The organism is Streptomyces typhae (genome assembly GCF_009755605.1).
Taxonomy (GTDB): domain Bacteria; phylum Actinomycetota; class Actinomycetes; order Streptomycetales; family Streptomycetaceae; genus Streptomyces; species Streptomyces typhae.
This window is the reverse complement of the sequence record NZ_WPNZ01000013.1, coordinates 1-228,585: the sequence shown is the minus strand read 5'-3', so window position 1 is coordinate 228,585 and position 228,585 is coordinate 1. Positions and strand designations below refer to the sequence as shown.

Annotated in this window: 199 protein-coding genes, 8 pseudogenes and 2 riboswitches (1 of these 209 only partly in view); of the genes and pseudogenes, 98 read left to right on the top strand and 109 right to left on the bottom strand. The window is 72.8% G+C overall.

Going from position 1 to position 228,585, the window contains the following annotated elements; genetic code table 11:
• The 4 genes and pseudogenes from GPA10_RS24275 to GPA10_RS24260 form a co-directional block, all read left to right on the top strand.
• A pseudogene (locus tag GPA10_RS24275) lies at positions 1-865 on the top strand (RHS repeat-associated core domain-containing protein); its annotated part reaches 849 nt to the left of the window's first position; the annotation flags it as partial.
• A gap of 700 nt (positions 866-1,565) precedes the next feature.
• Positions 1,566-2,525, top strand: coding sequence for a hypothetical protein (locus GPA10_RS24270; RefSeq protein WP_246259632.1), 960 nt, complete (start codon positions 1,566-1,568; stop codon positions 2,523-2,525).
• A gap of 147 nt (positions 2,526-2,672) precedes the next feature.
• Positions 2,673-3,266, top strand: a complete 594-nt coding sequence (locus GPA10_RS24265) for a hypothetical protein (protein ID WP_157167315.1) — start codon at positions 2,673-2,675, stop codon at positions 3,264-3,266.
• A 507-nt stretch (positions 3,267-3,773) separates the two neighbouring features.
• Positions 3,774-4,376 (top strand): DinB family protein, encoded by a 603-nt coding sequence (locus tag GPA10_RS24260; protein ID WP_157167314.1) that lies wholly within the window; start codon positions 3,774-3,776, stop codon positions 4,374-4,376.
• A 62-nt stretch (positions 4,377-4,438) separates the two neighbouring features.
• On the opposite strand, the pseudogene GPA10_RS42700 reads toward GPA10_RS24260, so the two are convergent.
• From GPA10_RS42700 to GPA10_RS24235, 5 genes and pseudogenes are all read right to left on the bottom strand, one after another.
• Positions 4,439-4,932 (bottom strand): annotated as a pseudogene (locus GPA10_RS42700) (DUF6192 family protein).
• A 320-nt stretch (positions 4,933-5,252) separates the two neighbouring features.
• Positions 5,253-5,714 carry a hypothetical protein gene (locus tag GPA10_RS24245; RefSeq protein WP_157167312.1) on the bottom strand — a complete coding sequence of 154 codons (462 nt, stop codon included), beginning with the start codon at positions 5,712-5,714 and terminating at the stop codon, positions 5,253-5,255.
• 376 nt (positions 5,715-6,090) lie between these two features.
• A complete protein-coding gene (locus GPA10_RS24240) occupies positions 6,091-6,435 on the bottom strand; it encodes a hypothetical protein (protein ID WP_157167311.1) in 345 nt (114 codons plus the stop codon).
• A 494-nt stretch (positions 6,436-6,929) separates the two neighbouring features.
• Positions 6,930-7,175: pseudogene (locus tag GPA10_RS44070) on the bottom strand (transporter); the annotation flags it as partial.
• 499 nt (positions 7,176-7,674) lie between these two features.
• Positions 7,675-8,526, bottom strand: a complete 852-nt coding sequence (locus GPA10_RS24235; RefSeq protein WP_157167406.1) for a pirin family protein — start codon at positions 8,524-8,526, stop codon at positions 7,675-7,677.
• A gap of 286 nt (positions 8,527-8,812) precedes the next feature.
• Between GPA10_RS24235 and GPA10_RS24230 the strand changes: the two genes are divergently transcribed.
• On the top strand, positions 8,813-9,331 hold the full coding sequence (locus tag GPA10_RS24230) for a carboxymuconolactone decarboxylase family protein (protein ID WP_343041278.1): 519 nt from the start codon (positions 8,813-8,815) through the stop codon (positions 9,329-9,331).
• 6 nt (positions 9,332-9,337) lie between these two features.
• Here the strand turns inward: GPA10_RS24230 and GPA10_RS24225 are convergent, their stop codons facing one another.
• The 4 genes from GPA10_RS24225 to GPA10_RS24210 all read right to left on the bottom strand — a co-directional run bounded on the left by GPA10_RS24225 (position 9,338) and on the right by GPA10_RS24210 (position 13,394).
• Positions 9,338-10,075 (bottom strand): YoaK family protein, encoded by a 738-nt coding sequence (locus GPA10_RS24225; protein ID WP_343041277.1) that lies wholly within the window; start codon positions 10,073-10,075, stop codon positions 9,338-9,340.
• Positions 10,056-10,577, bottom strand: coding sequence for a DoxX family protein (locus GPA10_RS24220; protein WP_157167309.1), 522 nt, complete (start codon positions 10,575-10,577; stop codon positions 10,056-10,058). The genes GPA10_RS24225 and GPA10_RS24220 overlap by 20 nt, the downstream gene beginning before the upstream one ends.
• 106 nt (positions 10,578-10,683) lie before the next feature.
• Positions 10,684-11,346, bottom strand: a complete 663-nt coding sequence (locus GPA10_RS24215; protein WP_157167308.1) for a hydrolase — start codon at positions 11,344-11,346, stop codon at positions 10,684-10,686.
• Between the two features lie 149 nt (positions 11,347-11,495).
• Positions 11,496-13,394 (bottom strand): amidohydrolase, encoded by a 1,899-nt coding sequence (locus tag GPA10_RS24210; protein ID WP_425505809.1) that lies wholly within the window; start codon positions 13,392-13,394, stop codon positions 11,496-11,498.
• Positions 13,395-13,659: 265 nt separating this feature from the next.
• On the opposite strand from GPA10_RS24210, the gene GPA10_RS24205 reads away from it, so the two are divergent.
• Together GPA10_RS24205 and GPA10_RS24200 are read left to right on the top strand one after the other, a co-directional pair.
• Positions 13,660-14,658, top strand: coding sequence for an alpha/beta hydrolase (locus GPA10_RS24205; protein ID WP_157167307.1), 999 nt, complete (start codon positions 13,660-13,662; stop codon positions 14,656-14,658).
• Between the two features lie 183 nt (positions 14,659-14,841).
• Complete coding sequence (locus tag GPA10_RS24200; protein WP_157167306.1) at positions 14,842-15,567, top strand: alpha/beta fold hydrolase; 726 nt, start codon at positions 14,842-14,844, stop codon at positions 15,565-15,567.
• A 91-nt stretch (positions 15,568-15,658) separates the two neighbouring features.
• Here the strand turns inward: GPA10_RS24200 and GPA10_RS24195 are convergent, their stop codons facing one another.
• Both GPA10_RS24195 and GPA10_RS24190 read right to left on the bottom strand, forming a co-directional pair.
• Positions 15,659-16,786: a low temperature requirement protein A gene (locus GPA10_RS24195; RefSeq protein ID WP_157167305.1), complete on the bottom strand. Its 1,128-nt coding sequence runs from the start codon at positions 16,784-16,786 to the stop codon at positions 15,659-15,661.
• Positions 16,787-16,869: 83 nt separating this feature from the next.
• On the bottom strand, positions 16,870-18,405 hold the full coding sequence (locus GPA10_RS24190; RefSeq protein ID WP_343041276.1) for an FAD-dependent oxidoreductase: 1,536 nt from the start codon (positions 18,403-18,405) through the stop codon (positions 16,870-16,872).
• Positions 18,406-18,731: 326 nt separating this feature from the next.
• Here GPA10_RS24190 and GPA10_RS24185 point away from each other — a divergent pair, with 326 nt between their 5' ends.
• From GPA10_RS24185 to GPA10_RS24175, 3 genes are all read left to right on the top strand, one after another.
• Positions 18,732-19,316, top strand: coding sequence for a Dps family protein (locus GPA10_RS24185; RefSeq protein ID WP_058851193.1), 585 nt, complete (start codon positions 18,732-18,734; stop codon positions 19,314-19,316).
• A 305-nt stretch (positions 19,317-19,621) separates the two neighbouring features.
• The gene (locus GPA10_RS24180; protein WP_157167304.1) at positions 19,622-19,762 is read left to right on the top strand and encodes a hypothetical protein; all 141 of its coding nucleotides are present in this window, start codon (positions 19,622-19,624) and stop codon (positions 19,760-19,762) included.
• Positions 19,763-20,086: 324 nt separating this feature from the next.
• Positions 20,087-21,712 (top strand): hypothetical protein, encoded by a 1,626-nt coding sequence (locus GPA10_RS24175; protein ID WP_157167303.1) that lies wholly within the window; start codon positions 20,087-20,089, stop codon positions 21,710-21,712.
• Positions 21,713-22,039: 327 nt separating this feature from the next.
• Here the strand turns inward: GPA10_RS24175 and GPA10_RS24170 are convergent, their stop codons facing one another.
• Positions 22,040-23,026: a ferric reductase-like transmembrane domain-containing protein gene (locus GPA10_RS24170; RefSeq protein ID WP_157167302.1), complete on the bottom strand. Its 987-nt coding sequence runs from the start codon at positions 23,024-23,026 to the stop codon at positions 22,040-22,042.
• A gap of 587 nt (positions 23,027-23,613) precedes the next feature.
• Between GPA10_RS24170 and GPA10_RS24165 the strand changes: the two genes are divergently transcribed.
• The 5 genes from GPA10_RS24165 (at position 23,614) to GPA10_RS24145 (ending at position 31,245) form a co-directional block, all read left to right on the top strand.
• Positions 23,614-24,720 (top strand): hemopexin repeat-containing protein, encoded by a 1,107-nt coding sequence (locus tag GPA10_RS24165; RefSeq protein WP_157167301.1) that lies wholly within the window; start codon positions 23,614-23,616, stop codon positions 24,718-24,720.
• 381 nt (positions 24,721-25,101) lie between these two features.
• Positions 25,102-26,307, top strand: a complete 1,206-nt coding sequence (locus GPA10_RS24160) for a metal-dependent hydrolase family protein (RefSeq protein ID WP_246259629.1) — start codon at positions 25,102-25,104, stop codon at positions 26,305-26,307.
• 97 nt (positions 26,308-26,404) lie between these two features.
• Entirely contained in the window at positions 26,405-27,562 is a 1,158-nt protein-coding gene (locus GPA10_RS24155; RefSeq protein ID WP_157167300.1) for a histidine decarboxylase, read from the top strand.
• Positions 27,563-28,028: 466 nt separating this feature from the next.
• Positions 28,029-29,396, top strand: coding sequence for a LamG-like jellyroll fold domain-containing protein (locus tag GPA10_RS24150; RefSeq protein WP_198351680.1), 1,368 nt, complete (start codon positions 28,029-28,031; stop codon positions 29,394-29,396).
• A gap of 43 nt (positions 29,397-29,439) precedes the next feature.
• Positions 29,440-31,245, top strand: a complete 1,806-nt coding sequence (locus GPA10_RS24145; RefSeq protein ID WP_157167298.1) for a hypothetical protein — start codon at positions 29,440-29,442, stop codon at positions 31,243-31,245.
• 177 nt (positions 31,246-31,422) lie between these two features.
• Here GPA10_RS24145 and GPA10_RS24140 read toward each other — a convergent pair whose 3' ends face one another.
• Positions 31,423-32,262, bottom strand: coding sequence for a DUF2637 domain-containing protein (locus GPA10_RS24140; protein WP_343041275.1), 840 nt, complete (start codon positions 32,260-32,262; stop codon positions 31,423-31,425).
• A 709-nt stretch (positions 32,263-32,971) separates the two neighbouring features.
• Between GPA10_RS24140 and GPA10_RS24135 the strand changes: the two genes are divergently transcribed.
• From GPA10_RS24135 to GPA10_RS24110, 6 genes and pseudogenes are all read left to right on the top strand, one after another.
• Positions 32,972-33,460, top strand: coding sequence for an RICIN domain-containing protein (locus tag GPA10_RS24135; protein WP_157167297.1), 489 nt, complete (start codon positions 32,972-32,974; stop codon positions 33,458-33,460).
• Positions 33,461-33,515: 55 nt separating this feature from the next.
• Positions 33,516-33,941 carry a hypothetical protein gene (locus GPA10_RS24130; RefSeq protein WP_246259626.1) on the top strand — a complete coding sequence of 142 codons (426 nt, stop codon included), beginning with the start codon at positions 33,516-33,518 and terminating at the stop codon, positions 33,939-33,941.
• Positions 33,942-34,017: 76 nt separating this feature from the next.
• The gene (gene dhaK, locus GPA10_RS24125) at positions 34,018-35,010 is read left to right on the top strand and encodes a dihydroxyacetone kinase subunit DhaK (RefSeq protein WP_157167296.1); all 993 of its coding nucleotides are present in this window, start codon (positions 34,018-34,020) and stop codon (positions 35,008-35,010) included.
• A gap of 126 nt (positions 35,011-35,136) precedes the next feature.
• A pseudogene (dhaL, locus tag GPA10_RS24120) lies at positions 35,137-35,751 on the top strand (dihydroxyacetone kinase subunit DhaL); the annotation flags it as partial.
• Positions 35,752-35,836: 85 nt separating this feature from the next.
• Complete coding sequence (locus GPA10_RS24115; protein WP_157167295.1) at positions 35,837-36,307, top strand: PTS-dependent dihydroxyacetone kinase phosphotransferase subunit DhaM; 471 nt, start codon at positions 35,837-35,839, stop codon at positions 36,305-36,307.
• Between the two features lie 193 nt (positions 36,308-36,500).
• Positions 36,501-37,505 (top strand): fibronectin type III domain-containing protein, encoded by a 1,005-nt coding sequence (locus GPA10_RS24110; protein WP_425505808.1) that lies wholly within the window; start codon positions 36,501-36,503, stop codon positions 37,503-37,505.
• On the opposite strand, the gene GPA10_RS24105 is transcribed toward GPA10_RS24110, so the two are convergent.
• Complete coding sequence (locus tag GPA10_RS24105) at positions 37,472-38,044, bottom strand: PadR family transcriptional regulator (protein WP_058851181.1); 573 nt, start codon at positions 38,042-38,044, stop codon at positions 37,472-37,474. The two genes, GPA10_RS24110 and GPA10_RS24105, sit on opposite strands and share 34 nt — an antisense overlap.
• A 138-nt stretch (positions 38,045-38,182) precedes the next feature.
• Here GPA10_RS24105 and GPA10_RS24100 point away from each other — a divergent pair, with 138 nt between their 5' ends.
• Entirely contained in the window at positions 38,183-38,635 is a 453-nt protein-coding gene (locus GPA10_RS24100; protein WP_157167293.1) for a nuclear transport factor 2 family protein, read from the top strand.
• Between the two features lie 28 nt (positions 38,636-38,663).
• Here the strand turns inward: GPA10_RS24100 and GPA10_RS24095 are convergent, their stop codons facing one another.
• Positions 38,664-40,004 carry an aldehyde dehydrogenase family protein gene (locus GPA10_RS24095; protein ID WP_058851179.1) on the bottom strand — a complete coding sequence of 447 codons (1,341 nt, stop codon included), beginning with the start codon at positions 40,002-40,004 and terminating at the stop codon, positions 38,664-38,666.
• A complete protein-coding gene (locus GPA10_RS24090) occupies positions 40,001-40,606 on the bottom strand; it encodes a TetR/AcrR family transcriptional regulator (RefSeq protein WP_157167292.1) in 606 nt (201 codons plus the stop codon). Before GPA10_RS24090 ends, GPA10_RS24095 begins: the two co-directional genes overlap by 4 nt.
• Positions 40,607-40,722: 116 nt before the next feature.
• On the opposite strand from GPA10_RS24090, the gene GPA10_RS24085 reads away from it, so the two are divergent.
• The 4 genes from GPA10_RS24085 (at position 40,723) to GPA10_RS43445 (ending at position 44,626) form a co-directional block, all read left to right on the top strand.
• Complete coding sequence (locus tag GPA10_RS24085) at positions 40,723-41,676, top strand: LysR family transcriptional regulator (RefSeq protein WP_246259624.1); 954 nt, start codon at positions 40,723-40,725, stop codon at positions 41,674-41,676.
• A gap of 214 nt (positions 41,677-41,890) precedes the next feature.
• Positions 41,891-42,412 carry a hypothetical protein gene (locus tag GPA10_RS24080; RefSeq protein WP_058851176.1) on the top strand — a complete coding sequence of 174 codons (522 nt, stop codon included), beginning with the start codon at positions 41,891-41,893 and terminating at the stop codon, positions 42,410-42,412.
• Between the two features lie 307 nt (positions 42,413-42,719).
• Positions 42,720-43,472 (top strand): sugar phosphate isomerase/epimerase family protein, encoded by a 753-nt coding sequence (locus tag GPA10_RS24075; RefSeq protein ID WP_157167290.1) that lies wholly within the window; start codon positions 42,720-42,722, stop codon positions 43,470-43,472.
• Positions 43,469-44,626 (top strand): Gfo/Idh/MocA family protein, encoded by a 1,158-nt coding sequence (locus tag GPA10_RS43445; RefSeq protein ID WP_343041273.1) that lies wholly within the window; start codon positions 43,469-43,471, stop codon positions 44,624-44,626. Before GPA10_RS24075 ends, GPA10_RS43445 begins: the two co-directional genes overlap by 4 nt.
• A gap of 18 nt (positions 44,627-44,644) precedes the next feature.
• Here GPA10_RS43445 and GPA10_RS24065 read toward each other — a convergent pair whose 3' ends face one another.
• The 3 genes from GPA10_RS24065 to GPA10_RS24055 form a co-directional block, all read right to left on the bottom strand.
• Entirely contained in the window at positions 44,645-45,187 is a 543-nt protein-coding gene (locus GPA10_RS24065; protein ID WP_157167289.1) for a PadR family transcriptional regulator, read from the bottom strand.
• A 168-nt stretch (positions 45,188-45,355) separates the two neighbouring features.
• Positions 45,356-47,386, bottom strand: a complete 2,031-nt coding sequence (locus tag GPA10_RS24060) for an NADPH-dependent 2,4-dienoyl-CoA reductase (RefSeq protein ID WP_157167288.1) — start codon at positions 47,384-47,386, stop codon at positions 45,356-45,358.
• A 177-nt stretch (positions 47,387-47,563) separates the two neighbouring features.
• Complete coding sequence (locus GPA10_RS24055; protein WP_058851171.1) at positions 47,564-48,016, bottom strand: Lrp/AsnC family transcriptional regulator; 453 nt, start codon at positions 48,014-48,016, stop codon at positions 47,564-47,566.
• Between the two features lie 124 nt (positions 48,017-48,140).
• On the opposite strand from GPA10_RS24055, the gene GPA10_RS24050 reads away from it, so the two are divergent.
• From GPA10_RS24050 to GPA10_RS24040, 3 genes are all read left to right on the top strand, one after another.
• Complete coding sequence (locus tag GPA10_RS24050; protein ID WP_157167287.1) at positions 48,141-48,764, top strand: LysE family translocator; 624 nt, start codon at positions 48,141-48,143, stop codon at positions 48,762-48,764.
• 224 nt (positions 48,765-48,988) lie between these two features.
• A complete protein-coding gene (locus GPA10_RS24045; protein WP_157167286.1) occupies positions 48,989-49,519 on the top strand; it encodes a methylated-DNA--[protein]-cysteine S-methyltransferase in 531 nt (176 codons plus the stop codon).
• Complete coding sequence (locus GPA10_RS24040; RefSeq protein ID WP_157167285.1) at positions 49,516-50,277, top strand: 2OG-Fe(II) oxygenase; 762 nt, start codon at positions 49,516-49,518, stop codon at positions 50,275-50,277. Before GPA10_RS24045 ends, GPA10_RS24040 begins: the two co-directional genes overlap by 4 nt.
• Positions 50,278-50,324: 47 nt before the next feature.
• Here GPA10_RS24040 and GPA10_RS24035 read toward each other — a convergent pair whose 3' ends face one another.
• From GPA10_RS24035 to GPA10_RS24005, 7 genes are all read right to left on the bottom strand, one after another.
• A complete protein-coding gene (locus GPA10_RS24035) occupies positions 50,325-51,827 on the bottom strand; it encodes an FG-GAP-like repeat-containing protein (RefSeq protein ID WP_157167284.1) in 1,503 nt (500 codons plus the stop codon).
• Between the two features lie 162 nt (positions 51,828-51,989).
• Complete coding sequence (locus GPA10_RS24030) at positions 51,990-52,907, bottom strand: cobalamin-binding protein (RefSeq protein WP_157167283.1); 918 nt, start codon at positions 52,905-52,907, stop codon at positions 51,990-51,992.
• A gap of 56 nt (positions 52,908-52,963) precedes the next feature.
• Complete coding sequence (locus tag GPA10_RS24025) at positions 52,964-53,713, bottom strand: ECF transporter S component (protein WP_241845457.1); 750 nt, start codon at positions 53,711-53,713, stop codon at positions 52,964-52,966.
• Positions 53,714-53,778: 65 nt separating this feature from the next.
• Positions 53,779-55,476, bottom strand: a complete 1,698-nt coding sequence (locus GPA10_RS24020) for an ATP-binding cassette domain-containing protein (RefSeq protein WP_198351692.1) — start codon at positions 55,474-55,476, stop codon at positions 53,779-53,781.
• Positions 55,473-56,681 (bottom strand): energy-coupling factor transporter transmembrane component T, encoded by a 1,209-nt coding sequence (locus GPA10_RS24015; protein WP_425505807.1) that lies wholly within the window; start codon positions 56,679-56,681, stop codon positions 55,473-55,475. Before GPA10_RS24015 ends, GPA10_RS24020 begins: the two co-directional genes overlap by 4 nt.
• Before the next feature lie 3 nt (positions 56,682-56,684).
• On the bottom strand, positions 56,685-57,707 hold the full coding sequence (locus GPA10_RS24010) for a DEAD/DEAH box helicase family protein (protein ID WP_246259622.1): 1,023 nt from the start codon (positions 57,705-57,707) through the stop codon (positions 56,685-56,687).
• 50 nt (positions 57,708-57,757) lie between these two features.
• Complete coding sequence (locus tag GPA10_RS24005; protein WP_425505806.1) at positions 57,758-60,664, bottom strand: prenyltransferase/squalene oxidase repeat-containing protein; 2,907 nt, start codon at positions 60,662-60,664, stop codon at positions 57,758-57,760.
• Between the two features lie 108 nt (positions 60,665-60,772).
• Positions 60,773-60,925: riboswitch (cobalamin riboswitch) on the bottom strand.
• Between the two features lie 59 nt (positions 60,926-60,984).
• Positions 60,985-61,060: riboswitch (cobalamin riboswitch) on the top strand.
• 139 nt (positions 61,061-61,199) lie between these two features.
• Here GPA10_RS24005 and GPA10_RS24000 point away from each other — a divergent pair.
• A complete protein-coding gene (locus GPA10_RS24000; RefSeq protein WP_157167282.1) occupies positions 61,200-62,639 on the top strand; it encodes a prenyltransferase/squalene oxidase repeat-containing protein in 1,440 nt (479 codons plus the stop codon).
• A 12-nt stretch (positions 62,640-62,651) separates the two neighbouring features.
• Here GPA10_RS24000 and GPA10_RS23995 read toward each other — a convergent pair whose 3' ends face one another.
• The 7 genes from GPA10_RS23995 to lnt all read right to left on the bottom strand — a co-directional run bounded on the left by GPA10_RS23995 (position 62,652) and on the right by lnt (position 68,864).
• Positions 62,652-63,194: a heme-binding beta-barrel domain-containing protein gene (locus GPA10_RS23995; protein ID WP_343041272.1), complete on the bottom strand. Its 543-nt coding sequence runs from the start codon at positions 63,192-63,194 to the stop codon at positions 62,652-62,654.
• An 88-nt stretch (positions 63,195-63,282) separates the two neighbouring features.
• Positions 63,283-63,981 carry an alpha-ketoglutarate-dependent dioxygenase AlkB family protein gene (locus GPA10_RS23990; RefSeq protein ID WP_343041271.1) on the bottom strand — a complete coding sequence of 233 codons (699 nt, stop codon included), beginning with the start codon at positions 63,979-63,981 and terminating at the stop codon, positions 63,283-63,285.
• Positions 63,978-65,207 (bottom strand): methyltransferase, encoded by a 1,230-nt coding sequence (locus tag GPA10_RS23985; protein WP_157167280.1) that lies wholly within the window; start codon positions 65,205-65,207, stop codon positions 63,978-63,980. The genes GPA10_RS23990 and GPA10_RS23985 overlap by 4 nt, the downstream gene beginning before the upstream one ends.
• Before the next feature lie 57 nt (positions 65,208-65,264).
• Entirely contained in the window at positions 65,265-65,888 is a 624-nt protein-coding gene (locus GPA10_RS23980; protein WP_157167279.1) for a hypothetical protein, read from the bottom strand.
• Between the two features lie 31 nt (positions 65,889-65,919).
• Complete coding sequence (locus GPA10_RS23975) at positions 65,920-66,627, bottom strand: hypothetical protein (RefSeq protein WP_157167278.1); 708 nt, start codon at positions 66,625-66,627, stop codon at positions 65,920-65,922.
• Positions 66,628-66,788: 161 nt separating this feature from the next.
• A complete protein-coding gene (locus GPA10_RS23970) occupies positions 66,789-67,262 on the bottom strand; it encodes an NUDIX hydrolase (RefSeq protein ID WP_157167277.1) in 474 nt (157 codons plus the stop codon).
• Positions 67,263-67,271: 9 nt separating this feature from the next.
• Positions 67,272-68,864, bottom strand: coding sequence for an apolipoprotein N-acyltransferase (gene lnt / locus GPA10_RS23965; protein ID WP_343041270.1), 1,593 nt, complete (start codon positions 68,862-68,864; stop codon positions 67,272-67,274).
• 322 nt (positions 68,865-69,186) lie between these two features.
• Here lnt and GPA10_RS23960 point away from each other — a divergent pair, with 322 nt between their 5' ends.
• A complete protein-coding gene (locus GPA10_RS23960; protein WP_198351689.1) occupies positions 69,187-70,188 on the top strand; it encodes an O-antigen ligase family protein in 1,002 nt (333 codons plus the stop codon).
• Here GPA10_RS23960 and GPA10_RS23955 read toward each other — a convergent pair.
• Both GPA10_RS23955 and GPA10_RS23950 read right to left on the bottom strand, forming a co-directional pair.
• Positions 70,145-70,693 carry a hypothetical protein gene (locus tag GPA10_RS23955; RefSeq protein WP_058851154.1) on the bottom strand — a complete coding sequence of 183 codons (549 nt, stop codon included), beginning with the start codon at positions 70,691-70,693 and terminating at the stop codon, positions 70,145-70,147. The genes GPA10_RS23960 and GPA10_RS23955 overlap by 44 nt on opposite strands.
• 212 nt (positions 70,694-70,905) lie before the next feature.
• Positions 70,906-71,760 carry a glutamate racemase gene (locus GPA10_RS23950; protein ID WP_343041269.1) on the bottom strand — a complete coding sequence of 285 codons (855 nt, stop codon included), beginning with the start codon at positions 71,758-71,760 and terminating at the stop codon, positions 70,906-70,908.
• A gap of 58 nt (positions 71,761-71,818) precedes the next feature.
• Between GPA10_RS23950 and GPA10_RS23945 the strand changes: the two genes are divergently transcribed.
• Entirely contained in the window at positions 71,819-73,114 is a 1,296-nt protein-coding gene (locus GPA10_RS23945) for a glycosyltransferase (RefSeq protein WP_157167276.1), read from the top strand.
• A gap of 21 nt (positions 73,115-73,135) precedes the next feature.
• On the opposite strand, the gene GPA10_RS23940 is transcribed toward GPA10_RS23945, so the two are convergent.
• Positions 73,136-74,452, bottom strand: coding sequence for a TerD family protein (locus GPA10_RS23940; protein WP_157167275.1), 1,317 nt, complete (start codon positions 74,450-74,452; stop codon positions 73,136-73,138).
• Between the two features lie 374 nt (positions 74,453-74,826).
• Between GPA10_RS23940 and GPA10_RS23935 the strand changes: the two genes are divergently transcribed.
• From GPA10_RS23935 to GPA10_RS23920, 4 genes are all read left to right on the top strand, one after another.
• A complete protein-coding gene (locus GPA10_RS23935; protein WP_058851151.1) occupies positions 74,827-75,315 on the top strand; it encodes a DUF6643 family protein in 489 nt (162 codons plus the stop codon).
• A gap of 45 nt (positions 75,316-75,360) precedes the next feature.
• The gene (locus GPA10_RS23930) at positions 75,361-76,185 is read left to right on the top strand and encodes an MOSC domain-containing protein (RefSeq protein ID WP_157167274.1); all 825 of its coding nucleotides are present in this window, start codon (positions 75,361-75,363) and stop codon (positions 76,183-76,185) included.
• Between the two features lie 87 nt (positions 76,186-76,272).
• Entirely contained in the window at positions 76,273-76,878 is a 606-nt protein-coding gene (locus tag GPA10_RS23925; protein ID WP_058851149.1) for an Rv1733c family protein, read from the top strand.
• A 144-nt stretch (positions 76,879-77,022) separates the two neighbouring features.
• Entirely contained in the window at positions 77,023-79,428 is a 2,406-nt protein-coding gene (locus tag GPA10_RS23920) for a right-handed parallel beta-helix repeat-containing protein (RefSeq protein WP_157167273.1), read from the top strand.
• Here the strand turns inward: GPA10_RS23920 and GPA10_RS23915 are convergent.
• The gene (locus GPA10_RS23915) at positions 79,388-81,781 is read right to left on the bottom strand and encodes a hypothetical protein (protein WP_343041268.1); all 2,394 of its coding nucleotides are present in this window, start codon (positions 81,779-81,781) and stop codon (positions 79,388-79,390) included. The genes GPA10_RS23920 and GPA10_RS23915 overlap by 41 nt on opposite strands.
• 223 nt (positions 81,782-82,004) lie before the next feature.
• Here GPA10_RS23915 and GPA10_RS23910 point away from each other — a divergent pair, with 223 nt between their 5' ends.
• Positions 82,005-82,877 (top strand): DeoR/GlpR family DNA-binding transcription regulator, encoded by an 873-nt coding sequence (locus tag GPA10_RS23910; RefSeq protein WP_343041267.1) that lies wholly within the window; start codon positions 82,005-82,007, stop codon positions 82,875-82,877.
• 53 nt (positions 82,878-82,930) lie between these two features.
• The gene (locus GPA10_RS23905; RefSeq protein WP_157167271.1) at positions 82,931-83,179 is read left to right on the top strand and encodes an SRPBCC family protein; all 249 of its coding nucleotides are present in this window, start codon (positions 82,931-82,933) and stop codon (positions 83,177-83,179) included.
• Here the strand turns inward: GPA10_RS23905 and cds1 are convergent.
• Entirely contained in the window at positions 83,176-84,297 is a 1,122-nt protein-coding gene (gene cds1, locus GPA10_RS23900) for an L-cysteine desulfhydrase Cds1 (RefSeq protein ID WP_157167389.1), read from the bottom strand. The genes GPA10_RS23905 and cds1 overlap by 4 nt on opposite strands.
• 366 nt (positions 84,298-84,663) lie before the next feature.
• Between cds1 and GPA10_RS23895 the strand changes: the two genes are divergently transcribed.
• Both GPA10_RS23895 and GPA10_RS23890 read left to right on the top strand, forming a co-directional pair.
• On the top strand, positions 84,664-84,990 hold the full coding sequence (locus GPA10_RS23895) for a hypothetical protein (protein ID WP_058851146.1): 327 nt from the start codon (positions 84,664-84,666) through the stop codon (positions 84,988-84,990).
• A 237-nt stretch (positions 84,991-85,227) separates the two neighbouring features.
• Positions 85,228-85,740, top strand: coding sequence for an ATP-binding protein (locus GPA10_RS23890; protein ID WP_343041266.1), 513 nt, complete (start codon positions 85,228-85,230; stop codon positions 85,738-85,740).
• Positions 85,741-85,859: 119 nt separating this feature from the next.
• On the opposite strand, the pseudogene GPA10_RS23885 reads toward GPA10_RS23890, so the two are convergent.
• The 3 genes and pseudogenes from GPA10_RS23885 to GPA10_RS23875 all read right to left on the bottom strand — a co-directional run.
• Positions 85,860-87,317, bottom strand: a pseudogene (locus tag GPA10_RS23885) (ABC transporter permease); the annotation flags it as partial.
• A gap of 4 nt (positions 87,318-87,321) precedes the next feature.
• Positions 87,322-88,335: an ABC transporter ATP-binding protein gene (locus tag GPA10_RS23880; protein ID WP_246259619.1), complete on the bottom strand. Its 1,014-nt coding sequence runs from the start codon at positions 88,333-88,335 to the stop codon at positions 87,322-87,324.
• Positions 88,332-88,607 (bottom strand): SHOCT domain-containing protein, encoded by a 276-nt coding sequence (locus GPA10_RS23875; RefSeq protein WP_157167270.1) that lies wholly within the window; start codon positions 88,605-88,607, stop codon positions 88,332-88,334. Before GPA10_RS23875 ends, GPA10_RS23880 begins: the two co-directional genes overlap by 4 nt.
• 324 nt (positions 88,608-88,931) lie before the next feature.
• On the opposite strand from GPA10_RS23875, the gene GPA10_RS23870 reads away from it, so the two are divergent.
• The 5 genes from GPA10_RS23870 (at position 88,932) to GPA10_RS23850 (ending at position 94,377) form a co-directional block, all read left to right on the top strand.
• Complete coding sequence (locus GPA10_RS23870) at positions 88,932-89,465, top strand: 2,4'-dihydroxyacetophenone dioxygenase family protein (RefSeq protein WP_058851144.1); 534 nt, start codon at positions 88,932-88,934, stop codon at positions 89,463-89,465.
• Between the two features lie 46 nt (positions 89,466-89,511).
• Complete coding sequence (locus tag GPA10_RS23865; protein ID WP_157167269.1) at positions 89,512-90,894, top strand: MFS transporter; 1,383 nt, start codon at positions 89,512-89,514, stop codon at positions 90,892-90,894.
• Entirely contained in the window at positions 90,891-92,057 is a 1,167-nt protein-coding gene (locus GPA10_RS23860) for a 2,3-butanediol dehydrogenase (RefSeq protein WP_157167268.1), read from the top strand. The genes GPA10_RS23865 and GPA10_RS23860 overlap by 4 nt, the downstream gene beginning before the upstream one ends.
• A complete protein-coding gene (locus tag GPA10_RS23855; RefSeq protein ID WP_157167267.1) occupies positions 92,054-92,959 on the top strand; it encodes an SDR family NAD(P)-dependent oxidoreductase in 906 nt (301 codons plus the stop codon). The genes GPA10_RS23860 and GPA10_RS23855 overlap by 4 nt, the downstream gene beginning before the upstream one ends.
• A gap of 437 nt (positions 92,960-93,396) precedes the next feature.
• Positions 93,397-94,377 (top strand): helix-turn-helix domain-containing protein, encoded by a 981-nt coding sequence (locus GPA10_RS23850; RefSeq protein WP_157167266.1) that lies wholly within the window; start codon positions 93,397-93,399, stop codon positions 94,375-94,377.
• A gap of 101 nt (positions 94,378-94,478) precedes the next feature.
• On the opposite strand, the gene pcaDC is transcribed toward GPA10_RS23850, so the two are convergent.
• The 7 genes from pcaDC to GPA10_RS23815 form a co-directional block, all read right to left on the bottom strand.
• Positions 94,479-95,645 carry a bifunctional 3-oxoadipate enol-lactonase/4-carboxymuconolactone decarboxylase PcaDC gene (gene pcaDC / locus GPA10_RS23845; protein ID WP_343041265.1) on the bottom strand — a complete coding sequence of 389 codons (1,167 nt, stop codon included), beginning with the start codon at positions 95,643-95,645 and terminating at the stop codon, positions 94,479-94,481.
• Positions 95,642-97,090 (bottom strand): 3-carboxy-cis,cis-muconate cycloisomerase, encoded by a 1,449-nt coding sequence (pcaB, locus tag GPA10_RS23840; RefSeq protein ID WP_343041264.1) that lies wholly within the window; start codon positions 97,088-97,090, stop codon positions 95,642-95,644. The genes pcaDC and pcaB overlap by 4 nt, the downstream gene beginning before the upstream one ends.
• The gene (gene pcaG / locus GPA10_RS23835; protein ID WP_157167265.1) at positions 97,087-97,650 is read right to left on the bottom strand and encodes a protocatechuate 3,4-dioxygenase subunit alpha; all 564 of its coding nucleotides are present in this window, start codon (positions 97,648-97,650) and stop codon (positions 97,087-97,089) included. The genes pcaB and pcaG overlap by 4 nt, the downstream gene beginning before the upstream one ends.
• 5 nt (positions 97,651-97,655) lie before the next feature.
• Positions 97,656-98,426: a protocatechuate 3,4-dioxygenase subunit beta gene (gene pcaH / locus GPA10_RS23830; protein ID WP_157167264.1), complete on the bottom strand. Its 771-nt coding sequence runs from the start codon at positions 98,424-98,426 to the stop codon at positions 97,656-97,658.
• 101 nt (positions 98,427-98,527) lie between these two features.
• A complete protein-coding gene (locus GPA10_RS23825; RefSeq protein WP_157167385.1) occupies positions 98,528-99,730 on the bottom strand; it encodes a thiolase family protein in 1,203 nt (400 codons plus the stop codon).
• Between the two features lie 2 nt (positions 99,731-99,732).
• Positions 99,733-100,389, bottom strand: coding sequence for a CoA transferase subunit B (locus tag GPA10_RS23820; protein ID WP_157167263.1), 657 nt, complete (start codon positions 100,387-100,389; stop codon positions 99,733-99,735).
• Positions 100,389-101,267, bottom strand: a complete 879-nt coding sequence (locus GPA10_RS23815; RefSeq protein WP_157167262.1) for a CoA transferase subunit A — start codon at positions 101,265-101,267, stop codon at positions 100,389-100,391. Before GPA10_RS23815 ends, GPA10_RS23820 begins: the two co-directional genes overlap by 1 nt.
• Before the next feature lie 210 nt (positions 101,268-101,477).
• On the opposite strand from GPA10_RS23815, the gene GPA10_RS23810 reads away from it, so the two are divergent.
• Complete coding sequence (locus tag GPA10_RS23810) at positions 101,478-101,996, top strand: MarR family winged helix-turn-helix transcriptional regulator (RefSeq protein ID WP_157167261.1); 519 nt, start codon at positions 101,478-101,480, stop codon at positions 101,994-101,996.
• 28 nt (positions 101,997-102,024) lie between these two features.
• On the opposite strand, the gene GPA10_RS23805 is transcribed toward GPA10_RS23810, so the two are convergent.
• A complete protein-coding gene (locus GPA10_RS23805) occupies positions 102,025-103,710 on the bottom strand; it encodes an IclR family transcriptional regulator domain-containing protein (protein ID WP_157167260.1) in 1,686 nt (561 codons plus the stop codon).
• A 206-nt stretch (positions 103,711-103,916) separates the two neighbouring features.
• On the opposite strand from GPA10_RS23805, the gene GPA10_RS23800 reads away from it, so the two are divergent.
• The 7 genes from GPA10_RS23800 (at position 103,917) to GPA10_RS23770 (ending at position 114,525) form a co-directional block, all read left to right on the top strand.
• The gene (locus GPA10_RS23800) at positions 103,917-105,392 is read left to right on the top strand and encodes an aldehyde dehydrogenase family protein (protein WP_058851136.1); all 1,476 of its coding nucleotides are present in this window, start codon (positions 103,917-103,919) and stop codon (positions 105,390-105,392) included.
• Between the two features lie 541 nt (positions 105,393-105,933).
• Positions 105,934-111,096, top strand: a complete 5,163-nt coding sequence (locus tag GPA10_RS23795) for a DUF6531 domain-containing protein (protein WP_157167384.1) — start codon at positions 105,934-105,936, stop codon at positions 111,094-111,096.
• Between the two features lie 10 nt (positions 111,097-111,106).
• Positions 111,107-111,526, top strand: a complete 420-nt coding sequence (locus GPA10_RS23790; protein WP_157167259.1) for a DUF7919 family protein — start codon at positions 111,107-111,109, stop codon at positions 111,524-111,526.
• 165 nt (positions 111,527-111,691) lie between these two features.
• Positions 111,692-112,111, top strand: a complete 420-nt coding sequence (locus tag GPA10_RS23785) for a hypothetical protein (RefSeq protein ID WP_157167258.1) — start codon at positions 111,692-111,694, stop codon at positions 112,109-112,111.
• 74 nt (positions 112,112-112,185) lie between these two features.
• Positions 112,186-112,761, top strand: coding sequence for a TetR/AcrR family transcriptional regulator (locus GPA10_RS23780; RefSeq protein ID WP_157167257.1), 576 nt, complete (start codon positions 112,186-112,188; stop codon positions 112,759-112,761).
• Between the two features lie 181 nt (positions 112,762-112,942).
• Positions 112,943-113,542: a DUF4865 family protein gene (locus GPA10_RS23775; RefSeq protein WP_157167256.1), complete on the top strand. Its 600-nt coding sequence runs from the start codon at positions 112,943-112,945 to the stop codon at positions 113,540-113,542.
• Entirely contained in the window at positions 113,536-114,525 is a 990-nt protein-coding gene (locus tag GPA10_RS23770; protein WP_157167255.1) for a phosphotriesterase family protein, read from the top strand. Before GPA10_RS23775 ends, GPA10_RS23770 begins: the two co-directional genes overlap by 7 nt.
• Positions 114,526-114,711: 186 nt before the next feature.
• Here GPA10_RS23770 and GPA10_RS23765 read toward each other — a convergent pair whose 3' ends face one another.
• Complete coding sequence (locus tag GPA10_RS23765) at positions 114,712-115,746, bottom strand: NAD(P)/FAD-dependent oxidoreductase (RefSeq protein WP_198351688.1); 1,035 nt, start codon at positions 115,744-115,746, stop codon at positions 114,712-114,714.
• 192 nt (positions 115,747-115,938) lie between these two features.
• Between GPA10_RS23765 and GPA10_RS23760 the strand changes: the two genes are divergently transcribed.
• Entirely contained in the window at positions 115,939-116,538 is a 600-nt protein-coding gene (locus GPA10_RS23760) for a TetR/AcrR family transcriptional regulator (protein ID WP_058851132.1), read from the top strand.
• A gap of 178 nt (positions 116,539-116,716) precedes the next feature.
• Entirely contained in the window at positions 116,717-117,943 is a 1,227-nt protein-coding gene (locus GPA10_RS23755; RefSeq protein ID WP_157167254.1) for an MFS transporter, read from the top strand.
• 15 nt (positions 117,944-117,958) lie between these two features.
• Here the strand turns inward: GPA10_RS23755 and GPA10_RS23750 are convergent, their stop codons facing one another.
• The gene (locus GPA10_RS23750; protein ID WP_058851130.1) at positions 117,959-119,191 is read right to left on the bottom strand and encodes an ROK family protein; all 1,233 of its coding nucleotides are present in this window, start codon (positions 119,189-119,191) and stop codon (positions 117,959-117,961) included.
• 310 nt (positions 119,192-119,501) lie between these two features.
• Between GPA10_RS23750 and GPA10_RS23745 the strand changes: the two genes are divergently transcribed.
• Together GPA10_RS23745 and GPA10_RS23740 are read left to right on the top strand one after the other, a co-directional pair.
• Positions 119,502-120,806 (top strand): MFS transporter, encoded by a 1,305-nt coding sequence (locus GPA10_RS23745; RefSeq protein ID WP_343041263.1) that lies wholly within the window; start codon positions 119,502-119,504, stop codon positions 120,804-120,806.
• Between the two features lie 89 nt (positions 120,807-120,895).
• Complete coding sequence (locus tag GPA10_RS23740; protein ID WP_058851127.1) at positions 120,896-121,624, top strand: maleylpyruvate isomerase family mycothiol-dependent enzyme; 729 nt, start codon at positions 120,896-120,898, stop codon at positions 121,622-121,624.
• A gap of 25 nt (positions 121,625-121,649) precedes the next feature.
• Here GPA10_RS23740 and GPA10_RS23735 read toward each other — a convergent pair whose 3' ends face one another.
• Positions 121,650-122,075: a MarR family winged helix-turn-helix transcriptional regulator gene (locus tag GPA10_RS23735; protein WP_157167253.1), complete on the bottom strand. Its 426-nt coding sequence runs from the start codon at positions 122,073-122,075 to the stop codon at positions 121,650-121,652.
• Positions 122,076-122,161: 86 nt separating this feature from the next.
• On the opposite strand from GPA10_RS23735, the gene GPA10_RS23730 reads away from it, so the two are divergent.
• Positions 122,162-123,709, top strand: coding sequence for an MFS transporter (locus GPA10_RS23730; protein ID WP_246259617.1), 1,548 nt, complete (start codon positions 122,162-122,164; stop codon positions 123,707-123,709).
• Positions 123,710-123,812: 103 nt separating this feature from the next.
• Entirely contained in the window at positions 123,813-124,199 is a 387-nt protein-coding gene (locus tag GPA10_RS42685; RefSeq protein WP_246259615.1) for a DUF6332 family protein, read from the top strand.
• Here the strand turns inward: GPA10_RS42685 and GPA10_RS23720 are convergent.
• From GPA10_RS23720 to GPA10_RS23710, 3 genes are all read right to left on the bottom strand, one after another.
• Positions 124,160-124,825: a response regulator transcription factor gene (locus GPA10_RS23720; RefSeq protein ID WP_343041262.1), complete on the bottom strand. Its 666-nt coding sequence runs from the start codon at positions 124,823-124,825 to the stop codon at positions 124,160-124,162. The genes GPA10_RS42685 and GPA10_RS23720 overlap by 40 nt on opposite strands.
• Positions 124,822-126,108, bottom strand: coding sequence for a sensor histidine kinase (locus tag GPA10_RS23715; RefSeq protein ID WP_157167252.1), 1,287 nt, complete (start codon positions 126,106-126,108; stop codon positions 124,822-124,824). Before GPA10_RS23715 ends, GPA10_RS23720 begins: the two co-directional genes overlap by 4 nt.
• A 593-nt stretch (positions 126,109-126,701) precedes the next feature.
• The gene (locus GPA10_RS23710) at positions 126,702-127,904 is read right to left on the bottom strand and encodes a geranylgeranyl reductase family protein (protein ID WP_343041261.1); all 1,203 of its coding nucleotides are present in this window, start codon (positions 127,902-127,904) and stop codon (positions 126,702-126,704) included.
• A 141-nt stretch (positions 127,905-128,045) separates the two neighbouring features.
• On the opposite strand from GPA10_RS23710, the gene GPA10_RS23705 reads away from it, so the two are divergent.
• Complete coding sequence (locus GPA10_RS23705) at positions 128,046-129,401, top strand: dipeptidase (protein WP_058851123.1); 1,356 nt, start codon at positions 128,046-128,048, stop codon at positions 129,399-129,401.
• A gap of 221 nt (positions 129,402-129,622) precedes the next feature.
• Here the strand turns inward: GPA10_RS23705 and GPA10_RS23700 are convergent, their stop codons facing one another.
• Positions 129,623-130,666 carry an NUDIX hydrolase gene (locus GPA10_RS23700; protein WP_343041260.1) on the bottom strand — a complete coding sequence of 348 codons (1,044 nt, stop codon included), beginning with the start codon at positions 130,664-130,666 and terminating at the stop codon, positions 129,623-129,625.
• 304 nt (positions 130,667-130,970) lie between these two features.
• Between GPA10_RS23700 and GPA10_RS23695 the strand changes: the two genes are divergently transcribed.
• Entirely contained in the window at positions 130,971-131,360 is a 390-nt protein-coding gene (locus GPA10_RS23695; RefSeq protein ID WP_058851222.1) for an STAS domain-containing protein, read from the top strand.
• 69 nt (positions 131,361-131,429) lie between these two features.
• On the opposite strand, the gene GPA10_RS23690 is transcribed toward GPA10_RS23695, so the two are convergent.
• From GPA10_RS23690 to GPA10_RS23670, 5 genes are all read right to left on the bottom strand, one after another.
• Positions 131,430-132,230 (bottom strand): hypothetical protein, encoded by an 801-nt coding sequence (locus GPA10_RS23690; RefSeq protein WP_157167251.1) that lies wholly within the window; start codon positions 132,228-132,230, stop codon positions 131,430-131,432.
• Between the two features lie 76 nt (positions 132,231-132,306).
• Positions 132,307-133,236, bottom strand: a complete 930-nt coding sequence (locus tag GPA10_RS23685; protein ID WP_343041259.1) for a carbohydrate ABC transporter permease — start codon at positions 133,234-133,236, stop codon at positions 132,307-132,309.
• On the bottom strand, positions 133,233-134,216 hold the full coding sequence (locus GPA10_RS23680) for a carbohydrate ABC transporter permease (protein ID WP_157167250.1): 984 nt from the start codon (positions 134,214-134,216) through the stop codon (positions 133,233-133,235). The genes GPA10_RS23685 and GPA10_RS23680 overlap by 4 nt, the downstream gene beginning before the upstream one ends.
• Complete coding sequence (locus GPA10_RS23675; protein WP_157167377.1) at positions 134,213-135,475, bottom strand: ABC transporter substrate-binding protein; 1,263 nt, start codon at positions 135,473-135,475, stop codon at positions 134,213-134,215. Before GPA10_RS23675 ends, GPA10_RS23680 begins: the two co-directional genes overlap by 4 nt.
• Before the next feature lie 292 nt (positions 135,476-135,767).
• Positions 135,768-136,739: an ROK family protein gene (locus GPA10_RS23670; RefSeq protein ID WP_058851118.1), complete on the bottom strand. Its 972-nt coding sequence runs from the start codon at positions 136,737-136,739 to the stop codon at positions 135,768-135,770.
• A 503-nt stretch (positions 136,740-137,242) separates the two neighbouring features.
• Here GPA10_RS23670 and GPA10_RS23665 point away from each other — a divergent pair.
• A complete protein-coding gene (locus tag GPA10_RS23665) occupies positions 137,243-138,229 on the top strand; it encodes a LacI family DNA-binding transcriptional regulator (RefSeq protein WP_058851220.1) in 987 nt (328 codons plus the stop codon).
• On the opposite strand, the gene GPA10_RS23660 is transcribed toward GPA10_RS23665, so the two are convergent.
• The 3 genes from GPA10_RS23660 to GPA10_RS23650 all read right to left on the bottom strand — a co-directional run bounded on the left by GPA10_RS23660 (position 138,192) and on the right by GPA10_RS23650 (position 143,038).
• Positions 138,192-139,142 carry a GNAT family N-acetyltransferase gene (locus GPA10_RS23660; protein WP_343041284.1) on the bottom strand — a complete coding sequence of 317 codons (951 nt, stop codon included), beginning with the start codon at positions 139,140-139,142 and terminating at the stop codon, positions 138,192-138,194. The genes GPA10_RS23665 and GPA10_RS23660 overlap by 38 nt on opposite strands.
• Before the next feature lie 561 nt (positions 139,143-139,703).
• The gene (locus GPA10_RS23655; protein ID WP_343041258.1) at positions 139,704-141,593 is read right to left on the bottom strand and encodes a serine/threonine-protein kinase; all 1,890 of its coding nucleotides are present in this window, start codon (positions 141,591-141,593) and stop codon (positions 139,704-139,706) included.
• A 146-nt stretch (positions 141,594-141,739) separates the two neighbouring features.
• Positions 141,740-143,038, bottom strand: coding sequence for a DUF6986 family protein (locus GPA10_RS23650; RefSeq protein ID WP_157167249.1), 1,299 nt, complete (start codon positions 143,036-143,038; stop codon positions 141,740-141,742).
• A 294-nt stretch (positions 143,039-143,332) separates the two neighbouring features.
• On the opposite strand from GPA10_RS23650, the gene GPA10_RS23645 reads away from it, so the two are divergent.
• Complete coding sequence (locus GPA10_RS23645; protein WP_058851115.1) at positions 143,333-144,235, top strand: endonuclease/exonuclease/phosphatase family protein; 903 nt, start codon at positions 143,333-143,335, stop codon at positions 144,233-144,235.
• A gap of 124 nt (positions 144,236-144,359) precedes the next feature.
• Here GPA10_RS23645 and GPA10_RS23640 read toward each other — a convergent pair whose 3' ends face one another.
• From GPA10_RS23640 to GPA10_RS23625, 4 genes are all read right to left on the bottom strand, one after another.
• Positions 144,360-145,322, bottom strand: a complete 963-nt coding sequence (locus GPA10_RS23640) for an electron transfer flavoprotein subunit alpha/FixB family protein (protein ID WP_058851114.1) — start codon at positions 145,320-145,322, stop codon at positions 144,360-144,362.
• A gap of 100 nt (positions 145,323-145,422) precedes the next feature.
• Positions 145,423-146,220 carry an electron transfer flavoprotein subunit beta/FixA family protein gene (locus GPA10_RS23635; RefSeq protein ID WP_079086839.1) on the bottom strand — a complete coding sequence of 266 codons (798 nt, stop codon included), beginning with the start codon at positions 146,218-146,220 and terminating at the stop codon, positions 145,423-145,425.
• A gap of 231 nt (positions 146,221-146,451) precedes the next feature.
• Positions 146,452-146,958: a flavin reductase family protein gene (locus GPA10_RS23630; protein ID WP_058851112.1), complete on the bottom strand. Its 507-nt coding sequence runs from the start codon at positions 146,956-146,958 to the stop codon at positions 146,452-146,454.
• Positions 146,959-147,191: 233 nt separating this feature from the next.
• Positions 147,192-147,515: a TlpA family protein disulfide reductase gene (locus tag GPA10_RS23625; RefSeq protein ID WP_058851111.1), complete on the bottom strand. Its 324-nt coding sequence runs from the start codon at positions 147,513-147,515 to the stop codon at positions 147,192-147,194.
• A 272-nt stretch (positions 147,516-147,787) separates the two neighbouring features.
• On the opposite strand from GPA10_RS23625, the gene GPA10_RS23620 reads away from it, so the two are divergent.
• Positions 147,788-148,519 carry a lysophospholipid acyltransferase family protein gene (locus tag GPA10_RS23620; RefSeq protein ID WP_058851110.1) on the top strand — a complete coding sequence of 244 codons (732 nt, stop codon included), beginning with the start codon at positions 147,788-147,790 and terminating at the stop codon, positions 148,517-148,519.
• Between the two features lie 88 nt (positions 148,520-148,607).
• Here GPA10_RS23620 and GPA10_RS23615 read toward each other — a convergent pair whose 3' ends face one another.
• The 5 genes from GPA10_RS23615 to GPA10_RS23595 all read right to left on the bottom strand — a co-directional run bounded on the left by GPA10_RS23615 (position 148,608) and on the right by GPA10_RS23595 (position 153,309).
• Complete coding sequence (locus tag GPA10_RS23615) at positions 148,608-149,297, bottom strand: B3/B4 domain-containing protein (protein WP_157167247.1); 690 nt, start codon at positions 149,295-149,297, stop codon at positions 148,608-148,610.
• Between the two features lie 50 nt (positions 149,298-149,347).
• Complete coding sequence (locus tag GPA10_RS23610; protein WP_157167246.1) at positions 149,348-149,971, bottom strand: transglutaminase domain-containing protein; 624 nt, start codon at positions 149,969-149,971, stop codon at positions 149,348-149,350.
• Positions 149,972-150,071: 100 nt separating this feature from the next.
• A complete protein-coding gene (locus GPA10_RS23605; protein ID WP_058851107.1) occupies positions 150,072-151,142 on the bottom strand; it encodes a threonine aldolase family protein in 1,071 nt (356 codons plus the stop codon).
• Positions 151,139-151,879: an SDR family NAD(P)-dependent oxidoreductase gene (locus GPA10_RS23600; protein ID WP_157167245.1), complete on the bottom strand. Its 741-nt coding sequence runs from the start codon at positions 151,877-151,879 to the stop codon at positions 151,139-151,141. The genes GPA10_RS23605 and GPA10_RS23600 overlap by 4 nt, the downstream gene beginning before the upstream one ends.
• A 26-nt stretch (positions 151,880-151,905) precedes the next feature.
• Positions 151,906-153,309: a DUF6421 family protein gene (locus GPA10_RS23595; RefSeq protein WP_157167244.1), complete on the bottom strand. Its 1,404-nt coding sequence runs from the start codon at positions 153,307-153,309 to the stop codon at positions 151,906-151,908.
• A 312-nt stretch (positions 153,310-153,621) separates the two neighbouring features.
• Here GPA10_RS23595 and GPA10_RS43440 point away from each other — a divergent pair, with 312 nt between their 5' ends.
• Together GPA10_RS43440 and GPA10_RS23590 are read left to right on the top strand one after the other, a co-directional pair.
• Positions 153,622-153,747 (top strand): hypothetical protein, encoded by a 126-nt coding sequence (locus GPA10_RS43440; protein ID WP_277819685.1) that lies wholly within the window; start codon positions 153,622-153,624, stop codon positions 153,745-153,747.
• 76 nt (positions 153,748-153,823) lie between these two features.
• The gene (locus GPA10_RS23590; protein WP_157167243.1) at positions 153,824-154,507 is read left to right on the top strand and encodes a glycerophosphodiester phosphodiesterase; all 684 of its coding nucleotides are present in this window, start codon (positions 153,824-153,826) and stop codon (positions 154,505-154,507) included.
• 34 nt (positions 154,508-154,541) lie between these two features.
• Here the strand turns inward: GPA10_RS23590 and GPA10_RS23585 are convergent, their stop codons facing one another.
• Positions 154,542-155,117, bottom strand: coding sequence for a GNAT family N-acetyltransferase (locus GPA10_RS23585; RefSeq protein WP_157167242.1), 576 nt, complete (start codon positions 155,115-155,117; stop codon positions 154,542-154,544).
• Between the two features lie 158 nt (positions 155,118-155,275).
• On the opposite strand from GPA10_RS23585, the gene GPA10_RS23580 reads away from it, so the two are divergent.
• From GPA10_RS23580 to GPA10_RS23560, 5 genes are all read left to right on the top strand, one after another.
• Positions 155,276-155,662, top strand: coding sequence for a VOC family protein (locus tag GPA10_RS23580; RefSeq protein ID WP_157167241.1), 387 nt, complete (start codon positions 155,276-155,278; stop codon positions 155,660-155,662).
• A gap of 118 nt (positions 155,663-155,780) precedes the next feature.
• Positions 155,781-156,404, top strand: coding sequence for a DUF5134 domain-containing protein (locus GPA10_RS23575; protein ID WP_157167240.1), 624 nt, complete (start codon positions 155,781-155,783; stop codon positions 156,402-156,404).
• Between the two features lie 76 nt (positions 156,405-156,480).
• Positions 156,481-157,416 (top strand): M56 family metallopeptidase, encoded by a 936-nt coding sequence (locus GPA10_RS23570; protein ID WP_157167239.1) that lies wholly within the window; start codon positions 156,481-156,483, stop codon positions 157,414-157,416.
• Between the two features lie 33 nt (positions 157,417-157,449).
• Positions 157,450-158,160 carry a phosphatase PAP2 family protein gene (locus GPA10_RS23565; RefSeq protein ID WP_058851099.1) on the top strand — a complete coding sequence of 237 codons (711 nt, stop codon included), beginning with the start codon at positions 157,450-157,452 and terminating at the stop codon, positions 158,158-158,160.
• Positions 158,161-158,345: 185 nt separating this feature from the next.
• Positions 158,346-159,056 (top strand): HAD family hydrolase, encoded by a 711-nt coding sequence (locus GPA10_RS23560; protein ID WP_157167238.1) that lies wholly within the window; start codon positions 158,346-158,348, stop codon positions 159,054-159,056.
• Positions 159,057-159,368: 312 nt separating this feature from the next.
• Here GPA10_RS23560 and GPA10_RS23555 read toward each other — a convergent pair whose 3' ends face one another.
• Positions 159,369-159,614, bottom strand: coding sequence for a DUF2630 family protein (locus GPA10_RS23555; RefSeq protein ID WP_058851097.1), 246 nt, complete (start codon positions 159,612-159,614; stop codon positions 159,369-159,371).
• 210 nt (positions 159,615-159,824) lie between these two features.
• Between GPA10_RS23555 and GPA10_RS23550 the strand changes: the two genes are divergently transcribed.
• Both GPA10_RS23550 and GPA10_RS23545 read left to right on the top strand, forming a co-directional pair.
• Complete coding sequence (locus GPA10_RS23550; protein WP_157167237.1) at positions 159,825-160,442, top strand: TetR/AcrR family transcriptional regulator; 618 nt, start codon at positions 159,825-159,827, stop codon at positions 160,440-160,442.
• A 13-nt stretch (positions 160,443-160,455) separates the two neighbouring features.
• On the top strand, positions 160,456-161,133 hold the full coding sequence (locus GPA10_RS23545) for a histone deacetylase (RefSeq protein ID WP_157167236.1): 678 nt from the start codon (positions 160,456-160,458) through the stop codon (positions 161,131-161,133).
• Positions 161,134-161,162: 29 nt separating this feature from the next.
• Here GPA10_RS23545 and GPA10_RS23540 read toward each other — a convergent pair whose 3' ends face one another.
• The 3 genes from GPA10_RS23540 to GPA10_RS43770 all read right to left on the bottom strand — a co-directional run bounded on the left by GPA10_RS23540 (position 161,163) and on the right by GPA10_RS43770 (position 163,732).
• The gene (locus tag GPA10_RS23540; RefSeq protein ID WP_157167235.1) at positions 161,163-162,131 is read right to left on the bottom strand and encodes a threo-3-hydroxy-L-aspartate ammonia-lyase; all 969 of its coding nucleotides are present in this window, start codon (positions 162,129-162,131) and stop codon (positions 161,163-161,165) included.
• Positions 162,128-162,868, bottom strand: a complete 741-nt coding sequence (locus GPA10_RS23535; protein WP_157167234.1) for a helix-turn-helix transcriptional regulator — start codon at positions 162,866-162,868, stop codon at positions 162,128-162,130. The genes GPA10_RS23540 and GPA10_RS23535 overlap by 4 nt, the downstream gene beginning before the upstream one ends.
• A 204-nt stretch (positions 162,869-163,072) precedes the next feature.
• Positions 163,073-163,732, bottom strand: a complete 660-nt coding sequence (locus tag GPA10_RS43770; RefSeq protein WP_157167233.1) for a hypothetical protein — start codon at positions 163,730-163,732, stop codon at positions 163,073-163,075.
• 263 nt (positions 163,733-163,995) lie between these two features.
• Between GPA10_RS43770 and GPA10_RS23525 the strand changes: the two genes are divergently transcribed.
• Both GPA10_RS23525 and GPA10_RS23520 read left to right on the top strand, forming a co-directional pair.
• Positions 163,996-164,697: a FadR/GntR family transcriptional regulator gene (locus tag GPA10_RS23525; protein WP_157167232.1), complete on the top strand. Its 702-nt coding sequence runs from the start codon at positions 163,996-163,998 to the stop codon at positions 164,695-164,697.
• Between the two features lie 64 nt (positions 164,698-164,761).
• On the top strand, positions 164,762-166,123 hold the full coding sequence (locus GPA10_RS23520) for a CynX/NimT family MFS transporter (protein WP_281364822.1): 1,362 nt from the start codon (positions 164,762-164,764) through the stop codon (positions 166,121-166,123).
• 63 nt (positions 166,124-166,186) lie between these two features.
• Here GPA10_RS23520 and prcB read toward each other — a convergent pair whose 3' ends face one another.
• A complete protein-coding gene (gene prcB / locus GPA10_RS23515; protein WP_058851091.1) occupies positions 166,187-167,032 on the bottom strand; it encodes a proteasome subunit beta in 846 nt (281 codons plus the stop codon).
• Between the two features lie 225 nt (positions 167,033-167,257).
• On the opposite strand from prcB, the gene GPA10_RS43435 reads away from it, so the two are divergent.
• Together GPA10_RS43435 and GPA10_RS23505 are read left to right on the top strand one after the other, a co-directional pair.
• The gene (locus GPA10_RS43435) at positions 167,258-168,736 is read left to right on the top strand and encodes an esterase (protein WP_343041256.1); all 1,479 of its coding nucleotides are present in this window, start codon (positions 167,258-167,260) and stop codon (positions 168,734-168,736) included.
• 313 nt (positions 168,737-169,049) lie between these two features.
• A complete protein-coding gene (locus GPA10_RS23505) occupies positions 169,050-169,721 on the top strand; it encodes an AIM24 family protein (protein ID WP_058851089.1) in 672 nt (223 codons plus the stop codon).
• 55 nt (positions 169,722-169,776) lie between these two features.
• Here GPA10_RS23505 and GPA10_RS23500 read toward each other — a convergent pair whose 3' ends face one another.
• Positions 169,777-171,018, bottom strand: a complete 1,242-nt coding sequence (locus tag GPA10_RS23500; protein ID WP_157167231.1) for an MFS transporter — start codon at positions 171,016-171,018, stop codon at positions 169,777-169,779.
• A 186-nt stretch (positions 171,019-171,204) separates the two neighbouring features.
• On the opposite strand from GPA10_RS23500, the gene GPA10_RS23495 reads away from it, so the two are divergent.
• Entirely contained in the window at positions 171,205-171,813 is a 609-nt protein-coding gene (locus GPA10_RS23495) for a TetR/AcrR family transcriptional regulator (RefSeq protein ID WP_157167369.1), read from the top strand.
• Positions 171,814-171,858: 45 nt separating this feature from the next.
• On the opposite strand, the gene GPA10_RS23490 is transcribed toward GPA10_RS23495, so the two are convergent.
• On the bottom strand, positions 171,859-172,578 hold the full coding sequence (locus GPA10_RS23490; RefSeq protein ID WP_157167230.1) for an SDR family NAD(P)-dependent oxidoreductase: 720 nt from the start codon (positions 172,576-172,578) through the stop codon (positions 171,859-171,861).
• Positions 172,579-172,648: 70 nt separating this feature from the next.
• Here GPA10_RS23490 and GPA10_RS23485 point away from each other — a divergent pair, with 70 nt between their 5' ends.
• Positions 172,649-173,248, top strand: coding sequence for a MarR family winged helix-turn-helix transcriptional regulator (locus GPA10_RS23485; protein WP_157167229.1), 600 nt, complete (start codon positions 172,649-172,651; stop codon positions 173,246-173,248).
• Between the two features lie 24 nt (positions 173,249-173,272).
• On the opposite strand, the gene GPA10_RS23480 is transcribed toward GPA10_RS23485, so the two are convergent.
• Together GPA10_RS23480 and GPA10_RS23475 are read right to left on the bottom strand one after the other, a co-directional pair.
• The gene (locus GPA10_RS23480; RefSeq protein WP_157167228.1) at positions 173,273-176,212 is read right to left on the bottom strand and encodes an FAD-binding and (Fe-S)-binding domain-containing protein; all 2,940 of its coding nucleotides are present in this window, start codon (positions 176,210-176,212) and stop codon (positions 173,273-173,275) included.
• Between the two features lie 20 nt (positions 176,213-176,232).
• Positions 176,233-177,399 carry a pyridoxal-phosphate-dependent aminotransferase family protein gene (locus tag GPA10_RS23475; protein WP_157167227.1) on the bottom strand — a complete coding sequence of 389 codons (1,167 nt, stop codon included), beginning with the start codon at positions 177,397-177,399 and terminating at the stop codon, positions 176,233-176,235.
• A gap of 98 nt (positions 177,400-177,497) precedes the next feature.
• On the opposite strand from GPA10_RS23475, the gene GPA10_RS23470 reads away from it, so the two are divergent.
• A complete protein-coding gene (locus GPA10_RS23470) occupies positions 177,498-178,265 on the top strand; it encodes an IclR family transcriptional regulator (protein ID WP_343041255.1) in 768 nt (255 codons plus the stop codon).
• Positions 178,266-178,797: 532 nt separating this feature from the next.
• A complete protein-coding gene (locus GPA10_RS23465; RefSeq protein WP_157167226.1) occupies positions 178,798-180,168 on the top strand; it encodes an SLC13 family permease in 1,371 nt (456 codons plus the stop codon).
• An 86-nt stretch (positions 180,169-180,254) separates the two neighbouring features.
• On the opposite strand, the gene GPA10_RS23460 is transcribed toward GPA10_RS23465, so the two are convergent.
• Positions 180,255-181,316, bottom strand: a complete 1,062-nt coding sequence (locus GPA10_RS23460) for a hypothetical protein (protein ID WP_425505805.1) — start codon at positions 181,314-181,316, stop codon at positions 180,255-180,257.
• 56 nt (positions 181,317-181,372) lie between these two features.
• Positions 181,373-181,597: a hypothetical protein gene (locus GPA10_RS23455; RefSeq protein WP_198351678.1), complete on the bottom strand. Its 225-nt coding sequence runs from the start codon at positions 181,595-181,597 to the stop codon at positions 181,373-181,375.
• 158 nt (positions 181,598-181,755) lie between these two features.
• Here GPA10_RS23455 and GPA10_RS23450 point away from each other — a divergent pair, with 158 nt between their 5' ends.
• Complete coding sequence (locus GPA10_RS23450; protein WP_058851080.1) at positions 181,756-182,361, top strand: TetR/AcrR family transcriptional regulator; 606 nt, start codon at positions 181,756-181,758, stop codon at positions 182,359-182,361.
• A 115-nt stretch (positions 182,362-182,476) separates the two neighbouring features.
• Here the strand turns inward: GPA10_RS23450 and GPA10_RS23445 are convergent, their stop codons facing one another.
• Positions 182,477-183,973, bottom strand: a complete 1,497-nt coding sequence (locus GPA10_RS23445) for a carboxylesterase/lipase family protein (RefSeq protein WP_343041254.1) — start codon at positions 183,971-183,973, stop codon at positions 182,477-182,479.
• A 59-nt stretch (positions 183,974-184,032) separates the two neighbouring features.
• Entirely contained in the window at positions 184,033-185,076 is a 1,044-nt protein-coding gene (locus GPA10_RS23440) for an MBL fold metallo-hydrolase (RefSeq protein ID WP_157167222.1), read from the bottom strand.
• Between the two features lie 101 nt (positions 185,077-185,177).
• On the opposite strand from GPA10_RS23440, the gene GPA10_RS23435 reads away from it, so the two are divergent.
• The 3 genes from GPA10_RS23435 (at position 185,178) to GPA10_RS23425 (ending at position 188,416) form a co-directional block, all read left to right on the top strand.
• The gene (locus GPA10_RS23435; protein ID WP_157167221.1) at positions 185,178-186,092 is read left to right on the top strand and encodes a helix-turn-helix domain-containing protein; all 915 of its coding nucleotides are present in this window, start codon (positions 185,178-185,180) and stop codon (positions 186,090-186,092) included.
• Positions 186,093-186,340: 248 nt separating this feature from the next.
• A complete protein-coding gene (locus GPA10_RS23430) occupies positions 186,341-187,138 on the top strand; it encodes an arylamine N-acetyltransferase family protein (protein WP_157167220.1) in 798 nt (265 codons plus the stop codon).
• A 246-nt stretch (positions 187,139-187,384) separates the two neighbouring features.
• Positions 187,385-188,416, top strand: a complete 1,032-nt coding sequence (locus tag GPA10_RS23425; protein WP_343041253.1) for a GNAT family N-acetyltransferase — start codon at positions 187,385-187,387, stop codon at positions 188,414-188,416.
• A gap of 171 nt (positions 188,417-188,587) precedes the next feature.
• On the opposite strand, the gene GPA10_RS23420 is transcribed toward GPA10_RS23425, so the two are convergent.
• The 4 genes from GPA10_RS23420 to GPA10_RS23405 form a co-directional block, all read right to left on the bottom strand.
• A complete protein-coding gene (locus tag GPA10_RS23420; RefSeq protein ID WP_079086459.1) occupies positions 188,588-189,337 on the bottom strand; it encodes a fused DSP-PTPase phosphatase/NAD kinase-like protein in 750 nt (249 codons plus the stop codon).
• Between the two features lie 237 nt (positions 189,338-189,574).
• Entirely contained in the window at positions 189,575-190,495 is a 921-nt protein-coding gene (locus GPA10_RS23415; protein ID WP_343041252.1) for a hypothetical protein, read from the bottom strand.
• Positions 190,492-192,876, bottom strand: a complete 2,385-nt coding sequence (locus GPA10_RS23410; protein ID WP_246259612.1) for a PEP/pyruvate-binding domain-containing protein — start codon at positions 192,874-192,876, stop codon at positions 190,492-190,494. The genes GPA10_RS23415 and GPA10_RS23410 overlap by 4 nt, the downstream gene beginning before the upstream one ends.
• A gap of 215 nt (positions 192,877-193,091) precedes the next feature.
• Positions 193,092-195,320: an MMPL family transporter gene (locus GPA10_RS23405; protein ID WP_058848742.1), complete on the bottom strand. Its 2,229-nt coding sequence runs from the start codon at positions 195,318-195,320 to the stop codon at positions 193,092-193,094.
• 600 nt (positions 195,321-195,920) lie between these two features.
• Between GPA10_RS23405 and GPA10_RS23400 the strand changes: the two genes are divergently transcribed.
• The gene (locus GPA10_RS23400; protein ID WP_343041251.1) at positions 195,921-196,553 is read left to right on the top strand and encodes an RDD family protein; all 633 of its coding nucleotides are present in this window, start codon (positions 195,921-195,923) and stop codon (positions 196,551-196,553) included.
• Positions 196,554-196,699: 146 nt separating this feature from the next.
• Here the strand turns inward: GPA10_RS23400 and GPA10_RS23395 are convergent, their stop codons facing one another.
• Complete coding sequence (locus tag GPA10_RS23395; protein WP_343041250.1) at positions 196,700-197,611, bottom strand: NAD(P)-dependent oxidoreductase; 912 nt, start codon at positions 197,609-197,611, stop codon at positions 196,700-196,702.
• Between the two features lie 282 nt (positions 197,612-197,893).
• Between GPA10_RS23395 and GPA10_RS23390 the strand changes: the two genes are divergently transcribed.
• From GPA10_RS23390 to GPA10_RS23380, 3 genes are all read left to right on the top strand, one after another.
• Positions 197,894-198,901, top strand: coding sequence for a GlxA family transcriptional regulator (locus GPA10_RS23390; protein ID WP_425505811.1), 1,008 nt, complete (start codon positions 197,894-197,896; stop codon positions 198,899-198,901).
• Positions 198,902-199,149: 248 nt separating this feature from the next.
• A complete protein-coding gene (locus GPA10_RS23385; protein WP_157167217.1) occupies positions 199,150-199,881 on the top strand; it encodes a class I SAM-dependent methyltransferase in 732 nt (243 codons plus the stop codon).
• 100 nt (positions 199,882-199,981) lie between these two features.
• Positions 199,982-200,395, top strand: coding sequence for a tautomerase family protein (locus tag GPA10_RS23380; protein ID WP_058848746.1), 414 nt, complete (start codon positions 199,982-199,984; stop codon positions 200,393-200,395).
• A gap of 39 nt (positions 200,396-200,434) precedes the next feature.
• Here the strand turns inward: GPA10_RS23380 and cpt are convergent, their stop codons facing one another.
• On the bottom strand, positions 200,435-200,968 hold the full coding sequence (gene cpt / locus GPA10_RS23375) for a chloramphenicol phosphotransferase CPT (protein WP_343041249.1): 534 nt from the start codon (positions 200,966-200,968) through the stop codon (positions 200,435-200,437).
• Positions 200,969-201,134: 166 nt separating this feature from the next.
• Here cpt and GPA10_RS23370 point away from each other — a divergent pair, with 166 nt between their 5' ends.
• From GPA10_RS23370 to GPA10_RS23360, 3 genes are all read left to right on the top strand, one after another.
• On the top strand, positions 201,135-202,151 hold the full coding sequence (locus GPA10_RS23370) for a DUF5954 family protein (protein ID WP_058848748.1): 1,017 nt from the start codon (positions 201,135-201,137) through the stop codon (positions 202,149-202,151).
• A 270-nt stretch (positions 202,152-202,421) separates the two neighbouring features.
• Complete coding sequence (locus GPA10_RS23365) at positions 202,422-203,258, top strand: thioesterase II family protein (protein ID WP_157167216.1); 837 nt, start codon at positions 202,422-202,424, stop codon at positions 203,256-203,258.
• A gap of 590 nt (positions 203,259-203,848) precedes the next feature.
• Positions 203,849-204,295, top strand: coding sequence for a protein-tyrosine phosphatase family protein (locus tag GPA10_RS23360; protein ID WP_157167215.1), 447 nt, complete (start codon positions 203,849-203,851; stop codon positions 204,293-204,295).
• Between the two features lie 47 nt (positions 204,296-204,342).
• Here the strand turns inward: GPA10_RS23360 and GPA10_RS23355 are convergent, their stop codons facing one another.
• The gene (locus GPA10_RS23355) at positions 204,343-204,909 is read right to left on the bottom strand and encodes a rhodanese-like domain-containing protein (protein ID WP_058848751.1); all 567 of its coding nucleotides are present in this window, start codon (positions 204,907-204,909) and stop codon (positions 204,343-204,345) included.
• An 87-nt stretch (positions 204,910-204,996) separates the two neighbouring features.
• Between GPA10_RS23355 and GPA10_RS23350 the strand changes: the two genes are divergently transcribed.
• Positions 204,997-205,278 carry a metal-sensitive transcriptional regulator gene (locus GPA10_RS23350; RefSeq protein WP_343041248.1) on the top strand — a complete coding sequence of 94 codons (282 nt, stop codon included), beginning with the start codon at positions 204,997-204,999 and terminating at the stop codon, positions 205,276-205,278.
• Positions 205,279-205,460: 182 nt separating this feature from the next.
• Here the strand turns inward: GPA10_RS23350 and GPA10_RS23345 are convergent, their stop codons facing one another.
• The 9 genes and pseudogenes from GPA10_RS23345 to GPA10_RS23305 all read right to left on the bottom strand — a co-directional run bounded on the left by GPA10_RS23345 (position 205,461) and on the right by GPA10_RS23305 (position 216,353).
• A complete protein-coding gene (locus GPA10_RS23345) occupies positions 205,461-206,300 on the bottom strand; it encodes a TSUP family transporter (RefSeq protein WP_343041247.1) in 840 nt (279 codons plus the stop codon).
• Complete coding sequence (locus GPA10_RS23340; protein WP_343041246.1) at positions 206,297-207,790, bottom strand: rhodanese-like domain-containing protein; 1,494 nt, start codon at positions 207,788-207,790, stop codon at positions 206,297-206,299. Before GPA10_RS23340 ends, GPA10_RS23345 begins: the two co-directional genes overlap by 4 nt.
• 235 nt (positions 207,791-208,025) lie before the next feature.
• A pseudogene (locus tag GPA10_RS43425) lies at positions 208,026-209,435 on the bottom strand (alpha-amylase); the annotation flags it as partial.
• 118 nt (positions 209,436-209,553) lie between these two features.
• Positions 209,554-210,627, bottom strand: coding sequence for a LacI family DNA-binding transcriptional regulator (locus tag GPA10_RS23330; RefSeq protein ID WP_343041245.1), 1,074 nt, complete (start codon positions 210,625-210,627; stop codon positions 209,554-209,556).
• Complete coding sequence (locus GPA10_RS23325; protein WP_157167214.1) at positions 210,615-212,279, bottom strand: glycoside hydrolase family 13 protein; 1,665 nt, start codon at positions 212,277-212,279, stop codon at positions 210,615-210,617. The genes GPA10_RS23330 and GPA10_RS23325 overlap by 13 nt, the downstream gene beginning before the upstream one ends.
• 59 nt (positions 212,280-212,338) lie before the next feature.
• Complete coding sequence (locus tag GPA10_RS23320; RefSeq protein ID WP_157167356.1) at positions 212,339-213,130, bottom strand: sugar ABC transporter permease; 792 nt, start codon at positions 213,128-213,130, stop codon at positions 212,339-212,341.
• 164 nt (positions 213,131-213,294) lie between these two features.
• A complete protein-coding gene (locus tag GPA10_RS23315; RefSeq protein WP_157167213.1) occupies positions 213,295-214,233 on the bottom strand; it encodes a carbohydrate ABC transporter permease in 939 nt (312 codons plus the stop codon).
• Positions 214,234-214,235: 2 nt separating this feature from the next.
• On the bottom strand, positions 214,236-215,513 hold the full coding sequence (locus GPA10_RS23310) for an extracellular solute-binding protein (protein WP_157167212.1): 1,278 nt from the start codon (positions 215,511-215,513) through the stop codon (positions 214,236-214,238).
• 381 nt (positions 215,514-215,894) lie between these two features.
• Entirely contained in the window at positions 215,895-216,353 is a 459-nt protein-coding gene (locus GPA10_RS23305) for a MarR family winged helix-turn-helix transcriptional regulator (protein ID WP_157167211.1), read from the bottom strand.
• A gap of 127 nt (positions 216,354-216,480) precedes the next feature.
• On the opposite strand from GPA10_RS23305, the gene GPA10_RS23300 reads away from it, so the two are divergent.
• Positions 216,481-217,293, top strand: a complete 813-nt coding sequence (locus GPA10_RS23300; protein WP_157167210.1) for a dioxygenase family protein — start codon at positions 216,481-216,483, stop codon at positions 217,291-217,293.
• A gap of 96 nt (positions 217,294-217,389) precedes the next feature.
• Here GPA10_RS23300 and GPA10_RS23295 read toward each other — a convergent pair whose 3' ends face one another.
• Positions 217,390-218,319: a GNAT family N-acetyltransferase gene (locus tag GPA10_RS23295; RefSeq protein ID WP_157167209.1), complete on the bottom strand. Its 930-nt coding sequence runs from the start codon at positions 218,317-218,319 to the stop codon at positions 217,390-217,392.
• Between the two features lie 90 nt (positions 218,320-218,409).
• Positions 218,410-219,174: a DUF4232 domain-containing protein gene (locus GPA10_RS23290; RefSeq protein ID WP_157167208.1), complete on the bottom strand. Its 765-nt coding sequence runs from the start codon at positions 219,172-219,174 to the stop codon at positions 218,410-218,412.
• Between the two features lie 608 nt (positions 219,175-219,782).
• Between GPA10_RS23290 and GPA10_RS23285 the strand changes: the two genes are divergently transcribed.
• Positions 219,783-220,811 carry a hydroxyacid dehydrogenase gene (locus GPA10_RS23285; protein WP_157167207.1) on the top strand — a complete coding sequence of 343 codons (1,029 nt, stop codon included), beginning with the start codon at positions 219,783-219,785 and terminating at the stop codon, positions 220,809-220,811.
• Positions 220,812-220,829: 18 nt separating this feature from the next.
• On the opposite strand, the gene GPA10_RS23280 is transcribed toward GPA10_RS23285, so the two are convergent.
• A complete protein-coding gene (locus GPA10_RS23280) occupies positions 220,830-221,363 on the bottom strand; it encodes a hypothetical protein (RefSeq protein ID WP_157167206.1) in 534 nt (177 codons plus the stop codon).
• A 281-nt stretch (positions 221,364-221,644) separates the two neighbouring features.
• On the opposite strand from GPA10_RS23280, the gene GPA10_RS23275 reads away from it, so the two are divergent.
• On the top strand, positions 221,645-222,595 hold the full coding sequence (locus GPA10_RS23275; protein ID WP_157167205.1) for a GlxA family transcriptional regulator: 951 nt from the start codon (positions 221,645-221,647) through the stop codon (positions 222,593-222,595).
• Positions 222,596-222,705: 110 nt separating this feature from the next.
• On the opposite strand, the gene GPA10_RS23270 is transcribed toward GPA10_RS23275, so the two are convergent.
• Positions 222,706-223,491: a class I SAM-dependent methyltransferase gene (locus tag GPA10_RS23270; RefSeq protein ID WP_343041244.1), complete on the bottom strand. Its 786-nt coding sequence runs from the start codon at positions 223,489-223,491 to the stop codon at positions 222,706-222,708.
• 111 nt (positions 223,492-223,602) lie between these two features.
• Between GPA10_RS23270 and GPA10_RS23265 the strand changes: the two are divergent.
• Positions 223,603-224,453 (top strand): annotated as a pseudogene (locus GPA10_RS23265) (slipin family protein).
• A gap of 254 nt (positions 224,454-224,707) precedes the next feature.
• A pseudogene (locus GPA10_RS23260) lies at positions 224,708-225,670 on the top strand (polysaccharide lyase family 8 super-sandwich domain-containing protein); the annotation flags it as partial.
• Positions 225,671-225,705: 35 nt separating this feature from the next.
• Here the strand turns inward: GPA10_RS23260 and GPA10_RS23255 are convergent.
• Entirely contained in the window at positions 225,706-226,638 is a 933-nt protein-coding gene (locus tag GPA10_RS23255) for a trimeric intracellular cation channel family protein (RefSeq protein WP_157167204.1), read from the bottom strand.
• A 100-nt stretch (positions 226,639-226,738) separates the two neighbouring features.
• Positions 226,739-228,585: ATP-binding protein (locus tag GPA10_RS23250; protein ID WP_157167203.1), on the bottom strand; the 1,847-nt coding region annotated here is incomplete at its 5' end.

Sequence of the window (228,585 nt, the reverse complement as noted above, 5' to 3'; positions counted from 1 at the left end):
AGACCGCAGGAGCCTCGACCCTGGAGGGCGCCCGCACCGGCGAGCAGTGGTCCGACTTCAGCCAGATGACCTCGATCACTGTCGGCGGCACGACATATGAGGGCCAGTACGGCTCCACTGACCAGAGCGAACGCATCCGGCTGGGGGACACGTTCTTCCACAACGGGCCGCTGGGCCTTTCGGTGAAGAGCACGGCCGGTGTGGACACGGGATTCAACCGGGAGCCCGGGGGCACGCTTAACTCCATGACGACCGGGGGCAAGTCGTACTCCTACCTCACCGACGCGCTCGGATCCGTCATCGGGCTCACCGACGAAACCGGTACGAAGGTCAACACTTACAGCTACAGCCCCCGTGGCGTGGAACGCGGGCGACCTCGGAGAAGGTCTCCCACCCCTACCGCTTCGCCGGCGGCTACCAGGATGTCACGGGCTTGTACCACTTCAAGGCCCGCTACTACGACCCGCACATCACCCGCTTCACCCAGCCCGACCCCTCCGGCCAGGAGAAGAACGCCTACCTGTATGCGGAGGGCGACCTGGTCAATAAGATCGACCCCAACGGCACCCTGCCTTTTGGGGAGATCGGGGATGCGTTGGGGAAGGTGTCTGACTTCGGCGGGAAAGTGCAGGACGCTTTCGATCTGTACGGAGCAAGCAAAGACCTCCTCTCCGGAGATGTATTAGGCGCAGCCCGCGGCTTCGCGTCCTTCACAGCCGGCTTCGTCGCAGGCGCCGCTTGCGAGGCCGCTACGGGACCGGAGACTGGCTTCTTGTCCACCGCAGGCTGTGTTGCCGCTGGCGCCAACACCGGGGCAGCGGTCGAAAAGTGGCTGCCCTCGAACAGGATGATCAATGATGCATGAGCCCCCTGAGCGTCCAGGTCCTCGTCGAGCGATGACGCAACTGTTCATCGTCCTGCTAGTCCTCTATCTGGTGTGGTTCTTCATCTCTTACCTCACCGGGGGATCGCTCGGGGCGTCACTCGCCGCACCGCTCATCCTCCTGGCACCTGGAACCGGGATAGCAGTTGTCCGCTACAAGCAGTTCAAGCACCGTTAGGACCGAGGCATGTGCGGCCCTGCGGGCCTCACAAGGAATTGACAGAGGTGTTGCATGATGAATTTGAGTCCACCCACGGCTCGCGGCGTCTATGAGGTCAACAGTACGACCGACCTTGTGGTATTCATCGGTCTCGCCATCGTCATTCTGGTCGCCATGGTGTGGTGGCAACGGCGCCGCCGCGACTAGGCCATCGGCCTCACACTCACCTGCGGCGAACGTAGTGAAAGCGTCAGCCTTTCACCGAAGCGGGCGCCTCCGATGCCGTCTCATACAGCCCCGGCTGGTCTTCCCTGTCCAGCCGGGGCTCTTCACATCCAGCCGGGGCTCTTCATGCCCAGCGGCGCCAACCAGGTCGACTCCCCACGCCGCAGTGCTGCAACAGGGCCCCGGCCAAGGCGATGTCGCCGCCCCGGCCGGGCACGACCTGCTCTGGTGGCCTGACCGCCGCGCCTGCCGCACCTGATCCAGGGAGCCGGGGCCCCACGGCCGGCCGTCGTGGAGGTGGCGGCCAACGACAACGAGATGATCCTGCGCCGCGTCGTGGGCAACGACGCCTTCGATATCACCTCGCACCTGGCCGCGACGGACATGGCCAACGACATCGGCAACGACCGCATCGACCACACCCGGCACGACAACGAGATCTTCGGCAAGGAGGGCTACGGCGAGCGGCGCAACCCCGTCCTCATCGCCGCCGAACCCGGCGCCGGCCACTACCCCCTGCGCTCCGACGGCGACCGTCAGGTCCTTGAGACCGGCTGGCACAAGCTCGCCCTCAGCACCCACCCCGACGCCGTCGCGGCGATAGAGGTCGCCGTCGGCCGCCAACCGGACCTGCCCCCTTCGGCGCGCTCACCCGAGGTGCCGATGCGCACCGCCGCCGTCAGCGAGCGGTGGGCCCGCCGGCTCACCATGTGCGATCCGACCGCCGCCCACGTCGTCCTCGCCCAGGGCAAGAAGACGGAGGCGTTCTTCATCGCCTCGCTTACCGACATGCCCGTCCCGCGCACCACCGATCACACCCAGGATGCAGGTCTGGCGGTTCTGCGTCCGGCTCTCCCTCCCAGCCGACGACGCCGAACTCGCCTCGGTCGTCCTGCACCACACCGTGTGAGTCACCACCAGCGACGGCCACCTCCACCCCGCCCGCTGCACACCGTCCGAGCACCTGTGATGGGGCAACGGATACGGCACCGCCCCAGCGAGGCCGCCGCCACCGTCATCAACCTGCTCCTGGACGACCTCAAGCCGCGCGGCTGTATCGACCTTCCGCGTGGCTTCCCGAAAGGTGCTGACGGTTGCTCCTACAACAACATCCCCTCGAGCACCGGCTCGAAGGGCGCCGGCGCCTGCGCAGTATCCGAGAGGGAGAACAACTCCCGGGGCGGCACCACCGGCGCGTTCTACAAGGCGCAACCCGTCCTGGACGGGAACCCCTTCGACGTGAAGATCGTCCCCTGACACAGCTGCGAGAGGACGGCTGAAAGCCGCCCGCCAGCAGTACCGCCGCACTAGTGTCCGGGGTTGGACACGCGACCACGTCCGGCCCCGGGCACCCCCCGCCGACGGACAGACGGCATAGGTCAGGACGGCACGATGATGCGCACCGTGGAAGCCATCGACGGCCTGTTCGGGATCCTGGACGAAGGAGACCTCCCCGCCGACACCGCGGACTTCTCCAACGGCCTGGTGGCCGTGATGACCGCCGGCGCGCTCATCGCCACGGGCGTCGCCTTCGGCCCTGTCCGCGTGCAGACCCTCACCAGCCTGGAACCCCCGCCCGCCGCCGACAGCCAGGACGAATGGGAAGAGATCATCGAAGTCACCGTCCAGGCCCCCACCGGCCGATTGCGGGCACACTCCCTCGAGGACAGCCGCTACCCCCGGCTGCCAGCTCTGAGCACGCAAGGCAGCGGGCCCTACCGCGTACGCGTCCACGCCCGCGGCCGCGCCGGCGCCCCCAGCCAAGCCGACGGCGATCCGGTAGAGGACTACCTGCTGCAGGTCTGGCCTGCCGGCACGGACCGGGACACGATCATCCTCCGCGGCAGCGAGCGCATCGAGAGGGCGCTGCGCGAACCGTGGCCCACAGAGCACGCCCCCGGTCTCCGCACGACCGATGAAGAAGACGAACTGTGCGTCCGGCTTCTGCGCGGCGGCGGGTCAAACCCGCTCTCGGAGCCAGGGCGCGGGAACGGATAGCCAGCCAGTAGCACATACCGCTGCTCTGCTGCGCGACGTGTCCGGTCGGGTCGGAAGCCTTGTGTCGTACCGCTGGAATTCGTAGTACGGAGCTGGTCTGCGCACGGCGCCGTTCCGCGGATCGCCCGCACGCGGTGAAGAAGTACTCCCGGGAGGCAGGTCATGGTTCCGCTGCGCTGCCGCAACGATCGCTGAGGCAAGCGCTTGAACGGGCGCCGTCACCGTTGCGTCTGCCGGGTCGGTGATCAGTTAGCTTTCGATGTCGGTCGCTCACGCAGGGCTCAGGTGGGCAGGGTGTGGACCTGGTCGCCGGTCAGCTCGCAGCCGATTTCCCGATGGGGCGGTCGGCGGCACGGCAGGTGCAGTTGACCTGGGGTGTTTGGCACGAGCGAGCCCCAGAAAGCCCCACAGCGATGGTCTGCCTCCATACGCCTCAAGTAGGTGCCTTTCTTCCTCTGGCTGGTCGAGGGTTGAGCTCGTCAACGACGCATGACAGGCTCGTGCCTCATGATTGATGGCTTCGCGAAGGACTACCTGCACAACGATCTGCGAGAGATGCGCGAGGCCATCCTCTGGAAGCTCGAAGGGCTCAGTGAGTACGACATCCGTCGCCCCCTGACCACGACCGGTACCAACCTTCTCGGCCTGGTCAAGCACTTGTCGCTCTGCGAGTCCAGGTACTTCGGCGAAGTCTTCGACCGACCGTTCCCCGAATCTCTGCCCCGGTGGGACAATGCCGCTGAGCGCGGCGCCGACATGTGGGCAACAGAGCACGAGACACGCAAGGAGATCATCGACCGTTACCGTCGCGTATGGGAGCACTCAGATGCGACGATCACCGCCCTCCCGATCGACTACCCCGGCCAAGTCCCTTGGTGGCCACGCCCCAACGTGCAGCTGTTCAACATCCTTGTCCACGTGCTCACCGAGACAAGCCGGCACGCTAGACACGCCGACATCCTGCGCGAACAGCTCGACAACTCGACAGGGACAGCAGCCAAGTACGCGACTCCACGACACGACGCGGCCTTCTGGGAAGCTCACCGAGCGAACATCGAGCGAGCCGCCAAAGCTGCCGTCAAGAAGAGTCAGCAGTTGGCTTCGTCGTAGCTGCTTGGGCCGACGAGCGGGGCACCTACGTTCATGCTGGAAGTGTCCCGATGCATGACAGCTCATTGAAGTGTCAGACGCCGGGTCATGAGTGCGATGAACGCCCAGTTCCGGTGGGCTTCGGCATGCTGGGGAAGACGTCCGTTGCGGGCGGCCGGGGCACGGTCGCGGATCCTCTCACGGCTCTCCGCGGTGTTGTCGAAATGGGTACGGTTCACCAGTATCCGCGTGGTGTCGTCCCGCATCGTCGAGCGGGCCGCCGCCGGACGGCGCAGAAGGTCGCGGGTGACCTCCTTGGCGGTGTCGTCGTCGCGGGTCGGCTCGGTGACCACCCGCATCTTCTCGGCCGGATGACGTGCTCGGTCACCTTGGGCCGCTTCAGCAGGTCACTGGTGACCTGGGCGGCAACCCCGTCGTCGCGGGTCAGGTTGGCGACGGCTGCGACCTTCTCATCCTGCGTCACCGGGCGGTCGACCCGCTGGCCCACCACGCGCTTGGCACCGTCCGGCATCCACTGCCGGGACCCGGTGCGCGGGTTGAACGGCGCGTCCTCGATCGCCGCCCACCGCTCCTCGCCGAAAATACTTCGGGAGCGACTACACCGAGGGCGGAAAAAGGAGTGCGACGAGTTCCCGTTCGCCTCGACCTACCAAGGAGCGGCGGAATGGAGGCACAGCCAGCAGACCGATCGCTACAACTTCAGCGTCAAAGCCTTGCCCAAGGAATCTAACGGTGCCGCCGGAACACTTCTGCGTGACTACTATGACAAGAACCGTCTAATCGACGGCCCGGACGACGGATTCCTTATGAGGACAACGTCCTGAGAATTCCTGTCGGGTGGGGTGAGCGGACTGCGGTCCGCTCACCCCACCCGAATCAAACCTGCGGCCAGAACTGTAGGACATAACGCTCCACTACACCTTCAGGAACCCCCTGCCGAGCCTTCTCAGCAACTTCTGACCGCCCCGAACAGGCCACGCGCACGCTCCAGTTGCACTCCCGGCCCGAGAGGCGTATGGGTTCTGGCATCGGCCCGCCCGCGACGCCGCCAACTTCAAGTTCGCCGGAGATAGAAAGGATCTCGGCCCGCTCGGACTCCTCCCAGTCACCCGAGGGCGCTGGCGGCTCCGCATCCCATACCTCGACCGTCAGCGCCGCAGTATGGGTGTGCCCGGCGCTTGTGATATCCAGACGACCCGGCCGTGCACGCAAAAACGGGCCTGCCTCCCATCCTTCAGGGAAAGGGACCGGCACTTGACTGTCATCCCAGTCCTGCAGGTAGATGCCGTAAAAGTCAACTTCAACGGAAACTTCTTCGCGGCTGATCAGCTCGGACATTCCGTCTACCTCCGGGTAGTCACGCTCAGGGAGGGCACACGGTACGACATCCGTCCCTTGTGCCTCTCTGCGTTCATGCACCACCCGCTGCTAGCTCACCGTTTGTCTTCGCTGCCGGGCTGCGGGCCCTGATGCTCTGACAGAAAAGCTTTGTTTGTGGGTCGGCGCCGTGCCCTGGCCGTCCCCTATCGGTTGGTCACGGTATGGATGATGCGATCACCGGCCCGGCTCCGGTCGACGGGTCGCTGCTCCCCTGGCTGACCGTCGCTGAGGCGCGGGATGCATCGGAGGTACTGGCCCCGGTCGGCGAAGCGGTGGACTGGGCGGACGGGGACTCTCGCGCCGAACCGGGCTGCCCAGTGCCTTCGCGGGAGGACTAAGCCCCGTTTGAGAAGTCGCTGCTGTTTTGGGTGGGATGTCCAGGAAAGTCGCGAGCGGCCATCCAGATGGTGAGGCCACGGGCAATCTGGTCGATGCTGGTCTCGGTGGCGACATCGCGTTCCCGGCGTGTGCTGTCGCGGCGGACGACCTCGTAGCCTCCTGCGTCCAAAACCGTGACTGAGGTGCACCAACTTGGGGGATCCTCCTCGTCGGGCTGGATGACGACGAAGGTGTTGTCCGAGTCGTTGAGGTCGTCGATCAGCATGAACAGCGCGTCCTCGGACGGATCCTCGATGCGGTCACCGTTCTCGCTCTCGGCCCGGCAGTAAGCAGCCCCCATCGGTCCTGTCTCCCTCCAGCCTGCTGACCTGGTCGCGGCCAGGATGACAGAATGACATGCAGGACCGACACTCCCGGCAGTTCGCAGCCATTCGTTGATCACGGCGATGGGGACGGCTGCTTCAATGCGGACCGCGAGCTTGTCGAACCGGGCGGCCGCCCACCCGGTTCCGCTTCAGCCGGTTGATGCCGCACTCGACGGCGCGCCGGGCCTTGCAGTCCTCGCGGCCGAAGGCCGGAACCCGCATGCCTGATGCCGCATCAGAGTGTGTGCCAAGCGTGCGTCGTATGTGCGTCACTCGTGCGTCACTCGTGCGTCAAGATATCGCCCGTAACGCACATAATGCCCGTAGTGCACACTTGAAAATCCGCAGGTCAGCGATTCTTTCCGATGGGATCTAGGATTGCGACACACGCAACCTGATGGGTCATCGGAAGCAGGTTGAGGCACCCAGCTTCGAGGTCCTGGCCGGGCGCGAACATCGGGCCCAATCGCTACGTAGAGCGACCAGGAACCAAATCCCGGTCCGTACGCAACTGCAGTTTCGAGGCACCCGTGCCCGTGGCGGTCGAGCCCTCTCACGTCCCTGGTGAAGCCGGGAACAAGGAAGTCCACCTTCGGGTCGGCCCTGAGATAAACGAGATGCTTGGTCTGCTGCGGCGAGCAAACGCTGGCGAAGTTCCGCAGCCGTCGGTAAGCGCACGGTATTGCTTGCGTTGCGCCCGGGTGACGCACGGGCCCCCTCGCAGAACGCGCAACGATCGCTCCCAAACGTTCTCGGTCGTCACCCGTGTCCCCCGTGCCACACAGAGCAGGCACCCACCTCAGAACACGGAACAGAGATGACCGCAAGTCCGACGAAGAGATACCCCCCAGGCCGCGCCCGAGACGCAGACTGCAATGTAGCCGAGGCCACCCCTCAACTTCATGCAGCCCGCAGACTAGCGCCTTACCTCCACCAGGGGTCAGCATTCAGGTCGGCGATTCATCACCAACAGGGGCAGCTAGGTGCGTCCAACCTGCAAGTCAACCAACCTGACGGCTAGTCAGAAAAGTCGGCATTGGGTCAGCATCAGGTCTGCCAAGTTCTGCCACAGAAGATCACGCCTTGGCACACCTTGGACTGTGAAGCCTCTCTGCAGCATTCGGATCCAGGGGCTGCGCAACATTGCGCTCCTCGTCGCCCCCGTCTGAGTCACGCATCGCTCGAATCCTGAGCCGGGCAGGCATCTGCTCAGTTCAGCGCACACGACCCCGCGGTTTCAGCGGCACGGACGGCAGTTCCGGGGCGGGCAGCGGGTCCCCGTGATACCCCTTCACCTCGCCGAAGCGGGTCCCGTTCATCCAGTCTGCACGCGCCTGTGCGATGTCCTGGTGCGACCGTCCTATGAAGTTCCACCACATGACGATCTCCTCGTCGAACGGCGTGCCGCCGAGGAGGATCACGCGCGCGGGCGTGTCCGTCTCGTTCGTCAGGGTGAGGGCGGTGCGGCCGGGGCCGAGATAGCCCAGTTCCGTCCGGTCGAGGAGGGTGCCGGCCAGGCGGACCCGCCCTTGGTCGACGAGCAGCCCGTGCTCGAAAGCGGTGTCCACGGCCAACGTGACGGTCGCGTGCGGGTCGAGGGCGAGTTCCGCGCCGAGCAGCGGTGTGAAGGTCCGCACCGGTGAGGTCTCCCCCGCCAGGGTGCCGAGGAAGACCCTGGCGCGGGCGCCTTCCAGGTGGACCGGGGCGGGGGCGTGGTGCTGGAAGTCGCGGGCGGCGTGCCGGTGTTCGTCGGGGAGCGCCACCCACAGCTGCACGCCGTGGAGCACGGTGGTGCGCGGGGTGGACACCTCCGTGTGGCTGATGCCGTGCCCGCCCGTCATGAGGTTCAGCTCGCCGGGCCGGACGAGGGCGTGGCTGCCGAGGCTGTCCCGGTGTTCGATCTCCCCGCTGAACAGCCAGCTCACGGTCTGCAGTCCGGTGTGCGGATGCGGCGCCACGTCCATGCCGCCGGTCTCGGCGACGTCGTCGGGGCCGTAGTGGTCGACGAAGCACCAGGCGCCGATCAGGGTGCGGGCCCGGTGCGGCAGGGTGCGGCGCACCGTCATCGACCGCGGGCCACCGAGCGGGACGTCACGCGCGGACAGGACGTCGACCTCGCGGACCACGGCCTCGCCCACCACGGCCTCGCCCACCACGGCCTCGCGGACCGCGCCCTCGCTCACCGCGCCCTCGCTCACCGCGCCCTCGCTCACCACGCGCTCGCTCACCACGCGCTCCCCCTCACCAAGATATTTTGACTTTCAACAATTCTGTCCGATGATAAGCCCTGCGCCCGGCCGGGTGCGTACCGGCACGAGCAAGGGCCCCGAGCGGCCTCCGAGGGAGTCCAGGGTGAGCGACACGACAGCGGGCACGGAGCGTCAAGCTCACAGCGGTACGGGTCGTCGCGTCTACGTCGACAAGCAGAGCCCCAAGGCGTACCGCGCGCTGGTCGAGACGTCCGAAGCGGTCCGCGCGACCGCGGCCGAAGCGGGCCTCGACCGCGTCTTGGTCGAACTGGTCAACCTGCGCGTCTCCCAGCTCAACGGCTGCGCCTACTGCCTCGACGTGCACACCCGGGCCGCCCTGCGCGCGGGCGAGACCACACGGCGCCTCGGCACACTGGCCGCCTGGCGCGACACCGAGTTGTTCACGGAGCGCGAGCGCGCGGCGCTCGCCCTGGCGGAGGCGACCACCCGTCCCGCCGACGCCTCCGCGCAGGAGAGCGCCTACGGCGACGCCCGTCGGCAGTTCACCGACGAGGAGATCTCGGCGGTGGTCTGGGTGGCGATCACCATCAACGCGTTCAACCGCGTCTCGGTCCTGAGCAAGCACCCCGTGCGCGAGTCCGCCGGGATGACCGGCCCGTGAGGCCGGTCATCCCGGCGGCCTCGTCCACGCGGCCTCGGAGGCTGCCAGGCGCCGGGCGGCCAGCGCCGTCACCGTCAGCGCCGCAAACATCAGCCCCAGCGTGAGGACGAGTTCGGCCTCCGACAGGAGCCAGGCTCCGACGAACGCTCCCAGGAAGATGACCAGGACGGAGAGGATCCGCCTCCCGGTCCTGGGCGCCGCACCCCCTGCGGGGGCGGAGTCGGCGGCAAGACCCGTGAGGGTCAGGGTCAGCACGGTCGTGGTCAGATCCGGGACGCCGAGCCTCCGCGCGACCGCGTTCTGCAGCCCCATGGCGAGGCCGAGCAGCACGATCAGGGCGTACTGGACGGGCGTCGTCACCCGGCCGTGCGCGACGGCCGCCGTGCCGAGGGCCGCGGCGACCAGGGCCGCCTGCACCGCCGTACCGAGAGCCAGCAGCCGTCCGCGGTGCGCCGCGAAGCGGGTGCCGAACCGCCCGCCCGCCAGCGCTCCCGCGAGGAACGCGGCCATCGAGACGACGGAGGCCGTCGCGGACAGCCCCTCGGCGCCCGCCAGGGCGAACCCGAGGAAGACGACGTTGCCGGTCATGTTGGCCACGAAGACATGCCCGAGCGCCAGATAGCTCACGGCGTCCACCAGGCCGGTCACCAACGTCAGCACCAGCAGCAGCGGCGGCAGCGGGCCGTGCCGGTCATCCTTCGGCGGCACCAGCGTGCGGGCCGCGTCAGCCAGCAGCGCGCGCACGGTCGTCCCTCCCCGCGGCGTTCGGGCGGTGCAGCACCGCGCGAGTGAGCAGTCCGCTCGCCGGTCCCGCCACGAGGGCCGCGGCCTGCACCCACCAGGGCCACGGAGTCAGCCCGAAGGCGTGGTCGGCCGACCAGCGGCCCGGCCCGGTCAGCACCAGCACGGCGGCGGTCCCGACGAGGACCAGGGGGTACTCGTATCCGTCTTTCTGCACCCAGAGCCCGTTGTGCCGTTTCACGGTGCCCGCGACCGTCATCACTCCCATGGCGGCCATCGCCGCGAGCGGGGTCAGCAGCCCGGCCGCCAGGAACAGGCCGGCTCCGAGCTGGCTGCCGCCCGCGACGAGCGCGGTCAGCCGGCCGCCGCGGAAGCCGTCGCGGCGGAACTCCTCCGTCCCGCCCGCCAGGCCGTCGCCGCCCAGCCGGAAACTCACCTTCTGCACTCCGTGTCCGGCGATGAGCAGACCCACCAACCAGCGGAGGACCAACAGTCCGGTGTCCATCGTGTCCTGCCTGTTCCTGACGTGCCGTCAATGCTCGGTACGTTCCGTCGACGCTCGGTACGTGCCGTCAATGCTCGGTACGTTCCGTCGATGCCCGGAGGCGCGATCAGCCCGCCGCGTGAGCGCCGATGACCGCCTGGGCGTAGACCACGCCGAGGCCGTAGGCGCCGGCGTGCTCCTTCACCACCTCGGTGACCGGGACGTACGTCTCCGTACGCGCCCAGTCGCGCTGGAGCTCCAGCAGGACCTGGACCCAGGTCACGGGCACCGCCCCGGCCTGGACCATGCGCTGGACAGCGTGCTCGTGCGCCTGCGGGCTGACGCCGCCGGACGCGTCCGTGACCACGTACACCTCGTATCCCTGGGAGAGCGCGGAGAGCGTGGGCAGGACGACGCAGACCTCGGTCCACAGGCCGGCGAGGACGAGCTTCCTGCGGCCGGTGGCCTTGACCGCCTCGACGAAGGCCGCGTCCTCCCAGGCGTTCATGGAGGTGCGGTCGATGGCCTGCTGCTCCGGGAAGACCGCCGCGAGCTGCGGCAGGATCGGGCCCGAGAACGATTCGGCGGCGACGGTGCTCAGCACGACCGGGACGTCGAAGACCTTGGCCGCCTTCGCGAGACCCACGGTCGAGTTGATGATCGAGGTGCGGTCGCCGCTGCCGGTGGCGAAGAACATCTGCGGCTGGTGGTCGACGAAGAGGACGGCGCAGTTGTCGGGGGTCAGCAGGTCGGGGCCTGGGGCGGGGGTGACCTGGGAGATGTCGGTCATGAGTGTGCCTTTCGAGTAGGTCGGGACAGCGGGCGTTCGTCGTCCGCGTCACGGTGAGGAGCGGTGATGGACGAGAAGGAGGAAAGGACGAGAAGGATGAGGAGGACGAGAAGGACTGCGGACCGCCGGAGCCGAGGGCGCTCGTCTCGTCAGAGGCCGAAGCAGGGGTCCAGGACTGGCCCCCCGGTCTGCGGCGCCGGGTCCCGCCGGGTCCGCCACTGCCTGTGCAGCTCGGACTCGGCCACCGCCTGGCCGAGCAACTCTGCCTGCCGGGCTCCCGACGCGCCGCCGGGCGCGGCCTGATAGCCGCCGAAGCGCGCGACCGGGCTCCACTGCGGGCTGACCGGCGGCAGTTCCTCGTCGAGGCCCTCGTACTCGGCGGCGGCGTAGACGATCCGCCCTCCGACCACCGTCAGCAGGGACTCGATGCGGGCGATGTCCGGTTCGGGCACGGTGAAGTAGTCCTCGGACAGCACGGCGAAGTCACCGAGGCAGCCCGGTCGCAGGACGCCCTTGACGCCCTCCTCGCCGGTGAGCGCGGCGCCCGCCTGAGTGAACATCGCGAGGGCCGTGTGCCGGTCGACGCGGTTGTGCGGCGGCCGGACCACCAGGTCGCCGACGGTGCGTCCGGTGATCAGCCAGTGCAGGGCGATCCACGGGTTGTAGGTGGAGACGCGGGTGGCGTCGGTGCCTGCGCCGACCGTCAGGCCGCGTTCCAGCATGGCCCGGACCGGCGGGGCGTCCGCGGCGGCACCGGGTCCGTATCGCCGTACGAACGCCTCTCCTTGGAAGGACAGCCTGTTCTGTACGGACATGGCTCCGCCGAGGGCGGCGATCCGGTCGAGGCTGTCGGCGGACACGGTCTCCGCGTGGTCGAACAGCCAGCGGTTCCCGGCCGGGAACAAGCCGTCCGCGGCGAGCTTCTCGAAGACCGCGAGGTCGCGCCGGATGGTCTCGTCGTAGGTGGCGTGGAGCCTGAACCCCCAGCCGTTCTCCATGAGGAGACGCACCGCGGCCTCGAAATCCCCCTCGTAGCCGGAGGCGAGTTCGGGGCGCGGCTGCGCGAAGTTCTCGAAGTCCGCCGCCGACCAGGTGAGGTTCTCACCGGCCCCGTTGAGACGCAGCCATGCGTCTCCGTCCTCGGGGCGGGCCATTTCGATCCAGCGTTTGAGGTCGGCTATTTCCTGCCCGGCGGTCTGCGGAAAGAGATGGTAGGCGATGCGCAGCGACAACTGGCCCGCCGCGGCGAGTTCGACGACGGTGCTGTAGTTCTCGGGGAAGTTCTGGAATCCCCCGGCCGCGTCGATCGCGGAGGTGAGTCCGAACCGGTTCAGTTCGCGCAGGAAATGACGTGTGGACGTCTTCTTGTCGTCCCCCTCCAGTACCGGTGCCTTGGCCAGCGTCGAGTAGAGGACCAGCGCGCTGGGGGCGGCGAGCAGCATGCCCGTGGGCTCCCCGTCCCGGCCCCTGACGATCTGGCCGCCCCGGGGCTCGGAGGTGTCACGGGTGTAGCCGGCGGCCCGGAGCGCGGCGCGGTTCAGCACCGCCGACTGGTACAGGTGCAGGACGAACACGGGGGTGTCCGGCGCCGCCGCGTTGAGCTCGGCGACGGTCGGCAGGCGCCGCTCCGCGAACTGCTCGGCGGACCAGCCGCCGACCACGCGCACCCACTGGCCCTTCGGGGTACGCGCCGCCTGCTCGCGCAGCATCGCCAGGCCCTGGCGCAGGGTCGGGACGCCGTCCCAGCGCAGCTCGAGTACGTAGTTGAGACCGCCTCTGATCACGTGCAGATGGGAGTCGTTGAGGCCGGGGACCATGCGGCGGCCGAGGGCGTCGACCACCTTCGTGCCCGGCCCGATCAGGGCGGCCACGTCCTTGTCGTCCCCGACGGCCGTGAGCACGCCGTCCCGGACGGCCAGCGCCCCGGCCAGGGGTCGCCCGGGGTACCCGGTGTGGATTTTCGCGTTGCGGACGACGAGGTCCGCGGCGTTCTCCGCGGCGTTCTCCGTGGTGCTGGGAATCAGCCCACCGACCGGCATCGTGGACACCTTTCGACTACCTCCTGCTATGTCGTCACCGCTCGACCGCTTCGCCGCCACGCTATGCCGGTCGAATTCCACCGGACCTCACCTCAGTGCACTGTCGGCGGTCCGACAGTGCACTGCGATTTCCGCCGTGCGCTGTGGGTTCAATTCCCGCCGTGCGCTGTGGGTTCATTTCCGGTGCGCTGACGGTCAATCGGGGGCGTCGGGCGTCTCTTAGCGTGCTCTCGCCGGAAGAAGCCGGCCCCCACATGACCTTCAGGAGAACCACATGTCCGACGTCGTCGAGCCGCTCGCATCCGCCCGGACGGCAGAACCCGTGGAGCCGGTCCTGGAACCGGCGGCCGCCGCGTTCGCCGAAGCGACCGGCCGGTCGCCCTTCCTCTTCGAACTCCCCCCTGCCGAAGGCCGCAAGGCGGTCGACGAGGTGCAGTCCGGTGCCACCGTGAAGCAGGAGGTCGACGAGGAGTGGATCACCGTTCCCGGCGGCCCGACCGGCGGGGTCCGGGCCCGTGTCGTCCGTCCGACCGGCGTGCGGGGCACGCTGCCGGTGATCCTGTACATCCACGGTGCGGGCTGGGTCTTCGGCAACGCCCACACGCACGACCGGCTGGTCCGTGAGCTCGCCGTGGGCGCCCGAGCCGCGGTGGTCTTCCCCGAGTACGACCTCTCCCCCGAGGCCCGCTACCCGGTGGCCATCGAGCAGAACTACACGGTCGCCCGATGGATCGTCCAGGAGGGCGCGTCCAAGGACCTGGACGGGACCCGTCTCGCCGTGGCCGGTGACTCCGTCGGCGGCAACATGACGGCCGCGCTGACACTGATGGCGAAGCAGCGCGGCGACGTGCCGCTGGTCCAGCAGGTGCTGTTCTACCCGGTCACCGACGCGCGCTTCGACACCGGCTCTTACCGGCAGTTCGCCACCGGGTACTTCCTGCGCCGCGACGGCATGCAGTGGTTCTGGGACCAGTACACGACGGACGAGGCCGAGCGCGCGCAGATCACCGCGTCCCCCCTGCGGGCCTCCACCGAGCAGCTCGCCGGGCTGCCGCCGGCCCTGGTCATCACCGGCGAGGCCGACGTGCTGCGCGACGAGGGCGAGGCCTACGCCAACAAGCTGCGCGAGGCGGGCGTCCCGGTCACCGCCGTCCGCTTCCAGGGCATCATCCACGACTTCGTCATGCTCGACGCCCTGCGCGAGACGCATGCCGCCGAGGCCGCCATCACCCTGGCCACCGGCACCCTGCACGCCGCGCTCCACCGCGACTGACCGGCCCCGCACGACGACGACGCGCACCCGTCACCCGCATCCCGGCACACGACACCTGTCTTTCCGCGCGTGCTATTCCGCACGCGCTATTCCGCACGCGCTATTCCGCACGCGCTATTCCGTACGTGCTATTCCACACGTGCTTTCCCACACGTGCTTTCCCACGAGGAGACCCACCCCACCATGAGCACCTCCCCCACCCCGACCGTCCTGCTCGTGCACGGCGCCTTCGCCGACGCCGCCAGTTGGACCGGCGTCATCACGGAACTCCAGAACGACGGCATCCCTGTGATCGCCCCGCCCAACCCGCTGCGCGGCCTGGCGTCCGACGCCGCGTACATCGCCTCCGTGGCGTCCCGGATCGACGGCCCCGTCGTCCTGGTCGGCCACTCCTACGGCGGCGCGGTCATCTCCGTGGCCGGGACCACCGAGAACGTGACCGGCCTTGTCTACGTCGCGGCCTACGTCACCGAAGAGGGCGAGAGCCTCTCCGAGTTGCAGGACCGCTACCCGCTCTCGCCGCTTGGCGACAACCTGGTGCAGTCGACGTACCCCGTCGAAGGCGCCGAGCCCGCCGTCGAGTTCACCATCGAGGCGCGGGCGTTCCCGGAGATCTTCGCCGCTGACGTCCCGGCCGCCGTCACCAAGGTGCTCGCCGTCGCACAACGCCCGCTGGCCGCCGCCGCTTTCATGGAGCGGGCGGCGGCCGCCGCGTGGCGGATCAAGCCGTCGTGGGCGCTCGTCGCCGACGCGGACCAGGCGATCAACCCGGACGTCCAGCGGTTCGGCGCGCGGCGGGCCGGTGCGACGACGGTCGAGGTCGAGGGCGCCTCGCACGCCGTCGCCGTGTCGCGTGCCAAGGAGGTCGCCGACCTGATCCGTGACGCGGTGCGCGGTACCGCCGTCTGACGGCCGGGCCCTCTGCCCGGACGAGAACTCCCCGGCGGCGTCTTCGCGGACACCGCCGGGGAGTTCTCGCACTTGTGCGGCCGTGACCCCGTCACCTCCGGGACGCCGTGACCACCACGACGAGCACCACCAGGATCATGCCGGCGGCGAGCGCGGGCAACGGGGTGAAGGTCGCCGCCAGGACGCCGAGCGCGGCGAGCGGATACGGAGCCCGCTCGACCGCCGTGGTGAGGTGCGGCCGCAGATGCACGGCCCACACGGTGATCAGGAACACGGCCGCCGGTACGGTGACCGCCGCACCCGCGGCGAGCCGCGAGGTGTGCGCGTGTCCGGTCAGGTGATCGGCGTACGCGGCGAGGCCCGCTCCTTCGGCCGCCGCCGAGGCGAAGATCAGGTAGTGGCCGTAGGCCCAGCCGAAGCGGCGGCGGTGGGCCCGGTACGTGCTGGCGAGCAGGGTGTGCGCGGGCCGGGAGAAGTACAGCCACCACAGCGCGAAGGCCGTCAGGAGGCCGCCCGCCGCTGTCGCGCTGAGCGATCCTGTGTTCTGGTGCCGGTCGAAGGCGCCGCGCACCGCGACGGTGGCGGCCGCCACGGACTCACCAATGACGATGAGCGTGAACAGCTCGTAGCGCTCGGCGATGTGACGCGGGTGCCACGGGGTCATCCCGGCGGACTGGGCCCACACCGGCACGGCGACCTCGGCGAGGATCAGCACGGCGACACCCGGCAGGCGTGCCGCCCCGGGGGCGGCGAGCAGACCCACCCAGCCGGCCTGACAGAGCGTCACTCCGGTGGCGAAGCGCAGCGCGGTTCTCCGGCGTGCGGGGTCCGAGCGGGCCGCCCGCAGCCACAGGGCGGCCAGCGCGGTGCGCAGCACGACGTAGCCGACGGTGATGGTCCGCAGGTCCCCCTCGGCGAACGCGTGCGGTACCCCGGCGGCGAGGATGAGCGACCCCGTGATCTGGACCAGGACGGTGAGGCGGTACGGGATGTCGTCCGGGTCGTAGGCGGACGCGAACCAGGTGAAGTTCATCCACGCCCACCACACGGTGAAGAAGACAAGCGCGAAGCGCAGGGCCCCGGTGGCGGCCGCGCCGTCGGCCAGTGCTTCGTGCAGGCTCTCCGATGCCTGCGCCACGGCGATGACGAAGCACAGGTCGAAGAGGAGTTCCAGCGAGGTCGCGGTCCGGTGCCGCTCCCCGGGGTCACGCCCCGGCATGGCGTGCCGCTCCCCGGGGCCGCGTCCGTGCGGGGTGTGCCGCCACCGGGTCGCGCGGGACGCGGTGGCGGCGGCCCGGGGGCTCAGCGGAGCGCTCCGAGCGCGGCTTCGACCGTACGGTGGAAGGTGGGGTACGTGTAGATCATGTGCTGGAGCCGGTGCACGGGAACTTCGGCGTGGACGGCCACGTTCAGTCCGTAGAGCACCTCTCCGCCGGCCGGGCCCGCGGAGGTGGCGCCGACGAGCACGCCCCGGTCGGCGTCCTCGACGAGCTTCACGAAGCCCGCGCTGCCCGGCCCGTGGACCCAGCCGCGGGTGGAGGAGTCGAGCGGGAGCACACCGGTGCGCACCCGCAGTCCTCGCTCACGTGCCTGTCGTTCCGTCAGGCCGACGGCGCCGATCTCCGGGTCGGTGAAGGTGACCCGGGGCAGGGCCCGGTAGTCGGCGTCGGGTCCCGGCTCGCCGAGGATGTCGCGCACGGCTATCTGCGCCTGGTACATGGACACATGGGTGAAGGCGCCGCGGCCGGTGAGGTCCCCGACCGCCCACAGGCCGTCCGCCGCCCGCATCTGCCCGTCCGTGGCCACGGCTCGCGCGGCCGGGTCGAGTCCCGCCGACTCGACGCCGAGCGCGCCCAGGTCGGCAAGGCGGCCCGCGGCGACGAGGAGCCGCTCGGCCCGCAGCGGTCCGCTGTCGCCCTCCGTCGTCCGCACGCTGAACAGGGTGCCGTCGTGGCGCACGTCGAGCGCGCGGGCGCCGGTGAGCACGGTGACGCCGTCGGCCGCCAGTGTCGCGGCGGCGAGCTCCCCGGCCTCCGGTTCCTCCTGCGAAAGGAGCCGGTCCTGGCCTTCGATGACCGTGACCGCGCAGCCGAAACGGGCGAAGACCTGGGCGAGTTCGACCCCGATGGCGCCGCCGCCGAGCACGATCATCGACGCGGGCAGTTCCTTGGCGGCCATCGCGTCGCGGTTCGTCCAGTAGGGGGTCTCCCGCAGCCCGGGGACCGCGGGGATCCTGGGGCGGGTGCCGGTGGCGAGGACGACACCGCGCCGGGCCTCGATCGTGCGGTCGCCGACCGTGACACGACGCGCTCCGGCGAGTCGGCCTCTTCCTCGTACGAGACGGGCGCCCTTCGACGTGAGCCGGTCGACGGCCGCCCGGTCGTTCCAGCCGTCGGTGGCCTCGCCGCGGATGCGCCCGGCGACCCTTCCCCAGTCCGGGGTCACGACCGCCGTACCGGCCAGGGCGGGCACCCGGCCCGCCTCGGCGAGCAGGTCCCCGGCCCGGATCATCATCTTGCTGGGCACGCATCCCCAGTACGGGCACTCGCCGCCGACGAGCTCCGCCTCGACGCCGACGACGTCAAGGCCCGCTTCGGCGAGGGCGCCCGCGGCGTATTCGCCACCGGGGCCGAGGCCGACGACCACGACATCCACGCGCCCGTCCGAATCCATCGCGCCCGAACCCAGCGCGTCCGAACCCAGCCCGCCCGAACCCAGCCCGCCCGAACCCAGCGCGTCCGAACCCAGCCCGTCCGAACCCAGCGCGTCCGCGCCCATCCCGCCGCCCCTCATCCGGTCGACACGGATGCCGTCCGCGCCCATCCCGTCGGCACTCATCCCGTCCGCATCCATCCCATCGGTACTCATCCCGTCCGCACTCATCCCGTCCGCTCCTTCTCGGTCTCTCGGTCGTCCATCTGCGCACCGCCGTCGGGCGGCCCGGCCGAGGCTAGGTCGGCGTGCCGCGCCGTCCCGCCGGTCAGTGCACGGGCGCTGGCACGAGAGCGAACGGGACGTGTAGCGGAAGGTGGACCGGGACGTGGAGCGGGAGGTCAGCGCCGTGCACGGACCGACAGCAGCGCGTGCGCTGCCGGTCAAGAAGGGCGCGGCGAGGGCGCTTAGCGTCCTGCGGTACGCAGAGTCCGGCGCCCCAGGAGGCAGCGATGACCAGCAAGTCCCACCCCGTCCCCGTGCACGGCAGTCAGCCGCGGCTGCACCAGAAGGGCGAGGTGATCCAGGAGTACGGCACGGTGAAGCAGTTCCCGATCGGCCTGTCGTACGAGGCGCGGATGTACGCCTGCCAGCGCCTCAACCGGGTCCTCGCGGACACCCAGATCCTGTACGGCCTCTACAAGAAGCACCACTGGCTGATGCGCGGCGCGACCTTCTACCAACTGCACCTGGTCCTCGACAAGCACGCCGGTGAACAGCTCGCCCTCGTCGACACCCTCGCCGAGCGCGTCCAGACCCTGGGCGGCGTCGCGGTGGGCGACCCCCGGCACGTCGCGGAACTCACCTCTATCCCGCGCCCGCCGGACGGTGTCGAGGAGGTCCCGGCGATGCTGTCGCGGCTCCTTGAGGCCCACGAGACGATCCTGATCGAGGCGCACGACGCCGCGGCCAGGACCGCCGAACTGGGCGACGACGGTACGAACGACCTGCTGGTCTCACAGGTGATCAGGACGGGTGAGCTGCAAACCTGGTTCCTGGCGGAGCACTTGGTCGACACCCCGCTGGTCCGCGCCTGACCCACCCGGCGGGGCCGGGGCCGCCCTCTCCCCGACGAGCAGGGGGCGGCCGAGCAGGGGGCGGCCGAGCAGGGGGCGGCCCTCTCGTGCGCACGCCCCTGGACCCGCCCCAGGACCCGGCTCCGACGCCCAGGCTGCACGAGCCGAAGCCGGCTGAACGCGACCAGTCGCGGTAAATCCCGTTGCGCCGTGCCAAGAATCCCGTTGCGCCGTGCCACCAGCGACACTCCCAGCGACGCGGGCGTCGACCCAGCAGCCCTGGTCCGCGCACTCGTGGCCGGCGCGGCCGCCGCCGTGCCTTCGAGATGCGGTACGACCAGCAGGAGGCCGCCGTCCCGAACTTCTCGGACCTCGAAGTCGGCTCGCACCACGACGGTCTTGACCAGGCTGGGCGTTGTTGTGACCAGCACGTGAGCAGGCCGCCCAAGGCGCGCCGCACCACCTGAAGGCGGCCATCCGAGGAAGCGAACGGTGCCGCCTGCGGGGCTACCGCACCGGCCGGCGCCCCGTGCCCGCACACGGCCGGCCCCCGAACCGCGCCACTGCCGCCCGCGCACTCGCTGACGACACTTCTCGGCAGCATCGGTCATGAAGAGCGGAGGACGTCACCTCACGCGGGCCATGCGATCCGGACGGACCCTGCTCAGTTTCCCTGCACGTCCCACGCCTCATTGACGCTGTTGTTCGGCAGGAGTAGGACGACAGTGACGCTTGCTGAAATCCAGCGGCTCCACACCCCATCCGATGGTGGTCAATTGAGGGGGAATCTCATGGCCATCGATCAAAAACAACTACTCCAGTCGATTTACGACGCGATCTTCGACGCTCTCACCGTCACCCCTTCCGGGATCGGCGGCGGGCAGCCGATATTGCGTCGGGCGTCCACGTACATGTCGTTGCAACTTCCCGGAAATCCCGTGGACTCGGCCCAGTTCGCCAACCCCTGGTCCCCGAGCAATCCGAACGGTTCCGTCGCGGCCAGCGAGAACTTCGCCACACTGGTGGATCCGGTTCCTCTGCTGACCCCGTCCTACGCGGTGGGCGGCGTCAGCACGGACACCGTCTACGGCGAGATCGTCCGCGCGAACGTGAATGCGCAGCAACCCGACCCCGAGGGGCAGAAGGCGTACGAGAAGGCGTTCAACACGCTGTTCGTGGACGGCCAGGACTTCGACGAGAACGGCCTGCCCGTCACGGTGAAGGTCGACTCGCCGCTGTACCGCAACTACAAGAACAAGTTCCAGCTCTACAACGCGGCCCTGCTCAGCTACACGACCAACTTCCTCCAGTACGACCTGAGCAAACCGGAGGACCAGCGGAAGTGGGCCATCCTCGCGCCGGTGCTCCGGGCGCCCGTGGACCTGGCCTACCAGGACCTCCAGGCCGCGAGTCCCGGTGTGGTGGAGAGCGCCCTCGCCACCCTGGGGCAGTTCCAGCAGTCGAGCCTCGCGGGCATCTTCTCGCGGGCCCGGCAAACGTATCTGCAGACCAGGCGGGGAAGCCTCGTCGACCCGAACATCTTCTGGCATCTGTGCGAGGCCTTCCCCGGGAACTGGTTCGCCGAATCGGGCGCCACGAATTTCACGGCGCTGACGCTCCAGAGCAGCCGTCTCCGCCTCAACGAGGAATCCCGCTTCTCGCGGTACGGGGCCGGTGGCGGAATCAATCTCGGTCTGTGGCGCGTCGGTGCCGCCGGTTCCACCGAGAGGACCCAGTACAGCCTTCAGACCGAGACGTCGAATATGACCATCTCGTTCCGATTCGGCCGCATCGAGATACGCCGCCGCTGGCTGGACGCGTCACTGATGTCCCTGCGCGGGTGGAGCACGGCAGGCCGCCGTCCCGGTGACTATTCGACCGGCGAGGTCAACGACAAGAACGAGGGCATCTTCTCGCTGCTGCCCTCTTCCTTCATTCTGGCCAGGGACATCAAGATAAGCGCGGACTGGGGGTCCACGGACCTCCAGAGGGCCACACAGTCCACATCGATCAGGGGCAGCGTGGGCTTCGGACCGTTCTCGCTGTCGGGCAGCTACCAGAACAGCTCGTCGACCCGGCGTTTCGCGTCGTCCTTCGACGGCACGACCCTCACGGTCCCCGGGGCGCAGATCGTCGCCTGGCTGAGCAGCGTGGTGCCCTACTCGCCGCCGACCGACGGGCCGCCTTCTGCGCGGGCGGAACAACTCGCCCTGACGGCGGCCAGGCAGCCCGCGCGCGCCAACGTGTACGCCACACCGTGGCTGGAGTCCCTGGACGCCGCCGGTGTCGAGTCCGTACCCGGCCCCGACACGGTGACCGGGGGCAGCGGGGAGCAGGAGCCCGCCGGAGCCCAGGGCGCCACGCCTGAGCCGCCCCCCGAGGCCTTCGGCAGCCAGTTCGTCTCAGCCGAGTCGTAGGCACCTGACGTCGGCCGCCAGGACCCCTTCCCTGCGGCCGGTGTCGCCCCCTTCGGGTTCGGCCCCGCCACCCCGTCGGCGCACCTGGCCCGGCTGCTCGACCGGGAGACGACCGCCCCTGTCGATAACGACGGCCTGTTGAGGACCACCACTTGCCGAGGGCCATCGCTTGCCGCGGACCACCACCTGCCGCGGACCACCACCTGCCGAGGGCCATCGCCTGCCGAGGACCACCACCTGCCGAGGACCACCACCTGCCGAGGGCCATCGCCACCGAGGACCACCACCTGTCGTCGGCTCGTCCATCCGATCAGCCGGCCGCCCGGATCATTCGGACTCGTGAGGATGCGGGCTCGTCGAGGGCGGCTCGGCCGGGCGCTCCCGGCCGCCGTCATGACCGGACGCCACCACGATGAGCAACACCGCCACGACCGCCCCGGCCGCCACCCGGCCACAGGCCCGCACCACCCAGCCCGGCAGCGAAACCCCCCGCTGCCGACCCGGTGCGCCGAGGCGCTCGGCCCGCCGGGCAGGCCGCAGCAAGCGCAGCAACAGCAGCCCGGCGACCGGGATCTGCAGCAGCCACAGCACGGTGCGCGGCCACTCGCCGTACCAGACGTTGGTGCCGTACAGCAGGGTGTGCCACACGCTCAGCACGTACACGACGATCACGAAACGGTGCAGGCGCCGCCAGGTGTTCGCGCCGATGCGGTGCCGGACGTAGAACAGCAGGCCGAGCGGGACGGCCAGATAGAGAGCGCCTTGACCGAGAGGGATGGCGATCCGGCCGGTGCCGGAGTCGTACCAGCCGGGCACGAACGAGTCCGCGAAACCCGCCCACAGCCGCTCGATCCAGCCCAACTGAGCCTCGTAGCGGACGAGTTCGGCCATGAACATCAGCGCGTGCGCGAACATCAGAGCCATCGTGGTCAGGCTCGTGGTGCGGTGCCAGCGTTCCAGGACCTGCCGGGAGACCGGCAGCCGGTCCGGGCGCGGCCCCGACAGCAGCAGCCCGAGCATGACCGTGCCCCAGGCCCACAGCAGGCCCGACCAGCCGAACGCCTGGCTGAGCAGGTACATCCAGTACGTGCCGGGGTCGTCCATGAAGGGCATGACCGCGACCGTCGCCGAGTCACCTGACTCCATGCGCGCGTACAGGAAGGCGAAGACGGCCACCGTGACCAGGACCGCCGCGGCGGCGTCGGGCAGCGCGGCCCGCAGATCGGCGCGCAGGCCGACGCGCTCGGCCGGACGCCTGTCACGGGCGGGCTGCTGGGGCGTGCCGTCGTCCGCCGGCGTGGTCTCTGGCAGCAATCTGGGCCTTCCGGAGCGCGGAACCGACGGGCGGTGGCATGTGTGGCTGGAGAGACCAGTGTGACCGAGGTGGCCGGTCAATACCCAGGTCGAATCCGGCCAGAGTGGCTTGCGGGGGCCGACTCGGCACCTCGGGGTCGGATCGTTCTCCAACTCCGCCGGGGCATCGCCGATTTCCGGCAGAGGCGGGCAGAACCCCACCCCCACACTGGAGTTCCCGAAGAGCACGATGAGGGCGAGTCGGGTGCCCGTTGCGGCAGAGGTGTACCTGCACAGCCGTGGAAGACGCGCTGTCAGCCGGTATCGGACAAACCTTTGGTGGAGGCTGCCGGTGCATCAGGATCCCGCTTCGTGCGGGTCCTCGCGTGACCTGGAATGTCGTACGACGAGCATCGGCAGTCGTATCCGAGTCCTTGGCCGCATCTCGCCGAACAGGGCCCGCGGCCGACGTCAGGGGCGGGATCGGCGTCCCGGCCTCTCTGGACTCGGGCTGGCACCGCTCATAGCTTCGGCGGTGTTCGGCGGGAGCACGGAACGGCAACCGGGCCGTGCCGGACGCCCCGCCCCGAGCGCCTCGGGAGGGATCGATGACGATCCAGGCAGCCTTCAACCGCTCCCAGTTCAAGTGGGAAACCTACATGTTCCAGGGCGACCAGTACCTGTCCTACCGCCTCGCCGCCAACACCGTGTCCGTCGGCCCGCGTGGCATTGCCGTCGGGTGGCCGGGCCTCGCAGGCACCCAGTTCGCAGAAGGCATCGACGCGATGGTCCCCTTCTCCTACCCTCCGGTCATCTCTACGGTGCCGTTGCTCCCGACGGAGAAGGACTACGTCTACATCTTCCGCGGCGACCAGTACGTCCGGTACGACTTCGCCAACGAGGAGATCATCTACGGTCCGCTCAGCATCGACCAGTACTGGCCGGGCATGAAGGACGTCGGCTTCGACCGGGACATCGACGCCGCGTTCATGGACCACCGGGGCGACTTCGCGCAGGTCTTCGTGGACACGTACATCTTCTTCAAGGGCGACAAGTACATCACCTACGACCCCCGCGCGGACAAGGTGAGCGGCGGACCGTACTCCATCGCCGACCGGTGGCCGGGGCTGAAGGAGGCCGGGTTCGGCCAGGGCATCGACGCGGTGGTCTTCAACGTCGTCGAGGCGTCGGCCCTGGGCGGCAACAGCAGGCGGGAGTGCTACTTCGTCAAGGGCGACAAGGTCCTGCACTTCGACATCGAGGACTGGAAGCCGCTGACCGGCGCCCGCAGCATCTCCGACTTCTGGCCCGGTCTCAAGGGCACCGAGTACGCCGCCGCGACTCCCTCGCCGCCCTACCCGCAGGTCAAAGCGCACGCCGACGTCAGGATCGCCTTCAACAACCCGGGCGAGAACAACCCCAATCCCTACGGCTGGATCGAGCTGAAGACCAAGAGCGGCCAGCCCTTCCGCATCTGGACCCAGCAGAACCAGGGCAACTCCACCCCGGCCCGCGCCGCCGCCGCGCCGTCCATGAACCTGCCGTTCACCTCGTCCGACATCGCGAGCGTGGGCGCCTACGTCGACGAGTACGACGCGCTCAGCGGCGACGACTTCCTCGCCCGCGGCTCCAAGAACTTCGTCGGCAACGGCAGGTACACCCTGTCCTCCGACGACGGCAGCGTGGACATCGACATCACCGTCACCGACCGTTGATCCCGGCCCGGGACCGGGAACTCCGGGCGCCGTGATGTGCGGGGCAGCGGGACAGCCCGGTTCGATACTGCCCGCCGACGCCGGTGCGGCGCCGGCGGGCACCTGAGCGGACTCATCACCACGCCGTGGCAGGTTCTGACCACGGATCCGCGTGGCCTTGCAGGCGATCACAAACAGCGACGGCGGCGGCATGGCCTGGGCGGTCGGCCCCTACGCCGGCGGCGGGTGGGAACCCCGACAGCACGCTCGAACGAATGAGCCATATGGGGTAAGCGTTTTCCGCCCTGCTTCCCAGGGAACGGGCGAACCGGAGAACCTCGCCGGGTGCGATTCTCCACCGGAGGCCCGCTATCTGACAGTTCTCGGCAGGCAGGAGCCCCATTGAGCGATATCACACTGCTCACCGCACCCCGCTGGTGGAACGGACACCGCGCCCACGCGAACGCACGGGTACTGGTGCGTGACGGCAAGGTCGTCGACACGGCCTGCCGCCATCCTCCCCCCGGCACCACCGTCGTCGACCTCCCCCGCCACACTCTGTTGCCCGGCCTCATCGACTGCCACGTTCACGTGGCCCCGGCACCGCCCAGCCCCGAACTCCCTACCACCGGCGGGCAGGTGCTCGCCGCGCTGCCCGCGCTCCGCGCTCTGCTGGCCAACGGCTTCACCACCGCCCGCGACCTCGGCTGCGCGCCTCAGGACCCGCCCACCGTCCACCTCAGGCACGCCCTGGAAAGCGGCATCATCACCGGCCCCCGCCTGCTCCTGGCACCGCACCTCATCTCCGCGCGAGCCGGCCACGGCGACCGCTCGCCCTTCGCCGCGTTCCCCGGCGAGGGCGAAGCCGGCGCGGTCGCCGACGGCAGGGACGAGGTGGCCCGCCGGGTCCGGCTCGAAGCGCGCCTACGGGCCGACTGGATCAAGTGCGTCGCCACCGGCGGCGTGACCAGCGTCAACGACGACCCCGGCCGCCCCACGTACTCCCAGGACGAGCTCGACATCCTCGTGCGTACGGCGACCGACCTCGGACTGCCCTGTGCCACCCACGCCTTCTCGGACGAAGGCATCAAGCGCGCGGTCCGCGCCGGCGTCCGCTCCGTCGAACACGCCTGCCTGGCCACGCCCGCTGTGCTCGACCTCCTCGCCGACCACGCGGTCTTCCTCGTCCCGACCCTGTACAGCGTGCGGTATTTCCTCGACCGTCTCGACGACGACGGCTTCTGGGCGGACCGCTCCGACGCGCGCGAGAAGGTCGCCCAGCACGCCGACACCCTGCGCGGCCACGGAGCACGGGTGGCCGCCTCCCGGGCCACGGTGGCCTACGGCACGGACGCGGGCATGTTCCCGCACGCGGAGAACTGGCGCGAGTTCCCCGCCATGACCACCGCCGGCCTCACCCCGGAAGACGCTCTGCGCACGGCCACCGGCACAGCGGCCGACCTCCTTCAGCGCCCCGCCCTCGGCGCCATCAGACCCGGCGCGCAAGCCGATCTCGTCGCCGTACCGGGTGATCCGCTGCGCGACATCGACGTGATGGGTGCCGTCGACTTCGTCATGCAGCGCGGCGTCGTCCGACACTCGCCGTAGCCCCGCCGATGCGCCTGGGCCACAGCCGACAAGCCCCGAACAGCAACAAGGCTCCACCACCGCCGCAGAGAAGCAGGCACGATCGAGAGGGTTCCTCATGGTGCGACACCCCCTGGCCGACGACGTGCGGATACCCGACGACCCGACCGGGAGCAGCAGCGGTTCCGATCGGGACGTGGCGCTCCTGAAGGAGATGGCCGCGCAGATGCTGGGCGAGCGGGATCACATGCTCGGCTTTCCGGTGAACCTGGACTTCGACTACCGGCCGCTGGCGGACTTCCTCCAGGTGCACGGGAACAATGTGGGCGGGCCGCCCACGAGCAGTGAGTACCAGCTGCACAGCAAGGTGTTCGAGCGGGAGGTGGTGTCGTTCTTCGCCCGCCTGGCCGGGCACGAGGAAGCCTTCGGGTACGTCACCACCGGGGGCACGGAAGGCAACCTCTACGGCTGCTACGTAGGGCGGGAGCGGTTCCCCGAAGCGGTGATGTACGCCTCGCAGGCCACCCACTACTCCCTGCCGAAGATCGCCCGCCTGCTGCGGATGGACTACGTCGCCGTGGAGGTGGGGCACGACCGTGCGATGGACCTCGCCGCCCTGCGCCGGCACCACACCGCGCGGAAGGGCGGACCCGCGGTCGTGGTGACCACGATCGGGACGACCACCGGAGGCAGCGAGGACGACCTGGCGGGCGTCCGCGAAGCGCTCGCGGACGCGGGAACCGACCAGGTCCATATCCACTCCGACGCCGCGTTCGGCGGCCTGATCGCAGCCCTCGCCCCCGAGCCCAGGCCATGGGCGTTCGAGTCCGGGGCCGACAGCATCGCCCTCAGCGGGCACAAGATGCTCGGCGCGCCCTTCCCCTGCGGCATCGTCCTGACCAGGCCCGAACACGTCGAGGCGATTCGCCGTCCCGGCATCGCGGTGGGCAGCGACGACGACACCATCACCGGCTCCCGCGACGCCTTCACCCCGCTGCTCCTGTGGTACGAGCTGCGCAGGCTGGGCCGGACCGGACTGCAACGCCGAGTCGCCCACTGCCTGGCCACCGCCGAGTACGCCGAACAGCGCCTGCGCGAGGAGGGCCATCACCCCGAACGTGCCCCCGGCAGCAACACCGTGCTCTTCGACAAACCCACCGCCGCCCTCTGCAGACGCTGGAACCTGCTGAGCGTCGGAGACCGCGCCCACCTCATCGCCATGCCCCACGTCACCGGCGAGCACATCGACAGACTCTGCGCCGACCTCCGCCAGTGAGCGTGGACATCGGCTCCGGCACCGACTCTCTGGCACCAACTCTCCGGCACCGACTCTCCGGCACCGACTCTCCGGACTCTCGGGCACCGACTCCTGAGCTCCGCACCACGACCACTGACCACTCCCACCGCCGGACTCGCCACGCGCCCGGAGGCTCAGTCGCACCACAGGTGACGCACCGGCGTACGCCTACACCTTCGTGTGAAGTTCCGCTTCCCGTCCGCCGGTTGACGCGTGACGCAGGTGCCCGGCGTACCTGCGGGACGTCGACCCGGCCCGTGCGAAAGCCCTGCTCACTGCTCGAGGCGGCACGCTCGCAGGTCTCGCTACGTTGGCCAGGTCGGCGTTCCGCTGGGCGGAATGTCGGTGTTCCGCTGAACGGAACAGAAGTGGCATCGGGTTGCGGCAGTTGTCCAGGCTGAGTGGTGTGCCGGGCGGCGTGGCCCGGGCCGAGGGAGGAATGCTGATGTCCTGGAAACCTCTGCTGCACTTCGACTTCGACAACCATGCCGCTCTCGACGAGACCGGGCACGGGTATCACGGGCGGGTGGAGCTGCCCGCCGCCGACCGGTGGGTGGACAAGCCGGCCGACGGGATCGGTACCGCGATCCGATACGACCATCCCGAGTCCAAGGTCGTGGTGGCCCAGCAGCCCGGTTTCGCGGACTGGCGGGGGCTGCGGGTCCGCGCGTACTTCAAGGCGGACGATGTGGGTCCGCGGCGGCTGAACCTGGTGGAGGGCGACGGCTCGTTCGCCTTGTTCACCGAGGAGGACGGGGTCCTCAGCGGGACGGTGAACGACGGCTCCCCGAACTGGTGGGGTGTGTCCAGTGCGCCTGGGCGGCTCCGTTCCGGCCGGTGGCACCTGGCGGAGCTCCTCTACGACGCGGGGCAGGTCCTCACGCTCAGCGTGGACGGACAGTTGCTCGGCGCGCGCACGACCGCGGGGCTTCCCATCCGGCCGGTCGGTGAGAACGGCATCCGGATCGGATACTGGCCGGGCGGTGATTCCCGGTACACCTTCAGCGGCCTGATGGGCCCGGTGTGGGTCGACACTCTCGACGAGCGCGAGGAACTGACCACCGTACTGGCCCGGCTGCTGTGCGAGGACTCGGACGGCACCAGCCGTCTGGAGTCGTGGAACGCCGCTCTCTCCAGCGAGCTGAGCGAAGCGGAGAAGCAGGCGGTACGGAGCTTCGGCGCAGCGGCGGTGGCAGCCGCCAAGCGTCTGGGCTCGGTGGTCGTGGGCCAGTCCGCCGACCCGGCGGCCACGCTGGACGCCCTGATGCCGCTGGCCGACAAGCTCTCCAAGCTCGCTCGCGACGACGAGAACCGGGGCGCCGACCTGTTGCGCGACCCGCAACTCGCGCCGCTCCTGAACCAGTTCCTGACCGAGGCCTGCCAGGACAGTCCGGCGGCGGCAGCCATGTTCCCGTGGGAGGCACTGCGTCTGATCGCCGCCGATCCGCTTCCCGCCGAGCGCTGGGCCGAGATCCGCCGTGCCCACCCCGAGTGGTGCACGGCGGGTTTTCCGCCCGTGTTCCCGCCCCAGGAGCCCGGCGCACCCGGACAACCGGGTCCACCCGCCTGGCTGGAGGAGTGGCTGCGCCGCTGGTGCGCGCAGCACGGGCAGGGTCCGGGCGGCCCCGGCACCCCGTGCGGCCCCGGCACCCCATGCGGCTGCCGTCCCCGGCCGGAGGGGCACTGCGCTCCCGGCCCCGGCGCCGGTTCCTGCGCCACCCACATCCACGTCCACTGCGCCTGCAAAGACCGCACGGACCACATGGACCGAATGGGCCGCGTAGACCGCACGGGAACCGCACGGACCGAATGAACCACACGGACCGAATGGACCGAATGGACCGAGGAGAACGGCCATGACCACCCGTCTCGACACCGTCCGCGCCTATGTCATCGAGCGGTTCTTCGAGTTGCTGACCGCCAACCCCCAGTTCGCCGGGCTCACCGAACCCGCCGAACTCTTCGCTCAGGACGGGAGATTCGACGTCCCCGCCACCCCGGCAGGATTCGTCCGCATCCCCACGGTCGCCGCCCTGCGCTCCAGGATCGACGCCACCACCGACCCCGAGAAGAAGGAACAGCTCCGGCGGTTCCTCGACGTGCTCCAGGACACCCTCTACTCCCTCTTCGGGCTGCTCGGCTACGACACCGGCGACCTGGCACAAAGCGTCCTGCGGGTCGCCGCCCGCTGCGCGCCGGTGGTACGCCATCCCGACCGGCAGACGTACTGGCCGGTGGACATCGCCCGCTACCTCGGCTTCGACGACGGTGTGCTGCGCGGCCGGCTCCACGGGCCCAGCGGCACTCGTGCCATCGGCGCGGACGCCTTCCAGGTCCTGTTCGACAACCCCGACGTCTGGCAGGCGTCTGCTGACCGGGACGCACCCGAGGGCGGACGGATCCCGTTCGTCGCGACCATCGGTATCGACAGCGGCGTACGCCCCTACCCCGACTCGCCCCTCACCGCGGGCCGGCTCAACCTGTCCGCGAGCGACGCCCGACTCACCCCGGGTCGGCTGGCGCCCACGCTCTTCTGCGAAGTGAAGTCGCCGGAGGCAGCGTCACGAGCCAACCGCCACTACAACACGACAGCGGCCCGCGGCGGCCGCTTCGCCGAGCTACGACACAACCGGGTGCACGCCGACCCCACCCGCGACGTGCTGTTCCCGCGCAACGGCGGCGAACCGCTGCTGTTCGTCTACCACGCCTTCTACCCGGCCGACGACGGCGCGCGACGACTGACCGACGGCTCGGGCAACAACCGCGAGTTCCACCACCTCGCCATCGGCCTACTGATGTCCCGCTTCCCCGACGGCGGCAGTGGTGAGGGCTTGGAAGGGCGCACCTCCGACCGCCTGAGCGGGCTGCTGTTCGTCAGTACGAGCCCGACCACGGCCAAGGTGGTGCCGCTGTCCCACCCCCAGCTCAGGTTCGTGGACGACGCGGGCCGGCCGAGCCCCGACGGTCTGCATCCGGTGCTCTACGCCAACCAGCTCGCCGTCCAGGGCTTGGGAGTCTCCTCCACCCAGATCGACACCCAGCAGATCGCCGAGGGCGGCAAGGACGCCGTCGACTACGACCCCGAGGACTGGGAATGGTGGGTGGGCCTGGGCTCCGCGGCCGCGGTGGGCGCCCTCATCGGCTCGCCCGCCGGCCCGGTGGGGGCGGCGATCGGCGCGGCCGTCGCGGTCCTGGTCTTCCTCCTCGCCTGGCTGCTGAAGAAGCTCTTCGGCGGCGACAGGGACCGCGAACAGGAGTGGACCGAACAGGAGCCCTGGCCCGGTGACAAGGCGACGGGCACCGAGTACCAGAAGCCCGCCTCCCAGGACATCGGCCCGCCCGGCGTCGTCTCCCAGACCGGCGGCGCCACCCCCGGACGCACCTACACACTGCGCAACATCCCGCACTTCACCGGCGACAACCTGTACGGGCTCGCCTTCAGCGGCGCCGACACCTTCCGCATCATCGACGACGCCACCCGGCGCGAAACCCTCGCCTGGCGCGCCTTCGAAGGCGGAGTCGGCTACCAGTTCACCCGCCCCGCACCCGGGCGCTCCGATGTCTCGGGCACCTCACTGCGCAACTACTTCGAACTGTTCACCGCCAAGTACCAGGAACTGTCGGCGGCACGAGACCAAGTGGTGTACTTCGGCACCGCCTGACCGACTCCTCATGCCGTCGCGGAGACCGCCTTGCCCTCTGCCGCTCTCTGTCCCCCGTGCGTTCGCAGAACTGGCGGGAGTCCTCGCTGTACCGGCTATACCGGCTATACCGGCTATACCGGCTTCCGGCTACCGGAAGCCGGTAGCCGGTAGCCGGGACACTGTGCTCGGGTCGGACTATCGTCGGCCTGCCGGTTTGCGGTTGCGGTGGCGTGGGGTGGACTGGCGGGGCGGGCGGGTGAGGGTGATCTGCCGGACGAGTTGCTGGAAGCAGGCGAGCGCCGCGAGGGAGGGGAGGGCCGCTGCGGCGGCGTCGGCTGCCGTGTGGGGTGCCTGCGCCACGGCCAGGAGCAGGGCCAGGACGGTGAACAGCAGCACGACCGCCCATGAGTGGACTGCCCGGCGCTGGTGGAGGGCGGCGCGCAGAATCGACAGGGAGGCGGCCGTCCAGGGCCCGTAGACCAGCAGCGGCCACCACCCGGCGGCCCGGTCCGCGGTGTGGTGAGTGGCCAGGTGGCGCAGGGAGTTGTAGCTGATGATGCCGCTGAACACGCAGACCGTGGATACGACGACGGTGGCGAGCGCGGCGAGGAAGCGGCTGGTCGTGCGTGCTACTCCGGCCGTACGTGTGCGGGAACGCGGGCGGCTGCGGCGTCTGCTCCGGCGCCGCGGCGGGATCCGCAGGGGCGGCAGTTCGGCGGTGATCTCGACCAGGCCTTCCAGGGAACCGTCGTGTGTTCCGGTGGCGGGCTGCCCGTTGTCTTGCGCGGCCGACGGCGAGCCGTGGTCGTTGGTGTTGGTGTTGGTGTTGGTGCCGGATGTGTGCAGTAGGTGGGCGAGCTCTTCCGTGGGATCCCAGTGGACGTCCATCTGGTCGAGCGGCGCCAGGAAGCCGTCTGTTGCCGTCTGCCCGCCGATAAAGGGCTGGGCGGGGGGTTCGGGCTGGGGGCGGCTGTGCCGGCCGCGGCTCTCACCCACGCTCGCCCTGCCGTGGAACCACACGGTTCGCGCATTCACGGGAGCTGATCTCCGGGCTCGGATACGCGGATTCGATGCGCCGCAGTTCCGACAGGAGGTCGTCGAGGAGTGCGGCGCAGTGACGCAGGTCGACGAACCTGGCTGTGTCGTTGAGTGTTGCGCCGACATCGTGGCGCGCCGGTGTGTAGGTCCAGGCCCCCATGCGAACTGGCCTGCTGGCACTGCCCCTTGAGGTGGAAAGAGAGTTTTCCTGAGTGATGCCGGTACCTGCTGTAGACATATTCCATCCAACGTGTGCGGCATACGGAGGATGTGAGGCAAACGGGTGGCTCATCGAGTCATATAGAGAGCCTGAAGGCCTAATAGTTAATCAACCTTGACACGCGTGGACGCTGCGGCGGTCGGGCCCGTGGCCTGTGCCGCGAGGTCGCTTGGTGCTGGATCAGGCACAGGTCACGTCGAATCCGGCGCCGTTGATGCCGCGGTCGGCCGCCGGGGAGCAGTCGACGGTTCCGGAGTTGGGCTGGACGGAGATCCCGCGGCCACCGACAGGGCGATGACCGGCCGGGGCCGATAGGTTAGCGACCTCTGGCCCCGCACAATGGCAGGCCGTAAACCAGCGATTACCGGACAGCCGACGTACCAGCCGCAACAACGGCAAGGGGAACGGCTTATTCCTCGCTGCCTCCACCCCTCTCCTCCGGATTAGTTTGGCCAGGGAAATCGGACCGCTGTGGAGGGATTCTGAATGGCTATGGGCAAGGCGTTTTCGATCATCGCATCTTTCGGTGTGGCTGTGGGTGTCCTGACCGCACCCCAAGCTGCCGCCGGCACAGGGAATTTCATACCCGACCAGAAGCAACGGTGGCAGAATGAACGCAGCGGTCTGTGCCTGGTCGTGAGGGGTCCGGCGAACGAGGCACCTGCCGTGATGAGTGACTGCGGGACGTGGGCTGACCAGATTTGGGTTGCTACCGACCGCGGCTTCCTCAGAAACTCGAACAGCGGGAAATGCCTGACGGCAAGGACCGGGCAGAATCCCCGCCAGTACGAGTGCGGTGGTTACGCGGACCAAAAGTGGGAAGCGGTCTCCACCCAGAATGGTGTCCAGATCCGCAATCAGCACACAGGGTTGTGTCTGCTCGCGCAAGGAACTACGGAGAACTCCCCCGTCACTATGTACAACTGCCTCAGCCAGTACGCTGATCAGCGTTGGAAGCTCACAGTCATGGGATGAGGTCGATTTCCCGTACTCGCCGTCAACGGGAGGTAAGCCTCGATAACCTAGGGTCATGCTGCTGCCGCCGACCCATGAGAAGACCGAGCTCATCGAAGTCGTGCGCATCACCGATCCCGCCAGGCACCTCGACTCGGAGGACCTGGCGGGCGACACCGCCGCCATCTGGGAAGGCGAGCGAACCCAGCAGGCCCTGTCCCTGATCGCCGACCTGCCCGGCAGTGAGCAGCACCGCTGCTTCCTTCCGGGCTGGGGGATCCGGGCGCACGACTTGACCAGTCAGCTCTTCGAGATCGCCTTCTGCTTCCGCTGCCACGGCGCCCGCACCTGGGCGCCGGACCTCCCTGTCGCACAACAGCGCCACGCCTTCGACCAACAGATCCAGGCCTTCGACGCGGAGAGTCCTGCCGCGCTTGAACTGCTCCACCGGTTTCGCTCCTGCTTGCCGCCACTGATCGCCTTCGATCGCCACGATCCCTGACTCGCCAAGCATCCCGCGATCAGCTAGAACGCGAGTCATGAGCACCAGCCCCCGCCCACCCCTCCGGGAGGTATCCATGGAGATGCTCATCAACGTCGCCGAGACCGTGGTCGCCGACGCGCTCAGGGGAATGGCGGCCGCGCACCCGGAGCTGATCGTGGACGTCGAGAACCGGGTCATCGTCCGCGCGGACGCGCCCGTCGCGGGGAAGGTCGGGCTCGTCTCGGGTGGCGGGTCCGGGCACGAGCCGCTTCACGGCGGGTTCGTGGGGCCCGGCATGCTGTCGGCCGCGTGCCCCGGTGAGGTGTTCACCTCGCCGGTTCCCGATCAGATGGTGCGGGCCGCGGCGGCCGTGGACAGCGGTGCGGGCGTGTTGTTCGTCGTCAAGAACTACACCGGCGACGTACTGAACTTCGACATGGCCGCCGACCTCGCCGAGGACGAGGGCATCCAGGTCGCCAAGGTCCTCGTGAACGACGACGTGGCGGTGACGGACAGCCTGTACACGGCCGGGCGGCGCGGTACCGGCGCCACCCTCTTCGTGGAGAAGCTCGCGGGCGCGGCGGCCGAGGCGGGCATGCCGCTGGAGCGGGTGGAGTCGATCGCCCGGCGCGTGAACGAGAACTCCCGCAGTTTCGGTGTGGCGCTCAGCGCCTGCTCCACCCCCGCGAAGGGCTCCCCCACCTTCGATCTGCCCGCGGGCGAACTGGAGTTGGGCGTCGGTATCCACGGTGAGCCCGGCCGTGAACGGCGCGCGATGATGACGTCCCGGGAGATCGCGGACTTCGCTGTCGACGCCGTACTCGACGACCTGAACCCGCGCGATCCGGTGCTCGTCCTCGTCAACGGCATGGGCGGCACGCCACTGCTCGAACTGTACGGCTTCAACGCGGAGGTCCAGCGCGTCCTCGGCGAGCGTGGCGTCGCAGTGGCCCGCACCCTCGTCGGCAACTACGTGACGTCCCTCGACATGGCGGGCGCCTCGGTGACGCTGTGCCGCGTCGACGAGGAACTGCTCGGCCTGTGGGACGCTCCGGTCCGCACCCCCGGGCTGCGCTGGGGCATGTGACCCTGCGGGGAGCCGAGCCCGTCCTGGCCCCGCGGGCAGCCGGGCCCCGCCCGGTCCCGCAGGGAGCCGAGACCGTCCGCCCCCGCGGGCAGCCGAACCCCCGCCCCGCCGACGCAAGGAGTTCCCGTGCTCGACGCCGCCTTCTTCCGCCGCTGGCTCGCCGCGGCCGCCGCAGCCGTCGACCGTGAGGCGGACCGGCTCACCGAGCTGGACTCCCCCATCGGCGACGCCGACCACGGCAGCAACCTCCGGCGCGGCTTCACGGCCGTCGTCGCCACGTTGGAGAGCACGTTGGAGAACACGTTGGAGAAGGAGCCGCCGGACACTCCCGGCGCCGTCCTGAGCCTGGCGGGGCGACAGTTGATCTCCACCGTGGGCGGCGCGTCCGGTCCGCTGTACGGCACGCTCCTGCGTCGCACGGGCAGGGCGCTCGGCGACGCTCCCCGGGTCGCCAGGGGTGATCTCGCCGACGCGCTGCGGGCCGGGGCCGACGCGGTGGCCCAGCTCGGCGGTGCCGCTCCCGGCGACAAGACCATGCTGGACGCCCTGGTGCCTGCGGTCGACGCACTCCCCTCGTCCTTCGCCGCGGCCGCGGAGGCCGCCGTCCAGGGCGCCCTCGCGACCGTTCCGCTCCAGGCCCGCAAGGGCAGGGCGAGCTACCTGGGCGAGCGCAGCATCGGCCACCAGGACCCGGGAGCGGCCTCCTCCGCCCTGCTCTTCGAGACATTGGCCGAGACGGCGGAGACCGAGAGAGCAGAGAGAGCAGAAAGAACAGAGGCAGCAGAAGGAGCAGAGGGAACAGAGGGTGTAGCAGGAAGGGGCGGTCATGAGTGACCGCAAGCCCCTCGTGGGCATCGTCCTCGTCTCCCACAGCGGCCCCGTAGCCGATTCCGTGGCGGCCCTCGCGGGCGGCCTTGCGGGCGGCCTCGCGGGCGGCCTCGCGGGCGGCCTCGCGGGCGGCCTCGCGGGCGGCCTCGCGGGCGGCGCCACCGCACCGGTGTCCGCCGCCGGCGGCACGCGGGACGGCGGTCTCGGCACCAGCTCCGAGCTGATCACCGCCGCCGCGCGCCGCGTCGACCGGGGCGCGGGCGTCGCGCTCCTCGTCGACCTCGGCAGCGCCGTCCTGACGGTCAAGGCCCTGATCGCCGACGGCGGCGAACTCCCGGACGGGGCACGGCTCGTCGACGCGCCCTTCGTCGAGGGCGCGGTCGCGGCCGTCGTGACGGCCTCGGCGGGCGCGGACATCGCGGCGGTGGAGAAGGCGGCGCAAGAGGCGTACGGGTACCGGAAGGTGTGAACCCGCACGGCTACTACGTGTGAACCCGCACGGCCACCACTCCGCTCCACTCCACTCCACTCCACTCCGCTCCACTCCACTCCGCTCCGCTCCATGCAGCTCGGCCCATGTGCTTGGCCCTCCCCTCTTGATGTGACCCCATCACTCCTGCCAAATTGGTCCGGACCAATTGTGTCGAGTGGAAGGCACCACCGTGCGACGGACCCCCCACCCGCCCCGCCACGCACTCCCCCTCCGGACCGCCTGCCTCCTCGTCACCGCTGTCGTCTGCGGGGTGAGTTCCTGCGCCTGGGGCGGTGGCGAGAGCGAGGGCACCCGGCTGCCCTCCGCGCCGCGCGGCCTCACCGTGCAGGCGGGCAGCGCCACCTCCGTGCACGTGATGTGGAACAGCACCACCGACGGGACGGACATCGGCGGCTACGAGGTCTACCGCGGCACCGACAAGGTCAAGGACGTCGCGGCCGACCAGCACATGGTCGACATCACCGGGCTGAAGCCGTCGTCCACCTACGTCTTCTCCGTACGTGCCCGCGACACCAAGGGCAACGTGAGCCCCGACAGCAGGAAGCTGAAGGTCAGCACGCCCGCGGCCACGGCCGCCGACCGCAAGGCCCCGTCCCGGCCCGGCACCCTGCGCGGCGCGGCCGAGGGCGGGCACGCGGCGACCCTGGCCTGGGGGAAGTCCAAGGACAACCGCAGCATCGCCTCGTACGAGGTCTACCAGGGCGGTTCGAAGATCCACAGCGTCGGCGGGGGCACCACGGACACGCTGATCACCGGTCTGCGGCCGGGCACCACGTACACATTCACGGTCAAGGCGCGCGACGCCGCCGACAACTTCTCCCCCGCGAGCCCGGCCGTGCGCGTCACCACCGCCGCGGGCAAGGACAGCGGACGCGCCACGGCCCCGGCGGACTTCAGGGCCCGTACGCACCGCTCGTCCGACAAGGCGTACTACATCGACCTCGCCTGGACGCCGCCGCGCACCGGCGGCGCGGTGACGGAGTACCAGATCCATCTGGACGGCCGGAACGCCACCTCGCTGGTCTTCGGCGGCGAGACACCGACGGACAAGGCCAAGCACAGCTTCTACGTGGGCCGGGAGGCGGGTGCGACGCACCGCGTGAAGCTGCGCGCCAAGCTGCCCGACGGCACCTGGGGCGGCTACTCCCCCGAGCGGACCGTCACCACCCGCTGACGCAGGACCTCCGCCGTCCGCAGACACCAGTCGTACGTCTCGCGCTCGAAGGCGAGGCCGCGCCTGCACGTCAGATAGGGCCCGATCCGCCTGCCCGTGCGCAGGAACTCCTCCTCGTCCGCCGCCCCGCGCAGCCGCACCAGGAGCTTGCCGAGGACCTCGGCCTTGGCCTCGGCGACCGCCGCCCGCTCCTGGAGCTGCGCGATCACCGGGGCCGGGTCGACGCCGTCGACGGCCTGCACCTTGACCAGCAGGTCGTCCCTGATGAAGGACGGCTTGGCGGGTGTCGTGGCGAACCGCTCGAGTTCCGCGACGCCCGCCTCCGTGACGTGGAACATCCGCTTGTTCGGCCGCCCCTCCTGCACCACCTCGCGCCCGGCGACGAGCCCCTCGTCCTCCAGGCGCGACAGTTCCGCGTACAGCTGCTGCGGCAACGCGTGCCAGAAGTTGGCCACGCCGATGTCGAAGCCCTTGGCGAGCTGATAGCCGCTGAACTCGCCGTCGAGCAGCGCCGCGAGCACCGCGTGCCGCAGAGCCATGGTCACCCCGTTCTCGTTCGGTCCGCCACGCGCTTCTTGTCCGTCCTGTCTTGTCCGTCCTGCCGCGCTCCGCCATCATAGTAAAGAATCAGAGTAGTCATATTCTTGACTATGGCCAGCTCCTCGAAGAGGTTCTCCATGAGCACAGCGCAAGGCGCCGACACCGCCGCCCGCTTCCGCGAAGCCGTCGAGAAGCGTGCGCTCTCCTCGATCGAGGAGCTGTTCACGCCGGACATCCGGCTCTACAGCCCGGTGAAGTTCCAGCCCTTCGAGGGCCGCGAGTCGGTCATGGGGCTCTTCGGGGTGCTGCTGCGTCTCTTCGAGGACTTCCGGTACGTCGGGTCGTACGAGGGCGCGGCGCGGACCAGCTACGACGGCAGCGAGGCGGAGTCCGCCGTGCTGCTGTTCCGTACGACGGTGAACGGCAAGGAGATCCACGGCATCGACCTGCTGCACTTCGACGAGGACGGCCGGATCAAGGAGTTCACGGTCATGGTGCGTCCGCAGTCGGCGGTGCGGGCGCTCGGCGAGGCCGTGTACGCGGGCCTGGTAGCCGACGGCCTGGCGCCGCCGCTCGCCGCGGAGCGGTGACGCCGGGCCGTCGTGGCGGCCGGGGGGCTCAGGCGGGCAGCGGCACATCCAGGCGTGCCTTGCGGTGGCTGAAGGTCGCGATCGAGTGCGGGCCGTGGTAGGCGCCGAGCCCGCTCTCGCCGACGCCGCCGAACGGCAGCTCGGGTACGGAGAGATGGGCCATCGGCAGGCCGAACCCGAGCCCGCCCGACGACGTCTCCGCGGCCAGCCGCTCCCGGGTGCCGTCGGAGTCGGTGAAGGCGTACAGGGCGAGCGGCTTGTCCCGGTCGTTGATGAAGTCGATCGCCTCGTCGAGGCCGTCCACCTCGACGATCGGCAGGACGGGGCCGAAGATCTCCTCCCGCATGACCGGCTCGTCGGGGCGCACCCCGGCGAGCACGGTCGGCGCGATGTACTTGGCGGCGCGGTCGGTCTGCCCGCCGGTCACGACGCGGCCCGAGCCGAGCAGGCCCGTGAGCCGGTCGAAGTGCCGCTCGTTGACGATGCGGCCGTACGCGTCCGACGCCGCCGGGTCCGCACCGTACTGCTCCTCGATCGCCTCCGTCAGGGCGGCTTCCAGGGCGCGGGCGGTCGTGGGGTCGGTCAGGACGTAGTCGGGGGCGACGCAGGTCTGCCCCGCGTTGGCGAACTTGGTGCGGGCCAGACGGCGGGCGACCTCCGCGGTGTTCACTCCGGCGTCGACGAACGCCGGTGACTTGCCGCCCAGTTCGAGGGTGACCGGGGTCAGGTGCTCGGCCGCGGCACGCATGACGATCCGGCCGACGGCGCCGTTGCCGGTGTAGAAGATGTGGTCGAAGCGCTGGGCGAGCAGGTCCGTGGTCTCGGGCACGCCGCCCTCGACGACGGCGACGGCGTCCGTGTCCAGGTAGCGCGGCAGCAGCCGGGCGATCACGGTGGAGGTGGCGGGTGCCATCTCGCTGGGCTTGACGACCACCGAGTTGCCCGCGGCGAGCGCACCGGCCACGGGGACGAGCAGCAGTTGCACGGGGTAGTTCCACGGCGCGACGACGAGGACGACGCCCAGCGGGTCGTACTGCGTGCCCGCGCTCGCCCGGTCCCCGAAGACGCCGCTGACGTCGACGGACTCCGGGCGCAGCCACTCCTCCAGATGCTCCAGGGTGTGGTCGATCTCCCGTACGGAGAAGTCGATCTCGGAGCGGTAGGCCTCGGCGCGCGGCTTGCCGAGGTCCGCGTGCAGGGCGTCCGCGATGTCCTCGCGGTGCTCGGTGAGCAGCTCGCGCAGACGCGTGAGCTGCTGCTTGCGCCAGGCCAGGGGGCGGGTGCGGCCGGAGCGGAAGGTGGCGCGCAGGCGGGCCACCAGGGCGCTCGGGTCCTCGGGGCCGTGCGTGGGGGTGCTGTCGTCGTTCATGAGTTCCTCAGGGATGTGGCTGACGGTACGGGTGTCGTTGAAGGGGCCGGCAGGAGCCCGGTGAGCAGGGCGTCGGTGGCGGGGCGCAGCAGGTTCGCCCCGTCGGGCGTGGACTCCAGACCGATGACGAGGGCGAGGCAGATGTCGGCGGCACGGGCGGGGGCGCCATCGACCGCGCCGCCCGCGCCGCGCGCGCCCGCCGCCGCGAACTGCGCCGTGAGCAGCTCCCGCAGCCGTTCGGTGAAGGCGTCGCAGATGTCGCCGGAGAGCCGCGCCTTGGTGTCGACGAGTTCGGCGGTGTGCGGCGAGCCACCGACGAGGTCCAGGACCAGGCCGAGCTTGGCGGCCAGGATGCCGTGGACGCGCTCGGCGGTCGGCGCGTCGGACACCGCCGCCGCCTCGGCCCGCTCCAGGGCCCGGTCGTGCAGGCGGCGGGCGAGACGGCGGACCGCGTCGTCCTTGCCGCGCACGTACTGGTACACCGCCGACCGCGAGACGCCCATCTCGCCCGCGATGTCGTCCACCGTGGTGCGCCGCACGCCGTATCTGGTCAGGCAGGTGTAGGTGGCGTCGAGGACGTCGCCGAGTCGGTCGGTCGCCATGGCTCCAGCCGATTCCTTACTTGTTGAACTTGCTGACGTTCTGCGCGCAGAACGTCAGGCTGCCGTGCTCTCGACGGTAGGCGACCCTCCCATAGACGGCCAATAGGATGTTCTGCATGCCCCATAGGAAATCCGATGCCTCGGGCGTGAGCCGGGGGCGGTCGCGCGCGCCGCTCGATCTGTCGCTGCTCCGTACGTTCCTCGCCGTGCACCGCTCCGGCTCGTTCACCGCCGCCGCACGGGTGCTCGGCCTCTCGCAGCCGACGGTGACGACGCAGATCCGCTCCCTGGAGCAGCAGCTCGGGCGCGAGCTGTTCGAGCGCAGGCCGCGCGGCGCCGTCCCCACCTCCGTCGCCGACGAGCTGGCCGCGCAGGTGGCGGCCCCGATCGACGCGCTCGCGGCGGTGGCCGACCGCGGCCCGCTCGCCGCCGAGAAGCGCCCGGACCCGGTGCACCTCGCGGGTCCCGCCGAGCTCGTGTGCGCCCGGGTGCTGCCCGCCCTCGCGCCGCTCACCGGTCGGGGCGTCCGGCTGCGCGTCACCATGGGCCTGACCGACGACCTGCTCGACGGGTTGCGCGGTGGCCGCTTCGACCTGGTGATCTCCACGGTCCGGCTGCGCGGGCGCACGCTCGTCGCGGTGCCGCTCGCGGACGAGGAGTTCGTGCTCGTCGCCGCGCCCGCCTGGGCGGAGCGCGTCGGTCCGGGGCGGGTCGCCGCCGAGGGGCCCGCCGCGCTGCGTGACGTACCGCTGCTCGCGTACGCCGACGACCTGCCGATCGCCCGCAGGTACTGGTGGCACGTCTTCGGTGAGCGGCTCACGGAGGAGCCCGTGATCACGGTGCCCGATCTCCGCGGGGTGCTCGCGGCGGTCGTGGCGGGGGCGGGCGTCAGTGTCCTGCCGCGCTATCTGTGCCTGGACGCGCTGGCCTCGGGGGCGGTGGTGCCGCTGCTGCTTCCCGAGGACCCGCCGATCAACACCCGCTATCTCGCGCAGCGGCCCGGCACTCCCGCGAATCCGCACGTCCAGCTCGTCCGCGACCTGCTGCTCCGGTCCGCTCCGGCCTGGTGACGCGTCCGGTCGCCGCCCAGGGCCGGTCCGCGCCGATCCGCCGCGGCGGCCGCTCGGCCTGCGGCCGGACGACGGAATCCGTCACCTGCCCGGCGTCCGTCCGCATGCGGCGCGGGCCGGCGCCGCGTTGGCTCGACGTCAGGTAGCACGGGCGTTTCCCAACTCCGGCGGCGCATGGGACGTACCGCCTCCCGTGCCACCGGAGGGAAGACGCATGCGCACCACCCAGATATCGCTGCTTTCTCCGCGCTCCGCACTGACCGTCGCCGCCATCGCACTTCCGCTGGCACTCTCCGCCCCCGCGGCGGTCGCGGGTCCGGGGATCACCGTGACCGTCAACGGGTCGACCGTGCAGGTCACCACGGCCGCGTGCACCGACGGCGGCAAGGCGGCGCTGATGAGCAACGGCACCGCCAGCTTCGCCTCGGGGCGGCAGGCCGAGCTCTCGGGCGGTACCGCGTCCTGGCCGAACGTCGCACCCGGCACCCATACGGTGGCGGTCATCTGCGCGGACGGCTCGGCGGCGGGTTCACAGAGCGTGACGGTCGGCACCAGGCCGACGTCTACGCCGACGGTCTCGTCGACGACGGCGCCCCGCGGTGTGCGCGGCGGCGTCGGTGGCGCGGTCGAGGACTACGGCACGCTCACGCTCGCCGCGGGCGGGGCCATGGTGGCCGTGGCCGCGGCGGGCGGTGTCTGGTTCGTGCGCCGCCGTACGGCCCGCGACCGGTACTGACCCGGTCTGCGGGACTCCCCCACGGCCGGACCGCAGGTGGTCCGGCTCCCCTCTCCGGCCGGGGTCCGTCTTCCCGGCCGCCGACCGGCCCGCGTCCGGCCCCGGCATCGTCACCGGGGCCGGACCCGGGCCTTCGCGGTGCGAGCCCGGCCAGGCCTTCGCGGTACGGGGACGGGGCCCGGCCTTCGCGGCACGGAGCCGGGGCCAGGCCGTCGCGGTCCAGGTCCGGGTCCGGGGCGGGCCGACGCCCCCTTGTCCGCCCTTCGTGCACGCCTTACGGTCCTCCCAGTCGACGGGGAGGACCTCCATGTCACGACCGCTCAGCGTGCAGCTCTACTCCGTGCGCACGGAGTCCGCCGCCGACCGCGCGGGGACGCTGGGGCGGCTCGCGGCGATGGGGTACGGCGCGGTGGAGGCGTTCGACGTCACCGACGACGCCGCCGGGCTCCGGCGGATCGCCGACGACCTGGGCCTCGACGTGTCCGGCGCGCACGTCGTGCAGGTGCTGACCGGTGACCCGGGCCCCGTGTTCGACGCGGTCGCCACGCTCGGCACCGACCTGGCGATCGTGCCCGCCGGGTTCCCGCACGAGGACTTCACCGCGTACGACGGCCTCGCCCGGGTCGCGGAGCGGCTCAACTCCCTCGCGGCGCGGGCCGGCGAGCACGGGCTCCGGCTCGGCTACCACAACCACTGGTGGGAGATCGAGCCGCGCCTCGCGGACCACGGCGGCCGGCACGCCCTGGAGGTCCTGGCCGAACTCCTCGACCCGGCGGTGTTCCTGGAGGTCGACACGTACTGGGCGGCGGTGGGCGGCGCCGACGTGCCCGCGCTCCTCGGCCGCCTCGGCGAGCGCGTCGCGGCCCTGCACCTGAAGGACGGCCCGGGGACGAAGGACGACCCGAACGTCGCCGTGGGCGGCGGCACCATGCCCGTGCCCGAGGTCCTCGACGCCGCACCCGGCGCGTGGCGCGTGGTCGAGTTCGACGCGTGCGCGGGCGACCTCTTCGGTGAGCTCCAGGCGAGCCGCGCCTACGTCAGCGCGCTGGAGGCGGTGTGAACACCGGCCCCGTCGGCGTCGCCGTGGTCGGCGCGGGCGTCATCAGCGCCGAGTACCTGCGCACGCTGGGCTCCTTCCCCGACATACGGCTGGTCGCGGTCGCGGACCTGCTTCCGGAGCGCGCGACCGCGGCGGCCCGCACGCACGGCGTCCCGCTCGCGGGCGATCTGCCCACGGTCCTGGACGAGCCGGACGTCGAACTCGTCGTCAATCTCACCGTGCCCGCCGCCCACGCGCAGGTGGCGACGGCCGCGCTGCGCGCCGGGAAGCACGTGTACGGAGAGAAGCCGTTCACGCCGACGCCCGCCGAGGCGGAGAAGCTGATCGCCGAGGCGTCGGAGCGTGGCCTGCTGCTCGGCGGCGCCCCCGACACCTTCCTCGGCGCGGGCCTCCAGTCGGCGCTGCGGGCGATCCGCGCGGGGCACATCGGGGTGCCCGTCGCGGCGACGACGGCGGTGCAGAGCCTCGGCCCGGAGTCCTGGCACCCGGACCCGGGGTTCTTCTACCAGCCGGGCGCGGGCCCGCTGTTCGACCTCGGGCCCTACTACCTGACGGCCCTGGTCGTGCTGTTCGGCAGCGTGGAGCGGGTGGCGGCGACGGCGGCTCGGGCCCGCGAGCGGCGCACGGTGGGCTCCGGGCCGCGGGCCGGCCGGACGTTCCCGGTGGACGTGCCGACGCATGTGAGCGCGCTGCTCGACTTCGCGTCGGGGGTGAGCGCCAACTCGACGTTCAGCTTCGACAGCGCCCACCCCCGTATCCGGTTCGAGATCACCGGCACCGACGGCACCCTCGCCGTGCCGGACCCGAACACCTTCCGCGGCCCGCTGCGGCTGCGGACCAACGGCAGCGAAGACTGGCGCGAACTGCCCGTGACGGGGCGCACGGACGGGCGCGGCCTCGGTGTCGTCGACATGGCGCGGGCCGTCCGCGCGCACGAGGCCCCGGCCGCGCACGCCGCCCGGGGCGGTGTCGCGGGCCCGGTGGCGGCGGTCCGGGCGTCGGCCGCCCTCGCAGGACACGTCCTCGCGACCATGACGGCGATCACGCGGTCCGCCGCCACCGGGGCGTTCGTGCCGCTGTCCGCCCAGGTCGTGCCCCCGCCGCCGCTCCCCGAAGGCTGGGACCCGACTGCGGCCACGCTCACGGCGGGGTGAGTCGCCCCTCCCCTCACCTCACTCGTCCCGCCCGGTGTCCAGCTCCTCCAGGGTCCGTGTGAGCCAGTGCGTCCAGAACGTCTCCAGGTCGATGCCCGCCCGCAGCACCACATGGCGCAGCCGGTCCTCCATGCTGTCCCTGCCGGGCGGGAAGTCGCGGCGCTCGATCTCCTCGTACTCCGCCAACTGCGCCTCGTGCAGGGCGAGGTGGCGGCGCAGGTCGTCCTCGATGCCGTCCGTGCCGACGACGGCCGCGGCCCGCAGGCGCAGCAGCAGGGCGTCGCGGAGCGGTTTGGGGTCCTGGCTCGCCGCCGTCCAGCGGGCCAGTTCGTCCCGGCCCGCGGGCAGCACCTCGTACTCCTTCTTCTGTCCGCGCGTGGCCCGTGCCGACGGCAGCGCGCGGATGAGCCCCTCGCGCTCCAGTCTGCCCAGTTCGCGGTAGATCTGCTGGTGCGTGGCCGACCAGAAGTAGCCGATGGACCTGTCGAACCGGCGCGTCAGCTCCAGGCCCGAGGACGGCTTCTCCAGCAGGGCGGTGAGGATCGCGTGCGGGAGTGACATGACAGCATCCTAGGGACGGCGCGGTGCCCTCCGGCGGGACGGCCGCGCGGGCGGGCCGTCACCGCGTGGTGGGCGCGACGTCCTGGCGGCGGCAAGGGCGGCGGCACAGGGCGGCGCCACAGCGCAGCGACACAGGGCGGTGTCACAGTGCGGCGGCACAGGGCGGTGTCACAGCGCTGCGGCCAGCTCCGTGCCCTGCTTGATGGCGCGCTTGGCGTCCAGTTCGGCGGCCACGTCGGCGCCGCCGATGAGGTGCGCGTCGACGCCCGCGACGAGCAGTTCCTCGTACAGGCCGCGGCGCGGCTCCTGGCCGGAGCACAGGACCACCGTGTCGACGGGGATGGTGCGCGTCTCGCCGTCGACGGTGATGTGCAGGCCCTCGTCGTCGATCCGGTCGTACCGGACCCCGGCGACCATCGACACGCCCCGGTGGCGCAGCTCGGTGCGGTGGATCCAGCCGGTCGTCTTCCCCAGGCCCTGGCCGACCTTGGACGTCTTGCGCTGGAGGAGGTGGACGGTGCGCGGCGGCACCGGCCGGACGGGAGCGGTCAGACCGCCCCGGTCGCGGTAGTCCATGTCGACGCCCCACTGCTTGAAGTACGTCGCCGGGTCCAGGCTGGCCTTGTCGCCGCTGTCGGTCAGATACTCCGCCACGTCGAAGCCGATGCCGCCCGCGCCGACGATCGCGACCCGCTCGCCGACGGGCGCCCCGTCACGCAGGACGTCGAGGTAGCTGACGACGCACGGGTGGTCGATGCCGGGGATGTCGGGGGTGCGCGGGGTGACTCCGGTGGCGACGACCACCTCGTCGTGACCGGCCGCGGCGAGCTGCTCCGCCGTCACCCGGGTGTTCAACTCGACGCGTACGCCGTGCAGTTCGAGCTGGGTGCGGAAGTAGCGCAGCGTCTCGTCGAACTCCTCCTTGCCGGGGACGCGGCGGGCGATGTCGAGCTGGCCGCCGATCGCGGGCGCGGCGTCGTACAGCGTCACGTCGTGGCCGCGCTCGGCCGCCGCGACCGCGCAGGCGAGGCCCGCGGGACCCGCGCCGACGACGCCGACGCGCTTGGCGCGCCGGGTCGGGGAAAGCACCAGCTCCGTCTCGTGGCAGGCGCGCGGGTTCACCAGGCAGGAGGTGATCTGGAGGTTGAAGGTGTGGTCGAGGCAGGCCTGGTTGCAGCCGATGCAGGTGTTGATGGTCTCGGGCCGCTCGGCGCGGGCCTTGGCGACGAAGTCCGGGTCGGCGAGGAGGGGGCGCGCGAGCGAGACCATGTCGGCGGCGCCGTCGGCGAGCAACTGCTCGGCGATCTCGGGGGTGTTGATGCGGTTGGTGGTCACCAGGGGCACGGTGACCTCGCCCATGACCTTCTTGGTCACGAAGGTGTACGCGCCGCGCGGCACCGACGTGGCGATGGTGGGGATGCGTGCCTCGTGCCAGCCGATGCCGGTGTTGATGATCGTGGCGCCCGCCGCCTCGATCTCCTTGGCGAGGTGGACGACCTCGTCGAGGGTGGAGCCGCCGGGCACCAGGTCGAGCATGGAGAGCCGGTAGACGATGATGAAGTCGGGGCCGAGGCGGGCGCGGGTGCGGCGGACGATCTCGACGGGGAAGCGGATGCGGTTCTCGTACGAGCCGCCCCACCGGTCGGTGCGGTGGTTGGTGGGCGCCGCGATGAACTCGTTGATCAGATAGCCCTCGGAGCCCATGACCTCGACACCGTCGTAGCCCGCCAGTTTCGCCAGCTCGGCCGCGCGCACGAAGTCCTCGACGGTCTGCTCGACCTCGTCGTCCGTGAGGGCCCGGGGCGGGAACGGGCTGATCGGCGCCTTGATCGCGCTCGGTGCGACCAGGCCCTCGTGGTAGGCGTAGCGGCCGAAGTGCAGGATCTGCATCGCGATCCTGCCGCCCTCGCGGTGCACCGCGGCGGTGACGCCCGCGTGCTGCGCGGCCTCCGCCTCGGTCGTCAGCTTGGCGCCGCCGTCCCACGGCCGGCCCGCCTCGTTGGGGGCGATGCCGCCGGTGACGATGAGGCCGACACCGCCGCGCGCCCGGGTCGCGTAGAACTCCGCCATCCGCGCGAACCCGTCGGGCGCCTCCTCCAGGCCCACGTGCATCGAACCCATCAGGACCCGGTTGGGCAGGGTCGTGAAGCCCAGGTCGAGGGGTTCGAGCAGGTGCGGGTAGCGGCTCTCGGCGCTCATGCGGGCGGACCTCTCTCGTACGCGTACGCCCTGCGGGGGCGTCGGCGCGATGCGGCTGTCGTCAGCACAGTTCTAGGGCAGCCCCCACCCTTATGCAACTAGTTGCACTACATCTGGCGGCGTACGGAGACGGAGGTCACAGCGGCGGCGACGGAAGCCGGAACAGCGCCATCGAGGTCACAGCGGCAGCGACCGCTCCTGGACGACGTGCTTCATGACGAGCGTCGAGCTGAGCCGCTGGACGCCCGGCAGCGTCGCGAGTTCCTCGTCGTACAGGCGCTGGAAGGCCCGCAGGTCCTTGCTGACGATGCGCAGCAGATAGTCGGGGTCCCCGAAGAGTCGCTGGGCCTGCACGACGTTCGGGATGTCGGCGACCGCCGCCTCGAAGGCGGCGACCGTGTCCCGGTCCTCCTGCCGCATGGTGACGAAGACCAGGGACTCGAAGGTCAGGCCGACGGCCTCGGGATCGAGGACGGCGCGGTACCCGCGCACCGCACCGCGGCGCTCCAGTTCGCGCAGCCTGCGGTGGCACGGCGAGAGGCTCAGCCGCACCCGCGCGGCCAGCTCGGTGACCGTCAGGCGGCCGTCCTTCTGCAGCTCGGCAAGGATCTGCCGGTCAACGGTGTCCATGGAGAAGATTCTTCCACGGACATCCCCGTGTCCGGCGGATCTTGGGAACACCTTCGGGCAGATCGGAACTAATCTCCCCCGGGTCAGCGCACCGCAAGCCACCATCCGGGAGAACGAACACCCCATGGCCGTCAGCTCCGTCACCGCTTTCTGGGCGGTGTCCGTCCTGCTCATCCTGGTCCCCGGAGCGGACTGGGCGTACGCGATATCCGCGGGGATCAGGGACCGCTCGGTGGCTCCCGCCGTCGGCGGTCTCCTGCTCGGCTACGTCGGTCTGACCGCCGTGGTCGCCGCGGGCGTCGCGGCCGTCGTCGCCGACCACCCGGCCGTCCTCGCCTCCCTCACGCTGCTCGGCGCGCTCTATCTGATCTGGCTCGGCGCCACGACCCTGAGCCGGCCGGGCACGCCGCAGGCGGCACCGTCGGCGGCCGCGGACGGTGCCGGTACACGGCGGGCCCGGATACTCCAGGGGGCCGGGATCAGCGGCCTCAACCCGAAGGCACTGCTGCTCTTCCTCGCCCTGCTGCCGCAGTTCACGCAGCCCGGCGACGGGTGGCCGCTCGCCCTCCAGATCAGCACCCTGGGCCTGGTCCACATCGTCAGCTGCGGCGCGATCTACTTGTGCGTGGGCGTCCTCGCCCGTACCGTCCTGCGGGCCCGCCCCGCCGCGGCCCGTGCCGTCACCCGGGTCTCGGGGGCCGCGATGATCGTCATCGGGGTGGTCCTTGCGGTGGAGCAGCTGACCTGAGGCCGGCCCGCGCGGGGGCCGCCGAGGCCCCCGGCAGCCGCGAGCGCCCCGTCCGAAACCCGCCAGCCGCCCGTGCCGTCGCGGCGCAGACTGGTGACTGTCACCACCGGAGGCCCTTCCCCCGGAGTTCCACACCGGAGGCCCTCCGACGGAGCTTTACCACCGGAGGCCCTTCCCCGGAGCCCCCGGAGCAGGACAGAAGCATCAGAGAGAGGACAGGCGCGATGACCGGCACCACGACGACCGCCGCCCGTACGGCCCTTGTCCACACGACCGTCGAGAGCCCGCTGGGCGAGCTGCTGCTTGTGGGCCGGGCCTCGGACACCGCGCCCGGCGGGACGGCGCTCGTCTCCCTGTCGATGCCGGGGCAGAAGGGCGGCGCGGTCGTCCAGGGCGGCTGGGTGCGCGACGACACGGCGTTCACGGCGATCGCCCGGCAGCTCGACGCCTACTTCGCGGGCACCCTGACGGACTTCGCCATCGAGTACGCCGAGGGGGCGGGCACCGACTTCCAGCGCAAGGTGTGGCACGCCCTGGACTCCGTGCCCTACGGCACCACGACCACGTACGGGCAGCTTGCGGCGGGGCTCGGGCTCTCCCGGGCGGCGGTCCGCGCCCTCGGCACCGCCATCGGCCGCAATCCGCTCCTCGTCGTCCGCCCCTGCCACCGCGTCATCGGCGCGGACGGCTCTCTGACCGGCTACGCGGGCGGCCTCGACCGCAAGCGTCGGCTGCTCGACCTGGAGTCGGCATGAGCGGCCGCGCGCCGCGGGCGGCAGGGGCCGTGACCACTCCCGGGCCGGACGCGGCGGCGGCCCGCTCCCGCGTCGACGCCGCCGACTGGTCGGAACTCGCCACCGAACTCGACGCCCACGGCTGCGCCCTGACCCCGCGGCTGCTCGCTCCGGAGGAGTGCCGCGCGCTCGCCGCGCTCTACGCTGACACGGCCCTGTTCCGGTCGACGGTCGACATGGCCCGGCACCGCTTCGGATCCGGGCAGTACCGGTACTTCAGGCATGAACTGCCCGCGCCGGTCGCCGCGTTGCGCGCGGCGCTCTATCCGCGGCTGCTCCCGATCGCCCGGGACTGGGCGGGCCGGCTCGGCCGCCCCGCGCCCTGGCCGGACCGCCTGGAGGACTGGATCGAGCAGTGCCACGCGGCGGGCCAGGCGAAGTCGTCGCAGATCCTGCTGCGGTACGAGAGCGGCGACTGGAACGCGCTGCACCGCGACCTGTTCGGCGACCTCGTCTTCCCGCTCCAGGTCGTCGTCGGCCTCGACACTCAGGGAACGGACTACACCGGCGGCGAGTTCCTGCTGGTCGAGCAGCGGCCACGGGCCCAGTCGCGGGGCACGGTGACCGTCCTTCCGCAGGGGCACGGCCTGGTCTTCACCACCCGTGACCGGCCCGTGCGCTCCAGCCGCGGCTGGTCGGCGGCGCCGGTGCGGCACGGGGTGAGCACCGTGCGCTCGGGCCTGCGGCACTCTCTCGGCCTGGTGTTCCACGACGCCTAGCCCGCGCGGGCGCCTGGCGTGGTGGAACACCGGGCGGGCGCCGGGAACTAGCGCAGGGTGCTGCCGAAGAGCGCCGCGACGCTCGGGGCCGAGAGGTCCTTGGGGCCGAAGGCCAGGGACTTCTTCGCCGTCAGGCCGGACGCGGTGCCGGGCAGGGACCACACGGCGCCCGCGTCGGCGTTCTCGTGCACCGAGGAGGCGGCCAGGTCGCTGCGGCCGTCGCCGTCGACATCGAGGAGGGCGGTGGCCGCGCCGAACTCGTCGCCCCGCTCGGCGACACCGGGGACGCCCGCGGTGTTCTGGTGGAAGGCCTGCGCGCCGGTGCCGGTGACACCGCTCCTGCTGCCGCGGACCAGGACGACGGAGCCCGCGTCGATGACGCTGCCGACGTCCTCCCCGGGCACGCCGACAGCGATGTCGGCGTAGCCGTCGCCGTCGACGTCACCCACGGCGAGGGAGGCCCCGAAGGAGTCGCCCTCCTCCTCGGCGCCGGGGACGCCGGGGAGGTCCTGGTCGAACTGCTGCTCGTTCCTCAGGCCGGCCGCGCTGCCGTAGGCGACCGTGACCTTGTTGTCCTCGTAGCCGGTGGAGCCGGACACCACGTCGTCGACGCCGTCGCCGTTGATGTCGCCCGCGGCGAGGGCGCCGCGGGAGCCCGGCGCCGAGCCGCGCTCGAAGCCGTCGGCGCTGCCGTACAGGACACTGTTGTTCCACATGCCGTCGCCGTTGTAGTCGTTGATGGCGATGTCGGCGCGCCCGTCACCGTTGAAGTCACCGACGGCCCGCGGGTCGACCGGACCGTTCACGGAGGCCGGGCCGTCGATGCAGACGTCGTGGTCGCGGATGCAGGCCGGGCTCGGGCGCTCGTCGTCGTCGTAGCTCGACCACTGCGACTTCTCCATGAAGTCGAGCTTCTTCGCCGGGGTGCCGGTGCGGGTGAGCGGGCCCTTCCAGAGCCGGGCGCGCTGGGCGATCGGGTCGTCGCCGTAGGAGCCGGGTCCCGCGAAGAGGGCCAGGTCGGTCTTGCCGTCGCCGTCGAAGTCGCCGGCCTGCGGGGCGTAGCCGTAGGTGGCGATCTTCGTGCCGCCGGTGAGGCCGTTCCTGGACCCCCAGAGGACGACCGCGCCCGCGGCGCTGCCCTTGGAGCCGGAGCCGATGACCAGGTCGGTGTAGCCGTCGCGGTCCAGGTCGCCCTTGGCCACCGAGCGGCCGAACTCCTGCTTGGCGGTCGCCGAGCCGGGGACGCCGCTGGTGGAGCGGCTGACGAGCTTCTTCTTGGCGGGGTCGAGCCCGTTCTTGGAGCCGTACGTCACCGCCACGTACCCGGCCTGCTTCTTGCCGGAGACGGTGCCGCCGGGGGCGCCGACGACCAGGTCGGCGTAGCCGTCGCCGTTGAAGTCCTCGGTCGCCTTCGCGGCGGCCTTCTCGGCTGCGGGGGTGGCGGCCTCGGCCCGGCCCTGCCCGAGGGACCAGGCGGTGAGCCCTCCCGTGAGCAGGAACGTGGCGATGAGCGGTGCGGTGAGGCGGATGCGACGGCTTGCGGACGTCATAGGGCTTCGTGGTTCCTTCGTTCGGGGATCGCTGGGGTGAAAGCCATCCGGAATTCACCCTCGCTTCATGTCACTTGACCCGCGACGCGCACCGATGGTTGTGCCCTCACACCACTTCCGCTTCGGCATCGCCGGGCCCGTCCCCCGAGGCCGACCTCCATGTCAGACCAGTTGCCGCGCCTCCGCATCCCGCACCGGCTCCCCCGCGCCCACCCCGTGCAGGACGTGGGCGAGCACCTCCGCGCCCCGCACCACCCGCGGCCCCGGCCGGTTGAAGTACGCCGGGCCGTCCAGGACCCACACCTGGCCCGCGCGCACGGCGGGCAGGTCCGCCCAGCCGGGCAGCGCCTCCAGCAGGGCCCGTTCGCGCAGGGTGCGGTCGGGGCTGAAGCCGCACGGCAGCAGCAGGACGACGTCGGGGCGTGCGGCGCGCACGGCCTGCCAGTCCATCGGCCGGGTGTGTTCGCCCGGCTGCGCGAGCAGCGGGTCGCCGCCCGCGCGGGTGATCTGCTCGGGGACCCAGTGCCCCGCGGGCCACAGCGGGTCGAGCCACTCGACGGCGACGACGCGCGGCCGGGGCCGCCCCCGGGTCAGCCGCCGTACGGTGGCGAGCCGTCCCCGCAGGGCCGCGCGGCGCTCCCGCGCGACCGTGCCCGCGCCCAGCAGATCGCCCACCCGCACCAGGCAGTCCAGTACGTCGTCCAGGCGTCGCGGTTCCAGGCTGAGCACCCGCGGCCCCGACCCCTGAAGGACGCGCACCGCCTCCGTCACGCTGCCGTACGACACCGCGCACACCTCGCAGAGGTCCTGGGTGAGCAGCACGTCCGGGGCGAGCGCGGACAGGGCGTCGACGTCGAGTGCGTACAGCGAGGAACCGCTGTGCGTGCCGCCGCCCACGGCCGCGGAGATCTCCCGGCTGCTGAGCTCGTCCGGGGAGAACCCGGCAGAGGTGACCACCGGCACGGCCGCCACCTCCGCGGGCGGCCAGTCGCATTCGTGGGTGCGGCCCACGAGGTCCGCGGTCAGGCCGAGCTCGGCCACGATGTCGGTGGCCGCGGGGAGCAGGGAGACGATGCGCATGCCTCGACGGTACGTTCACGCGCCGCGCGGGAGCCTCGGGGGCGGCGCGCCCCCGGTCACGGGCGGCGCGGCGGCGCGAAGGCGACCGGGGCCCGGAAGCGGGCCTTGCGGGCGGCGCGCCGCAGGACGGTGAGCACGGCGGGGCCCGCGAGCGTGACGCAGACGAAGTTCGTCACGGCGCGCCCGGTGTCCCAGCCGAGCGAGGTGGCGAGGTCGAAGGCGATGTAGCGCTGCCACTGCTCGGTGAAGGGCAGCCCCGGCAGATAGGCGATGGAGCTGTCGGGGTCGAGCGAGAACGGCCAGAAGGACAGGTTGAGCAGGAACCCGAAGAGATAGCCGGAGAGGGACCCGTACACCGCGAGCATCAGTACCTCGGCCCGCCCCCGGGCCCGCGGCAGGAGCCCCGCCAGCATGCCCACGAAGGCGCAGCCGAACATCTGGTACGGCATCCACGGCCCGACCCCGCCGGTGATGAGCGCGGAGGCGAACAGGGACGTGCAGCCGAGCGTGAACCCGAATCCGGGCCCGTACACGCGCCCGGCGAGCACGAGGATGAAGAAGACGGTCTCGATGCCCGCCGTGCCCGCGCCGAGCGGCCGTATCGCGGCGTTCACGGCGGACAGGACACCGAGCATCGCGAGGGCCTTGGAGTTGATGCCGCCCTCGGCGATCTCCGAGATCACCACGCACAGGACGAGGACGAGCAGCACCCCGAAGATCACCAGGGGGGCGTAGGTCGAGCCGAACGTGCCCGGGTCGACCACGAACGGCCAGAAGAAGGCGACGACACCGAGGAAGGCGGCCATCGCGATGACGACGCCGGCGCGGGGCGTGATCCGGATCGCCGTGGTGCGCGGCTCCAGCGCTCCGCTCACCTCCCCCCACCCCCGGCGGCGTCGGCGAGGGCGGCGGTGACCTGCTCCACCGTCAGATACGGCAGCGGCGCGAGCACCTTGGCGACCTGCGGGGCGAACACCGGTGAGGAGACGATCACCTCGGCGGCCGGGCCGTCCGCGACGATCTCCCCTTCGGCCATGACCACCACCCGGTCGGCCGTCCTCGCCACGAACTCCACGTCGTGCGTGGACACCACGACCGCACGCCCCTCCGCCGTCAGCTCGTCCAGGATCCGCGTCAGCTGGGCCTTGGCCCGGTAGTCGAGCCCGCGGGTCGGCTCGTCGAGGAGGACCACGCCGGGCGCGGCGGACAGCTGGACGGCGAGGACCAGGGCGAGCTTCTGGCCCTCGGACAGGTCGCGGGGGTGCGTGGCGTCGTCGATGCCGGGGGCGATCCGGTCCAGGATCGCGCGCGCGGAGGGCCCGTCCGCGAGGGCCGACTCGGCGTCCGCCTGGTCGAGTTCCTGCCGCACACTCTCCAGGTAGAGCAGGTCGGTGGGGGTCTGCGGGACGAGCCCGACCAGGCGCCGCGCCTCGGTCGCGGACACGGCACCGGGGTCCCGGGCACCGGCCGGGTCACCGGCCGCACCGGAGCCACCGGCTCCGCCCGCGCCCCACGGCACCACCCGCACCGTCCCGCCCGTCCGCGGCCCCGACCCCTGGAGCGCCCACAGGAGCGAGGACTTGCCGGAGCCGTTGCGGCCCATCAGGGCGGTGGTCTCGCCGCCGCGCAGTTCGACGTCGGCCTCGCGCACGGCGGGCAGGAGCTGCCCCCGGTGGCGGACGCTCACTCCGCGCGCGTCGAGCAGCCGGGGGCGGTCACCGGCGGCCGGGGAGGGCCTCGCCGCGGGGACGGCGAGCCCGGCGAGGCGGGTGCGCAGCGGGGCGGCGGCCCGGCGTGCGTCGCGCACCGACAGGGGCAGCGGTGTCCACTCCGCGTCCCGGCCGAGCTCCACGACCGGCGGCGCCACGCCGGCCGTACGGAAGACGTCGGCCGGCGGCCCGGAGACGACCCGGCCGTCGCCCGGCAGGTGCAGCACGCGGTCGGCGTACTGCACGACGCGCTCCAGGCGGTGCTCGGCGAGCAGCACGGTGACGCCGAGGTCGTGCACGAGCCGGGTGATCGCCGCGAGGACCTCCTCGGCGGCCGTCGGGTCGAGGGCGGAGGTGGGTTCGTCGAGGACCAGGACGCGCGGGTGGGCGGTGAGGACCGACCCGATGGCGACGCGCTGCTGCTGGCCGCCGGACAGCTCGTGCAGGGCGCGGTGGCGCAGCTCGGCGAGGCCGAGGAGGTCCAGGGTCTCCTCGACGCGCTTGCGCATGACGTCGGGCGGCACGGCCAGCTGCTCCATGGCGTAGGCGAGTTCCTCCTCGACGGTGTCGGTGACGAACCCGTCCAGGGGGTCCTGGCCGACCACGCCGACGACGTCGGCGAGTTCCCGGGGCGGGTGCCCGGCGGTGTCGCGGCCGTCCACGGTGACCGTGCCGTACAGGGTGCCGCCGGTGAAGTGCGGGACGAGGCCGTTGACCGCGCCCAGGAGCGTGGACTTGCCGACGCCGGTGTGGCCGACGACGAGGCAGAGTTCGCCCTCCTCGACGGTGAGGTCGACGTCGCCGATGACGGGTTCGTCGGTGTCGTCGTACTGGACGGTGACGTGGTCGAAGGTGATCACTTGGCGGTGGCTTTCCGGGAGCGCCGGGCGGACTCGCGCGGGGCGGGGGCGGGGGTGGCGCCGGTGGCGGGCAGGGGCGGCGGGGCGAGGAACCCGGCGGCGCCCGCGAGCAGGATCGCCGCCGTCGGCACCAGCGGCAGCGTGGGCCAGCTCAGCGGATGGAGGGTCGGGTTGAGCGCGGCGGCGTCGTAGCCGACGTCGGCGAAGAGGAGCACGGCCGACACGACGCCGCAGCCGGCCACCGTCCACTCCTCGAACCGCCAGGGGTCGGGCCGGTACGCGGTCCTGGTCACGCGCCGCCCGCCGAGCCGCAGCCCCGCCACGCACAGCGCCGCCCCGGCCGCGAGCGCGGGCAGCCCGAGGAACCCGGGCGTACCGGCGTCGAGCAGCCCGTACGCTCCCGTGCACAGGCCGCACATGCCCGCGAGCAGCAGTCCCCCGGTCAGCCGCCGGGACGCCTTGGTGGCCCGGCCCGCCCTGCCGTAGCCGCGTGAGTCCATGGCCGCCGCGAGGCGCAGCGAGCGCTCCAGGGCGTCCTCCAGGACGGGCACGACGATGCCGCGCAGCGCGCGCAGCCCCTTGGTGCGGCCCGCGCGCAGCCGCCGGGCGCGGTGCACCCGCTGCACGCTCTGGACGAGTTGGGGTGCGACGCTGATCGACACGGTGACGGCGACCCCAAGTTCGTACAGCGCTCCGGGCAGCACGCGCAGGGCCCGCTTGGGGTTGGCGAGGGTGTTCGCCGCGCCGACGCAGCACAGCATGCAGGCCAGGCGCAGACCGTCGACGGCGGCCGAGAGCAGGGCCTCCAGGGAGACCGGGCCGCCGAGCCGGATGCCCGCGTACCAGTCGGGCGTCGGGATGTGGGGCAGCGAGAACAGGAAGTGGTCGTGCGGGGTGATGCCGGAGGCGAAGACCGCGCGGAAGACGACGCGGATCGCGACCACGGTGAGCGCCAGGTACAGGTAGTACTTGAAGCCGCGCGCCCAGGGGGCCTCCGTGCGGCGCATGCCGATCACGTAGCCGAGGACGGCGAGGACGAGGAGGAGCAGCAGCGGGTTGTTGGTGCGGCTGACGGCGGTGGCGAGCGCGAGCGCCCACATCCACCAGGCCAGCGGGTGCAGGGTGCGCGGCAGTCTGCGCTCGTCCGCGCCCGGCAGGGCGCCGGACACCGACGAGCGCGCGGCGGCGGTGGTGCGGAGCGCCACCCGCTACTCCGTACGGCGGCGGCGCCGCGCCGCGTGGACGCCCGCGCCGCCGACCAGCAGGACGAGGGCGCCGGTGACGACGGCCGGTACGTACGAGCCGCTGTCGTGGGCGGCGTCGGCGGCCGGGGCGGCGTCGACGACCTCGGTGGACGGCTTGGCCGCGGCCTTGGGCGCGTCGGCGTCGGCGGAGGGCGACGCATCCGTGGACGGGGACGGAGAGGGCGACGGCTTCTTGCTCGCGGAGGGCGAGGGGGGCGTGGTGCGCTTCGGCTTCGGCTTCGGAGCTGGCCGTTCCGTCACCGGCCTTTCGGGAACGGGGTGTTCGGGCGCGGGGCGTTCGGGCGCGGGGCCGGTGTCGGTGCCGGGTGGCAGCGGCTTCGCGGTCTTCGTCTCGTGCGGGGCGGGTGCCCGGCCGCCGGTGGGGCGGGTGTTGTGGGCGCGCAGCTGGTCGGGGGTGACGGTGGGGCGGCCCTGGGTGCCCTCGACGTTGGTGCCGCCGAAGATCCACAGGTCGACGCTGCCCGGCTTGGGCTTGTAGAGCATGGCGCCGAGTTGGCTGTACTTCCAGGTGTTCGCGCCCGGGTCGGCGTGCCAGTAGGACCAGTAGGCGGTGGCGGGCGGGGTGAGGACGCAGTCGTCCTGGGCGGCCGTCGGGAACTGCTTGCCGCCCTTGAAGCCGCTGTAGCCGATGCGGCAGATGAACGCGGGGCCGTCGTGGCCGGTGCCGGTGGTGCGCCAGCCGCCCTGGTTGAGCAGTTCGTAGCCGGTGGTGGGCGTGGTGCCGCAGGAGCGCAGGATCGGCCCGCCCCAGTCGCTGAAGTCGACGGCGAGCACCGCGCCGGAGCGGGTGGTGCACTGGCCGATGGGCCGGGGCGCCGCCGCGGCGGGGACGGTGGTGACGGCCTGCGCGCCGACGGCGAGGGCCAGGGCTCCCACCGCGCCGAGGACGGCGCGCGCCGGCCGGCGGAGCACGGAGCGCCTTTCGTTGCGGCGGATCACAGGGTGCCTCTCGTCATGGCGGCTCATGGGGTGTCTCCCTTGGCGGGGGATCACAGGGTGCCTCCCCTGACGGCGGATCACAGGGCGCCTCCCCTGGCGGCGCGGCGGCGTGCGACGACGACGGTGCGCCATCCGGCGATGCAGAGGGCGAGGGCGGCCAGGGCGAGCCCCGTCGCCTGCACGCCGGTGGAGGCGAGCGGCCCGGTGGGCGTGTCGTCGGACGCGGTGCCGCCGGGGCCGCCGGAGCCGCCGCCGGTCCCGCCGTCGGCGCCGCCGCCAGGGGTGAAGATGTCGGTGCCGCCCCCGTCCGGGGTGCTCCCGGGCCCGCCCGCGGAACCGCCCGGCGGCTGCGGCTCGGTGCCCTCCAGGCTCCGGGCGAGCGTGCCGAAGGAGGTGCCGATCACGCCGCCGAGTGCCTGGGTGGAGGCGCGCACGTCCGAGCCGCGCCGGCCGCCCGCGGCGACGTTGAAGCCGCCGTCGGTGTTCTGCTGGCGTGCCAGGAACTTCCGGGCCTTCTTGATCTGGGCCTTGTACTTCGGTCCTGCCAGGGACAGGCCCTGGACCGCGAGGGCGGTGGAGTTGACGGAGTCGCCGGACGCGCCGCGGAATCCTCCGCTTCGGAGCTGCTTGGAGGCGATCCACTTCAGTGCCTTGGCGACCGCCTTGCCGGACGCGCGGTCCCCCGCGAGGTCCAGGGCCATGGCGGCCATCGCGGTGGAGTCGACCTCGGAGTCGCCGGTCGACGGAATGAGACTCGGCCAGGCGCCCGAGCCGCTGTGCTGGAGGCCGCGCAGATAGGCGACCGGGGTGCGGGCCGCGGCCTTCTCCCCGGCCCGGAGCTGCGCGATCACGCCGAGGGACTGCGAGAACACCGAAGGGGCGTACCGGTAGGCACCCTTGGCCGCGCAGCTGCGGTCGGGGCTCCGGCTCGGCTTCTGGCACACGGCCTTGCCGAGTGCCGCGATCAGGTCGTGCCCGGCGAAGTCGCGCGGGTCGCGGCCGACGGCCTGGGCGAGCACGGCGACCTTGCCGATGGACCCGCCTGCGGCGTGCGAAGTGCCGACGCCCGTCCAGTCGTTGACAGTGCGTCCGCTGCCGCTGGCGTCCTTGCCCCGGCCGTCGAGGAAGTCGACGATGCCGCGCAGGGTGTCGTTGTCGGTGCCGGTGGCGGCGAGGGCGTAGGCGCCGTCGATGGTCAGGCCGTAGTCGGCGAAGCCGGTGCCCGCGGCGTTCTCGTAGTAGTGACCCTGCTTCAAGCGTGCGCCCGACGTGAGGTAGCGCGTGCCCTTCTTCAGGTCGGGGCCCTCGCCGGGGCGCCACGGGGGGTTGCCGCCGGTGGCCGGGGGCTGGGTGGGCTTGGACGGGCCGGTCGGGTCCGTGGGGTCAGTCGGATCGGTGGGATCCGTCGGGTCGGTGGGTGGCTCCGGCCGGTCCGGGCGCTTCGTGGTGAGCGCGGCCAGGCTGGTGCGCGCGCCCGCGACGGCCGCGGCCCAGGTCGGATACAACTCGGCGTCGCGGGCGCCCTCTTCGGCGCCGAAGCCGCCGGGCTTCGTCTGCTGCCGGGACAGCCAGGAGACGGCGGCGTCCGCGCGCACCGTGTCGCCGAGCACGCGCAGCACCTGTGCGGCCCTGCCGGTGGCGTTCACGTCGCCCGTCGTCCCGTCCGGGTAGGCGGCGAAGGCACCGGTCGGGCGCTGCGCGGCGCGCAGGTTCTTGCGGGCCCTGACCACGACGTCGGGGTGCCCGCCCGCCTCCTGGAGGGCGAGGACCGCGTACGGCGTGGTGGCGGGGTCGCTGTACAGGCAGACCTCGCCGTCCCGCATCAGCGTCGCGCTGAAGCCGCCGTCCCTGCACTGGTGCGCGGCGAGGCGCGCGACGGCGTCGGCGGGGGCCTTGCGGCCCGCCCGGTGCAGGGCGAGCACGGCGAGTGCCTGGGTCTCCACGTCGCCCACGGCGGGGAAGTCGCCCTTGGCCACGCAGTCGCCCGTACCGCCCGCGGTGCACATGCTCCGGCCGAGGTCACCGGCCAGGTCGTGACCGCCGAAGGAGTGCGGGTCGCCCTCGGTGCTCTCGGCGAGCAGGGCGAGCAGGGCCGCGCCGAGCGGGCTCGGGGCCTTGTCGGTGCCCTGCGGGTAGGCGAACTCCTCGGTCCGCGCGGCGAGATACGCCTTCATCCGGTCCACGGTGCCGCTCCGGCCGCCGGTGGCCGCGAGGGCGAGGGCGGTGTGCGCCGACTGGTACAGGTTGGCGCTCTCCGCGCCCTCGTCGCGGATGTGGTCGCCCTCGGTGAGCCTGCCCCGCAGCCAGGCGTCGGCGGCCTTGACGTCGACCTTGCCGGGCTCGACGACGGGCGGGTGGTCGCCGGGGTCCGTCCCGCCTCCGGCGCGGACCTCGGCGGGGGTGAACTCCGGCCCGCCGGTGGAGCCGCCCACGTCGGTGGGCCCGAACACCCAGGCCTCGACGGAGCCGTGCTTGGGCTTGTGGCTCATGGCGCCGAGCGGACTGTACGTCCAGTGGTCCTGGCCGGGCGGGGCGATCCAGTACGACCAGTAGGCGGTGGCGGGCGGCGTGAGCCTGCACGCCTCCTGGGCGGGCTTCGGGTGCGGCGTGCCCGACTTGAACTCCTTGTGCCCGAGGCGGCAGATGAAGGCGGGCCCGTCGTGCTCGGTGCCCGTCGTCGTGAACCCCGCCTCGTGCAGCAGGTCGTAGCCCGTGGTCGGGGTGGCGTCGCAGCCGCGGACGACCTTGCCGCCCCAGTCGGAGAAGTCCACCGCGACGACGGCGCCCTTGGTGGCGGTGCAGCGGGACAGCGGATCGGCCGCTGCGGGGACGGCGCCGGTGAGCACCAGGGTCCCGCCGCCCAGCGCCGTCGCGGCCGCGCACAGCAGCGCGACGCAGCGCGTACGGACACTCCGTGCGCTCCGGGGACCCGAGCGACCCCGGACGCCCTCGACGCCCCGGCCCGGTCTGCTTCCGTGCCCCACCACTGCCCCCCTGGGCGTCGGCCACAGCGGAGTTCACGTGTTGGGCGGCCCGGGGCCGCGGCCCGCGAGGAGAAACCGTCCGAACCACGCCGTAGTCCGCGACGGCGTCAATCGTCTGTCCTCAGGCCAGGTGATCCGGCTCGCCCGCCGGGCACTTGACGTGTTCGGCGAACCTACGGTTGCGGGTCAGCGCCGGATTTCGACCGGCTTCCCCTGGTGACTGAGCTTGGAATTCGGCCGAATTAGAGCACAGTTGCGAACGAGGTGGCAAGGGTGTGCGGGTTGTGTGGGGTTCGAGTACCGTCCTGTGCTGCCGAGTGGGGGAATCTGGTGCGAATCCAGAGCTGACGCGCAGCGGTGTGGACCGGCGAGGTGCCGGGCCGAGCCCGAATGCCCAACCGGCGCTGCACCAACGGACGTCGAACCCACGCGCTCGGGCGACGGCCGCGTGTCGTCCGGTACGGGTCCGCCCTCGCGGGAGCTCCGGTCGCGGAGGGACGTGAGGCCGCCGCCCCCTCTCCCAGGAGGCCCCGACATGACCCCCACCGCAAGCGCCCCGGCACCGGCCCGCGCCGCCCGCCGCACCCTGCTCGCCGCAGCTGCCACCTTCGGCGCCCTCGGCGCCCTGCTCCTCACGGCGGTCCCCGCGACCGCCACGTCCACGCCCGCGCAGATAGCCACGTCCAAGACCAACGGCGTGTCGTACCTCAGATCCCTCCAGGGAGCCGACGGCTCCTACGCGGGCGCGGGCCTGTCCAACGAATGGGCGTTCTCGGCGTTCGCCGCCGCGGGCACCGCGGCCGTCGACGTCACCCCGGGCGGCGACACCTCGAAGAACGCCCGCACCGTCTACCGCGACCACCTCGCCGCAGCTTCCTGGCCCGGCACCTCACCCGTGGTCACGGACTTCGAACGCGGCATCATCAACGCCTACTCCGCGGGCATCGACCCGGCCCGGGTGTCGGCGAGCCGCAACCTGATCGCCGACACGTACGCGTACTGGCAGAACTCCGCACCCGGCTACTGGGGTTCGCCGACCAACTTCAACGGCACGGTGTTCGCGCTGATCGCCCTCGGCGGGGCGAGGACCCAGGCCGGGGCCCAGCGGGTGCCGGGGCCGCTGCTCGACCGGTCCGTCGCCACGGTCCGCGCCAACCAGCACGACGACGGCGGCTGGAACTTCGAGAAGGCCGAGGGCGACCCCGCGAAGCTCGCCGCCGTGAGCGACATCGACATGACGGGCGCCGCCATGGCCTCCCTGTGCGTGTCCGGGGTGCCCGCGACCGACCCCGCCGTCACCCGGGCGAAGGCGTTCCTGAAGTCGAAGCTCATCAACAACTCCGGTGCCTTCAACGCCATGTTCGGCGTCAACACCGACTCCAACGGCTGGGCCGTCTCCGGCCTGAACGCCTGCGGCATCAACCCGCAGACCGGCGACTTCCTCACCCCCGCGGGAAGGACGCCGGTGGACTTCCTGATCGCCCAGCAGTTCAAGCCGGGCGGCGGCTTCAAGTACGTGCCGAGCGACACCGCGCCGTCGGCGTACGCCTCCATCGACGGGCTGCGCGCGGTGGCGGGCGGCGGCTTCGTCACCGCTCCCCCGGCCCCGGCCACCGCGGGCGCCACCCGCTGGGTGTCCACCGCCGACTTCACCCCGGGCACCCCCGCCGACCTGGCCCTGACGGTCGACGACGGCACCTCCCTCAAGGTCTGCTCGGTCTCCTTCACACCGACCGCGGCGACCACCACCCTCGGCGCGGTCCTGGACGCGGCGGGCGCCTCGGCCACCCCGGCGAACTGCGTCACGTCGGTCACGCCCGGCAGCGGCACCGGCACGATCACCGCTGTCAACGGCAAGGCCAACAGCGGCGGTTCGACGTGGAAGGCCGCGGTCGACGGCGGCGCGGCGGCGACCGCGACCCGGAACAAGGTGATCCGGCTCGGTGACACGATCTCCCTGCGGTACGGCGGCTGACGGCACCCGCGGCTACTTCCCGCGCCGCAGCTCCGCCCGCAGATGGTGCTGCAACGGCTGCCCGACGGCCGCGAGGTCGTGCGTGAACGTGAGCAGGCCGTCGTCGCCCAGGGTGTAGCGGCGCCGGGTGGCGTCGACCTCCTTGGCGGTGGCGGTCCGGGCCACCTGGTCCGCGGCCAGGTCGACCGTGGTGCCGGACACACGGCCCACGGCGACCTCCGCGATGCCCGTCGGCTGGGTGATCAACGCCTCCACCCGGCCGTCGGGCCCCAGCCGCCACCAGCCGCTCTCGCGGGCGGACGGCCGCAGCGCCGCCCCGTCCGCGGCCACCAGCCACGCGCGGGCGTCGTAGCGCAGGAACGGCCGGCCGTCGTGGCTGAACGTCACCTCCTGCGCGTACGTGAAGTCCTCGGCGAGGGTCGGGTACGTGCCGCGGCCCCTGCCGTGCCAGGTGCCGAGGAGGCCGAGCACCGGCGCGAGCAACGGATGCGGCGCGGGCGCCTCGTCCGGGCGCAGGCTGTCGGGGTACGGGAGGTCCGGTACGGCGTCGAACACGCGGGGGCTCCTGGAGGTTCGGGGTTCGCGGTGGTGCGGGATGCAGCCTAGGGCCCAGTGACCCATGGCTCCTCGGCCGAGCCCGCTCTCACCCGCCGAGCCCGCTCACCCGCAGTGTGATGTTGAGCCGCCCGGCGAGTCCGAGGCCGGGCGGCGCCGTGTCCGCGTACACCTTCGGCACCCCGTGGTAGGCGAGCCGCGAGGGCCCGCCGAACACCATCAGGTCGCCGCTGCGCAGTTCGATGTCCGTGTACGGCCGGCCGCGCGACTCGGTGGTGCCGAAGCGGAAGACGCAGGTGTCGCCGAGGCTCAGCGACACGACGGGGGCCGTGGACTGCTCGTCGCTGTCGCGGTGCATGCCCATGCGGGCGTCCGCGCCATAGAAGTTGATCAGCGCGATGTCGTACGCGGGGGTCGGGGCGCCGTCGTCGTGCGCCGTGCCGCCGACGCCGTACGCGGCCGTCCCGCCGTCGGGGAACGCCGCCCGCACCGCCGTCCGCCCGAGGTCCGCGAGCCACGCGGGCATGGGCTTCACCGGTGCGCCGTCCCCGTCGACGGCGGTGCGCGCGTAGCCGTACGGGTACCAGTGCCATCCCAGGCACACCTGCCGGGCGGTCATGGTGCCGCCGCCGGGCAGGTGGACCGTGCGCAGGCCGGCCGGGGGCCGCGCCCAGGCACGGCACGCCTCGACGAGTGCGCGCTGCCGGGCGGGAGCGAGCCAGTCCGGCACGTGGACGGCGCCCGGACCCGGCTCGGCGCGCTCGCGCGGGAACAGCTCGCCGGTCACCGGCGGCGCACCGCCCGCAGGATCACGAACTTGCGGTTGCTCGCGACGACGTCGACGTTGCCGTTGCCGAAGAGCCGCTTGAGGCGCACGTGGTAGCCGAGGTGCCGGTTGCCGACAACCCACAGCTCACCGCCGGGGCGCAGGGCCGCCCGCGCCCCGCGGAACATGCGCTGGGCGGTGGCGTCGGTCGTCGCCTGATGGCTGTGGAAGGGCGGGTTGTTCAGGACCAGGTCGACGGAGTCCGGCTCCATCGCCGTCAGGGCGTCCCCGGCCACGAACTCCGCCTTGGCGCCCGCGCCGGTGTTCGCACGGAAGGTGGCCTCGGCGGAGGCGACGGCCTGGTACGACTCGTCGACGAAGGTGACCCGGGCGTCCGGGGCGGCGACCGCCGCCGCCGTGCCGAGCACGCCGTTGCCGCATCCCAGGTCCACGACGTGCGCACCGCCGCGGCCGGTCGGCAGGTGCTCCAGGAAGAAGCGGGTGCCGATGTCCAGGCGCTCGGCGCAGAAGATCCCCGCGTGGTTCACGGCCGTCAGGCCCGCGCCCGCGCCCGCGTCGCCGGGCAGGACGTAGCTGCGCGGCCAGGGGCTCGGGCCCGGCCGCAGGTCCGGGTCCGGGGTGCTGAGGATCAGGCGTGCCTTCTGCCGGGCGAGGGACGTGCGGGTCGGTCCGACGATCCGCTCGAAGAGTTCCAGGGTCGAGGTGTGGATCTCGGTGACCATGCCGGTGCCGACGACCACGCTGTCCGCGTGCAGGGCCGGGGCGATCCGGTGGAGCTGGTCCTCCAGGAGCGCCAGGCTCTTGGGCACCCGGACCAGGAGCACGTCGACGCGCTCCGGCGGGGTGTCCCTGGTCGTCGAGAGCCGGATCCCGTCCGTGGGGCGGCCGGCGCGGGCGAGGTTGGCGAGGGTCGCCTGCCGGGCGAGGTGGGAGTCGGTGATCTGCACCGGCCGGTGCGCGGCGAGGGCGGTGGTCAGGGCTCCCCAGCGGTCCCCGACGACGGCCACCGTGCCGTCCAGGTCCACCGGTCCACCGGTTCCCGCCCCGGGCGCCGGTCCACCGGTTCCCGCCCCGGGCCCGGCGCCCGCGAAGGCCTCAGGGACCTCGCCCGCCAGGTGCCGCAGCAGATAGGCGTCGGCCGCGGACCAGGCGCGCAGTCGGTCCCGCGGGTCCTCGGGGAAGCGGGTGAGGTCGTACTCGCCCCATGACGTGCTCAAACGGTTCATCGTGCCCTCAGGCTAACGGAGCGCCGACGACACCTCGCCCGGCCACCGGCCGGGACCTCATCCCGCCAAGTGCAGGGCCCCCACCAGGCCTGCCGCGACGAGGGCCCCGGTGACCAGGACGTGCGCGCCGGGCGGAAGGCCGCGCGGGGACCCGCCCGCGGTGGCCGCGACGTCCTCGTCGAGGCGCTCGGCGCGCGCCAGCCACTCGTGGGGCGGCCGGTCCGGCAGGACCACGCGCCAGGGCTGGCGCGGGTCGTACTCGACGACGGCACGGCCCCGGTGCAGCAGGTCCTGTACGTCGAGGGGGTGGCGCACCTCGACCCGGAACGGACGGCGGCCCTCCGGGACGACGGTCAGGTCGAAGGCGAACAGGGCACCGGTGGCCCGCGGGTCGAGGACGAGCCTGCCGGACTCCCCGTGCACGGACCGCACCGAGTGCACCAGGGCGGGCGCGTAGGCGCGCGGACCCCCCGGGCGCAGCCCGGACGCGGCGCCGCCGTGCCCGTGCTCGGCGACCGCGCCCAGGAGGGTGAGCGCGAACGCGGTCGTGGTCAGGCCGACGTACAGGAGCCAGCCTGGCCCGTCGACGACACCCTCGGCGAGCGCGGCGAACGCCAGGCCCACGACGGCGGCACCGAGCAGCACGTCCAGGGCGAGGAAGCGGCGTACGGAGTGCCTCATGCCGGGGTCCTCACGGCGGCTGTCCGGGGCCTCATGGTGAGCGCAGCATGCGTCGTCGGGGCACCGCGACCCGGGTGCGCCCCGGGTCGGCGGGGCGGCCGCGGTCGTACACGGCGAGCACCGGCCGGTCCAGGGCGGCGCGGTCCACGACCACGGGCACGGCGTGGCGGGCGCCCCGGGTGTCGTGGAAGACGACGGTGACCTCGCCGCGCCTGCCGCGCACCGGGCGCCAGCCCTCCAGGCGTGCCTCCGCCGTGCTGAACTCCGCGCGCAGCCTGCGCAGCGCGGCCGTCCTGCGCAGGCTGACGGCGCCGCCCCACAGGGCGATGAGACAGCCCGCGGCGGCCACCGCGAGGAGGAATGTCAGCCAGAAGGAGACGGAGTGCCGCCCCGCGGGCACGACGAGCATGAAGTCGGTGACCGTGCCGTAGTCGACCCGGCCGTCGGCCACCGCGTCGTGCCAGCCCGCGGCGGCCCCGGACGCGCTCAGGGCGATCACCGCGCCCGCCGTGGCCCGGTGCAGGAACCGCGCGGCGACGAAGCCGAGCAGCGCGGCGGAAGCGACGCCGAGCTCCGGCGCCATCGCCGCGAACTGGTCGCTGCCGCAGCCCTCGCCGTCGCACTCCCACATGACGGTCGTGACGTCGTAGGTGCTGAGGTGCCATACGAGCCAGACCTGAAGGGCCAGCAGCGCACAGGCGAATCCGCGCAGCGTCAGGCCATAGGTCTTCCGGCTCAACTCCCGCCCCTGTCTCGCTGGTCCCGCGGCGGCGCGGCGGCCTCCGCGCGAACAATGTCCGTGCAGGTTACATGCTGTCCGGGGTGGTCACCATGCCGCTTCCGGCCGGTCCCGGGCGCCCCGTCCCGCGGCCCCTCGGCGGGGCCCCGGCTCCGGCCCGCTCAGCCGCGGTCGAACCAGGTGGGGCTGTCCGCCATCGCCTGCTTGATCCGGAACAGACCGGTCTCGTGCAGGTCGGGCAGCGCGTCGAGCGCGAACCAGCCGACCTCCAGGGACTCGTCGTCGTTCACGCGCGGCTCGCCGTCGCCCACGGCCCGGCAGCGGATCGTGATGTCCATGAACTGGCAGACGTCCGCGTTGGGGTAGGTGACCGGCTTGAGGGCCTCCACCAGGACCACCCGCTCGGCGACGCAGCGCACGGCCGTCTCCTCGTAGACCTCGCGCACGGCGCACTCGGCGGGCTGCTCACCCGGCTCCGGGATGCCACCGATGACGGACCACTTGCCGTTGTCGGCCCGCCGGCCGAGGAGCACCTGGCCCGCGTCGTCGAAGACGATCGCGGTGACTCCGGGCAGCCAGAGGAGTTGGTGGCCCGCGTCGGCGCGGAGGGTGCGGATGAAGTCAGGGGTAGCCATGCGGCGACCCTAACCGGCGCTCCCGGTGCGGCGTCGGGCGATCACCCAGCCGACACCTGCGGCGCCCACCAGTGCGAGGACCAGTTCGGGCCAGGCGCCGACGCGGGTGGCGGGCGTCAGGGAGCTGCGCTTCGGCACATCGGCGACCAGCGACTCGGCGGTGAACATCCCAGTGCGCTGGGCGATCGTGCCGTCCGGGCGGATCACCGCGCTCACGCCGCTGGTCACGGGGACCATGACGGCACGGCCGTGCTCGACGGCCCGCACGCGGTCTATGGCCAGTTGCTGGTACGTCATCTGGCTGCGCTCGAACGTGGCGTTGTTGCTGGGTACGGAGAGGATCTCGGCGCCTTCGCGCACCTGGTCCCTGACCACGTCGTCGAAGGCGGCCTCGTAGCAGGTGACCGGGCCGATCCCGGTACCCGCCATGTCGAACACCACCGGGTCGTCGCCGGGCTCGAAGACACCGGCGCGGTCGACGTCGGAGCTGAAGAGACGGAAGAAGCCGCGGTAGGGCATGTACTCGCCGAAGGGCTGGAGGTGCCGCTTGTCGTACACGGCGCCGGGGCCGGTCCTCGGGTCCCACAGGATCTGCCGGTTGCGCGGCTTGCCGTCCTCCGCCGTGACGACGGCGCCGACCGAGACGGGGGCGCCGATGGCCTTGGCGGCCTTGTCGATCACGGCGTGGGCGTCGGCGTTCGTGTACGGGTCGATGTCCGAGGAGTTCTCCGGCCACAGGACCAGATCGGGCTGCTTCATCTTGCCCGCCCTGACCTCGGCGGCGAGGCGCAGGGTCTCGCGCACGTGGTGGTCGAGGACCGCGCGCCGCTGGGCGTTGAAGTCGAGACCCATGCGCGGCACGTTGCCCTGGATCACGGCGACGGTGGCGGTGCCGTGCTCGGCGGCGGTGGACACCAGCGGAGTGGCGGCCGCGCCCGCCACCACCGGGGCGAGGGCGAGCGCCGCGGACGTCACGAGGGCCCGGTCGCGCGCGTGGCGGTCGGCCACGAGCCGGCGTACGACGTCGCCGAGCCCGAAGCCGCAGAGGACCACGGCGAAGCCGAGCAGCGGGGTGCCGCCGAGCGCGGCGAGCGGCAGGAACAGGCCGTCGGGCTGGCTGAAGGCGACCTTGCCCCAGGGGAAGCCCTCGAACGGGAAGCGCGCCCGTGCCGCCTCCCCCACGATCCACACGCCGCCGGCCCACACCGGCCACGCCGGCAGCCGGGACACGAGGGTGATGCCCAGGCCGCTCAGGCCGAGGAACACAGACTCGGCCACGGCGAGCGCGATCCACGGCACCGGCCCCACGTCGACGCCCGTGAAGGACAGCAGGGGGAGGAAGTAACCGAGCCCCATGAGCATGCCGAGGCCGAAGCCCGCCCTGGGCCGCCGCCCGTGCAGCACGGAGCCGAGCAGGGCGAACGCGAAGGGCGCGAGCCACCACAGCTCGCGCGGGGCGAAGCTCAGATAGAGGAGCACTCCGGAGAGCACGGCCGCACCGGCCGGAACAAGCCGTCGTTTCAGCCGCTCGGCACGCGTGTCCGGTCCGGGCTGCGGTGCGGTCTGCTCGGACGCGTCGGTGGGAACGGCGGTGGCGGTCACTCGGGGAGTGTACGGCGCGTCACCTGGACACCGACAGCGCGGCCTGCGGGCCCTCCACGGCTGCCCCGAAGACTCCTTTCCCCGCCCCGGACGGATCGTTCCTGCGCAAGATGTCCCCATCTGGTGTCCGCAGCCGCTAGCGTGGTCCTACGTCCCTGACGTGCGTCAAGAACCAGCCAGGCACTCGGGACCGTCACACATCGGGGGGCGACGGGTGACGTCGAGAAAGATCACTGCGGCAGCCGCGACCGCCGCCGGGTCCCGCAGGTGGCGGGGGGCCGCGGGCTCCGCACCGACCGCTGCCACCGCCGACAGCCTGGGCATGGCGATCCTCGCGGCCTGCGCGGCGTGGGTCCTGATCACGACCGGTGTGCGGGGCGGCAGGCCCGACGGGATACTGCTCGCCGTCCTCGCGGTGGCGGCCGGGTACGCGGGCGGGCGCATCGCGGGCGCGCTGCTGCCGGTCGCCGCGCCCTGCGCGGGCGCGCTCGGCGGGATCGCGCTCGCGGCGGCCGCGCCGCACGTCACGCCGGGGCCCGTCAGTTCCTCGCCGCTCGGCCCCGTCGGCGCCACGGCGGCCCTGCTGGCCCTGGCCGCGGGTGCGGCCTGCTGTGCGGCGTGGGCGGCGCGCGGGGCGCTGCGGACCTGGCTGCGGCTGCTCGCGGCGGGGGTCGTGGTGGCGGCGGCGCTGCTGGGTTCGTCGGCCGGGGTGATCGCGTCCGCCGGGATCGTGCTGTGTTCACTCGCGACGGCGCTGATGCGGCGCAGGGGGCTCGTGCTCGCCGGGCTCGCGCTGACCGCGGCCGTGGTGGCGGGGCTCGCCTGGACCGTGGCGGCCAGGGTGCTGCCCGAGGGGCTCGCCACGTCCCTGGAGGGGCAGCTCGGGCCGTTCCGGGTGCGGATGTGGCGGGACGCCGAGGCGCTCGCCGCGGACCACCCGGCTCTCGGCGTGGGTCCGGGGCGGTTCGGCGAGACGTCGCCCGCGGTCACCGAGGGCCTCCTCGCGGACGCCAAACCGCATTCGGCGCTGCTCCAGCAGGCGGCCGAGCAGGGGTTCGTGGGCGTCGCGCTGCTCGCGGCGGCCTTCGGCTGGCTGCTGTTCGCCCTGTGGCGCTCGCCGCGGTCCACGCAGGTCGTCCTCACGGCGGGCGCGACCCTGACGGCGCTCGCGCTGGTGGCGGCGGTCGGCAACGCCCTGAGCGTGACGTCCGTGACGGTGGGCGCGGGGCTGCTCGCGGGCATCACCACGGCACGGCCTCTGGAGGACGCGCAGGAGCAGGTCAGGCCGGGGCGCTCCCGGCCGTCCGGAGCCGGTCGCGGATGATGCGGACGGCGGCCTCGGCGTTGTCCACGGTGACGGTGAACTTGCGGCCGTCGCCAAGCATCAGGACGACGCCCTCACCGCGTCGGACGACGACGGCGGTGCCCTGCTCGGGCCGCCAGCGGTAGCCCCAGCCGCCCCAGTGCCGGGGCGTGACGGCGGGTACGAACTCCGCACCGACGACGTGCGACAGCAGGATGCGGCGGCGCGGCACCCCGATGTGGCCGCAGCGCACTTCCAGGGAGTCCGCGTCGACCTTCACGGCGACGTGCACGAAGGCGAGCGTGCCGAACAGGATGAGCAGGCCGACGGCGATGCAGCCGACGATCGACATGATCAGCGGCAGGATGCCGGAGGGCCAGAGGGCCTCGACGGCCAGGTCGATGCCCAGGGCCAGACAGGCGGCACCGCCACAGGCCAGCAGCCACTGACCGCGGTTCCGCGCGCGTCCGGTCCAGATCTCGGTGTGCTCCGAGCTGACCCGCTCGCTGGGGGCGTGGTCCGTCATGGAGTCGAGAGTACGCACGTTCCGCCCCGAAGGCACGGCGTCGCGGAACGACACCGCCGCGGCGCGGGGCTCGGGACGGCTGCGGCCTGGTGTCGGGGGTGCCGGGGCGGGGGTGCTGCGGGTTGCGCCACACGCGTGGCGCGGGGCGGGCCCCGGTGGCCGTCGCCCGGACATCGCCGTCGGCCGCTCAGGTCGGCCGCCCGCCCCCGCGGTCAGGACTTCAGGACCGGGGCGGTGGCCGCGAGGAGGCGGCCCTCGGCGTACGTGTGGGCCGCGCGCGGGAGGGGCGCCTCGTGGCCGCCGAGGAGGACCGTGAGGGTGCCTTCGGTGCCCGTGCTCCTTGCGGTGCTTCCGGTGCTCCCGGTGCGCTCGGGTGCGGCCGGGGCCGGGTCCTGGGCCGAGACGGCGCCGCGTTCGCGGATCCGGCGCAGGGCCTGGGCGACGACGGCTCCCGCGGAGCCGTACAGGACCAGGGGCGGCCGGTCCGGCTGCTGTACGGCGGCCCGGATGCGCTCCGCCACCAACTCGTAATGGGTGCAGCCAAGGACGACGGCCCTTACATCGGGCGGGGTGAGGGCCGCGGCGGCCTCGACGGTCCGCGTGATCGCGTCCTCGTCGGCCTCCTGCACGGCGTCGGCGAGGCCGGGGCAGGGCACCTCGGTCACGGACACGCCGCCCGCGAACTCCTCGATGAGACCCCGCTGGTAGGGGCTGCCGGTGGTGGCGGGCGTGGCCCAGATGGCGACGGGGCCCCCGTCGGCCGCCGCGGGCTTGATCGCCGGGACCGTGCCGATGACGGGCAGGCCCGGTTCGAGGCGGGCGCGCAGGGCGGGCAGGGCGTGCACGGACGCGGTGTTGCAGGCCACGATCAGCGCGTCCGGCCGGTGCGCGGCGGCGGCCTCGGCGGCGGCGAGGGCCAGTTCCGTGATCTGCTCCGGGGACTGCGGACCCCAGGGCATCGTGTCCGGGTCGGACGACAGGACGAGGTCCGCTTCCGGGTGCAGCCGGCGCACCACGGCGGCCGCGGCGAGCAGTCCGATGCCGGAGTCCATCAGCGCGATCTTCACCCGGTCACCTTAGACGATGGGCCGGACAAGCCCGGCGGGGTGGGGCAGACTGCGGCGGATGAGCGTCGTTGTGTGGATCGCCGCCGCCTCGTTCGCCGGCTGGCTGTGGATGCTGGTGGGGCAGGGCTTCTTCTGGCGTACGGATCTGCGCCTGCCGCCGCGCGCGGAGCCGGAGCACTGGCCTTCGGTGGCCGTCGTCGTCCCCGCGCGGGACGAGGCCGAGGTGCTGCCGACGAGCCTGCCCTCGCTGCTCGCGCAGGACTATCCGGGGCACGCCGAGGTGTATCTCGTCGACGACGGCAGCACCGACGGCACCGGCGAGCTGGCCCGGGGCCTCGCGGAGCGGACCGGCGGGCTCGCCCTGACGGTGACGTCGCCGGGCGAGCCGCCCGCGGGCTGGACCGGCAAGCTCTGGGCGGTGCGGCACGGAATGGAGCGGGCACGCGCGCGTGCGGCGGGACGGCACACGGACGCGGGGCCCCAGGCGGGCGCGGAGTCCCCCACGGACGCGGGGTCCCACACGGACGCGGAGCCGCACACGGACGCGGGGCCCCACGTGCCCGCCCCCGAGTATCTGCTGCTCACCGACGCGGACATCGCCCACGCCCCCGACAGCCTGCGGACGCTGGTGGCCGCGGCCCGGACCGGCGGCTACGACCTCGTCTCGCAGATGGCCCGGCTGCGGGTGGCGAGCGGATGGGAGCGCCTGATCGTCCCGGCGTTCGTGTACTTCTTCGCGCAGCTCTATCCGTTCCGCTGGATCGGCAGGAAGGGCGGCCGGACCGCCGCGGCGGCGGGCGGATGCGTGCTGCTGCGCGCGGACGCCGCCGAACGGGCCCGGGTCCCCGACGCCATCCGGCACGCGGTCATCGACGACGTGGCGCTCGCGCGGGCGGTCAAGCGCACGGGCGGGCACATCTGGCTGGGGCTCGCCGACCGGGTCGACAGCGTGCGCCCCTATCCGCGCCTCGCCCATCTGTGGCGGATGGTGGCGCGCAGCGCGTACGCGCAACTGCGGCACAGTCCCGCGGTGCTCGTGGTGACGGTCGCCGGGCTGGCGGTGGTGTATCTGGCACCACCGGTGACGCTGGTCGCGGGGATCGCCACGGGCAGCGCGGGCGCCGCGGTGTTCGGCGGTCTCGCCTGGCTGGTGATGACGGCGACGTACCTGCCGATGCTCCGCTACTACCGCCAGCCCCTGTGGCTCGCCCTCACGCTGCCCGCCACCGCGTTCCTCTACCTCCTGATGACGGTGGACTCCGCCGTGCAGCACTACCGGGGGCGCGGCGCGGCCTGGAAGGGCCGCACCTACACCCGTCCCGGCACGACCGCGCCGGAGGAGTCCCGCCCCTGACCCCAGCTCAGGGGCGCGCGGTCACTTGCGGCCCGGCGTCCAGTTCATGCCCCAGCCGTAGGCGTAGTCGATGGTCCGCTGCGGGCTGACCCCGCGCTCGGGGACGAGGTAGCGGGCCTCGCGCTGCACGGTGAGTTCGCCGTTGGTGTTGGTGATCAGTGCGAGGGCGCAGACCGTGGAGGGCACCGTGCACTCGTCGAGGGAGAACTCGATCGGTGCGCCGTGCTGCGGGGTCAGGGTGACCGTGGCGTTCAGGTCGGCGAAGCTGCGCGCGCCCTCGTAGATGGTCACGAAGATGACCAGGCGCTTCAGCTCCTGGGAGTGGTCGAGGTTGACCGTGAGGTTCTCGCCGGTGGAGACGGCGCCGGTGCGGTCGTCGCCGTCGAGGAGGATGTACGGCGGCTGGTGCAGGGCGCCGAAGGCGTTGCCGAGGGCCTGGACGACTCCCTTGCGGCCGTCGGCGAGTTCGAACAGCGCGCACAGGTCGAGGTCGAGGTCCGCGTGCATGGCCACGGCGCGCCCGAGTTTGCTGGCCCAGCCCTTGAACTGCTTGCGCACCTCCCAGTTGAGGTTCACCCGCAGCGCGCCGGACGTGCCGCCCTGCTTGGTCAGCGAGACCGAGGGCGCGTCCTTGGTCAGCGTGACCTTGGTGAGGCGCACCGGCTGCGCGGGCGCCGCGGCGGGCGGCGGCGGGGACACGGGGGCGGGCGCCGCCACCGGGGGCGCTACGGGAGGTGCGACGGGCGGCGCGGGAGCCGCCGCCGGGGCCGGGGCCGGTACGGACGCCGGGGCGGGCGGGGCCGCCTGCTGGGGCTCGTCGACCGTGATGCCGTAGTCGGTCGCGAGGCCTTCGAGGCCGCTGCTGTAGCCCTGGCCGACGGCACGGAACTTCCACGCGCCCTGCCGGCGGTAGAGCTCACCGAGGACGAAGGCCGTCTCCACGGTGGCGTCCGCGCTGTCGTACCGGGCGATCTCCGCGCCGCTCGCCGCGTCGACGACCCGGATGTGCAGTCCGGGGACCTTGCCGAACGAGCCGCCGTCGGAGGAGGCGGCGAGGACCACCGTCTCCACGGCGGGCTCCACGCGCGCGAGGTCGACGACGAGCGAGTCGGTCACGCCGCCGCCCGCGGACCGCTTGCCCTCGTGGCGCACCGCGCCCGAGGCGTGCGTCGCCTGGTTGTAGAACACGAAGTCGGCGTCCGAGCGCACCTTCCCCGTCGCGCCGAGCAACAGCGCGGAGGCGTCCGCGTCCGGCACCCCGGGGCCCGACCCCCACCCCAATTCGACCCGCACCGAGGGTGCCTGCACGGGAACATTCGAACCTTTGGCCATTGACATGTATGCCCCCATCACAAGTTGCCGGGTCCGGCCGGGCCGCCGTTGCGTTCCCACCCAACCTATTACCTGGCATTCGCAGCGGTGCACGGGCGGTCCCCACCACGTACTCCGGACGGCCGGAGGAGGCCGGCGGAACGCCGGAACGCCAGCTGCGCGACAGCCGCGGGACCCGCGCCGGTCGACCGCGGGTAACCCCCGTGGACGCCATCGCGAGCAACCCGCGTAGACCGCCGCATTTACACGATCCCTACGTCGCATCACGACCGATTTTCCCAAGTTCGCTCGCATTGGGGATCGGCAACCCCTGCCGACACGCAAAACAACCCTCTTATCGGTCTCCCCAACCAGCACATCAAGGGCTTAACTTATGGAGCATGACCTCCCCCCGCTCCACCTATGGCGGCGGTTACTACTCCGCGCCGTCCTTCCCGGACACCCCGATCTACGACTCCCTGGTCGCCGAGCGGGGCACCCCGCAGATCGCCCCGATCCGGGTCCCCTCCGCGTACGACTCGGGCAGTCACCTCCCCGCCCTCCCGGCCCTGCCCGCCCTGCCCTCGGGCCCGTCGATGTCCGCGGGCCCCTCGATGCATCCGGCGGCCGCCATGGCCCCCGCGCCGATGCCCGCGGCCGCGCACCCCAACCCGGCGTACGGCTACGCCCCCGCCCCGCAGCCCGCTCCGCTGCAACAGGCCCCGGCGCCGTACATCCCGCAGCAGGCCGGAGGACCGCGCGGCTATCCGGGCCCGCAGCAAGGGCGCCCCATGGGCAACACGGGGTACGAGGCGATGCGCCCCGCGCAGCCCCGCCCGGCCCCGGCTCCGCACGAGGACCCGTACAACCGGCAGTACCGCGGCTACTGATCGGCTGCGGCCTTCCCTGTCAGTGCCTGCTGGCAGGATGGCCGCATGCCGATTCCCGCGCTCCACTCGCTGCACATCCACCCGCTGAAGGCGGCCGGGGGGCACGCTCCGCGTGAGGCCGCCGTCGAGCCCTGGGGGCTCGCGGGTGACCGGAGATGGGTGTTGGTCGACAGCGCGGGCAAGGCCGTGACGCAACGGCCCCATCCGCGGCTCGCGACGGTCGCCGTCGAGCTCCTGCCCGACAGCGGCATACGCGTGTCCGCGCCCGGAAGCCCGCCGCTCGCCGTCGCCGTGCCGGAGCCCGGGGCGACGGTGCCCGTGCAGTTCCCGCGGGACAAGGCCGAGGGAGTGCCCGCGGGGCCCGTCGCGGACGCCTGGTTCAGCGCGTTCCTCGGCCTGGACGTCCGCCTGTGCCACCTGGACGACCCGGCGACCCGGCGCCCCGTCGTCGCGGGGTACGGCCGCCCCGGCGAGATGCTCTCCTTCGCCGACGCCCTGCCGCTCCTGCTCACGACGCTCTCCTCCCTCGACGCCCTGAACTCCCTGATAGCGCAGGGCGACCACCCGGACGAGGGCCCGCTGCCCATGAACCGCTTCCGGCCGAACGTGGTGGTGGCGGGGACGCCCCCGTGGTCGGAGGACGACTGGTCGCGCCTGGCCGTCGGCGACGTGGTGTTCCGGGTGGCCAGGAAGTGCGCGCGGTGCGTGGTGACCACCACCGACCAGCGCACCGCGGAGCGCGGCAAGGAGCCGCTGCGCACCCTCGCCCGCCACCGCCGCGTCGGTGACCAGCTCCTCTTCGGACTGCACCTCGTGCCCGAATCGACCGGAACCCTTCGCGTCGGCGATCCGGTGAAGATCCTCGAATGAACGGGCGGGCCCCGGGGAACTCGACGTCGGGGGAAGGACGTTGAAGTACCTGGCGCGGTCGGGTGGACGCGGAAGGGGTGCAGGACTGTGCGAGCGATCACCGGACTCTGGCGCTGGCGCCACAACCCGCTGCGTCGTCCCACCGACATCGCCGAGGCCTGGACGGCCCTGGTCGCCCTCTTCCTGATCCTGGTCGCCGCCCCGGTGACCGGCGCGGTCACGGGCCTGCTGACGCACGACGCGCTGCAACGCGCGGTCACCGCCCAGCGCGAGGCCCGCCACAGCGTCACCGCCACGGTCCTGCAACGCCACGACCGGCCGCCCCTCGACCCCGACCCCGAGACCTCCTCCGCCCGCGACGCGCACCGCCGGGTCCTCGCGAGCTGGAGCGCCCCCGACGGCTCCGGGCACACGGGCACGGTCGCCGTCAACCTCAAGTCCCCGCACCCCGGCGACCGGTTCCGCATCTGGACCGACGCCGAGGGCCACGTCGTCGGCCGCCCCCTGGACGCCGCGACAGCGACGACGCACGCCGCCCTGGCCGGCTTCGGCGCCGCCCTGGTCTGCGGCGGCCTAGTCGAGGGCGGCAGGCGCCTGGTCGTCTGGCGCCTGGTCCGCCGCCGCTACGCACGCTGGGACCAGGCCTGGAACAACGCGGGCCCGGACTGGGGCAGGGCGGGCACGGGCGCCTGAGCAGGCGGGATCCACGGCCACCGGCCCGGCCATCGGGTCAACTCGCCCTCCCCTCGCGCGCTACGGTGGACCGGGCGAACTCTTCGGCCTCCTTGCGCGCGGGCGCGAGGCCCGCGAATTCCGAGGTGGGGGCAGAGCAACTCCATGGCACAGGGCACGGTCCAGGTGACGCACACCGGTACGTCGCGGTGGCGGCGCCGCACGGGCGAGTACACATCGCTGGCGGCCGCCCTCGAAGCCGCGAGCGACGGCGACGTCCTGACGGTGGCCCCGGGGACGTACCGCGAGAACCTCGTCGTCGAGCGGGCGGTCACGCTGCGCGGCCCCGAGGGCTCCCCCGGCTCCGTGCGCATCGCGCCGGTGGACGGGGTGCCGCTCACGGTGCGGGCGTCCGCGCTCGTACAGGACGTCCATGTGGAGGGGCAGGACTCGGCGGCGCCCGCGCTGCTCGTCGAGGACGGCGCCCCTGAGCTCACCGACGTACGGGTGATGACGCGCTCCGCGTGCGGCATCGAGGTGCGCGGCGGCGCCCGCCCGACGGTGCGCCGCTGCACGGTCGACAACCCGGGCGGCATCGGCATCGGCGTGCTCGACGGCGGCGGCGGTGTGTTCGAGGAGTGCGAGGTCGTCGCCGCGGGCCAGTCCGGTGTCTCGGTGCGCGGCGGCGGGCATCCGCGCCTGGAGCGCTGCCGGGTGCACCACGCGTCGGGCGCGGGCCTCTCCGTCACCGGTGAGGGCAGCGGCCTGGAGGCCGTCGGCTGCGAGGTGTACGAGATCAAGGGCTCGGGCGTGCAGGTCACGGCGCGGGCGGCGGCGCATCTGACGGACTGCGGCGTGCACCGCACGACGTCCGACGGCGTCACTCTGGACACCGACGCCGTCCTCACCCTCGCCGACTGCCGCATCCACGACATTCCCGAGAACGCCGTCGACCTGCGCTCCCGTTCGGTCCTCACGCTGACCCGCACCACCGTGCGCGAGTTCGGCCGCAACGGCCTCTCGGTGTGGGACCCGGGCACCCGCGTGGACGCCAACCAGTGCGAGATCCACGACAGCACGGGCGACTACCCGGCGGTGTGGGTCAGCGACGGCGCGACGGCCGTCCTGGAGTCGTGCCGGGTGCACGACGTGCCGGACGCCCTGTTCGTCCTCGACCGGGGCTCGCGCGTCGACGTCGTCGACAGCGATCTGACGCAGGTCCGCAACACGGCGGTGTCGGTCAGCGACGGCGCGACGGCCCAGCTCGACGACGTCCGCATCAAGGAGGCCGCGACCGGCGCGTGGTTCCGGGACCACGGCAGCGGCGGGATCCTCGCCAACTGCACGGTCGACGGCACCCAGACGGGTGTCATCATCACCAAGGGAGCCGACCCCACCATCGAGCGGTGCACGGTCACCTCGCCCGCCGAGGCCGGTTTCTACGTCTCCGCGGGCGGCCGCGGCAGCCTGGACCGCTGCAAGGTCACCGACAGCGGCGGGTACGGCTTCCATGTGATCGACGGCTGCCGTACGACGCTGCGCCGGTGCCGCACGGAGCGGTGCGCGCGCGGCGGGTACGAGTTCGCGGAGGACGGGCCGCTGGTCGAGGACTGCACGAGCGACGAGAGCGGGGGCGTGCGGCCCGCAGCCGTGCCGGATCCCGCCCCGCAGACGGCCACGCAGACCGCGGGGCTGCTCGGTTCGATGCCGGGGCCGCGCCCGGCCGAGCAGCCCGCCGCGACGGTGCCCGCGCAGGCGTCCCGCTCCTCCAAGGCGGTGCTCGGCGAACTCGACACCCTGGTGGGCCTGGAGAGCGTCAAGCGTGAGGTGCGCGCGCTCACCGACATGATCGAAGTGGGTCGGCGCCGCCAGGAGGCGGGGCTCAAGGCGGCCTCGGTCCGCCGCCATCTGGTGTTCACGGGCTCCCCCGGCACCGGCAAGACGACCGTGGCCAGGCTCTACGGCGAGATCCTCGCCTCGCTCGGTGTCCTGGAGCGCGGCCACCTCGTCGAGGTGTCCCGCGTGGACCTGGTGGGCGAGCACATCGGCTCCACGGCCATCCGTACCCAGGAGGCCTTCGACCGGGCGCGCGGCGGCGTCCTGTTCATCGACGAGGCCTACGCGCTCTCCCCCGAGGACTCCGGGCGCGACTTCGGCCGTGAGGCCATCGACACGCTCGTGAAGCTGATGGAGGACCACCGGGAGGCGGTGGTCGTGATCGTCGCGGGCTACACGGCGGAGATGAACCGCTTCCTGTCCGTCAACCCCGGTGTGGCCTCCCGCTTCTCGCGCACCATCACCTTCGGCGACTACGCGCCGGAGGAGCTTCTGCGCATCGTCGAGCAGCAGGCCGAGGAGCACGAGTACACCCTCGGCCAGGGCACCGGCGAGGCGCTGCTCAAGTACTTCACGGCTGTCCCCAAGGGCCCCGCGTTCGGCAACGGCCGCACGGCGCGCCAGACCTTCGAGGCGATGGTGGAACGGCACGCGGGCCGGGTCGCCCAGCTCGCGACGCCGGACACGGACGACCTCACGCTGCTGTATCCGGAGGACTTGCCGGATCTGCCGTAGCCGCCGGGTCGGTCGCCGCCGCGGCCACCGCGACCCCCGCGTCCGTCCCCGGCTCCGTCCCCGCCGGGCGCGGCGCGGGCACCGCGGGCCTGAGCCGGGCGAGCAGCCGCGACCGCTCCTCGGCGAACGCCGGGTCGGCCTGGTAGTCGCCGTGTCCGAGTATCGGCGCGGGCAGGGGGTGTTCCTCGGTGCGGCCGTAGGCGAGCGGGTCGCGCAGGGGCGCACGGTCGACCTGCGGTCCGCTGTCGCCGTCGAGGCGGACGGGCCCGCCGATGGGGTCGGTGAGGCGGTACAGGTTGCGCCAGCAGTCGACCTCGCGGTGCAGGGCGCCGAGGGCGGCGGGGCCGAAGTGCGCGGGGAACCAGCGGCCGTAGAGCCGTTCCAGGGGTGAGCCGTAGGTGAGCAGGGCTACGCGCTTGCGTACGGAGGGGTGGAGCTGCCAGGCCGCGGCGGCGGCGAGCACGCTGCCCTGGGAGTGCCCGGACAGGACGAGGCGGCCGCCGGTGGCACGGGTCCACGTGTGCATGCGCCACGTCAGGTCGGGCACCGCGCGCTCGGCGTAGCAGGGGGGCGCGAAGGGGTGGGCGGCGCGCGGCCAGAACGTGCCGACGTCCCACAGGATGCCGATGCTGCGGCGGGCCGACGGGTCGCGGTAGGCGCGGCGGCCCCAGGTGACGAAGAGTATGAAGCCGAAACCGATCATCCAGGAGCCGAGGGCCTGCGCGGTCTCGGCGAAGCCCTGGACGAAGGGCGGGGCGTCCCGCGCCGCCCGGCCCGGCACCCTGCCGGTGGTCCAGGCGCCGATGAGGGCCGCCGCGCCGAGGAGCAGCGTGGCGCCCGAGGTGATGCCGACGATCCGGGGCGCCCGGTCGGTGAGGGACGCGCCCACGCGGGTGCGGGCGATGCGGCGGGTGCGGGTGGTGTCCCTGCGCTCCTTCGGGTAGTCGAGCGGCACCTGGCGCAGTGCGCGCCGCAGCAGCCGCGCGCTGCGCACGGCCAGCCAGCCGCAGAGCACGGCGACGACCACCAGGAGCGGCGGGATGACGGACGCCTGCCAGGTGAGGAGGGCGGGCGGACCGTCGATGGAGCCGCCCGCGCCGGGCGACCCCGACCCGTCGAGCCAGTCGGCGACGCGCTGCGAACCGCCGCCCGACATCACCCCGCCGAGGGCGCACGCCAGCATGGCCACGGCGGGGCCGCCGAACCCGCGGACCGCGGTGCGCGCGTCCGGCGCGCCGCGGAAGATGACGGCGGCGACCGCGCCGAGGGCGAGAACGAGGACGCCCTGGACGAGGGTGATGCCGCCGAAGACGGTGTTGCCCGGCAGCCGGCCCGTCGAGCTCCAGGCGGGCCGCGACCACCCGGCGTACACGACGGCGAGGACGAGCAGCGCCAGGGCGGCGACCGGAAGCCGGCGCACCAGGGCCCGGTCGACGCGCCGGTCGAGCCGGTTCTCGCTGCGCCCCCTGCGGCACACCACCCACACCAGGAACGCTCCCGCCACGACCACGGCCGAAAGCAGTGCCCAGCCGGCGGCGTCGAGGAGGGCGGCGCCGCCGGGCCGCCGGTCGTACCGGGCGGCGGAGGCGCCGACGGCTGCGGCCACCGTCAGCAGGCCCGCGGCGGTGTGCGCGGCGCGCAGCCGGGCCACGATCCGGCGTCCGTACCAGAACCCCGGCTTGCCGAGGGCGTTGCGGGTGGCTTCCTCCGGGTCCGGCTGGTGGGGCATCGGCTGCTGGGACTCGTACGCGCTCCAGGTGCGGTGGGAGAGGTACCAGAGCAGGCCGGTGAGGGCGGCGGGCAGGGCCGCGGCGAGGGCCAGGCGGCGGCCGGGCTGCGACCACCAGCCGCCGCCCCCGGCGGACTCCGGCGCGAGGAAGCCGAGCCACGAGTGGTCGTTCACGCAGGCGGCGGTGCCCGCGCACTGCCAGGCCGTCAGATCGATCGCTGTCTCGCACGCCGCGGCGACCAGGAGCACGGTGAGGGTGAGGGCGAGCAGCCGCACGAGCAGGCCGTAGGCGCGCACGGCGCGGCGGGCGCGGCGGGCCGTGGGCCGCATCCAGTGGGCGAGGTTGACCACCATGAACGGCAGGAGCAGCAGCCACAGGGCGCGGGAGCTGTTCCCGGACGTCAGATTGCACCAGACGTAGGCCTCGGGGACCGGGCGTTCCCGGTAGTCCTCGGGGCGCTTCTCGGCGTCCGCGTCGTCGGCGCGGCGGTAGACGGCCGCGGTCCTGTCACCGGAGACGGAGACGGTGCGGGGATCGCCCAGCATCTCCTCCGGTGTGGTGCCGCCGACCCCGTGGACGAGGAGTTCCAGGGCGATCGGCTCGTGCTGCTCCGCGTGCTCCACTGTTCCGCATCCCCCGAGTCGTGCGCTGTGGACGAGTCGCGTACGGCCGCGCAAGGACACAAGGATCTCTGCTTCTCGCCCCGTGCGCAGCCTCCGTCACGTAATCTCCCCCTTCCGTGGGCTCTGGAAGCAGTCCGGTCGGTGGCATACACAACGAGCGCTCGTGCGAGGATGAGGCGACCCGATGACGGGCTCCAGCGGGTGGAAAGGGCATGGACCTGACGTGAGCGAGAATCAGAACCTCCTCGCGGAGCAGCGTCGCGCCCTGATCCTGGACGAGGTCCGCAGGCGCGGTGGCGTCCGGGTCAACGAGCTCACCAGGAAGCTGGGCGTGTCCGACATGACCGTCCGCCGCGATCTGGACGCCCTCGCCCGCCAGGGGGTCCTGGAGAAGGTGCACGGCGGCGCGGTCCCGGTGGCGGAGGCCAGCACGCACGAGCCGGGGTTCGAGGCCAAGTCGGGTCTTGAGCTCAGCGCCAAGGAGGACATCGCGCGGACGGCGGCGACGCTGGTGGCGCCGGGCACGGCCATCGCGCTCTCCGGCGGCACCACGACGTACGCGCTCGCGCACCAGCTGCTCGACGTCCCCGATCTGACCGTGGTGACGAACTCGGTGCGGGTCGCAGACGTCTTCCACTCCGCGCAGCGCAGCTCGGGGCAGCGGCAGGGCGCGGCCACGGTGGTCCTCACGGGTGGGGTGCGCACGCCGTCGGACTCGCTGGTCGGTCCTGTCGCCGATCAGGCGATCGCGGCGCTCCACTTCGACGTGCTGTTCCTCGGCGTGCACGGCATATCGGCCGAGGCCGGTCTGTCCACGCCGAACCTCGCGGAGGCGGAGACCAACCGCCGTCTGGTGCAGTCCGCGCGCCGCGTGGTCGTGGTCGCCGACCACACCAAGTGGGGCACGGTGGGCCTCAGTTCGTTCGCCTCCCTCGGTCAGGTCGACACGCTGGTCACCGACGCGGGCCTGCCCGAGCAGGCCCGTACGGAGGTCTCCGAGCACCTGCGCAGGCTCCTGGTCGCGGGTACGCCGGGGGACGACGAGACCGCGGTGGCGGGCCTGCCGGACGAAGCCGAGGACCCCGCAGACAGCTGACGGCGCCCCCGCTGGGGTGGCCGGGCCGGCCGGTCGCCAGGGGGGCGCGTTCCATGCAGCACCGTCTGAAACCCGTGGGCCTGGAGTTCATCGCGGCCGCCCCCGGGCTGCGCGCGCTGGTGGAGGAGTGGCGGCTCGCCCCGGTCACCGCCACGCGTACGCGGGTGCAGTGGACGTTCGCGGCCGGGGCGGCGGCGCCGCTGCGGCTGGCCCTGCGGCACGGGCGCCGGGGCCTCGACCGGAGCTTCACCACCGCGGTCACCAACCTCGACCGCCTGCTGGCCGGGAAGGACGCGTCCTAGACCGCCCCGGCGGCCGCGACCGGGGCGGGCCACCGGCCGGTGGCGAGCAGGATCTCGATGGTCCGCTCGTACGGCGTGATGTCGAGGCCCTGCCCGGCGAGCCAGGTGTCCGAGTAGTACTTGTCCAGATACCGGTCGCCCGGGTCGCAGATGAGCGTGACGACGCTGCCCGTGCGGCCCGCGGCCACCATCTCCGCGACGATCCTGAGGGCGCTCCACAGCCCCGTACCGGTCGAACCGCCCGCCTTGCGGCCGATGGCGCGGTCCAGTGCGCGCACGGCCGCCACGCTCGCCGCGTCCGGGACCTTCATCATGCGGTCGATGGCGCCGGGCACGAAGCTCGGCTCCATCCGCGGCCTGCCGATGCCCTCGATGCGGGAGCCGCAGTCACTGGTGGCGTCGGGGTCGTGGTGGGTCCAGCCGTCGAAGAAGCAGGAGTTCTCCGGGTCGGCGACGCAGATCCGGGTGTCGTGCTGCATGTAGTGCACATAGCGGGCGATGGTCGCGGAGGTGCCGCCGGTACCGGCGGTGGCGACGATCCACGCGGGTTCCGGATAGCGCTCCAGGCGCAGTTGCTGGAACATCGACTCGGCGATGTTGTTGTTGCCGCGCCAGTCCGTGGCCCGTTCCGCGTAGGTGAACTGGTCCATGTAGTGGCCGCCGGTCTCGACGGCGAGCCGCGCCGACTCCGCGTACATGGTGCGGGAGTCGTCCACGAAATGACACCTGCCGCCGTGGAACTCGATCAGTCGGCACTTCTCGGCGCTCGTCGTGCGCGGCATCACCGCGATGAAGGGCACACCGATCAGTTTCGCGAAGTACGCCTCGGAGACGGCCGTCGAGCCGCTGGAGGCCTCGATCACGGGCCGGTCAGGACGGATCCAGCCATTGCACAGGCCGTAGAGGAACAGCGAGCGGGCGAGGCGGTGCTTGAGGCTTCCGGTCGGGTGCGTCGACTCGTCCTTCAGATACAGGTCGATGCCCCAGTGCTCGGGCAGCGGGAAGCGCAGCAGATGGGTGTCCGCGGACCGGTTGGCGTCGGCCTGGACCTTGCGCACGGCTTCTTTCAGCCAGGAGCGGTAGCTCTCGTCGCTCCGGTCCACGTCGAGGGTGGCCATCGGCTCGTCGATCGGATCGTGCTGTGTGGTGCGCACCGCATGGCTCCTCAGCCTCGTGCCGGAGCCGGTTCGCTTCGGCCTCACGCCTCGATGATAAACACCCAAAACACCGTGCTCACCTGCATAAACACACCTTTTGGCCCCTCAAAGCCACTGCTTGTCCACCGCCCGGTCCCCCGGCCGGCAGCGCCGCCGCACGCCGAAGTGGCATGTGCGACGTCGCCGGGCACACTGGTCCTCTCAGCCGCGTGCGTGCACACTGCACCGCAGCGACGGGGGTAGGTTTTTCTGCAGGCGTACGACGGCGCACGCGCGCCGGACACGCGATCAGGCGCACCATCACCAGGCGCAAGGGGGCGGAGCCTCATGGCAGAGCCGGAGTTCAGGGCCACGGGCGTGCGGATCGGGCGGCGGCTCAGGTCGCTGACGCGCGCAGGCCAGGTCCGGATCAGCGACGGCAGGCTGGAACTGCTCACCAGCTACGGAACGGAGATCGACAGCGCGCCCCTGCGGGCAGTGCGCGCGGGCAAGCCATGGTTCGCCCCGCACGACCGGGCCCTGGCCGATGTGAACGGCACCCGGTATCTGCTCACCCTCGGCGAACACGATCCCGTGCCCGGAGAGACCGGGCCCCCCACGGTCCGCACCTTCCTGGAGGCGCTGCGCACGGCAGCGGGCGGACGCCGCAGCTGAGAGGGGCGGGTGCGGGCGCGAGTTGCACGCCCGCACCCGCTGGGTCACGCTGGTCTCACATCACTCTGGGTTTACCGGCGATAACGCTGCGAACCAGCCCGCCGGGCCGACCACAGCAGGCGGCAGCTCAGCACAGCGGCCCCTGCTGGATCCGAACGCCGTCTTCTTCTGGAAACGCCGTCTTCTTCTGGATCCGAACGCCGTCTTCTTCCGGACCTCAATTCGGGGAGTCGCACCGTGATCAGCCAGCCAAGCAGGCATTGCACGGTAGAGCTCCAAGCCCTGCCGTCGCGGATCGGCCAAGTCCGCAGAATCGTATCGGCGCAGTTGCGCTATTGGCATCTGGACCCTCTGATCGACCAGGCCGCGCTCGGTGTCACCGAGCTGTTGACCAACGTCCACCGGCACGCGGAGCCGGACAAGATGTGCACCGTGGAGATCGAGCTGCTGCTCGAACGGCTCATGGTCTCCGTCCACGACCACGATCCCCGGGTGCCGGTCGTGCACGAGGCCGAACCGTTCGAGACCTGCGGGCGCGGGCTCGCCATGGTCGCGGCGGTCAGCGAGAGCTGGGGCGTGCAGCCGCAGGGCGACGCGGGCAAGGTCGTCTGGTTCACGCTCTGCGCGCCGTCGTCGCCGCTGACGGCACCCGCGTACCCCGTGTACGGCGCCGCGAGAGCGGAACCGTACGCCGATGTCGCCGCCGACACAGGCGCGCACGCTCCCGCCCGGTCGGCCGTTGCCGGCTGACCGGGCGGTGACCTCTTCTTCGCTTCTCGGCTCCATCGTCCGCCTGCCCGCTCGGGGGCGACGGTCTGTGCTCGGTCGGCAGCGACTGTCCGTGTTCAGTCGGCAGCGAGCTTCCGTCCTCAGTCGGCGGCGACGGCTCGCAGCACGTCGAGGCGGGCGGCGTGGCGGGCGGGCCGCAGGCCCGCGAGGGCGCCCGCCGTGAGACCCACCAGGGTGACCACGACGAGCTGCGCGGGCGGCAGCGCGAAGGCGAACGCGGTGTCGGGCGCCCCGTCGGAGGCCTTCACCAGGACCCAGCCGAGGAAGCCGCCGAGCGCGAGCCCGCCCGCCGTGCCGAACGCGGCGACCAGCACGGACTCCCATCGGACCATGGCCCGCAGCTGCCCACGGGTCTGCCCGACGGCCCGCAGCAGGCCCAGTTCGCGGGTGCGTTCGTGCACCGCGAGGGTGAGGGTGTTGGCGATGCCGAGGAGCGCGATGAGCACGGCGAGCGCGAGCAGGGCGTAGACGAGGGGCAGCATCATGTCGATGCCGCCCGCCGACGACTGCGCGTACTCGTCGCGGGTCTGGACCTCCGGGTCGCCGTACGCCTCGGCCACCGCGGCCTTGCCGTCGGCCGCGCCCACGCCGTCCTCGAAGGTCACCGACACCAGCGTGTCGGAGTCCTGGACCCGGTGCGGGGCCCAGGCGTCCCGGGTGATGACATAGTCGCCCGCGAGTTCGGACCGCCCGTACAGGGCGCGGACCGTGAAGGCATCCTTCTTGCCGTCGGTGAAGGCGAGTTCGGTACGGTCGCCGACCTTCAGGTGCTGCTCGGCGGCCTCGCCGCGGGTGATCGCGATGCCGTCGTCGCCGAGGCCGTCCAGGGTTCCCTCGACCGTGCCGAGGTCGAAGGCCTCGGCGAGCGCGACCGGGTCGGTGACGGTCAACGCCCGCCCCTCGCCGTCGACTTCCGCCACTCCCCTGCCGAGCCCGACGGCCGTGGCGACCTCCGGGCGCTCGGCGAGCGCGGGCGCGAGGCACGGGCTGAGGCCGCTGCCGCCCGCCCCGAACGACGGGGTGCTGACCGCGACGTCGCCCGCGAACGAACGTTCTACCGTCTGGTCCATGGTGGCCTTCAGCGAGGCGCCGAAGACCGTGAACAGCGAGACCACGGCGACCCCGATCATCAAGGCGCTCGCGGTGGCGGCGGTCCGCTTCGGGCTGCGCAGGGCGTTGCGCCGGGCGAGCGAGCCGGTGACGCCGCGCAGCCGGTCCAGGGGCCCACCGATGATCCGTACCGCCCGCGCGGACGCGACCGGCCCGAGCACCACGAACGCCACGAGGGCGAGGACCGCGCCGGCTCCGACCGCGAGGGGCAGCAGCAGCGACGTGCCGCTGACGACCAGGTCCCCCTCGGGGAAGGGGAAGCCGATGGCGGGGAACAGCGCCTGGAGGCCCACCGCGACGCCGATGCCGCCCGCGAGCCCCGCCGCCGACGCGACCACGGCCACCGCGCCCGCCTCGGTCAGGGTCGCCGCCGTGACCTGCTTGCGCGAGGCGCCGAGAGCGCGCAACAGGGCGTTCTCGCGGGGACGGAGCTCATGGCTTGGCTCCTTCCGGGGCGGTGTCGGGCGCGGGGCGTGCGGGGGCGGCGCCGGACGCAGAGCCCGCCGCGGCGTCCGGCACGGTGCCTGTGGTGGTGTCGGGCGCGACTCGTGCGAAGGACGCGGTGCCGGACACGGCGCGCGGCCCGACGCCTTCCGCGGCTCGCGCGTCGAACGCCTTGAGGCGGTCCAGGACCTTGTCGGCCGTGGGCGCCGCCATGCGGTCCGTGAGGCGGCCGTCGGCGAGGAAGAGCACTTCGTCCGCGTGCGCGGCGGCCACAGGGTCGTGGGTGGCCATGACGACGGTGCGGCCCATGCCGCGCACCGCGCGGCCGAGCAGGCCGAGGACTTCCTCGCCGGACCGGGAGTCGAGGTTGCCGGTGGGTTCGTCGGCGAAGACGACGTCGGGACGGCCGGCGAACGCCCGTGCCACGGCGACGCGTTGCTGCTGGCCGCCGGACAGTTCGGCGGGCCGGTGGTGCAGCCGGTCCTGAAGGCCGACGACGTCGATGAGGGCCTCGGTCCACTCCAGTTGCTCCTGCCGGGCCCGCCGGTCCTGTCGCCCGTGCCGGTCCTTCCGGCCACGGCCGAGGCCTCGGCCTCGCCCGAGGCCGCTCCCGTGCCCGGCGAGGTCCATGGGCAGGGTGATGTTCTCCGCCACGGTCAGCGTCGGCACCAGGTTGAAGGCCTGGAAGACGAAGCCGACGCGGTCGCGGCGCAGCAGGGTCAGGCGCCGGTCGTCGAGCGAACCGAGGTCGGTGTCGCCGATGTACGCGGAGCCGGACGTCAGCGTGTCCAGACCGGCGGCGCAGTGCATCAGGGTGGACTTGCCCGAGCCGGAAGGCCCCATGATCGCGGTGAAGCGGCCTGCCGGGAAGCCCACGCTCACACCGTCCAGGGCGGTGACCGCGGTCCCGGAGGTGCCGTGGACCTTCACGGCCGCCTCGACCCGGGCGGCGTACGGGACGTGCGGAGCGCCGGACGGCCGGTGCGGGGTGGCGGTGTTCATGCCCGGCCGCCCTTCACCGCGCGACTGAACTCCTCCTTGAGGACGCTCAGCCGCCGCCAGTACTCGTCCTCGTCGATCTCGCCGGTGGCGAAGCGGTGGCCGAGCACCGCGATCGGCGACTTGTCGTCGCCGCCGAACCGCCGGGGCCCCCGCCGGCCGCGGCCCGCCGTACGGCGCACGAACGCGATGACGCCGATGACGACGGCCGCCCAGATCAGCGGAAGGAGCAGGACCCAGGGGCCGGGTCCGCCGTCGAAAGCCAGGGTCTGCATGGTCTCCATCTCCTCGGTGAGCACGGCTTCGGATCGATCACCTCCGAGACTCCTCGCCGAACGGCCCCGAGTCGTCGTACGACCAGCGGCCGCGCGGGTACCTCCGCGGGAGTACGCGGGGCGGTGACGGCTGCTCCGATCCCCCTGCGGTCGGGCCCTTCCCGGCCATGTCCACCGCCTGTTACGGGCCAGGGCACCGAGCACGGCCTGTGCGCTCGTCCGGAACAGGCAAGGGAGGGTGTCCCGTACGGGACAGACAGGACATGCGGCGCGGGATTGACTTCCCGCCAACCACCCGATGAACGAGCCGAGGGAGTCCGTCCCATGCCTGAGCAGCCGAAGAACGAGTTCTGGAAGAACCTCAAGCCGATCGAGAACTCGTTCAAGCCGGACGCGCTGCCGGAGGTCTACCTCTCCGACGTCGCCACCGACGACGACCGCTACTACGCGCCCTTCACCGACACCGTCAGCTCCCGCCCGCTGTGGATCAACGTGAAGGACAACACGTGGTCCGACATCCTGCGGGCCAAGGAGGCGGGCCTGGTCAACCGCCACTACCACCCGCACGAGGTGTTCGCGTACACCATCTCCGGCAAGTGGGGCTACCTGGAGCGGCCCTGGACGGCCAGCGCCGGTGACTTCGTGTACGAGGCTCCGGGCGAGGGCCACACCCTGGTCGCGTACGAGAGCGAGGAGCCGATGAAGGCGCTCTTCATCGTCAAGGGCCCGCTCATCTGGCTGGACGAGAACGGCGAGCCCAACGGGTTCTTCGACGTGCACGACTACATCGAGATGTGCCGCCGCCACTACGACGAGGTCGGCATCGGCGCCGACTACGTCAACTCCCTGTTCCGCTGACCGGCGGCGTCCGGAACCCGAGTCCAGAACCCGACATGAGGTCGCCATGACCAGACCCTCTTCCCGGTCCGGCGCCGCGCCGCCGGACCCGGTGGCGGCACCCGGGGACGCCGAGGCCCGCCGCTACGAGCACCGGCTGCTGCTCGTCCTCTTCGCGGCCTTCGGCTTCGTCTTCTTCGACCGCCAGGCGCTGACCTTCCTCGCCCCGTTCATCTCCGACGACTTCCACCTCTCGCACACGGCCCTGGGCGTCCTGTCCGGTGTGCTTGCGCTCACGTGGGCACTGTCGGGCCTTGTCTGCGGCAGGCTGGCGGACCGGTACGGCCGCCGCCCGGTCCTGATCGCCGCCGTCGTGCTGTTCTCCTGCTTCTCCGCGGCGGGCGGCCTGATGACCGGCTTCGCCGGTCTGCTGATCGCCAGGGCCCTGATGGGCCTCGCGGAGGGCGCGGTCCTGCCGCTGGCGCAGTCGCTGATGGTGGAGGCCTCGCGGGAGCACCGGCGGGGCCTGAACATGGGCCTGCTCCAGGGGTCGTCCGCGGGGCTGCTCGGCGGCATCGTCGCCCCGCTGGTCGTGGTCTGGATCGCCGAGCACCACAGTTGGCGGACGGCGTTCCTGGTGACCATCGTCCCCGGGCTGCTGATCGCCGTGTGGATCGTGCGGTCGGTGCGCGAGCGCCCGCCCGCCCCCGTGCTCCCCGCCGCCCCGGAAGCCGCCGCGCCGGAGGAGGCCGCGCCGGAGGAGGCCGCGCCGGAGGAGGCCGCGCCCTCGCTGCGCGAGGTGCTGCGGGAGGTCCTCGCGCACCGCAACATCGTGCTGTGCGCCCTGGCGGCCTGCTGCTACCTGACCTGGTTCACGGTCATCATCACCTTCACGCCCACCTACCTGGAGGACGAGAAGGGCTTCTCCTCCGGCACGATGAGCCACGTCATGACCTGCTTCGGCGTGGCCTGGGTGCTGTGGGGCTTCCTGACCCCGGCGGTGTCCGACCGGATCGGCCGGCGGGGCGCGCTCATCGCCTTCACCGTCGTGGCGGCGCTGTGCCCGCTGGCCGTGGTGTACGTCGACGACCCGGTGCTGCTCGGCGGCGTCGTGGTGCTCACCTACACCGGTCTCGGCTGCTTCACGCTGATCATGGCGACCATTCCGGCCGAGACCGTGCCGCGCCGGACGCTGACCGTCGCCCTCGGCCTGGTCATGGGCGTCGGTGAGCTGGCGGGCGGGTTCCTCGGGCCTCTGGTCGCCGGTCTCGCCTCGGACGTCTGGGGTCTGGACGCGGCGATGTTCATCTCGTCCGGCGGCGCCGTCGCCGTCGTGCTGCTCGCCCTCGGGCTGCGGGAGACCGCCCCCGCGGTGCTGCGCCGCAGGAGCGCCGACGCCGGGCTCGCCCACACCACCACACCGGTCACCACCTCGGAGAGTGCACTATGAAGGCCGCGGTCTGGTACGGAGCGCGCGATGTACGGGTCACCGAGCGGGAGGTGACCCCGCCGGGCCCGGACGAGGTGCTCCTCTCGGTGGCGTACTGCGGGATCTGCGGCAGCGACCTGCACGAGTACGCCGACGGCCCGCACTCGGTGCCGGTCGGCAAGGCCCACCCGGCCTCGGGCGTCCGCGCCCCCCTCGTCCTCGGGCACGAGTTCTGCGGCACGGTCACCGCCGTGGGCCCGGCCGTGCGGGGCCTCGCGGCCGGTGACCGCGTCGCGGTCGAACCGCACTACCGCTGCGGCGCCTGCCCGCGCTGCCTGGCGGGCGAGTACAACATCTGCCGCCACTTCGGCTTCGCCGGTCTGATGGGCCACGGCGGGCTCGCCGAGTACGCCACGGTGCCCGCGTACATGGCGCACCGGCTGCCCGACGAGGTGCCCTTCGAGCAGGCGGCGCTCTTCGAACCCGCCTCGGTCGCGCTGCACGCGCTGCGGCGCGGCGGGGACGCCGACAGCGTGGCCGTCGTGGGCCTCGGCCCGGTCGGACTCCTCACCGTGCTGCTCGCCGCGCGGCGGGGCATCCGGCGGATCGTCGCCTGTGACGTCGACCCGGCCCGGCTCGGCCTCGCCGCGCGCCTCGGCGCGACCGAGGTGGTGGACGCCCGGGACGCCGGGGAGGGGGACGCGGGGCTCCGGGTGCGTGCCGCCTGCGGGGGTGAGGGCGCCGACGTGGCCTTCGAGGTGGTCGGCTCCCAGGCGGCCCTGGACACCTGCCTGTCGGCCACCCGCCGCGGCGGGCGGACGGTCCTCGTGGGGCTGGGGCGCCGCGTCAGCTTCGACTCCTCGGCGCTGGTGGACAACGAGCACTCGATCGTGGCGAGTGTCGGCTACCGGGACACCTACCCGGAGCTGATCCGGCTCGTCGGCACGGAGGGCCTGGACCTCCGCCCCGTGGTGACGTCCGTCATCGGCCTCGACGACGTGGTGCGTGCGGGGTTCTCGTCGCTGCTCGACGGCGGCGACCAGATCAAGATCCTGGTGTCGCCCTCGGCCTCGCCCTCGGCCCCTGCGTCGGACTCGGCCCCGGACTCGGACTCGGCCCCGGTCCCTGAAGCGCGTACCCCGGCGGCCCCGGCGCCCGCCGGACGGAGAGGAGACAGCCGATGACCACCGGCGCACCGACCGGCACCGGCACCGGGCCCGTACCGCCCGTCGCGGGCACCGGCCCCGGCGCCGCCCCGGCGTTCCCCGGCCCCGACGCCTTCGCGGGCCGCACCGCGCTGGTCACGGGTGGCACCTCGGGCATCGGTGCGGCCACCGCCGAGCTGCTGGCGGAGCTGGGCGCCCAGGTGTACGCCCTGGGGCTGCCGCCCGCGCCCGGCGGCGAACCGCCCCGGCACGAGCGGGTGCGCGTCGTCGAACAGGACGTGACCGACCGGGAGGGCCTGGCCCGGCGTATCGCGGAGACCGGCGCCCTCGACCACTTGGTGGTCTGCGCGGGCACGAGCGCGGACCGCGCCGAGTACGAGCCCGCGACCTGGGACCGCGTCCTCGCGGTCAACCTGGGCGCGGCGATGACGGCGTGCGAGGCGGCCCGGCCGCTGCTGGCCCGCCGGGCCGACTCCGGCGACTCCATCGACTCCGGCAGATCCGGCGGCTCCGACGGCTCCAGCAGCCCCGGCAGCTCCGGCAGCTCCGGCAGCTCCGGCAGCTCCGGCAGCTCCATCGTCACCGTCTCGTCCATGTTCGCGCTGTTCGGCAGCCGGGACCGGCCCGCCTACAGCGCCAGCAAGGGCGGCGTCTCCCAGCTCACGCGGTCCCTGGCGGCCGAGTACGCGTCCGACGGCATCCGGGTGAACGCGGTGGCGCCGGGCTTCGTCGTCACCCCGCTGGCCCGCGGGGTGCTCGACGACCCGGCGGCGGCAGGTGCCGTGCTCGCCCGCGTCCCTATGGGGCGCCTCGGGCTGCCCCGCGAGGTCGCCTCGGTGATCGCGTTCCTGTGCGGCCCTGCGGCGGCCTACGTCAACGGCGCGGTGATCCCCGTCGACGGCGGCTACTCGGCGGTCTGAGACCCCACCAGGCCGATCCGGACCCGCGCCGCCCCAGGCCCTCCCCGAGCGACAGCCCGCGCGGCTCCCCCCACTCCACGGAACGCGCGCTTCACCCCGACCCGCCCCGCCCTGTCACCCCCGTCCGACGGCCCGCCCCGAAGAACCGGGGCGGGCCGTCGGACGGGGGTCCGTCTTCGGGTCGTGACCGGAGCCGCATCGCCGAGTAGCCTTCGCTGACGGGCACAGCACACGGGCGCCCCGGCCGGATCCGGCCCCGGCGGAACCTCTCCGACGGAACCACTCCGGCAGGCCCTGCCCGACGCGCCGAGCCCGGCGGGCCCCCCGCCCCGGCACATCCGGCCCGGCACATACGGCCCGGCCCGCCGGGGCCTGCTTCGAAGGCGCACTCCCCCGCGGCGCGCAGGACACTGGCTCACGGCAGCAAGGAGGCCGAGTTGACCGGACACCCCGCCACTGTGTTCTCCCGAGTGACGACACGGTCGGTCGACCAGGCGGACCGCGTCGACCTCTGGGAGGACTACAACCGGCAGGCCCTGGTCGGCCTGACCTGTTCCCCGTACTCCGACGACGGACTTCTCGCCACTCAGACCAACGTCGGCCTCGGCAGCCTGCGCCTGGCCGACATCGCCGGGAACGAGCACGTCATCGAGCGCAACGCGCGGCTGTGCCGGGAGACCCCCAAGGACTCCGTCTTCGCAACCCTGCTGGTCTCGGGGCAGGCGGTGTTCTTCCACAGCGGCGGCTGCCTCAGCCTCGGCGCGGGCGACCTGGTCCTGTACGACACCCGCCGCTCCTACCTGCTCGGTTTCCCCACGACCATGCGCCAGCTCCTGGTGGACATCCCCCGGGAGGTCTTCGCCGAGCGCTGCCTGTCCGCCGAGCTTCCGGTGCCGCTGGTCTTCGGGCGGCGGTCGTCGGCCGACGCCCCGGCGGTGCGGGTCCTGGAGTCCGTGCTGGGCGGCTGGTTCGCCCAGCGGGAGCCCGGCGACGTGACGGGCACCGAAGGCACCGTCCTGGGGCTGGTGCGCTCGCTCGCGGCGTCCCGCCTTGGGGACGGGCGGCCCGGCGACGACCAGGGCGCCCGGCTGCTGCTCGCCAAGGAGTACATCGACCAGCGCCTGTCCGACCCCCGGCTGTGCGCGGAGCACGTCGCCGACGCGGTGGGCGTCTCCACCCGGCAGCTGAGCCGCGACTTCCGGCAGGCCGGGCTCAGCCCCTCCCGCCACATTCTGGAGAGCCGCCTGGAGCGGGCCCACGAGCAGCTCACCGACCCCGGTTCGGCACGCCTGACGGTGGCCGACATCGCGCACGTGTGGGGCTTCGCCAGCCAGTCGCACTTCACCCGCGTCTTCCGTGAGCGGTACGGGCGGACACCGGGCGAGCTGCGCCCGGCCTCGCCCGGCCGCCCGGACTGACCACCGCGACGGCGCGCGGGGGCCGACAAGGGGCGCGGCCGCGGCTCCCGTCCCCGGCCCCCGTCGCGACCGCCGTCACCGGCCGCCGTCACCGGCCGGCGTCAGCGGCCGGCGTCGTCCTCCGCCAGCACGCGCTGGGCCACGGCGAACGCGGAGTTGGCAGCCGGGACACCGCAGTAGACCGCCGTCTGGAGCAGTGCCGCGCCGATCTCCTCGGCCGACAGCCCGTTGCGTCGCGCCGCCCGGACGTGCATGGCCAGTTCCTCGTAGTGGCCCTGCGCCACGAGGGCCGTCATGGTGATCAGGCTGCGTTCGCGGCGGGAGAGCCGGTCGTCGGTCCAGATCTCCCCCCAGGCGTAGCGGGAGATGAAGTCCTGGAACGGAGCGGTGAAGCCGTTCTGCCGCTCCTGCGCGCGGTCCACATGCGCGTCCCCGAGTACCTGGCGGCGCACCGCCGTCCCCCGCTTCGCGGCCCCGGCCCCCGAGAAGTGGGTGCGGAGCGCGGTCAGCACGGCTTCGGGCCGCTCGCACGGTGCGAGGTGGGAGGCGCCCGGAATCTCGGTGAGCGAGGCACCGGGGACCGTGTCGGCGATCTCCCGCAGGTGTGCGGGCGGAGTCGCGGGGTCCTCGCGGCCCGCGAGGAGCACCGTGGGGGCGGTGATCGAGGAGAGCCCGTCCCGGATGTCGAACGCGGCGAGCGCGTCGCAGCACGCCGCGTACGCGGCGGGGTCGGCGGCACGGTGGTCGGCCACGAGGCGGGGCACGGTGAAACCGGGCGTGAACCATCGGGACGGCGCGCTGTCGGCGAGTGCGGCCAGACCCTCGCGGCGTACGCGGGCGGCCCGCTCCTCCCACGGGGCGGAGCCGCCGAAGTGCGCGGACGAACAGATGACGGCGAGGCTCTCCACCCGCTCGGGGTGGTGCACGGCGAGGTGCAGGCCGACGGCTCCGCCGAGCGAGACGCCCGCGTAGGCGAACCGGTGGATGTCGAGCGAGTCGGCGAGCGCGAGCACCAGTGCGGCCAGGTCGCCGACGGTCACTCCCGGGCCGACGAGGTCGGCGGCGGAGCCGCCGTGGCCGGGGAGGTCCCAGCGTACGACCCGGTGCGTGACGGCCAGTTCGGGGGCGACGGCGTCCCACAGGGCGGTGGAGGTGCCGAGCGACGGGCCGAGGAGCAGGGCGGGGGCGGAGGGCGGGCCCTCCGCGCGGTGGTGGGGCAGTCCCCGGTACTGGCCGGTGGCCGGGGAGGTGTTCGGCTTGCTCGTCACTGTCGCTCCAGGGCACGGTCGGTGAGGATCCCGGCGGAGCCGGTGTAGCGCGCCGGGTCGGTGAGATCGTCGACGTCGAGGGTGAGGCCCTCGCCATTGAGGGGAAGGCCTTCGCCGTCGAGGGGAAGACCGTCGCCGTCGAAGGGAAGACCGTCGCCGTCGAAGGAAAGGCCGTCGACACCGAGGCCGTCGAGTTCGGGGTGTTCGGTGAGGAGCTCGGCGAGTGTCCTGCCCTCTGTCCTGGTGCGTGCGGCGAGGTCCGAGAGGAGCGCCTTGGCCCGGCCCCGGCCCAGGACAGGGGCAAGGACGGCGGCCACCCGCTCGGAGACGATCAACCCGGCCGTCAGGTGCAGATGCTCGCGCATGGCGTCCGGGTGGACCCGCAGCCCCTCGGCAAGTTCGGCGGTGTCGCGGGCGGCCCCGCCGACCAGACGCAGCAGATCGCGGAGCGTCTCCCACTCCGCGTGCCAGGCGCCGGCGGGGCGCTCGTCCTCCGCGGCCATCGAGGCGTACAGGGTGGCGGCGAGGCCGGGGGCGCGGCGGGCGGCCCCGGCGACGAGCGTGGCGCGCACCGGGTTCCTCTTGTGGGGCATGGCCGAGGAGTCCCCGCCGGTGCCCTCCGACAGCTCGGCGATCTCGGTGCGGGACAGGGTGAGGACATCGGCCGCCGTCTTGCCGAGGGCCCCCGCCGTGAACGCGAGGGCGCCCGCCAGGTCCGCGACGGGCGTGCGGAGGGTGTGCCAGGGCAGATCCGGTGCCGCGAGGCCGGTCTCGTGCGCGTAGGCGGCGGTGAGGCGTCGCGCCGTGCCCGAGTCCCCCTCGTCGCCGGGCGGGCCGAAGGCGGCCATGGTGCCGGCGGCACCGCCGAGTTGCACGGGCAGCGAAGCGCGTACGCCACGCAGCCGGTCCCGTGCGTCGAGGACCAGCGAACGCCACCCTGCCGCCTTGAGGCCGAAGGTCGTCGGTACCGCGTGCTGGGTCAGGGTGCGGCCGGGCATCACCGTGTCCCGGTGCGCCGCGGCGAGACCGGACAGCGCCCGTTCGGTGCGCCGCAGGTCTTCGAGGACGAGGTCCACCGTGCGGGCCGCGACCAGCATCATGGCGGTGTCCATGATGTCCTGGCTGGTCGCCCCGCGGTGCACGTAGGGGCCGAACTCGTCGGGCACGGATGCCGTCAGGTCCGCCACCAACGGGATGACGGGGTTGCCGCCGCCCCGGGCGCGGTGGGCGATGTCACGGACGTCGAAGCGGGCCGAGCCTGCCGCGGCCGTGACCGCCCGGCCGGCCTCCGCGGGGGCCTGGCCGAGGGCCGTCTGGGCCCGGGTGAGGGCCGCCTCGGCGTCGAGCATGGCCCGCAGGAACGCGGTGTCGGCGGTCGCGGACTCGGCGGGGGAGCCTGCCCGCCCGGGGGCGAGGAGGCCGTGATCGATGTCGGAGGATGTCACGGGAACTCCAGGAACACGGTCTCGCCTTCACCTTGAAGCCGGATGTCGAAACGGTAGGCACGGTTCTCACCTGGCCGCGCGATCAGTGTGGCCCGGCGCTCCCGCTCCACGGAGTCCAGCAGCGGGTCGGTGCCGTCCGCGAGGTAGGCGCGCGTGAAGAGGTGGTGCAGCAGGCCGCGCGCGAAGACGCAGACGCTGATGTACGGCACTCCGGCGGTGCCGGGCTGAAGGGTGTGGAGGGCGTAGTGACCGTCGGCGTCCGTGGCGACCCGGCCGAAGCCGGTGAAGTCGGTGCCGTTGCGGCCGAGGAAGCCACCCGTCACCGGGTTGCGGCGGAGCGAGCCCGGAGCGCCGGCGAGAGAGCGGTCCGGGGCCGCCTGCCAGAACTCCAGGAGGGCGTCGGGCACCGGGTCGCCGTGGCCGTCGAGCACGTACCCGTGCAGCACGATGGTGTCGGGGTGGCCCTTGGGCGCTATCTGCTCCCCCTCGGGGAAGGGAAGCGCGTACCCGTAGAAGGGGCCGACGGTGTGGGACGGCGTGGGGAGGATCGTCTCGGTCATGACGCTCAGTGCCCTTCTTCGATCCAGGTGGCGGAGGGACCGTCGAGGACGATGTCCCACTCGTAGCCGAGGGAGAACTCGGGCCGCGACAGGTCGTGGCGGTAGGCGGCGACCAGTCGTTCGCGGGCGGCCCGGTCGGTGACCGAGCGCAGGATCGGGTCGTAGGGGAACAGCGGGTCGTTCGGAAAGTACATCTGTGTCACGAGGCGTTGCGTGAACGCGGTGCCGAAGACGGAGAAGTGGATGTGGGCGGGGCGCCACGCGTTGGTGTGGTTGCGCCACGGGTAGGCGCCCGGCTTGATCGTGGTGAACGTGTACCGGCCCTCGCCGTCCGTCAGTGTGCGTCCGACGCCGGTGAAGTTGGGGTCGAGGGGCGCCGGATGCTGGTCGCGCAGATGCGCGTAGCGGCCGGAGGCGTTGGCCTGCCAGAGTTCTATGAGCTGTCCGCGTACGGGGTGCCCGGCGCGGTCGAGCAGCCGCCCCGACACGGTGATGCGCTCGCCGAGCGGCTCACCCTGGTGCTGGACGGTGAGGTCGTTGTCGGTCTCCGTGATGTCGGTCGGGCCGAACACCGGACCGGACAGCTCGACCGTCTCGGGATCGCCGCCGTGCACGGGGACGAGCGGCTGCTTGGGGTGGCGGAGCAGCGAGCTGCGGTAGGGCGCGTAGTCGCGCCGCGGGTGGTGGCGGGCGGGCGCGCCTGCCGCCAGCGCCTCGTCGTAGGCGTTCTGGAGTTCGTCGATGGCGGTGTCGATGTCCGACTGGGTGTGAGTCATGAGGTTTCCCGGATTCCTAGTACGTACGTACGGGCGTGCGTACGCGAGTCCATGAGGGCGGGTCTACGGGCGGGGCACGGATATACGGGGGGCGCGCCCGCTCAGCGTTCGAGGACGAGGGCGAGCCCTTGGCCGACCCCGATGCAGAGGGTGGCGACGCCGGTGCCGGAGCCGTTGCGGGCGAGCTGGTGCGCCACGGTGCCGGCGAGGCGGGCGCCGGAGGCCCCCAGCGGGTGGCCGAGGGCGATGGCACCGCCGTACGGGTTGAGGATCGCCGGGTCGAACTCGGGCCATTCGGCGACACAGCCGAGTACTTGAGCGGCGAACGCCTCGTTGAGCTCCAGCGTCGTCAGGTCGCCGAAGGACCTGCCCGCTCTGGCGAGGGCGCGGTTGACGGCTTCGACGGGACCGAGGCCGAACCAGTGCGGCTCGACCGCGGCGACACCGGTGGCCGCGACGCGGGCCAGCGGTTCGCGCCCGGTGGCCCGCAGGCCCTCTTCGTCGACGAGGAGCAGCGCGGCGGCGCCGTCGTTGAGCGGGGACGCGTTGCCCGCCGTGACGGTGCCCCCTTCCTCCGCCGCACGGAAGGACGGCTTCAGCTTGGCCATCGCCTCCCGGGAGGCGTTCTCCCGCACGCTTTCGTCGCGGTCGAGGAGAACCGGGTCGCCTTTGCGCCGCGGTACCGGTACCACCTCGGCGTCGAACAGCCCGCCGTGCCACGCGGCGGACGCCTTGCGGTGGGACGCGAGCGCCAGGGCGTCCTGCTGCTCGCGGGTGATGCCGTGCTTGTCGGCGATCAGCTCGGCCGACTCGCCGAGCGGCACGGTCCACTGCGGCTCCATCCGCGGGTTGACCATGCGCCAGCCGAGGGTGGTCGAGTACAGCTCGGTGTGGCCCGCGGGGAAAGGACGGTCGCTCTTGGGCAGGACGTAGGGCGCGCGGGTCATCGACTCGACTCCCCCGGCCAGGGCGATGGAGACGTCGCCGAGTGCGACGGCCCGCGCGGCCTGGACGACCGCTTCGAGGCCGGAGGCGCACAGCCGGTTGACGGTGACCCCCGGCACGGAGGTCGGCAGGCCCGCGAGCAGGCCCGCCATCCGGCCGACGTTGCGGTTCTCCTCGCCCGCTCCGTTGGCGTTGCCGAAGTAGACGTCGCCGATGCGGGAGGGGTCGAGCTGCGGTGTGCGGGCGAGGAGTTCGCGGATGGTGTGGGCGGCCAGGTCGTCGGGGCGTACGCCCGCGAGGCCGCCGCCGTACTTCCCGATCGGGGTCCGGACGGCGTCCACGACGTACACGTCGCGCAGGCTCATGATGCTGTCTCCTCCGCGGCGAGGGCGACACGGAGGTCCGCGGCCGTCTTGCGCACGATGTCCTCGGCGGACACTCCGGGGGCGGTCTCGACCAGCGCGAGGCCGTCGCCGGTGACGTCGAGGACGCCGAGGTCGGTGACGATCCGGTCGACGCAGGCCTTGCCGGTCAGGGGCAGCGAGCACTCCTGAACGATCTTCGCGGAGCCGTCCTTGGCCGTGTGGTTCATGACCACGACGACCGTCCGGGCACCGTGCACCAGATCCATCGCCCCGCCGATCCCGGTGATCATCTTTCCGGGGACGGCCCAGTTGGCGAGGTCGCCCCGCGCGGACACCTGCATGGCGCCGAGTACGGCCACGTCGATGTGCCCGCCGCGGATCATCCCGAAGGACAGGGAGGAGTCGAAGTAGGAGGCGCCGGGCACCACCGTGACCGTCTCCTTCCCGGCGTTGATCAGGTCCGGGTCGACCTCGTCCTCGGCGGGGTAGGGCCCCACGCCGAGGATGCCGTTCTCCGACTCGAGGACGACTTCGACGTCGTCCGGAAGGTGATTGGGGATCAGCGTCGGCAACCCGATACCGAGGTTCACGTACTGACCGTCCGCCAGCTCGCGCGCCGCGCGCGCCGCCATCTGCTCGCGTGTCCAGGCCATCAGGCGCTCTCCGTTCCGGTGCTCCTTGTTCCGGTGCTGCTTGATCCGGTGCTCCCCGTCCCGGTGTGCCTAGTCCCGGCGCTCCCCGTCCCCGCGCTCTCCGTCCCGGCCCCGCGCGTCGGCGACGCGGAGACCGTGCGCCGCTCGATGCCCTTGTCCACCGCCTGCTCGGGTGTGAGCGCGACCACGCGCTGGACGAAGACACCGGGCAGATGCACCTGGTCGGGGTCGATCCCGCCCGGCTCCACCAACTCCTCCACCTCGGCCACCGTCACTCTCCCCGCCATCGCGGCCAGCGGGTTGAAGTTCCGGCTCGACTTGTTGAAGACCAGGTTCCCGTGCCGGTCCCCCCTGGCCGCGCGCACCAGCGCGAAGTCCGTACGGATGCCGTGCTCGAGGACGTACTCGGTGCCGTCGAAGGTGCGTACTTCCTTGGGTGGTGACGCCACCGCGACGCCCCCCTGGCCGTCGTACCGCCAGGGAAGTCCGCCGTCGGCGACCTGGGTGCCGACCCCCGCCGGGGTGTAGAAGGCCGGGATGCCGAGCCCCCCGGCCCGCAACCTCTCGGCCAGCGTGCCCTGCGGAATCATCTCCACCTCCAGTTCGCCCCCCAGGTACTGGCGGGCGAACTCCTTGTTCGCACCGATGTAGGACCCGGTCACCCGGGAGATGCGGCCCGCGGACAGCAGGACCGCGAGGCCGGATTCCAGCGCGCCGCAGTTGTTGGACACCACGCCGAGATCCTTGACCCCCAGGTCGTACAGGGCGCCGATCAGTACGTTGGGCACACCGCTCAGGCCGAAGCCGCCCACCGCGAGTGTCGCCCCGTCCCGGGCATCGGCCACCGCCTCAGCGGCGGTGGCGACCACTTTGTCCATACCGGAAGCCTCCACTCCCCCAAGGGCTCGAATCCTCGGAGTTAATCAGTGCACTGACTACTTTCTCGGAATGCGTCATGCTGGCACCCGGTGTACCGACCGTCAATAGATCCCATGAACCAGCAGGTCACCGCCTTGTGCAGAGGCAAGGCATCTCGGCGACCAGGCGGTACCCTCAGTGCACTTACAGAAGCGACGGGGAGGAACGCCATGGCCGCGGTCGACCTGACCACCCACCCCGGGCACTTGGCCCGGCGTCTTCAGCAGGCGCACCACCTGCTGTGGACGACGATGGTCTCCGAGGAGATCACTTCCCCCCAGTTCGGCGTGCTCAACGCGCTCACGGCCGAGCCGGGCCTCGATCAGAGGACGGTCGGCGAGCGCGTGGGGCTCGACCGCTCGACCATCGCCGAGGTCGTCAGCCGGCTCAGCCGCCGGGGCCTGCTCGACAAGGTCCGGGATCCCGACGACGGCCGCCGGTTCCTGCTGCGGCTCACCGACGAGGGCGCCCGGACACATCGCAGGCTCACGGTGCGCACGGCCCGGATGAACCAGGTCTTCCTCGCGCCGCTGTCCGCCGAGGAACAAGCACTCTTCCTGACCTTGATCCGCCGCGTCTCGGACGCCGCGGAGGAGCTGCGGACTCCGGAGGAGCTGCGGACTCCGGAGGAGCTGGGAACTCCCGAGGGGCCTCGGACTCCGGAGGAGACCGCGCCGGCGGGGCGGTGAGGAGACCGCGCCGGCGGGGCTGAAGCGCCTACTCCACCACGAGCGGCACGTACGCGAAGGCCGTCGACAGGTCGGCTTCGATGCGGGAAGCGGTGTCCCGCAGGGCCGGGAGCACGCGCTCGACCATCTCCTGAGGTGTGCTCCGACCCGCGTGCACGGCGACGTTCAAGGCGGCGACGACATGCCCGCCCCGGTCGTGCAGGGGTACGGCCAGGGAACGCAGCCCCTCTTGCAGTTCCTGGTCGACCAGGGCGTAGCCGTCCCTGGCCGCCGCGGCGACCGCGGCGGTGAGACGGCGCGGTGCGGTGAGGGTGTGGGGAGTGCGGGGCCGCCGATCGGTCCGGGCGATGCGGGCGGCGAGTTCGCCCGGGGGCAGCGCCGCGAGCAGGACACGCCCCATGGAGGTCGGACCGGCGGGCAGGCGGGTGCCCGAGGTGATGTCGATGCGCAGGACGCGGGAGGTCGCAGCGCGGGCCAGATAGCGGATGTCGTCCTCGTCGAGAACGGCGACCGAGGCGGACTCGCCCAGGAGCGCGGCCAGTTCCGCCAGGTGCGGGCGGCTGATGTCCGTGAGGGTGAGGCAGGACAGCCGGGCGTGGCCGAGGTCCAGGACACGGGGCAGCAGATGGTACGTCGGCCCTTGGCTGTCCGCGTACCCGAGGTGCCGCAGGGTGAGCAGAGCGCGCCGCGCGGTGGCCCGGGACAGTCCCGTCGCCGCGGCGGCCGCGCTGATGGTCAGCCCGCCACCGGCGCTGCCGAAGGCGGACAGCACGGCGAGGCCACGCGCGAGGGACTCGAGGAACTCCATCCCCAGTTCGTCCTTGGATTCGCGCAGGTCCTGGGCGGTGGACGCGGGGCGGGCGGCGGGCTGCGGCGCCAGGCCCTGGGCGGCGGGCGCGGGGCGGGCGGTGGGTCCTGTCGCGCGGCGGAGCGCGGCCTCCATCCGGTCGACGGCTGCCTGAAGCCGGGGCATGACATGCCCGGGGAAGTCGGCGGCCGTGTGCCGACTGGTGTGGGTGAGCACGCTGACCGCGGCCAGGATCCGGCCGGCGGGGTCCCGGACAGGAGCGGCGACGGCCAGCAGGCCGGGCTCGACCCACTCCTCGTCCAGCGCCCAGCCGGCACGGCGGGCGACGGCCGCGCGGGAGCGCAGGCAGCGCTCCGACTCGTCCTCCGCGGGGGCCTCGTCGCGGGGAGGCACCGCGGGGAATCCCGCGTCCAGGGGGTCCGCGCGCCGCCGGGCACGCCAGGCGTGGAACTGCGCTTCCTCCCACCCGCCGGCCAGGACCACACCGGCGGCGCTGCGCTCGGCCGGCAGCAGGTCCCCGATGTGGAAGGCCAGGTACATGGCGCGGCGCCGGACGGCCTGAGTGATCAGCCGGGCGCCGTCGCGGTCCGGGACGGCCAGGGACACGGATTCGTCGAGTTCGTCGGCCAGCTCCACGACGTACGGCTCCAGGGCGTCGACGAGGCCGCAGGAGGCGAGGTACGCGTTGCCGAGCTCCATCACGCGCGGGGTCAGGAGCACGTCCCGCCCGTCGGCACGGACGTAGCCGAGGCGCAGCAGGGTGGCGATGATGCGGTCGACGGGGGAACGGAGCAGGCCGGTGGCGGCGGTGAGGTCGCTGCGCCGCATCCGCGGAGAGGGGTTCGCGGCCATGGCGTGGAGTACGGCAAGGCCGCGCTCCAGGGGGCCGACGGCCTCTCCCGACATACCAGGGCCCCTTCGCTCGGTGTCTTGATCAGTGGGTACGCGAAAGATACCCGGCCGCCCATTGACGGTCGCGACCGCGGTGACCCACACTCGGCCCAACCTCACAACGAAAGAAGTTTCGCCAGGCGAACAGGTGTGGCGAGGGCCCCAGCGCGGACGGCCCCCTCCACTCGCGGCATCCGACAGAACCCTTCAGGAGCTTTTCCATGACCTCCATCACCCGTGGACTGATCATCGGCGGCCGGGAGATCCCCGCGTCCTCCGGCCGCACCACCCCCGACATCGGTCCCTGGACCGGGACCCCGTACGCGCAGGTCGCCGCGGGCACCCCCGAGGACGTCACCCGTGCGATCGACGCCGCCGACGCCGCCGCCGACGACTGGGCGGCGCTGGCCCCCACCCGGCGGCGCGCGATTTTCCTGCGCGCCGCCGATCTGCTGGAGTCCCGTACGCCCGAGGCCGTCGCGCTGATGGCCGACGAGGTCGGCGGCGCCGCCCCCTGGGCCGGTTTCAACGCCGCGCTCGCCGCCGGGATCCTGCGCGAGGCCGCCGCCGCGATCACCCAGCCCACCGGGCAGATCCTCGCCACCGACACGCCCGGCGCGTACTCGATGCACGTCCGCGTGCCGGTCGGTGTCGTCGCGGCGATCGCGCCCTGGAACGCCCCGTTGATCCTCGGCATCCGCGCCATAGCCATGCCGCTGGCCATGGGCAACACCGTGGTGCTCAAGCCCAGCGAGGACGCCCCGCTGGCCTGCGGCCTCTTCCTCGCCGACATCCTGCACGAAGCGGGGCTGCCCGCGGGCGTCCTCAACGTCGTCACCAACGACCTCGCCGACGCTCCCCAGATCGTCGCCACCCTGATCGCCGACCCGCGCGTCCGGCTGGTCAACTTCACCGGCTCCACCGCCGTCGGCCGCCGCGTCGGTGTGCTGGCGGCCGAGCACCTCAAGCCCGCCGTGCTCGAACTCGGCGGCAAGAACGCTCTGCTGGTGCTCGCCGACGCCGATGTGGACTACGCGGTGGACGCCGCCGCCTTCGGCTCCTTCATGAACTCCGGTCAGATCTGCATGTCCGCCGACCGCGTCGTCGTCCATCGCGACCGCGCCGAGGAGTTCACCCGCAAGCTCGCCGCGAAGATCAAGTCACTGCGCTACGGCGACCCGTCCGACCCGGCCACCGTCGTCGGCCCGGTCGTCAGCGCCCGTGCCGCCCGGCGCGTCGCCGCACTCGTCCAGGACGCCACCGACAAGGGGGCACAACTCCTGGCCGGCACCGGCCGGGTGGAGGGCGACGCCGAGGCGCTCCTGGCGCCCGTGGTCCTGACCGGTGTCACCGAGGACATGGACATCTACTACGGGGAGATCTTCGGCCCGGCGACCGTCGTGCACGTCGTCGACTCGGTCGACGAGGCCGTCGACCTGGCCAACGACACCCCCTACGGCCTGACCGCCGGTGTGATCACCGAGGACTTCGCCGCCGGTGTCGCGGTGGCCCGCCGGCTGCGCACCGGCATCGTCCACGTCAACAACCAGACCGTCGCCGACGAGCCGCAGGCCCCCTTCGGCGGCGTCAAGGACTCCGGCTACGGCCGTTTCGGCGGCCAAGCGGGCATCGACGCCTTCACCACCGCCCGCTGGATCACCGTCCAGGCACACGGCCACGCCCACTTCCCCTTCTGACCCGACCGCTCCGCTCCCCACCGCCTTCCCGGTCCCCGCGCAGCCCCGGCTCACCCCCAGAGAGCCGGGGCATCCTCATGTCCGCCCCGCGGGTGCGCCCCCTTGAGTCACCGCGCCGCTTTCCCTCATTGCCTTCCCAGGCGCGAAGTGTTCACTTCCGCCACCCGGCATCCATGGGCTTTTTCAAGCCAAGAGATACGGCCACCCCGGCTGTCTTGATCGTGTGCTCAGGCAACTCGCGGCGCAAACGCCACCACGGCACCGGCGGTTTCCCGTCGTCTCTGCTGCACCGCGTTAGTTCGAGCACCCAGTGGATCAGAGGTACTTCTGCCCTTCTTCACAACTGCTAGACAGGCGGTGCATCATTTCCGCACAAGTGCGAAGACTCGTCACGGCTGTCCTGACCCTGAGCCTCCTGGTCGCAGCCGGCGTCGCCCCGGCCTGGGCGGCCTCCCCCCGGGACCGTCCGCCCACCACGGCGGCGGCCGTCACCCCCGCGAAGGCCAGGACCGCCGCGGATCTGCCGAAGCCGCCCAGGGCCATGACGCTGGCCCAGCGGCGCGCCCAGGTCGCGAAGGAACAGCACGAACTGTCGCCGATGCGCGCCTATATGAACGCGCCCGGCAGGAAGCCCGCAGGCGCACCGCACAGCAAAGCGGACCCGGACCGGGTGCGGCGCGGCCCCGCCGCCGTCCCGCCGCGCCGCGCGGCCGGTTCCCTCGCGGCGCCCGAGAACCCGACGTGGGTCTCGGCCTGGGCCAGCGCGTACCCGGGCACGCTGTCGATCGGCGGCCAGGTGAAGCTGCCCAAGCGGGGTTCGACGTACAGCGGGATGTGGCTGTACGTGATGGACGAGGGCGGCGCCCCGGTCCACCAGTTGGAGATCAAGAAGGCCACGGACGACCCCAGGGGCGACACCCCGGACACCGGCGCCTGGTGCTACGACTGGTGGTCGAGCAACTCCTACCCCACCGACCAGTGCTTCTGGTGGGCGGGCAACGAGCTGGGCGGCGGCCTGAAGGACGGGAAGAAGTACTACGCCTGGGTCTTCATGAACAGCTCCGACGGCTCGTCGAGCCCCGGCGGGACCACGTCCCCGCTCGTGGAGGCGTTCTACACCCCGGACATCCCCGGCGCGCAGGCGGGCATCTGCAACTGCTACGCGCAGGCGCACCGCGCCGACCCGGTGAACACGGCGACCGGCATGTTCTACCAGCAGCTCACCGACGCATCCCTGGTCGGCCCCGGTGTGCCCCTGGCACTGGAGCGCACCTACCGCTCCGACTCCACCGCCACCGGGCTCCTTGGGCGCGGCTGGGCGACACCCTTCGACGCGAAACTCACCCTCGCGACGGGCAAGGCGACGTACCGGACGGAAGACGGCGCGTCGTTCGTGTTCACCCAGAGCGGCGACGGCACCTACACCGCCCCGGCCGGTTCGACAGCCAAGCTGGTCAAGAGCGGCAGCACCTACACGGTCACCACGCCGGACCACACCAGGCGCACCTTCAACAGCGGTGGCCAACTCACCTCCGTGGCCGACCGCGCGGACAAGGGCCTCAGCCTGACGTACGCGTCCGGCAGGCTCGCCTCCGTCGAGGACGCCGCCGGCCGCACCACCACCTTCACCACCGGAACCGACGGACTGCTGTCCAAGGTGGAGCTGCCCGACGGAGGTTCGGTCGCGTACGAGTACACCGGCGGGCTGCTGACCTCGGTGACCGACCCGGCGGGCCGGGAGTCGGCCTACGCGTACGACGCGAACAAGCGCCTGACGTCCCTCACCGACCCGGCGGGCGGCAAGGTCACCAACGCCTACGACGGCGCGGGCCGCGTGAAGTCCCAGACCGACCAGAACGGCAAGACCACCGCGTTCACCTGGGACGGCAAGAAGAAGCAGGCGCACACCACGGCACCCGACGGCGGCGTGTGGACCGACGTGTACTCCGGCAACGTCCTGATGGAGACCCTCGACCCGTACGGCAAGAGCATCACGTACGAGTACGACCGCCGGCTGCGGCCCGTCACCATCACCGACCAGCGCGGCAACGCCACGACCATGACGTACGACAGCGCCGGCCGGATGCTCACCCGCGGTGCGCCCACCGAGCTCGGCTACAAGGAGAGCTGGACCTACGACGGCGCGGGCAACATCACCAGCAACACCGACGGCCGCGGCAACAAGACGACCTACGCGTACAACACGTCGAACCAACTCACCACGATCACCGATCCAGCGGGCGGCAGGACCACCTACACGCACACCCCGCTGGGTTCCCTCGCGACGGTGACGACGCCACGCGGCAAGACCACGACGTACGGCTACGACTCCGCGGGCAACCGGACGTCGGTCACCACACCACTGGGTGAGAAGTCCACGTTCACGTACGACAAGGCCGGGCGGATCCTGTCCAGGACGGACCCGCGGGGCAACGTCGAAGGGGCCGACCCGGCCGCGTACACCACCACGTTCGCCTACGACGGGCGCGGCCTGCTCACTTCGGCCACCGATCCGCTGGGCCGCACCACGACCTACACGTACGACGGCGCCGAACAGCTGGCGTCCGCGCGCAATCCGGCGGGCGACACCACCACGTTCGCCTACGACGACGCCGGGCATCCGACCCGCACCACCGATCCGTCCGGCAAGTCCGTCACGCGTACCTACGACGCGGCCGGACGCCTGGCCTCCGAGACCGATGCCGTCGGCGGCAAGAGGACCTACACGTACGACAAGGTGGGCCGCCTGCTCACCAGCGTCTCGGCGCGCGGCAACGCCGCGGGGGCCAACTCGGCCGCTCACACGACCAGTTACGCCTACGACGCGGCGGGCAACCGCACCAAGGTCACCGACCCGACCGGCGCGGCCACCACCACGACCTACGACGCCGTCAACCGTCCGCTCGTGGTCACCGACCCGCTGGGCCGCACCACCGGCTACACCTACGACGCCAACGACAACGTCACCAAGGTCACCGACGCCGCCGGAAAGACCACCACGTCCAAGTACGACAAGAACGACCGGCGCACCAGCGGCACCGACCAGCTCGGCAGGACCACCACCTACGCCTACGACGCGGGCGGCAATCTGCTCAGCCGCTCCTCCCCGCTCGGTCACAGGTCGAGCTGGACCTACGACGGCGACGGCCGCCAGGCCACCTCGGTCGACCCGCGCGGCAACGCCACCGGCGCCGACCCCGACCAGTACACGACCACCTACGGCTACGACCCGGCGGGCAACCCCACCAAGGTCACCGACCCGCTCGGCGGCGTCACCACCACCGCCTACGACGCCCTGAACAAGGTCGTCGAGCGCAAGGACGCCGACGGGCGCACCACCACCTACGGCTACGACAAGCTGGACCAGCCGACCGAGGTCACCGCCCCCGGCGGCGCCGTCACCGCCTACGCCCACGACAAGGCCGGGAACATCGTCCGGCGCACCGACGCAGAGGGCCGCGTCACCACGTACGGTTATGACGCGGCACGCCAACTGACGTCGGTCACCGATCCGTTGAAGCGCGAGACGTCGTACGCGTACGACGCCGACGGCAACCTCGCCGAGAAGACCACGCCCCGCGGCTCGACCACCCACACCCACGACCCGCGCGGTCTGCTCACCAAGGTCGACTACTCCGACTCCACTCCCGATGTGACCTTCGGCTACGACGACGCGGGCCGCATGGTCTCGCGCGTGAACGCGAGGATGTCCGAGGACTTCGGCTACGACGCGGTCGGCAACCTCACCAAGACGCGCGGCTTCGGCTACACCTACGACGCGGCCGGGCAGATGCTCACCCGCAAGTACTCCGACGGCAACACCCTCACGTACACCTACGACGACGACGGCCGCACCGCGACGACGGCGGCCGACGGCAGGACCACCTCGTACACCTGGGACCCGGCGGGCCGCCTCACCAAGTCCGCGCTGCCCAACACCGAGACCGAGGAGCGCGCCTACGACCGGGCGGGCCGGCTCACTGCCGTCACCGCTGCCAAGGGGGACACGACGGTCACCAGGACCGCGCTCGACCTCTCCCCGGCGGGGCTGCCCACGCGTGTCGACGTCACCCGCGCCGGGGTCGGCACCGGCGGCTGGGACCTCGGCTACGACGCGGCCGGGCGCCTCACCTCCGGCTGCTTCCCCCAGCCCTGGACCGCCGGCTGTGCCGCCGGGCGCGCCACGACCTACTCGTACGACAAGGTCGGCAACCGCCTGACCTCCACCCTGGGCACGGTCGCGACCAGCTACACCTACGACGCGGCCGACCAGCTCACCGCCGCCACCACCGGCACCACGACCACTGCCTACGACTACGACACCGAGGGCAACCAGACCAAGAAGGGCGCCGACACCTACACCTACGACCTGGCCGGTCAGATCTCCGCCGCCACCGTCGCGGGCGCCTCCTACGCCTACGACCACGACGCGAGCGGCAACCAGGTCACCACCCGCAAGGGCGGCGATGTCACCTCCCGCACCCAGTGGGATCCCAACGGTGCCCTGCCGATCCTGGCCACCGAGTACGACAGCGACTGGAAGATCAAGCAGTCCTACCGCTACGACCCGCTCGGCCAGCCCACGGCCACCAAGAACGGCGCCGGGGCGCTCTTCTACTACCACCACGACACCCAGGGCTCCCCGGTAGACGTCACCTCGAGCACCGGCACGCTCCACCAGCGCTGGGCCTACGACCCCTACGGCACCCGCGTGCTGGGCACGGTCACCGGCGGCGCCCCCGCGGGCACCCCGTCGTACACGGGCGCCCGGTACGAGGCCGGCACCGGCAACCTCGACCTGCACGCCCGCCAGTACGACACGACCACCGGCCGCTTCACCCGCCCCGACCCGGCTCCCCGGGGCCAGTCGACCCCGTACGTCTCGCCGTACGCCTACGCGGACAACACCCCCACCCTGTACACCGACCCCAGCGGGCTGACACCGGTGCCGGGGGACGACGGCAACGGCAGGGTCGACAACGCCGAGGAAGGTCTGCGGATCTTCGGGAACGGCTTCCTCCAGGGTCTGAAGTTGCCCTTCGAGTTCCTCGGGGACGCGAAGGACGCGTTCACCGGGGAGAACGGCGGTGCCGGCGCCTTCGCCGACAAGTACCTGCCCATCCGCCCGGCCTACCGGCTCTACCGCGCCGAGTACATGCTCCGCCAGCAGGGCTGCGACGCCCTCGCCGACCTGTACGCCGACACCGCCGACGAACTGACTCAGCAGATCGCCCTCGTGGGCATCGGCGGCCTCACCGGGTGGCGTCGAACCGCCGTCACCCCCGAAGTGCGCGGGCACAAGAACCCGACCCACGGCAAGGGCGTGGGCCCCGCCGCTGAGCGCATCCCGGGCGGCCGTCCTGACGGCCAGGCCGTCGTCGCCGGTCACGGCTGGTACGTGAGGGGCACCGGTGATACCCGGATGCCCAGCGGGACGTGGGGATACTTCTATGTGGAGGACGGAGTCGGCCTCCGCCAATCGGTCGGCCTCGCGATCGAGAGGGGACAGAAGATCAAGCCGACAGAGATCGTCGGACCCGGCAAGTCGTTCCCGAACTACACCGTGTCGCCCGGGGACAACCTCAAGATGATGAGCGGATCGATCACCGTCAGCAAGAACACTCTGCTGAGTGAGATCCTCAAACCCAACATGGGCCCGGTCCACCTGGCGATCTGCCGGAAGCACTGCGACCCACGGCGCTGAGGAGAAACGGATGACCTACTACCCCGACTTGTCCCCCTACTCCTATGACGATTCGCCCCGCGCGATGCTCAACGTGGGGTGGCTCTCGTCGGCGCACGAGTACACCAGGGGGGTGGTGGACGAGCGCGTGATGGATGCCCTGAAGATCCTTTGCGTCGCCCATGAGAACCAGATGCGTGGCCTCCACCACTGTGAGTTCTGCGATATCGATCGGTCGTTCGTCCTCGGCGGACCGGCCGGCGACACAAAGGTCCTGCTCGGTTCGGCTGAGATCCGGGTGGAGGGAGCGGACGGCACCTGCTATGCCGCACCGGACCTGGTGATCCACTACATGGCAGAGCACCTCTACTGCCCTCCTGAGGACTTCTGCCGAGCAGCGGTGCGCGCGGCGGGGCTGGAGACGAACGGTGAGCTGACCGTGGTCGAGTAGTCGGGCCCACGAGACGACGTGAACACCGTCCACAGCCTGCGGCGTTCACGCAGGACACGAGTGGGGGGCGCCCGAGGCCGGGCCCCGGGCGCCCTCCCGCAGTGACGTGATGACACCCACCGCCGTCACCGGCCCCTCAGACAGCTCGTTCCGGAAGGACGTCCCATGCGCAAGGTCACCCCGCTCGGCCTGTTCGGCGACAGTTCCAGTCAGTCCTGCTTCACCGGACGCGCGGACGAGATCCGGGAACTCTCCGGCCAACTGCCCGTGCACCGACGCGGACGCGTGGCGGAGTACCTGCGGACGGCACCTGTGATCATCGCGCTCATGGGATTCACCGAGGACGTCGTGGGCACCGAGTTCTCCGTCATGGGCGGGACGGCCCTGCACAGCGACGGAACCTTCTACTGGCGCCGCGACACGGCCGAGTACGTGGAGACCTACGGCACGGGCCTTCCCCCCGCGTTCATGGAACACGGTGACCGACTGGGATGGCGCGTGCCGTCCCTCACCGACGAAGAGGTACTGGAGATCGACGACTACTTCATGTTCCTCCGCGCGCAGACCGGAGGGACCAGCCGCTGATCGGTCGCTGATCGGTCGCTGACGAGCGGCGGCTCGTCGCACCCGGGCGGACTGGACAGGCTGTACCTATTAGTATGTACACTCACCTCATGAGTACATCGGAGCGTCTGATCGAGTCCACGCGCGAACTGCTGTGGGAGCGTGGCTACGTCGGCACCAGCCCGAAGGCGATCCAGCAGCACGCGGGTGCCGGCCAGGGCAGCATGTACCACCACTTCACCGGGAAGCCCGACCTCGCCCTCACCGCGATCCGGCGTACGGCGCAGGAGATGCAGGCCACCGCGGAGGCCGCCCTCGCCGGTGACGGTCCGGCGTACGACCGGGTCGCCGCGTACCTGCTGCGCGAGCGCGACGTCCTGCGCGGCTGCCCGGTCGGGCGGCTGACGATGGACCCGGACGTGATCGCCGACGAGGAACTGCGGGCGCCGGTCACCGAGACCCTGGAGTGGCTGCGCGAGCGGCTCGCCGGGATCGTCCAGGAGGGCCTGGACCGGGGCGAGTTCAGCGGCACGCTCGACGCGGGCGAGGTCGCCTCGGCGATCGTCGCGACCGTGCAGGGCGGCTATGTGCTGGCGCGGGCCACGGGGTCGCCCGCGGCGTTCGACGCGGGCGTGAGGGGGCTGCTGGCGTTGCTCGCTCCGCGCGCCTGAGCGTGACCGGGCCCGGCGGGTTTCCGATGCCCGCCGAAACCGGTGCCGCCAGCCGGTCACCCCGGTCACCCCGGTCGCCCCGGCGGCCCCTGAGTCCCCTGACCGGCCCCCACCGCGCCTCGACCGGCGCGTTCACCGCACCTCGAGTCCCTGTTCCCGCACCAGTCAGCCTTGGAGCACGATGCACGCCAAGCAGTACGAGATCACCCTGCCCGCCGACTACGACATGGACGTCGTGCGCCGCCGGGTGGCGGCCAAGGGCCACCTCCTCGACGCCTGGCCGGGGCTCGGGTTCAAGGCGTACCTGATGCGTGAGCGCGGTGTCGACGGCTCGCCGGTCAACCAGTACGCGCCGTTCTACCTCTGGAACACCGCGGAGGGCCTCGGCTCGTTCCTCTGGGGGCCCGGGTTCCAGGGGCTCTGCGACGACTTCGGACGGCCGGTCGTGCAGCACTGGATGGTGCTCGGATACGAGGACGGGGGTGCCGCCGGTGCTCCGCCGGTCGCCGCCCTGCGGCACCGCCGGGTCGTTCCCGAAAGCATGCGGACCCCCGACCTCGCGGAGGAACTCCTCACGGAGGCGCGGGACGTGGCGGAGCGGGACGGTCTCGTCGGTGTCGTGGTCGCCGTCGATCCGCGGCACTGGGAGGCGGTGGTGTTCTCGCTGTGGGCCGCCGAAGGCGCGGGCCGCGCGGCGGCGGAGGCGGACGGCGAGTTGTTCCAGGTGCTGCACTGTTCGACTCCCGGACTGGGCGCTCTCCCCCGGGGGCGGGCATGGTGACCGCGGGCCCCCCGGAGGCGACGGCGACCGCGGACGGTGGCGATGGCGCAGGCGCAGGCGCAGGCGCGGCCACCGTGCGGACCGTCCTCGGCGATGTCGCGCCTGGCGAGCTGGGGGTCTGTGACGCCCACGACCACCTCTTCCTGAAGAGCCCTGTGCTCCCGGGCCAGGAACTGGACTCCACGGCCGCCGCCGGGGCCGAACTCGCCGCCTTCCGGGCGGCCGGCGGCCAGAGCGTCGTCCAGTGGACACCCCACGGCATGGGCCGTCGTGCCGCCGAGCTGCCCGGCCTGGCACGCGCGGCGGGGGTCCATGTCGTGGCCGCCACCGGACTGCATCAATCCGTGCACTACACGCCCGAGTTGCTCGCGGAGCTGGGGAGCCCGGACCGGCTGGCCGCGGTGTTCGTGCGTGAGCTGACCCAGGGCATCGGCGACAGCGGGGTGCGGGCCGGGCTGATCAAGGTGGCGGGCGGCTTCCACGGTCTGGACGCACACGCCCGCCTGACGATGACGGCAGCCGCGTCGGCGCACCGCGCGACGGGCGCGCCGATCGCCGTGCACCTGGAACTCGGCACGGCCGCGCTCGACGTACTCGACCTGCTGTGCGGCGAGTCGGAGGTGCCGCCGGACAAGGTGATCCTCGGGCACCTCAACCGCGACCCCGATCCGGTGGTGCACGCGCAGGCCGCGGCGGCGGGCTGCTGGCTGGCCTTCGACGGGCCCTCCCGGGCCAACCACGCCACGGACTGGCGGATGCCGGACGCGGTACGCGCCCTGGCCGAGGCCGGTCACGGCGACCGGTTGCTTCTGGGGGGCGACACGACGACGTCCTCGGCGCGCTCCGTGCACGGCGGCCCGGGGATGCCGCATCTGCTGCGCCGGGTAGGGCCGCGGCTCGCCCACGCCGTGGGGGCGGACCTCGTGGAGCGGATGCTGACGGTCAATCCGGGGCGGGCGTTCGCGGTCGAGTGGCCGGGGTGAGGGGCGCGGCGGCTCCGCCGCCGACCGCGGCCAGGGTGAGGGACGCGGCGGCTCCGCCGCCAACCGCGACCGGGCCGGGCCCACCGCTCACCCCCACCTGACCGGACTCGTCGCTTCCCCGGTCTCCGGCCCGGCCGCTCCCCCGACCCGGCCGCACCGGTCACTCCCCCATCCGGCCCGCACCGATCACTCCCCCCGTCCAGCCCGCGCGGGTCGCTCCCCCGCACCAGGCGGGGCGCCCGCCCCGCCCCCGCGATGGACCGCCACCGCCACCCGAGTCTCCTCCGCCACCAGGTCCGCATTGATCTGCCCCGCGGCGGCCGCCCCCGCGGCCGCCGCCCCGCCGACCTGCGCGGCGAGGTCGGTGATGTTGCCCGCGACCCACACCCCGGGCACCTCGGTGCGGCCGGCCTCGCTCGGCAGGTGCTCCCCCGCCAGATGCGGCACCGGCTCAAGGCCGAGCGCCTTCAGGAAGCCGACGCGTGCCACCATCCGCGGGGCCACCGCCACCGCGTCCCGGCGCACCAGCTCCCCGTCGGCCATCCGCAGCCCGACGACGCGGTCGTCGACGATCTCCAGGGAGTCCACCTCGCCCTCGACCACCCGGATGCCCCGCGCCGCCAGTTGCTCCGCCTCCTCGGCGCTCGGCGGCGCCATGGTGTGCGGGAAGAAGGTGACGTCGGCGCTCCACTGGCGCAGGAGCAGCGCCTGGTGCACCGAGAGGGGACCGCTGCCCAGGACGCCGATGGCCTGGTCCCGCACCTCCCAGCCGTGGCAGTACGGGCAGTGCAGCACATCCCGCCCCCAGCGTTCGTGCAGTCCGGGCACGTCGGGCAGTTCGTCCACCAGGCCGGTGGCCACCAGGACGCGGCGGGCGCGCACGGCCCGGCCGTCGGCGAGGCGGACCTCGAACCCGTCCCCGGCGCGCTCCACGCTCTCGACCTCGGCCGGTACCACCTGCCCGCCGTACCCGCGCACCTCGGCGCGACCGCGCTCCAGGAGCTCGGCGGGCGGCATCCCCTCCCGCCCGAGCAGTCCGTGCACCCCGTCGGCGGGGGCGTTGCGCGGGGCGCCCGCGTCGAGCACCACCACCGAGCGGCGGGCCCTGGCCAGCATCAACGCTCCATTGAGCCCGGCGGCGCCACCGCCGACCACCACCACGTCGTAGCCGTCCATCAGCTGATCGTCGTGCACGCCGTTCACGCTGTTTACGCCGTTCATGTCATCAATGTCATTCGTGCCGTTCACGTGGTTCATGCTGTTCATGCCGTTCATGCCGTTCATGCCGTTCATGGCGAACACCTCCACGACGACCTTGCACGAGATCCGGCCTTTCCGGCAAACATGCTTGCCGCTTCAGCAAACCCGTACAACGTATTGCAACGAGCAGTCCAAAACGGCTACCGTACGGTCATGGCCCGACCGCGGACTTTCGACGAGGAGCGGGCCCTGGACGCGGCGATGCGCGCGTTCTGGACGAACGGCTACGAGGCCACCTCGACCCAGGACCTGTGCGACGCCACCGGACTGGGCCGCAGCAGCATCTACAACACGTTCACCAGCAAGCACGACCTGTTCCGGCGCGCACTCACCCGCTACATCGAGCTGATGAGCGCACCGCAGGCGGAGATCCTGGAGGACCCCGGGCGCTCCGGCATGGAGCGGATCCGCGCCCTGTTCACCCGGATCGTCGACAGCGAGTACGAGTACCGCGAGGCCGACGGGAGCAGCATCGGCTGTCTCACCGTCAACACCGTCGTGGAGCTGGCGCGGCGGGACCCGGAGGCAGCCGCCCTGGTCGAGCACGACCTCCGCGTCCGGCTCGACCTGCTGCACGTGGCGCTCGACGCGGGCCGCCGCGACGGCACGATCACCACCGGGCGGGACCCGGACGCCCTGGCCCGGTTCATCAACGCGACCATCGGCGGCCTGCGCGTCTCCGCCCAGGCGGGAGCGGACCGCGCGATCCTGGAGTCCATCGCCGACACCGCCCTGGACGCCCTGCGCCCCTGAGTCCGTCCCGCGAGTGAGTCCGTCCCGCGAGTCCGTCCCGGGCGCCCCGCACCCCCGGGACGGCCCACCCCCGTACGCACCCGCCGAGGTCTCGCACGTCCTAATTTTGTACTGAACTATCCAATACTCGACCCGCCTCCCCCGCCTCCCGCCCCACGCCTCCCGAAGGAGCAGCCCCATGCCCCGCGCCGTATACGTCCTCGCCCTAGGCATCTTCGCCATGGTGACCAGTGAGTTCGTCGTCGCTGGACTCATGCCGCAGATGGCCGACGGGCTCGACGCCACGATCCCCGAGATCGGCTATCTGATCACCGCCTTCGCCGTGGCGATGGCCTTCGGGGGGCCGTTCCTGACGGTCGCTCTGCTGAAGCTCCCGCAGAAGCGGGCGCTGATGGTGCTGTTCGCCATCTTTCTCGGGGGCAACGTCCTGGCCGCCCTCGCACCGGACTACTGGACCATGCTCGTCGCCCGCGTCGTCACCGGCGTCGCCTCCCAGGCCTTCTTCGGTGTCGGCATCTCGCTGGCCAGCCGCCTCACCCGCCCGGAGATACGCGGCCGCGCCGTCGCCGTGGCGCTCAACGGCCTCATGCTCGGCACGCTTCTCGGGCTGCCGCTCGCGACCGTCGTCGGTGAACACCTGGGCTGGCGCGCGGCGTTCTGGGCCATCACCGTCCTGACGGCGCTCGCCGCCGTGGCCACGTTCGTGGGTGTGCCCCGCATCGAGCGCGCCGACGACGCGGGGTCGGTCCGCGAGGAGCTGGGCGCCTTCCGCAGCCCGCGCCTCTGGCTGACGCTCACCACAAGCACCTTCGTGATCGGTGCGACGTTCTCGGCGTTCAGCTACCTCAACCCGATCCTCACCGAGATCACCGGGTTCGCCACCGGCACCGTGCCGCTGCTGCTCGTCGCGTACGGCGCGGCGACGCTCATCGGCAACACCGTCGTGGGCCGCCTCGCCGACCGGCACGCGCTGCCCGTCCTGGTCACCGGACTGCTCCTGAACCTCGGCTTCCTGGTCGGCTTCGCGCTGCTCGCGGACCTGCCCGTCGGCGCCGTGGCCATGATGCTCGGCATCGGTCTCGTCGGCGTCACCATGAACCCGGCGATGGTGACCCGGGTGCAGCGGGTCGGCAACACCCGCCCGCTGGTCAACAGCGTCCACTCGTCGTTCATCACGGGCGGCATCATCATCGCCACGTCCGTCGGCGGTCCCGCCATCGACGCGTACGGGCTGCGCGCGCCGCTGTGGATCGGTGCCGGGCTCGCGGTGCTCGGCCTGGTGACCCTCGTACCGGAGTGGCGGCGACGCGTGGCGCCCAGCGCCTCGACTCCCGCCGGCACGTCCGCTGCCCCCGATGCTCCCGATACCCACTCCCCCGTACGGGACGCCGTCGAGGTCGGCTGAAGCCGCCGCCCGCGACTAGCCGAGCGCCCCCAGGGGGTCGTCGAGCACCGGCTGCCACGCCAGCTCGGCGGCCCCCACCAGGCTGTTGTGGTCGAGGGTGCAGGCGAGGATGGGGACGCCACCGCTGCGGCCCCACAGGCTGCGGTCGGCGACGACGGCGCGCAGCCGCTCCGGGTCGGCCTCCAGGAGGGCGCGGTGCAGCCCGCCGAGGATGATCCGGTCCGGGTTGAGGATGTTCACCAGGCCCGCGAGGCCGAGGCCGAGGCGGTCGATCAGCTCCTCCGCGGCCGTGCGCACCGCCGGATCGGCGTACTGCTCGGCCAGCAGCCTGCGGGCCTGCTGGAGCAGGCCCTCGGGGCCCGGCTCCACGCCCATGGCGGTGAGGAAGGCGAGCGGGTCCGTCTCCACGTCCAGACAGCCTCGGCTGCCGCAGTAGCAGGGACGGCCCTCGGGGTGCACGGTGAGGTGGCCGACCTCCAGGGCGAGGCCCGAACTGCCCGTGTGCAGACGGCCGTCGAGGACGAGGGCACCGCCGACACCGCGGTGCCCGGTCGCCACGCACAGCAGGTCCCGTGCGCCGCGGCCCGCGCCGTGCCGGTGCTCGGCGAGCGCCGCGAGGTTCACGTCGTTGCCCGTGAACGCGGGGCCCTCGACGCCCGCGTCCCGTACGCAGTCGGCGAAGATCTCCCTGACCTGCGCGCCCGCGGGCCACGCCAGGTGCAGCGGATTGAGGGCGGTGCCCTCGGGCTCGGCGACGGCCGAGGGCACCGCGAGGCCCGCCCCCACACAGCGTCTGCCCGTCTCCCGCAGCAGTCGCGCGCCCGCCTCGACGACCGAGCCGAGGACCTGCGCCGGGTCGGCGTCGACGGTCTCGCAGCCGGGCGCGGTGGCGACGAGCCGGCCGCCGAGGCCGACGAGCGCCGCCCGGAAACCGTCGGCGTGCACCTGCGCCGCAAGCGCCACCGGCCCGGCCTCTGCGACCGAGAGCCGGTGCGACGGCCGGCCCTGGGACCCGGCGGCCGCGCTCGGCTTCGCGTCGATGCGGATCAGGCCGAGCGACTCCAGCTCCGCCGCGACGGCACCGGCCGTGGCCCGGGTGACGCCGAGCTCGGCGGTGAGGACGGCTCGGGTGGGGGCGCGCCCGGTGTGGACGAGTTCGAGTGCGGGCCCGAGCGCGGAGCGCCCGCGTTCGAGTCGCGTACGCGTGGACAGATGTGCCTCACCCCGGGTGGCAGCCTTCCCGTTCATGAAGGCGAGTCTCCCATGATCCGTACGCCGCCTCGCCGTTCAGCCGTCATCCGGCCTTCCCCGTCCCGACGCCCCGCGGGCACCCCGCGCCCACCGCGCCCCCGGGCACACGTCGCCCGTCCGACACGCCCCGCACGCCCCGCACACCTCGTACACCTCGTACACCTCGTACACCTCGTACACCTCGTACAGGCCAGGCGACCGCCACGCCCCGCACACCTCGCGTGCCCGGCGCGCGCCCCACCCGCTCGGTGCGCTCCGCGAGCAATCCGTCTTGTCCACGACCCAGGTTCCCCTCTACGCTGACTTTGTGCCGCTACTGAACAAAACCACGCCAGGGGCGTCCGGAGCCACTTCCCCCGCACTGACCCGGCTCCGTGCCGCCCTCACCCTCTTCTTCGCCCTCGACGGCTTCGTCTTCGCCGGGTGGGTGGTGCGGATCCCGGCCATCAAGGAGCAGACCGGGGCGTCGGCGAGCACGCTCGGGCTCGCCCTGCTCGGGGTCTCGGCGGGTGCCGTGATCACGATGACGCTGACCGGGCGGCTGTGCTCCCGCTTCGGGAGCCGGCAGGTGACGGTGGTCTGCGGCGTGCTGCTGCCGCTGAGCGTGGCGCTGCCGCCACTGACGCACTCGGCACTCGCGCTCGGCCTGGTGCTGCTGCTCTTCGGGGCCGCGTACGGCGGGATCAACGTGGCGATGAACAGCGCCGCCGTCGATCTGGTGCGCGCGCTGCGGCGGCCCGTGATGCCCAGCTTCCACGCCGCGTTCAGCCTCGGCGGCATGCTCGGCGCCGGCCTCGGCGGGCTTGTCGCGGGGCAGCTGTCCCCGACCAGGCACCTGCTCGCGCTCACCGTGATCGGGCTGCTGCTCACGGCGGTCACGGCGCCCACGCTGCTGCGGTACGAGGTGCCGCCGGTGCCCGGCGCCCACGACGCGGCGGACACCGGCGCGTCCGGCGGCTCCGGCGACACCGGCGCGGCGGGCCGCCACGACGTCCCGGCCCGTGCGGCGCGCCGCACCCGGGGGCTCGTCCTGATCTTCGGCCTGGTCGCGCTGTGCACGGCGTACGGCGAGGGGGCGCTCGCCGACTGGGGCGCGCTGCACCTGGAGCAGGACCTGGACGCCCATCCCGGGATCGCGGCCGCGGGCTACTCGTGCTTCGCGTTCGCCATGACGATCGGGCGGCTCTCCGGCACGACGCTCCTGGAACGCCTCGGCCGTACCCGTACCGTCGTCGGCGGGGGCCTGCTCGCGACGGCCGGGATGCTCCTGGGCGCGCTCGCCCCGTCGGTCGGCGTGGCCCTCGTCGGGTTCGCCGTCACGGGGCTCGGGCTCGCGAACATCTTCCCCGTGGCGGTCGAGCGGGCGGGGGCGCTCGCGGGGCCCGGCGGCGTGGCCACCGCGTCCACCCTCGGCTACGGCGGCATGCTGCTCGGGCCGCCCGCGATCGGGTTCATGGCGGACTGGTTCTCGCTGCCGGTGGCGCTGACCAGCGTGGCCCTGCTCGCGGCGGTGGCGGCGGGCATCGGCGCGGCGACGGGCCGCACCCCCATGCCGGGCGAGCGAGCCGCCGAGTCGAAGGCACGGCGCCCGGCACGGACACCCGTACGCTGAACCACGGACACCCGCACGCTGAACCACGGACGCCCGTACGCCGGGAATTCCCCGCGACCCGCGACCCCGCCCTGTTGCACAATCCCCCCATGAAGATTGCCGAGCACATCGAAGTCCTGCACCACGAGGGGACGTTGCTGGCGGACGCCGCGCAGGACGCGGGGGCCGACGCGGCCGTTCCCACCTGTCCCGACTGGCAGGTGCGCGACCTGCTGCGGCACACCGGCACGGTGCACCGCTGGGCGACGCGGCACGTCGTGGACCGCCACACCGCGCCCCGTCCCGCCCCGGAGGCGCCCGACCTGGACGGCGCCGCGCTGCTCGACTGGTTCCGCGAGGGGCACGCCGGTCTGGTCGCCGCCCTGCGCGCGGCACCCGAGGACCTGGAGTGCTGGACGTTCATGCCGGCGCCGTCACCGCTCGCCTTCTGGGCGCGCCGCCAGGCCAACGAGACTACGGTCCACCGCTTCGACGCCGAGTCCGCGCGCGGCGGGGCGTCCGCGCCGGTGGGCACGGAGTTCGCGGTCGACGGGATCGACGAACTGCTGCGCGGATTCCACGGGCGCGACAGGAGCCGCATGCGGACGGAGACACCGCGGGTCCTTCGCGTGCGCACCACGGACGCGGGAGCCGTCTGGACGGTGCGGCTCTCCGAGGACATACCGGTCACCGAGTCCGGCGATACGGCGCCCGCCGACTGCGAGGTCGCGGGACCGGTCGGGCACCTCTACCGTGCCCTGTGGAACAGGGTGCCGTTCCCGCAGGTCACGGGCGATGCGGAGCTGGCCGCGCGCTGGCGTGAGCGAGCGGGGGTCTGAGCCGTCCGACTCGTCCGAGCCGCCGTCAGGCGCCCGGCCGGCCCGGCAGCATCCGCGCGAGGACCGACCGCTGCACGGGCCTGGCCTCGGCGTGCACCTTGCCGCCCTTGGCGGTGAGACAGACCCGCACGCCGCGGCGGTCCTCGCTGCACATCTCGCGGTCGACCAGGCCGTCCTTCTGGAGGCGGCCGATGAGGCGGGACAGCGCGCTCTGGCTCAGATGCACCTGACAGGCGATGTCCTGGACGCGGAGGGTGGCGGCGCCGTCCTGCGCGAGCCCCGTGGCGAGCACGTCGAGGACCTCGAAGTCGCTCGCGCCCAGGCCGTGGGCGTGCAGCTCGCGGTCGAGTTCGCACTGGGTGCGCGCGTGCACCGCGAGGATGTCCCGCCACTGGTTCACGAGCCCCTGCTCGGCGTCCGTTCCCACCGGCCCGGCCTTGGTCTCCGCCATGGACGCACGGTAGCAAAGTTCACCGTTTATTGCACATGAATTAAATGCACTTGCATTCAATGCACGTGCATGGAACTGTGCTCCGCATGACTTCTCCGCTCTCTCCTGCCTCCGCGTCCCCGGAGCGCTGGACCCCGCGTCTGTGGGGCACGCTGCTCGTGCTGTGCGCAGCGATGTTCCTGGACGCGCTCGACGTGTCGATGGTCGGCGTGGCCCTGCCCTCCATCGGCTCCGAACTCGACCTGTCCACCTCGTCCCTGCAGTGGGTCGTCAGCGGCTACATCCTGGGTTACGGCGGTCTGCTGCTGCTCGGCGGCCGGGCGGCCGACCTGCTCGGGCGCCGCGAGGTGTTCCTGATCGCCCTCGGTGTCTTCGCCCTGACCTCGCTGTTCGGCGGGCTCGTCGACTCCGGTCCGCTCCTAATCGCCAGCCGCTTCGTGAAGGGCCTCAGCGCCGCCTTCACCGCGCCCGCGGGCCTGTCCATCATCACGACCACGTTCGCCGAGGGCCCGGTCCGCAACCGCGCCCTGTCCATCTACACCACCTGCGCCGCCGCCGGATTCTCGCTCGGCCTCGTCCTGTCCGGCGTCCTGACCGAGGTGAGCTGGCGGCTCACCATGCTGCTGCCCGCCCCGATCGCCGTGATCGCGCTGCTCGCCGGGCTCAAGCTCATTCCGCGCTCCGCGCGCGAGGAGAAGCGCGGCGGCTACGACGTGCCGGGCGCCGTCACCGGCACGGCCTCGATGCTGCTGCTCGTCTTCACCGTCGTGCAGGCGCCCGAGGTCGGCTGGGCCTCCGCCCGCACCCTGCTCTCCTTCCTCGCGGTGGCCGTCCTTCTCGCCGTGTTCGTCCGCATCGAGCTGCGCACCGCGAGCCCGCTGATCCGGCTCGGCGTGCTGCGCTCCGGCCAGCAGATCCGGGCCCAGCTCGGCGCCGTGACGTTCTTCGGCGGCTATGTGTCGTTCCAGTTCATCGCCACGCAGTACCTCCAGTCGCTGCTCGGCTGGTCGGCCCTGGAGACGGCTCTCGCCTTCCTGCCCGCGGGCGTGATCGTGGCGCTGTCCGCCACCAAGATCGCCGCTGTCGTCGACCGGTTCGGCACCACCCGGGTGATCGTGACGGGCTTCGCGCTGCTCGTGGCGTCGTACGCGCTCTTCCTTCGCATCGACCTGACCCCCACGTACGTCGCCGTCATCCTGCCGTCGATGATCCTGCTCGGCCTCGCCTGCGCCCTGGTCTTCCCCTCGCTCAACATCCAGGCGACCAACGGCGTGGACGACCACGAGCAGGGCATGGTCTCGGGTCTGCTCAACACCTCCATCCAGGTGGGCGGCGCGGTGATCCTCGCGATCACCACGGCGGTCATCACGGCGTCCGACCACGGCTCCACCGAGGGCGCCGCCTCGCCGCAGGCCGTCCTCGACAGCTACCGTCCCGGCCTGGTCCTCGTCACCGCGTTCGCGCTCGCGGGTCTGCTCATCAACCTCACCGGGCTGCGGGCGCGCCGCAAGCAGCAGACCGTGGTCGTCGCCAAGTCGGCGATCGCGGCCGGGCCCGTGGCCGCGTCGGACTCCACGGCGCACGCGCCCGGTTCGGCCGCCCCCGAGGACGAGCGGGTCGCCGTGGGCGACTGACCGCCCGGCACTCGCCTCCGCGCCGGATGCCCGGCGGGTTCCTTGCCCGCCGGGCATCCGGCTGTTTCACTCGCCGTACGCGGAGTTCGTACGGGGGGGAAGCATGGAGCGGGACACCGGCCGCCGGCGGCGCAGCCAGGCCGAGCGGGACGCCGTCACGATCGAGATCGGGTACGCGCTGGTGAGCGCGACGGCGCTGGCGCTCGCCGTGATGGGCGTGGTCGTGGCGGGACCGGCCCTCGCGTTCGACCTGCCGAAGGCGGCGCGCGGCACCCTGTTCGGTGCGGGTGTCTCCCTCGCCGTGACCGCGTTCGTCGTCCGGCTCGTGACGGTCCTGTGGCGGTTCACGGCGCGTGAGCGCGAGCGGCGGGCCGCTCTCGACGGCGGCGCCCCGTACGGGGGCATGGACATCACCACGTATCTGGAGAACCGCGACGGCGGCGGCCAGGATCAGCCCAGCCAGCCGGGCCGTACGAGGCCCGACTCGTAGGCGAGCACGACCAGCTGGGCGCGGTCCCGGGCGTTCAGCTTCACCATGGCGCGGCTCACATGGGTCTTGGCGGTGAGCGGGCTGACGACGAGGCGGCGGGCGATCTCCTCGTTCGAGAGGCCGATGCCGACGAGCGCCATCACCTCCCGCTCACGCTCGGTGAGCGCGCTCAGCGTCTCTGCGGCCGCGGGTTCCTTGGAGCGCGCGGCGAACTCCCCGATGAGGCGGCGCGTCACCCCGGGCGAGAGCAGCGCGTCCCCGGCGACCACGGCCCGCACCGCGCGCAGCAGCTCCTCCGGTTCGGTGTCCTTCACCAGGAAGCCCGAGGCACCGGAGCGGATGGCCTCGAAGACGTACTCGTCGAGCTCGAACGTGGTGAGCATGACCACCTTCACCTCGTCGAGGTCGCTCGCGCCGGTGATGCGGCGGGTGGCCGCGAGGCCGTCGAGCACCGGCATGCGGATGTCCATCAGGACGACGTCGGGGCGCAGGTCGCGCACCAGGCGCACGGCCTCATCGCCGTCCGGTGCCTCGCCCGCGACCTCGATGTCGGCCTGCGCGTCGAGCAGCGCCTTGAACCCGGCACGGACCAACGACTGGTCGTCGGCGAGCAGTACGCGGATCACTGGTCCTCCTGGGGAGCCGTGGGGCCGGTGCGGGTGGGCAGGACCGCGATGACCCGGAAACCGCCGTCCGGGCGCGGACCGGCCTCGATGGTGCCCTTCAGGGCGGCGGCCCGCTCCCGCATCCCGGCGAGCCCGTTGCCGCTGCCGCCCGCCTGCGCGCCGGTGGCGGGACCGTCGTCGTCGACGCGCAGGGTCACCGCGCCGGGCGCGTGCCGCACCAGGACGCGGGCGGCGCGCGAGCCGGAGTGGCGTACCACGTTCGTCAGGGCCTCCTGGACGATGCGGAACGCGGCCAGGTCGGCGCCGGGCGGCAGGGCCTCGCCGCTGCCGCCCTCGGTCGTGACGGTGACGGTCAGGCCGGTGCTCCGGGCCTGCTCGACGAGTTCGGGGAGCCGGTCGAGACCGGGAGCGGGGGCGCGGGGCGCGGCGCCGGGCGCGCGGAGGGTGTCGAGGACCTGGCGGACCTCGCCGAGCGCCTCCTTGCTGGCGGCCTTGATGGTCGTCAGGGCCGCGCGGGCCTGCTCGGGGTCGGAGTCGAGCAGGGCGAGGCCGACGCCCGCCTGGACGTTGATGACGGAGATGCTGTGGGCGAGCACGTCGTGCAGTTCCCGCGCCATGCGCAGGCGCTCCTCGTCGGCGCGGCGCCGGGCGGCGAGCTCGCGCTCCTCGCGCTGCTTGATCCACTGCTCGCGGCGGGTGCGGGCCAGCTCGGAGACGGCGACGATCGCCACCACCCAGACGGCCACGGCGATCTCCTGCCCCCAGGACTCGGCCCCGTCGTCCGCGGGCGGCAGATACCGGAACAACCAGTGCGCGATCAGGACGTGCCCGGCCCAGAGCGTCCCGAGGGCGCCCCACGCCGCCCCGCGGTGCCCGGCGACGACGACCGCGAAGCAGGCCACGGCGACCGTGACGAAGACCGGGCCGTACGGGTATCCGGCGCCGAGGTGGACCAGGACCGTTCCGCTGGTGAAGTACGCCACGGCCACCGGGTGCCGGTGGCGCAGCAGGAGCGCGGCCGTGCCCGCGAGGAGCAGCGCCCGCGCGTAGCCGTCGACCGTCGCCCTTTCGGGCTGGCCGTGCGCCGCGAACGTGGTGCCGACCTGCACGAAGACAGTGAGCAGCACGGTGGTCGCCCACGGCAGGTGCCGCGGCCCCGCGCCGCCGAGCCGCCACCACGGGGGTCCCTGCCGCCACCGCGGCGGCCCGGCGGGCCGGCCCGAGGGGTCCGCCCACCACCCCGGGCGGCCCTGGTGACCGCCCGACGAATCCACCCGCCCCATCGACCGCCCCGGCTGCCGCCCCCGCCGCCCCCGCCGCCCCCGCCGCCCCCGCCGGCACTCTGGCTGCCCGCCCGACGGGTCCGACGACCGCGTCGACCGACCCGGCCACCACTCCGACCGACCCTGACGCCCCTCCGACTGCCCACCCGACGAGCCCGACGACCGCGTCGACCGACCCGGCCACCACTCCGACCGACCCTGACGCCCCTCCGACTGCCCACCCAACGGGGCCGACCACCACCGCGTCGACCGGCTGAGCCGTCGTCCCGACCGGCCCGGCTCACCGCCGGGCGGGTCCGGCTGGGCGTCCGGTCGGCCCGGCCGGGGGCCCGGTCGCCGCCGCCAGGGCGGTGGTCGGTCCGTGGAGCGCGACGGCGGCGGCCCGCCCCCGTCCCGGGGCGGACCGCCGTCGGCCTTGCGTCCACGCTGCTCTTCCATGGCGGTCACGCTAGACCGCGGGCCCGCCGCCGGGCGTCCGCCAGGCGTGGCGATCAGACGTACTCCCGCTGGAGTACCAGGGCAGTACGCAGGCCCGCGCGGGGAGCTCCCGCACGGGCAGAGTGTGTGCGGGCAGGGGCAGTGTGCCGGAAGGGCTACTTGTCCATCCGGCTCAGGACCCGCCCCGCCACCGGATGCGTCCGCACGAGCTCCGCCAGCGTCGTCGAACCGCGGGTGATCTTCGCGAAGGCGTTCCACGCGGGCCGGAAGCCCGTGATGGCCGTGTGCAGCAGGCCGGGGCGGCGCTCGAAGACGGTGAGCATGCGGCGGCCGACGCTCATCTCGACGCCGAGGCCCGCCTTGATCGCGAACGCGTAGTTCAGGGCCTGGCGGCGGGCGTCCACCGCGTCGTGCGCCTCCGCGATCCGCACCGCCCACTCCCCCGCGAGCCGCCCGGAGCGCAGCGCGAAGGAGATGCCCTCGCGAGTCCACGGCTCCAGGAGGCCCGCCGCGTCCCCGCACACGAGGACGCGCCCGCGCGAGAGGGGCGAGTCGTCGCTGCGGCAGCGCGTGAGGTGGCCCGAGGAGATCGCGGGGTCGAAGCCCGCGAGGCCGAGGCGGGCGATGAAGTCCTCCAAGTACCGCTTGGTGGCGGCGCCTTCGCCGCGCGCGGAGATCACCCCCACGGTGAGCGTGTCGCCCTTGGGGAACACCCAGCCGTAACTGCCGGGCATCGGGCCCCAGTCGATGAGGACGCGGCCCGCCCAGTCCTCGGCGACGGTCTCGGGCACCGGGATCTCGGCCTCCAGGCCCAGGTCGACCTGGTCCAGCTTCACGCCGACGTGCGCGCCTATGCGGCTCGCGCTGCCGTCGGCGCCGACGACCGCGCGGGCCAGGACGGTCTCGCCGCCCTGGAGGACGACGGCGACCGTGCGCCGGTCGGGCACCGCGGGGCCGTGCTGCTCGACGCGCACCACCGTGGCGCCGGTGCGCAGCTCGGCGCCCGCCTTCTGCGCGTGCTCGACGAGCTGCTGGTCGAACTCGGGGCGGTTGATGAGCCCGAAGAGCATGGAGCGGGAGCGGCGGGTGCGGGCGAACTTCCCGTCGAGGGAGAACGTCACCGCGTGCACCCGATCCTGGAAGGGCAGCTCGAACCCGGGCGGCAACGCGTCCCGCGAGGGGCCGATGATGCCGCCGCCGCACGTCTTGTACCGCGGCAGTTCGGCCTTTTCGAGGATCAGTACGCTGCGTCCGGCGACGGCCGTCGCATAGGCCGCCGAGGCGCCCGCGGGGCCCGCGCCGACCACGACGACGTCCCACACCTGCGCCGCGTCGTCCGCTGAGTTCTCGCTGCTCACGTTGGTCTTCCGCTCCCGATCCCGCTCTTGGCCGCGCTGACCGCGCTCTCCTGAGGCATCCTACGGCGCACGTCGGCGCGACCCTCCTGTGGGAGGATCACCTGCACCCCGTACAACGTCGCACCCACGAGGAGCGTGCCCATGTCCCCGCATCCGATCGCCGAGACCGTCGCCTCTCTCATGCCGAGGGCGAAGGCCGAACTCACCGAACTGGTGGCGTTCAAGTCGGTGGCGGACTTCGAGCAGTATCCGCGGAGCGAGAGCGAGGCCGCCGCGAACTGGGTGGCCGACGCGCTGCGCACGGAGGGCTTCCAGGACGTCGCGCTGCTCGACACCCCCGACGGCACGCAGTCGGTCTACGGCTACCTGCCGGGCCCCGAGGGCGCCCCGACCGTCCTGCTGTACGCCCACTACGACGTGCAGCCGCCGCTCGACGAGGCGGGCTGGGCCACGCCGCCCTTCGAGCTGACGGAGCGCGCGGGCCGCTGGTACGGGCGCGGCAGCGCCGACTGCAAGGGCGGCATCATCATGCACCTGCTCGCGCTGCGCGCCCTGAAGGCGAACGGCGGCGTCCCGGTGCACGTCAAGCTGATCGCCGAGGGCTCCGAGGAGCAGGGCACGGGCGGCCTCGAACGGTACGCGGAGGCCCACCCGGACCTGCTGCGGGCCGACACGATCGTGGTCGGTGACGCGGGTAACTTCCGGGTGGGGCTGCCGACGGTGACCGCGACGCTGCGCGGCATGACCCTCGTACGCGTACAGATCGACACCCTGGCGGGCAACCTGCACTCCGGGCAGTTCGGCGGTGCGGCGCCGGACGCGCTGGCCGCGCTGGTGCGCGTCCTCGACTCGCTGCGGGCGGAGGACGGCTCGACGACGGTCGACGGTCTGGCCGCCGACGGCGTGTGGGAGGGCCTCGCATACTCGGAGGCCGACTTCCGCAAGGACGCCAAGGTCCTCGACGGGGTGGGGCTCATCGGAGACGGATCGGTCGCCGACCGCATCTGGGCGCGCCCGGCCGTCACGGTCCTCGGCATCGACTGCCCGCCCGTGGTCGGCGCGACACCGTCCGTGCAGGCGGGCGCGCGGGCGCTGATCAGCCTGCGGGTGCCGCCGGGCATGGACGCGGCCGAGGCGACGAAGGCGCTGCGGGCCCATGTGGAGTCGCACACTCCGTGGGGCGCGCGCGTCACGACGGAGCAGATCGGGCAGGGCCAGGCGTTCCGCGCGGACACCACGAGCCCCGCCTACGAGGCGATGGCCGGAGCGCTCAGCGAGGCCTACGACGGCGAGAAGATGCAGGCCTCGGGCATGGGCGGCTCCATCCCGCTGTGCAACACGCTGGCCGCCCTGTACCCGGAGGCGGAGATCCTGCTGATCGGCCTGAACGAGCCGGAGGCGCAGATCCACGCGGTCAACGAGAGCGTGTCGCCCGAGGAACTGGAGCGGATGTCGGTGGCGGAGGCACTGTTCCTGCAGCGGTACGCGACGAGCTGACCCGCACGCGCGGGCCCCCTGCACGCGGGCCGTCCCCACACGCGGGCCACCGAGCGGCGCGGGCCATGAGGCGGCGCAGGCCATGAAGCGGCGCAGGCCATGAAGCGGCGCGGACCACCGAGCGGCGCAGGCCATGAAGCGGCGCGGACAGCCGAGCGGCGCGGGCCGGTGGACCGGCGGCCCGGAAGCCGCTCGGTGGACCCGAGGGCTTCCGCGTCGCCTCAGCCCCCCACCGGCTCCCCCGCCTCCAGGTACACCGCCGCTCCCCGCTCCCGCGCGCGCAGCGCCCAGCGCAGGCGTGCGTAGCGCACCGGCGGGAGGAGCCGTTCGGCCTCGGCCTCCGTGACGAAGCGCCAGCCGCGCAGTTCGGGGCCGGGCAGCAGCAGTTCCTTCGCCTCGGCCCCGGCGAGCCTGCCGCCGTCGAAGAGGAAGCGCATACCGCCGTACGCGGGCGGCTTCGGCGCCTCCCAGTCGGCGACGAGGAGCCGGGGCGTCCCGCGGAGCCGGATGCCGGTCTCCTCGGCGACCTCGCGCACGCCCGCGCGCGCCGGGGCCTCGCCCGGCTCCACCACACCGCCGGGGAACTCCCAGCCCGCCTTGTACGTCGGGTCGACGAGCAGCACCCGGTCCTGCTCGTCGAAGAGCAGCACCCCGGCGGCGAGCGTCTCGGCGGTGGGTTCGGGCGTCTGCACGATGTCGCAGACGGCGGCGGCGCCGGTGCGGACGGCTTCGGCGACGCGCTCGGCCGTCTCGTACGGCGTCAGATCGCTGGTGTCGACCCGGTGCGCGTCCGCGCCGAGCCAGTCGGCGAGCGCGGCGGAGTAGGGCTCGATGTGGTCGAAGGACCACTGCCGGACGCGCAGTTCGCCGTCGGGGGTGTCCAGAGGGAACGCGCGGTCGGCGATGCGCGCACGCAGGATCGTTTCGTCCGGGGCGAGCAGAACATGGCGTACGCGGATACGGCGGGCCGCCAGACCCCCGAATATCTCGTCGCGGTACTCCTGGCGCAGCAGCGTCATCGGCACCACAAGGACGCCGCCGACCTCGGCGAGCAGCCCGGCGGCGGCGTCCACCACCAGACGCCGCCAGATGGGCAGGTCCTGGAAGTCGCTCACCTCCGCGAGGTGCTTGGCGGGCAGCAGGTGCGGGAGCGCTCCGCCGATGACCTCGGGGTCGAAGAGCGTGCTGTTCGGGATCAGCTCGATCAGTTCCCGTGCGGCGCTGGTCTTGCCCGCACCGAACGCACCGTTGATCCAGATGATCACGGTTCCCCCTCTTCCGTCGGCCCCCAGTGGCTTGCCCGCAACACACTGCCACGGAAACCAGCCCCTGATGAGGGCGGCAGACCGAGCGCCGAGCGACCGGTCGGACTGTCAAGAAACTTTCACCAACTTCCGCCTATCGAGTGTCGTCCTTCCCGCATGAATCGTTCCCGCACCCCGCGGTCCCGCGGTGCCCGATACGGTGATCCGCCAGGCACCCCGGCCCCTGGTGACCTCCTCGTTCCGGTTGCTTCACCGCACCCGCCCCGACCGCGCGCTCAGGCCGGGGACTGCTCTGGGGGGATTAGTGCATCAGGACGAACTGAGTCATTTCACCCGTGACACCCCGGATTTACCGCCTCGGGTGTACGAGGTCGGGGACGCGGTCGTCATCGAGCTGCGCGGCGAGATCGACCTCGTGGCGTTCCAGCAGACGACCCCGCTCATCGACGCGGTGACCGCGGGGCCCACCCGGACCGTCGTGCTCGATCTGACCCGGACGACGTTCCTCGACTGCTCGGGCCTCGCCCTGCTCATGCGGGCCAGGCGCCGCCTGAGCGCCAGAGACGCCCACCTGGGAGTGGTGTGCACCGACCGGATGTCCCTGCGCGTCATGGGCATCACCGGCCTGAAGGCGACGCTGTCCCCCGTGGCGTCGGTGCGCGAGGCCCTGACCCACGCGGAAACGGACCCCTGAGAGGCCGCGGCGGTGCGCCCCCCGCCCGCAGGGTCTGGAGCACACCGCGGTGCGGCAGCCGCCTTGACGTCAGTCGCGCTCGCCGTCGCCGTCGTGCTCAGCGGTCGGCCGGTCCGGTGGCTTGTTGTGGTCGTTCGCGGGCGGCACGCGGTCGTCGACGGTGATGTGAACGGGGCGGCTGTCGGGGTGTGTTGTGGCGGTGAGGGAGCGCACGGTGGTGGCGATGCGCTCACACAAGAGGTCGGCGATGGCCGCGGTGCCGGGGTCGACGGCTGGGGCGTGCTGGACGCCGCGGAGACTGGTGAGGGCGGCGACGAGGCTGCGGCCGGACACCTCGACGGTGATGCCGCCGCCGGACTCCTGGACCGCGCCCGGGATGTGGAAGTGCTTGTCCTGGCCCGCGTGCTCCACCAGGAAGGCCCAGGTGTCGCGGTGGACGCGCAGGGTGGCGGCCGAGATGCCCGCGGCTCTGCGGAGCAGGTCCCGGTGCCCGGCCTCGTCGGCCGTGTCGGCCTCGTCGGCCACGCCCGCCTCGTCGGCCACGCCCGCCTCGTGGACGGACGCCGCCGCGGCGGGCGGGTCCGCGGCGGGCCGGACGCGGTGCAGGTCGTCGACCGAGGCGCGCAGGGCCACCAGTTCGGTGCTGACGTGGACCAGCGGGTCGCGCAGGCTGTCCGTGCTGCGGTTGAGGCCCTCGCGGACGACGGCGCGGATCTCGGCGAGGCCGGAGTTGGTGGCGGCGATCGCGTCCTGACGGGCCTGGTCGACGGCGTGCTGCTGGTGGTCGATCTGCTGGCGCAGCTCGCCGAGCTCTTGCAGGATCTGGCGGAGCAGGTCCTCGTGGTCGGACCCCTTGCTAAAAATCGGCACATAGCCCCCTACGACCGGTTGTGGGGGCAAGCGTGACGAGACGGTGACCGGCCGGCAAGCACGCGATCCGGACAGCTCACCCCTTGCCGGACCCCAGGGTCAGGCCCGCGACGAAGTGCCGCTGCAGCAGCAGGAAGACCAGGATCGTGGGGAGTGCCACCAGGACCGAGCCCGCGGCCAGCAGGTTGTGGTCGGTGAAGAACTGGCCGCGGAGGTTGTTGAGGGACGACGTGACGGGGAGTTTGCCGGGGTCGGAGATGAAGATCAGGGCCCAGAGGAAGTCGTTGTAGATCCACGTGAACTCGAGGGTCGCGAGGGCCGCGAGCGCGGGGCGGCACAGGGGCAGCGTGATGCGCCAGAACCGGGTCCAGACACCCGCCCCGTCGACGATCGCCGCCTCCAGGACCTCCTTCGGCAGCGTCCGCATGAAATTCGCCAGGACGAAGACGCAGAAGCCCACCTGGAAGCCGATGTTGACGAGGATCACGGCCCAGTACGAGTCGTAGAGGGACATCGAGTCGGACATCCACCACGGCAGGTCGACGTGCAGGAACAGCACGTACAGCGGAGTGACGAGGACCTGCGGCGGCAGGAGGTTGCCCGCCGTGAGGAACACCAGCAGGGCCACGCCCCCGCGGAGGTCGAGGCGGGCGACGGCGAACGCGGTGAACGCCGCGAGGAACAGCGTGACGAGCACCGCGGGCACGGCGACGATCAGCGTGTTCGTGAAGTGCTCGCCCATGCCGGACGCGGTGTAGGCCTCGCGGTAGTGGTCGAACGACAGCTTCTCGGGGAACGAGAAGTAGCCGCGCTCGGCCGTCTCCTCGTACGGGCGCAGACTGGCGAGGACGGCGAGCAGCAGCGGCGCGAGGAACACCAGGGACACCGCGGACAGGAAGAGGTGGACGCCGAAGCGGCCGCGGCGCGGGGGCCGGGGCGGGCCGGAGCTCCGTAGGGAGGGGGCGGGTCCGCCCGCGCGGGACGGGACGCGGATGTCTGCGCTCACTTCTCGCGCGCTCCTCTCAGCTCCTGGACCAGGAACGTCACGACGAAGACCAGGGAGACGCCGAGGAGCACGACGGCGATGGCCGAGCCGAACCCGATCCGGCTCGCCTCGCCGACGATGTTGTCGGTGATGAGCACGGAGAGCAGCTCCAGGCCGTTGCGGCCCTTGTTCACCGCGTACACGATGTCGAAGGCCCGCAGCGCCTCGATCACGGTGATGACGCCGACGATGACGTTCACGGGCCGCAGCGTGGGAAACGTGACGCGGAGGAAGGTCTGGCGTTCGTTCGCGCCGTCGAGGGCCGCGGCCTCCTTCAGGGCGGGGTCCACCGCCTTCAGCCCGGCGAGGTAGAGGATCATGACGTAGCCGGTGTGCCGCCAGCTCGCGGCCAGCATCATCATCCACAGGTTGACCCGGGAGTCCCCGAGCCAGTCGACGGGGTCGTTCCGGTTGCCGCGGAGCGTGTTGACGACGCCCTGGTCGGTGCCGAGGAGCAATTGCGCCATGAAGCCGACGACGGCGAGCGACAGGACCACCGGCAGGTAGAGGACGGACTGGTAGAACCGGCTGAAGCGGACGCCCCGGTCGACGAGGACGGCCAGGAGGAGCCCGAACGGCGTGGCGAGAAGGCCGAGGAAGGCGACCCACAGCAGGTTGTGGCGGACGGCCGGCCAGAACGCGGGGTAGTCCTCGACCAGGTGCGCGTAGTTGTCGCCGCCCACCCAGCGGATGTCGCCGATGCCGCCGATGCCGTCCCAGGACGTGAAGGAGAGACCGACGGAGGCCAGGGCGGGGCCCCAGACGACGAGGACGTCCAGCAGGACGGTGGTGCCGAGGAGCACGCCGAGCACGGCGACGTCGCGGCGGGTGAAGCTCCGCCCCCATCGGCGCACGCCCCGCGGCACCTCCTGCCGTCCGCCCCCGTGCCCGCGCCGCGCGGTTCGCCGCCGCACGGGCGCGGTCCTCCCGGGTCGGCTCATGACCCGGAGAAGATGTGCTTCTTCTGGCGTTCGATCCTGTTGACGAGTCCGTCGACGTCGTCCGGGTCGCCGATGAAGTCCTGCAAAGCTCTGATCATGACGGTCTGCGCGAAGTCGGGCCGGGTGTCGCGGTCGAGGAACTGCGAGATGTGCGCGGCCCCGGAGACCAGGGCGGCGGACTTGCGCTGCAGCGGGCTGTACGAGGCGATGTCGGCGCCGTCGTTGACCGCGACGGTGTTCGGGTCGCCCCTGAGGTAGACGTCCTCGGCCCGCGCGGTCCCGAGCCAGGCGAGGAGGTCCTTGGCGCCCCGCACGTTCCTGGACTTCCCTGCGACGAGGAATCCGTCGACGGGCGCTTCCACGGCGTCCTGCCCGAACCGCGGGTCGATCTCCGGGAACGCGAAGAAGTCGATGTCGTCGCGCTCGTCCTCCGGGAACTGGCTGCCGGGGTGCGGCATGCCGAGCACGGCCATGCCGGTCGCGCGCCGCTGCAGGCCCTGCCCGGCCTCTTCCCAGGTCCGGCCGAGCGCGCCCTTCTGGTAGTACGGCAGGAGTTCCCGCCACACGTCGAAGACCTTCCTGACCCTGCGGTCGGTCCACGCCTCCTCGCCCGCCATCAGGCTCCGGTGGAAGTCGTGTCCGTTGAGGCGCAGATCGATGTAGTCGAAGGTGCCCATCGCGGGCCAGCCGTCCTTGTCGCAGCAGGCGACCGGTGTGCCGTCCTCCTTCATCCTCCTGGCCAGGGCGATGAACTGGTCCCAGGTCCCGGCCTGTTCGTATCCCCGCTCCTCGAAGAGGCTCCTCCGGTGGAACACGGCCCACGGATAGTAGTAGTACGGCACGAAGTACTGCTTGCCGTCGTGCGTCGACTGGTCCTTCAGCGCCTGCGAGAAGCCCTCGAACTCCCGCCAGACGTCGCTGATCTCGGTCAGCAGTCCCTTCTCGGCGAAGTACCGCATGCGGTACCCGGCGAACCACATGAAGACGTCGTCCGGCGAACCCTGAAGATAGCGCGTGACGTTCTGCTGGAATTCGTTGTGCTCGGTGGTGTTGACCTCGACGCGGCTGCCGCTCTGCTTCCCGTACGCGGCGAACGCCGCAGCGAACGCCTTCCTCGGCACGGCGTCCGACGCGTTGGAGCCCACGGTGACGTCGTTCCTGTCACCGCCGGGCCGCTCACCGCAGGCGGTGAGCAGCGCGGGCAGCGTGACCGCCCCGGCGCCGACGGCCGCGCCGCGAAGGAGATCGCGCCGGGACATCGGATGTCCGGCGCCCGTCCGCGGGGTCCTCGGACCACTGGACGACGACTGCGCCATGTCCCTCTCCTCGGGGTGCCGCCGCATCTTCTGCGGGTACGCAGGAGCGTAACGACGCGTCACCTCTGGGCCCCCGCAACCCGCCGAGGAGTGCTCGGGCCACCCGCGGTGGTGCGCTGGACCCGCCGGCTCGGGGCGGGGCCCGGCCGTCGCCGCCGCCGTCACGCACCCGGGTCCGAGCGGCCCGCGACCGCGCCGCCCCGCACACCACGAAGCGGCCGGGCGCAGCCGGCTCTCAGCGGTTCACCGCGGTGCGCAACCGCTCCTTCGACACCTCGGGGAACGCGCGCAGCGCTGCCGCCGCCGCGCCCACCAGGCCCGCGTCGGTGCCCATCAGGGCCGGGGCCACGGTCAGGCCGCGGATGAAGGAGAGCGTGGCGTAGTCCCGCAGGGCGCGGCGCAGCGGCGCGAACAGGGTCTCGCCCGCGCGGGCCACCCCGCCGCCGATCACCGCGATGTCGATCTCGACGAGCGTCGCCGTGGCCGCGATGCCCGCGGCGAGGGCCTGCGCCGCCCGCTCGAAGGAGGCGACCGCGACCGGGTCGCCCGCGCGGGCCGCGCGGGCGACGGCCGCCGCGGACGTGTCGCCGTCGGGACCGGGACGCCAGCCCGCCTCGACGGCGCGCCGGGCGATGTTCGGGCCGCTGGCGATCCGCTCCACACAGCCCCGTGCCCCGCACGGGCACGGATCACCGTCGAGATCCACGCTGATGTGGCCGATGTGGCCCGCGTTGCCGGTGGGCCCCGGGTGCAGCGAGCCGCCGAGGATCAGGCCGCCGCCGACGCCAGTGGACACGACCATGCACAGCGCGTTGTCGTGCCCGCGGGCCGCGCCCTGCCAGTGCTCGGCCGCCGTCATCGCGACACCGTCGCCGACCAACTCGACGGGCCGGCCGCCCGCCGCCGCGCGCACCCGCTCGACCAGCGGATAGCCCCGCCATCCGGGGACGTTGACGGGGCTGACGGTGCCCGCCCCGGCGTCCACGGGACCGGCGCTGCCGATGCCGACGGCGCGGACGTGCCCCCACGGCTCGCCCGCCGTCAGCTCGCCGATCACCTCTTCCACCGCGCGCATCACGGTGTCGCCGTCCTCACGCGCGGGCGTCGGCCGCTGGGCACGCAGCAGGATCCGGCCCTGGCCGTCCACCAGGGCTCCGGCGATCTTGGTGCCGCCGATGTCGAGTGCGGCGACGAGGTCCGTGGGCATCAGTGTCTGATCTCCTGGTGAAAGGGCAGGCCGGAGAGTGCGGTGCACAGTCTGGCGCACCGGGCCGTACGCGATCCGGTGTCCGGTCGTTGTGCGGTCGTTCAGCAGTCTCTCGCGCTTTTGACAACGTTGTCCAGGCTCTATGCTCGACGACACATGCCCTGCACACGCAAAGGACCCCCGTACGCGGCCGCACACCCGCCCAGGCCATAGTGGACATCATCTGTACTCCGTACACAGTGGAAACCGGAACTTCCTCGCGGGAACCGCGCTTCGTTGCGCAGACTGAGACCCGCACGGGACCGGGAACCGTGCCCTTCACCGGGCGCACCGGGACCGGCAGCAGTGGACGACAGCTCAGTGGACGCCAGATCACTGGACGACAGACAGGACAGCGCACCGTGGCAGAGACCGCCCGCACCTCCGTCTCCCGCCTCCGCAGCGACGGGAGTTCCACGGACGGCACCGCGGACGCCAAGCGCCGTTACGGCAACCGGCCGACCATGAAGGACGTCGCCGCCCGCGCGGGCGTGGGCCTCAAGACGGTCTCCCGCGTCGTGAACGGCGAGCCCGGCGTCACGCCCGACACCGAGCGGCGGGTGCAGGAGGCCATCGAGGCGCTCGGTTTCCGGCGCAACGACAGCGCGCGGGTGCTGCGCAAGGGCCGTACGGCGAGCATCGGTCTGGTCCTGGAGGATCTGGCGGACCCGTTCTACGGTCCGCTGAGCCGCGCCGTCGAGGAGGTCGCCCGCGCGCACGGGGCGCTGCTCATCAACGGCTCGAGCGCCGAGGACCCGGACCGGGAGCAGGAGTTGGTGCTCGCGCTGTGCGCGCGCCGCGTCGACGGGCTCGTGATCATTCCCGCGGCCGACGACCACCGCTATCTGGAGCCGGAGATCGCCGCCGGGGTCGCCACCGTGTTCGTCGACCGGCCGCCGGGGCGCATCGACGCCGACGTCGTCCTCTCCGACAGCTTCGGCGGGGCCCGGGACGGTGTCGCGCACCTCATCGCGCACGGCCACCGCCGCATCGGCTTCATCGGCGACCAGCCGCGCATCCACACCGCGATAGAGCGGCTGCGCGGCTACCGCGCGGCCATGGCGGACGCGGAGATCGAGGTCGACGAGTCCTGGGTGTCGCTCGGGCCCACGGACCCCGAGCGGGTGCGGCACGCCGCCGAGGCGATGCTGACGGGGGCGTCGCCGGTGACCGCCGTCTTCGCGGGCAACAACCGCGTGACGGTGACGGTGGTACGCGTCATCGCCGCCCGCACGCGTCCGGTGGCCCTCGTCGGCTTCGACGACATCGAGCTCGCCGACCTGCTGAGTCCCGGCGTGACGGTGGTCGCGCAGGACGCGGCGCAGCTGGGCAGGACGGCGGCGGAGCGGCTGTTCCGTCAGCTCGACGGGGCCTCGGACGCGCCGGAGCTGATCGAGCTGCCCACGCGCCTGATCACGCGGGGGTCGGGGGAAGTGCCGCCCGCGGGCTGAGCACCGGCAGCGTCACCTCCCAGGTGTCCGCGGCGTAGTGCAGACCGAAGCCGTGGGAGGTGTACAGGCCGAGGGCGCCCGTCGCGTTCTCCGTGTCGACGCCGAGGCCGATGGTGTCACGGCCCCGCGCCGCGTACACCGCGCAGGCGTGGCGCAGCAGATGGCCCCCGACGCCCTTGCCGCGGGCGGACGCGCGCACGCCGAGGTTGCGGACCCAGGCCATGGCCTCGCGGTCGTCGCGGGTCAGGACGACCGCCACGTCGCCCGCACCGTCGAGCGCGGCGATCCAGGCGAGCGACCAGTCCATGCCCGCGCCCAGGTCGTCCAGGAACTGGCGGTAGCCGCGCGGCTGGTGGTCGTGGTGGGCGGCGAACGTCTCCTCGACCAGGGCGTGCGCGCGGCGCCGGTCCGCCTCCGCCTCGCAGCTCCGCAGGGTCAGTCCGGGCGGCGGGACGGGGGCCGGGTCGGCTTCGGGCGTGAGCGGCCTGGTCAGGACGTGGTAGCGGCGGACGGTGCGCCAGCCGCGGGCGGTGAGCCGCGTCCGGTCGAGCGTGGAGCGGCTGTTGAGGGTGAGATGGACGACGGCACGGGCCGCGCCGTTCTCCCCCGCGCGTTCCGCCGCCCGCCCCTCGATGGCGGCGAGCAGCCGCTCGCCCGCGTCCTGGTGGCCGGGCAGGACGTAGTGGTCGGCGTCGATGCGCTCGGCCCCCGAGTCGTCCCACAGCAGCCCGTACGAGACGAGCCTGCCACCGCGGAACGCCAGCCAGGAGTTGCGACCGAGATCGGCCTCGGGGTGCACGAGGTCGGTCTCGACACTGCCCAGATCGGTCTCGGCACGCCCGACTTCCACCAGGTCGACGGCGTTGAGCAGGGCGCAGATCTGGGGGGCGTCTTCGGGGGTCGCGGGGCGGATGGTCGGTGGGGGCGGGGGGACGACGGCTGGCGGGGCGGCTACCGGGTCGGCTCCCGGGCAGGCTATCGGGCCAGCTGCCGGGCCGGCCGACAGTACGGCTGCCGCATCGGCCTTCGCGTCGCCCGTCGCGTCGGCCGTCGGTCGGGCCGGAGGGGCGGCCACCGGCTCGGCTGTGGCGCCGCTCGCCGGATCGGCCGGGAGGACAGCTGCCGGTTGGGGCGGAGGGACGGCTGCCGGGTCGACCGTGGCGTCGCCCGTCGCGTCGGCCGTCGGTCGGGCCGGAGGGGCGGCCACCGGCTCGGCTGTGGCGCCGCTCGCCGGATCGGCCGGGGGGGCAGCTGCCGGTTGGGGCGGAGGGACGGCTGCCGGGTCGACCGTGGCGTCGCCCGTCGCGTCGGCCGTTCCGTCGTATGTCGATGCGTCGGCCGTTCCGTCGTATGTCGACGCGTCCGCCGCGTCCGCGTACTTCCTCGCGTCGTCCATTGCGCCAGGGTCCGCGCCCTGCGGTGGCGGTCGCAACCGGATTTATCCGGGTTCGGAGGGGGCGCTGAGCCCGCGGGCTCAGCAGACCGGCAGGCCCGGCAGGGGTTTGTCGTTGTCGCCGCCCTGGATGTAGACGCCGCTCACGAACACGTTCGTGTTGCCGCTGTCGTCGTCCGTCTTCGCCCACCAGACGTTCGTCCACTGGCCGTGGGTCTCGCGGCGGCCCAAGTTCTGCTGGCAGTAGAAGTAGTTGGTGCCCGCGTTGAGGGTGCCCGCCGTGGCGCCCGCCGCCGTGTACGACGTCGAGGTCCGCCACACCGAGCAGTTGAACTTGCCGCCGCCCGCCGGGTGGCAGACCGGCGTCTGGCTGTCGGCCCCGGAACCCCCCTTGCCGGGGTCCTTCGGGTCCTTGGAGCGGGTGGCGGGCCTGTCGGACGAGTCCTTCGAGGAGTCCTTGGAGGAGTCCTTGCCGGAACCCTCGCGGTCGCCCGCCGAGCCGTCGCCCTTCCCGTCCTCACCCCGCTCGCCGTCGCCCTTGCCCCCGCGCCCGGCGTCCTCGGCGGGCTTCGGCTTCCCGTCGCCGAGGCCGGATGGCTCGGAGTCGTCCGCCGGGTCCATCGCGCCCCGGCTCCCGTCGGAGCCCGGCTCGGCCGGACCCCCGGGTCCCCCGGCCTCCTGTCCGTCCTGCGCCCGGTCCTTCTTGTCGTCGCCGCCGGACAGCGCCGCCACGGTCACGCCCGTCGCGGCCAGGACCACGGCCACGGCCGCGGCGGCCAGCAGCGCCCTGCCCCTGCGGGGCCGGGCCGCCCGCGCGGCACGGCGCCCCGAGGGCTCCGGAGCGAGCACCGGTATGGTCCCGCCGGGCGGCGGCCCGGACCGGCCCGGCATCCCGGTAGCCGGCATCCCGGTAGCCGGTATCCCGGCGGCCGGTATCCCGGCGGCCGGTGCCCCCGCACCAGGAGGCGGCCCGAACCCCGGCGGCGGCACGGTCGGCACATGCCGCGCCGTGGGCTCATGCTCCCCGGCCCAGGCACCGTCCTCGCCAGTACCAGTACCAGCACTAGCGCCAGCACCTCCACCAGCACCAGCACCCTCGGGCAAGGAAACCGCCACCCCCGAAGCCACCTGCTCCAGCAGCCGCCGCGCCCCCGCCGCGTCCGGCCGCGTCAGCGGATCCTTGTCCATGAGCATGCGCAGGACGGGCATGAGCGGCCCCGCCCGGAGCGGTACGGGCAGCGGCTCGACCACGATCGCGGTGAGCGTGGACCACGTCGACGTACGGCGGAACGGCGAAGCGCCCTCCACGGCGGCGTACAGCGTCGCGCCGAGCGCCCACACGTCGGAGGCGGGTCCCGGCTCCTGGCCCTGGGCGCGCTCAGGCGCCAGATAGTCCAGGGAGCCGACGAGTTCGCCGCTGCGCGTCAGGTGGGTGGCGGAGCCGTCGCCGGGGTCCTCCATGGTGGCGATGCCGAAGTCGGTGAGGACGACGCGGCCACCGGTCTCCAGGAGGATGTTGCCGGGCTTCACGTCGCGGTGCAGGACACCGGCGCGGTGGGCGGCGGCCAGGGCCTCCATGACCTTGGCGCCGACGGCCGCGGCCGCGCGCGGGTCCAGCGTGCCGCGTTCGCGCAGCACGTCGTCCAGGGACGGCCCTTCGACCAGCTCCATGACGATCAGCGGCCGCCCTTCGACCTCCGCCACGTCGTGCACGGCGACGACCCCGGGGTGGCGCACCCGGGCCGCGGCACGGGCCTCGCGCTGCATCCGCAGGCGCAGGCCGGCCAGTTCGGGGCCTTCCGCGTCCGTGTAGGTGCGCAGTTCCTTGACCGCGACCTCGCGGTGCAGCACCTCGTCGACGGCGCGCCACACCACGCCCATGCCGCCGCGGCCGAGTTGCGCGAGGACGCGGTAGCGCCCCGCGAGGAGCCGGCCGACCCCGTCCGTCTGTCCCTGTTCCCCCGTAGACACCGCTGCCCCGTCCCCGTCCCTGACCCTGTGATGCCGTCACGCTCGTGTTGTGGCGTACAGGGTACGGGGCAGCGGTGACAGCGGATGCCCGAGGTGCGGGCGCCCGCACCTCGGGACCAAGGCATATGCCGCCAGGGGCCAGGCCGTCACTTGCCTCCGGGCGTGAGGTCGCCGCGCCGCGGGCCCGCGTACACCTGGAGGCCGGCGAGGGTGAGCCCGGTCAGGCGGGTGACCTCGTTGGTGTCGAGGGCGCCGCAGTCCAGGCCGCGCAGCAGATAGCCGGCGAGGGCCTTCGCGGTGGCGGGCTCGTCCGCGATGTCGCCGCCCGTCCGGTTGGCGTAGGCGGCGAGACGGGCCGCGGCCTGCGCGAAGCCCTCGCGGTAGAAGGCGAAGACGGCGGCGTACCGGGTCGGGATGTGGCCGGGGTGCATGTCCCAGCCCTGGTAGTAGGCGCGGGCCAGGGCGCGCCGGGTCAGGCCGTAGTGCAGCCGCCAGGCGTCGTGGACCTTGGTGGTGGAGCCGACGGGCAGCACGTTCGTGGAGCCGTCGGACACGCGCACCCCGGTGCCCGCGGCGGCGACCTGCATGACGGCCTTGGCGTGGTCGGCGGCGGGGTGGTCGCTGGCCTGGTACGCGGCGGAGACGCCGAGGCAGGCGCTGTAGTCGAAGGTCCCGTAGTGCAGGCCGGTGGCGCGGCCCTCGGCGGCGTCGATCATGCGGGCCACGGCCGCGGTGCCGTCGGCGGCCAGGATGGACTGGCTGGTCTCGATCTGGATCTCGAAGCCGATCCGGCCCGCGGCGAGCCCGCGCGCCCTCTCGAACTCCTCCAGGAGCCGCACCATGGCGGTGACCTGCTCGGCGTACGTCACCTTGGGCAGCGTGAGGACGAGCCCGTCGGGCAGGCCGCCCGCGTCCATCAGGCCGGACAGGAAGACGTCGAGGGTGCGGATGCCGCGGTCGCGCACCGCCGCCTCCATGCACTTCATGCGGATGCCCATGTACGGGGCGGCCGTGCCGTTCGCGTACGCCTCGGAGATCAGGCGGGCCGCGCGGGCGGCGTGGGCGTCCTCGTCGGCGTCGGTGCGCCCGCCGTAGCCGTCCTCGAAGTCGACGCGCAGGTCCTCCACGGGCTCGCGCTCCAGCTTGGCGCGCACGCGCGCGTACACGGGCTCGGCGAGTTCGTCGGCGAGGCCGAGGACGGCGGCGAAGGAGGCGGCGTCGGGGGCGTGCTCGTCGAGGGCGGCGAGGGCCCGGTCGCCCCAGCTGCGCAGGGTGTCGGCGGCGAACTGCTCACCGGGTACGTAGACGGTGTGCACGGGCTGGCGGGTGCCGGGGTCTCCGGGGTAGCGGCGTTCGAGCTGCGCGTCGACCGGGGCGAGCGAGGCGCTGATGCCCTCGCTGACGGCACCCGCGAGGCTCGTGGACACCTTCTCCTGCTGACCCATCCGTGCACCCTCCACAGTCGTTTCCGCTTGCCGGAATCATGAATCCGTATGGTGAAGTTATCCGTGCACCTTCGCGCTGGTCAACACCTTCTCGTGTGCCGGACCCCGCGCGTTCACGCGTGTCTCAGCTACCACCGCCACACTCCGATGGGCACACTCCACAGCGAGCGCGCGCCCGCCGGACGCCCCGGCTGCGGGTGGCCGGATCACGCGCGCGCCCTCGCCGGGCCCCGCTCCGGACACCATCCTGGCCACACCGCCCCGGCCACACCGCGACCGAACGAAGGAGACCGCGTGCCGACAGAGACCCGAGTGACCCGCCGTTCCGGCCTGCAGACCGCTGCGGCCGCGGCGGCCGTCACGGTCCCGCTGCTCGCGACCGCGCTTGCGGCGACGCCCGCCCACGCGTCCCAGCGGCCGGGCCGCCGCCTGGAGGTGATGTCCTTCAACCTCCGCTACGCGGGCGCCACCCCGCCCAACACCTGGGCCGACCGCAGGCCCGTGACGCGGGAGCTGCTGCGGCGGGCACGACCGCACGTGGTGGGTTCCCAGGAGGGTCTGTACGGGCAGGTCCTCGACATCGCCGAGGACCTCGGGCAGCACTACGAATGGGTCGGCACGGGCCGCGCGGGCGGCAGCCGCGACGAGTTCATGACGGTCTTCTACGACCGGCGCAGGCTGCTGCCCGTCGCCTACGACCACTTCTGGCTCTCGGACACGCCGGACGTGATCGGCTCCAACACCTGGGGCGGCGGCTCGATCCGCATGGTGACCTGGGTCCGCTTCCTGGACCGGCGCACGGACGACGAGTTCTACTTCCTCAACACCCACCTGGACAACCACAGCCAGTACGCACGTACACGTGCCGCGCATCTGATCACCGACCGCATCAGTGTCCTCGACCGGTCCCTGCCGCTGATCGTCACGGGGGACTTCAACGTCGCGGCCCACAAGAACCCGGTGTACGAGACGATGCTGGGCGCCGGCCTGGTCGACACCTGGGACGCCGCGGACGAGCGCAGCAAGCAGTACGCGACGTTCCACGGCTACAAGCCGCTGGTGCCCGACGGCGACCGCATCGACTGGATCCTCGCGACCCCGGCGGCCCGCGTGCACGCGGCGGCGATCAACACGTTCTCGCTCGGCGGCCAGTTCCCGAGCGACCACCTGCCGGTGCAGGCGAGCCTCACGCTGTGAACGCGGGCGGCCCGCCGCTGTGAACGCGGGCGGCCCGCCGCTGTGAACGCACACGCCCGCACGCCGTGAACGCACGCGCCCCCGCCACCGCACGCGGCGGCAGCGGGGGCGGGGGCCGCAGGGGTCAGCCCTTGCGGGACTTGACCTCTTCGGTGAGCTGCGGGACGACCTCGAAGAGGTCGCCGACCACGCCGTAGTCGACCAGGTCGAAGATCGGGGCCTCGGCGTCCTTGTTGACGGCCACGATGGTCTTCGAGGTCTGCATGCCGGCGCGGTGCTGGATCGCGCCGGAGATGCCGGAGGCGACGTACAGCTGCGGCGACACGGACTTGCCGGTCTGGCCGACCTGGTTGGAGTGCGGGTACCAGCCGGCGTCGACCGCGGCGCGGGAGGCGCCGACGGCGGCACCGAGCGAGTCGGCGAGCGCCTCGATGATCGCGAAGTTCTCGGCGCCGTTGACACCGCGGCCGCCGGAGACCACGATCGCGGCCTCGGTCAGCTCCGGGCGTCCGGTCGACTCGCGCGGGGTGCGCGAGGTGACCTTGGTGCCGGTGGCCTGCTCCGAGAACGACACGGACAGGGCCTCGACCGCGCCCGCGGCGGGGGCGGCCTCGACCGGGGCCGAGTTGGGCTTCACGGTGATGACCGGGGTGCCCTTGCTGATCCGGGACTTGGTGGTGTACGCGGCCGCGAACACGGACTGCGTCGCCACCGGACCCTCGTCACCGGCCTCCAGGTCGACGGCGTCGGTGATGATGCCGGACTCGATGCGGACCGCGAGGCGCGCCGCGATCTCCTTGCCCTCGGCGGACGAGGGCACGAGCACCGCGGCCGGGGACACGGCGGCGTGCGCGGCCTGCAGTGCGTCCACCTTCGGTACGACCAGGTAGTCGGCGAACTCGGGGGCGTCGGCGGTGAGGACCTTGACCGCGCCGTGCTCGGCGAGCGTGGCGGCGGTGGCCTCGGCGCCGGCGCCGAGGGCGACGGCGACGGGCTCGCCGATGCGGCGGGCCAGCGTCAGCAGCTCCAGGGTGGGCTTGCGGACGGCGCCGTCGACGTGGTCGACGTAGACGAGAACTTCAGCCATGGGACTTCAATCTCCTGCGGGTACGAAAGATCGCCAGTGACGAGCGGGATGGGGTCGGGTGACCGAAGCTCGGATGAACTTCTGGCCCGCGGGGCAGCGTCTAGATGAACTTCTGCTCCGCGAGGTAGGCCGCGAGCTGCTTGCCGCCCTCGCCCTCGTCCTTGACGATCGTGCCCGCGGTGCGCGCGGGGCGCTCGGTGGCGGACTCGACCTTGGTCCAGGCGCCTTCGAGGCCGACGGTCTCGGCGTCGATGTCCAGGTCGTCCAGGTCGAGCGACTGCACCGGCTTCTTCTTGGCGGCCATGATGCCCTTGAAGGACGGGTAGCGGGCCTCGCCCGACTGGTCCGTCACGGACACGACGGCCGGCAGGGACGCCTCCAGCTGCTCCGAGGCGGTGTCGCCGTCGCGGCGGCCCTTGACCACGCCGCCCGCGCCGCCCTCGACGGACACCTCGGAGAGCAGCGTCACCTGCGGAACGCCCAGACGCTCGGCGAGGATCGCGGGCAGCACGCCCATGGTGCCGTCCGTGGAGGCCATGCCGGCGATGACGAGGTCGTAGCCGGTCTCCTCGACGGCCTTGGCGAGCACCAGCGAGGTTCCCATGACGTCCGTGCCGTGCAGGTCGTCGTCCTCGACGTGGACGGCCTTGTCGGCACCCATCGAAAGGGCCTTGCGCAGCGCGTCCTTGGCGTCCTCGGGACCGACGGTGAGGACCGTGATCTCGGCGTCGTCGTCCGCCGCCTCCTTGATCTGCAGGGCCTGCTCGACCGCGTACTCGTCGAGCTCCGAGAGCAGGCCGTCCACGTCGTCGCGGTCGACGGTCAGGTCCTCGGCGAAGTGCCGGTCGCCGGTGGCGTCGGGCACGTACTTCACACAGACAACGATCCTCAAGCTCACGCCGGCTCTCCTACTGCATCGTCATTACTGGGCTGCTGCCTTGGCAACGGCTACTGCCTTCCTGCAGGCAGCATATGCGCCTCAAGCGGCGGATCCCGGTCGGGGCGGCCGCCGCCCCCACCGGAATATTACTCATGAGTACACCCAGTATGTTCCCGCTGAGCAAGCGCTTTGAACTGTGACCTTCGCAACGCTCCGTAACCGTGCGCACCACCCGTCACCGGGCACGCCTCAGTCGCGCAGCGCGTTGAAACGCCCCTGGTGGTAGAGGAGCGGGCGGCCCGCCCCCGCGGGGTCCCCGACGACGGCCTCGGCGAGCACCACCCGGTGGTCGCCCGCGGGCACCCGCGCCACGATCCGGCACACCAGCCAGGCGAGCACGCCGTCGAGCACGGGCACGCCGTGCGGCCCCTCGAACCAGCGCGTGGGCGCGCCGAAGCGGTCGGCGCCGCTGCGCGCGAAGGTGGCGGCGAGGTCCTGCTGGTGTTCGCCGAGGAGGTGCACGCCGACGTGTTCGGCCCGGGACACCGCAGGCCAGCTGGAGGCGCCGGTGCCGATGCCGAACGAGATCATCGGCGGCTCGGCGGAGACCGACGTGAGCGAGGTGGCGGTGAAGCCGACGGGGTCCTGGCCCCGGGCGGTGATCACGGCGACTCCGGCCGCGTGCTGCCGGAAGACGGAGCGCAGCAGCTCCGGTCCTGCGAGCCTGTGGGTGGAGAGATCGGGCGTGGCCGTCATGGAGTTGTGTCCTTCTGCAGGAGGTACGAGCGGGTCCGTGGCTGCTCAGCGCCGACAACAGCGCGCGCTGGCATGGCGCGCGAGGTCCACGTGGACACGCTCGAAGAGAAGGAGCTCCGGGGGCATGTCAGCAGGCTGACGACAGATGGCATGTGCAGTCAAGTGCGTACCGGGATGTGAAAGATCCGTCACGTGAGTGTGCACAGGGGCACGTGTCACCACCGGGGTCCGGTTCAAACCGCCGCCCCCAGTGCCGCGATCACGTCCGCCTTGCGGGGCTGTCCCGCCGCGCGGCGCACGACGCGACCGTCGGCGTCGAGCACGAGGACCGTCGGTGTGCTGTCGACGCGCAGCGCGCGGACGAGGTCGAGGGCGCCCTCCGCGTCGATCTCCACGTGCGCCACGCCGGGCACCATGGCGGCGACGTCCGCGAGGACCCGCCGCGTGGCCCGGCACGGCTGGCAGAAGGCGCTGGAGAACTGCACGAGGGTGGCCTTCGCGCCCAGCTCCGCCCCGAGTTCACCCGCTCCGAGCCGTTCCCCGTGCGCTGCTGTCACGCCCCTGCCACCTTTCGCCCCTCCTGCCGCTCCCCGGCGGGGAGCGTCGACCCGCCCCTGGCCCCGGGGCACCGCATACGTCTTTACTTGGAGCACCCGCACCCGCGGAAAGATTCCGACGTGACGAGAATCTCCTGAGATACGGGCACCACCGCTGGCCTGCCGCTCGTTCTTGGGGCACGATCTGGCGGAGCCGTAGACCCTACGGATCCGTAACTTAGCTTTGTGCCAAAGGCCGCTCCTCTGGCAGAGACGAAGGGCCCTCCCCACCCATGGCAGAACTCGTCTACCGACCGGTCGTCGGCGCCGCCAAAACCTTCTTCAAGGCCCTGGACCTGAAGATCGACTGCAAGGGCTCCGAGAACATTCCGCGTGCGGGCGGGGCGGTCCTGGTCAGCAATCACATCAGCTACCTGGACTTCATCTTCGACGGCCTCGCCGCGCTGCCCCAGAAGCGCCTGGTGCGCTTCATGGCCAAGGAGTCGGTGTTCCGCCACAAGATCTCGGGCCCGCTGATGCGGGGCATGAAGCACATCCCGGTGGATCGCAAGCAGGGTGAGACGGCCTACGCCCACGCCCTGGAGTCGCTGCGCTCCGGCGAGATCGTCGGAGTCTTCCCCGAGGCGACGATCTCGCAGTCGTTCACGCTGAAGTCCTTCAAGTCGGGCGCCGCGCGCCTCGCCCAGGAAGCGGGCGTCCCGCTGATCCCGATGGCGCTGTGGGGCACGCAGCGGCTGTGGACCAAGGGGCACCCGCGCAACTTCAAGCGGCAGCACATCCCGATCACGATCCGCGTCGGCGAGGGCATCGAGGCGCCCAAGGACCAGTACGCGGGCGCGATCACCCGGCGGCTGCGCGAGCGCTGCCAGGAGCTCCTGGAGGCCGCGCAGCGCGCCTACCCCGTACGCCCGAAGGGCACGGACGACACCTGGTGGATGCCGGCCCACCTCGGCGGCACGGCCCCGACGCCCGCCGAGGTCCGGGCGGCCGAGGCGGCCGGCTGAGCCACCCGGGAGCCCGGACCCGGCGCACGGGGACGCGGATCCGGCTCACGGAGATCCGGATGCGGCTCAGGGGGCCCCAGGCCACGGCTCAGCCGAGGGGCGCGTGCACGGTGATCCGTGCCCCGGGGCTGACCTTCGCGAGCAGCTCGGCGAGTTCGGCGCCCGCCGCCTGAAGGCCCGCGTCCGGGCCCATGCCCTCGAGCAGGAAGATCGCGTTCACGCTCTCCTCGGTGAGCCGGGTGCGGGGTCCCTGCCGCCAGTTCCAGCGGCGGCACGTGACGCCCCGCTCGTCGCACCAGACGACCTCACCGGGTTCGGGGTGCTCGACGGTCCGCTCCCCCGCCGCCGCGGTCACGAAGTCCTCGTCGCCGCTCGCGCGCACGAGCCGCATGCCGCCCTCGACGAGGTCCAGGTCCTCACCGCCGACGGGGACGAGCCGGGCGACGCTGACCGCGTTGTAGACGTCGACGAGGGCGTTGATCCGCGGCAGCCCCCCGTCCGCGAGCGCCCGCTTGGCCAGCGCCTCCGCGGAGTTGCGGGTGCGCGAGGGCTTGGCGCCGAAGGCCGTGTACGCGGCGCGCCAGGCGGCCATGTGCGGGTCCTCGTGCGGGGCGCGCCCGTCGAGGCGGGCGGCGAGGCGGCGAGCCGCGTCGTCGAGCAGCGCCGACGTGCCGTCCGTGCTGGGGCCGTTGACGAGGTCGTACGCCTCGATCGCGACATGGGAGAAGCCGGGCGCGAGCGTGCGCACCTCGTCGGACACGGTCAGGGTGAGCGTCATGGTCTGCCTAGGTTCGCGGAAGTCGACGGAAGTACAGCATAGGGCACCACTCAGTGCACCTCACTGAACTTTTCCTGCCCGGGCAGCTCGTCGGGCAGCGTCTTCCACAGGTACGGCCGGTCCGGGGCCCGCATGAGGGCGTCCAGGACCACGGGGTGGGGCGCGGCGAACAGCGTCGGGTGGTCGACCTCTCCGGCCGCCGCGTCGACGGGGAACGCGAGGCGCTCACCGGTCAGGGAGAACTGCGCGTCCACGCCCGCCTTGTTGCCGCGGCAGTCCTGCCGGTGCCAGGCGTCGTCGAGACGCACGGCGACGAGGCCGTGCAGGACGAAGCCGCTGCCGTCGTCGTGCGTCAGGCGCTGGTAGCACAGCGCCGTGGGGATGCGCTCGGCGCGCAGCAGCGCCGCGAGGGCGTGGGCCTTGGCGTGGCAGATGCCGGTGCGCTGCGCGAGGACGTCGGAGGCGCGCCAGGTGACCCGCATGTCACCGGCGTCCGCGGAGTGCGGGATCGTGTCGCGGACGAACTCGAAGGCGGCGCGGGCGTAGGCGTGGGCGTCGGGGGCGTCCGCGGACAGGCGGGCCGCCGTGTCCCGCACCAAGGGGTGGGTGTGGTCGATGGCCTCGTCCGCGGCGAGGTACGCCGAGAGGTCCGGGGTGTGCTGGATCAGCTCCATGGGCGGCGAGCATAGGAATGCGGCCGATCAGCAGTCAATGACTTTTCGATCGGCCGCATACCTATGCGTCATCGCGGATGGCAGTTGACCGCGGACGGTGTCAGCGCGCCATCTCTTCCTTCAGCGCCGCCACGAAGGCGTCCACGTCGTCCTCGGTGGTGTCGAACGCGCACATCCAGCGGACGTCGCCGGCCGCCTCGTCCCAGAAGTAGAAGCGGAAGCGCTTCTGGAGCCGCTCGGCGGCGTCGTGCGGCAGGCGCGCGAAGACGGCGTTGGCCTGGACCGGGTAGAGGATCTCCACGCCGTGCACCGCGCGGACGCCCTCGGCGAGGCGCTGGGCCATCTCGTTGGCGTGCCGGGCGTTGCGCAGCCACAGGTCCTTGGCGAGCAGCGCCTCCAGCTGCACCGAGACGAACCGCATCTTGGAGGCCAGCTGCATGGACAGCTTGCGCAGGTGCTTCATGTGGCGCACCGCGTCGTGGTTCAGGACGACCACGGCCTCGCCGAACAGCGCGCCGTTCTTCGTCCCGCCGAGCGAGAGGATGTCGACGCCGACCGCGTTCGTGAACGTCCGCATCGGGACGTCCAGGGACGCGGCGGCGTTGGCTATCCGCGCGCCGTCGAGGTGCACCAGCATGCCGAGGCCGTGGGCGTGTTCGACGATGGCGCGGATCTCGTCCGGGGTGTAGAGGGTGCCGAGTTCGGTGTTCTGGGCGAGCGAGACGACCTGCGGCATCGCGCGGTGCTCGTCCTCCCAGCCGAACGCCTGCCGGTCGATCAGCTCGGGGGTGAGCTTGCCGTCGGGCGTCGGCACGGTGAGCAGCTTGATGCCCGCGACCTTCTCCGGCGCGCCGCCCTCGTCGACGTTGATGTGCGCGCTCTCCGCGCAGATCACCGCACCCCAGCGGTCGGTGACCGACTGGAGGGCGACGACGTTGGCGCCGGTGCCGTTGAAGACCGGGAAGGCCTCCGCGCCCGCGCCGAAGTGCCCGCGGATCACCTGCTGGAGGTGCGCAGTGTAGTCGTCCTCGCCATAGGCGATCTGGTGGCCGCCGTTGGCGACGGCGAGCGCGGCGAGGACCTCCGGGTGCGCGCCCGCGTAGTTGTCGCTGGCGAAGCCGCGGGTCGCCGGGTCGTGGTGGCGGCGTGCGTCGGTCCTCGGCGGATTCACGGCTTCTCGGTCAGCCACAGACGGTTTCCGTTCACTTCCTGGGCGGGCCGCTCCCAGACTCCGGTGATGGCCTCGGCCAGCTCCTTGACGTCGGTGAAGCCCGCGAACTTCGCGCTCGGCCGCTCCGCCCGCATCGCGTCGTGCACCAGCGCCTTCACCACCAGGATGGCAGCCGCGGCGCGCGGCCCCTCGTCGCCCCCGGCCTTGCGGAAGGCGTCCCCGAGGGCGAGCGTCCAGGCCTCCGCCGCGGCCTTGGCCGCCGCGTACGCCGCGTTGCCCGCGGTCGGCTTGGACGCGCCCGCGGCGCTGATCAGCAGGTACCGGCCGCGGTCGCTGCGCTGGAGGCCGCCCTGGAAGGCGAGCGAGGTGTGCTGCACGGTGCGGACGAGGAGGTCCTCCAGGACGTCCCAGTCGCCGAGGTCGGTCTCGGCGAAGGAGGCGCTGCCGCGCCAGCCGCCCACGAGGTGCACCAGGCCGTCGATCCGGCCGAACTCCTTCTCGGTGCGGTCGGCCCAGGCGCGGGCCGCGTCCAGGTCGAGCAGGTCGACGGTGTCACCGGTGACGGTGGCGCCGCCGTGCGCGTACCGGGCCGCGTCCACGGCCTCCGCGAGCCGGGCGGCGTCGGCGTCGGACGCCACCACGGTCGCGCCGGCCTCCGCCAGCCTGAGCAGCGTCGCACGCCCCGCGGGGCCGGCTGCGCCGGCGACCGCGACCACGGCTCCGTCAAGTGCGGACATGGTCCTCGCCTCCTTGGTGCGGCCGCTCACGCGGCGACCTGCTCGACTCCCGAGCCCGCGGTGATCCCCTTGGTGGAGGCGATCACGGCCTTCAGCTTCTTGGAGAGCGCCTCATAGAACATGCTGAGCGGAAACTCGTCCGGAAGCACCTCGTCGACCAGTTTCCGCGGCGGCAGCGAGGTGTCCAGTGCGTCGGGGCCCTTGGCCCAGCGGGATCCGGGGTGCGGGGAGAGATAGGTCGAGACCAGTTCGTACCCGGCGAGCCAGTGGACCAGCTTCGGGCGGTCGATGCCGTCGCGGTAGAGCTTCTCTATCTCGGCGCACAGCTGGTTGGTGACCTGCGGCGCGCGCTCCCAGTCGATCCTCAGCTCGTTGTCGGTCCAGCGGACGACATCGTGCTTGTGCAGGTACGCGAAGAGCAACTGACCGCCGAGACCGTCGTAGTTGCGCACGCGCTCACCCGTGACCGGGAAGCGGAACATCCGGTCGAAGAGCACCGCGTACTGCACGTCGCGGGCCTGCGTCACGCCGTCGGACTCCAGCTTCACGGCCTCCTTGAACGCCGTGAGGTCGCAGCGCAGCTCCTCAAGGCCGTACATCCAGAACGGCTGCCGCTGCTTGATCATGAAGGGGTCGAAGGGCAGGTCGCCGTGGCTGTGGGTGCGGTCGTGGACCATGTCCCACAGGACGAAGGCCTCCTGGCAGCGATCCTGGTCCGCCAGCATCGCGCGGACGTCGGCGGGCAGCGAGACGCCGAGGATGTCCACGGCGGCCTCGGTGACGCGGCGGAAGCGGGCCGCCTCGCGGTCGCAGAAGATGCCGCCCCAGGTGAAGCGCTCGGGGGCCTCGCGCACCGCGATCGTCTCGGGGAAGAGGACGGCCGAGTTCGTGTCGTACCCGGCGGTGAAGTCCTCGAAGGTGATGCCGCAGAACAGCGGGTTGTCGTAGCGCGTGCGCTCCAGCTCGGCGAGCCACTCGGGCCACACCATGCGCAGCACGACCGCCTCGAAGTTGCGGTCGGGGTTGCCGTTCTGCGTGTACATCGGGAACAGCACGAGGTGCTGAAGTCCGTCCTCGCGGCGGGCCGCGGGCTGGAAGGCGAGCAGCGAGTCCAGGAAGTCCGGCACCCGGAAGCCGTCGTCCGCCCAGCGGCGCAGGTCGGCCGTCAGCGCCTCGTGGTACGCCGCGTCGTGCGGGAGCAGTGGGGCGAGCGCCAGCACCGCGGAGATCATCCGGCCGACCGCCCGCTCGGCGGTGGCGCGCGTCGGGGCGCCCTCGGCCTCGAAGTCGATCGAACCGTCCTTGGACTGCCAGGGCCTGACGTCCTCCACGGCACTCTTGAGTTCCGGCCAGGCCGGGTGGTCCACCACTCGTCCGTCGACGTGGTCACCCACGCCCTTCGCCGCCGTCTGCACAAGAATTTCCGTCATGACCCATCCTCCACGGGAGAACCTCGCGTATGGACACCGTATGTGTGCGAGGTTCTCGGCCACAAGAGGAGATCCGGGAAATTATCCTGCCCCACCCCCAGATCCACCGCTGTTTTTCCTGCCCCTCACGGCCGCAGCACTCGCTTCCGCCACTGTTTCCCGGTAAGTGCGCGGGGAATCGGCCTCGGAATCCGGCCGCGTCAACTCCGTGCCGACGCGCCCACCCAAGGGTGAGGCGGCTCGCGATCACCGGTGCCGCGGCGGTAGGACGGGCCGGGTCCGACCGCTCCGCCCGAGAGGGGCCGCGAACCCTTGAGCACCCGCGCCGTCCTAGTCGCCGCCCTCATCACCGGTCTCGTCCTGGGCATCGTCGGCACCAGACCGGACGACTCCACTCCGTCGCGCAGGGACGGTCCCATCGCGGAGGCGGGCCATTAGGCTGCGGGCTTGCCGCGTGGTCGTGAGCCGCCGCACCACGGGCATCCGAGCCGCCGTCGACGGAAGCGAGTGAACCTTGAACTTCGTCACCATCGGTCATCGCGGTGTCATGGGTGTCGAGCCCGAGAACACCCTGCGTTCGTTCGTCGCCGCGCAGGCCGCGGGCCTCGACATCCTCGAACTCGACCTGCACCTGAGCAAGGACGGCGCCCTCGTCGTCATGCACGACGCCGATGTGAGCCGCACCACCGACGGCGAAGGCGCCATCGCCGACAAGACGCTGGCCGAGCTGCGCGACCTCGACGCGGGCGACGGCGAGCGCGTCCCCGTCTTCGAGGAGGTCCTCGACGCCGTCACGGCGCCGTTGCAGGCCGAGATCAAGGACGTGGCGGCCGCGCGGGCGCTCGCCGAGATCATGAACGAGCGCGATCTGACCGGCCGCGTCGAGGTGCTCTCCTTCCACGACGAGGCGATCGCCGAGATCGCCAGGCTCGTCCCCGGCGTACGGACCGCGCTCGTCGCCAGCCGGTACGGCACGGACGTCGTGGAGCGCGCCGCGGCGGTCGGCGCAGGCACGCTCGTACTGAACATCCGGCGCCTGACGCCGGAGATCGTGGAGCACGCGCGCAAGGCCGGTCTGCGGATCATCGGCTGGGTCGTGAACACCCAGGACGACCTGCGGCTCGTGCGCGCACTCCAGCTGGACGGCGCGACGACGGACTATCCGGAGATCAAACGCACGGGCCGCTTCACCGCCTGAGACCGGCGGGCGGACCGCGCCGCGGGCACGGCGGTCAGCCGACCTCCTCGGCCCGGAGCCCGATCTCCTTGACCAGGAGCTCGAACTGGAGGTCGTCGCGCTGCGGGACGCCGAAGCGCTCGTCGCCGTACGGGAAGGGGGACATCTCTCCCGTACGGCGGTAGCCGCGCCGCACGTACCAGGCGATGAGCTCCTCGCGCACGGAGATCACCGTCATGTGCATCTCGCGCACGCCCCACGCCTCGTGCGCGGTCCGCTCCGCCTCCGCCATGATGACCTTGCCGAGGCCGGCGCCCTGGAGCGCCGGGCTGACGGCGAACATCCCGAAGTAGGCGTGCTCGCCCCGGTGTTCCAGCTGGCAGCAGGCGACTATGCGGCCCGCGCGCCGTACGGCGAGCAGCTTGCTGTCCGGCGACGTGATGACGGCGGCGACGCCCTCGGGATCGGTGCGCTGCCCTTCGAGGATGTCCGCCTCGGTCGTCCACCCGGCCCTGCTGTCGTCCCCGCGGTACGCCGACTCGATCAGCGCGACCAGTTCGTCGACGTCGGCCTCGGTGGCGTCACGGAAGCTCAGGTCGCCGTGGGTGCTCGGGCGGGGGGCGGTATGCATGGGGGCGTGTCTCCGATCTCCGGTGCCGCGGCGGCTGCCGGGCCCCGGCTGCGGCGGGTGTCCGTGCGGCGGGCGGCGCCCACGGCGGCGCACCTCCCGCCCCACCCCGCGCACCACCACACCCAGGCTGAGGGTAACGCGGGACTAAGGTCTGTCCGATGGTGCACGTACTCAGCAGCAGGATCCTGCTCCGCCCCACCGACCCCGAGCGGTCCCGCGCGTTCTACGGCGGCGACCTCGGCCTCGCCGTGTACCGCGAGTTCGGCACCGGGCCCGAGCGCGGCACGGTCTACTTCCTCGGCGGCGGCTTCCTGGAGGTCTCCGGCCGCGCCGAGCAGCCCGCGTCGCCCGCGGTGCGGCTGTGGCTCCAGGTGGCCGACGTGCGGGCCGCCCACGAGGAGCTTGCGGCGCGCGGCGTCGACATCCTCCGCCCGCCGGTCCAGGAGCCCTGGGGCCTGGTCGAGATGTGGATCGCGGACCCCGACGGCACCCGGATCGCGGTGGTGGAGATCCCCGAGGACCATCCGCTGCGCTACCGGCCCTGAGCCAGGAGCCGCCAGCGCCCGTTCGCGCTCCCGCCGTACCCCCGTGCGCTCCCGTACGCCGCCCCGCGGCCGGGCATCGACCCTCACGACGGCATGCCCGCGATCGGGGAGGTGCCCCATGCACGGACCGGGGTCGGCGAGCTGGCTGCTCGTGGCGCTCTGCGCGGGGAGCGGCGCGTACTGCCTGCTGCGCATGCGCAGCGGCGCCGAGGAGCAGCGGCGCACCGCCGGGGGCGAGGCGCTGATGGGGTTCGGTATGGCGGTGATGGCGCTGCCCGCGGCCGTGCTCGACCCGCCGCGGGAGGTGTGGCTCGGCTATGCGGCGGTGTTCGCGGCGGCCGGGCTGCGGACGGCGTGGCCGGCCGGGCGCGGTCCCCGGCACCTGCGCCGCGCGCGCAGCCCGCGCCATCTGCATCACGCCGTGGGCGCGCTGGCGATGGTGTACATGTCGGCGGCGATGGTCACGGCCCCCGGCGGGCACGCGGCCGGGCACGGCGGTGCCGGGGTCCCCGCGGTGACGGGCGCGCTGCTGCTGTACTTCGCCGGGCACGTGCTCCTGTCCGGGGCGCGGCTCGCACCGGTGGGCGGGGCCCCGGGCACCGGTGCGCCGGACCTCGGGACGCCGGGCCACCGCCGACCGCCGCTGGAGTCGGTCGGCGGCTGGGCCGACCGGCCGGAGCTGGTCCTGGTGTGCCGCCTCGCGATGAGCATGGGGATGCTGGCGATGCTGCTCGCGCTCTGAGGGCTCCGCCGTGGCGTACGTCACTTGCGGTGGCTGACCGTACCGCCGCGACCCGCGCCCCTCATAGGGTTGACCCATGATGGTCCCCGTCGCGCTGTTGCTGCTCGGCGCGCTGACCGCCGTTCTCGCCCCCAGACTGCTCGCGCGGGCGGAGTGGGTCGAGCGCGAACCGGTGGTCGCGCTGTGGGTGTGGCAGTGCGTGGTGGCCGCCGTCCTGCTGTGCTGCGCCCTGTCGATGACGTTCAGCGCTGCCGCCGCCTGGCAGGCCGTCCGCGGTCATCTGTTCGCGCCCGCCCCCCACGGCGTGGTCGAGGCGTACGCGCTCGGCCCCACCCCGTGGGCGTCGGTGACGGCCGTGGTGCTTGCCTGCGGCGGTGTGTGGACCGCCGCGATGCTCACCCGCGAGATCGCCCGCGCGAAGGCCCGGCGAGCCCGGCGCCGCGCCGAACTCGTCGTGCGGGCCCCGCTGTTGCCCGGCGAGGAGCCGGGCGCCGACCGGCTCGTGGTCCTGGAGGGCGAGCGGCCCGACGCCTGGTGGCTGCCCGGCGCGGCGCCCCAACTGGTCATCACCACCGCCGCGTTGCGCCGCCTGAAGGGCCGTCAGCTCGATGCGGTGCTCGCTCACGAGCAGGGCCACGCGCAGGCCAGGCACGACTGGCTGCTGCACTGCTCGGGCGCGCTCGCGGCGGGCTTCCCGCAGGTGCCGGTGTTCGCCGCGTTCCGCGACGAGATGCACCGCCTCGTCGAACTGGCCGCCGACGACGTGGCCTCGCGCCGCTTCGGGCGCCTCACCATCGCCCTGGCACTCGTGGAGCTGAACGAGCACCGGGGGGTGTTCGGACCCGGCCAGAGCACCCATCACGCCCATGTGCCGCAGCGCGTGCACCGGCTGCTCGCGGCCCGCCCGCGGCTCACCGCCGGCCGGCGCCTCCGGCTGACGGCCGCCGCCGCGCTGGTGCCGGTCGTACCCCTCCTCGTGGCCTTCGTCCCGGCGTTGCGCGTGCTCGGTTAGGTTTCACCGCCCTGGATCGGCAAGGATCACGGCATGCGTTCCGCACCGCTGCCGACGACCACACGCACCCGGGCCGCCTCCCGGGCCGCCCTGTTCCTCGCCGTACCGACCGTGCTGCTGCTCGTCCTGGTGGCCGCCGAGTGGGGGCCGCTGCTCGGCCTGGACGGCGACATCGCCCGGACCACGCACCGCTGGGCGGTGGCGCACGACGGAGCCACCAGGACGGCCCGCATCCTCACGGACTGGGTGTGGGACCCCTGGACGATGCGCGCCCTGTGCACCGCCGTCGTGCTCTGGCTGGTGGCACGGCACCGGGCATGGCTGCTCGCGGGCTGGCTGGCGGCCACCTGCCTGATGGGCACGCTGGTGCAGCAGGGGATGAAGGCGGCCGTCGGGCGGGACCGGCCGAAGTGGCCGGACCCGGTGGACTCCGCGCACTTCGCGGCGTTCCCCTCGGGGCACGCGATGACGGCGACCGTGGTGTGCGGGCTGCTGCTGTGGCTGATGCGGCTGCACGGGGTGGGGGCTCTGCTGTGGCGCGGGAGTCTCGCGGTGGCGGTGCTTTCCGTGGTCGGTGTGGGGCTCACCCGGGTGTGGCTCGGGGTGCACTGGATGTCGGACGTCGTCGAGGGGTGGCTGCTCGGGGCACTCGCGGTGGCCCTCGCCGTGGCGGCGTACGAGCGCCAGGTGCCCGAGGAGCGCCGTCCGGGGCGCCGCGGGACCGATCGACCCGCGGCGGACTGATCCCCGTCGGGCCGATCCCCGCCGCGCGCCCGCCGCGCCCGCCGCGCCCGCCTCTCTGATCCCCCGCCGCATTGATCCCCGTCGGGTCGCCCCTTGTCGGGGTCAGCCCTCGTCGAGGTCAGCCCGCGTCGGGTCGGCCCGCGTCGGGTTGACCCGCGTCGGGCCGGTCCCGGAGGATCGCCGTCATGGCGTTCAAGGGCGTGCTCTTCGACTTCTCGGGAACGTTGTTCCGCATCGAGTCCACGGCGTCCTGGTTGCGCGGCACGCTCGCCGGGAGCGGCCTGGCGCTGCCGGAGGACGAGGTGGCGCGGCTCGCGGTGGCACTCGACCGTGCGGGGGCGCTCCCCGGCGGGTCGCCGACGGTCGACGTACCGGACCATCTTCTGGAGCTGTGGGGGCGCCGGGACGAGAGCGCGGAGTTGCACCGGGCGGCCTACACGGGCCTCACCCGGACGGTGCCACTGCCGTGTCCCGCCCTGGCCGATGCCCTGTACGAGCGCCACCGGACGCCGGAGGCCTGGCGTCCCTACGCCGACGCGGCGGAGGTCCTGCACGGGCTGCGGGCGCTCGGGGTGCGCGTGGGCGTCGTCAGCAACATCGGCTGGGATCTGCGGCCGGTCTTCGACGCCCACGGCCTGGCGCCGTACGTCGACGCGTACGTCCTGTCGTACGAGCACGCCCTGCAGAAGCCGGACGCGCGGCTCTTCGCGCTCGCCTGCGACGGCATCGGGGTCGCGCCGCAGGACACGCTGATGGTGGGGGACGACCGGCGCGCGGACGGCGGGGCGGCAGCCCTCGGCTGCGCGGTGCACTTCGTGGACCACCTACCGGTGGACCGGCGGCCGGACGCACTGCGGACCGTGCTCGGGCTCGCCGGAGGGACCGGCGCGGCCTGAGGACTCCACCGCGGGCACGAGGCAGCCCGACAGCCCATCGCAGCCACAGGACAGCCCGGGAGCGCACCGCACAGCCACGGAGCGGCCCGACAGCAGCCCGACAACCCGCCACAGTCATGGGGCGACCCGACAAGCCACCGCAGCCACGAGGCGATCCGGCAGCGCACGCAGCCACCGGACAGCCCGGCAACCCACCGCAGCCGCGAGAGGCGGCTGGATGGAAGGCCGGCCGCGCGGCACGAGCGCGCCCCGAAGCGCTGCCGCATCCGCGGCGGCACCCTCCTGCGGCACGCGACCGTCGGTGTACGCCGCCTACGACTGGTAGTTCTCGACCTGTGCCGCCGGCCGTGCCCGCACGGTGTCGGGGTCGCCGCCGGACTCGGCCACGGCCCGCCGCCTGCGCAGCAGGTCCCAGCACTGGTCGAGTTCGCGTTCCAGGACGCCGAGGCGGGACCGCTCCGTCGCCTCGTCGATCGCTCCGGACGCGAGCGACTCCCGCAGGGTCCTCTCGGCGTCGACCATCTCCGTGATCCGCGCCAGAATCTGCTGTTGATCCATGTCCAAGCGCCTCCTCGGCCCCCGCAGCAACTCTAAGGAGGCCGAGCCGGATCCGCGAGGAGAGCCCTGAGGCCCACGTCCACGCCGACCCGAGGGCAGGCAACACTCCCCCGCGGTGTTGCCTGCCCCGAGGCGGCACCGGCCCATGACGGCGGGGCCGGGTCTCCCTGAGTATATTGGCTGTGAGCCAGTCAACGCAGGAGTTACAGGATGTCCCCGCGTAGCCCATCGGTCAATGAAGAGTTGCGCCGACGTTCCAGAGAGCGGCTCCTCCAGGCGACGGTCGAGCTGGTCGGCGAGCGGGGTTACGAGACCACGACCCTGGCGGACATCGCGGACCGGGCGGGCTCCGCCCGTGGCCTGGTGTCGTACTACTTCCCGGGAAAGCGGCAGCTCCTCCAGTCGGCCGTGCACCGCCTGATGCATCTGACGCTCCAGGAGGCCCTGGAGCGCGAGCCCCGCACGGAGGACGGGGACGAACTGCTCGCCCGCGCCATCGACGCGATCCTCGGCCTCGCCCGCGACCGGCCGATGCTGATGCGCACACACATGGCGGGCATCCTCCAGGCCGAGGGTTTCGTGCAGTGCCCGGAGCAGCAGCGGCTCGCGTTCCTGCTGCGCGAGTCGGTGTCCCGGCACGGCTCCCCGGAGTCGGAGACGGACTACCGCATGCTGCGGGCGCTGCTCATGGGCGCGGTCTTCGCCCTGCTCATCCCTGGCGCGCCGATGCCCTTCGACGTCCTGCGCGCCGAGCTGTTCCAGCGCTACGAACTGGAGTGGAGACGCGGTGTCCCGCCGAGCGCGGAGCCGCCCGAGGGCCCGGCCTAGGCGTGGGGTGCGGATGAACCGCGTGCGGACGATCCAGGAACGGCGGCCGGGAACACCGTCGGACGACGCCGAGGTGCCGGAGCTCGTCTGGTACGCCGCCTACGGCTCCAACACGCGCCTCGGGCGTCTCCTGCACTACCTGGAGGGCGGGCGGCCCGCCGGGGCGGCCCTGGACTGTCCCGGCTGCCGGGATCCGCGTCCGCCGCGCAGGTCCGTGCCCGTGGAGCTGCGCGGAGCGCTGTACTTCGCGACGGAGTCGGCGCTGTGGACCGGCGGCCGGGCCTTCTACGACCCGGGCGCGCGCGGCCGGGTGTACGCGCGCGCCCACCTCCTGACGGCGGAGCAGTTCCGCGACATCGCCGCCCAGGAGATGTACCGGCCCCCCGGCACCGGCCCCGATCTCGCGCCGGCGCTGCGGCACGGCCGGGCACGGCTCGGACCGGGCCGGTACGAGACGCTGGTGTGTCCCGGGGTCCTGGACGGCTTCCCGGTGCTCACCTTCACCGCGCCGTGGTCGTCGCGGGACGTCCCCCTGAACGCCCCGGCGGGCGGCTACCTCCGCCAGCTCGCCGAGGGCCTCCTGGAGGCCGCCGCCTGGGACGAGGACGCGGTGACCGCCTATCTCGCGGGGTGCCCGGGGGCGGCGGGCAGGTGGACCCCGCGGCAGGTGGCGGAGCTGCTGACGGGGTGAGCCGCCGGGGCGGCGGGGCCTCGCGGGCGTCAGCCGCCGCAGAGTTCGGCGAAGCGCCGGGCGTCGACGTTGCCGCCGGACAGGATGACGCCGATGCGCGGCGGGACGTCGTCGAGCCGCCCGGTGAGGGCCGCGGCCAGGGCGGTCGCGCCGCTCGGCTCGACCACGGTCCTCAGCCGTTCGAAGGCGAACCGCATCGCGTCGCGGACGTCGTCGTCCGAGACGAGGACGACGTCGTCGACGAGCCGCCGGTTGATGGAGAAGGTCAGCTCGCCCGGGGTCTCGGCGGCCTGGCCGTCGGCGATGGTGCGCGGGACGGGGATCGTGACGCGGTGCCCGGCCGCGAGCGACCGCTTGGTGTCGTCGCCCGCCTCCGGCTCGACGCCGACCACGCGGATGCCGGCGCTCAGCCCCTTCACCGCGGTGGCGCTGCCCGCGATCAGGCCGCCGCCGCCCACCGGCGAGAGCAGCAGGTCGAGATCCCCGACCTCCTCCAGGAGTTCGAGGGCGGCGGTGCCCTGGCCCGCGATGACGTGCGGGTGCTCGTACGGCGGGATGAGGGCGAGGCCGCGCTCTGCGGCCAGGGCCTCCCCGATGGCGACGCGGTCGCCGGTGTAGCGGTCGTAGGTGACGATCTCCGCGCCGTAGCCCTCGGCGGCCTCGCGCTTGGAGCGCGGGGTGTCCTCGGGCATCACGATGACGGCGCTGCTGCCGAGCTCGCGGGCGGCGAGGGCGACGGCCTGGGCGTGGTTGCCGGAGGAGAACGACGCGATGCCCTTGGCCAGTTGCTCCGGGGCGAGCCGGGAGACGGCGTTGTAGGCGCCGCGGAACTTGAAGGCACCGACGCGCTGGAGGTTCTCGCACTTGAGGAAGACCTCCGCGCCGACGCGGGCGTCCAGGGTGCGGGAGCGGAGCACGGGCGTGCGGTGGGCGACGCCCTTGAGCCGGGCCGCGGCGTCGCGGACGTCGTCGAGGGTGACCGGAGGCGTACTCGTCATGCGGGTGCTCCCTGGGAGGTGTCGGGCCCGGCCGCTTCGAAGTCCTGGGCGCGGGCTTTGGCGAGGTAGCTGTACGCGGACGCGCGGGAGATGCCGAGGCGGGCGGCGACCTGGGGGACCGCGCGCCGCACGGCGAAGACGCCGCGCTCGTCGAGCCCGCGGAACAGGGCGACGCGTTCGGCGCGCCCGAGCTCGCTCCACGGGCGGCTGTGTTCGAGCTGGTGGGCGTCGACGGCGGAGTTCACGACGGCGTCGACGACGTCGGCGGCGGCCCCGAAGGTGGTGGTCGGCAGCTCGGCGGGGACAACACTCACGCCCGCGAGTTCTCCGATCAGGGTGCCGACCTGCTGCACGGCCGTGATGTCGAGGTTGACACACACCGCGCCGAACACCGCGCCGGAGCTGTCGCGCAGGAGGATCGTGGACGACTTGACCAGCTTGCCGTCCTGGGTGCGGGTCAGATAGTTCAGCTCGTCGTCGGCCGTGTCGCCGCGCGCGAGCATCCCCATCCCGATCTCGCTCATCGCGCCGCCGACGCCGCGTCCGGTGACCGCTCCCGCGACGGCCACCACGGACTGCTCCGGGCGGCGGTAGTCGTGCACGACCACCTCGCACAGCGAACCGAAGGTGGCGGCGATGCCGTCGGCCACGGGAGCCACGGCGGCGAGGATCGCGTCGCGCTCGGCGTCCCGCTCGGCCCCCGCCCCGGCCCCGGCCCGGCTGTTCACGTCACCCATGTGTGCACCCCCGTACTCCCGCCCAGCCATCCTGGACACAAAGTACACGGCTTGGACAGAAAGTCCAGACCCGGTGTCCCGGCGCACGGCACAGGGCCCCTGGTTCTCCGGCCGCAGAGTTGGTCTGCGGCCGGAGAACCAGGGGCCCTGCTCGGCGAGAGGCGCTGGGTCAGCGCACGGCCGGGGTCAACGGCGCGGCCGGGGTCAGCGCACGGTCACGGCGAAGACCGGGGACAGCGTCACCCCGCTCTTCATGCGGAGCTCGTTCGTGCCCTTGAGGCCGAGCTTCGCGCGCAGCGAGTACGTGCCGGACTTGTTGACGGTGGTCGTCGCGGGCAGCGTCTTCCAGGCGCCGTGCTGCTTCTGCTGGAGGGACACCTTGCTGCCGGCCTTGATACCGGTGGCCTTGCCGGTGATGCGCAGCTCCTGCCAGGCGCGCACCGAGGTCGCCGACGGCTTGGCGGTCAGCGCGGCCTTCGCGGCGGTGGGGCTCGTCCGCTGCGTGCCGAGGCTCTTGCCGGTCCTGGCGTCCCAGATCGCGTACGGGGTGCCGCCACCCTGCGTCTTGGAGTAGAGGCGCTTGCCGTCGGCGCTGAGGTGCAGGTAGATGCCGTCCTCGACGGTCTGGCCGGGCTTGAGGGCCCTGCCCTTGTAGTACGGCTTGCCGTCCTTGACCGAGAGGGTGACACCGGCACCGATGTCGATCTTGACGGGCTTGGGGGCGGCGCTCTGCGCGGCGGCGGCGCGCTGCGGGGCCGGGGTGCTCGCGAGGGCGGCGGCGGCCGGGGCGAGGAGCGCGGCACCGGCGACGACGGAGACGGTGGCGGTACGCAAGGTGCTGCGGCGGTGAGTGGTGTGGCGCATGGTGGCGATTTTCCCCTTCACGGTACGGAACTCGCGGTATGCCCTCTGCCGTCCGGCGAGTGCTGTATCAACCTATTGGCCCGGCATTGCGGATTTCCCGAGATCACGTAACGGTGCCCCATAGATCACTTCACTGACACAACACGACGCGGCCGGGCCGGCGGCGGGCCGCCGACCGCCCGTCGATTGACATCCGGAAACATGGGATGTTCCCATGTCTGTTGCCGCTCCGGCGAGCCGCTCCAGAGAAAGGCAGCATCCCGATGCCGCTGCGCAGCACCGCACGGACCAACCTCGTCGACCTCGTCATCGCGCAGATGGAGAGCCTGATCTCCGACGGCGAGTGGGAGGTCGGCACGAAGATCCCCGCGGAGCCGCTGCTCGTGGAGCAGCTCGCCGTGGGCCGCAACACCGTGCGCGAGGCGGTCCGCGCCCTGGTGCACACCGGCATGCTGGAGCCGCGTCAGGGCGACGGCACCTATGTGCGGGCCGACAGCGACTTCGGTGCGGCCGTGCAGCGGCGGCTGCGCAGGGCGAACGTCCTCGACGCGTACGAGGTGCGCGCGTCCCTGGAGCGCGACGCGGCCCGGCACGCCGCCGAGCGCCGCACGCCGGAGGACCTGGCCGCCCTGCGCACCGCCCTCGCCGAGCGCCGCACGGCCTGGGAGAGCGGTGGCACCGACGCCTTCATCGACGCCGACATGGCCTTCCACCGCACCGTCGCGGCGGCGGCCCACAACCCCGTGCTCGCCGAGCTGTACGGGCATCTGAGCGACGGCATGCGCGCCACCCTGCAGTCCGTGATCGGCGCGCCCGTACCCGACTCCGTGCGGCACCAGATCGACGCGCACGACGCGATCGTGGACGCCATCGAGGCGCGGGACGCCGCGGCCGCCGAGGCCGCGGTGCTCGCCCATCTCGCCGAGGGCATGGCCGCGCTGCGCGAGCAGCCCCCGGCCGGCTGAGGCTCCCCCGGCCCCGCCGTCGCGCCCGGCCCCGCACCACCCCCGCGACACCCAGGAGAACGACATGCGCAGCCAAGGGCCCGCCACCACGCCCACCGCGGCGGAGGCGGACACCGGCCCCACGGGAACCGGCCCCACGGGAACCGGCCCCACGGAGACCGGTCCCACGGGCGCCAGCCACCCGGGCACCAGCCACCCTGGCACCGGCCACCCGGCGGGATCCCCGCCGGGCGCCACCGGCCGGGCCGCCCTGTGGCTCGGCGCGGGCGTCGTCCTGCTCGCGCTCAATCTGCGGCCCGCCCTGGTCGCGGTCTCCCCGCTCGCGGACACCATCCGCGACGAGAGCGGCATGTCGGCCACGGCCACCAGCCTCCTGACCGCGCTGCCGCTGCTCTGCTTCGGGCTGCTCGCGCCCGTCGCACCGCGCCTCGGGCGGCGCTTCGGCACCGAGCGGGCGCTGCTCGCCACCATGGTCCTGATCGGCGCGGGCACGGCGCTGCGCACCCTGGACCCGGTCGTCGCCCTGTTCGCGGGCACCGTCGTCATCGGCGCGGGCATAGCGGTCGCCAATGTGCTCCTTCCGGGCCTGATCAAGCGGGACTTCCCCGCGCGGGCCGGGCTGATGACGGGCCTCTACTCCATGTCGCTGTTCGGCGGGGCCGCGCTCGCGGCGGGGGTCACGCTGCCGGTGCAGCAGGCGTCCGGCATGAACTGGCGCACGACGCTGGCCTGTTGGGGCGCGCTGGCCCTGGTGGCCCTGGTGGTGTGGCTGCCGCAGCTGCGCACGGGCACACGGGTCGCCGCGGCCGTGGCCCGGCAGGCGGCACACCCGGTCCGCGGCCTGTGGCGCTCGCCGCTCGCCTGGCAGGTGACCGCGTACATGGGATTGCAGTCGCTCAACTACTACGCGGCGGCGGCCTGGTTGCCGACGCTGCTCCAGGACGCAGGCATGAGCGCGGGCGACGCCGGCTGGATGCTGTCCTTCTCGTCGCTGCTCGGCATCGCGGGGTCGTTCGTGGCGCCGGTGATCGTCGGCAGGCGGCTGGGGTCGGGCACCCTCGCGGCCCTCGGCGCGCTGCTCTGCGCGGTCGCGTACGCCGGGCTCCTGACCGCCCCGGTCGGCGGCGCCTACGTCTGGATGAGCCTGCTCGGGCTCGGCCAGGGGGCGGCCATCAGCCTCGCGCTGCTGTTCATCGTGCAGCGGGCGCCGGACGCGCGGCACGTCGCCCAGCTGTCCAGCATGGCCCAGTGCTTCGGCTACATCCTGGCCGCGACGGGCCCCGCCGTCCTGGGCGCCGTGCACGACGCCTCCCACAACTGGACGGTGCCGGTCGTGGTGCTGCTCGTCCTGCTCGTGCCGCAGATCGCGGTCGGCTTCGGGGCGGCCCGCGACCGGCATGTGGCGGGCGGGCCCGGGGCCGCCTGAGCCGTACGGGGCGCAGGGGCACCGGAGTGGGGCGACTCGGGTGCCCCTGCGACACCGCCGCTCCTACAGCACCGGTGCCCGCGGCCCGTCCGGTGCCTCCAGGCGTGCGTCCACCACGGACCGGGCGACCTCGGCGACCTCGTCCTGGGTGAGCTGACGGTAGCCCTCCTCCGTGACCAGGGACACCCGCGGGAAGAGGCGGCGCGTCAGGTCGGGGCCGCCGGTGGCCGAGTCGTCGTCCGCGGCGTCGTACAGCGCCTGGACGGCCGCGAGCACGACGTCCCGCTCCGACATGCCCTGGTGGTAGAGCTTCTTCAGGGAGCCGCGGGCGTAGACCGAGCCGGAGCCGGTGGCGGCGACGGAGTGCTCCTCGCTGCGGCCGCCGGTGACGTCGTACGAGAAGATCCGGCCCACGCCCTTGCCGAGGTCGTACCCGGCGAACAGCGGGACGACGGCGAGGCCCTGCATCGCCATGGCGAGATTGCCGCGGACCATGGTGGTCAGGCGGTTCGCCTTGCCGACCAGGGACAGGGGGGTGCCCTCGATCTTCTCGTGGTGCTCCAGCTCCAGTTGGAAGAGCTTGACCAGCTCCACGGCGAGTCCCGCGGTCCCCGCGATGGCGATCGCGGAGTGCTCGTCGGCGGGGAAGACCTTGTCGTACTCGCGGTGCGCGATGACGTTGCCCATCGTGACCCGGCGGTCGCCCGCCACCAGGACGCCGTCCGCGTACGTCGCCGCGACGATGGTGGTGCCGTGCGGCGCCTCGAAGCCCTCGTGCGCCGCCGGCAGGGAGCGCCGGGCGGGCAGCAGGTCCGGCGCCTGCGCGGCGAGGAAGTCGAGGAAGGACGAGGACTCCGGTGCCGTGAACGCGGGCGGGAGACCGCCCGTCCACCGCGGTTCGCTGTTCATGCGCGCCCCTCCCGAGCATGCCGACCGATCTTGAGGCGCACCCTACCCGCACCCTCAAGTGCTGAACCTCCTGCGGGAGTTGCACGCCACGGTGGTGAATCCGTGGTCAATTCCCGTACAACCCTTCCGCACCAGTCGCGGTCGAACTGGGCACCGGATGAGGAACGGGCCCTTTCCGGACTCACCCCCGTGCTGCCCGGCCCCTTTCCTGCCGAGGAGTCACTTGTGCGCAAGAACCGTTCGGCCGCCCTCGCCGCGGCCTCCTTCCTTCTGCTTGCGGGAGCGGGCATCGCCGCCGCCCCCGCCGCCGTCGCCGGCACCCCCGGGGGTACGCACGCCGACGACCGCAACAGCGACTTCAACGGCGACGGTTACGAGGACGTCCTGGTCGGCGCGCCCGGCGCGACGGTGAGCGGCAAGAAGGGCGCCGGCCTCGTCACCGTGCAGTACGGCTCCACCAGGGGCATCGGCACCAGCAACGTGGCCAGATTCAGCCAGTCCACGGCCGGGGTCTCGGGTGCCGCCGAGACCGGTGACGGGTTCGGGACGGCCGTCGCCACCGGCGACCTGGACGCCGACGGCTACGACGACGCGATCGTCGGCATCCCCGGCGAGGACCTCGGCGACAAGGCGGACGCCGGTGGCGTCGCGCTCCTCTGGGGCTCCGAGCAGGGCCTCAAGGGCGCCGCGAGCGACTGGCTCCAGACCCAGGAACCCGCCGCGGGCGAGAAGTTCGGCTCCGCGTTGACCGCCGCGCGCCTCACCAGTGAGACGCCGGGCGACGTGCTCGCCGTCCTCGACCCGGGCGGCCTCGAACTCTTCGTGTACGACGCGGTCCCGCAGGCGCGCGCCGCGGCCCCGCTCAAGCGGCTGGCCGTCAAGGGCCAGTCCGCGCGGGCCGAACAGCGGAACATCCGGCCCACGTCCCTGACGACCGGCGACTACGACGACGACGGCTTCGCCGACCTGGTGGTCTCCGGTGTGACCGTGGGCAGCGAGGAACCAGGGCACGGCTGGTCGTCGTACTTCAAGGGCGGTGAGGCCCTCACCTGGGTACGCGACCTGCGCGGCGGTCCCGCCGCCGCGTCGGGCGACATCAACGGCGACGGCTACGACGACCTGGTCACGGGCGAGCCGCACTCCCCCGACGACGGCGGCGAGACGCTCACCGGCGGCCTGGTCGGCGTCCGTCACGGCTCCGCCGACGGCATCGCGCAGGACGTGAAGTGGTGGACCCAGGACTCCGCCGGCGTGCCCGGCACCGCCGAGCGCGGGGACGGCTGGGGCGCCGACCTCTCGGTGGCCGACACGGACAAGGACGGCTACGCGGACGTGGCGATCGGGGCTCCCGGCGAGGACGTCGGCACGGTCGCCGACGCGGGCGCGGTGTGGGTGCTGCGGGGTTCGGCCGCCGGTGCGACCGCGACCGGCGCCAGGTCGTGGGACCAGAACTCAGCCGACATCCCCGGTGCCGCGGAGAAGGGCGACAAGTGGGGTGCCCAGGTCCGTCTGACCGACCCCAACCGCGACGGCCGCTTCGGGCTGCTCGCCGCGGCGCCCGGTGAGAACAGCGGCGACGGCGTGGTGTGGGTGCTCTCGGCCGGGTCAGGCGGGGTCACCGCCGCGGGGTCCTGGACGTACGGGGCCGGTTCGCTGGGCGCGCCCGCGCGCGGCGCGGCGTTCGGGGCGGCCGTCGACGAGTGACGGGCCGTGGGCCTTGGGCAGTGCGGCCCGGCCTGCGCAGGTGAGGGGGGCCGACAGCGCTCCACGCCGTCGGCCCCCCTTACCTGCTGTGCCACCGCCGCGACCGCCGCCGCACCGGAGCCCGGGGCCGTCGTCTTCTCCGGCGACTTCGACGGCGCCGCAGGAGCGGCAAGGAGAATCCCGGGCTCCTGCCGAAGTCGCGGCCGCCGTGGCCGATGGTCGCTCCCCGCCGCTCGCGGGCGCTACCTCGGTCCGGTGGCCGTACTCCGCCGGAGACTTGGCGAGCCGCCCCCCAGCGGTGCACGATGCCCGCATGAAGAGCGACCTTTTCTCCACGCAGCACGTGGCGCAGCCCGCGACGGCCCCCGGCATGAGCCTGCACAACTCCAAGTCCATCCGGTACGCCGTCAACGGCGAGATGCTGGCACGGCAGGGCGCGATGGTCGCCTACCGAGGGAACCTCCAGTTCGAGCGCAAGGGCCAGGGCGTCGGCGGGATGCTCAAGCGCGCCGTGACCGGGGAGGGCCTTCCGCTGATGGCGGTGCGCGGCCAGGGCGAGGCGTGGTTCGCGCACGAGGCGCAGAGCTGCTTCGTCGTCGACATCGAGCCGGGCGACTCCCTCACCGTCAACGGCCGCAACATCCTGTGCTTCGACGCCACCCTGTCGTACGAGATCAAGACGGTGAAGGGGTCGGGCATCACCGGCGGCGGGCTCTTCAACAGCGTGTTCACGGGCAGCGGCAGGCTCGGGCTCATCTGCGAGGGGGAGCCGCTCGTGATCCCCGTGTCGCCGCAGGCCCCGGTGTTCGTGGACACCGACGCCATCGTCGGCTGGACGACCAGCCTGCAGACCTCGCTGCACCGCTCGCAGTCCATCGGTTCGATGATCCGCGGCGGTTCCGGGGAAGCGGTGCAGCTGAAGCTGGAGGGCGAGGGCGTGGTGGTGGTCCGGCCTAGCGAGGCCACGCCGCACAAGCCCCAGTAGCGCCGACCGATACCCGCCACCGCTTGCCCTCGACCGCCCCGCGCCCGTCGGCCGTTCAGCAGCCGGCGGGCGCCGTCGTGTGCGCGGACGACACCGCGCCCGCGGACGACGCCGTCAGCCGGGTCCGCAGCATCGGCAGGGCGCACAGCGTGAGCAGCAGGGCGGTGGCGCCCGCCACCAGGGCCACGGAGACTCCCGCGGTGGCACCGAACCGGTCGTAGACGACGCCGGAGACGGCCGCCCCGATCGCGACGCCGCTCTGCAGCCCGGCGATCATCCACGTCATCGCCTCGGTGAGCTGGTAATCGGGCGTGACACGCTCCACGATGCCCATGATCACCACCATGGTGGGGGCGAAGAAGACACCGGCGAGGAACACCGCCGCGACCATCCCGGCGACGCCGTCGACGAACAGGAACGGCAGCGTGGTCAGGGCGGTGCCGCCGACACCGGCGAGCAGGAGCCGGGGCAGCGGCACGTCCGGCTGCCGGGCCCCGAAGAGCAGCCCGGCCAGGCCGGAGCCGATCGCGTAGACCGCGAAGACCAGCCCCGCCAGGGACTTGTCGCCCTGCTCCGCGGCGAAGGCCAGACCCATGGTGTCGACCATGCCGGGGACGGCACCGCCGCAGAGCAGCACGAGCGCGAGCAGCAGGACCGGCGCCGAACGGATCGCGGAGGCACCGCCCGCGCCGTCGGACCGCGGCTTCACGGGCGGCTCGGTGCGCTTCTGCGGTACGAACAGGGCGACGCCCACGAGCAGCAGCAGACCCGCGAACAGGGGTGCGGCCTGGGGGAACAGGGCCGTGGAGAGCACCACGGCGAGCGCCGGGCCGATGACGTAGGTCAGCTCGTCGACCACCGACTCCATGGAGTACGCGGTGGTGAGCCGCGGTGTGCCGCGGTAGATCTCCGTCCAGCGGGCGCGGACCATCGCGCTCATGCTCGGCATGAGTCCGGACACCAGCGCGCAGAGGAACAGGGTCCAGTCCGGCGCGCCGGTGGTGGCGCAGATCAGCAGGGCGGCGAGCCCGAGCAGGCTGACGCCGGTGGCGAGCGGCAGGACGCGGCTCTGGCCGCGCCGGTCCACGGCCTTGGACACCTGCGGGCCGAGGAAGGCCATGGAGAAGGTGAAGGCCCCGGCGACCAGGCCCGCGAGGGCGTACTCACCGGTCGTCTCGGACAGCATCGTCAGGATGCCCATATGCGTCAGGGGCAGTGGAAGCCGGGCCAGGAGGCCCGCGGAACTGAACGCCTTGGCGCCGGGAGCGGCGAATATCTCGCGGTACGCGTTGGTCATCGGTCGTCCTGTCGCTGGAAGCGGCTTCTGCCCGGAGCGGTGCGCACAACTACCGGGACTATCGTTCCATTTTCTATCACGCCCGGTTCCGGGTCCGGGCGGGTGCGGGCGGGCGACCCGGTAACGTCGGCGGGAACGGACCACGGCCACGACCGACGAGCACCGGGCAGCGGAGGGAGAGGCACCCTGAACGAGGCGAGCAGCGACACGAGGACCAGTCCCGCCGTCACCGACGGCCGACGGGCCAAGGGGGAACGGCGGCGCCGGGCGCTGATCGAGGCGACGGTGCGCGTCATCGCCCGGGACGGCGCCGCGGGCGTCACGCATCGCACGGTGGCCCGCGAGGCGGAGTTGCCGACGACCGCGACGACGTACTACTTCAGCAGCATCGACGCTCTCCTGACGGCGGCGCTGACCCAGTGCATGGAGGAGGACTCCGCGCGCATCGAGGCGCTGGCCGCCGGGCCGGGCGACAGCGCGGGGAAGCGGCGGTCCCTCGCGCTCCTGATGGCGCGGATCCTGACGCCGCCCGGTCATCTGCTCGCGGAGTTCGAGCTGTGCCTGCAAGCGGCGCGCCGTCCGGAGCAGCGCGCCGCGACCCGCCGCTGGCAGGAGGCGCTCGCCGCCTTCGCCCGCGAGTTCACCGACAACCCGCTGCGCGTCAAGCTCTTCACCCAGGCGTACGACGGCCTGCTCCTGCAAGCCCTGCTCGCCGACGAGCCGCCGACCGCCGACGAGTTCGAGGAGCTGTTGCGGGAACTGCTGCCGGACCCCGGCGGGCGGCGACCGGCCTGACCGGCCCGGCAGCGGCGAAGGGGCGCCCGCTCCGCCCCGTCGCCCTCAACGCGTCGCGCGAGCACCCCCGTTGACGTGCAGCACCTGGCCGGTGAGGTGGCGGGCCGCCGGTGAGGCGAGGAAGGCGACGGCGCCCGCGATGTCGGCGGGGGTGCCGGCGCGGCCGGTCGCCGTGGCCGCCACCAGTTGCTCGCGCCGTTCACCGGAGAGCTTGTCCCGGAAGAACTCGGTGTCGGCGATGTAGCCGGGCGCGACGACGTTGGCGGTGATGCCGCGGCTGCCGAGCCGGCCCGCGAGGTCGATGTTCCAGTTGGCGAGGCCCGCCTTCGCGGCGCCGTAGGAACCAGCCGCCTGTTCCGCGGCGATCGAGCCGATGTGGACGACGGCGCCGCCGGGGGCGAGCCGGTCCTCCAGGGCCCTGGTGGTGAGCGCCGCACTGACGAGGTTGGCGTCGAGGTTGGCGCGGAAGTCGCGGGCGTAGGCGGCCAGGTCCTGCTCGCCGTCGGTGTCGAAGTCCGTGTTGCCGCCCGCGTTGTTGACCAGGACGTCGATCCGGTCGGGCAGCCGGTCGAGGAGGCGGGTGAGCGCGGCGGAGTCGGTGTGGTCGCAGACCGCGGTGGAGACTCCGGCCTCCGCGGCCAGCTCCGCCAGCGGCTCCGGGCGGCGTCCGGTGACGACGACGCCGTCGCCCTCCGCCGCGAAGTGCCGTGCGATCGCACGGCCGATGCCCGTGCCGCCACCGGTGACCAGGATCGTGCGTGCCATATGCTGAGCTCCGAATCACTGTTGTTTAGGCCTATATTTAGACCTCAACGTAACACTTGGGAGGCATGCGATGGCAAGGGGCGAGGACGCGCGCACGGAGGAGGCCGACGCGCACTCCGCCGACACGCACGCGTCGGAGGCCGAGGCGCACTCCGCGCAGGGGATCGCCGCCGCCTGGGAGCGCGAGCGGCCCGGGACGCCGGTCTCCTCGATCGGGATCATGACCCCGGTGTGGCAGCTCGCCAAGCTGTTCGGCGACGACAGGCGGCGCGTCCTCGCCCGCGCGGGCGTGGACGCCGCCACCCTCGACCTGCTCAGCGTGTTGCGCCGCAGCGGCCCCCCGTACGCGCTCAGCACCCGCGAGATCGGCCGCCGTTCCCTGGTCACGGCGGGCGCCGTCTCGCAGCGCGTGGCACGGGCCGAGCAGGAGGGCCTGGTGACCCGCGCGCGGGGCGGAGGCCGTCCGCGCACGGTCCTGGTGAGCCTGACGCCCGCCGGGCACGACCTGGTCGAGGCGACCGTCGACCAGGTCCTGCACCGCGACGCCGAGTTGCTCACAGGGCTGACCCCGGAGCAGCAGGCCACCCTCACCGAACTGCTCCAGACCCTGCTCACGGACGTGCAGGACCGCCTCGGCGACGACTGGATCGGGCACGTCGGGCAGGGCTGAGGCGCGCGATCGGGTGCGCGCGGCTCACAGCGCCTCGCGCAGCAACTGCACCGGATGCCAGGCGTCGCGTTCCGTGCCGTGGAAGATCTGCTGGCGGCAGGACGAGCCGGTGGCGACGACGACGGTGTCCTCGGCGGCGGCTCGCACCGCGGGGAACAGGCGGTCCTCCCCCACCGTCATCGACACGTCGTAGTGCTCGGACTCGAAGCCGAAGGAGCCCGCCATGCCGCAGCAGCCCGCGTCGAGTTCGGTCACCTCGACGCCGGGGATGCGCCGCAGCAGCGCCACCGTCGCCGCGGTGCCGACCTCTGCCTTCTGGTGGCAGTGGCCGTGGAAGAGCAGGGTGCGGCCGTTCAGCCAGGAGTCGGTGCGCAGGGTGAGCCCGCCGTCGTCGATGGCCTCGGTGAGCAGTTCCTCCAGTTGGCGCACGCGCGCGGTGACGGCCTCGCGCGCCGAGTCGCGGGGCAGCAGCGCGCGGTGCTCGTCGCGCAGCGTCATCAGGCAGGACGGTTCGCAGCCGGTGACGGGCGCCTCGGCGGGGGTGCTCTCCGTGAGGCGGTGGACCAGTTGGAAGGCCTTGTTGCCCGCGTCGTCGAGCAGGCCCTTGGAGATCGAGGAGCGTCCGCAGCAGCCGCCGCTCTCCAGCCGCACGTCCCAGCCCGCCCGTTCGAGGAGTTCGACGGCGGCCCGGCCGATCTCCGGTTCCGTGTACGTGGTGAAGGAGTCGGCCAGGAGGACCACCGGGCCCCGGGGGGCTGCGGGCCTCGTACCGGGACGGCGGGCGAACCAGCGCACCAGGTTGCGGCGGGTGTAGCGCGGCAGCGGGCGGTGCGGCGTGATGCCAAGGGTGCGGTGCAGGAGGCGGCGCAGGAGCGGGACGCGGCCGGGCAGGTTGGACAGCGGGGCCGTCGCCGAGCCGAGGCGGTTGAGGGTGCGGACGGCGCCGAAGACCCGGGAACGCAGCGGGATGCCGTGCTCGTCGTGGTGGTGGGAGAGCGCCTCGGCCTTCAGGGACGCCATGTCGACGCCGAGCGGGCACTCGCTCTTGCACGCCTTGCACATCAGGCACAGGTCGAGGACCTCGTGCAGCCGCTCGTCGCCGAGCGCCCGGTGCGGGTCGGGCGCGGAGAGCGCCTTGACCAGGGCGCCCGCGCGGCCGCGCGTCGAGTCCTGTTCGTCGCGCGTGGCCATGTAGGAGGGGCACATCGCGCCGACGTCGCTCTTGCGGCACAGGCCGATGTTCATGCAGCGGTCGGCGGCGGCGCGCATGCCGCCGGTGACCTCGAAGTCGAGCCGGGTGCGCAGGGCGGGCGCGGGCGGCAGCGCCGGGTCGCGCAGATGGTCCGTCATCGCGGGCGCGTCGACGATCTTGCCGGGGTTCAGCCGGTTCTCCGGGTCGAAGAGCCCCTTCACGCGCCGCATGGCCTCGTACAACTCGTCCCCGAAGAGCTCCCGGTTGAACTCGCTGCGCGCCAGGCCGTCGCCGTGCTCGCTGGAGTTGACCCCGCCGTACTCGGTGACGAGGTCCTTGATCTCCTCGGCGACCGCGCGCATGGTGTCCCGCTGCGCAGGGTCCGTCACGTCGAGGAAGGGTCGGATGTGCAGACAGCCCACCGAGCAGTGGCCGTAGAAGCCCGCCGTGAGGCCGTGCCGGTCGAGGACCTTCCGCAGCCTGGCCGTGTACGCGGGCAGGTGCACCGGGTCGACGGCGGTGTCCTCGATGAACGCCAGCGGCCGCCGGGTGCCCTCGCTCGCCGCCATCAGGAGGCCGAGGCTGGACTTGCGGACCTTGAGCAGCGCGGCCTGGTCGGCCGGGGTGATCGCGGCGAGGGTGTGGTAGCCGTGGCCGTGGCGGCGCCACAGGGACGTCAGACGTTCGACGCTGCCGATGAGTTCGCGTTCGTCGTCGCCGGTGAAGGAGACGAAGAGCAGGGCGTCGGGGTCGCCCTCCAGGACGGTGGAGAGCGACGCGTACTCGATCTTCTGGCGGGACAGGTCGAGGATCGTGCGGTCCATCAGCTCGACGGCGGCCGGGTCGCAGGCGAGGGCGTCCTGGGTGGCCTCGATGGCCCCGGCGACCGAGGTGAAGTGGCCGACGGCGAACACCGTGTGCGCCGGCCTGGGGACGAGGTCCACCAGGGCGCGGGTGGTCAGGGCGAGCGTGCCCTCCGAGCCGACCACGAACTTGGCCAGGTCGAAGGGGGTGTCCTCGCGGGCGAGCCGGTCGAGCCGGTAGCCGCCCGCCCGGCGCCAGTGCCCCGGGAAACCGGCGGCTATGGCGTCCGCGTGCGCGGTTACGAGCGCGGGCAGTTCGCGGTGGATGCGGCCGTCGAGGGTCGCGGACTTCGCACGGTCCGCGTGCTCCTTCGCGGTGAGGGGTGCGAAGTGGGCGGTGGTCGCGTCGGCGAGGACCACGTCGAGGGCGCGGACGTGGTCGATGGTCATGCCGTACCGGAGGGAGCCGCTGCCCGCCGAGTTGTTGCCGATCATGCCGCCGATGGTGGCGCGGTTGCTGGTGGAGGTGTCGGGGCCGAACATCAGGCCGTGCGGGGCCGCCGCCCGGTTCAACTGGTCCTGGACGACGCCCGGTTCGACGAGCGCGGTGCGGCCGTCCGGTTCGAGGGCGACGATGCGCCGCAGGTGGCGGGAGAGGTCGAGGACGATGCCGGGGCCGGTGGTCTGGCCCGCGAGGCTGGTGCCCGCGCCGCGCGGCACCACGGAGACCCCGTGCTCGGCCGCGGCGGCCACGGCCGCCCGCACGTCGTCGGCGTGGCGCGGGAAGACGACGCCGAGCGGCGTGATGGCGTACATGCTGGCGTCGCGGGCGAAGAGGTGGCGGCTGTAGTCGTCGAAGCGCACTTCGCCGTCGAGGTCGGCGCGCAACCGCTGGGCGAGGTCGCCGCCGTCGCCGCCGTCGCCGCCGTCGCCCTTCCCGACTTCCGTGGACTCGGTGCTGAGGGTCATACGACACGCTCCCTTGGGCGTCAGTTCGTACGCAGGTGGTCGAGGGCCTCGGCCAGGCCCTCCGGGCCCACCGGGATCCCGGCGAGCTCCAGGCCCATCTGCACGCCCGCCAGGGTCCCGGCGAGCGTGAGGTCGTTGAGGTGCCCGAGGTGCCCGATGCGGAAGACCTTCCCGGCGAGGCGGCCGAGCCCGGTGCCCAGGGACATGTCGAACCGCTCCAGGACGATCTTCCGTACGGCGTCGGCGTCCTGGCCGTCCGGCAGCAGCACGGCGGTGAGCGATCCTGAGTGCTCGCGCTCGTCCGCGCACAGCACCTCCAGACCCCAGCCGCGTACGGCGGCACGGGTGGCGGCGGCGTGCCGGGCGTGCCGTCGCCAGACCTGTTCGAGGCCCTCCTCGGCGAGCATGCGCAGCGCCTCGTCGAGTCCGTACAGGAGGTTGGTGGCCGGGGTGTACGGGAAGAAGCCGGCCTCGTTGGCCTCGATGACCGGGGTCCAGTCCCAGAAGGACTTGGGCAGCCGGGAGGTGCGGGCCGCCGCGAGCGCCTTGTCGCTGACGGCGTTGAAGCCGAGGCCCGGCGGCAGCATGAGGCCCTTCTGGGACCCGGTGACGGTGACGTCGACGCCCCAGTCGTCGTGCCGGTACTCGATGGAGCCGAGCGAGGAGACCGTGTCGACCAGGAGCAGGGCCGGGTGCCCTGCGGCGTCGAGGGCCGCGCGGATCTCCGGGACGCGGCTGGTGACGCCGGTGGACGTCTCGTTGTGCACCACGCAGACGGCGTTGATCCGGTGGCCGGGGTCGGCGGCGAGCACGCCGGCTGCCGCCTCCGGGGAGGCGCCGTGGCGCCAGTCGCCGGGCACCCACTCCACCTCCAGGCCGAGGGAGCGGGCCATGTCCCGCCACAGCGTGGCGAAGTGCCCGGTCTCGAAGCACAGCACGCGGTCGCCCGGACTGAGCGTGTTCACCAGGGCCGCCTCCCAGGCGCCGGTGCCCGAGGACGGATAGACGACAACCGGGCCCGGCGTGGCGAACACCGGCTTCAGCGCGCCGAGCACGCGCCGGGCGAGGCCCGCGAACTCGGGTCCGCGGTGGTCCAGGGTCGGGGCGGACATGGCGCGGAGCACCCGGTCGGGAACGTTCGTCGGTCCGGGGATCTGGAGGAAGTGGCGTCCGGTCCTGACAGTCATCGCGCGGATCTCCTCTCCACGCTTGTGCCGTGACACGGCACAGCGTATCGTGATGCGGCACGGCGGAGCATAGGCTTCCCCACAGGAAGGGGTCAACAGTGCAGAACGTCCTCAACACCCTTCGCGCGCTCGAAGAGGTGGCGATGCGTCAGCCCGTCGGCGTCGGTGACCTGGCACGGGCCATGGAGCTCCCGAAGAGCACGGTCCAGCGCGCGCTCGGCACCCTGCACACGGCAGGCTGGATCAAGCAGTCCGGCGCCACGCCCACCCGCTGGTCCCTCACCACGAAGGCACTCCTGGTGGGACGACAGGCCACGGGCGAGCTCGATCTGCGGGACGTCGCCGTGCCGGTGATGGACGAGCTGCGCCGCAGCGTGGACGAGACCGTGCACCTGGCGGTGCCGGAGGGCGACCGGGTGGTGCTCGTCGAGCGCCTGGAGACGACCCAGCCGGTGCGGATCGTGCTGCCGCTAGGCCAGCACCTGTCGGGGCACGCGTCCGCCAACGGCAAGGCGATCCTCTCGGCCCGCTCCCCCGAGGCCGTCGAGCGGTACGTGGCCGCGGGCCTGACCCGCTACACGGACCTGACGATCGACGACCCGGCGGCGCTGCGCGCCGATCTCGACGCGGTCCGCACCCGGGGATACGCCGTCAACCTGGGCGAATGGCGCGAGGACGTGTCCGCCGTCGCGGCGCCTGTGATCGGCCCCGACGGGAGCCCGGTCGGCAGCGTGAGCATCAACATGCCCACCAGCAGATGCGATCGCGAGCGGCTCGAAGCGCTGGGCGGACATGTGCGCGCGGCGGCACGGAGGATCAGCGCGAGCCTCGGCCACCAGGCGCCCGGAGCGGCCCGCGCGAGCTGATACGGGCACAGGTCGCGCCGCCGTCGGCCCGGCCCCGCGCGAGCCCATCCGGGCACAGGTCCCGCCACCGTCGGCCTGGCCCCGTGCGAGCCGATCCGGGCGCAGGTCCCACCACCGTCGGAGCGGCCCGCGCCAGCCGACCCGGGCACAGGTCCCGCCGCCGCCGGCCCGGCCCCTGACCCTGGCCGAGCACTCGCCGCAGCGGTCCCCGGCGACGGCCACCCCGGCGCCAGCCCATGACACCGGTGCGTCCGCGCCCCCTGCGCCGATGTGTCCGCGCCCTCTTGACGGGGCGTGACCACCGTCACATACTCGCCACCATTGCACTGGAGTTCCGTATGACGGAACTCCATGTCCACCCTGCGGACAGTCCGGGTCGGAGCGACTGCCCGCTCACGGCAGGGGCGCGGCCCGCTGCGCACGCTTGCGCCGCCACCCCCGGGTGCCCCCGGACGCCGCCACGGGTCCCTTCCGCATGCCCGCACTCGGCCACGCCCGCGATGTGGCCGAAGTCCCAAGGCGAGGACGTGTCATGGCAGACCATCTCATCGCGATCGGCGCACTGGTACTCGTGTTCACCCTGTCCACCTTCACCTCCGTCCACATGGGCGCGCTCGCGCTCGTCGCGGCCTTCGCCGTCGGCTCCGCCGTCGCGGACGAGAGCGCCGACGACGTGTTCGGCGGCTTCCCGGGCGACCTCTTCGTCGTCCTCGTGGGCGTCACCTTCCTCTTCGCCATCGCGAAGAACAACGGCACCATCGCGTGGCTCGTGCATGCCGCGACGCGTGTCGTGGGCGGCCGCATCGCCCTCATTCCCTGGGTCATGTTCCTCATCACGGCGGTGCTGACCGCGGTCGGCGCGGTGGTGCCCGCGGCGGTCGGAGTCATCGCCCCGATCGGCATGAGCTTCTGCGTCCGCTACCGCATCGACCCGCTCCTGATGGGCCTGCTCGTCATCAACGGAGCGAGCGCGGGGGGCTTCTCGCCCGCCAGCGTCTTCGGCAGCATCACCAACGGCGTCGTCGAGCGCAACGACCTGCCCGGCGACCCGGGGCTGCTGTTCGCCGCGTCCTTCCTCTTCAACGCGGCGCTCAGCGTGGTCGCGTACTTCCTGTTCGGCGGCCGGCACCTGCTCGGCCGGCGCGCGGACGACGTCGTCCCCGTGACCGACAGCCCCGGCGCACCGGGCGCGCCCGGCGGCGAACCCGGCATCGGCGGCACACACGCCACCGGCAGCGCACAGGACACCGGCGGCCCCGCCACCGCCACGCTCGCCCCCGCCGTCACGGAGACCACCGCGCTCCGCCTCGACCGGGCCCGCGTCCTGACCCTCCTCGGGCTGCTCGGGATGGTCGCCGGGGCGCTGTTCCTCGACTACAACGTCGGCCTGATGGCACTCACAGTGGTCGTCGCCCTCACCCTCGTCGACCCCGACTCGGCCAAGGGCGCCGTGGACCGCTGCGCCTGGTCGACCGTGCTCCTCGTCTGCGGCGTGGTCACGTTCGTCGGCGTGATGGAGCGCATGGGCACCATCGACTGGCTCGGCGACAGCGTCGCGAAGATCGACTCGCCGCTCCTCGGCGCCCTGTTGATCTGCCTGATCGGCGCCGTCGTCTCCGCGTTCGCCTCCACCACCGGCATCCTGGGCGCCCTGATCCCGCTCGCCGTGCCGTTCCTGCTGGCCGGTGACGTCAGCACGGTCGGGCTGATCATCGCCCTCGCCGTGTCCTCGTCGGTCGTGGACTCCTCGCCGCTGTCCACCAGCGGCGCGCTGGTCACCGCCAACGCGCCCGAGGACGTGCGCCCGCAGGTGTTCGGCGCCCTCATGAAGTGGGGACTCTCGATGGCGCTCCTGGTGCCGCTCGCCACCTGGGCGCTGTTCGTGGTGCCGGGTCAGGGCTAGTACGACGCACGGGCTGCGGCTCCGGGCTGCGGCTCCGGGTGGGGGCCGCGGGCCGGGGCCGCGGGCCGGGGCCGCGGGCCGGTGAGTCAGTGCGCGGCGGACGCCTTCCGCAGGGCCGTGATGCAGGTGTGGATGGCCTGCTGGAGCTCTTCGAGGCGCTGCACCATGTCGTCCTCGTAGATGTCGTCGAAGTCGGCGGCGTCGTCGAGGGTCAGCTCCTCGAAGACCTTGGTGGCCTTCTGGAGGCTGCTGTAGAACTTCGTGCGCCGCTCCTGGACGCGGAGTTCGGGGTCGGACTCGACGGTCTCGGCGACGAGGCCCTTCACCGTGTCGTACGCCTCCGTCGCCCACTCCCCGGCCTCCTCGGAGTCGTCGAGCTCGTCGAGCAGCGTCAGGTGCCGCTCGGCCTCGGCGCGCAGGGCGGCCGGGGCGTCGAGGGTCTGTCCGGCGGGGGTGCGGATCTGGCCCTCCTCGGCGACCTTGCGGACGTACTCGATGCGGTCCGCGGCCCTGGCCTCGCCGGCCACGGCCTTCTTCAGCTCGTCGGTGCGGGCGATGTCGCGGGCCAGCTCCGTCTGGAGCGCCGGGTCCTCCTTGAGGCGGTCGAGGAGCGCGTGCCGGGCGGCCTGCGCGGTGCCGGGGTCGGCGAGGATCGCGGCGCGCAGCGCGGTGGGGTTCTCGGCGACCTCCAGGGCCTTGGTCGGGCGGATGCCCTCCGCCTCGGCGGCGGCGGTGATGGCGGTACCGCGCGCGGAGTCCGCGCCGGAGCGCGACACGTAGTACGTCAGCCACACGTCGGCGTCGGGGAGTTCGACGTCCTGGCCGGGGGCGAGGGCCTCGAAGTGCGGCACGAGGCCGTCGTCCGCCGCCTTGTCCCACGCCTTGTAGAAGCGCATGACGCGGTCCGCGGAGCATCCTGCGAGCTCCGCGAAGGCCTTCGCGGACAGCTTCGGCGTGCCCTCGGCGGGCTGTCCGCCGGGGCGGACGCTGCGGGCCACCTTCAGGCCGAAGGTCCAGCCGCCGGTGCGCGCGTAGGCTCCGAACTCGCGGGCGTCGCGCGCCACGAGCTCGTCCGCGGAAGGCAGTTCCCCGACGTCGGCCGGTGCGGCGGCCTCGGCGGCTTCGGGAGCGGCGGTCGCTACGGTCACTGAGTACTCTCCGGGTGGGTCACGGGCCGACAAGAAGCAGAACGCACAGCCTATATCTACGTGTTGCTCCTGCTTTCCACCGGATCGCGCCGGGCCGCGAGGCGGCGCCACGCGCCCAGGGCCAGGAACACACACCCCGTCCCGCCGATCACCAGGTCGCCCCACCGGGGCATCCCGGCCTCCCTGAGCAGGGCGGCGACTCCGAAGCTCACCCCCCACCCGGAGTCCGTCACCGCGGAGCCGAAGCCCTGCACGAACAAGATCGCACCGAAGAGCAGCATCAAGCCCTCCCCCTTTTTCTGCATTCCGTTTCGTTTCACATCGTTCCGATGCAGTCGCATCACTACGGCCGCCACGGAGATCATGCATGCGGCAGCGATATGATGCAACTGCATCGGAACGAGGGCGCACGGGTGCCCGACAGCGAAGGGACACCGGCGTGCCCAAGCAGGTGGACTACGAGGAGCGGCGGCGCCGGATCGCGGACTCGGTGTGCTCCCTGATCGCGCGATCCGGCATGGAGGCGGTCAGCCTGCGCGATGTCGCCGCGGACGCCGGGGTCTCCATGGGGGCGGTGCAGCGCTGCTTCCGCACCAAGGACGAGATGCTGCTCTTCGCCCTGGAGCACATCTCGGCCCGGGTGGGCGCGCGCGCCCACACCCGCCTCGCGCAGTCGCCGGAGCCCCGCTCCGCCGCGACGCTCCTGGCGCGCACCCTGTCGGCGATCGCGCTCGCGGACCCCGAGGACCGCACCGACGCCCAGGTCTGGCTGGCGTTCGTGGCGCACGCCGCGGTGAGCGAACCGCTCGCCGCCGTGCTGTGCCAGACGTACACCGATCTGCACGACCTGCTGGTGTGGCTGATCGGCTACGGCAAGGACACCGGCGAGTTCCGCGCGGACGCCGACCCGGAGCTTGCGGCCCGCACCCTGCTCGCCCTCGCCGACGGCCTCACCGCGCACGTCCTGGTCGGCCACCGCACCCCGGAGTCCGCGCACGACCTGCTGTCCCGGTACGCCGAAGGCCTCGCGGCGCCACCCCGATGACGAGCGACGACCGCGGGCCCCGCCGGACCGCCACCGCTGGTGCCGCGGCCGGGTCGGTGCCCGCCGCCCAGCGGGCGGAGTCGGACGCGGTGGTGCAGCGGGGGCGCGCTCGCCGTCAGGCCGCGCCGATGCGCCGGACCGTCCCGTCCGTGCCGTCGTACGGGGCCCAGCCCGGGTCGCCGGTCGCGGCGAAGCGGATCCAGGCCGCGCGCGTCCACGAGGACAGCTCCGCCAGCGCGGCCTTGGCGGACGGTTCCGGTGCCGGGCCGAGCAGGCCCGCGTCGCCGTACAGCTCGGGCAGGTCCGTCCGGCCGAAGACGAAGGGCAGCTCGACGGTGTGGGCGGCACCGAGCAGCCCGCCGACCGCGGGCGAGCGCCACGTGAACTCGTAACGGTGGACCCGGGAGGGGGCCTTGGCCGCGTGGGCGTCGGCCAGGGCCCTGCTGCCCGCCCCGAACAGCGCCTCGGACAGGATGGCGGACCGCAGCTCGGCGGCGGACGCGTCGGGGCGGGCGGACGCGCGTACGGCGGCGAGGAGTTCCGCGGGCCGCCGACGCGACCGGGCCGCGGTCGCCTCGACGTCGGCCGCCGTCGACGCGGCGTACGCGCCCTGCGGTACGAGGTAGAGATTGCCCTCCTGCGCGGTGGTGCCGACGAGGAGGTCGACGTCGAGCGGTCCGGTGCGGGCGGCGAGGGTGTGCGCGGCCTGTTCGGCCAGGACGGGGGCGAGCGGGCTGAGGCCGACGAGCGGGTCGGGGCGGGTGGCGGTGCGCAGGTCGAGGCCCGTGAGGTCCGGCACCACCCCGACGAGGCGTTCGTCGGGGACGGCGGCGAAGGCGCCCGCGTCCGGGGCGACGCCGAGCGCCCGCGCGGCTGCCTCCGTGACCCGGGCGGCCTGCTCCGGGTGGAAGGCGCCGAGTCCGCTGCCGCTCTGCACCACGGCCCGGCGGAAGAGTCCCTCGGCCGCCGGGTCCGCGAGCAGCGCGGCGACGAGCGTGGCACCGGCGGACTGCCCGAACACGGTCACGGCGCCCGGGTCGCCGCCGAACGCGGCGATCTCGTCCCGCACCCAGCGCAGCGCGGCGAGCACGTCCAGGAGACCGCGGTTCGCGGGCGCCCCCGGCAGGTCGAGGAACCCGGTCACTCCCAGGCGGTAGTTGAGGGTCACCAGGACCGCTCCGTCCCTGGCGAGCGCCGAGCCGTCGTACAGGGCCGCCCGGGTGGAGCCGGCGACGAAGCCACCGCCGTGGACGAAGACGAGGACGGGCAGGGGCCGGGCGGCGGGTGCGGCCGGGGCGCGCACGTCGACGGTGAGGTAGTCGTCCCCGCGGATCCAGCCGGGCCCGAAGTAGGGCGCCATGTCGAGTGAGCCGAGGCGGCGTTCGCCCTGCGGGGCGGTCGGCCCCGGTGTGGTGGCGTCGCGGGTGCCGTGCCACGGCGCGTGCGGCTCCGGCGCGGCGAAGCGGGCGGCGCCGAGCGGGGGCGCGGCGTAGGGGATGCCGAGGAAGGCGGCGACACCGTCCCGTACGGAACCGCGTACCGGGCCCTTGGACGTGTCGATCACGGGGTGCTTCGTCGTCTCGATCACGGGGTGTGTCGTCTTCTGGGTCACGGGGTGTGTCGTTGTCTGGGTCACGGGGTGTGTCGTCGTCCCGATCCGGGGACGCGTCGTCATCGCCGGCCCTCCCCCGTCGTGTCCTGGCGGGTGGCACGGCCGAAGGGGGCCCAGCCCTTGATGGCGAACGCGTCCGCCGTGCGGGTCACTTCGAGGGCGCCGTGCCCGCCGAAGTGAGCGGGGAAGAGCAGGGCGCCCTGGTCGGCGGCCCGGCCGAGGAGCCGTCTGCGGGTGGCGCGGGCGGTCGCCGGGTCCTCGCAGAAGCAGCTGTTGCAGTCCGGGTGGAGCACCTGCGCCGGGCTGTGCATCAGGTCCCCGACGAACAGGGCACGGTCCGTGCCGGACTCCAGGGTCACGACGCAGGAGCCCGGGGTGTGGCCCGGGGCCAGGTCGAGGCGCAGGTGGGCGTCGATGCGGTGGCCGCCCTCCCACAGCAGGGCCCGGCCCTCGCGGTGGACGGGGGCGACGCTGTCCTCGAACACGTTCTGGTTGCCCCGGCCGAGGACGCTGCGGTGCCCGTTCGCCGGATTCCAGAAGTCGAAGTCGTCCCTGGCCATCAGATAGACGGCGTTCGGGAACGTCGGGACCCAGTCGCGGTCCTCCAGGCGGGTGTTCCAGCCCACGTGGTCCACATGGAGATGGGTGTTCACGACGACGTCGACGTCCTGCGGAGCGACGCCCGCGGCGGCGAGGCGGTCCAGAAAGCCGGTGTTCCGGTGACTCCAGACCGGGCTGTAAGGGCGCTCCTTGTGGTTGCCGACGCCGGTGTCGATCAAGATGGTCCTGCCGTCGCTGCGCAGGAGCCAGGTCTGGATGGCGGACTGGACGACGCCGGGGGCGTCGGGGGTGCCGGAAGCGTCGGGGGTGCCGGAAGCGTCGGGGGTGCTGTTCAGGAAGTCCGGGCGCAGCCAGGCGGCGCCCTCGCCCTCCCAGGCGCGGTCGGGGATGCCGGGGAAGAAGTCGGCGGGGGTCAGGTCCACGGGGCCGTAGTACTCCAGGACGCGGGTCACGGAGACCTCGCCGATCTGGAGGTGGTCGACGGTCCGCTGCCGCTGGTGAGCGGCCGTGTCCGTCGTCGGCCGGTTCGCTGTGCGTGTCATGGGCCCAGCGTGCGGCGGGCCCGCGGGCGCAGCCACACCCGCCGCTGCCTACCCCTCGCAGGGTCAGGCTCCCCGCCCGTACCGGGTCGATACTGGACCGTATGGACGGACAGAGCCAGCTCGGCGTTTTCCTTCAGGCCCGCAGGTCACGGGTGCGGCCCGACGACATCGGCCTGAAGACCTACGGCGACCGGCGCCGCGTGCCGGGTCTGCGCAGGGAGGAGCTTGCCCTGCTCGCGGGCGTCAGCGCCTCGTACTACACCCGGCTCGAACAGGGGCAGTCGCACAACGCGTCGCCCGCGGTCCTCGACGCCCTCGCCCGCGCGCTCGGCCTGGACGAGTCGGAGCGCAGGCACCTGCACGACCTGGGCGCCGGGGCCGCGCGGGCACGGAAGGGCCTGCGCCGCCCGCCCCCGGAACACGTAGGTGACGCCACCCGCCATCTCCTCGACGCACTCGCCGGTGTCCCCGCGGTCGTCCTCGGCCGCCGCACCGACATCCTCGCCTGGAACGCCCTGGGCCACGCGCTCTTCGCCTCCCACCTCCCGGCCGACGGGCCCGACCGCGCGCCGACCCGCCCCAACATGGCCGCGCTGGTCTTCCTCGACCCCGACATGCGGGCGCTGTACGCGGACTGGGAGACGAAGGCACGGTCCGTGGTCGCCAACCTGCGCGAGGTCGTCGGCCGCCACCCCGACGACGCCAGGCTCGCCTCCCTCATCGGCGAACTCACCATGAAGAGCCCCGAGTTCAGCGCGATGTGGGCGGCCCACCAGGTGCGGGCCTGCGACGCCGCCCCGCACACCATGCACCATCCACTGATCGGCGCCGTCACGGTCACGCAGCAGGCCCTGCGCACCGGGGACGACCAGAGCGTCGTGGTCGCGCACACCGCTCCGGGGTCCCCCTCCCGCGCGGCCCTCGCACTGCTCGCCGACCGCGGCGCCCCGGCCGCCCCCGTGGCCCCCGTGGCTCCCGTGGCCTTCGAACGATCATGTGCGGGTGGAGCCCGCTAGGTTGGCGGCACGGCGGTCGTCGGCGGTGGGGGTCCGCAAGCCGGAGGAACTGCTGCCGCTCTTCGAGACCGCCGCGCGGGCGCCCGGGATCACGGCACGGGGACCCAGGGCCGCCGGGCGAAGGGGGGCCTAGGACCGCCGGACGGAGAGGTCCAGGACCGCCGGACGGGAGGTCTAGGACCGCGGGACGGCAGGGCGCCCGTCCGTGGTCGGTGGCCCCTCGCGCGACCGACCGCGAGACTTGCCCCATGGATACCGCACGGACAGCCGCCTACCTGCGGCGCATCGGCGTCGAGCGACCGGCGGCCCCCACCGCTCGGGCCCTGCGCGCACTGCACCTCGCGCATCTGCGCAGCGTCCCCTTCGAGAACCTCTCCATCCACCTGGGCGAGGAGGTCGACCTCACGGAGAAGGACCTCCTGGCGAAGATCGTCGACGGGCACAGGGGCGGCTTCTGCTACGAACTCAACGGCGCCTTCGCCGCGCTCCTCGCCGCGCTCGGCTTCGAGGTCACCCTCCTCCAGGCCCGGGTGTACGGCGACGACGGCCGGCCGGGCATCCCCTACGACCACCTGGCGCTGCGGGTGGGCACCGAGGACGGCGGCGACTGGCTCGCCGATGTCGGCTTCGGCACCCACAGCCACCTCCCGCTGGACTTCGCGGAACGCGGCGAGCAGACCGACCCCGGCGGCACGTTCCGCATCGCCCCGGCGCCGGGCGGCGACCTGGACGTCCTCAAGGACGGCCGACCGCAGTACGTCGTCGACCAGCGGCCGCGCGCGCTCGCGGACTTCGGTGCCGGTGCCTGGTACCACCGCACGTCGCCGAAGTCGCACTTCACCCAGTCCCTGGTGTGCTCCCTCGTCACGCCGACGGGCCGCGTCACTCTGAGCGGGAACAAGCTCACGGTCACCACCGGCGGCGAGCGCGAGGTCACGGAGCTGGCCACGGACGAGGAGGTCATCGCCGCGTACGAGAACCACTTCGGCGTCACCCTCGACCGGGCGCCGAGGGTGGCCGAGCCGGTGCGGATCGGCGGCCGGTAGTCCCCGCCCGTGCCCCGCCCGTGTTCCGCCCGTGTCCCGCTGCGGACTCCTCCCGCCCTGTTCCCGGCTCCGTCTCCGTCCTGCTCCGGACTCCGCCCCCGTCCCGTGCCGTCCTTGCGACATGACACGGCACGGAGCACGGAGTGCCCCGCTCTGTCCAGACCTTTTGCCGCAAAGCGCACGCGCGCGGGGGCGGTGACGTTCATCGCGGCAAGCACCGGCTCCACGGACGTAGGCTGCCGCACTGTGAAGAGCCACATATCATTCGAGCGGCTGCACGACTTCCGTGACGTGGGCGGCCATGTCACCGAGGACGGCCGTACGGTGCGCCGTGGGCAGCTGTACCGGTCCGACGCGCGTGTCCCCGAGCATCCGCCGTTCGCCCACCACCACCTCCGCGACGCGCACCACTACGAGGACGGCGTCCGGGAGCTGCGCCGCGCCCTGGAGCTGATCGCCGCCGAGGAGTCGGAGCCGGTGGTGTTCCACTGCCCCGCCGACGAGGACCGCACGGAACTTCTCGCCGCCCTCGTTCTCGCCCTCCTCGGCGTCGCCGAGACCGACATCGTCCAGGACTTCGCCCATGCCCGCACGACCGAGCGGTACGGGTCGCTGCGCGCGTACGCCGCCCAGGTGCTCGGCGCCGACGACGAGTTGGTGAGCGCCGCGCTGCGCCGCAGGCTGCTCGAACCCGCCGCGGGGGCGGAGCTGGCGTTCCGGCGCGGGGTCGAGGCCGACATCCCGGTGCTCGTGCGGCTGCGCGACGAGGCGGCCCGCTGGCAGATCGCGCAGGGCATCGCCCAGTGGAAGCCGGGCGAGCTCGGCGAGGAGCACTTCCGGGCGCGGCTCGCGGACAGCGAGCTGTGGATCGCGACGCTCGGCCCCGACGGTCCGGTCGCGGGCGCCTGGGAGCTGTGGTGGGACGACCCGGCGGCCTGGGGCCCGCAGCCGCCCGTCGCCGGCTACGTCCACCGCCTGATGACGGACCGCGCCACCGCCCCCGCGGGCACCGGACGCCGCATGCTCGCCCACGCCGAACGCCGTGTCCGCGCCGCGGGCCGCGGCCTGTGCCGCCTGGACTGCCGCGCCAACAACCCGCGGCTGCGGGCCTACTACGCGTCGGCGGGGTACGAGGTCGTCGGCGAGCAGCCGTCCAAGGACGGCGGCGTCGGCGGTCGGTTCGCCGCCGCGCTCCTCGAGAAGCGGGTGCTCGACGCGGTGCCCGAGCGGGTCGCTGCGGAGCACGCGCGGCGGCACGCCAGCCGGTCCGGCGTCTGAGGGCGCGCGGCGCGGCGGCGCGCTCGACGACCGCCGGTGATACCGACGGCGGCCCGGTGGTTCGGAGCGACGCCCCGCTTCGGAACGACACCCGCTTCGGCCTTGGAGCAACACCCGGTTCGGAGCAACACCCGGTTCGGGGCGACACCCGGTTCGGGGCGACACCGCGGTTCAGAGCGAGGCCTTGATCCGTCGGGGCGCGTCCGCGATCCGGCTGATCAGGGAGACGACGTCCGGTGGCTGCCTGCTCGCGTGCCGGTCGGCGCTGAGCACGTAGTAGATCTGCTCCAGGGAAGGCGGCCCGACGGCCACCGTGCGCAGCGCCGCCTGCCCCGGTGTGGCCTGCCCAGTACGCACCAGGTAGGCGGCGCTCATCGACCCGGTGCGGCCGACGCCCGCGCCGCAGTGCACGAAGACCGGTCCTTCCGCGTCCGCGACGACGCGCAGGAAGTCGTCGACCTGACGGCCGTCGGGGGTCTGCCCGTCGCGGATCGGCATCCGTACGACGTGCAGCCCGGCGCGCCGCGGCCGGTCGAGGGCGGCGGCGCCCAGCTTCTCCGCGCGCAGGTCCACGACGGTGTGGACGCCGTGCGCGGCGAGGGCGCGATATCCCTCGGCGGAGGGCGCGGAGCCGCGCCAGAGCCGGTCGTCGACCTGCTGAAAGTGGCGGATGCCCGCCAGTTCGCGGTCGTCCGGGGCGTGTGCGCCGGCCCAGGCCGACACGGCGAGGACGCCGAGTGCCGACGTGAGCCAGAACACCGTGTAGCCGAGGACGCACAGGCCCAGGGTCTTCAGGACCCGGCGCGGGAGCGGACGCCGGGGCCTCGGCCGGACGCGCGCCCGGGAGCCGAGGGCACGTACGGAGGCGAGCAGGGCGGCGCACGCGGCGACCGCCCGAGCGGGTGTGGCAGCGGACAGCAAGCGGTCACCACCAAAGGCGTGCGTACGGGAGCACGCCGGGACGGGGCGGGGAGGGGACGGGCCGCACGGCGGCGGAGCGCGCAGACGACGCGAAGGCGGCGCGGCAACGCGCGGACACATACGCACAGACGCCTTCCAGAGTAGCGGCGCCCGCGGGCCCCGGCGACCGGGTCCGGGCCTCCCACCAGGCACTCCGTCATCGCCAACACCCGGGGGAACAACGGTGGTTGCGAGTGGTCAGCCTGCCCGGCGCACCGTCGGCCGTTCCTGGCTCTCGCCGAGGACCTTCGCGCGGGTGCGGTGCGCCGTCGCGTCGACGAGACAGCCGCGGAGCCGCATCACGTCGTGGTCGGAGAGGGCGGGACGTATCACTCCGGCCCAGACGTCCGGGCTCAACCGGGTCAGCGGGGCACGGACGTTGAGGACGGCGGTGGACCGGCGGCACCGTTCCCACAGCTCGCGTGCCGCGAGGGCGCGGGCATCGGCGTCGGCGGTGCCGTGCACCTCGACCTGGTAGACGACGGTGGTCGCCGCCGAGGCGGACCGCTTCCCCGGCCGGGTCTGGGTGGCGTCGGACAGCGTGCCGACGAGGAGGGCGAGCAGCAGCCCCGAGGCCGCGACCACCGCGGTCACGACGACCGCCCGCAGGGTGCGGGGCGGCGGCACGGGCGGGGTGGCCTCCAGGTCCGGCACCCGGCCCCGGAGGTCGTGCGGCGGCGCGGTCAGCCGGGTGAGCCGTCCGGCGAGCCTGCGCTCGGCGCCGGGCCTCGCGGTGGCCGCCGAGATCTTCTGCACGACCCACGCGACACCGGAGAGGAGCACTCCGGCCGCCATCAGGACCGGTACGAACACATAGGTGCGGTGGGCTCCGTCCGGGCCGTGCGGCTCCAGCCAGCGGAACCGCACGCCCTGCTCCGCGCGCGCCTCCGTGAGCCGCCGCCGGACCTCGTCGGTGCGTTCGTCGGCGTCCGCGATCCGGCGTTCGAGGCGGCCGATGCGGTGCAGGAGCAGCGCGCACACCAGCAGGCCCTCGACCACCAGGAGCAGTACTCCGCAGATGAGGGCGCGCTGCCACTCCCAGCGGGTGAGGTAGACCACGCTGTACGCGGCGGCCGCGGCGGCGGTGAGCCCGCCGAGGAGGTAGCTGACGTACTTCACGAGGCCATCCCCTGCCGGCGGCCGGGACGGCGTGAGGCATCCAATGCGCCCGGCGCGCCCGGCCTGCCCGGTACGCCCGGCCTGCCCGGTGCATCCGGCCTACCCGGTGCGCCCGGCCTACCCGGTGCATCCGGCCTGCCCGGCGCGTCTGGTGCCTCCGATGCGCCCGGCGCGCCGCCGTCGTCGTCGCCGGCCGCCTCGGCGACAGCCGTCACCCGTACCTTCTCCACCGCTCCCGTGCCCCCGTCCACGGACATCCGGGTGCCTTCGGGGAAGCGGTCGAGGGCGTCGGGTACGCCCACGACCGTGGGCACCCGGTACTCGCGGGCCAGCACGGCCAGGTGGGAGAGCACACTGCCGGTCTCGGCGACCAGGCCGGTGAGGCCGGGCAACTGCGGTGCGAGGGCGGGGTCGAGGGTGCGGACGACCAGGACCGCGTACCGGGGCCGGTCGCCCGCGCCGTGCCAGGCGGTGCCCGAACCGAAGCCGCCGCCCGCGCCCTGCCCGGTGCCCGCCGTGCCGCGCCGGTCCGGTTCGGGTACGGGGCGCCCGGCGGCGAGGCGGAACGCGGCGGGCAGCGCGGGGCACGGCGGCCGGGGCCGCCGTGCGGGGAGGTCGGCGGGCAGGGCCGCGCCGTCGCTCGCCGCCGTCAGCTCGTGCCAGCGCAGCAGCGGGACGCGGGCGGGGGCGTCGACGAGCCCGGCTGCCACGAGGCGGGCCGCGATCTCGTGGACCATGCCTGCCTGCATCTCCTGCACCCAGCGGACCCGCAGCCGCAGCCCCTCGCGGGCCGGGAGCGCGCCCGTGCCGCGCGGTACCCCGGCCCAGGCCGTGCGCGCGGGCAGCGGTGCGCGCGGGCCGAGCGACGGCGGCAGCAGGGAGAGCAGCACCGGGTGCCTGGCTATCAGGCGCGCGTCGTCCGTCGCGCCCGCGCCCGTCTCGGACAGCACGGCCAGGGCCTCGCCGACGGCGGTGGCGCCGGAGTCGTCCGGCAGCAGTGCCCCGGCCAGGGACTCCTGTGCGTGCAGCGCGCCGAGGACCGTACGGCCCCAGGAGATCGCGGCGAACAGCCGTCCGCTCAGCATCTCCTCGGGGCGCGGCAGTTCGCTCAGGCACCGGTCCACGTCGGCCATCAGGTCGACGGCGAGCAGGGGCAGGGCGGAACGCAGCCTGCCGGTGCGCCAGGCCGCCGCCGCGCGGCGTCCGCCCGGGGCCGGGTTGAGGGAGGCGAGCAGGGCGCGGGACCGGCGGAGCGGGGGTGCGGCGCCGAGGAGCCGCAGGTCGGCGGCGGCGCGGCCGTCGACGGTCGTGACGACGGGTAGGCGGCGCAGGGCGGCGCGCGGGGCCGAGCCCGTGACGTCCAGGGCGACCGTCAGGCCGTACGACATGGGGGCCAGCCACAGGTCCTCCTCCAGCGGTTGCAGCACACCGGGGAAGGTCTCGGCGACCGGGCCGGGGCCGAGCAGCCGGGCCCGGCGGGGCGGTGCGACGGGCATGGCGGTGATGGGGCGGGCCTGGAACAGCCAGAGGCGGTCGTCGGCGTCGAAGCCGAACTCGATGTCCTGCGGGCCGCCGAACTCCCGTTCCGCGAGGCGCGCGAGGCGTACCAGACTCCGCAGCCGCCGGTGGTCGAGCAGGCGGGCGGCGCGCGGCTCGCCGGGTTCGGTGTGCACGAGGCGGGCCTTCCGCGTGAGGTGGTAGCGGATGCCCTGGACGCTGCCGTCGACGAGCCGGTCGGGGCCGCCGCGCACGGCGCTGACGAGCAGCCGGTCGCGGCGCCCCGCGAGCGGGTCCGCACCGAACAGCACACCGCCCGCGGTGGCGTGCACCATGGGCTGGACGAGGACGGCCATGTCCGCGGCGGCGGCGCCCGCGGCAGGGCCCCGGGGAGACCCCCCGGTCCCCACGGCACCAGCCCCCACGGCACCAGCCCCCGCAGCGCCGGACCCCCCGGCACCGGACACCGCAGCACCGGACCCCCCGGCGCCAGGGCCCGCTGCCACGGTCGCCCGGCGGGCGGAGCGCAGGACCCGCCGCACCGCCGTCAGGAACGCGTCCCAGCCGCGTACGTCGAGGACCGTCTCGAAGAGTCCCGCGAGGGACGACTCGGCGCCGTCCTCGTGCACGGAGGAGGAGCGCACGACGAGCGGGCGCCCGCCGTTCTCGCTCACCGCGCTCCAGGCGCGTCGCAGGGCGTCCTCGCCGCAGGGGGCTCCGGTCGCCGCCCCGGCGGGGACGACGACGAACCCGGGCAGGACGGGCAGGCCCGCTGCGGCGGCCCGCGCCAGGTTGGCGGCTTTCGCACCGGCGATCCCGGCGTCCCTGGCCCGTCGGTTGTCCAGGGCGAGCACCGCGAGCCGGTCCGCGTCGACTTCGGGCATGGCGACCTCCTCCGCGCGACCGGGACGGAAAACCGTCCAGCCCTTAGCACGGACGCCTGTCATCACGGCCAAGTTGACATCGCGAACAGACGAATCGAGCCCAAATCCTGACAACGCACGACGGCCCGGTGACCGTGAGGTCACCGGGCCGTCGCCGGGACGGAACCGGCTGAACGGAGTCAGCCGGACAGCGTCAGCGAGGAGGAGGGAGGAGGTCAGCGCACGCGCTGAAGCTCCCGCTCCGGGTCGGAGTACGGCGCCGCTCCGCCGTTCACGTCGCCGAGCTGCTTGTGCAGCTTCTCGCCCTCCACGTCCACGTTGGGCAGCAGCGCGTTCAGCCAGCGCGGCAGCCACCAGGCGGACTTGCCGAGGAGCGCGAGCACCGCGGGCACGATCGCCATGCGGACGACGAAGGCGTCGAAGAGGACGGCGGCCGCGAGACCGAAGCCCATCATCTTGATCATGTCGTCGTCCTCCATGATGAAGCCGGAGAAGACGCTGATCATGATGACCGCGGCGGCGGCGACCACGCGTCCGCCGTGGGTGAAGCCGGTGACGATGGCCTCCCCCGGGCGCTCGCCGTGGACGTACGCCTCACGCATACGCGTCACGAGGAACACTTCGTAGTCCATGGCCAGACCGAAGACCACACCGATCATGAAGATCGGCATCATGCTCATGATCGGGCCGGGCTGGTCGACGCCGAACACGTCGGCGAGGTGGCCCTGCTGGAAGACCGCGACCACCGCGCCGAGCGCCGCGAGCACCGAGAGCAGGAAGCCGAGGGCCGCCTTCAGCGGGACGAGGATGGAGCGGAACACCAGCATCAGGAGCAGGAAGGCCAGGCCGACGACGAGGGCCAGGTACGGGATCAGCGCGTCGTCGAGGGTCTGCGAGAAGTCGATGGTCATGGCCGTCTGGCCGGTGATCAGGACCTCGGAGCCGGTCTTGCCCTCGACGTCGCCGAGGCCCGAACGGATCTTCTTGACCAGCTTCTCCGTCTCGGCGGCGCTCGGTCCCGTCGACGGTACGGCCGTCATGATCGCCGCGTTGTCGGCCTTGTTCGGAGCGGCCGGGGTGACGTTGACGACGCCGTCGAACTTCTTGAGCGTCTTGGCGACGTCCTTGGCGGCGGCCCCGGCGCCCTTGTCCTTGTCGACGACGACGGTCAGCGGGCCGTTGAAGCCCTTGCCGAAGGAGTCCGACAGCATGTCGTACGCCTTGCGCTGCGTGGTGTCCACCGCGTACGTGCCCTCGTCGGGCAGGCCGAGCTCCAGCTTGGCGGCCGGGGCGGCCACGACGCCGAGACCGACGACGGCGAAGACCAGGACGATCAGCGGGCGGCGCAGCACGAAGCGGGCCCAGCGGGTGCCGAGCTTGGGCTTGGCGTTCGGGTCGTTGAAGGGGACGCCGACGGGCTTCTTGCGGTCCTTGCGGCGCAGCGTCCTGCGGGGCGCGAAGCCGAGCAGGGCGGGGATGAGGGTCAGCGCGATGAAGACGGCGATCACGACCGTGCCGGCCGCGGCGAGACCCATCTTGGTGAGGATCGGGATGTTCACGACGGCGAGGCCGGAGAGGGCGACGACGACGGTGAGTCCGGCGAAGACCACGGCGGAGCCCGCGGTGCCGACGGCGCGGCCCGCCGCGTCCTCCGGTGTGCGTCCGTCCGCCCGTTCGGCGCGGTAGCGCGAGACGATGAACAGCGCGTAGTCGATGCCGACCGCGAGGCCGATCATCATGGCGAGCGTCGAGGTGGTGCTGGACAGCTCCAGGGTGGAGCCGAGCGCGGTGATGCTGGAGATGCCGATGCCGACGCCGATGAGCGCGGTGAGGATCGGCATGCCCGCGGCGATCAGCGAGGCGAAGGTGATGATCAGGACGACCGCGGAGACCGCGATGCCGATCATCTCGGCGCTGCCGCCCATCTGCTGCTCGGTGGGAACGGCGTCACCACCGGCCTCGACGGTCAGCCCCTGCTTGCGGGTGTCCTCGAGGGTCTCGGTGAGCGCGTCCTTGTTCTCGTCGCTCAGCTCGGTGCCGGTGACCTTGTAGGACACGGTCGCGTAGGCGGTGGTGCCGTCCTTGCTGACCGTGCCCGCCTTGAAGGGGTCGTCGACCTTGGAGACCTTCTCGGCCTTGCCGAGGCGGTCGACCAGCTTCTCGACCGTCGCCTTGTTCTTGGCGGAGCTGATCTTCTCGCCCTCGGGGGCGCGGACCACCACGCGGGCGGTGGCACCGTCGGCACTGGTCTCCGGGAACCGCTCGTCGAGCAGGTCGAAGGCCTTCTGGGACTCCGTGCCGGGCATGGAGAAGGTGTCGGCGGGAGGCTTGGGAGCCGTTGACGCAGCGACGCCCGCGCCGATGAAGAGGGCGACCCATATGAGCGCCATCCACCAGCGCCGTCTGAAGGCGAGACGGCCCAGTTTGTAGAGGAACGTAGCCACGGCGAAGGAGACTCCCGTCGGGATGGGGCAGGACTGTTGAGACGTGCGGAACGTGAAAGCGGTGCACGGGATACGGACGTCCCGTCGGCGTTCACTGCGGGTCGCCGGTACAGGTCGTCAGGATCCTCTCCATCGTGACGGTCGCTTCCGGCACGTAAGTCAGACTGCGGGCCGGACTATCGGCCCACGACCGGTGTAGTCCCGCGGGAGCGGACTCATCCTCGGGTAGGAGACCCGAGGAATGGGTGTAGGTCTCATGTACCAGCCGCCCGTGACGGGTGTGACCTCTGTCTCGTAGCGCCAACTAGCCCGCAATTCGTCTTCATTCGGGACACATGACGCACCTCCGGTCACAGAACCGGGACGATACGGGCACCAGCCGTGACCCGCGGCCTCGTCGTCGTCCGCCGTAGAGAAGGACGAGGCACCCCGTAGGGGCTCGCCCGCGCACCCCATGTCCGCGATGACGCACCGTCGCCGTCGCGTCACGGAAACCGGCGGTGTCCGGAAGCGGGCGTCCCGGAAGAACCGTGTGGCGGTGCGCCGGGGTTGCTACCGTGCTGCTGTCGGACCGGGGGGAAGCAGTATGGGGGAACATCTGTGCCGAAGTTACGCCGCGCCGGCGCCTGGCTCTTCGACTTCGGGTTGGTGGTCGCGGTCGGCTGGCTCATCGCCGCCCTGACCTTCCACCGCATCGCCGCGCTCCTCACGGACGTGCCGGAGCTGGTGGCGAAGGGCAGTTGGGAGTTCCTCACGTCCAGAGGCGACGCCAAGGGCGCCGCCGACGACCTCGTCGACTCGCTGTGGCAGGACGCCGTCGGCTATGTCCAGCAGGGCTTCCTCGCCCTGGTCGTCCTCACCTTCCTGTACCAGTGGCTCACGCTGCACTTCGCCGGGAGGACCCTCGGCAAGGCCCTGTTGGGGCTGCGCGTCACGCCCCGGTCGGGGCCGCGCTCGGCGCTGCGCGCGGCGGTCACCACGACCACCGACGTCGGTGTCTACGCACTCGCGTGCTGCATGCTGGTGCAGGGCTGGATCTTCCTGTCCGTCGTGTGCTGGCTCGCGGCGGTCACCCTGTTCGTCTTCAACGCCGTTCCCGTGCTGTCCCCGTCCTCCCGTTCCCTCGCGGACCGGATGGCAGGCACGACAGTGGCGGCGGTGGCCTTCGCCGGGCTGCCGACAGCACCCCCGGAGCCTGCCCTTCCGCCTCAGCCGGACCTCACGGGCTGGTGAGAGGCCCTGCCGCCGAACGGCGGTGAGCCCGGCGCGCCGTGGAGCGCGCCGGGCGTTCAGGGACTCGTCGTTCAAGGACTCCCGGTGGAGTCGTTCAAGGACTCCCGGAGTCGTTCGGGGGCGCGCAGGGTCCTTCGAGGCCGTGTTCAGACCCGCGTACTCCCACGCATGACCTCGATCACGCTCGCGTAGCTGTCCCCGCCGTGTCCCGCGTCCCTGGTCCGCTCCATGGTGGACTTCAGGAGCTCCGGCAGCGCGTTGTCGACGCCCCGGTCGGCCGCCGCGTGGATGAGGTGGTCGATGGTGGCGATCTGTACGTCGACGGTCGCGTCGTCGCCGGGATAGCGGCCCTCGTCCACCTGCCCCGCGTACCGCGTGAGGAAGGAGTGCACCGCGCCCCCGAGCCAGCGGTTCGCCAGCTCCGTGAAGTCGGTGGCCGCCACCCCGTCGGCGCCGACCAGCGCGGTGCCGTGCAGCCAGCCGGTGAACGTCGACCACATCACGCCGAGCAGCGCCGCGTCGTACAGCGAGGCCACTCCCGGATCGGCGCCGAGGTACAGCGGGTCGCCGAGCACCTCCAGGGCGCCCCTGTACGTCTCGAAGGCCTGCTCCGAGCCGCTGTACAGGAACATCATGTCCGGGTTGCCGACGCCGGGCGGCGTCGTCATGACGGCGCCGTCGAGGTAGGCCACGTCGTGGGCGTCCGCCCAGCCCTCGAACTCCCTGGCCTGCTCCGGCGATCCTGAGGTCGCGTTCACCAGCGTGCGGCCCGCGAGCCGCGCGGCGACCGGGTCGACGACGGTGTGCAGCGCGTCGTAGTCGAGCACGCAGGCGATCACCAACTCGGCCGCGGCCACGGCCTCTTCCGGCGTCGCGGCCACGTGCGCGCCGCGCTCGGCGAGCGCCTTCGCCTTCTCGGGCGAGCGGTTCCACACCGTGGTCGGGTGGCCGCGGTCCAGGAAGGCGGCGGCCAGGGCCGAGCCCATGTTGCCGAGCCCGATCACGGTCACGGGCACACGTCCGGCGTTCGGTGCGGCGGTCCCATTGGCTGCGTTCACGGTGTTCACGGTGTTCACTGCGTCCTTGCTCCTCGGTGATCCGGTGACCTTGTGACCGGGTGGTGCCGTGACCAGGTGGTCCTGTGACCAGGTGGTCCGGTGGCCCGGTGGCCCGGTGGTCCGGTGGCCCGACGACGACTGATCGCGTCGTTCGCGTGAGAACCACCTTCGCAACGCGCAGACGGCCCGGACAGTGACACGGTTGACGGCGACCACCAAATTCCTGCCAGGTGGGTCCCGCGGGCGCCGTACTCTCGCCGTATGAGCGCTGGTTCCGTCGCGGTGGTCGTGACCGAGAAGATCGGGGTTCCCTCCTGGGACCTGTACGAACTGAGCATTCCGTGCACGGTGTTCGGCAAGCCGCAGCCGGATCTGGCGGACCCCTGGTACGAGTTGCGGCTGTGCGGCACCGGCTCGCCGGGGGCGGACGCGGCGGAGGAGCCGTTCGGCCTCTCGGTGCGCACCCGGTACGGCCTGGACGACCTGGTGGGCGCGGACACGGTCGTCGTGCCTTCGGTGCCCGACGCCTGCGTCGAGGAGGGCGCGCCGCTGCCGCCCGGCCTGGTCGACGCGCTGCGCGCGGCCCACGCGGCGGGCGCGCGCATGGTGTCCCTGTGCAACGGCGCGTTCGCCCTGGCGGAGGCGGGTCTGCTCGACGGGCGCCGGGCCACCGCGCACTGGCAGCACACCGCGCAGCTCGCCGCCCGCCACCCGCGCGTCCAGGTCGACGACTCGGTCCTGTACGTGGACGACGGCGACGTGCTGACCAGCGCGGGCCTGACCGCGGGCCTCGACCTGTGCCTGCACCTGGTCCGCCGCGACCTCGGCGCGCACGTCGCCAACCAGCTCGCCCGCCGCATGGTGGTGCCCGCGCACCGGCCGGGCGGACAGGCCCAGTTCATCGACCTGTCGGTGCCGGTCACGGACGACGCGGGCCTCGGCCCCGTCCTGCAGTGGGCGCGCGAGCGCCTCGACCAGCCCCTGACGGTGGCGGACCTGGCGCGGCGCGCGATGCTGAGCCCGCGCACGCTCCACCGCAGGATCCAGGCCGCCACCGGTACGACCCCGCTCCAGTGGCTCCTCAACCAGCGCCTGGCCCGCGCCCAGAGCCTCCTGGAGTCCACGGACCTGCCGGTCGAGAAGATCGGCGAACTGAGCGGCCTCGGCACGGCGAACAACCTCCGGCACCACTTCCTCAAGCAGGTCGGCGTGTCCCCGAGCGACTACCGCCGGGCCTTCCCGCGGTCCGCTCCGGACGTGCCGGAGGTGCCGTCGACGCGGTCCGCGTGATCCCACCGGAGAGTTGCGCGGACCCCACGCGAAAATCCTCGGAAAACCCGCTCCGGCGACGCCCACGCTGCCCCCGTCCCGGCCTCCGGCGGGGGCCCGCACGCCCGAAGGCGGGCAGGACGAGCAACCTGCCCGGCGCCCCCTCCGCACACGGCGCACACACCCGCACAAGCCCTCTCCGCACCCCCTCTGGCCTGGGCTTTCACCAGCCGCGACGCTAGTGTCGGCCGCTCGTGAAAGGGGTTCTGATGGACCGGAACATACGCACGGTCGACGATGTCCTCGACCTGCTCGACGGCCTGTTCGCGCCGGGCGCCGACCGGTGGACGGCGGACGCGGCGAACTGGTGGGACGGGTTCTACACCGACCGGTCCAAGCCGGTGCCGTTCTTCGCGGCGAAGCCCGACGAGAGCCTCGCCTCCTACCTCGCACGCGGCCTGGTCACGCCGGGACGCGCCCTCGACCTCGGATGCGGCCCTGGCCGCAACGCCCTGCACCTCGCCGCGCACGGCTTCGACGTGGACGCCGTCGACGTGTCACCGGCCGCGCTCGCCTGGGCCGGGGAACGCGCCCGCGACGCGGGCGCGGACATCCGCTTCCACCTCGGCGACGCGTTCGCCCTCGGCCCCGCGGTCCTCGACGGGCCCTACGACCTGGTGTACGACTCGGGCTGCTTCCACCACCTGCCGCCGCACCGCCGCATCAGCTACCTCGCGCTCCTGGAAAGGGTCCTGGCGCCCGGCGGCCACTTCGCGCTCACCTGCTTCGCGGCGGGCGGCATGGGTTCGGAACTCCCGGACGCGGACTTCTACCGCACGTCCGGGCTCCAGGGCGGCCTCGCCTACACCCCGGAGTCCCTGCGCGCGATCTTCGCCGACCTGACCGAGGTCGAGCTGCGCCGCATGCACGACGAGCCGTCGGACGCGGAGCACTTCGGCGAGCCGTTCCTGTGGACGGCCTTGTTCACCAGAGGCGGATGACCTCTCATGGAATGTACCTACTAGTATGTACGCACTCGCGTCAGGGAATCCCTCAACCACGCGTCAGGGAACCCCTCAACCAACCGGGAGGACTCTCGCCATGCCGTTCGTCCGCATCGACGCCTGGGAGGCCGACAGCGGCCGTCTCGACGCGCTCGGCCGTGCCGTCCACGACGCCCTGGTGGAGACGGTCGGCATCCCGGCCGACGACCGGTTCCAGGTGCTGACCGGTCACGACGGCAGCCGCAGCACCCTGCGCTACGACGACTATCTCGGCGTGCACCGGGACAGCGGCATCGTGTACGTGGCGATCACGATGCGCGCGGGCCGCACGCCCGGCGTGAAGCAGGCGCTCTACCGGCGCATCGCCGAACTCGCCGAGGAGTACGCGGGCACCGAGCCGCGGAACGTGTTCGTCACCGTCACCGAGAACGAGTCGATCGACTGGTCGCTCGGCGACGGCGTCGCGCAGTACGCCGGTTCGCCGGGGCCGGATGCCCCTGGCGGGGCCTGAGCGGACCCGGACCCGGCGGGGCCTGAGCGGACCCGGAGCTCACTCGACGTGGGCCGCGATGGTCCTGGCGCACGCGAGCGCCTCGTGCTGCGCGGTGTCGACCTCCACGTCGTACCGCACGCCCTGGTGGACCAGGTCCGCCTGCTTCGCGGCCATGCCCGTGATGCGGTCGCCGCGGGCGGTCTCGCGCCCCGCGGCGACCCCCGCCTCGCACCGCACGCCGACCCACAGCACGGGCACGCCCTCCAGGGCGCGCCGCCAGCGCCCCTGCGACCGGGCGCCGCCGAGGAACACCTCGTCCACGATCACTCGCGCGCCCGCCCGCGCCATCGCGGCGACCCCCTCGATCCAGGCCGCCTCCAGGGTGCGGAACTCCTCCCCGACGGTCACCGCTCCGTCGTCGGCGAACTCGATGCCCGCGTCCGACGCCTGCATCGCGGCGGGCAGCGCGGCCACGAAGGTGTCGACGCCGAGGCTGAGCCACGGCTCGGAAAGCTCGGCCTGAAGACACCGGGCGATGCCGGACTTCCCCGAGCTGGAACCGCCGTTCAGAACGATCAATTGAGTGCGCACGACGCCACAGTAGGCGCGCGGGACCGCGAGGGCTCCTGGATTTCCGTGGGGCTCGGTGTGGCCCTATAGGGCACGTCCGCGCCGCCCGTCCCGACTTCGGGGACTTCGTCATGCTCTTGCGTGACGCGACCGCTGCCGACGGTGCGCGGCTGGCGACAATGCGCACATGCCTGATGACTGGAAGCGGCAGATCGACGCGCTGCACAGCGAACTCGTCCGCCGCGACGACCCGGCGGCGTGGGTCAGCGAGGCCGACGCGGTGGACGCCTCGTACCGCTACCCGCAACTCGCCGTACGCGGCCCCGTCTTCGGTCTCGCCAGCCGGGCGGCCGGGGGAGACGAGCCCTGGCGGCTGCTCGGCGACGTCATGGAGGGCACACCCCAGCAGGCCCGGGACGGCCTCAACTCGCTGCTGTGGTTCATGGCGAAGGACTCCGTCGACGACCGGGAGCAGCGGTGCGCCCTGCTGGCGTCCGTGGCCCGGCTCGAACGCGAGCCGGTCGACGAGCTCACCGTGCTCGGCACGCGCTACCGCGTCATCCGCGGCGACGAGTTCGCACGGGCCGGCGCGGACGGCCTGGAGCCGCCGCGCCCGACCGATCCCGAACCGGCGCACGCGTCCTGGGACGACCGGCCGTCCCCGTCCTCCCACGACGAGGGCTTCGCACTCGACCCGGCCCGTGCCGGGGGTCTGATGGCGGGCGCGCTGCGGATCGCGCTGCGCGGCTTCACGTACACCGGAGGCCATTTCCCCGCGGCGTTCCGGGAGGACTCCGAGCGGGCCGTGCGGGACTATCCGGAGGTGGTGCTGCTGCCCGTCACGTTCGGTGTGGCGGAGCGCAAGGGCGAGCGGTGGCGGCCGCGGGGCGCGCTGATGCCGACCCCGCACGACGCGCGCCGCCTCCTCGTGCACGGCATGACGGAGATCTGGCCCCTGGTGCACGAGTACGACGACGACGAGCGCGCCGACTTCGCCCGTGCCGCCGCCGAGTTCAAGGCGGCGGGCCGCGCGAACGAGGTGACGGTGCGCGACCGGTGCTTCCGCGTCTGCCGGGTGGAGCGCATGGTCAGGATCGGCGCCGACGGCCCCGAGGCGGCCCGCCCCTCGGACGTCGAGACGACGGAACCGATGAAGCTGCACCCGACGATGGACGAGGACGGCGTCATCCACTACGACGCCTGAGGCCACCACCACGACGACCGGGGGGTGCCCGTCACCGGCGATTCCCCGCCACCGGGGCTTCCCTGCCACCGGGGTTTCCCCGCCACCGGGACTTCCTCCCACGCCGATCGCGGCCTTCGCGTCCGGGTGACCGGACATCGTGCGTACGCGGCGTCGGAGCGGGGTAGCGGACAACGCGGGGCAGCGGACAGCGATGAGGTGCGCGGCTCGAACCGTCGTTCCAGGTTGCGGCACTTGCCCGGTTTCTGGTTGCGTCGCGCTGGCGACCCCATGAAACGCGGCCCGGCCGCCTACCTGCTCGACGGAGTGCTGATGACCACCGAACCGAAGACGACGTCCCCGCACGCCGGGGCCGGACCGGCCTCGTCCCCCGACCGCTGGCTGCGCCGCCCCAAGCCGCGTCCGGGCGCGCGGACCACGCTGGTGTGCTTCCCGCACGCGGGTGGCACCGCTTCGTTCTTCGCTCCGTGGGCGCAGTTGGTGCCGCTGGACGTGGAGCTGATCGCGGTGCAGTACCCGGGGCGCCAGGACCGGTTCGCGGAGCGGCCCATCGGGACGATGACGGAGCTGGCCGACGCCGTCACCGCCGTGCTCAGGGCCGGCCTTCGCCCCGGTCGAGAACTGATCTTCTTCGGCCACAGCATGGGTGCCGCGCTCGCCTGGGAGACGGCGCTGCGCCTGGAGGCGGGACCGGGTCCGGCGCCCCGGCACGTCTTCGCCTCCGGTCGGCAGGGGCCGAGCCGCCAGCATCCTGGGACGATCCACCTGCTGCCGGAGGACCTGTTCGTCGACGAGATCAAGGAGATGGGCGGCACCGACCCGCAGCTCCTCGACGACCCCGACATGCGCGAGATCGTGCTGCCGCCGATACGCGCCGACTACCGCCTCATCGAGACCTACACCCCGGACCTCACGGCCCGGCTGCGCTGCCCCCTCGGTGTCTTCACCGGTGACGAGGACCCCGAGATGGGTCCGGAGGACGTGGAGGCGTGGCGCGAGGCCACCACCGGCGCCTTCACGTCCCAGGTGCTGCCCGGCGACCACTTCTATCTGGCCGAACAGGCGGAGCCGATCGTATCCGCGATGTTCGGCACCCGGGCCGGCTGAACGTCCGCGCCGGCACCGGGGCGGCACCGGTCACCGCGCGGCGGTCATGAGCGAACCCGTCCTCCTCGCTGCGGTCGGCGTCGGCGTGCTGAACACGGGGTTGCTGAACACGAGGCCGACGGGGCCGTACGCCCCCGTCGCAGAGGCGGTGTCCGCGCGGCGCGGCTCACTGCGCGCCGTCGCGATACCGGCCACCGCCGGACAGATGCATTCCACCCGGCCGCAGTACGGGCAGACAGGAACCATGGTTGTCATGTCTGTCAATATGCCCTGCCGAAGTCAAGATTCCGTTAGAACCTGGTGATTATCGGCGAGGAATCGATGGCCATTGTTCTGCGCGCGGATGAAGTCTCCGATGTTCCGCGGTCTGTTGAAGCCTCCCGTGCCTCAAAGGGCGTGGCAGCGTTCGGCGTCTTACGGGCGGGTGCAGCCATCGGTGTCCAGCGGGAGCGCGCACCGGCGTACGCCGGCTGCTCCCGTAGGCGTACGCCGCTTCGACCCGTCGGCGTACGCCGGGCACCCCGGACGCAGTGGCTACGCCCACGGCGCAACGCCGTTGCGCCCGCCGCGCCCGGCCGTAGGGTGCCCCCATGGCCGATACCTGGAGTGCGGACGCCGAGGGCGTCCTGCGGCTGCCCTCCGGCCGCCTGGTGCGTGGCCGGGGGCTGCGCCGACCGCTGCCGCCGGGCCCCGAGCCCCTGTTCGCCGTGTACCTCCAGGGCAAGCCGCCGCCCGCCGTCGCCTGGCAGGCGCGATGGCTGCGCTGGCCCGACTTCCGGCTGCCCACCGACCGGCAGGAGGCGCGCAGGCTCCTCGGCGAGGCCTGGGCCCGGTCCGCGGCTGAGCGCGTGGAGATCGCCTGCGGCGGCGGATACGGACGCACGGGGACGGCCCTGGCCTGTCTCGCCGTCCTCGACGGCGTGCCCGCCGACGAAGCCGTCGGCTATGTCCGCGCGCACTACCACCGCCGTGCCGTGGAGACTCCGTGGCAGCGCCGCTACGTCCGCGGCTTCCCCGCCGACGCTCCCGCCGGCTGAGACGGCGGCCGCCCGTCATCGCGCGGGCGCGGCACTTGTCGGTCCGCTCAGTCCGCCAGGGTGGCGAGCGTGCCGCGCAGGTCGGCGTCCCGGGGCCGGTTGTGCGGGAGCATCCCGAGGACGCGCGCCATGCCGCAGGTGTCGGTGAGCGCGGAGAAGACCAGGCCGCCGGCGATCGCGGCGGACAGCCACAGGGCCCAGGGCCACAGCAGGCCGAGGGCGAGGCCGACGAGGACGAGGGAGCCCGCGGCGAGACGGACCTGGCGTTCCATCGCCCACACCGCACGGCCGCCCGCGGGGCGTTCGACGTCGTAGCCGCGTCCGGTCCAGCCCGAGGTGCCGCCGGCCAGCGTGACCGCGGGCACACCGTGCCCGGCCAGGGTCGCGCAGGCCTGGGCGGAGCGGGTGCCGGACGCGCACACCATCAGCAGGTCGCCGCGGGTCGCGGCGGCCTTCAGGGCGGGCAGGGCCTCGGCGAGGCGCCCCAGGGGGATGTTGTGGGCGCCGGGCAGATGGCCGGAGGCGAACTCACCGGGCGTGCGGACGTCGACGACGTACAGCTCGGACAGGCGTGCGCGGGCTTGGTCGGCGGTCAGCGCGGTGGGGGTCGGCACGGGCGCTCCTCCTTCGGTTGATAGGTGCACCACTGCCCCTACGATACCCACAGGGGTATACGGACCGGAGCGAACAACGGAGCGACAGTGGAACTGACGATGGCGGCCGACGAACTCAGGACGGCGGTCAACCGGCTGCGCCGGGCCCAGGGCCAGATCAACGGAGTGATCAAGATGATCGAGGAGGGCCGGGACTGCGAGGACGTCGTCACCCAACTGGCCGCCGCGTCGCGGGCCTTGGACAAGGCCGGGTTCGCGATCATCGCGACGGGCCTTCAGCACTGCCTCACCGACACCGGGCTGGCCGAGAGCGGCGACCGGGAGCGGATGCGGGCCCGCTTGGAGAAGCTGTTCCTGTCCTTGGCTTGAGCGTGTGCGCGGTCCGTGAGTGTACGTGCGGTCCGTGCGCGTACGCGGGCGCTCCGTACGCGGGGACGCGGTCCGTGAGCGTGTGCGGGCGCTCCGTACGCGGGGGGCGCGGGCGGTCCGTGGGGGGTGAGCGCAAGCGTGACGCGGGGTGAGGGCGGGCAGCCGTGGACAGGCTCGCCCGCTCACCCCCGCACCCCGCTCCGCACCACCGCGTCCGCGGCCATCAGCGTCGCCACCACGAGCAGCGCGACCGCGAAGGCCCGCCGCAGCCCGGCTCCGGAGACCTTGGCCGCGAGCCGTTCGCCGTCCCAGGCCGCGAGGATCGCCGCGCCGGTGAACGGTGCGATCACCGCCCAGTCGAGCCCGGCCGTCGTCCCACCGCGGGTGGCCAGGGACGCCAGCGCGTTGACCATGATGACGAGGAGGCTCGTTCCCGTCGCCGCCCGCATCCCGAAGGCCAGCACGGTCACCAGGGCGGGCACGACGAGGAAGCCGCCGCCGACGCCGAGCAGCCCCGTGAGCGCGCCGAGCCCGGCACCGGCCCCGACGGCCCGCACCGGGCGCACGGCGACGCGCCGCTCCCCCGGCCCCGACCCCGACTCCCCCGCCACCTGCCCTTGCCCTTGCCCTTGCCCTTGCCCTTGCCCTTGCCCTTGCCCTTGCCCTTGCCCTTGCAGCATCCGCGCCCCCGCCAGCGCCGCGACGGCGGCGAACGCCGCGGTCAGGGCGGGCTGGGGCAGCCGCCCCGCCGCCGCTCCGGCCGCCGCCGCGGGGACCACACCGGCCGCGGCGAACAGCGCGCCCGCGCGCCAGCGCACGCGCCCCGAGCGGGCGTGGGCGTACAGCGCGGTGGCCGAGGTGGCGGCCACGATCAGGAGGCTCGCGGTGGTGGCCGCCGCCGGGGTGAAGCCGAGCAGATAGACCAGCGCGGGGACGGCGAGCATGCTGCCGCCCCCGCCGAGGGCGCCGAGCGCGAGACCGACCACGCCCCCGGCGACCAGGGCGAGGACGAGGTGGCTCACGCCGGGGCGTGGGGGCGGCCGTCGCCGTCGACGACGGGGAGTCCCGCGCGGGCCGTCGCCTCCGGTTCGAAGACGTCGTCGACCAGGACGACGTCACGGCCGACGGCGGCGAGCAGCGACGCCGCGACGGTCGCGCGCAGACCGCTGCCGCAGTGCACCCACACCGTCCCGTCCGGCACCCCGGCCTCGCGCCCGTACAGGGTGTGGAGGGGCAGATGCGCGGATCCCTCGATGTGCGCGGTCGCGCGCTCGGTGGCGCGGCGCACGTCGAGGACCACCACGTCGTCCCGTTCCTTGCGGGCCGCGGCGAGATCGGTGAACGTACCGCGCGGGAAGAAGCCGAGCGGCTCGCCCGCACGCGCCCAGGACGCGGGCCCGCCGGTCGCGGCCGCCGCCGGACGGTCGATGCCGACCCGCACCAGTTCCCGTTGCGCGGAGGCGAGTTCGTCCGCCGTCGCGGCGAGCAGCGTGACCGGTTTGCCCCACGGGATCAACCAGGCCAGATAGGTGGCGAGCTTGCCGTCGCCCTCGAAGTTGAGGCTGCCCGCCAGATGTCCGGCGGCGAACGCCACCCGGCCGCGCAGGTCCACCACCCACTCCCCGGCGGCGAGCCGCGCCGCGACCTCCCCGGCGTCGGCGGGCCGCGGCGGGGTCAGGTCGACGGGCGCGGGTCCTGCGGCGTTGGCCGGGCCCATGTGGGCGTAGTAGGCGGGCACGTCGTCCAGGCCCGCGAGGAGGCCGGTCACGAACGCGTCCACGTCCTGGGTGAGCGCGGCGTTGGCCGCCCGCTCGGCACCGATGGTGGTCGACTCGCCCTCGGACCGCGTCGCGGAGCAGAAGCTGCCGAAGCCGTGCGTGGGCAGGACGGGAACGGCGTCGTCCAGTTCCCGCGCCAGCCGGTGCGCGGAGGCGTGCTGGGCGCGGGCCAGCGACTCGGTGAGCCGGGGCTCGACCAGGTCGGGCCGCCCCACCGTGCCGATGAGCAGCGAGCCGCCGGTGAACGCGGCGACGGCGCTGCCACCGTGCGTCAGGACGTACGAGGTGTGGTGCGGGGTGTGCCCCGGCGTCGCGAGGGCCCGCAGCTCCACACCCGGAGCGCCCCCGCCACCTCCGGAGCCCCCGGGGCCGCCGGTACCTCCGGGACCCCGCGCTCCCTCAGCTTCCCCGGCTCCCCCGGCACCCCCGGCACCCCCATCTACGGTCACCGTGTCCCCGTCGGCGACCGGCGTGTGCGGGAACGACACCCCGGCGCCCGCGGGCACGAGGCAGCGGGCGCCGGTGATCCGGGCGAGGTCGAGGGCGCCGCTCACGTAGTCGTTGTGGACGTGGGTCTCCGCCACGTACGCGATCCGGACCCCGCGCCGGTGCGCCGCGGCCAGGACCCGGTCGATGTCGCGCGGCGGATCGACGGCCACGGCGGTGTCCGTGCCGCCGGCGAGGTAGCTGCGGTTGCCGAGGCCGGTGGTCTCGACGGTGTCGACGAAGAACACGGCTTCGCTCCTCTCCCGGGGGCTGGTACCCCCCTCCCAGCCGAATACCCGGCGGGGTATTTTCGACGCCGCCCGCCGGCACACATTGGCCGGAAACCGTGCGGCGCGCGCCCTGCCGAGGTGTCCGTCAGCCGCCGCGCTTGAACACCGCGACCACAGCGCCCCGAAGGGGCGCGGGGAACTGCGCGACCAGCCACAGCCGGCCTCTGGGCGCAGGACGTCCTCATCCGGCGCATCCAGCGGAGCGCCGCGCGCCGGTGTGCAGCGCGAGGGCGGTGCCGGACGCGACGGACGCCGTGAAGCGGCCGTCACCGTCGACGGTGACGGCCCGGCCGCTCTGCACGTCGCAGTAGCCGCCGGCCGGCAGGGAGGTCTGGAACGTGCGGTTCAGGGCCGTGCCCTCGTGGTTGACGAGGACGTACGCCTTGGTGCCGCGGCCGAAGGCGATGGCGTCGTTGCCGTTGTCCCACCAGTTCGTCACGGGCGCGCCGTGCGCGGTGTTGCGCAGTTCCACCATGCTCCTGACCTCGGGCCAGGCGTGCTGGCACTTCCAGCCGTCGCGGTAGCAGGCGTTCACCCGGCCGCCGCCCGGCGGACCCGCGTCGCGGTCGGTGAACTCGTAGCCGGAGTGCACGTCGGGGGCGCCGTAGGGCCAGGCCAGCATGAAGACATGGGCGAGCGTGTGGCTCGCGCCGTCCTTGTAGGTGAGGGTGTCGCCGCCGCGTTCGGTGTCGTGGTTGGCGACGAACACGGCGGACCTGCCCGCGGGCAGATAGGCCCAGCCCTCACCGTAGTTCTTCAGGTACGCGAGCTTCTCGGCGGTGAAGACGCGCTTGAGGTCACGGGCGTAGCGGAACTCCTGGACGTCGCCGGTGCCGAGGTACTCGTCCGGGGACACCGCCTCGCCCGCGCCGAAGATGGCTTCCTGTTTCCAGTAGGCGTTCGGGTCGCTGAGGCGTGACTTGATGTCCTTCAGGTCGGCCGCGGCCATGTGCTTGGCGGCGTCCACGCGGAAGCCGTCTGCGCCGAGGGAGAGCAGGTCGTTCATGTAGGAGGCGATGCGGCCGCGTACGCGGTCCTCGCCGGTGTCGAGGTCGGCGAGGCCGACGAGTTCGCACTCCTGGACGTCGCGGCGGTCCCGGTAGTCGCCGATCGTCGTGGTGCAGTTGTCCAGGTCGGGCCGTGTGTAGATCCCGGGGTAGCCGTACTTGGTGTACGGAGTGCCGCCGGTGCCGGTGCCGTCGCCTGCCGCCATGTGGTTGATCACCGTGTCGACGACGACCTTCACGCCCGCCGCGTGGCAGGTGTCGACCATGTCCTCGAAGGCGGCGCGGTCACCGAGCCGACCGGCGATCCTGTAGCTCACGGGCTGGTACGAGGTCCACCACTGCCCGCCCTGGACGTGTTCCTGGGGCGGTGACACCTGGACGTACCCGTAGCCGTCGGGGCCGAGCCGGTCCGTGCACTCCCTGGCCACCGAGCTGAACCTCCACTCGAAGAGCACGGCGGTGACGTCCTTGGTGCCGGGCGGGGCGGCGGCGGCCCCCGGGGCCGTCCCGACCAGGCTGCCTCCGGTCGCGGCGAGCAGGGCGAGGGTCGTGGCGGCGACGCGGGCACGGCGCGAGGGGCTTCTCCGGGATGTCACGCGGGATGTCACGGGGCCTCCTGAAGGAAGTTGCAGAAAGCTTGCAACAGAGATTTCGGAGACCGTACGACCGTCAACCACCGGGGTCAACCCTTCGCACACGCCCGGCAGTTGGGCCTCAGCGCCCCGTCGCGCCGCGGCGTGCCTGAGCCGTCGAGCCCCGTACGACCAGCTCCGGCTGGAAGACGAACTCGGTGCGCTGCACCGGATTCCCGGCGATCTCCTCCATGAGCGCGCCGACGGCGGCCGACGCCATCGCCTGCACCGGCTGGCGCACGGTGGTCAGCGGCGGGTCCGTGAACGCGATCAGCGGCGAGTCGTCGAAGCCCACGACGGACACGTCGCCCGGCACGGCGAGGCCGCGCTCGCGGGCGGCGCGGACGGCGCCCAGCGCCATCATGTCGCTGCCGCACACCACGGCGGTGCAGCCCCGGTCGAGCAGCGCGCTCGCGGCGGCGTGCCCGCCCTCGACGGTGAACAGCGTGCGCTGCACGAGCCGTTCGGCCTCCCCCTCCGGCAGGCCGACGTGGTCGCGCAGCGCCGCCACGAAGCCCTCCGTCTTGCGCCGCGAGGGGACGTAGCGGGTCGGGCCGACGGCGAGGCCGATCCGTTCGTGGCCGAGGTCGGCGAGGTGGCGCACCGCCATCCGCGCGGCGGCCCGGTCGTCGGGCGAGACGAAGGAGACGGGGATGTGCGGGTGGTAACCGTTGATGAGGACGAACGGCACGCCGCGGCCCGCGAGCGCGAGATAGCGCGCGGGGTCGGCCGTCGCGTCGGCGTGCAGCCCGGAGAGGAACACGATGCCGCTGACGCCGCGCTCCTCCAACTGCTCCACCAGCTCGTCCTCGGTGGCGCCGCCCGGCATCTGCGTACAGAGCATGGGCGTGTAGCCGTGCCCGGCGAGCACCTGCTCCACGACCTGCGCGAACGCCGGGAAGATCGGGTTGGTCAGCTCGGGGATCACGAGGCCCACCAGGCCCGCGCTGCGCCGTCTCAGCCGCAGTGGGCGTTCGTAGCCGAGGACGTCGAGCGCGGCGAGGACGCGCCGCCGCGTGGCCGCGGCGACCCCCGCCTTGCCGTTCAGGACGCGGCTCGCCGTGGCCTCGCTGACCTGTGCCTGCGCGGCGATGTCCGCGAGCCGCGGGGCGCCGCGGTCGGCGTCCCGCGGCGCGGAGGTCGTCACACCGCCCACCAGACGGTCGTGTCGGCGGGCAGTTCCACATGGCCGTCGGCCGTCTCGACGGGACCGCTGGCGAGCAGCATGCGGCCGGGCACCGGCAGGCGCACCGCGGCTCCGGTGGTGTTGGCGGTGCACGCGAAGCCCTCGCGGCGGAAGGAGAGGACACCCTCGGGCGCGGCGGTCCACTCCAGCGCGTCGCCCGCGCCGAGGCCCGGCTGCTCGCGGCGCACCCGCAGGGCCGCGCGGTAGAGCTCCAGGGTGGAGGCGGGGTCGCCGGTCTGCGCCTGGACGCTCAGCCCACCCCAGCCCGCGGGCTGCGGCAGCCAGCTCCCGCCCGCCCCGAACCCGTACGAGGGCCCGTCGACGGTCCACGGGATCGGCACCCGGCAGCCGTCACGGAACCCGTCCTGCCCCTCGGCCCGGTGGAAGGAGGGGTCCTGGCGGGCCTCGTCGGGCAGGTCGGTGACGTCGGGCAGGCCGAGCTCCTCGCCCTGGTAGAGGTACGCGGAGCCGGGCAGCGCCAGCATCAGCAGGCTCGCGGCGCGGGCGCGGCGCAGGCCGAGCGCCCGGTCGCCGGGCGTGCGGAGCTGGGTGCCGAGCCCCGGCGGGTTGGCGAAGCGCGTCGCGTGCCGGGTGACGTCGTGGTTGGAGAGCACCCAGGTGGCGGGCGCGCCCACGGGCCGCATGGCGGCGAGCGAGCCGTCGACGACCTCGCGCAGCTCGGCGGCGTCCCAGTGCGTGCCCAGGTACTGGAAGTTGAAGGCCTGGTGCATCTCGTCGGGGCGCACGTAGTGGGCGGTGCGCTCGACGGTGGGCGTCCAGGCCTCGGCGACCAGGATCCGGTCGCCCGCGTACTCGCCGAGCACCTGGCGCCAGCTGCGGTAGATCTCGTGCACGCCGTCCTGGTCGAAGAACGGCATGGTGTCGTTGCCGAGCAGCTTGAGCTGGTCGTGGTGGCCGATGTCGGGCAGCCCCGCCGCCTTGACCAGGCCGTGGGCGACGTCCACGCGGAAGCCGTCGACGCCCATGTCCAGCCAGAAGCGCAGGATGGAGCGGAACTCGTCGCGTACGGCGGGGTGGTCCCAGTCGAAGTCGGGCTGTTCGGGGGCGAACAGGTGCAGGTACCAGTCGCCGGGGCTGCCGTCGGGGTCGGTGGTGCGGGTCCAGGCGGGGCCTCCGAAGATGGACTCCCAGTCGTTGGGCGGCAGTTCGCCGTCCGTGCCCTTGCCGGGACGGAAGTGGTAGCGGTCGCGCAGCGGGGAGCCGGGGCCGTCGTGGAGGGCCCGCCGGAACCAGTCGTGCCGGTCCGACGAGTGGTTGGGCACCAGGTCCACGATGACGCGCAGGCCCAGGTCGTGGGCGTCCCTGATCACCGCGTCGGCGTCCAGGAGCGTGCCGAACATCGGGTCGATCGCGCGGTAGTCGGCGACGTCGTAGCCGGCGTCGGCCTGGGGCGAGGCGTAGAAGGGGCTGAGCCAGACGGCGTCGACGCCGAGGTCCTTCAGGTGCGGCAGGCGGGCCCGGACGCCCTCCAGGTCGCCCATGCCGTCGCCGTTGCCGTCGGCGAAGCTGCGCGGATAGACCTGGTAGATGACCGCGTCGCGCCACCAGTCCGTACGCGTGGCGGAGCCGGGGGCGGCAGGGTCAGCGAGATGCTGGGTCATGTGTTCCCTGTGGAGTCGTGTCTGTGGGCGGGTCGGCGGTGCGGAGGGGACGCGGGGCGTCAGGACTTCGTCGCGCCGGCGGTGAGGCCGGAGACCAGATGGCGCTGGACGAATCCGAAGATCACCGCGGCGGGCACCGCCACGATCACGGCCGCGGCCGTCAGCGAACCCCAGTCGCTGGTGTACTGGTTGACGAAGGTCTGCAGGCCGCCCGCCAGGGTGAGGTTCTCCTCGCCCGTCATGAACGCGGAGGCGTAGGCGACCTCGGCCCAGCCGGTGATGAAGCTGTAGAAGCCGGTGACGGCGAGGCCGGGCTTGGCCAGCGGGACGACGAGCCGCCAGAAGGTGCCGAACGGGTTGAGGCCGTCGACGCGGCCCGCCTCGTCGATCTCCACCGGGATGGTGTCGAAGTACCCCTTCATCATCCACGCGGAGAACGGCACCGCGATGGTGAGGTAGGTCAGGACGAGCCCCATGGGCTGGTTCAGGAGGCCGAAGCCCGCGAGCAGGTTGTACAGCGGCACGATCAGGACGGCGACCGGGAACATCTGCGTGATGAGGAGCAGCCACATCAGGGGCCGCATGCCGGGGAACCGGAAGCGGCTCACCGCGTAGCCGGTCGTCGCCGAGATGAAGACCCCGATCACGGTGGTCAGGCCCACCACGAACAGGGAGTTGCCGACCCAGCTCAGGAACTCGGTGTCGTTGACGACGTGGTCGTAGTTGCCGAGGGTGAAGTCCTTCACGACCGCCGTGGAGAACGCCTCGCTCTTCGGCTTGAACGAGGTGATGAGCAGCCACAGCGGGGGCAGCACCGCGACGGCAGCGGCGATCAGGAGGGTGGTGTGCAGGGCGACGGAGGCGAGCGGTCCGCGTTCGCCGCGGGGGCGCGTCCGGGGTTTGGCCGGTGCCGGGCTCCCGGTGGGCGGGGTCGCGGTGGCCGAGCCCTTCGTCACGGAGGTCGCAGAGGTCGCGGAGGTCGCGGAGGTCGCAGAGTTCGTAGAGGTCACGGGGTTCACCACACCTCTCCTTGCTTGCGGAGCGCGCGGCGGTAGACCACCGCGAAGAGCGAGAGGAGCAGCAGGATGAGCACGCCCCAGGCGGCGGATCCCGCGAAGTCTCGGGGGCTGACGACGAACGAGAGCCGGTAGGCGTACGTCACCAGGATCTCGGTGGCGTCGCCCGGACCGCCCCGGGTGAGCAGGAAGATCACCGGGAACATGTTGAACGTCCAGATGGCGCTGATCAGGACCACGGTGCTGCTGACCGTGCGCAGACCGGGCAGCGTGATGTGGCGGAAGCGCTGCCAGGCGCTCGCGCCGTCCATCTCCGCGGCCTCGTACAGCTCGCCGGGGATGGACTGGAGGCCGCCGAGCATGGCGACCAGCATGAACGGCACGCCCAGCCAGACGTTGACGGTGATCACCGAGATCTTCGCCCAGGTGGGGTCGTTGAGCCAGGGGATCGCGTCGATGCCGCCGCCGGCGAGGATCTTGTTGAGGACTCCCTTCTTCTCGTTGAAGAGCAGCCGCCAGGTGAACACGGAGACGAAGGCCGGCACCGCCCAGGGCAGGATGAGCGCCATCCGGTAGAAGGAGCGGCCCCTCAGCTTGCGGTTGAGCATGTTCGCGAGGGCGAGGCCGATGACGAACGACAGGCCCACGCAGGACACCGTCCAGACGACGGTCCAGGTCAGCCGGTCCCAGAAGACGCCGTCGTCGAGGATGGCCCGGTAGTTGTCGAGGCCCACCGACTCGTACGTCGCCGGGATGTGGTTGACGCCGATGGTGCGCTCGACGTTCGCCTCGTCGGCGTTCGTCGTCGACAGATACATGCCGCGCACCAGCGGATAGCCGACGATCACGCCGATGACGGCGACGACCGGGGCGACCATGGCCCAGGCGTACCAGTGGGTGCTCAGTGCCCTGCGCAGGCGGCCGGGGTGCGGTGCCATGCCTACTTGTAGTCCTTCAGGAGCTTGCGGTAGGCGTCACCGATGCCGTTCGCGCCGTCCTCGGGGGACGTGCGGCCGCTCAGGACCTTCTCCATCTGGAGCCGGACGGGCTCGAAGAGGGAGTTGGCCTCGGGGATCCAGGGCCGCTGCACCGACTTGTCGACGGCAGGCTTGAAGAACTGGACCATCTGGTTGTCCTTGACGGACTTGACGTCGTAGACGGAGGTGCGGGTGGGCAGCAGGCTGAGCTTCTCGGTGGTCTGCTGCTGCACCTTCGCGGAACTCATGTACTTGATGAACTCGTAGGAGGCGTCGAGGTTCTTGGAGCCCGCGTACGCGGCGAGGTTCCAGCCGCCCTGCGGGGAGGCCTGGCGGGCGCTGCCGCCGGGGACCGGGGCGACGCCGAGGTTGGCCTTGCCCGCCGCGCCCTTGAACTGCTTGCCCTGGAGGGCGCCCTCGATGGACCAGGGGCCGTCGAGGACCATCGCGACGTCGCCGTCCTTGAAGGCGTTGAGCTGGTTGTTGTAGCCGTCGCTCGCGTCGGTGACGGCGGCCCCGGAGTCGAGCAGGCCCTTCATCACCTCGAAGGCGGCCACACCCTCGGCGTCGTCGACGGTGATCTCCTTCTTCTCGGTGTCGAGGAGGTCACCGCCCTCTCCGTAGAGGTAGGGGAGGTAGAAGTAGGGGTCGTCGCCGCGCAGGTAGAGACCCGTCCTGCCGGACTTCGACTTGATCTTCTTGGCGGCCGATCCGACCTCGTCGAAGGTCTTGGGCACGCTGACGCCGGCGTCCTTGAGCATCTTCTTGTTGTAGAAGAGGCCGAGGGTGTCGATGGTCTGCGGAACGGCGTACGTCTTGCCCTTGAACCTGGTGCTCGCGGCGGCCTGCGGCAGGTAGTCGTCCGCCTTGTCGAGCGCGGCGGTGCCCTCCAGCGGCGCGAGGTAGCCGAGGTTCGCGAAGTCGGCGACCCAGGCGACCTCGGTGCGCATCACGTCGGGGGCGCCGGAGTTGCCGCCCGCCGCGTTCTTGAACTTGGCGTTGGCCTCGCCGAACGGCACGCTGACGTACTTGACGTCGACGCCGGGGTGGAGCTCCTCGAAGCCCTCGGCCAGCTTCTCGTACGTGCCCTTCTCGGCGTCGTTCGAGGTGTCCCAGAAGGTGACGGTCCCGGAGAGCTTGCCGCCGCTCTTCTTGCCGCTGTCACCGTCGTCGCCGCCGCACGCTGCCGCTGTCATCGCCAGGGCTGCGACCAGCGCGGTGGCCGTCATGCCACGCCGCATCGTGAACTCCTTCAACTGGTCCCGGAATGACCCGGAATGACGGGAGACGAAGAGGTGCCTCCTGCCGGCCGCACCAGAGGCGGCGCCGGGTTGGCAGGAACGTAACAGGGTTGCAAACGTCCCGAAAGACCTTGCGGGAACTTTCTGCAAGAAGCATTGCAAGAGTTGCTGATCGTTACCGGCGCGTGTCCTGGTGATCGCAGATGGCCGATGGCCAGGCTGGGAGGCCAGGCCTCAGGGCTTGGCGAGGCCTGTCGAGGTCTGGGCGAGGTCCGGCGAGGCGTGTCGAGGTTCGGGCGAGGTTCGGGCGATGCCCGGGGGAGGCTCGGCGATACCTTGCTGCAAGCTTGCGCAAGGCGCCGGCAACCGCCGCCGAGGGGGTCACCCGCCGCTGAGCCTGCGCACCACCTCGCCGAGACCCTCGCGGAGCGACCTGAGCTGGTCGTCGTCGAGGACGTCGATCAGGTGGGCGCGGACGACCTCCAGGTGACCGGGGGCCGCCCGGCGCAGTCGGTCGCGGCCCGCGTCGGTGAGGACGGCGTAGACGCCGCGGACGTCGGCGGCGCAGGAGCGGCGGCGGACCAGGCCCGCCTTCTCCAACTGGGTGATCTGGTACGTCAGGCCGCTCTTGGTGGTGACGACGGAACCGGCGAGCTCACTCATCCGCAGTTCGCCGCCCTCGGCGGCGGAGAGCCGCACCAGGACCTCGTACTGCAGATGGGACAGGTCCGCCTCGGACTTGAGCTGCTCCTCGATGCGCCGGTCGAGCAGCGCCCCGGCCGTCAGGAACGCCTGCCAGGCGGCCATCTCGTCGTCGCTCAGCCACTTCGCCTCACCCATGGGTGCCAGCGTACGCCTGTTGTTCAAATTCAAACATTCGAGTACGGTCAGGGACACCATGTGGTTCAAATTTGAATCCAAATGTGGATCACACCCTCAGGGACTCACCACCCTCCAGGAGCCCGCCATGAGCACCGCCACCCCCGACACCGAGCCCTCCCCCGGCCCCGCCCCGGAGCGCATGCCCACCCTCTTCATGAGCCACGGCGGCCCCACTCTCGCCGAGGACGCCCACTGGCCGGGCGAACTCGCGCGGTGGGGCGCGGGCCTGCCGCGCCCCAAGGCGATCCTGATGGTCTCCGCACACTGGGAGGAGGCCCCGCTCGCCCTCGGCGCGACCTCCCCCGTGCCGCTCGTCTACGACTTCTGGGGCTTCCCCGAGCACTACTACCGCATCCGCTACGACGCTCCCGGCGCCCCCGAACTCGCCGCGCAGGTCAAGGCCCTGCTGCGCGGACCGGGCATGCCGGTGCACGACCTGCCCGAGCGCGGCCTCGACCACGGCGCCTACGTCCCGCTGCTGGAGATGTACCCGGACGCGGACGTACCGGTGCTTCAGGTGTCCATGCCGACCCTCGACCCCCGCAAGCTGATGGAGATCGGCCGCAGGCTCGCCCCGCTGCGCGACGAGGGCGTACTGATCGTCGGCAGCGGCTCCTTCACCCACAACCTGCGGGCCATCAGCCCGGACAACCACGTGCCGTCCGCCCTCGCCGAGTTCGACGACTGGGGGCGCCGCGCCCTGGACGCCGGTGACGTCGACGCCCTGCTCGACTTCGCGCACAAGGCCCCGGCGGCGCAGTACGCCCACCCCCGCGAGGAGCACTTCGTACCGCTCGCGGTGACGCTCGGCGCGGGAGCGGACGAGCTGCACACCCAGCGCAGCGTCATCGAGGGGAGCTGGCTGGGCCTGTCGAAGCGGTCGGTGCAGATCGGCTGAGGCACCCGGCACCGGCGCCCGAGGTCCGGCACCCGGCACCCGGCACCCGGCACCCGGCACCCGGCACCCGGCACCCGGCACCCGGCACCCACGACGTTATGCCCCGTGCTGCCAGCCCCGGTCCGTGCGCACCAGTTCCCTGAACCCGAGCGACGTCAGGCGCCTGAGCGCCTCGGTGTCGTCGGACGTCTCATAGGAGAGCACCCGGTCCGCCCCGGCGAGGCGCAGCCACTCGGCGGCCTCGCCGAGGAGCCAGGCCTCCAGGCCTTCGACGCCGTGCCCCGGTTCGGTGCAGAAGTTGCCGATGTCGGCCAACGAGCCGTCGCGGGCTTGTCGTTCGGGACGGCCGAGAGCGGTGTCCACCTCGATGAAGCCGAGGTCGCGGCCGTCGAGGTGGGCGGTCAGACGCGTGCCGCACTCGCCGAGGGTGCGGCGCACGGCGAGACCGGGCAGCGGCGGTCCGCTCGGGCGCAGGGCGGACACGGGGGCGACGAGGATCACCTCGGTGTGGCCCGTGTGCCGGAAACCGGCGCGTTCGTAGGCCGCGCGGACGTGCGGCCAGACGCGCGGGAGCCCGTAGACGGCCGGGGCGGGCAGCGCTCCGTCGGCGGCGCGGGCCCGTACGCCCCACCGGGAGAGCTGGGCCAGGCAGGCGCCCATGAGCAGGTCGGCGGCCTCGTCGGCGTCCGGCCAGAACGACGCGGCCGGGTGGCTGACGAACCAGTCGACCATGCCCAGGTCGCGGAAGTCGGGGCCGACGTCGCCGTCCGGGCGGTAGCGCAGCAGGTGCGCGGCGGCCACGACGAACGCGCGCTGCTCGGCGACGAGCGTGACGCGCTCGCTCACCCAGGGGTCGACGATGAACTCGTCGGGCCGCCGCGTCAGGCTGTTCAGGACGGTGTTCACGGAGATGGAGCCGCCCGGCACGACGGCGGCGACGTGCCTGTTCACCAGCTCGGTGAGCTGGTCGCGGTCGTCGCGGTGGAACGGGCGCACCTGGAGCGCGGACACCTTGGGCGCGGACATGGAGGGACCTCCCGGTCGGGGCTGTGATATTGCAGGAGGCCGCCATGCGATGCGGTACGGGGCTATGCTACGACGCTCGCCGCCCCGGCGTCAGGGGTGCTTGCCCGGCGCCACCGCGCTCACGTCGAACGTGTTCCCGCACACCTCGAAGGACCGGGCGGGCGCGCGCAGATACTGCTTCGACCCCGGCGGATAGACGTTCACCCGCTGGGCCCGGGGCCAGCACGGCTTGTCCGTCAGGCCCCGCGCGACCGTGTGCAGGGCCGCGTACGCGTGCCGGCCCGGGGCGAGTTCCACCGGCGGCAGCGCGCTGCCCGAGCGCTTCGCGGGGTGACCGATGCGCTCGCCGGAGGCGTCGAGCATCGAGACTCCGGGGTAGCCGCGCAGGGCGCACGCCGTGGTCCCGGTGTTGGTGAACACCAGCGGCACGTATCGGTTGCCCGCGCCCGCGTCGCCACGGCCGAGGGAGAGCGCGAGGTGGTCGGCGGTGCACCTGGGGGTGGCGGCGGACCGCTGCGCCGGGTCCGATGCGGGGGTCGACGCCCGGCCCGGCGCCTGGTCCGACGCCGGGGGCGCCGTCGGTTCGCCGGTCGGGGCCGTGCTCTTCGCCGGAGGCGTGCTCTGCACCGGGGGCGTGTCTGCGGGGTCCGGCGTGCCCGGCGATGACGCGGGGTCGGCGTCCGGGTCGCCCGCCGTGCTCGCCGCGTCCGCCGGCGCGGGGGTCGGCGGGGACTTGCCCTCGTCACTGTCACCGCCGCCGCACGCGCCGAGCAGCAGGGCGCTCGTCGCGGCCAGGGCGACGAGAAGGGGGCGTGGCCGGGAGCCGCGCGAGATCCGGGACCGTTCGCTCATCATGTGCCTCTCTCGTCCGTCGAGGCGTCGTCGGTGGACGCTCGTCCGTGAAGACGGTGTCAGTGGACTCGCGTCCGCAGCGACTTTGCCGGTGGACGCTCGTCCGCGTAAGCGGTGTCAGTGGACTCGCGTCCGCAGCGACCTTGCCCGTGAACGCTCGTCCGCGTAAGCGGTGTCAGTGGACTCGCGTCCGCAGCGACCTTGCCCGTGAACGCTCGTCCGCGTAAGCGGTGTCAGTGGACTCGCGTCCGTCGAGGTGACATCAGCGGACGCTCGCCCGTCTCACCCGTCTTGCCCGTGAAGACGTCATCAGCGGTCTCGCGTCCGTCGAGGCGTCGTCGGTCGGCCCTCGTCCGCGGAGGCGTTCCCGGTCGACGCGATCGTCACCGTACTCAGCCGCGTGCCCCTGCCCACCGTGTCCACACCTCCCGGGCACCCCGAACCTCCCCGGACACCCCGATTTCCGGCGCTCGGGCCCATGTCGGCACACGACCGGCGCACGACCAGCGCACGACCGGCACGTGACACGTGCGTGCGCCGCCCGCACCGGCGACACTCGTACGGGCCCGGTGCCGCCGGGCGTGCCGCCCTAGTGAGGAGCCCCGTCCCGCATGCGCACCCCACCGCCCCCGGGCCACCGGCCGGTCGCCGCCCTCGCCATGTCGCCGGGCGCCGCCGCCGCCCTGCTCCTGCCCGACGTCCTCACCGCGCTCGCCGAGGTCTGCGACCTCCAGGGCCCGCCCGTCCTGGACGACTTCACCGGCGCGCGCAGCCGGGCCGTGCTCGCGCGGGCCGAGGTGCTGATCACCGGGTGGGGCTGTCCGCCGCTCGACGAGGCCGCGCTGGCCGCGGCACCGGAGCTGCGGGCCGTCGTGCACACCGCGGGCTCCGTACGCGGTCATGTCACGCCGGCATGCTGGGAGCGGGGCATCGAGGTGTCGTCCGCGGCGGCCGCGAACGCGCTGCCCGTTGCCGAGTACACCGTCGCGATGATCCTCCTGACGGGCAAGCGGGTCCTGGAGCGGGCACGCGACTTCAAGGCGGCCCGCCGCCGCGACGACCCGCTGGCCACCCCGCGCTCGGTCGGCAACCACGGGCGCACCGTGGGCCTCCTGTCGGCCTCGCACATCGGGCGGCGGGTGGTGGAACTGCTGCGTCCGTACGACTTCCGGGTGCTGCTGCACGATCCGTACGTGACCGCGGCGGAGGCCGCGGCCCTCGGCGTGCGGGCGGTCGGCCTCCGGGAGCTGTTCGAGCAGAGCGACGTCGTCAGCGTCCACACCCCCCTGCTGCCCGCCACCCGCGGGCTCGTGGACCGGGCGCTGCTCGACGCGATGCTCCCGGGCGCCGTCCTCATCAACACCGCCCGCGGTGCCCTGGTCGACCAGGTCGCGCTGACCGAAGCGGTGGCGGCGGGCCGGATCCGGGCGGTGCTCGACGTCACCGACCCCGAAGTCCTGCCGCCGGAACACCCGTTGTGGGACTGCCCGGACGCGCTGATCACCCCGCACCTCGCGGGCTCCCTGGGCAACGAGTGGGAGCGCCTCACCGACGTCGCGGTGAGCGAGCTCGCGCGGTGGGCCGCGGGCGCCGGTTTCGCCCATCCCGTACGGGCCGAACGGCTTGAGTTCCTCGCGTGAGCGGGGCGGGCCGCGGGGTCAGGCCCCGGTCGTGGAGCCGGGCCTGACGATCATCAGGATGGTGACGACGGCCCACAGAAGGTTGAAGACCCCGGTGAACATGGCCAGTTGTGCGCTCGCGCGGGCGTCGAGGGTCACGGCCCCCGCGCCGGAGGCCCCCTGCGCACCGCCGGACCCGCCCGCGCCGGTGGGCGCGTCCCCGGCCCCGGCCCCGGCCACCGCGTCGAGGGCCTGCTCCTGCCGTGGCAGCACGAGCACGATCAGGACCACCGCCGCGGCGAACGTGAGCACGATGGAGGTGATCAGCCAGGCGCTGCCGAGCACACCCAAGCTGCTCGCCGTGGCGAACCCGAAGACCACCACGGCGATGCCGACCCCCGCGTAGACGCGGCAGATGCGGTGCAGCATGCGCAGCGTGGTCACGGGGGCCTCGGCGCCCGGGGCCGCGAGGGCCTCGCGCAGCACCCTGGGGAAGATGCTGGCGGCGACGGCGACGGGACCGACGGCCAGGATGGCCGCGAGGACGTGCAGGATCAGGAACAGCTTCGACATGGAGGGGCTCTCGGGTCCGGGTTTCTCGGCCGTGTGGTCACTACTCGGCTCTCGGCCGTGTGGTCACTACTGGATTTCTCGACCATGCGGCCGCTTCTGGATTCCACTGACGCGTGGTCACTGAAGTTAGCGAGGGCGCCCCGCGCTCCGACAGTGGCAGGAATGCCAGCCTTCAACGAGATCTCGCCATCGACCATGGAACAGCCGGAACGCCCTGCGCGGGAGAGCCGGGCCGATGCGGGCGGCTTGGCGGAATGTCGGTGGTGTCGTACGTTTCCGCCATGCATACGGTTGCGGTCCTCGCCCTGGACGACGTCATCCCCTCCGACCTGGCCATGCCCGTCGACGCCTTCGCCCGCACCCAGCTGCCCGGGGGCCGCGACGCCTACCGGGTACGGGTGTGCGCCGCCGAGCCCGAGGTCGACGCGGGCGCGTTCACGCTGCGGGCCCCCTACGACCTGGGCGGGCTCGCGGACGCGGACACGGTGATCGTGCCGGGTGTCCACGACCCCTCGGCGCCGGTGCGGGACGACGCCCTCGACGCGTTGCGGGCGGCGGCCGACGCGGGCACGCGGATCGCCTCGATCTGCGTCGGCACGTTCGTCCTCGCCGAGGCAGGCCTCCTCAAAGGGCTGCGGGCCACCACCCACTGGTACGCGGCTGGGCAGCTCGCCGAGGCCTACCCGGACGTGACCGTCGACCCGGACGTCCTGTATGTCGACAACGGCCAGATCCTCACCTCCGCGGGCGCCGCCGCCGGGCTCGACCTGTGTCTGCACATGATCCGCCGCGACTACGGCTCGCTGGTCGCCGCCGAGGCCGCGCGCGCGTCCGTCGTACCGCTGGAACGCGAGGGCGGCCAGGCCCAGTTCATCGGCACCCTGCCCCCGGCGACGCCGCGCGGCACCGTGCTCGAACCGCTCCTCGCCTGGCTGGACGAGAACGCGGCCCGCGACCTCACCCTCGACGACATCGCCGGGCACGCCGGCCTCAGCAGCCGCACCCTGCTGCGCCGCTTCCGCGAGCAGACGGGCACGACACCGCTCCAGTGGCTCCACCGGGCCAGGGTCCGCAGGGCCCAGCACCTCCTGGAGACCACCGAACACCCGGTGGAACGCATCGCCGCGCAGGTCGGCTTCGGCTCATCGACGGCGTTCCGCGACCGCTTCAAGCGGATCGCCGGGGTGAGCCCGCAGGCGTACCGGAGGGCGTTCGCCGGCGTGCGGGCCTGAGCACGGTGCGGAGCGCCCGGCTCAGCTCGAGGCTGAAGGCAGAACTCAGCGCGAGGCCGCGTGCGAATGCAGCGCAAGGCTGAGCGCGCGGACCGGGGCGCGCGCTCGCGTCACGCCTTGCGCGCCACCACCATGCGCCAGCGCGGGCTGCCGTCGTCACGGCGGCCGAACTCCTCCAGGGGCAGCAGTTCCACGGCGAACCCGGCGCGCTCCAGGTCCGCCCGCACCCCGGCCAGCGGGAACGTGCGGTAGTACATGACGAACGGCGGCTGCCACAGCAGGTTGCGGGCCCGCATCGTCAGGTCGAAGCCGAGCATGGCCCAGTACCAGGGCGACGTGAGCGGCTGCGGCGCGCCGATGGGGAAGGCGAACAGACCGCCGGGGCGCAGCGCACGGTGCACCTGGGCGAACAGGCCGGGGCGCTCGGCGGGCAGGAAGTGCCCGAACGCCCCGAAGCTGACGGCCACGTCGAAGCCCGCCCGGAAGGGCAGCGCACGGGCGTCGGCCCGCACCCAGTGCAGCGCGGGCCCCGAGTCCCCCGAGTCCCCCGAGTCTCCCTCCGTCACCGCCCCCGGACCCTCCCCCGGTCCCGCGGCGGGCCCGAGTGCCGTCCGTGCCGCGGCCAGCATCCCGGCGCTGAAGTCGACGCCCGTCACCTGCTCGCGGCACATCTGCCGCAGGAGCGCCACGCCCGCCCCGGTGCCGCAGCACACGTCGAGCCCCGACGTGAACGGGCCGAGGGGACGCAGGGCCGCGGCGCAGGCGTCGAGGATGCGCTCCGGCGTGCGGAACGGCGTGTGGTCGAACTTGGGAGCCAGCAGGTCGTAGCCGCGCTCGGTGGAGGACAGCGCCTGCACGGTCAGTTCGCGGAGCGAGGGGCCCTGGGAGGTGAACACCGGCACAGCCTAGTGAGTGCGGGGCGTTCCGGCCGCGCCAAGGGCTCGCCCCGACCCGGCGGCCGGGCGTATCGTCGAGGGACCGACGGCTCGGAGGGACAGGGGGTCGTCATGGTGCAGGAACTCCTCGTGGCGGGCGTGGCCACGGTCTCCGCCGGTCTCGTGTACGTGATGTCGGCGGCCCGCGTCGTCAAGCAGTACGAGCGCGGGGTCGTCTTCCGCCTGGGCAGGCTGTCGGGCGGCGCACGCGCCCCGGGGTTCACCATGATCGTGCCGGGTGTCGACCGGATGCGTAAGGTCAACATGCAGATCGTGACGCTGCCGGTGCCCGCGCAGGAGGGCATCACCCGCGACAACGTCACGGTGCGGGTCGACGCCGTCGTGTACTTCAAGGTGGTGGACGCCGCCAACGCGATCATCCAGGTCGAGGACTACCGCTTCGCGGTCTCGCAGATGGCGCAGACGTCCCTGCGGTCCATCATCGGCAAGAGCGACCTGGACGATCTGCTCTCCAACCGCGAGAAGCTCAACCAGGGCCTGGAGCTGATGATCCGGCCGTCGGCTGGGGCGTGCACATCGACCGGGTCGAGATCAAGGACGTGTCCCTGCCCGAGACCATGAAGCGGTCGATGGCCCGGCAGGCCGAGGCCGACCGCGAACGGCGCGCCCGGGTGATCAACGCCGACGCCGAGCTCCAGGCCTCCAAGAAGCTCTCCGAGGCCGCCAAGGAGATGTCCGCCCAGCCCGCGGCGCTGCAACTGCGGCTCCTTCAAACCGTCGTGGCCGTCGCCGCCGAGAAGAACTCGACGCTGGTCCTGCCCTTCCCCGTGGAACTCCTGCGCTTCCTGGAACGCGCCGCGAACCAGCAGCCACCCCTCGCGGAGAGCCCCGCCGGGGCCGCCGCCGGACCCCCTGCCCAGGCCCCTGCCGAGACCGCCGCACGGCCCGACGACCGCGGCTGAACGGTCCGCCGCCGCACCGAACTTCCCGCGTCACGCCCATTGAGCCCCCAGTCCCACCCACACCAGAAAGCGCTTACCCACTCGCGCCACGGCACGTGCCCGCACGACACCTGGCGCGCAGCCAGCCGCTCGCGCCGTCCCGGGCGCCGGTGCCGACGGCTCCCCCAGCCCGAAACCGAGCCCGTCGTCGAGCCCGACATCGACGAGTACGCCGCGCTCCGCGCCACCTGGCCCTGTGGCCCGACGCCTCGTACGCGGACGTCTACAACGAACGCCGGGCCCGCTTCGGCACCTGGTGGAGCTGGCAGATCGGCGCCCCGCGGGCCCTGCTCGACTGCTGCGTGCTCATGTACGAGGCGCTCTCCGCCGAGCAGACGTCCCGCTTCTGCGCGGCGGTCGACCACTTCGTACCCGACTCGGCGGTGGCCTCGTACAGCGGCACCAGTACCGGCGCGAACCGCGTGGACCTGTGCCGGGGGCTCGCGCTGCGCGGCGTCGTCGGCGCCGACGCGGCGAAGCTCGCCCTGGCCAGGGACGCCCTCTCGCCCGTCTTCCCGTACGTCACGTCGGGTGACGGCCTGTACGCCGAGGGGTCCTTCATCCAGCACACGACCGTGCCCTACACCGGTTCCGACGGTGCCGTCCTGCTCGGCGGGCTCGGCCTCCTCCTCGCGCTGCTCGACGGGTCGCGGTGGGATGTGCGGGACGGCGGGAAGGAGATCGTCCTCGACGCCGTCGAGGGGGCGTGGGCGCCGCCCAGCCCACCACCGCCCCGTGGTCGCGGACGCTCACGAACACCCGCTGGGCCCACATCGGCGGGCACGGCGGCCATGTCTTCCCCGGCGGCGCGACGGTCCGCGCCCTGCGCGAGCAGCGCACAGGCAGGTGGAGCGACTCAACAAGGGCGGCTCCACCACGCCGCTGACCCGCACCTACCTCACGCTGTACGCCGACCAGGCACCGACCCCACGGACGCCGGGTACGCCGTCCTGCTGCTGCCCGGCGCGAGCCCGGCCCGCACCGCCGAGCGCGCGGCGGCCACGGGATGGCTGCGGATCCTCGCCAACTCCGGTGCGCGGCAGGCGGTCGGCGTGCCCTCGCTCGGCTTCACCGGCGCGGCCTTCTGGGCGGGCGGCACGGCCGGGGTGCTCACCGCGAGCGCCGCCTGTGCCGTGCTGGTCGAACACGAAGGGCGCCACGCAGAAGGTCGCCGTACGGCTCGGGTGAGGGCGGCGCGCCCGCACGGGGCAGGTCATGTTCCGCCAGGCGGGTGAGGGGGCGTGGGGTCCTTGGGCGGCGTGGGCTGCGCGTGCCCCGGTGCGGGCCTGCGGCGGAGGGTGCCGGGAGCGGGGCGGGCGCCGCGGAACCGCAGCCGCCGGGGTACCTCCTCGCCCCGGGGTGCCTCCTTGCCCCGGGGTGCCTTCTTGCCCGGGGACCCGCGCCTCCTCCGGGCCGTCCGCGCCACCCGCCCCGGAACGCGGCGCTCCGTCTCCTCCGGTGCCCGCCGCCACCCGCGGCGCAACGCGCTCGCCAGGCGTGACCGGGGCTGCCAGTCGAGCCCGCTCGGCAGCCCCCAGCCGCGCCGGTACGCGGTGAGGCGCAGCACGAGCGCCACCGTCACACCGAGCACGATGCCGAGCGTCGGCCGCTCGGCGTAGTTGCTCACGACGGTGATGGCGGCGGCGACCACGGCCACCGACGCGTACAGCGCGTTGCCGCCGAGCACCGCGGGCACACGGCGCAGCATCATGTCGCGCAGCGCGCCGCCCCCGACGGCGGTGATGGTGCCGAGCAGCATCGCGGGCAGCCAGCCGAGCCCCGCGGCGAGGGTCCGCTGCGCGCCCGCCACCGCCCAGAAGCCGATGACGGCGGCGTCCAGGGCGGTGAAGAGGCGGTCCCAGGCGTCCTGGCTGATGCTGATCACGAAGGCGATGAGCGCGCCTGCGAGCGCGGTCGGCAGATAGAAGACGTCAGTGAGCGCCACCGGAGTCCCGTGCTGGAGCAGGGTGTCGCGGATGAGCCCGCCGCCGAGCCCGGAGACGACGCCCACGGCGGCGAATCCGAACAGGTCGAGGCGTTCGGTGCGGGCGATCGCACCGCCCTGGAGGGCCGCGGCGAACACCCCGGCGAGGTCGAGCCCGCGCGTGGCGAGGGCCACGCCGTGCGGGGTCAGCAGATCGGCCATCACCGCCCGCCTCCCGGCTCGGTCCCGCACCCCGTGCCTCGTGCTCCGTGCCTCGTGCCTCGTGCTCCGTGCCTCGTGGCTCGTGCTTTCAGGTGTCTCTCTACGTTTCGTACGTCACCGGGGGCCGGGCGGCGACCGGAGCGGGCTCCCCGGGGGACCGTCCGGTGGTGGCCGTCGGCAGGGCGGGTACGGCCCCCGGGCGTTCGGGGACCCGGCGCAGGGCGAGGACCATGGTGAGGCCGCCGCCGGGGGTGTCCTCGGCGGTGAGCGTGCCGCCGAGGGACTCGGTGAAGCCGCGGGCGACCGCGAGGCCGAGGCCCACCCCGGCCCCGCGCGGGGCGTCGCCGAGGCGCTGGAAGGGTTCGAAGATGCGTTCCTTGGCGTCGTCGGGGACGCCGGGCCCGCGGTCCACGACCCGCAGCTGCACCTGGTCGGCCGCGGTGCTCGCGGCGACGAGGACGGGCCGGCCCGCGGGGCTGTACTTCAGGGCGTTCTCTATGACGTTGGCGACGGCGCGCTCCAGGAGGCCCTTGTCGGCGGCGACCATCGGCAGGTCCTCGGGGATGTCGAGGACGACGCCCTCCGACGGTGCCGTCATGCCCTCGATGGCGAGCGGCACGACTTCGTCGAGGTCGATCTCGCGGACGAGAGGTGTGACGGTGTCCGTCTGGAGGCGGGACATGTCGAGGAGGTTCCCGACGAGGTGGTCGAGCCGGTCGGCGCCCGCCTCGATGGCGGCGAGGAGCTCGGCCCGGTCCTCATCGGACCACTCGACGTCGTCGGAGCGCAGGCTGGAGACGGCCGCCTTGATGCCGGCGAGCGGGGTGCGCAGGTCGTGGCTGACGGCGGCGAGCAGGGCGGTGCGGATGCGGTTGCCCTCGGCGAGCGCCCGCGCCTGGCCCGCCTCGGACTGAAGACGCCCGCGGTCCACGACGACGGCGGCCTGCGCGGCGAACGCACCGAGGACGCGCCGGTCCTCGGCGGGCAGCACACGGCCGGTGAGCGCCAGCGCCATGTGGTCGCCGATGGGCATGTCGACGTCGGCCTCCTCGGGGCGGCCGACGTGCGGCCGGGCGCCCGCGCTGCCCACGCAGGTCCACGGTGAGACGTCACCGGCGCGCTCCAGGAGGGCCACGGACTCCATGCCGAAGGTCTCCCGCACGGACTCCAGGAGCGACTCCAGGCTGTTCTCGCCGCGCAGCACACTGCCCGCCAGATGCGACAGGATCTCCGACTCGGCCCGCAGCCGGGCCGCCTGATGGGTGCGGCGGGCCGCCAGGTCCACCACGGACGCCACGGACACGGCGACCCCGACGAAGATCACCAGGGCGAGTATGTGCCGCGGGTTGGAGATCAGGACCTTGTGGACGGGCTGGGTGAAGTAGTAGTTGATGAGCAGGGAGCCGAACGCCGCCGACGCGAGCGCGGGGAGGAGACCGCCGAGCAGCGCCGCCGCCACGGTGAGCGACAGGAACAGCAGCATGTCGTTGGCGAGGCCCAGCTCGGGCGCGGCCTGCCGCAGGAGCAGGGCGAGCAGCACGGGGCCGACCATGCCGACGAGCCAGCCCCAGATGATCCGGTCACGTCCGAGCCGGGCGGTGCGCGGCGGCTGCGCGAGGCCGCGGCCCTTGCCCGCCTCCTCGTGCGTGACCAGGTGCACGTCGAGGTCGGGTCCCGACTCGCGGGCGACGGTGGCGCCGATGCCGGGCCCGAAGACGTACTGCCAGGCCCGGCGCCGGGAGACGCCGAGGACTATCTGCGTGGCGTTGACACCGCGGGCGAACGCGAGCAGCGCCGCCGTGACGTCCTCGCCGACGACCTGGTGGAAGGTGCCGCCGAGGTCCTCGACCAGGGTGCGCTGGACGGCGAGTTCCTTCGGCGAGGCCGCGGTGAGGCCGTCGCTGCGGGCGATGTACACGGCGAGGATCTCGCTGCCTGAGCCCTTGG

Coding starts and splice junctions, on each gene's coding strand:
- GPA10_RS24260 (WP_157167314.1), top strand. CDS start 3,774: ATGATTGATGGCTTCGCGAAGGACTACCTGCACAACGATCTGCGAGAG.
- GPA10_RS24245 (WP_157167312.1), bottom strand. CDS start 5,714: ATGTCCGAGCTGATCAGCCGCGAAGAAGTTTCCGTTGAAGTTGACTTT.
- GPA10_RS24240 (WP_157167311.1), bottom strand. CDS start 6,435: ATGGGGGCTGCTTACTGCCGGGCCGAGAGCGAGAACGGTGACCGCATC.
- GPA10_RS24235 (WP_157167406.1), bottom strand. CDS start 8,526: ATGACGGTGCGCCGCACCCTGCCGCACCGGGCCCGCACCCTGATCGGC.
- GPA10_RS24220 (WP_157167309.1), bottom strand. CDS start 10,577: ATGGACACCGGACTGTTGGTCCTCCGCTGGTTGGTGGGTCTGCTCATC.
- GPA10_RS24215 (WP_157167308.1), bottom strand. CDS start 11,346: ATGACCGACATCTCCCAGGTCACCCCCGCCCCAGGCCCCGACCTGCTG.
- GPA10_RS24205 (WP_157167307.1), top strand. CDS start 13,660: ATGTCCGACGTCGTCGAGCCGCTCGCATCCGCCCGGACGGCAGAACCC.
- GPA10_RS24200 (WP_157167306.1), top strand. CDS start 14,842: ATGAGCACCTCCCCCACCCCGACCGTCCTGCTCGTGCACGGCGCCTTC.
- GPA10_RS24195 (WP_157167305.1), bottom strand. CDS start 16,786: ATGCCGGGGCGTGACCCCGGGGAGCGGCACCGGACCGCGACCTCGCTG.
- GPA10_RS24190 (WP_343041276.1), bottom strand. CDS start 18,405: ATGAGTGCCGACGGGATGGGCGCGGACGGCATCCGTGTCGACCGGATG.
- GPA10_RS24185 (WP_058851193.1), top strand. CDS start 18,732: ATGACCAGCAAGTCCCACCCCGTCCCCGTGCACGGCAGTCAGCCGCGG.
- GPA10_RS24180 (WP_157167304.1), top strand. CDS start 19,622: ATGCGGTACGACCAGCAGGAGGCCGCCGTCCCGAACTTCTCGGACCTC.
- GPA10_RS24175 (WP_157167303.1), top strand. CDS start 20,087: ATGGCCATCGATCAAAAACAACTACTCCAGTCGATTTACGACGCGATC.
- GPA10_RS24165 (WP_157167301.1), top strand. CDS start 23,614: ATGACGATCCAGGCAGCCTTCAACCGCTCCCAGTTCAAGTGGGAAACC.
- GPA10_RS24155 (WP_157167300.1), top strand. CDS start 26,405: ATGGTGCGACACCCCCTGGCCGACGACGTGCGGATACCCGACGACCCG.
- GPA10_RS24150 (WP_198351680.1), top strand. CDS start 28,029: ATGTCCTGGAAACCTCTGCTGCACTTCGACTTCGACAACCATGCCGCT.
- GPA10_RS24145 (WP_157167298.1), top strand. CDS start 29,440: ATGACCACCCGTCTCGACACCGTCCGCGCCTATGTCATCGAGCGGTTC.
- GPA10_RS24135 (WP_157167297.1), top strand. CDS start 32,972: ATGGCTATGGGCAAGGCGTTTTCGATCATCGCATCTTTCGGTGTGGCT.
- GPA10_RS24130 (WP_246259626.1), top strand. CDS start 33,516: ATGCTGCTGCCGCCGACCCATGAGAAGACCGAGCTCATCGAAGTCGTG.
- dhaK (WP_157167296.1), top strand. CDS start 34,018: ATGGAGATGCTCATCAACGTCGCCGAGACCGTGGTCGCCGACGCGCTC.
- GPA10_RS24115 (WP_157167295.1), top strand. CDS start 35,837: ATGAGTGACCGCAAGCCCCTCGTGGGCATCGTCCTCGTCTCCCACAGC.
- GPA10_RS24105 (WP_058851181.1), bottom strand. CDS start 38,044: ATGGCTCTGCGGCACGCGGTGCTCGCGGCGCTGCTCGACGGCGAGTTC.
- GPA10_RS24100 (WP_157167293.1), top strand. CDS start 38,183: ATGAGCACAGCGCAAGGCGCCGACACCGCCGCCCGCTTCCGCGAAGCC.
- GPA10_RS24095 (WP_058851179.1), bottom strand. CDS start 40,004: ATGAACGACGACAGCACCCCCACGCACGGCCCCGAGGACCCGAGCGCC.
- GPA10_RS24090 (WP_157167292.1), bottom strand. CDS start 40,606: ATGGCGACCGACCGACTCGGCGACGTCCTCGACGCCACCTACACCTGC.
- GPA10_RS24085 (WP_246259624.1), top strand. CDS start 40,723: ATGCCCCATAGGAAATCCGATGCCTCGGGCGTGAGCCGGGGGCGGTCG.
- GPA10_RS24080 (WP_058851176.1), top strand. CDS start 41,891: ATGCGCACCACCCAGATATCGCTGCTTTCTCCGCGCTCCGCACTGACC.
- GPA10_RS24075 (WP_157167290.1), top strand. CDS start 42,720: ATGTCACGACCGCTCAGCGTGCAGCTCTACTCCGTGCGCACGGAGTCC.
- GPA10_RS24065 (WP_157167289.1), bottom strand. CDS start 45,187: ATGTCACTCCCGCACGCGATCCTCACCGCCCTGCTGGAGAAGCCGTCC.
- GPA10_RS24060 (WP_157167288.1), bottom strand. CDS start 47,386: ATGAGCGCCGAGAGCCGCTACCCGCACCTGCTCGAACCCCTCGACCTG.
- GPA10_RS24055 (WP_058851171.1), bottom strand. CDS start 48,016: ATGGACACCGTTGACCGGCAGATCCTTGCCGAGCTGCAGAAGGACGGC.
- GPA10_RS24050 (WP_157167287.1), top strand. CDS start 48,141: ATGGCCGTCAGCTCCGTCACCGCTTTCTGGGCGGTGTCCGTCCTGCTC.
- GPA10_RS24045 (WP_157167286.1), top strand. CDS start 48,989: ATGACCGGCACCACGACGACCGCCGCCCGTACGGCCCTTGTCCACACG.
- GPA10_RS24040 (WP_157167285.1), top strand. CDS start 49,516: ATGAGCGGCCGCGCGCCGCGGGCGGCAGGGGCCGTGACCACTCCCGGG.
- GPA10_RS24035 (WP_157167284.1), bottom strand. CDS start 51,827: ATGACGTCCGCAAGCCGTCGCATCCGCCTCACCGCACCGCTCATCGCC.
- GPA10_RS24030 (WP_157167283.1), bottom strand. CDS start 52,907: ATGCGCATCGTCTCCCTGCTCCCCGCGGCCACCGACATCGTGGCCGAG.
- GPA10_RS24025 (WP_241845457.1), bottom strand. CDS start 53,713: ATGGCCGCCTTCCTCGGTGTCGTCGCCTTCTTCTGGCCGTTCGTGGTC.
- GPA10_RS24010 (WP_246259622.1), bottom strand. CDS start 57,707: ATGAGCCGCCATGACGAGAGGCACCCTGTGATCCGCCGCAACGAAAGG.
- GPA10_RS24000 (WP_157167282.1), top strand. CDS start 61,200: ATGACCCCCACCGCAAGCGCCCCGGCACCGGCCCGCGCCGCCCGCCGC.
- GPA10_RS23985 (WP_157167280.1), bottom strand. CDS start 65,207: ATGAACCGTTTGAGCACGTCATGGGGCGAGTACGACCTCACCCGCTTC.
- GPA10_RS23980 (WP_157167279.1), bottom strand. CDS start 65,888: ATGAGGCACTCCGTACGCCGCTTCCTCGCCCTGGACGTGCTGCTCGGT.
- GPA10_RS23970 (WP_157167277.1), bottom strand. CDS start 67,262: ATGGCTACCCCTGACTTCATCCGCACCCTCCGCGCCGACGCGGGCCAC.
- GPA10_RS23960 (WP_198351689.1), top strand. CDS start 69,187: ATGGCGATCCTCGCGGCCTGCGCGGCGTGGGTCCTGATCACGACCGGT.
- GPA10_RS23955 (WP_058851154.1), bottom strand. CDS start 70,693: ATGACGGACCACGCCCCCAGCGAGCGGGTCAGCTCGGAGCACACCGAG.
- GPA10_RS23945 (WP_157167276.1), top strand. CDS start 71,819: ATGAGCGTCGTTGTGTGGATCGCCGCCGCCTCGTTCGCCGGCTGGCTG.
- GPA10_RS23940 (WP_157167275.1), bottom strand. CDS start 74,452: ATGTCAATGGCCAAAGGTTCGAATGTTCCCGTGCAGGCACCCTCGGTG.
- GPA10_RS23935 (WP_058851151.1), top strand. CDS start 74,827: ATGACCTCCCCCCGCTCCACCTATGGCGGCGGTTACTACTCCGCGCCG.
- GPA10_RS23930 (WP_157167274.1), top strand. CDS start 75,361: ATGCCGATTCCCGCGCTCCACTCGCTGCACATCCACCCGCTGAAGGCG.
- GPA10_RS23920 (WP_157167273.1), top strand. CDS start 77,023: ATGGCACAGGGCACGGTCCAGGTGACGCACACCGGTACGTCGCGGTGG.
- GPA10_RS23905 (WP_157167271.1), top strand. CDS start 82,931: ATGCAGCACCGTCTGAAACCCGTGGGCCTGGAGTTCATCGCGGCCGCC.
- cds1 (WP_157167389.1), bottom strand. CDS start 84,297: ATGGCCACCCTCGACGTGGACCGGAGCGACGAGAGCTACCGCTCCTGG.
- GPA10_RS23895 (WP_058851146.1), top strand. CDS start 84,664: ATGGCAGAGCCGGAGTTCAGGGCCACGGGCGTGCGGATCGGGCGGCGG.
- GPA10_RS23880 (WP_246259619.1), bottom strand. CDS start 88,335: ATGAACACCGCCACCCCGCACCGGCCGTCCGGCGCTCCGCACGTCCCG.
- GPA10_RS23875 (WP_157167270.1), bottom strand. CDS start 88,607: ATGCAGACCCTGGCTTTCGACGGCGGACCCGGCCCCTGGGTCCTGCTC.
- GPA10_RS23870 (WP_058851144.1), top strand. CDS start 88,932: ATGCCTGAGCAGCCGAAGAACGAGTTCTGGAAGAACCTCAAGCCGATC.
- GPA10_RS23865 (WP_157167269.1), top strand. CDS start 89,512: ATGACCAGACCCTCTTCCCGGTCCGGCGCCGCGCCGCCGGACCCGGTG.
- GPA10_RS23860 (WP_157167268.1), top strand. CDS start 90,891: ATGAAGGCCGCGGTCTGGTACGGAGCGCGCGATGTACGGGTCACCGAG.
- GPA10_RS23855 (WP_157167267.1), top strand. CDS start 92,054: ATGACCACCGGCGCACCGACCGGCACCGGCACCGGGCCCGTACCGCCC.
- pcaG (WP_157167265.1), bottom strand. CDS start 97,650: ATGACCGAGACGATCCTCCCCACGCCGTCCCACACCGTCGGCCCCTTC.
- pcaH (WP_157167264.1), bottom strand. CDS start 98,426: ATGACTCACACCCAGTCGGACATCGACACCGCCATCGACGAACTCCAG.
- GPA10_RS23820 (WP_157167263.1), bottom strand. CDS start 100,389: ATGGCCTGGACACGCGAGCAGATGGCGGCGCGCGCGGCGCGCGAGCTG.
- GPA10_RS23815 (WP_157167262.1), bottom strand. CDS start 101,267: ATGGACAAAGTGGTCGCCACCGCCGCTGAGGCGGTGGCCGATGCCCGG.
- GPA10_RS23810 (WP_157167261.1), top strand. CDS start 101,478: ATGGCCGCGGTCGACCTGACCACCCACCCCGGGCACTTGGCCCGGCGT.
- GPA10_RS23805 (WP_157167260.1), bottom strand. CDS start 103,710: ATGTCGGGAGAGGCCGTCGGCCCCCTGGAGCGCGGCCTTGCCGTACTC.
- GPA10_RS23800 (WP_058851136.1), top strand. CDS start 103,917: ATGACCTCCATCACCCGTGGACTGATCATCGGCGGCCGGGAGATCCCC.
- GPA10_RS23795 (WP_157167384.1), top strand. CDS start 105,934: ATGACGCTGGCCCAGCGGCGCGCCCAGGTCGCGAAGGAACAGCACGAA.
- GPA10_RS23790 (WP_157167259.1), top strand. CDS start 111,107: ATGACCTACTACCCCGACTTGTCCCCCTACTCCTATGACGATTCGCCC.
- GPA10_RS23785 (WP_157167258.1), top strand. CDS start 111,692: ATGCGCAAGGTCACCCCGCTCGGCCTGTTCGGCGACAGTTCCAGTCAG.
- GPA10_RS23780 (WP_157167257.1), top strand. CDS start 112,186: ATGTACACTCACCTCATGAGTACATCGGAGCGTCTGATCGAGTCCACG.
- GPA10_RS23775 (WP_157167256.1), top strand. CDS start 112,943: ATGCACGCCAAGCAGTACGAGATCACCCTGCCCGCCGACTACGACATG.
- GPA10_RS23770 (WP_157167255.1), top strand. CDS start 113,536: ATGGTGACCGCGGGCCCCCCGGAGGCGACGGCGACCGCGGACGGTGGC.
- GPA10_RS23765 (WP_198351688.1), bottom strand. CDS start 115,746: ATGAACGGCGTAAACAGCGTGAACGGCGTGCACGACGATCAGCTGATG.
- GPA10_RS23760 (WP_058851132.1), top strand. CDS start 115,939: ATGGCCCGACCGCGGACTTTCGACGAGGAGCGGGCCCTGGACGCGGCG.
- GPA10_RS23755 (WP_157167254.1), top strand. CDS start 116,717: ATGCCCCGCGCCGTATACGTCCTCGCCCTAGGCATCTTCGCCATGGTG.
- GPA10_RS23750 (WP_058851130.1), bottom strand. CDS start 119,191: ATGAACGGGAAGGCTGCCACCCGGGGTGAGGCACATCTGTCCACGCGT.
- GPA10_RS23740 (WP_058851127.1), top strand. CDS start 120,896: ATGAAGATTGCCGAGCACATCGAAGTCCTGCACCACGAGGGGACGTTG.
- GPA10_RS23735 (WP_157167253.1), bottom strand. CDS start 122,075: ATGGCGGAGACCAAGGCCGGGCCGGTGGGAACGGACGCCGAGCAGGGG.
- GPA10_RS23730 (WP_246259617.1), top strand. CDS start 122,162: ATGACTTCTCCGCTCTCTCCTGCCTCCGCGTCCCCGGAGCGCTGGACC.
- GPA10_RS42685 (WP_246259615.1), top strand. CDS start 123,813: ATGGAGCGGGACACCGGCCGCCGGCGGCGCAGCCAGGCCGAGCGGGAC.
- GPA10_RS23715 (WP_157167252.1), bottom strand. CDS start 126,108: ATGGGGCGGGTGGATTCGTCGGGCGGTCACCAGGGCCGCCCGGGGTGG.
- GPA10_RS23705 (WP_058851123.1), top strand. CDS start 128,046: ATGTCCCCGCATCCGATCGCCGAGACCGTCGCCTCTCTCATGCCGAGG.
- GPA10_RS23680 (WP_157167250.1), bottom strand. CDS start 134,216: ATGAGCCGACCCGGGAGGACCGCGCCCGTGCGGCGGCGAACCGCGCGG.
- GPA10_RS23675 (WP_157167377.1), bottom strand. CDS start 135,475: ATGTCCCGGCGCGATCTCCTTCGCGGCGCGGCCGTCGGCGCCGGGGCG.
- GPA10_RS23670 (WP_058851118.1), bottom strand. CDS start 136,739: ATGCCCACGGACCTCGTCGCCGCACTCGACATCGGCGGCACCAAGATC.
- GPA10_RS23665 (WP_058851220.1), top strand. CDS start 137,243: ATGAAGGACGTCGCCGCCCGCGCGGGCGTGGGCCTCAAGACGGTCTCC.
- GPA10_RS23650 (WP_157167249.1), bottom strand. CDS start 143,038: ATGGGTCAGCAGGAGAAGGTGTCCACGAGCCTCGCGGGTGCCGTCAGC.
- GPA10_RS23640 (WP_058851114.1), bottom strand. CDS start 145,322: ATGGCTGAAGTTCTCGTCTACGTCGACCACGTCGACGGCGCCGTCCGC.
- GPA10_RS23630 (WP_058851112.1), bottom strand. CDS start 146,958: ATGACGGCCACGCCCGATCTCTCCACCCACAGGCTCGCAGGACCGGAG.
- GPA10_RS23620 (WP_058851110.1), top strand. CDS start 147,788: ATGGCAGAACTCGTCTACCGACCGGTCGTCGGCGCCGCCAAAACCTTC.
- GPA10_RS23615 (WP_157167247.1), bottom strand. CDS start 149,297: ATGACGCTCACCCTGACCGTGTCCGACGAGGTGCGCACGCTCGCGCCC.
- GPA10_RS23610 (WP_157167246.1), bottom strand. CDS start 149,971: ATGGAGCTGATCCAGCACACCCCGGACCTCTCGGCGTACCTCGCCGCG.
- GPA10_RS23600 (WP_157167245.1), bottom strand. CDS start 151,879: ATGTCCGCACTTGACGGAGCCGTGGTCGCGGTCGCCGGCGCAGCCGGC.
- GPA10_RS23595 (WP_157167244.1), bottom strand. CDS start 153,309: ATGACGGAAATTCTTGTGCAGACGGCGGCGAAGGGCGTGGGTGACCAC.
- GPA10_RS23585 (WP_157167242.1), bottom strand. CDS start 155,117: ATGCATACCGCCCCCCGCCCGAGCACCCACGGCGACCTGAGCTTCCGT.
- GPA10_RS23580 (WP_157167241.1), top strand. CDS start 155,276: ATGGTGCACGTACTCAGCAGCAGGATCCTGCTCCGCCCCACCGACCCC.
- GPA10_RS23575 (WP_157167240.1), top strand. CDS start 155,781: ATGCACGGACCGGGGTCGGCGAGCTGGCTGCTCGTGGCGCTCTGCGCG.
- GPA10_RS23570 (WP_157167239.1), top strand. CDS start 156,481: ATGATGGTCCCCGTCGCGCTGTTGCTGCTCGGCGCGCTGACCGCCGTT.
- GPA10_RS23565 (WP_058851099.1), top strand. CDS start 157,450: ATGCGTTCCGCACCGCTGCCGACGACCACACGCACCCGGGCCGCCTCC.
- GPA10_RS23560 (WP_157167238.1), top strand. CDS start 158,346: ATGGCGTTCAAGGGCGTGCTCTTCGACTTCTCGGGAACGTTGTTCCGC.
- GPA10_RS23555 (WP_058851097.1), bottom strand. CDS start 159,614: ATGGATCAACAGCAGATTCTGGCGCGGATCACGGAGATGGTCGACGCC.
- GPA10_RS23550 (WP_157167237.1), top strand. CDS start 159,825: ATGTCCCCGCGTAGCCCATCGGTCAATGAAGAGTTGCGCCGACGTTCC.
- GPA10_RS23545 (WP_157167236.1), top strand. CDS start 160,456: ATGAACCGCGTGCGGACGATCCAGGAACGGCGGCCGGGAACACCGTCG.
- GPA10_RS23540 (WP_157167235.1), bottom strand. CDS start 162,131: ATGACGAGTACGCCTCCGGTCACCCTCGACGACGTCCGCGACGCCGCG.
- GPA10_RS23535 (WP_157167234.1), bottom strand. CDS start 162,868: ATGGGTGACGTGAACAGCCGGGCCGGGGCCGGGGCGGGGGCCGAGCGG.
- GPA10_RS43770 (WP_157167233.1), bottom strand. CDS start 163,732: ATGCGCCACACCACTCACCGCCGCAGCACCTTGCGTACCGCCACCGTC.
- GPA10_RS23525 (WP_157167232.1), top strand. CDS start 163,996: ATGCCGCTGCGCAGCACCGCACGGACCAACCTCGTCGACCTCGTCATC.
- GPA10_RS23520 (WP_281364822.1), top strand. CDS start 164,762: ATGCGCAGCCAAGGGCCCGCCACCACGCCCACCGCGGCGGAGGCGGAC.
- prcB (WP_058851091.1), bottom strand. CDS start 167,032: ATGAACAGCGAACCGCGGTGGACGGGCGGTCTCCCGCCCGCGTTCACG.
- GPA10_RS23505 (WP_058851089.1), top strand. CDS start 169,050: ATGAAGAGCGACCTTTTCTCCACGCAGCACGTGGCGCAGCCCGCGACG.
- GPA10_RS23500 (WP_157167231.1), bottom strand. CDS start 171,018: ATGACCAACGCGTACCGCGAGATATTCGCCGCTCCCGGCGCCAAGGCG.
- GPA10_RS23490 (WP_157167230.1), bottom strand. CDS start 172,578: ATGGCACGCACGATCCTGGTCACCGGTGGCGGCACGGGCATCGGCCGT.
- GPA10_RS23485 (WP_157167229.1), top strand. CDS start 172,649: ATGGCAAGGGGCGAGGACGCGCGCACGGAGGAGGCCGACGCGCACTCC.
- GPA10_RS23480 (WP_157167228.1), bottom strand. CDS start 176,212: ATGACCCTCAGCACCGAGTCCACGGAAGTCGGGAAGGGCGACGGCGGC.
- GPA10_RS23475 (WP_157167227.1), bottom strand. CDS start 177,399: ATGACTGTCAGGACCGGACGCCACTTCCTCCAGATCCCCGGACCGACG.
- GPA10_RS23465 (WP_157167226.1), top strand. CDS start 178,798: ATGGCAGACCATCTCATCGCGATCGGCGCACTGGTACTCGTGTTCACC.
- GPA10_RS23455 (WP_198351678.1), bottom strand. CDS start 181,597: ATGCTGCTCTTCGGTGCGATCTTGTTCGTGCAGGGCTTCGGCTCCGCG.
- GPA10_RS23440 (WP_157167222.1), bottom strand. CDS start 185,076: ATGACACGCACAGCGAACCGGCCGACGACGGACACGGCCGCTCACCAG.
- GPA10_RS23435 (WP_157167221.1), top strand. CDS start 185,178: ATGGACGGACAGAGCCAGCTCGGCGTTTTCCTTCAGGCCCGCAGGTCA.
- GPA10_RS23430 (WP_157167220.1), top strand. CDS start 186,341: ATGGATACCGCACGGACAGCCGCCTACCTGCGGCGCATCGGCGTCGAG.
- GPA10_RS23410 (WP_246259612.1), bottom strand. CDS start 192,876: ATGCCCGAAGTCGACGCGGACCGGCTCGCGGTGCTCGCCCTGGACAAC.
- GPA10_RS23385 (WP_157167217.1), top strand. CDS start 199,150: ATGGACCGGAACATACGCACGGTCGACGATGTCCTCGACCTGCTCGAC.
- GPA10_RS23380 (WP_058848746.1), top strand. CDS start 199,982: ATGCCGTTCGTCCGCATCGACGCCTGGGAGGCCGACAGCGGCCGTCTC.
- GPA10_RS23370 (WP_058848748.1), top strand. CDS start 201,135: ATGCCTGATGACTGGAAGCGGCAGATCGACGCGCTGCACAGCGAACTC.
- GPA10_RS23365 (WP_157167216.1), top strand. CDS start 202,422: ATGAAACGCGGCCCGGCCGCCTACCTGCTCGACGGAGTGCTGATGACC.
- GPA10_RS23360 (WP_157167215.1), top strand. CDS start 203,849: ATGGCCGATACCTGGAGTGCGGACGCCGAGGGCGTCCTGCGGCTGCCC.
- GPA10_RS23325 (WP_157167214.1), bottom strand. CDS start 212,279: ATGACCCAGCATCTCGCTGACCCTGCCGCCCCCGGCTCCGCCACGCGT.
- GPA10_RS23315 (WP_157167213.1), bottom strand. CDS start 214,233: ATGGCACCGCACCCCGGCCGCCTGCGCAGGGCACTGAGCACCCACTGG.
- GPA10_RS23310 (WP_157167212.1), bottom strand. CDS start 215,513: ATGCGGCGTGGCATGACGGCCACCGCGCTGGTCGCAGCCCTGGCGATG.
- GPA10_RS23305 (WP_157167211.1), bottom strand. CDS start 216,353: ATGGGTGAGGCGAAGTGGCTGAGCGACGACGAGATGGCCGCCTGGCAG.
- GPA10_RS23300 (WP_157167210.1), top strand. CDS start 216,481: ATGAGCACCGCCACCCCCGACACCGAGCCCTCCCCCGGCCCCGCCCCG.
- GPA10_RS23295 (WP_157167209.1), bottom strand. CDS start 218,319: ATGTCCGCGCCCAAGGTGTCCGCGCTCCAGGTGCGCCCGTTCCACCGC.
- GPA10_RS23290 (WP_157167208.1), bottom strand. CDS start 219,174: ATGATGAGCGAACGGTCCCGGATCTCGCGCGGCTCCCGGCCACGCCCC.
- GPA10_RS23285 (WP_157167207.1), top strand. CDS start 219,783: ATGCGCACCCCACCGCCCCCGGGCCACCGGCCGGTCGCCGCCCTCGCC.
- GPA10_RS23280 (WP_157167206.1), bottom strand. CDS start 221,363: ATGTCGAAGCTGTTCCTGATCCTGCACGTCCTCGCGGCCATCCTGGCC.
- GPA10_RS23275 (WP_157167205.1), top strand. CDS start 221,645: ATGCATACGGTTGCGGTCCTCGCCCTGGACGACGTCATCCCCTCCGAC.
- GPA10_RS23255 (WP_157167204.1), bottom strand. CDS start 226,638: ATGGCCGATCTGCTGACCCCGCACGGCGTGGCCCTCGCCACGCGCGGG.